This is a genomic window from Candidatus Mancarchaeum acidiphilum, assembly GCF_002214165.1.
Taxonomy (GTDB): Archaea; Micrarchaeota; Micrarchaeia; order Micrarchaeales; family Micrarchaeaceae; genus Mancarchaeum; species Mancarchaeum acidiphilum.
In genome coordinates this window covers 170,241-400,926 of record NZ_CP019964.1, presented here as the reverse complement: position 1 = coordinate 400,926, position 230,686 = coordinate 170,241, and the positions used below count along the sequence as shown (strand labels likewise).

Sequence of the window (230,686 nt, the reverse complement as noted above, 5' to 3'; positions counted from 1 at the left end):
AAAAGGGACAATCCTATCCTCAATATCCCTATAAAAGAACCTTTCCTTAGCAGCCATAATATCAATTATTATATAATACACGTAATATTTAAATCTATTTTAAAATAACCCTGCTATTTTTAAATTAATTTAAAAATAACCCTACTAAATTTAAATAATTTAAATATTTCTAATTGCTTTTTGGATTGGAGAAAGCTATAGCTTCTTCCCTTACTTTATCCATGGTCTCTTTAGGTTTTGATAATTCTTCTATAAGCTTATTTAGCTTTTTATAATATAATTCCCCTGTTGCGCCCCTGTCCTTAAACATTGGATATGAATTTAGCCTCCATTTTCTTACAGCGGCATAGAACTCCTTTACCTTCTCTAATCTGGACTTTTGCCTTAGACCAAGCTTATCATTTTCATAAGCCTCTCCAGAATCAAGATCAGAAAGAAAATCCAATATTTCACTTTCGTTACCTTTAAACGTGTACTGCAATCTTTTATATATTGCTGTTATAGCATACCCCTCGCACATTATAGAGTTCAATAATGTATAGCACCATCCTGCCCTCATAAGATTCAGGAGCGCCTTTCTCTTGCCTGTGGTTGTTTTATTATTTGAAAATTTTTTGCTATCCTCCAAATAATGCTCTGCCTCTGCTAAGAGGATATCCGAGAATGAATCAAACTTTTTGGCATTGAACGAGTTTGAAGCCTTTATCGCGCCAATTGATAGCTTATACATCTCAGGATCTTTATTATTTAGCAAGAACATTTTGTAGATAAAATACTTGGGCCCGCTTCCAAAGATTATCTTTTTGCCTTTAAATCCGCCTTTGAGGTTACTTTCTAGCTCTGAGGTCCTTATCTCCTTTTCCGCATAATATATGATTAGCTTGTCAAACTCCTCGTAATACGCACCAGTACCGCCAAGTTTTGACATCCTGCTAAAATCGTATATAAATGAATAATCGATGGATCTGACGGTATCAAAGGCCATTGACGAATTTTCCCCTTTATAGACGACTCCGGCTGAACCGTCTACAACAACATAGTCGCCATCCTTTAGGCTCTTCATAGCGTTTTTTACGCTTATAACGCACGGTATTCTCAGCTCCCTAGCAACTATAGCAGCATGAGATAAAATGCCTCCATCTTCTGTTATTATTGCACTTGCCTTCTTTATAGTATCAATAGGGTAATCTGTCTCCAGTACATCCGCGACCAATATAGAGCCTTTTGGTATCCAGTCCCTTGGACTTTTCACTAATTTTACTTTGCCCTTTGCAACCCCTTTGGATGCGGCATAGCCCTTAAACACATCCGTAGCATTGCTCACTTGTGTCTGGTCGACATAGATGGATTTATATGTTGTGATTGGCCTGCTCTGCAATATGTATATCTTCCCATCGCTCATTGTCCATTCTATATCCTGCGGTGCTCCAAAAATCTCCGCTATCTTTTGCCCTAACTGCCCTATTTCCTTAATCTTCTTACTATTCAGGAAATCTCTTATATCTCTACTGTTTTCTATAATCCTAATCCCTGCCTTTTTAATGGCAAAAGCATTAGGCTGCTTTATGTATTCAGCGTTCTCAACGGTGTACCTATTATTATCGTAAACAAACTTGCTAGGTGTAATCTTTCCTGATACTAATCCTTCATTGAGGCCAACAACTGCTTCAATCAATGTCTTTTCATCAGATGTATTTGGATCTCTAGTGAACATGACTCCAGATACTTCTCCTATTATAAGCTCCTGGATTACTATTGCCATCTTTATTCTTTCAATTCCTTTATCGATACCATTAAAATAAGACAGGACATCCTTGGTGAACGCCGACGCATAAACCTCTTTTATGGCATTTTCTATATTGCGCATCCCTTTTACATTTATTACTGTTCTGAACCTTCCAGCAAAGCTAGCTTTGCCTGAATCCTCTATAGTGGCAGAGCTTCTAATTATCAGGGGCACATTTGAGATGCCGTTTTCCTTTAAAAGCTTTTTAATATCCCTTAATAATACTTTAGGAAGCTTGGAGGTTTTGCACCTGCTTCTAACTTTACCCAAATTTAAATGGGTGGATTTATCGTCAATTATCAGAAGTTTATTTATGCCATTTTCCTGAATGAATGCGTCAAATGCAAATGTTGTAATAATAAAACCTTTAGGAACCATAAATTTAGATGAAAGCTTAAGCAATGAGCTTCCTTTACCTCCAACTAGGTCAATCGGTGCTTTAGCACCAGAATTTAAGTTTATATGCATTTCCTGTATCATTCATTTTACCTATTTTTTATTTATCAAATTTTATAATAATTGTGGTAAATCCCTAATCTATTTATGATTAGATTTCGATTTGATTTTCAATAATCAAAACAATTTTACACAATTAAAAGCCTTTAAAAGCTTATATATAATCTCTTATAAATAATATAGTTATTAGGCATGTTCAAATATTATAAAAGTAATATAGCGCATCAAAACGTCGTGGCTTGCTATGGACAATCCAATTATAATTGAGGCTAAAAAGCGCGTCTTTACAGAAGCGGTTATGGATGCTTGCGATGCTCTTCATCTGCCAGTGCCTGAAATTAATTTTAGCGGAGATGATGATAATAATCCCAATGAACTTGCCCACTCCCATCCGGATTTATATAAAATTTGCATTTCCGAGAGGCAATTGAAACTGCAAGACTCAGCAGGTTTAAAAGAAACTGCAAACCATGAGATGACTCATTTAATTGGAATGATAGAGCATGGAAAAGAGTTTGAAAAAGTCAAAAATCAACTAATCCTAAAGGGTTGGAAACCACCAAAAAGCTCAGGCATTCAATTTATTGATGGATATACAATAAATGAGCAGAGCAATCAAATTAGGAATGATCCAGAAGAATATGCCAAGGTAAATGAGGACAGCGACCTTGTAAAATTCCTGGAGGGCAAAGCATCAGACAAACAAACCACCAAAGAGAGAACTCCGACAAAAGAACTCGAAACTGATGATAGCAGAATAGAGGATACAGATTATCAGGAAACAAAGAAAGCATATAATAAAACAAATCATAGTAAAATAGATGAAGCAGGAATTGGCGAATCAAGGATAAAAACTGGGCTAAATATGGAAAATGGCACTGCTAATTCTTTTGATGACATTATAATTTGCCAAAGGAATGGGTGCAATAAGAAGGCAGTTGCAAAATGCAAATACTGCAATGAAGCATTTTGTGAAGAACATAAAGATCCTGTATTGGTTATGTCTACACAGGAGGTTTGGAGTTTAAATCAGATAAGGAAATCAGACCCTGAAAAATATGAAAAGTATACAAAAGACTGGAAAAGGACGGATGGGCACCCCTGTCCTGCATACACAATTATCTGGAATAAGAAACATGAAGCAGAACTTAAAAATAGGTACAATGATTTTATAAATTTCAATTACGAAAAATATTTCACTAATACAAATGGTAAGTATATAAATAAAGTATCAAAACCTTTATCACTTAGTAAAAATATTATGTGGGTGTTAATAATTATTATTGTAATAATTGTGATTTTATTATATAAGTTTGTGTGATTTTTGAAATTAAATGAAAATACCATTCACAGCTAAACTCAGGGTAACGTGTAAACTTTTCTACTAATCCATCAAATATCCTCAACGCTCAAATTATATATTTAAAGCTATGAAACTTAAATATGTATTATAATACATATTTAGAATAATTTGTAATATATTACAAATCTTATAAATTGCTATTTAGTTATTATTTTATCCCTAATGCTTCATCAGGTTGTAATTTATCCTTTGGATAATTTATACCATTATTTTTCCACCACTTAGAGCTATCTATTAAATCTTTCTGTTTTTCGGTTTCAAATGGCTTTCTGAATACAAATAGATGCTCATGCATTAATAACAAAAAGTTATTTTTTACTGATAGATTAGCCCAAAGCCCTGCGGTCTTTGTATTATGCTGTACTTTTATTATACTCTCTTTTAACACAAACCCTTTATCTAAAAAGGATTGCATCACTCTAAAGGATATAGGAACTTGATGCTTATGTCTTCTTGTATCTCCTATTAATATAGCGCAATAACCTCCTTGCTTTAAAACTCTAAAGAACTCGCTTGCAACATTTCCCATCTGATAACAAAATTCATCTATTGAGGATACCTTTGATAAATCTCCATTAGACTTGTGATTTGAATTTTTAGTATAAGAAATTATATTAGCATAAGGTGGGTGGGCAGCAATAAGGTCAATGCTATTATTACTTATAAGATTTAGGTTTCTTGCATCTCCCAAAAAGGTTTTTTGCTCCTGAAAATCGCTTTTTAAGGTGTTGAAATTTAGCCTATCCCTAACAACCATTATAGCCTCCTTGTTTATATCTACAGCTATTCCCTTTCTATCTGTAATCTTACATTCTATTATAGTAGTGCCAGAACCTGCAAACGCATCAAGAACGGTATCTCCTTCTTTTGAGTATCTCAGAATTAGATTTCGGGCCACTTGAGGAGCCCAATTCCCCCTATACTTGGCATTAAGATAATGAGTAGCCCATTTTCCTCTTTTAGGGAAACTCCAAACTGTAGTTGTTTCTAATTTAAAATCTTCGGGCTGCAAAGAATTTATCTTATGATTTCCTCCTATCTCTAATTCAGTATCTTCTATTGTAACTTTTTTATAATCAATTATAAATTTTTCGTAGTCCTCCTGTGTTATCTCTTGCATTTTTATATAGTCATTGTCCATTTATCCACCTTGGCATAAGTTTTACTGCAAGGGTTAAATTAAGTGGATAATCTAACTGCTCAAATCCCTTTATACGTTCGCTTTTTCCAGTTTTCCATGCTGGACCATCGGTTATTAGTATAAATTTCAACCCCAATGCCTTTATATCCTTCTGTAAATTTATAAAGCTTTGTATGGTTTCCAAAGGCTTGCTACCGAGTTCATTGAAAAAGTTAACTTCTATAATTGCAAATTCTTTTTGGTTTTTATAAAGTAATAGATCTGGCTTCTTTAACCTTCCTCCTATCTGGTACTTTTTATCTGCTTTTCTTACATCTAACCCTTTAGCTTTAAGCTCTTCTAATACCATTTTTTCAAACATGGATCCAGATCTATTCTTTCTTGCATTTGTATCTGTACCGACTTCTACCCCTAAAAGATATGAATATAAATCTTTTATGTTACCCAAAAGTTCTATTATATGGGTTTCGTCACAAAATTTTATTATTTTTTCAATATCACTATTGCCAAAATCTATATCCAAATAGGTAATATCATCTTTTTCATTAATTACCAAAAGATCCAATTTATTATCTCTAGTAGCTATCATAAGGGGCAAGATTAGTCTGGTTTTCGGATATTTCTCTAATATCTGTTTTAAGTGGTTTTTCCTTTCATTCAAATCATGAATGTTTATTAAACCGTTTATTAAGGATATTTCATCAATATGGGTTTTTATATTTCTATAAACTTTTTCCCAGTTTACAAAAAATTGAGAAGTCCTATTAGTAGACAATAAATTACTAAAGAAATCCTCAAAATACGATTCTTCAGATGTATATCCTAATTCTTTAAATTGCATAAACTCACCGTTTATAATTCACAGGTTATAAGCATATAATTAGTATAAATTAAATTAATTTTATTTTTATTTAAGTACTTTGATTTGATATTAACCAATTACAGATACAAATTGATTTGGTAACTTAACATTAAAAATGTTTCTTAATTAAAATATTTTAAAAAATTTTGTTACTGCTTATAGATACTTGGAATGGATTTTAAAAGTTTATAGGTAATCCTAATTCACTTCGCTTGTTTCTATGACATTGCCCCTTCCTATTATGTGCTTCAAGCTATCTATGGCATACTTGTGGTTATTGTCACCATGAAGCGAAGCGCAGGCATCGGCAACCACTTTTGTCTTGAAGCCCTTGTCAAACAGGTCCATCGTCGCTTTTACAACACAGACATCTGTATATACCCCTGAAAGATAAACAGTATCAATGCCATTTTCCTTAAGCATTCTGCTAAGCCCATCCGTAAGCACAGTATAGCCCTTATGCTCTGCCTCAAGTTTGCCTTTTGCAACCGGCTCCAATTCTTTTAAAAGCTTCTGCATATCCTTTGACTGGAACTTGGGCCAATGCAGCTCTGTATCGAACATAGAGCCGGGTTCATCGACAAAAAGCGTGAATACCACTTTGCCGTCAAATCCTTTTACCAATTCTGCTATCTTGTCTATAATGGCTTCAGATGCTTTGTGCCTGAATCCTTCCTGCATATCTATTACCAGTAATGCTTTTCCCATGTTATTTCCTCTTATTCCACTTTGCAAAAATTGTAATAATAAAGTATTCCTATTATAGTCTTGCCATCTGTTATTCTATTCTTCTTTATCATATTAAGCAATTGCTCAATGCTTGTCCATCTTGTCTTTATTATCTCGTATTTCTCAAGATGCTGCTTTTCTTTCCTAAAGTTTTCAGCAAGGTAATAGTAGTACATTTCCGTGCTTGTCCCCGGAGCCGCATAAGCCTTGAAGAGGAAAGTTAACTTGTCTGCAATATAACCTGTCTCTTCGTGAAGCTCTTTCTTCGCCAGCCCTTCAAGCGTTATTTTTCCTTGAAGGAAGCCTGCTGGCAGCTCGTACATCCATCCGCCGGGAGAATGCCTATATTGCCTCTCAATCAATATCTTGCCGTTGAGCACGGGTATTATTACCGCTACCGGCTTGTGGACTACTATAGAAGAGATATATTCGGTTCCATTTGGCAACTTAACCTTTTCCTCTACAACATCAAATTTTACTGAATGGTATTTGCGCATCGAAATCATTATGATAGTTAAAATAAATATGCCTATTCCTTTATAGTAAAAGGATCCTCTAAAACAAAATCAATTGAACTCAAGTGCCATAGGGAGATGATCCGAAGCTTCGACTGGCAATACCCTAAACCCTTTGACATCAACCGCATTGGAAACAAATGTGTAATCCGCATGGCGTATCTTTTTGGTGTACAGCTTCCCTCTCGTATCTGTTATATTGTACTCTTTTATGAGGTTCCTCATACCGCTATCCTCAAGCATCTTTATGCTTCTTGTGTCAGGCAGCAAATTAAAGTCTCCTGCAAGCACCCGTCTTGGACCCATCTTCGACATAAGCTTTATGATATTTTCTGATTGCTGAAGCCTCTCCGGCGTATCTTCCTTGCTGCTGTGCTGCCACAAGCCATGAGTATTGCATATATCATAGGTTTTATTTTCAAACGTTACCGATGCATGCTGCATTATGCACCCCACTTTATATGGCAAATTGTCCACCGTCACTCCTACATCATTTACTACCCTATTGGCATCTTCGCTTGCGCTTATCCCATCTTTGATGAACATCGATAGCCTTTCCTTTCCCGAGCTATATGGATCGGTAAGGAAACCTTTGTAGCCGTCCAGGATCCCTTCAAGATCCGCATAAAGATTCTCTCTTTCCGAAAACTCCTTTGGCTGGTGCATCGTCTTCGCTTTTAGGGAATCATTATCCGGCCTGCCTAATGAGTATTGAAGCGTCTCCTGAAAGCAGAATATGTCTGTTCTCCCCTTCTCCTTATTTAGAAATGCCTTAAGGCCTTCAAAGGCCCTTCCACCCCAAAGGTTAAGCGATATCATTCTCATAGTGTCATCCGAATTTTTAAAATCAAATATTTTAATGTTTAAGACAAAAATCAAAGAAAATGGAATAATGCCTTACCGCTTTATACTTCCGATTTTATGCTTTCTATTCCTTTAGCTAATGCCTCAATCGCCTGCTTTGAGTATCTGTTCGAGCTTACTATCTCGTGTATCAAATCGTTATCATCTGATAGGTTGTCTATTAATTCCTCCACTTTCTCGAAGCTTACCGTTGCGAGCTTTGAGTAATCCACGTTCAGGCTTCCCTTGAGATCCCCTATGCTGTTCTTCAAAGCTACGAAGTCGAGCATCCTTAATACCTGGACTATAGCCATCGCCTTCTCATGCTCGTCTAATGTTGTCCTAATCGTTGTAAATCCCGCATAGGACCATATTCCTTCAGCATCCGCCAAAAGCTTTTCGTCAACTCCATCGGTGATGACTGCAATTTTCTTTATATCCTCAAGCTGGTTGGGTCCAAAAAGAGGATGCACGCTTACATATTTGAAATTGAGTTTTTTCGAATAATCCAAAAGTTTCTTGTACGCATCTGTTTTCACAGAGAATATATCCATCACCAGTTTGCCTTCTGCATCCTGCAATATTCCTTCAACAATATCGGAGTTTACCGATTCTGGCGGCGTTGCCATTATAATCGTGTCAAAGTCTTTGGCACTGGGATCTTTTATCGGAATGCATCCTGCATCTGCAATGCCGCTTTCCATCTTGTCCACATGCCTTCCGGTTACATAGACATTGCTGAAATTGTGCTTGTGGAAATAGCTGGCGATTGAAAGGCCCATGCCACCGTACCCTATAACCAGCAAGCGGTTCTCGTTCTTGGGCATTTCCTGCTCCTTGGAGAATCTAAGTATGTCGGTTATCACGCTCAATCCTAAATTTCCATCCACACCATTTTCTTCCGCCATCTGCTTCCACTTGATTTTAAGCGCATCTTCCCTGCTGTTGTCCTTCAAAGGCATTCCTTGCGCTCTCTTGAATTCCCCTACTGCCTTTACAATGTCAAACCTCTTTTTTATGAGCTTTATTATCCCTTCGTCGGCTTCGTCTATCTGCTTCCTGTAAGAATTTAGATCATCCATAAATCCACCATAAGGATTTTTAGCTTCTTATATTTTTATAAATTGCCATTTAATTCAAGAACTGCACTTAAGGTTCAGACAAAATAAGAATAAATAAAGGATAAAGAAAAGAAAAAGAAGAATTCAAGCCTTTGCTGCTGCCTTGGCTGCTGCAGCCTTTGGAGGCTGCTGGCTTTCTGCATCATTCTTTGTCTTCAGCATTGGAGACAATATGAATGCTATGAATTCTATCACGAATACCACAATGACAGCTATTGTTGCATCGACAGCAAATTCAGGCCCAAGGAATACAGGGACGAATGCAACACCCAAGTTAGTTATGACGCTATACATTGATGTTGCAAATCCCGACTGCGCCGGATCCGACACATAATTCGTTGTCGAAGTAAGTGCCATTGACCAGAACGCATTTCCGAAGAACCCAAACAGGAAGAATGCAGCTACCAGCAATCCCAGGTTAGGGCCGAATCCCAATGAGTACGCAAGGAGAGACACCGATATAAGAGACAGCAGGGATGTTGAAATAAGCCCTGCCCTTATCTGGTTATATCTCTCAAATATTGGAGGCAGTATTATTGCTCCCAGTGCGGACCCCAAGAATGCCAATCCTCCCAAAAGCCCTCCATATGTAAGAGCTTCTCCTAATGCAAAGTGGAAGTGAAGAAGCATAGTTGATGCGATTCCTCCAAACATAACTGACATTGATGCTATAGAGAATCCAACCCACCAGTTCTTTATCATTCCTACCTTGAACACGCCCTTAAGGGACTTGCCTTTGTAGTTTGTAGGATAATTCTTTATTCCTGGCACTACCCATATTGCGGCTATTATCGCAAGTATCGCCGTGAACCACAGAAGCCCTACGGTACTTATTGCCGCTGCTATGCTTGACGCAAAGAATGCGCCTATCGCGAGGCCGAAGAAAAGTATACCCACGCTGATTCCCACTATTGAATGTGCGTGCTCCTTGTATATTGAGTCAGCAACGCTTCCAACAGGGGCAAGTGCAAGCGGGTATGCGGCTGCAGCTATTATCTGGAATACAAGGAATCCTGCATAATTTGTCAAGAACAGGCTCCTGCCTATCAACCCTATTATTGAAAGGGCCGCGGCAACGTATATCGCAGTTTTAACTGTGAATTTAGCCGATATCCACCCGGCGAGAAGGCCGAGCACTACCATAGTATAACCATACATGCTCACTAATAGAAGTATGGAAGCAGTCCCTACGCCTAACGATGTGCTTAAGACAGGCACAAGAGGCGCAAGTATAAACCACCCAAACCCTATCGTAAACAGCAAAAACCAATACGGAAGAAGTTTCGTCCACTTATTCATATCCACACCATTACATTTAATTTTCTCTTATTAATTAAGAGTATAAGCTTAAAAATGCATATTATAAATTTAGAGGATAAATTCACTTGAAATGATGCTGGCTTATTATTAATCCGCTAACCTTTTGTAAAGCCGAGGTTTTGATGTAAACTGCTTCTTTTAAATTATTTAAATAATAAAATTTTTTGTCAAATAATAAAAACCTGCATGAGATATTTATAATGTGGATTTCATGGATTCGTATGATTTGGTAATTGTTGGTGGTGGGCCAGCAGGCCTTGGAGCGGCATTGGCTGGAGCAAAGAATGGATTAAAAACTGCAATAATCGAGAGGAATCCGATGCTTGGTGGCAATTGGACTCATAGCTACGTAGTATCTATTCTTGGAGTTTATACCTATGACGGGTCAGAGAAAATTGTTGGAGGTATCGTTGACGAGATAGTTGAGACCTTAAAAGGGTTTGGTGGAACCAAGGGAAAAGTAGGAAATTTCATCCCTTTCAGGCCGGATGAAATGAAATTGGCAGTGTCTCATTTAGCTGACAAATACGGGATAAGCACGTATTTCAACTCGCTTGTGATTGGATGCAAGTTGTCAGGCAATAGGATAACTTCTGTCACGGTTGTCGGTAAAGATGGCACGCACGAGGTATCAGGCAAAGAATTTGTTGACAGCAGCGGAGACGCGGACCTGTCTTATTATACGGCTTCCAATGCAATGGAGGGCAAGGAAGGGGAGGGATGGCACCAGGAAGCCACCATACCTTTCAGGATTGCAAATGTCAATGAAGCGGAACTAATAAACTTCTCAAAGGAGCATCCTGAACTTATATCCGCTCCATTAATAGAAGGCAAGGTATCAAAGATACATATAAATCCGCCTTTGGTCGAGAAAGCTAAAAAGGAGAACAAACTTTATCTTCCAAACGAGAATACTGAGTTTCTTTTCAACACCAGCAGGGAAGGCGAATTCATATGCAATGCTACACACGCAAAGATAAAGGATTACAAGTCGGGCCAGGAGGTAGCAAAGGCAATAAACGACTTAAGGCACCAGGTGGCATCGGACTTTGAGTTCCTCAAGAAAAATATTGCGGGATTTGAAAACTCATACCTTATGGATTCCTCTCCGGGGATAGGCATGAGAGAGACCCGCAGGGGAATAGGCGAATATGTTCTTAAAAGGGATGACGTGCTGAATGGTGGAAGATTTGAGGACCATATCGCCAGGTGCGGCCATCCTCTTGAGATACACGACCCCAACAAGGGGCTCGTTTACATACACCTTAACAAAGGAGACTCCTCTTGGTATGAGATACCATATAGGTCGATAGTGCAGAAAGGAATCGATAACCTATTTATAATAGGAAGGTGCCTGAGCGCGGAATTCGACGCACAGGCAAGCGCAAGAGTCAGCGGGACGGCACTGGCAATGGGCCACGCGGCAGGAGTTGCCGCAAAGATGTGCATAAGGGACAACACACCTGCAAAGGAAGTGAACGTGAAAGAGCTTCAGCAGACCTTAAAGGAGCAAGGTGCAATACTATAGTATATTTTGTATTTCGGGTATTGCTCTATTTTTATTAAGGCCTTTGCATTGTCAAGTAAGATTTATTTTATTTTTATGAAAGGGAGTAACCGGGACAACTTATATATATTTAAAGATGAATGGAGACTGTGGGGATAGTGTGTATGATTACTTAGTGTTGTTAAGCGAGGGAAAAACGATTAAAGATTCGATGAATAGCCTGAAGAAGGGCATATCAACGGCAACAGACAATGATGAAGTTGATGGCACAATCCCAGAATTCAATGGCAAAACTGTAATATTTAGAAGAAAGGAGATTGGAAGATGGGATTACCAGGCATTTGATTTGCCGGTGTATAAAACAAAAAATGGATTTATGTCTGTTTTGCTAATTAGGAGGGATTTGGTAAATAGCATAATAGCTAAACAGCTTTTAACAGATGATAACGATTTAATTGTATACAAAAAATACAAGTTTTTGATTTTTAAGATTAATAGATACGAACTTGAAAGGACCATCAAAACAATATCTTATAGAATCGCTTATTTTTATAAGGAGAATCTTAAAAAGAAAGGATTGCCTTTCGATCAAAGCTTATTACCTGTTTATATCGAAAAACCTGCCAATGATTCAGATGTGCTGCATGCAATTTACGGTGAATTCCAAACAATAAAAGCCAATCTGGAAATAGAGTTAAAAAGGATTGCAGATAAGCAGTATAATAGCACATTTGTAAGCAGCCATTAGATTATTTGATCGGATCGCATTAATAATGATCATTTTCTCCTTCCTTCTTTTGATTTGCCAAATCCTACTCAAATCCCTATTTAAAAGAGAGTTTTCTGCAATTGCATTTATAAGCATTTATTACAAATCCATTAAGCGTTTGATTGGGTGTACAGATGTATGAATGGCTTTATCTAGTGCTTTTGTCTTCAACTTTCATGGGCATATCCACAATAATCGAGAAATATGCGTTGAAAGAGCAGCACGCATCGGCATACAGCGCCAGCTTCTCAATATTGACGTTTTTTATATCTCTTGTATTCCTGCCATTCGCTAAATTCAATATAGGAATCGTCACTGTCCTATACATATATGTCAATTCACTGCTTTCAACTGCAGGATACCTGTTATCGGCAAGGATATACAAGCACGGGAATCTTTCAATATCCGCACCTGTGATGAGCTCCCTCCCTATGGTATTCATAATCATAATAAGCTTCTTCGCTCTTGGTGAAAAGCTGTCACTTTTCCAGTACCTTGCGCTTGCTGTAATAATAGCATGCAGCTACCTAATAATATTCAAGGATGGAGGAAAGCAAGCGTTCGATGGGAGAAAATACATATACCTGCTTGTGGTAGTGAGCCTAATAATAGCATTGGGATCGGTCCTGATGAAATACCTGTTCATGTCAAACCTCAACGAATTTACATATATCATATTGATGGAGCTTTTCATATCCCTTAATTACATGGTATACATGACCAAGAAGTACGGAGGGGTAAAAGAGGTATACTCAAATCTGACGCACAACTTCAGCAAGATCGGGACAATATCGCTTTTTACCGTGGCATACCGGATAACCTATTACTTCTCCGCATCACTGATGCTCATAAGCGTGGTGGCACCATTCAGGAATAGCATATATGTGATAATAACAACACTGGCAGGGGGAATAATCTTCAAGGAGTCAGGGCTTTGGAGAAGACTTATTTTGGTTGCAATAATGTTAGTTGCCGTATATTACATATCGATATCCGTGGGATGAGGCTTGCTCTAAGCTTCCTGCCTTTTTCTAAGGCAATGGATAATAGAACCACTCCCTTGATACCTTGAATCCCACCGCTTTATAGAACTTTTGGGCATCTTCCATCTGGGGATCTGTGGTTACGATCACAACTAGCACTTTCTTCTTTTTCAGGTAATCTATAGCCTTTGACACCAGCTCCTTTCCAATGCCCCTTCCCCTATAGCCATCGTCGACGTAAAGCTCCTCTATTATTCCTATACCTTTGCTCTTTATGTGCTCGTAATATATGGCCCATACGAAACCAATTGTATCATTGCCGGACCTTGCTATGAACACCTTGCTTCCTGATTTGAAATAGCTGGGTATTGCTTTGGACTTGAAGAAATCCTGGTCTTCATCGCCTTCGTATAGCTTTCTATACAATCGAGTCAATCCTTTCTCATCACTGTCAGTTGCCTCCTTTAAGGTTACGTTATCGGCATTTTCCATAAGCTATTCACCTAAAATAATGTCATTCGCTAAGTTACTTTTAGTAAAAAAGATTTTAAATTATTGGATTTTCTTAGATGTTTTACTTTTGTAAAACAGGATAACATTGGTATGTTTATAGTTATATAAATAATAACTACTGTGGTAGATATGAAAATCTTATTGACTGTAGATTCTGAAGAGAAAATTGCGATGTCTATAATGGCAGTGCAGCATCTTTCCGAGATGGATGATACGGAAGAAGTTGAAGTGGTGTACTTGAATGGTGGCATAGCTGCAGTTGTAGAAAAGAACAGGATAAAACCTCTGCTCGAAAATAAAAAAGTAAAGGTAGTTGCATGCGGCACATCGATGAAAGCCCGCAACATAAGCGAGGATGAACTTGCAGAAGGTGTAATATACGTGCCTGCCAGCTTGAAAGAGGTAATAGCGAAAAAGCACGAAAATTACGAGTACCTTGTACTGTGAATTGGTTATAAGGTCCTTATATATTTGATTTATATATTTAATTTTATTTTTGCAAAAGCCCCGAATACAATCATATATCTAATATTTTCGATATGACTCTCTCTGCATAGCAAGGTTTATAGATTGTGGTTGAGAAATTTACATAATTGCAAAGCATTCCTTAAAGATGCCTTTATCAGCTTTGGTGCAAGTTAATCGCATGCTAAAAAGATTTTGGCAAAAAGTGAACTTGTATAAGCATTGTTTATAGCATCACAGAGGATTGCGAAATGTCCTGCGCTTTGTTTTAAGGATTTTTGTGCAGGTTCTGATATGATTTTATGAAAATTGTGTTTGCATTGATGGCCATTGGAGTGGTCTTATATGCAATAAGCGGAACTGTAGATTACCTAGTGGTGACCAGGCTTCCGCTCAGTGCAGCTATTATATCTATAAGTATTGGAATTTTGATTGGCTTCATAGCTGTGAAATTTGTTTTCAGGTTGAAAGTCAAGGCAGAGAGCAAAGGCCAGTATGCATTTGGGGCCCTTACAGCACTGATGATAATAGCTTATACCATCCCGCTCTTCATAGCGTATAAAAGCTATACGCTGGCAAGCATATACCCATTGGTAGGATTGTCGGCAATCGTGTTCTTTGTAATAGATGTTGTAAAGTACCGAAGGTTTCTGGCGCTCAAGCAAACGGCGATACTGCTTGCAGGAGTTCTCCTTATAGTTGTAGGCATATTCTATGCTGAGAGCAATGGATATCAATTCCAGATTGGCACTCTCCCGTTCGTGTTCCTGATAACCGTATTTGGCGGTATAGGGTACTATATGGAATTTTACAAGCTAAAGAAATATAGCATAGGAACCAAGATGCTTTTTCAGCCAATTTTCCTCATAATGGCTGCACTGTTTATTGGAGGCCCTATTTATATAGGCAGCCTTTACTTCGTGATTGGCGTACTTGGGGGAATCACGTTCTCCTTTGCGTCTGTGATGGAACTGCACGCTATGGAGATGACAAAAACAAGGGGAACCGCAAACATGCTGATAAAAAGGAATTTCATAAACGATTTCGAGTATTCCGACACTCTCCTTGTATTGCTCGGCAGCATAATAATTGGAAGCTTTTATCCAATAGAGATATTTGGAGGGATACTGATGCTTGCTGGCATAATAGTCATAAGCAGCCTTTCAAATTCCAAGTAATTAATTGTGACATCCTCCCACATGTAAACAGTGTGGGTTTCCAGGGTGGTTATGATTTGTCGTCATGATGCCACCCGTATAGTTCCTGCTTCATAGGCAACTGCCTTCCCTGCGGAAGTTCTTATGTCGTCTCTGCAGGCTTGACTTCCCGAATGCCCTTCGGTAGTTGGACTGATGGAGTCCAAAGCTCTCTTTAGTATATTCTGTGCCGCATTCACATCCCTGTCCATTGACATCCCGCACTTTTCGCAGACGAATATCCTTTGGGATATTGACATGCTTTGCACATTGCCACATTTGCTGCATGTCATTGATGTGTATTGAGGATTCACTTTCATTGCCACGCAACCAGCGCTTTCAGCCTTGTATTGCAGCAATTGTGTGAAATTTCCCCAAGAAGATTCACTTATCGATTTTGCGTATCTGTGGTTCTTCACCATATTGTTTATCTCTAAATCTTCGTATGCAATGAATGAATAAGAATTCACCAATTCATTTGAAAGCTTGTGTATGCAATCCAATCTTATCCTTGAAATATGCTCTGAGTATCTTGCAAATCTTGTCACTGCCTTTCTTCTGTTGGATGATCCCTTCTCTTTCCTCGATATGTTTTGTTGAAGGACTCTTGAATGTTTCCTCTGGTGTTTTGTTATCTTTGCGTTTTGGAGTATTGTATTTTCCGAAAGCGCGGCATATTGCATTATTCCTAAATCAATACCAACCTTCGGTTTACCGTTTGAAATGAATGGCTTGTCCTCCTTTTCAACAGCAATCGTGATGTACCATTCCTGTGATTTTGTCTTCTTTATATTTAATGTTTTTATTCCTCCTTCAATATTTCTGTGGTTCACGAAATTTATCCTCCCTATTTTTGAAAGTTCAACCTTCTTCTTCTCTATCTTGAAGCCATTGGTTTGAGGATATGTCAAAGATGATACGAACTTCTTGTATCTTGGAAATCCCGCCTTTACCTTCTTTCCTTGCTTCTTCTCCTTGCACCTCAAGAAAAAATGTTTGTATGCATCTGACACCCTTTTTGAGATATTCTGAAGCACCTGAGAATGGATTTCCGCAAATTCCGGTTTTTCCTTCTTTAATTTGGTTATCCAAACGTTCATCCTGAATTCCGTTAAGGTTTTTCCTGTCTCATTATAGTATGACTTTGACTTTTCAAGAAGCAGGTTGTATAGTTCCTTTGAAAGATACATCTGTCTATTCAGAGTTCCCTTCTGTTCCTTTGAAGGATATGCACGATATTTGTATGCCGTTTTCATACAAAACATGTATATTTTATTATCTGTATTTATACATGTTGTGGTGGTATATCCCACCGCTGAAGCGTGTGGGTTTTACGCCAAATTTGATAATTCAGTTTAAACGGGCGTGGGTTTATTCTTTGAAAACGGGGATTTTCGATTGCTCAAATAAATATATAGCACCGAGACTAAGAACCCTATTATGAAATCAGTATAGTGGATTATTATATCAAGGTGATATTTGCTGGCCACTGCAATGTTAGGGAAGGCTGAGATCAACAGCAGCACCAAAAATGATAAATCCAGGAACATCGCCTCCATGCTCCAGACTGTTATCGCTTTTCTTTTTGGATTCTCTTTATCCTTTGCATCTCCGCTTCTATCGTGGTTATAAATCCTCAGCTTTGCATAGAGAAGCAACGCTATGGCAATAATGATTGTCAGCAGGGAAAATAAGGCCCTGCCGTATATGAATGGGATGTAGGATATTGCAAACAGCATTGCAGCGGCCGATACATAGTTGAAGTTCATCTTCATATAAGAATTAACTATGTATGATAGAAAAGCGAGCACGATTCCGCCTTCCACCATCGCCAGCCCGGATATGCCTCGCCCCATAGTCCTTGAAACTACTGAATAAGCGGAATTTGCCAATATGACAATTATTATTGAGTATACTAGCACCTTTTTAAATATAGGGCTCATTTCTGAAACAGCGATGCTTACAAAAGCGAGCACGATCCCTATTATTACGAAACCGAAAGTTGTCCATCCATCATTTATGAAATTTGATATCATAAAAAAGGCAGCTTCATTGCTTTGCACTACAGGATTTATGGATCCTGACAGAGATAGAGGCATTAGGGAACCTGTTGCTATAAACGTGGCAAAAAGGATTAAGAGAATCATAATAGCCAAGCATATAAAAAGCCACCAAATTTGTCTCATAAAGATCCCATTCTTAATGATATTAATGTAATATAAATGCATTTAGCCAATTTATTCGGCAATTGTGAAGCAGGTATATTTTACTAGTAAATATATTAATTTTTATATTGATATGCTAATGATTTTATGGAAGAGCAAGAAAAAGGGCACTTGGGCGCATATACCTGCATATTCAATAACAGCTTTTCGGAAATGCTGCTCCTTTGGCGCACCAAAGAGACAAGGAATGGGGAAGAGATCAAAGGCTGGGGAAATATCGGAGGGTCCTTTGAGCCTGGGGAGACTGCACTGCAAACCTGCATAAGGGAGGCAAAAGAGGAGATTGGAGTGGACTTGAATCCAAATAAGCTGATTCCAGTAGGGACTAAAACTTCACCCGAAGGAAGTGCACATAAATGGGCAATATATTTCTATGCAACCTCGATTGACGAGCATACAAAAATAAAGCTAAACGATGAATCGAGAGGCTATGGATGGTTCGAAAGAGATGAATTGCCGGAATGTACTCTAGATTCAAAGGAAGAATTGATCGGCTGGTGGGATCTTGCCGAAACCTCGTTTGAAAATGGATAAAAGAAAGGATTAGTAACAAATTGCAATTACATACGAAACCCCTGCTATATTTATGATTTGTATGTTGTTTGTTAGTTTATACTTAAGTTAGAATGGTTAACGCAACCCTCGCAGTTAATCGGTGGAATTTGACTTTGCCTTTAGCTTCTTATATAATCAAGGCTGATCTTTTGCTTCAGCTTGGATATACTGCCATTTTTAATTTCATTGTCAAGCATATCATAAAGTTTATCGTTGCTTATATTTCCATTTTCTGCCATTTTACGAATTTCACCTAAAGTTTCTATAAAGCTTCCATTTGCAACGTACCTTGTCACAAATATAAACATACCTATATTGTATGGAATAAACTCTTTTATACCATTTCTTATTAAGTCAGGTCTTTCATAAGCCAAGCTTGAAACAGGCTCGACTGCAAAATGCCACAGGAATGATTTCTCTATTGCATTACTGCAATCCAGTCTTGTATATCTGCCTATAGTGATCAATGAATCTGCGAAGAACTCGACAAACCTAGCGCTTCCCTCCATGAAAATAATATTATCATTTGGGTTATCCAAATTTTTTATTTGGTCTATGTATCCAAATCTGTTATCTTGTACTGCGTGAAAGCCCTCATGCATCATTGTAGAGTAAACCGCTTCTAAAAACTCAAGGATGGATTTTTCACTTATAGTGATAGATTGCCCTACCTCGGACTTCAGGAATATTTTTTTGAAAAGATCCAAGTTAATGCTGCACCTCTTTTTTTCCTTGCTGTACTCTCCTGTTATATATTCGCTATTCAAACCCTCTGGTTTGTAAAGCTCAATCCCAAATTCTGTGGGTTTTATATCAACCCAGTCGGGACCTGCCACAGTTTTCATCATATAATTCAGATCATGAAGCACAAGCTTTCCTATATCATTGAGCATTGAGTAAACAAAATTTTCATCGCCAAGCTTATCCATTACTTTGTTTATCCCCTGCCCTGATTCCAGACGCTGTGAAATTTTGTGAATTTCGGCTCTGCTGTCCTTAAAGTTTTCGAATAACAGTTGATCTGCGTTCGCTTTGTTGTCCGTATTACGCAATAGCCCCCCATTTCTTGCATTACGTTGACAGGAAGCATTATTTTCATGCTTCTTTGATAAGATTACCATAAAATCTTATTAACTAAAACATTTTTTAATATTTAATATTTTAGCTTTTTTAATTTCGGCATTTTTATAACAAGTTGTAAATTCTATTTGAAATGTATCTTTGTTATTGTTGCAGAACCTAACTATCTTGTGCTCTCTTTGAATGACGTTCACCTATCTGCATCTTTCTTGGAAGGCAAGCAAAGATCCAAAAAGGTATAAGGCATTGTTCCTGCAGGCAAAGAAGGATTATCTAGAATCTCTTTTATCAAGCCAGTTATTCCTAAACAAAACAGAAATGTACCAGAATGGAATAGATTTCTGTGCACTTGACTTGGTTAATTTAACAGGTGGTTATTGAGGAGCACACTGCATGACTGCACCAATAGAAAGAGGGTGATTTGTTATAGCTTGGAGTATCAAAAACCAAAAGAATAAAATTCAACCCACTAAAACAATCGCATACAGCAACCAATAAATAATTTAAATGCATTATATTATTTTAAGGCCTCTAAATGGTGGATGTTCCAGAAAAAGTTCAAGAAGCATTTGATGAACTAAAAAACATATACGGAAATGACTTGGAGATTAAATCGGTAAATGATAAATTCTGTGTTTTCCGCATCAATGTAAATGATGCGTCCGAGCAAGCAGATTGTTATATGGGATATATAACTGCAAATGGAATAGTTATACTTGAAGATTCTAAGCAGGCATCGGCTAGTTCTGAAGGAACCAATATTAAGGAAAGGAGATCAAAAGCAAAAAATGCGGTTGTATGGAACAGCATAGGAGAAGATGACATAAACCTGCTTAAGGCCTTGAGCATGAACTCAAGGCTTTCCTTTAAAAGATTATCAGAGATAACAGGAATATCGATCCATGCACTTGAATACAGGATAGAGAGGCTTGAAAGACTGCTTGGGATAAAGTATACGCTTGAATTAAACATGAACAACCTTGGATTCTCCGAATATATGATTCTTGCAAAGTTCACAGGCAATAAGCTTAACCTTAAAGATATAAAAGGAGTTTTAAAGAAAAACCTAAGGGTCCAGCTTGCACTTGCAACTAATGGAATATACGATTTGGTAATTTTCTGTGTTGCGGAAAACAACAACATAATTGCAGATGTTCTGGATGATGTAAGGAATTCAGAATATTTGAAATACTTAGAAGCAGAATGGTATATAACACCTATCTCTAGTGACTATGGTTTTATACCTTTAAGGCAGGAATTCTTTGATGCACTCAAAGAAAAAATCTGGCAGAGGAAAAAGAAGGACGAACACCCAAACTCATCAAGTTTAATGTACAGGGAGTATGTACTTCTTCGTGAACTGACTGAAGATAGCAGAAATAGTTTCTCTTTTATAGATAAAAAATATAACCTTCCAGCAGGAAGCGCCAAGAAAGCGTACAAAGATCTTACAAATGAAGAAGGAAAGAATGTAATAGTAAGGTCAACATTAACAATAAGCATACCTGAGAAGAAATATGATGGTATAATAATTGCAAATCTAACAAATAAAGGAAAACTTGCAGAAACTAAAAATAAACATCGTAATTATATAATAGGTGAGCCCAATAAAATTGTTAATAAATTTTCTTATATCTGCGATATGGAAACACCTGATGGGATATTTTATCTTTTCCCTGTACTAGAAGATGGGAATAGAGAGAAAATAGAAAGTGAACTTTCACAAACGATAGGCGGGGTAAAATTCAATTCTCTAATGGTAGAGAAGATTATATCTGGAAGTATAGATTATAGGAAGTTTGATAACCTGTATAGTAGACAGTATATCAATTTAGTAAAAGATAAATCTATAAAGGTCAGAGAAAGGATTATTTATAATTGAAACTTACACCTATTAACTATCTAAAAGAAGAGTACTCAAAAACTTATATTTAAATAAAGTTATTCTTTTTATCAATCATCTATTACGTACCATTTGGTCCCTTCATATACCCACCTCACTAATTACTACAATCAAAATTAAACTGATTAATATAAATATGTTTCTATCTTTTTAAGTATAGGTTAGTAAAAAATTTTATAAATCTGTATCTAATTGTTATTGACGACAGATAAATAATATTATTAATTGCATCTGCGAATAAGCAGGTGGACTACTCCGCCCTTACGGACGGGGCTTCTTCCACGTCCGAAAGTTTGAAGCTTCTCGCTTCACCAGAAATAGTTCTCGTCTTTATTTGTTCCAAGGCCATGGACAAATATTAAGGTTTTATCTGATTCTTCGTTGCCTTCTATGACAAGATTTAGGTTTTCGCCAAATTGGTTTTTATCTTCATAAGAATAACCTACAGGATTATCCTAACATATTAATGTGATTTGAATTTGAGATTTCTTGCCTTCCTTCATCGCCTTCTTTATCTAAATTCCCCTTGAAATAATAGGTATGAATTCATCAACCGATATATCTGCAAATGATACTATTGATCTCGCATTACCGCCAATGCGCTTTATATTTTTCAAATCTTAAATATTGCTATTTTGATGCGTTTACAAAAGTAAGATAGCAACGATTATAAATTTTGGCGGCCGAAACTGATTATGCGAAAATGGCTTACCAAGGATGTACTCCTTATATCGTTATCAGCGTTCTTTGCAGATGCAGGATACCAAGCGCTTATCGCCGGGTTTCCCATATTCCTTGTCCTTTACCTAAAGGCACCTGTATATTACTTAGGAATAGCAATGGCGTTGGCCTATGGGATAGGGTCTGTTTTCGCATATTACGGAGGTAAACTTTCCGACAGGCACAGCAAGAAGAAAATAGCAATACTGGGAAATCTGCTGATACCTATATTGTCATTTACTGGATTTGCCTTGTTTGCGGCAGAGGCCACGACTATATTCTCCGCAGGGTGGTGGGCAAGGAACTTCAGGACTCCTGCAAGGAGGGCAATGATAGGAGATATATCAAGCAGGCTCGACAAGGCAAGGGTGTATGGATTCCTGAATGCTCTTGACGTAGGGGGAGGCGTTGTTGCGGTTGCGTATCTTTCTATAGGAATATATCTTGGCATAGCCCTGAAGCTCATATTTCTTGCAACTGCAATACCAATACTGATATCGTCGCTTTGCCTATTCCTTGTAAGCTACAAAGGATCTCCAAGCAAAGGCAAAAGCAAGCGGGCCATTTCATCAATCAAGGCAGCAACAAAGGCGGCTAAGGCAAAGGCGGGAGCCTACAAAGGCGTGATACTTGCAACAGGCATATACGGGTTGAGCTTCTACAGCTTGAGCTTCCCTGTACTCACTATAGCCCAAGAATCAACAGATTTCTACGGGGTTCTTTCATATGCGGTATTTCTGCTGGTATCCGCCATAGTGGGTTATATTGTAGGAGTGTTCGCGAAAAGGGTTGTAAGGAATCTTGCAGTATTTGGATACTTCCTTGCTGGCATAGGATCATTGATAATAGGGCTCTCGTATCATTTTGGCCTTGGGATAGTAGTATCTTACATAGGAATATTTGTAATAGGGATAGCAGTAGGCACAATAGAGACTCTTGAGCCGACGATAGTTTCGCTCGCAAAAAGCAAGATTAATTCGGGAAGCGGGATGGGTGCACTAACTTCGTCAAGGAGCATAGGGCTTTTTGTTGCAAACCTTGCATTGGGATTTCTTTACGTTATAGGCCCTCTTTATGCATATGGGTTTGCGGCTGCGATGGCAATCCTTGCAGGTTCGGTCCTTTTGGCATTAGGATCAAATTCCAAAATCTGAATACCTCTAAAATTGCATAATGCAAAGCGGCGGAGGATGGCTTTCATTCAAGCTTGAATATCCTTTTTACTTCATCTATGGCTGCCACTGCTTTGTCTATATCATCTTCATCATTGTAAAGGTAAAAGCTCATCCTTGATACTGCACCTTGCCTTAATACTTCGGTCACCAGAGGCATTGCACAGTGATGCCCGGCACGTATTGCAATACCTTCATTGTTGAATATCTGGGCCACGTCATGGGGATGTACGCCCTTTATGCCAAATGATACTACCCCTGATTTTATATTTATCTCGTCTTTCTTTGGTCCGTATACTTCTATGTTCTTCACGTTTTCCAAGGATTCGAGTGCATGCTTTGTAAGCTTCTCTTCATGCCTGCGTATCTTTTCCATCCCAATGCTATTGAGGTAATCTATGGCAGCGCCAAACGCTATCCCTCCTTCTATGTTGGATGTTCCTGCCTCAAATTTCCAAGGGAGAGAATTCCAGCTATGGGTTTGCCTTGTGACCGCGCTTATCATGTCTCCGCCACCAAATAAAGGCTCCATCGAATTGAGTATTTCCTCGGTGCCATAGAGTGCTCCTATCCCCGTAGGTCCAAGCATCTTATGGGCGGAGAGTGCAAAGAAGTCGCATCCTATCGACTGTACGTCAACCGGCATGTGGGGTGCGGATTGCGCTCCATCGACCAGCACTACGGATCCATGCTTCTTCGCCTCTTTTGTTATATATTTCACATCATTTATGGTGCCGAGCACATTGGAAGCCTGAGTTACTGCTACCATTTTTGGGTCATTCTCCAAATTCTCCTTAAAGCTATCCATGTCTAATTTCTCACTACTTTTATCAAGCTTTATGTAATCCAAGACTGCGCCTTTTCTCTTTGCGAGCAGCTGCCAAGGGACAAGGTTGCTGTGATGCTCCATATCCGATATAAGTATATGGTCGCCCTTTTCGATGTTGGCATTTCCCCAGGAAAGAGCGACAAGGTTTATTGCCTCCGTTGTGTTCCTGACGTATACGATGTTTCTTATGCTCTTTGCACCAATAAGCTTTGCAAGCTTGCCTTTAGAATTGGTGTATTCATCGGTTGCACGCTCAGCTATATCGTATATTCCTCTGTGTATGTTCGCATTATATTCGGAGTAGAACTTTACTATGGAATCGATTACCTGCTTTGGCTTCTGCGATGTTGCAGCGCTGTCTAGGTAAACGATTGGCTTGCCACTCATCTTTATCTTGAATATTGGAAAATCCTTTTTGATATCCCCTGCATTTATTTCTTGGTCGGCTGCCATTTTATCATCTTTATTTAAAATCAATTCACCATAAAGGATACACAAACTTTTATATTAAAAGCCTGAAAAATTTTACCATTGTATAAAAGCACAGGGCAAGCTTTTTCAGCAAAGTAAGATTTATCTCTTAAAACCTCCGAAAAACCATCCCATAAATCTGTCACTATTGAAGTCGGCCAACCATTTTATATATTCCTCTGAACTTCTTCTAATCCTGAAAAATTCAAAGGTTGTATCTTTCTTCATAAAGAAATTTTTCAGATCCTCGTATGTTGGGTTGGATTTTATAAAATTATTTACCGAATTTTTAAATTTCTCTATATCTTCCGGCAGTTCTCTATATATGATATCAGTAAATCTGCCAAAGCTGCTATCGTACTTTTCTATTTTCCTGTCATTATAAAGTGCCTTATCTAGGAAATAGGTATCGGACAGCAGAGCGTTCTTTTCCGCCCTTATCACATTGTTGAATCCATCCTGAACTATATTTTCTATCTGTGCGAACAGTTTTTCATTATTGGGATCCTTATTTAATTTGTATAGATAGCTTGCCACCAAATCATTTATTTCATTGAACTCCTCTAGCTGCTTTGGGACCTGCTCCTTAAAATATTCGATATCGTTTTTGTATTTCTCTTCCATCTTTTCTCTTTTAGTGTTGGCGCCCCTCCTAAAAATGCTATAAGAGCTCTTTTTATTGTCATCTAATTTATCCATGTCATAACTTTCATTAGAACTCTTTAAATGATCTAAAAATTGGTATTTGTCAGATATGGCCATTTCCTTGCTTATGTTCATTTTAACACTCCTTAGATTATTAGGTTATTGAAATATTTATATCTTATAATTTTTATCCTACATTAAGTCGATAAACTATTTATAAACCTGTCAGGTAAAAGTGGTTGATTTAACAAAGTGAGCGGGAAATCCCACCGCTGAAGCGTGTGGGATGAAAGCGAACTGCTGAATAAAGTAAAGGTGTATAAATATGAATGGTTATACAAACAACATGGATTCCACAAGAGCCTATAAATTCAGGATCTATCCAGATACTAAAAGGCAGAATGAGATAGATGAAAGGCTAATACTTGCGCAACAGTTCTACAACAGGATTCTTGAGAAGTCCATTGAATCCTATAAGAATGGAGAGGCAAAAGCCTCAATGGCACAGTTCAACAGGTTCGTAAAAGAGGTAATCCAAGATGACAAGAGATACCTGAAACTATACTCACAGACGAGATGCGAGATTGAATACAGGCTTCTCAAGGCATACCAGAACTTCTTCAGGAGAATCAAGGAAGGAAACAAGGAGGCAGGATTCCCGAGATTCAAGTCAATAACATATCCGCAGGACAATGGGTCCTTCTCGATAAAGAGGGGCAGGCTGAGAGTCTCGAGGATAGGCACAATGAGAATAGAACTGCACAGGAAGATTGAAGGCACAATCAAGACTCTTTCAATAAAAAGGGAAGGAAAGGATTATTACGCCATCTTCACCACAGCAAACGAAATAAAGATTCCGCAATTGGATGACACAAACCCTGTCGGAATAGATATGGGTTTGCATTCATTTATTGCGATGTCATCTGGAATGAAGATGGAGAAGCCAAGGTTTGTGAGGAAGAGGGCAAAGCATCTTGCAAGATGGCAAAGAAGAATTGCAAAGAGGGAAAAAGGCAGCAAAAGAAGGGAAAATGCAAAGAATCATCTACAAAAGGAATGGGAACACGTTACAGAGCAATCCGATGACTTCTCTCACAAACTTTCTAACAAATTGGTAAATTCAGGATATACTTCATTCGCAGTAGAGGATTTGCACATTCAAAAAATGGCAAAAAACCATAATCTTGCGCAGGCAATCTATAATGCTTCATGGAACAAGTTCATCCAAATGCTCTCATACAAGGCTGAAAGTGCTGGTATGAAAGTAATAAAAGTAGATTCAAGGGACACGACGCAGGAATGCAGTAACTGCCACCATATAAAGGAAGGCAGTGAAAGGTTGACTTTAGGAGACAGGTTATACCGCTGCAACGTCTGTGGACTGACAATAGACAGGGATATAAACGCGTCAATAAACATACTCAAAAGAGCTACCCTCGGACAGAGGGGAAGTCACGCTCAGGGAGAGAGTGTAAGGCCTCAAAGGGAGGCAGTTCTCGAGGAACTGAGAACCGATAAAACACATCCTTTGCAGGATGCAGTGATTGCATGAATGCAGAGGAAGCCCACACCGTTTACGGGTGGGAGGATGTCACGATTTCTGATTATTGTATATTTGCATCAATTATACCGTTTAAATCTCCGTTTTCTTTTATTATGAGATAACTTGCCTTCCTTACCCTGTTCATCACACCAAAACCTATGCTATTTTCTGGAAAAGATTGTATCACGCCAAATTTATTATTGCCTTTATCAAGTTCCCTGAACGCATAAAACAGGTTATGTGCAACTTCGTATATGTCAGAGCCCAGGATTATTTTTTCATATTTTGCATATTTGGCATTCTCTTCACTGCATAATGCTGTAAAAGGCTTTGATCTTTCTGATGAGATAAATTTCTTAAATTGCTCTTCATTTTCTATTAGGAAGAGTCTCTTGCTAGGCGCATAATGCCTATATTTCATTCCAGGAGTTAACGCAACTTTAGACTCTTTGTATCCCTTTGCAGCTTCATTTATACTTATCTTGCCAAACAGCTTGTTTAAATCTTCAACCGAAAATGCGCCTGGCCTTAACAATTCATAAGGCTTTTTTGTTGCATCGAGTATTGTTGATTCAACTCCATATCTTACGCGGCCAGCATCTATTATGGCATCTACCCTATCTTTTAGATCCTCTATCGCATCATTCGAATCGACTATTGATGGCTTTGTTGACAGATTTGCACTTGGTGCGGCTATAGGGACACCCGATTTTTCTATTAAAGATAAAGCGATTTGGTTGTCCGGGAATCTTACACATACTGTATCCATACCCGATGCCACTATTGATGGTATTGAATCCTTTTTCTTAAGGAGAAGGGTCAGTGGCCCTGGCCAAACCTTCTTCATTATTTTTAGTAGATCTGCATCTATGTAAGCAACCTCATTTACCATATCAAAGTTTGATACTGTAACTATAAGAGGGTTGTCGGCAGGCCTGTTCTTCGCTTTGAATATTTTCAAGCAGGCTTCAGGATCATATGCATTTGCACCAAGGCCATAAACAGTCTCTGTTGGGAAAACAACAGTGCCCCCATTTTTTATTATATTCGCAGCTGTGTCTAAAGATTTGTGGAGATCCTTCTCATCTATTTTTAGTATTGAAGCGGACATAATTCTATTTCTTTATGATTGCACTATTTATATCTGTTTATATCCTGAATATCCTTCTTATCAACCTTTCCTTGTTGAAACTCTCAAGCCACTCCATATGGTACTCTGAATCCCTCTGCACTCTGGACAATTCAGATGTTGGGTTATTCTTTATAAAAAAGTTTTCAATTTCTTCATATGTTGGTTTGGATTCTATAAATTCGTTGATTCTTTGCTTGAATTGGCCTATGTATTCAGGAAGATCCTTGTATATCAATCCGTAGAATTTTGAGGTGTTTTCCTTATAAATTTTATTCCTTTGATTTTTATACAACTTGTTTTCCAATATGTATTTATCTGAAAGCAGAGCGTTCTTTTCTGCAGCCATTATGCTGTCAAAACCGTTTTGCAGTACACTTTTCACTTGCCAAAACAACCTATGTGTATTCTCTTTATCCTTCCCTATCTCCAGCTCTTCAATTAGCTTATTGAAATAATTAAGTATAGAGCTTTCTAAAGCATTGAATTCCTTGAACTGCCTTGGGGCCTGCTCCTTCAGGTATGCAATATTGTTATCAACCAGTTTTTCCATTTCAATGAGTTGCTGGCTTTTTCTTGGATGCTTGCTTATATTAGTTGTCCTTTTACCTGATTCGTCTTTGGAGCTATAAAATGGGGCGTCAAGTTCCTCTATAAGATCAGACTTGTTTAATATTTGGTTGTTCTCTTTGTTTTTTACGGTGTCCATTTTATTACCTCTTAGTATTAGCAGTTTAAATTTGGTAATATTTAAAATTTTCCTTGAACCTCTCTTAATACCGGCTAAATTGGTAGTATTGATTTTGGTTCAGTCAGACAATTATGCCTAATTATGCAATAAATCCTAACTACAATTAATTATGCAGCAATGAATGGCTGCTTATAGCACCAAGATTCTCTATTGCCCTATCCATATCTTCATTTATGGTATATATGACCTTATAGATTTTTTCTTTAAGCAGTTCCATTTCTTTTCCGGGATCCAAATCTTTCATCACATCAGATAGCTCCTTTAGCTGATAAATATCCGCTATCAGAATATAGTCAAGGTTGTCCATGCACTCAAACATATTCTTGCTGTTTATAACTGCATTAACTGAATACTTCCTTGCAACATCCGGATGATATATAGAGCCAACTTCAATCCTTCTATTCAAATCGTTCTCTATATCTGAAAGGCTTTTGGCAGCATTGTCATTTTTATGGACCAAAAACATCTTCTCCTCGTTTATGTTGCGCGAGATTATTGGCAAGACCTCCTTTATAAAAGTATAAAGCTCTTTTTTTCTTGATATGGTTGACTTTAAATCAGGCTCCTCGGGTCCAATCCTTACTCTGTTCAAGTAATTGTACTTTGTCGTTAGGATGCCAAACTCTATTGCTTCATCAATGGAATTTGTTGAATTCAGTGAACTGTGCTTTGATGAAATAGCATCAATTAACTTTCTATCATACAGGGACATTATTGGTATTAGAACCCCAAATTCCTCTTTTGGGTCTAGAGTTTTTATCAGATTTTCTGGAGTGCTTGATATCTCATATATTTTTTCAAAGTCTATATTCTTGTTCGGTTTATGCTTCAAATGTAAATTCCACATTATTACACAAGTTGTGATATATTCTACATTTGAATCTGCAATTTTATCAAATGCTTTTATGAATAATTTTGTATTGGAATTTGCCTCATTTGTCAAAAATTTAATGTCATTTTTTTGAAGATCTGATCGTTTTAAAAATTCAATTAGTTTTGATGAAAATTTTTCGTCACTTGAATAAGGCCTGCTTAATGCCATATCTACAAGAAGGTTGAGCCTTTTGAAATCTTTGCTCAAATGGTCAACTTTTAACCCTTTCTCTATGTAGTAAGCCATATTGTTTATAATTTCTTCTTGGGATTCTTTAGATTTTGAAGCTTCCAAGCAACACACCACACAGGATTGTATTTTTTTATATTTAAATCTTGCTTTTTTATCCAATTTTAAAAAACTCTTTAAAACTTTGTGGAAAAATGTTGTAGGGATTTAAATGATTGTTGCTGTTGGCTCAACGAATAAAGCTAAGATTACTGCTGTTAGACAGGCCTTGAATGACCTTGGTATTGGATATGAGATTAAAGGAGTAGAGGTTGATTCGGGAGTGCGTAAACAACCAATGACGGATAATGAAGGGATAGAGGGTGCAATAAACAGGGCGAAGAATGCCAAAGCATTGCTCAAATCTGAAATAGGCATAGGTTTGGAAGGGTCTGTGCAGGAAACAGATTATGGTATGATGCTTTCCGGATGGGTTGCGGTAGTTGACAATTATGGAAGAATTGGCTTGGCTTCACATGAAAGAGTAATGCTTCCAGAAAAGGTAGCAGAAAGGCTTAGAAAAGGAGAGGAATTGGGTCCAGTAATGGATTCGATTACAGGTTTGAAAGATATCAAGCAGGATTCAGGCACGGTTGGCATATTGACCAAAGGCACACTTAATAGGGACGAATCGTTTAGATTGGCCACCATAGCCGCCTTTGCCAGAATCATAAGCAAGGAGTATTATGAATGATCTTTAAAGTTGATTTACACAAATTTTTATTTTTTATCCCAATTACTTGATCAAAGCAATATATAAATATTATGAAATACTTTAACTATACAGGTGGCAAGATGGTATTCAAAAACAAGGATTTGGAAATCTGCAATAAAGTTCTATACATAGCAGATGCAGAGAAGAGTTTAAGAGAAATACGAAATATGCTCCATGATTATGATATTGGTATAAAGGGCGATATGTATATTTCAGGCAGCATGAATGAAAGCCTTGACATATACTACAAAGATGAGAAAGTAGCGGAAGTTGGATATTCCCTTGGAGATAAAGAGTACTACAAATTGACTGTTTATAAAGATAATGACTGGAAAGAAAAACTGAATGATATTTATAAGATGACGCGTTTAATCGCTAAAAATAGGGTAAAGGAAAGGAATAAAGACCCGAATAGCTCTCTTGTCCTTGATTACAAAAGAGTTGCAAAGGACAGGACGGAGGAAGCAAAGAGGAAGCTTTATAGGGGCAGCTTGAATGACCTGCTTGACGAATCTATATATGTCTATGGTGCATCATCCAAATTTGGTGAAGTGAAGGATGCACTTGACAAAAAAGGGATAGATATACAGTTCAAGTCAAATGCAAAGAACGATACGTATATAGATGTTTACCATAACGGCAAATTTGCAGCCAAAATAAGTAGATATGGGAATGAGGGGTTACTTGGAAAGAAACTTGCTGCAGCTATCTATATTAATGATGGATGGCAGAAGGATTTATACGAGATTTATTCTAGATCTAAGGAGCTTGAAGGAGAAGATAATCAAAAATCAGAACTTAGAGGGAAGTAAGTGCAATTGAAAAGGGATTTTGTGAAGAAATCCCTTTTAAGTAAAGTAATAAAAATGCCAGTCTGTTCTTAAAAATTTAATTACCTTGAATGAAAATTTTTCGTCACTTGAATAAGGCCTGCTTAATGCCATATCTACAAGAAGATTGAGCCTTTTGAAATCTTTGGATCATCTCTGCCTTTGTTATAACCATAAACAATAAGTATTAAATAATTTTTAGAGTTAATTACCAAATCGAGTAATTAAGGCAATATTTAAATATTATCGAATATATTTTTAACATAGTTGATAAAATGGTATTTAAGAACAAAGTCGATAAAATAGTATTTAATAAGAACGAAGATTTGGATATTTGTAATAAAGCTATGCATATTTATGCAAAGAAGGAGAGTTTCAAAGAAATACAGCATATGCTTGATAACGCTGATATGAATATACTGCAGGTAGAAGGCGGCATGATTGATATACTTTTCATATCCTACAAAAATGAGAAAGTAGCATTAGTTGAATATTCTATTGAAGATAAAGGACGTGCAGAATTAACCGTCTATAAGGACAATGGCTGGAGAGAAAAGCTTGATGATATCTATAAAGAGGCAGGTTTGATTGGAAAGCATACGGCAAGTGAAATAAATAAAGATCCTCATAGTTCCCTTGCAATTGATTACAAAAAAATAGTAAAGTACAGAACAGAGGAAGCAGAGAAGAAGCTTTATAATGGAAGCCTTAATGACCTGCTTGACAAATCTATCAACGTTTATGATGCGTCGTCAAAATTTGATGAGATAAAAGAGGCACTTTACAAAAAGAGGATAAGTATAAATTTAATATCAAATAGGAGGAACGATGTGTATATAGATATCAGCCATAACGGCAAACTTGTAGCTAAGATAAGCAAATATGGAGAGAGGAAAGCGGTTGATAATAAACTGTTTGCCTCTATTTATGATGGCGGATGGCAGAAGGATTTATATGAGATTTATTCCAGATCTAAGGAGCTTGAAGGAGAAGATAACCAAAAATCAGAACTTAAAGATAACTAAGTTGGACTTAAAATAATTTTAGGCAGTAAAAATCTATGTTGCCCTTAGTTCAGGGTTGATCTGTAGGTTTCAGATTCTACACCCTCTTTTCTAAGCAGAGTCTTTAAGTTCTTTACATGCGTGTCTCCTACTATTACAAGTATTGACTTTTCTGTTTCATTTAGGTTAAGGTTTGAAACTATCACATTTTTCATGTGCTCCTCCCTTATTGGCTTTTCCTCCATTTGCACCTTTTTAAGCTTTTCACCTAATTCCCTCATTTCTGCGATGATTTCATCTTTTGAATTTCTCAATTCTGAGTTCTCCTCAGCACTAAGGAAAGAATTATATTTGCTTACTAGCTCTTCATGCCTCTTTGCTATAGAACTTGAACCAGGCAACTCATCGACTTTTAAATCAGGGTTTTCTATTTTAATATTATATTTTTCGGCAACATCAAAAATCAGCTTATCATTATCGAAGTATGGGTTTTTTTCCTTATTTCTGTCATTACTGTTATACCCTTCCATAAGTATTAATCCAGGCTTATAAGTTTCTATTAGTTCAACTTCTGCCTTTTTATCAATCTCGCTATTGTGTCTTTCGCCGATTATGACCACTTTGTTATCGTTTTTAGCAATATTTTTAAATGCCATTAAAACACCTATATTTACTTATTGCTTAAATAATATTTAAATCTTTAGGATTTTACTACTTTTAAACAAAAATCAACTGTGGCTATAAATTTATTATAAATTTAATTTTCTTCTAATAAAAAGACACAGGTTTTCTTTATGGATATCTAAATAATATGTATAAAGTTAAATTAAATATATTTTTAGATAAAAAAATAGATTTGGACAGAACACAAGAATCTTAAATTGCAGCGTGGTAATTGTATAATTTCAATACTAAAAGAAACTAAGAAAATAAGCTTTATTTAAATTTGGGTGAATACTTAATAAAATATTCAAAATAAAGAAGGATAATTTAGATTTTGAAACAATCAAATCCAAAGGCGGCGTATCAGATCTGGCAAGTAGTATAGAAATGACAGAAAAATCGTATACCTTGATAGCAGTACAATAGTAAGAAACCGACTCTGAGATTATTGGTGAACAATAACACTAAGCTTATTTAGGAAACATTCTGCTTTTATTTAATATTTGTGGTATCCATTGCTGAATTCTTTGACAAACATTTAATACAGGTAAATGAACGAGTTCCCCTACATCTTTGCATTACCTATCAGTGGCATTAGATTTGGTTCTTTTGGTATTCCCCCTGAATTCGTACCTCGCCTTCTCTGGATTGGCAAATTATTAATAAAGATTGGCACCCCAAATAAGGACCAATTTCTGGATGAAATGTCTTACCTGTCTGTCCTTTTACCTAGATATACCAGCTTAGTTTTCGAAGGCTTAGTATGATCCGGTTCAGGAATATTGCATTTACATCCATTCCACTTGCAATCCAAAGTAATTACATGTCCAGCAGGCCAGTGTGGGAAACCCAAGAGTTTACTTCTTGAGATGTGATGCAACCATTTTGAATTGAAATTAACCACCGAATGTCCACAATTCTTACAGACATTAAATTCCAAACGATTCATATTCAAAAACTATCACCTGTTTGATTATTGTAAGAGTTCATTTCTAATACATAATTTGTGGCGGTAACTATGTCTTTTATATCTTTGTTTTGCGAACCCTTACAATTTTATATTGCATAATAATATATATAAAATTATCGCCTGAAACTCAGTTTTCGCTTCATTATGTGGAATTTATATATCCGTTGATTGACAGCAATATTCACTTAAAAACATTAATCAAGTTCCGACGAAAGAGTCCTGAGCAAGGAGGAATTGGCAAGAATACTAAGAAAGGCAACATCGCGAGGGATGGTTATCTTAGCTTAATGTTCTTTTCAGGACTGATACTGGAATCTCTTGGTGATTATGAAGGCACTGATTGATTGCAATTGGGAGATTTAAAGGAGCTGAAACTATTAGACTAGATGCAATTCGGCAAGATTCCTATAACTGTAATAATTAAGAGCAAGTTGAGCAAGGCTAGGCATCACTATTTCTCGTTCATTGGTTGGGAAGTAGCAATATGCATAAAAGAATGTCTGGAAGAAAGAAGGAAGCAAGGAGAGGAGCTGACCTATGATTCGCCGTTACTGCAGTTTGACGTCCGAGCAATAAATAAGAATACCTTTCTAAGGACAACGCTCATTACAAGGGATGTGAGGTATACAAATACAAGGTAGGAATGAAAATGCAACCGTATGTTTTAAGGGCATATTTCTAAACGGCTCTTGACATAGTGGAGAGCAAATTCCTAATACTGTAACCCTTGAGGCAGTTCATAACGGGGCAGATGGGCGATATCTAAGCGGGATACAGTACAAACAAGAGATTACTTTTGGACATGATAAGGGAAATGCGCAAATCGTATAAAAATGCCTGAAATAGCTAGAAACAGGATCTATGATTTTTGACACACCAATAGATTATAATTATCCTCTGGACAGGGTATGGGAAAGCGGTCCTTGGGGAAATAAAAGACAGGTAGGCAAATTCTAGCATACCTTTACGAGCGATCTATATATGGTATTATTAGACTTTCCAAAGAAAAAGATTAGCCCCTCAAATTGTTTTAGCTAAAATATTTTGCTGTAGATTAAGTTTAAAACTAAATAAATGCTTAAATAAATAGAACAATGTTTACTTGGTGGTATTATGGAATCAACAAGAAGCGGTGAAAGTTATAGCTTTAGGAAATGGAGTTACTGCATCAGAGATTATAAACAGAATCTTAAATAACAATAGAGAAATCAAAATGATCAAAAGTGCTATAAAAATAGAAGCAGAATCTGAATCTGGGGTATTTGCTGTTCCAGGACCGAAATCAAAGTTAAGAAAGGATAAATAATGTTTTTGTTCGTTTTCATCCCCTGATCTTGCGAAGGGAGACTTCCCACTCATTTAGTTAAAAATAAAAGGCAAATAAAGGGTTACCTTGTTATCATAAGCTCCTTTAGCTCATTCAAGTGCCTTAACCCTTCACCTGAAGAGAAGTGCCTTCTCGCTGGCTCCAATATTGATATAAGGCTTTCAGCTACCATATTCTTCAGGTCCAATGGATGTATTCCTCCTTTGACATATGCCTCTTCAAGCTCTTTCATGCTGCCGAATTCCACTGCTGACCCAGTTTTGGCATTTTCAATCCTCATGTTTTCGCCTTTCCTTAAGAATGTCGGTGCTATGATATACTTGATCATATCTATTATAGGATTGACATCTGTCTCTTTGGGTGGGCACAAGGCTTTGCTTATCTTCGCGCGTATCTCCTCCTCACTGTCGTGTACGAAGATCGCACTGTAAGGCTTTGATTTTGACATCTTTATGTCAACTATCGAATTTTCAAATTGCTCCCTATCCTTGTTAGCTCTTGCTTCTATGACCAATTTCCTCTGCTCCTCGGTTATATTTATCCCCATAAGGAGATGGTGGTGCAGAGCAACGGGGGTATAACTGAAGTTCTTTGATGTGTCAAGTGCAACAACATGGGCTTTGCGCTGGTCCATACCGGCATGCGCGAGATTCACTTTCTGGCCATATATATCAGCTACCTGCATTGGCACATAGACCAGCTGTGCAAGGCTTATATCATCGCCGCTTTTCCTTCCGAGAACCGTTACGCTCCTCTTTGCACGGCCTAAACTCATTCCCTTTGCAACCTTAAGAACATTTTCCAGATACTCTATGCCCTCTTTTTCATAGAAATCCGATGCCAGTACAACCTTTGTTTTATCCGGGTCCCCTCCTACGCACTTTATTGACTGCTGAAGCGCTTCCTTGAAATACCCCAAAGCAATTTTTCTTATATTATCCAAATCTCCTCCTAATTTGTTATTTATTGATGTATGGTAGTCAGCAAGGAATAGGCTTGTATTAACACCAGCTTCCTGCAAATCAGTCACTTTCTGCATTCCGACTAATCCAGTTCCAAGATGGACCATTCCCGAAATCTCAAATCCTATATAATGGTTGAGCTTGGTACCTGCGTTTAAATATTCAACGAGCCTCTCTTCAGTCAATATCTCCTCTGTGGGACTTCTTTTTATCAAGCTAAGCTTGTTCTCTGTGCTATTACTTGGGCTCTCCAACTTTATCACCACATATCTTTACAATAGATTGATTTTTATTTGTTTTATACAATTCATGCTTAAATATAGTAAAGCATGGACTACGTCGTTTATCCTTATTAAGATATGATAATTTGATTTTTGGTGCAGGATAGGGGATAATTACGGTAATTGGATGGAAATCTAAAAGAATGATTAAATACCTATTTACTTATAAAATTTAATAGTAATTGTATGATGGCATATAAAAGCAAGGCTGGATTCAAGGAAATTCTGAAAGCTACAGATGCTATAATCTTGGATATTAATAATAAAAATCAGTCTGATTTTGTAAAGAAATTTGTTGATGCGACAGTTAGATTTGCTTACGAGAATTTTCCTTTCCTTACATTAGATAATTCATACAACGTAGAGGTTCATATGAAAAAGGAAGACACGTTACTTGGAGGGTCTTTTACAAATGAAAAAGGTTACTTAAGAAAATTAAATGACAACAAGGATGTAGTGAATTATACGCTTGGGGTACCTGGAAAAGAGAATGGAAATTTGACGATTTATTTAGGGGATGAAAAAAACGATGTAATTGATTTGAAAAACAAGAACCAAAGGACCAAATTTGGGTTTGATTTGTTTTTGACAGCATTGCATGAAATTTTACATGCAAAGATCAACGAATTGAACAAAGGCAAAGAAGCTCCTTACCCGATTGGATATGATGAAAGCTATTTAATAAACGAAGCGATGGTGTATTTCATATCTTACTTAATAGCAAAAAAACTTACATCTAACCAGGATTTGTTAAAATGTTCTGGTCCTGCCCATAAATTGCCTGATTTTTCAAGAATAATCAAATACGAAGATTTTAAAAAAGAGCTAGCTTTTTCATATAGAAAGGTTTCTGTTCTTAGCTCACAATCGGACCATGAAGATCTTATGTTTGGAGAAGAGCTTGCGGACATTATTAAAACGGAAAAGCTTGTCTACAATATATATGACAGATTTAATGGGGGCTTGGATGATTTCCTGAATACGGTAAGCGGCATTATGTCACTAGACCAGCTTTTCGATATATCTGACAAGTACATGAAAAGTTAAAAACTGTTAGTATTAAAAAATAAAAAGATAAGTTACTAAACAAGTTTTGAATTGCCATAAAATAAATTTGGGTATAAGAAAATAAAATTTGAATATGCTTTACATTTATCTAGATATTTTTTATAAATTGTAAAATGGTTGTCCGTTTTCATCTAATTGCTTAGGAAGAGTTCTTACTTACTTGGTTAAAAGAGTTTTGGATTTGTGAATATTAACAAAAGGGAAAAAGCTTATGCAGGACAAACCTATTAATGATAAAAATAAGGTAGAATATTTAAGTAAAAAGAATATTTATCTGATAATTGCAATTATGGCGTTTGCAGGCATACTTATCAGTTATGTAGAAACTACAATAGTTCTTGAAATTCCAATATTAGTAAAATTTTTTAATGTATCCTATGACTCAGTATCCTGGATATTAATAGCTTATATAATAAGTAGTACTATATCTGCTGCATTATCGGGTAAGATTGCGGACAATTATGGAAAAAGAAAAGTGTTTTTAGCTCTTGCACTTTTTTATGCTTTGGCTGTATCTATGGGAGGGTTTGCGAGAACACTTGATGAACTGATAATAATAAGGGCTATACAGGGTATTGGTACAGGTATGTTCCCATTGGCTTTCGCTGTTATAAACGATTTTGTTGATAAGGATAAGTTACCATTAGCTCAAGGAATAATGGGGGCCACATTAACCATAGGGGCAGGGCTTGGACTAGTTCTTGGTACATTGATAACACAGTCGTATAGATGGCAATGGTCATATTATTCTACAATACCTGCAGCATTTGTACTTGTAATATTAACTTATGCATTCCTAAAAGATAAGATTTATCCAGGAAATTTAGCACTTAAACAAAAAGGCAAAGTCGATTATATAGGGGCTTCAGCACTTGGTATAAGCCTTTTTTCTATCATATTTTACATATCAGAAGGTGGTATAGTTGGTTATACAAAACTTTATATGCTATTTACTTTGGCAATATCCTTTATATCTCTTATATATTTTGTAAGATATGAAATGAACTTTACAAATCCCTTCATAAATATTAAACTCCTTAAAACAAGGAACGTTCTGCTGAGCAATATTGTTGGATTATTTGTAATGGCATTGATGTATATTTTATTCTTTACAGTACCTACATTTTTACAGGACCCCTCTCCTTCAGGCTTAGGTAAAACAATATTTGAATCGGGCATAATTGAGTTGCCCCTAGCATTATTAAACATAATATTTGCACCTATAGCTGCAACGGTCATAAAAAGGAAAAGTGCAGAAGAATCTATATTAATTGGTTTTGGAATAGCCTTAGTTTCCTTCATATTGCTTATTGATTATCGTTATACCGTAACTGGTATAATAATAGGATCTGCAGTTTTTGGTTCAAGCATGTCATTCATGCTTGTAGGCGTCATAAACAAGCTGCTTAACTCAGTCCCAAAGGAAAATGCAGGGGAAGCTTCAGGAGTAAATGATGTATTCAGAAATATTGGTATGGCAATAGCACCAGCAATTGGAGGTGTAATTGAAACTATATATTTTATCTCTGTTAAAGTTGCTCCGACTGTGATTAGGCACTTTCCATCTGCAACTGCATTCAATTACATATATTACATAGGGCTTGTATTTTCCATAATTGGTATAATATTAACTTTATTTATGAAGCCAAACAAGGAGGTAGATTGACTCTATTTATGGTGTTAATTTATTTTGTGATACCATACCATGAATGAATTTCTGGGACACTGTGTTGGCCGTAATTGGTCGGATTGGGTTTTGCCGCTTCTTTGGGTATGCATGGTACCTGTATGCGGTTTTAATAGCAAACCAGTTAATTTTACCTTAATATTTACTTGCATTTCGGTGGCTTATATCCCACCGCTAAGCGTGTGGGTTTTACGTTACTTTAGATAAAGTCAAAAACCTTCAATTTGGATAAGGATTTTTAAGCTTTTATTTGCATTTATGATTAAACGCTTTATTAGGGTTAGACTAAATGATAAACGACTCGTTGCTGGACAAGGAGATTTTAAACATTGACAAGTTCTTCCATTCACTAATCAATGTAGAACTGCCTTTGCCAAAAGCACGTATTTCCAATGAGATTGATGATGCGGAGGTATCTTCCAATGACGGATCTACAGGATATGTTACGATAAATCCCTCTTATTTAAAAGGCAGAAACAGGATAAGTTACAGAGCTCTTCTGGCACATGGCTATTTTCATCAGGTACAGTACTTTTTGATTGGGTTTTATAAGAGTTATTTGAAAGAGATAAAGAAAGGGCTGGGAAGCGGGTTAAATTCTGAGAGATTATCCGATCTGCTTGACAATTTAATTGAAAGCTCCGCAATGTTCTTTGCGATATCTTATATTACTAAAGATCTCAGAGGAAGTGCCAGGAAGTATAAGATTATTAAGTACCTAAAATCAAAGCAGTATATGCCCTTGAATGGCAAATTTTACAATGGGAATGGCGTCATGCTTTTAGCTTATTCCAATAGCCATTACAGCATAAAGGATACTGTAAGCAAAGTGCTAAGCCCAAAAGAAGCAGTAGGCATTATGAAGATTTATTTGGACTCCGTAACAGCTTCGGATAAGTCTTGATTATCGCTCTGTTTCTGCTGACAGATTTCTGGATTTTGCATAAGTTCCTGTCTCTCCTGGATGGTGCAACTTTTCCATCCTGTTCTCTTTACCTATTGCAAAAGAAAATATTCCTGCAATTATGAGCATTGCAATCAATGCTATGAATGCGACATGCATTCCTGCAACAAAGCCTTTGCCTATCCCTCCAATGACCTTTGATGTGCCTGCAAATATCTCAAACGCAAGATACCTTGGAACGGCTGATGCGGCTGCCACAAAAGCTATTATAAAGCTGCCTATTAAACCCAAGCTGCTGAACAGCCTAAGTGTCCCAGAAGCAGATCCTCTCAGCTCTCCGGAAACATTTGCCATCACCGCGCTGTTATTTGCAGGCCAGAACATGGCACCTCCTAATCCTGTTATTATAGTGCCTATCACAACGTAGTATATCGGTGTTGTGACACCAAGTACCAGCAGGTAGAACAGTACACCCAATACCATAAACATGATTCCTATTGTTGACAGAATTCTGGCACCGAACTTGTCCGAGTACTTTCCCATATAAGGTGCGAGTACACCACTGACAACATAACCCGGGAACAGGACAAGCGAGGCGTATAGAGGCGAGTATCCGCGCACCCCTTGCAGGTACATTATAAGAAGAAATGTCACTCCCATAAACCCAAGGCCCTGGAATAATGATGCGAGCAGAGAATTCTTGAATATCTTGTTCTTGAACATGCTGAAATTTATTGTCGGCATCTTTATTTTCCTATCTATAATCACAAATATAATGGTTGATATTATTCCTATAACCAGCATTACCACATTCAAAGAGTTTAACCCGACCGAAGCGTAGTTTATACCTGCATATGATATCAGGGCTATCGCAATTCCCAATGCTGCCATCCCGTACAGATCCAACTTGTCATTTGTTTTATTCTTGTCCTTTACGTACTTAAGGCCAAGTATTACCGCAACTATCCCTATAGGCACGTTTATGAAGAATATGTAGCGGTATCCTATGTATGTTGTTATAACACCTCCAAGCAGTATTCCAAGAAGGGCCCCTATGTTCCAGCTCATCCCTGTGAATCCATACGCCCTTCCTATCTTGTGCCTCTCGAATGTATCGGCTATTATGGCGCTGCTGTTCGATGCTATCAATGCTCCCCCTATTGCTTGAACAGCCCTGAATATTATAAGTGTTATATCTGTTGGGGCTATCCCGCAGAGGAATGACGCAATAGTGAATATTACGAATCCAAGATTGAACATCTTGCTCCTTCCGTATATATCTCCTATCCTGCCAAACTGCGTTGAGAATACTGCGACAACAATCATGTATATTAGTATTACCCATATTATGGTTGATATTGTAGAATGCAGTGCCTGCGTCATCGCTGGAAACGCAAGAAGCACGATAGTAGAATCTATTGACGCCATAAGCGTGCCTATGACTATTACGGCGAGTATAGTATCTTCCTTTGACCAGTTCATTTTTTCCCTCTTTTAAGAAAAGCGATTTTGAATAAAAAGATTAAATTTAAACTATTATTGAATTCGAAAGCTATTTATAAGTTATTGAAAAATAAACGCCAAATCCTACACATTAACAATGTTTGTAAACACTGCGCAAATAAAACTTATGCTTTATAGCACCTTGATATTCGATTCCTTCAATCTCTTATCTGCGTCAAATACAAAAATGCATTCTAATTTCATGCCCTTCAGAATTTTGGGAAGCCAAATCCTGTCATCCGGCCACATCTTGTCATAGGGTATATCGCTTATATCAAACCATTTGGGTTTCATCTCCTCACTTTCAACAGGATCACCGACCCATTTGTTAATCCTGAATATGACTGCTTTCTGGTTCCAGTTCTGGTCCGATGGGACCCCCTCAAAAAAGAAGCTTAAAGTTCCTACTTGTTCAATCTCTGTAGAGTTTATTCCTATCTCCTCATTGGTTTCTCTGATTGCTGTTTCCTCTATTGTCTCACTTTCTTTCTGCTTTCCTCCATACCCATTCCAAAGGCCTTCTCCAAACCCTCTTTTTTTCATTGCAAGCAGTATCTTTCTTTCATCCCATATCAATGAGAGGCTGACCTGCCTTAGCTTTGAAGTATCGTACTTTTTATGAAGATCATCCATTCGATTACCTTATTTTTATTAAGCTTTAAACCTGAAGTTTGCATTGCATCAACTATCATCAGTTACATCATTTGCCATATCCAAGGCCTCGCTGTAAAGGAATCCTAGTATTATCCACCCAAAGAACAGGTAAACCGTGTACTTGTCTATTCCAGGCAATGAGAATACTAAAACTATGAACGATAAAAGGCTTGCGAGAAAACCTATACCAAACTCCACAATACGCTTGTGCAGCTTCTTTATTGATATCCTAGCCAATGATATACCCGCTGATATATGAACAACCAAGTTAGTCAATCCTGCAAGTGCACCAAGGGCTATGAAAGCGGCATACAGCCCTATGAACTGCGTCACCGATACTATTACGATTACAAAGACCATCACTATGAATATCTCAGACAGTATGGGCTTGTCATTTATATTGATTGAGAATATAGTAGGGAATTTCTTGTCAGAGCTCATCGCGCTGAAAGTCCTGGAGTTCGCTATCATGTAGGCCATCCCTCCAAGAGTGCCATCGTTCAATGCTATGAAGCCTATGAGTATCGCACCGATTATGCCGAACTTGACTGCCATGAGCTCTATTACATTCCCTGTAAAGCTCAATGCACCCAAGGAGTAGAAGAAAAATGCTGCTATGAAACCCCCGACCAAGAGAACAGATATTGAGGCCTTTCCTATTGTCCTAGTCGAATCTTTTATGTCACTGCTTAATGGGGCAATAGACCCGTATCCTGTAGGTATGCCCAAACCGAATATAACGGCTGTAAACAGCAATGCTGGGAAGCTTATAGGGTCGTAGAAGTGCCAATGCGATGTATTTAGGAAAAATATCGAAAGCGCAATTATTACCGTTATTTCTATTATTGACATTACCATTGCGTATTTTGCGGATATCTTTATCCCTTTTAAGACAAATGCGGATGCTATTACTGCAACAACCAACGCAAGGAAGGTTTGGTTGATCCCTGTAAATGTAAAAAGTACATATGCACCCCCAACTAAAAGAGCACCTCCGTAAGCCAGAGAGTACAGAAAATAGCTCCATCCTGTCTCCAGCCCAAGCTTTGATGTCAGTGAATAGAACGCATATATATAATATCCACCCCCTCTTTTGAACTTGCTTGACATCACATATACAACAAGCCCGTTTATCAGCACTACAAAGGTTGCTATTATCATGGCAAACGCTCCTGCTACTCCCACCATGCTTATCATTACAGTGCCAAATGTAAGCAATGATATGAAAGGGGCCTGCCCTCCGAATGCAAGGAAGAAGGTTTCTTTGAAGCCCAACTTTTTCTTCTCTTTATCGTCTTCCTCCTCCTTGTCACCTTTTGCTTGGCTGCTGGCAGCACCATTTGCTGCGCTAGCTGCCGCTTTGTCATTAGATTTCTTGTCCTTGTCAAGCTCCTTGCTTATTTTATTTATATTGCCATTGAATATCTCGCCGCCTTGGCTGGATGTCTCTACAGTATTAGCTTGGCTTGGGCTATCAGAAGCAGAAACAGGATTTATTCCTAAATTGCCATTATTGTCTGCCGTATTATTAGATGGGTTGTTTTCTGCCATGGGACCAAGATATATAATCAATCAGTGCGCTTTATTATGTGATAGCCGAACTGCGTCTTTATTATCCCTGAAACCTCCCCTTTCTTAAGATTGAAGGCAGCATTTTCGAATTCTTTTACCATCATACCCCTCCCGAAATATCCAAGGTCTCCACCCCTTCTTCTTGAGCCGTCAAGTGAGTATTCGGAAGCAAGTTTTGAGAAGTCCTCCCCGCCTTTTAGCTTTTCAAGAACTTCCTTTGCTGTTGACTCCTTATCAACTAGTATGTGTGAGCATCTTATTTTATCAGGCATAGAATCAATTTTATTTATATCTCAAATTTTAAAAACGTATTGATGGTTGCTATACCATAAGTATCCGGATTGGAAGAACTTTTAGAAAACATTTATATAATGTATCAATAAATCATAGTGTAAAATATTAAAAGCAATCTGCTGCATGCTTTGAAGATCTATTTATATTAAGCAGGCAGCCGGAATTTAAATATACATTGCAGACTAGGCTGCAAAATTTAAGGAGTGTCTTGATGGAAAAATCTGAAGCTTCAAAATTTAAAAGCTACGAAGGGGCATTGAGCAATGTAAAGGTTTTCTCGAAGAGTTTGCCGGGAACTCGTACACTGCTTATTATTTCAATAATATACAGCTTGCTGATAGGAATCATATCCTCCTCAATTGCGGGGCACAGCATATTTTTGAGCAACTTGGGAAGCGTCATGGCAAGCGGAGTACTGGTTGGCATAGTCGCACTTATAGTGCCATTTACCATGACAATAATTGCATTTAAGGCAATGAAAAGGTATGTGACTTTGAAGTACATACTATTTTCTTCTATGATTTCTTTGCTTTCATATGGGGTATTTGTAATGCTATCGGTTTCAATAGCCTCATTGACAGGGATAGCTGCATTGGGCGTCCTTGTAATACTTTTAGGAGATGCTGCAATATACGCATGGTGGTTCTTTGTATCAAAGATACTACTTAATGAAAGGAAGGCATCGGCATTGACCTCACTGATACAGCCAACTTTGAACCTTCTTTTCCTTATTCCGGTATTTAAGATACTGCTTATACCGGTGCTTCCACTTAAGATACTCCTTGTGAAATTATACTTTGGGATATTTGTATTCCTTCTGATTGCATATGTGATAATTTACTTTATAGATTCGCCGATTAAAAAATCTCTTGGATACAGCGGATTTGATGTGTTTACTCAAATGCTTCAGGATTGGCTATTTAATGTTAATATAATGATTCCACAGCCTATCATGAGCAACTCGCCAAGTTATAATGTAAATACCGACACCATCGTGTTCAAGGACCCTTCTGGCAAGGTTAAAGGCATATTTTTTGTGCCGAATTTGCATTATGGACCTATGGGCACTATAGGTAGTAGCAATTTCCCTTACCTGCTGGAAAAGTATTCGGTAGGGAATTATAAGGCAACTACAATTATAATGCACCCGACTGTAAGCGATGATTATAATGCAGTGTCAAGCAGCGAATACGGAAAGGTAAAATCCGCATTGTCGCAAGGAGTTAAATCCTCCATCAGGCTTAATTTTTCAGATAACTCTGAATTTTATGAGGGAGGTTATAAAACTGCAAAGGTTACACTCATCAAATTTGGGTCTTTTGGTATAGCGACCTTTACGCGCGCTCCAAGGGTAACAGAGGATATAGCACCTGAGACAGCAACATTGTTTAAAAGTGCTTTACAGGCATATGTTAAACATCCTATTATGATTGATGCACATAATGCGAGGTATGAATCTGCCCCAAAGAAGGAATTGGAATCTGTGAAGATAAATTCGGGAATCGCAAACGATTACATTAAAGCTATATCGTCTTTGCACAGGATAAGCAAAGGAAAGCTTAAGGCAGGGTTTTATTCGGTGAACCCTGCATCAAAAATTAACTGCGGTGTGGATATAGCTCCGGGAAACATGAATATATCTGTGCTTTCTTTTGGCAAATTCAAGTACTGCATGATATATTTTAATGCAAACAATGTAAAACCACAGTTTAGGGAATCACTGGTTAACCACATCCGGAAGAAATACGGGATGTATGGTGAAGTGTATTCTACTGATACACATTTTGTAAACTCTTTCAAGCTTACGGCCAGCAATGTCTTAGGTCTGCACACAAAGTACTCAAAAGAGCTTGAAAAGATGGTAGATCAAGGCATAGAGTCTGCAGTTGAGGACATGTCGGAATGCACCATAGGGCATTCCAGCATAAAGATGAAAAACTTCAAGATATGGGGTGCAAATGGAAGAGACAAGATAGTTACAACCCTAAATTCAATGATAGCAATAGCAAAATTGGCAGTACCTCTTGTAATAATAGGAGGGTTCTTTTTGGCTGCATGGATAATATACGTAATTTAGTGTGATAATGAATTTCTCTGCGAACTATTTGGTTTACCTATCCTATTCGTTAATCTTATTCTTGCTAATCTTAATTGAGTATAAGTATAAATTCAACTTAATAAAGAAAAGGAAGGCATCAATATTTAGGATAAATAACTTGGCACTTGAAAAGTTGGTGCAAGTAATTGCCCTTTCATTGGTAATCGGCGCGGTGTCACTGTTCAGCCATTCAACTCTCCTGGTCCTGGCATCAATTCTCATTGCTGATTCCTCGTACCTCCTACTAGGTTTATATGGTGTTGACAAGAAGCTGTTCATCGCTTTCACTGCATTGTTAATCGCATTGGTGATATTGTATGCCAATAATGGGTTGCTGTTGAACCTTGCCCTTAGATCCATAAGCATAGGGTCATTATTTGGGCTTGAAGCAGTGTACTTGAATTTCAGCAAAAAGTCAAACGGCACCACCCACATAGAGACAGATAGAGATTTGTTTGAATTGACGCTTGGGGTTATTGTTATATCGATAATATTTATTTTGCCTAAATATTATATGGAAATTATACCTATGCTTATTTTGCTTGGATACATATTCAATTCCTACATATATGATACAGATAAAGGCTTTGCATCATTATTCCATGAACTGGAAAGGAGGTCTGATATATATGGGTTCGGTGCATTGACCTTGGCTTTTGGAACAATGCTGATAATTTCATTTGCAACAGTTGCTAATTACGCCGCATTCTTCCTTATAGTGCTTTTCTTTTCTGATTCGGCAGCAACAATATTCGGGATTAAGTTCAACAAGTTAAAACTGCCTTACAATAGTAAAAAGACAGTGTCTGGGACATTGGCATTCTTCGCAATAGGGGGCATATTGGGCTATCTGCTGGTTGGGCCTATCGCCATATTAATATCCGTAGTATTGGCGTTGGTTGAGAGCCTTCCTATAAAGATGGATGACAATATTACTCTTTCCATAGCTTCAATTCTAATATTTTACATTATAGTTTTTGCCTAAGCAATTGGGATATTTTTAATATTAAATAAAAGCACGCTTTACAAACGTTTATATAGATTTAGTTTAAAATAAAACCAATCAAATTTTCGCAGGGCATGTTAAATGGATACCGGCAATGGCACTCGCTTAAATAAAAAGAAACCTACTTCTAAAGACGAAAGTAATTACGAAGAAAGAGAGGACAAACTCGAAAAAGAGGAGATGGAAAAGGAGAGCAGGTATGGGAAGCACTACAAGTGGGTTGCATTGACTAACACTACATTGGGGGCCTTGATGGCTGCCATGAACGGATCCATACTATTAATTGCGTTGCCTGCAATATTCAGGGGATTGAACATAAATCCATTGGTGTCTTCAAACTTCGGCCTTCTGCTTTGGCTTTTGCTAGGATACAATGTGATAACTGCCATATTCACAGTTACAATAGGAAGGCTGTCTGATATGTTTGGAAGGGTGAAATTATACAACCTCGGATTCTTGATATTCACAATTGGATCAATAGCGCTTTACATATCCTCGCTTTACATTACTGGGGTTGATGGTGCATTGTCCCTTATATTATTGAGGCTATTCCAAGGAGTTGGAGGTGCTTTCTTGTTTGCAAATAGCACTGCGATACTTACCGATGCCTTCCCTCATACTATGAGGGGCAGGGCTATGGGTTTCAACCAGATTGCTGCAGTTGGGGGCGGCCTTATAGGCTTAATCGTAGGTGGGCTGCTAGCTGCAATTGACTGGCATCTTGTATTCTTGATAAGTATACCTTTTGGCATAGCCGGAACCCTATGGGCATACTTGGAGCTACATGAGATAGCTTCTATAGAAAAGGACCAGAAATTCGACATTCCTGGAAATGTGCTATTTGCAGCCGGAATAATGCTTATACTTTTGGGATTGACTTACTCCATAGTTGGTTACAATGGAAATCCCACAGGATGGGGCAATCCATTTGTATATGGAACCATAATAGCTGGCATAGTGCTTATGATACCTTTTGCCTATATAGAGCTGAAATCCAAGTTCCCTATGTTCAGGCTCCAGCTATTTAAGATTAAGGCATTCTTATTTGGTAACTTGAGCTTGCTTTTAGCAGGCATTGCAAGGGGAGGGTTGCAGTTCATGCTCATAATTTGGCTGGATGGCATATGGCTTCCACTTCATGGAGTTCATTTCAGCAAGACACCTTTTGATGCTGCAATAGACCTAATACCATTCATGATGGGATTCATAATCTTTGGCCCAATCTCCGGTTACCTTTCAGACAGGTATGGAGCGAGGTTATTCTCAACACTTGGAATGCTTATCAATTTCGTTGGGTTCTTGGCTTTGGCAGCATTGCCTGCGGACTTCAGTTACATTTTATTCGCAATCATAACGTTTTCGCTTGGATTGGGGCAGGGACTGTTCTCCGCTCCGAATACAACAGCTATAATGAATTCGGTGCCTGAAAATACAAGAGGGTCGGCATCGGGCATGAGATCCACATTCACGAATATATCTTTCATGTTCAGCATGGCACTGTTCTTCACTATACTGATCCTTGGCATGTCTACAGAGCTATCAACCGCACTTTACAGCGGGATGGTTAATGCAGGGATACCTGCAAATGCCTCCATGCAAATTTCAAAGCTTCCTCCCACCGCGGCTTTGTTCTCTGCATTCCTTGGGTATAATCCTATGAAGACGCTGCTTCCCGCAAGCGTTTACAGTGCATTGCCAAATTCGACTAAAACAGAAGTTACAGGACTTTCCTTCTTCCCACATCTGCTTTCAAAGCCGTTTATGGATGGTATGAAATTGGTCCTCTATATAGGTTCAGGGATGGCTCTTATAGCTGCAATAGCTTCGGCTTTAAGAGGAAAGCGCTATATTTATGGAATTGAGAATTGATTTTGGCAAATGCGCATTTCAGTTTGTGATTCAATTCCAGGGCTTCATTGGCAGTTCTGGTTTTATTATAAGTAGAGTATCCTGTGCTATTCCGCCGCAAGTATATTTAGGGCAGAAAAACTAGAAAAATAAAATAAAGTCATAACTTTAAGCAAGCGTTTCAGAAGCTTAATATGGAATACCCATCGTCTACGCTTTCTGCTATGTATTTTCCTATTGGCTGAAGGTCAACTTTTCCTTTCAATTTCTCCTCAAGGTTGTTGTTTCTTGCAAAGTTTATGCATGCTAGTGGATGAAGAACCTCTGAAACCTTCTTTAACCCCTCCTGCAGTTCGGCATCCTCTGCAATAACTCCTTCACTGGGCCCCCAAAACATCAACTTTACATCCTTTCCCTGCTTCAGCATTTCGGAAGTAAAGTTCAATGCCATTTTTATCTTCGCTTTTTCTCCACTCATCACTATAGAAAGTATTTTTGCCATACAATTATTTAAGTTTAAAAATATTTATTCTATATTATGCAAAATATTTATTCCAATAAACCTAGCATAGAGGTTAAGATAAATATAAATATTATATAAAATCTAAACTTTATTTAGTGATGTTATGGGATTCGTTAAAGCGGTTCAAAAAGGAATGGCAGAAAAAAGGATAGAAAAGGAAAGCGGTGAGTTTTATAGCAAGTTACTTCATGATGGAGAAAAGGTACTTGATGTATTTAAAGATGCAAAATATGATTTTAGTTATACTGATACAAATTCACCAAAATCTGGTGATGTTATAATCACGGACCAACGTATAATTTTTACAGGCAAAAGGGTAGATTTAGACAACCTTAAGAAAGGGGATGTTTATTCCGAGATAAGCCTGAATTTGGATGCGGCAAAGGAAAGCGTACGAGAAGTAAGTAGACATAACAAGATAGCTTTGAAAGAGGTTGAAAACGGTAATTTAAAAAGCTTTATAAAGGGAAGAGGTTATATGGAAAATTATACTGCCTTTAAGGATAGAGTTGGAGTATTTGGCAGTGTAGATAAAAAAGGGATATTTGGAGGTAAGATAAAAATTACTTTTTACTTGCTTCAAGATATGTATAGCATAGAGATTAAAAATCACCTACAAAACTTAAAGTCATGGGAGGAGGAGTTATCAAAAACCAATTCTAAGGATCTTGATAAATACCAGAGCTTGATTAGAAAGACGGAAAAAGTGTATTCCGACCCTAAATACTTTGATAAGTTTTTGAAATGGATGAACCCCGCAAGGGTTAACGTTTTGATAGAGAAGCTTGATGGCAATTCTGATGAGATTTTCAACGTGCTTTCAAGGATAGATAGTTCACAGTTAAAAGAGTTCATATATGACAAGGGGGCTGTGGAAAAAACGTACATGGAAAGCAGAATGCCTGTGGAATTGAGGAAGTAATTCCTTATTTATTAGGGCTTTTTTGGTTTTTATCGAAAATGGCATAAAACATATAGGATTTGGCATTGAAGAAAGCAACTTTTTATGGTTGGCTTTATAATGCCAAAAAATTACGTATTAATTCCTATTTTTTATTATTCTCTGTTTTTACATATGTGATATAAATAAATCTTTTGCCTGTTATATATAAATGATGAGTGGTATGGCAGAAGTAACCAATTTATTGACCGGAAGTATAAAACCCATAAATTATAAACTTGTTTTTAAGCCGGATTTCAATAAATTTACTTATATGGGGGATGAGGAAATAGAGGTAAACATTTCCAAATCTACTGATAGAATAGCGGTTAATTGCAGGGAGATTGCAATCAAAGAAGCTATGGTTGAATCCGGAAAAAAATCCTACAGCGTAAAATTGAAATACAATAAGCTAAATGAGACTGTAGAACTGGGACTACCAAAAAAAATCAAGGGAGGCGCGGTAATAAAGATCAAATTCATAGGATCAAACAATGACAAAATGTATGGATTTTATAGGAGCTCTTATACTTATAATGGAAGGCAGGAGTATATGCTTTCTTCGCAATTTGAGGCAGGCGATGCAAGGGCAGCATTCCCTTGCTTTGATCAGCCAGACATGAAAGCTACCTTTGACATATCATTCCTTATACCTAAAGAATTTGATGCTATTTCAAATATGCCACAGAAATCGGTAGTTAATAAGGGAGCAAACAAGATTGTATCATTCAGGAGGACACCATTAATGTCAACTTACCTTGTCTATTTAGGGGTGGGAAAATTTGATTACGTGAATGGCAGCCTTGGCGACCTGCCTATAAGAGTTGTCACGCAGAAGGGAAAGAAGCCATATGCTTCTATGGCTCTCGAGTACTGCAGGAAATTCGTTGATTTCTACGCAAATTACTTTGGCATTCCTTACCCTATGCCAAAGCTTGACCTTATAACAGTACCAGACTTCTCTGCGGGCGCAATGGAGAATTGGGGGGCAATAACTTTCAGGGACACTGTTATATTTGGGGATGAAAATTCATCAGCGGTAACAAAGGAGCGCATATCAATCACAGTGGCACATGAATTGGCACACCAGTGGTTTGGGGACCTTGTTACTATGAAATGGTGGGACGATTTATGGCTAAACGAAAGCTTTGCCACGTTCATGAGTTATAAGGCTGTATCGGCAACAATAAAGTCTATAGGCGCTGAAGACCAATTTTATGAGAATGAATTTAAAAACGCAATGTACTATGACCAATTCAGGGCAACACACCCGATCAGCGTAAAGGTAAGCAGCCCGGGGCAGATAAGCTCCCTGTTTGATTCTATAAGCTATGAGAAGGGGGCGAGCGTTTTGGCTATGCTTGAGAACTACTTGGGGGAAAAGCATTTCAGGGAGGGGCTTCATAATTACCTTAACTCATTTAAATATTCAAACGCCGCCAAAGAAGACCTTTGGAAGTCTCTTGAAGATGAATCAGGTAAAAGGGGCAGTTCAAAGGAAGTCAAGGAAATGATGAAATCGTGGATAACAAAAGCGGGTTATCCCGAAGTGATTGTAGGTCCTGCAAGCTTATCCTCAGAGAGCAATGAAACACTCATAAGGGTGTCCCAAAAGCGGTTCATAATGGCTGGCAGCCATGATTCAAATAGCAAAGGCACTTGGAAAATTCCTATCAAATATGCTTTAGTAGACAAGAAAAAAACCTCAGAATCATTATTCATACTCGATAGAAAGGAAGGAAGCTTAAAGGCAATTGGTATAGGTGCCATAAAATTAAATTTCGGGCAAAAGGGCATATACCGGGTTTATTATGAAGGCGAACTTCTATCAAGGATAGGTGAATTAATAAGAAACAAGGAATTAAGTGATATTGACGCTTGGGGGGTATTGGATGACCTTTACAATTATGTCCGCGCTGGCAGTATAAAACTGAATATCTATCTGCACTTCATAGAGCGGTATGCAATGGATGTTGGATATCCGGCAAATAACCGCATAATAGATTCCTTGAACAGCCTGTACACTGTTCTTTACGCGGACAACGGAGCCGATGATGTGAGGGTGCTGCTTTTGGACTACCTAAAGAAGCAGTTCAAGAGGTATAGTTGGGATTACACACCTACCAATAATACAGATGAGATTTTTAAGCTGAACGTGATATGCAATCTTGGGATGCTTGGATATGCTCCTGTTGTAAAGAAGGCCAGAGCTTATTACAAGGATTTACTTAAAGGGAAATTGGGAGGTCTTCACGGGAACTTGACTTTTGCGGTATATTCCACAGTTGCCTTCAATGGAGGGAAAAAGGAATTTGATGAAATGCTTGGGATGTATCTAAGGGAAAAAGTGACTGAGGAGAAATTCAAGATGCTTGTTTCGTTGGGCTTGTTTAAGGATATTTCCCTGCAGGAGAAGGCACTTTCAATATCTTACTCTAATAATGTTAGGCTGCAGGATTCATTGCAGATACCCCAGGTAATTTCTGGCAATATAACCTCAAATTCACTCAAGCATTTCATAGCCAACCCCTATGGCAAAAAGATAATATGGAGGTGGATCAAGGAGAATTGGAGCATTATAAGAAATGCTTATCCGGAAAATTCCTCTTATTGGAGCGGGCTTCTCAAGGTGCTGGAAACAGTTTCAGATCCTATAGTGCTTGAAGATGTTGTCGACTTCTTCAGGACCAACAAGCCTTCCGATGTGATGAGGCCACAGCTAGCAAAATCTGTAGAATTCATGAAGGCAAACATAAAGCTGTTCAATGAATATAGGGCAAAGGATACGCATTGAGCAGAATGTTGTATACGTCCTTGTAGCTGCAATAGGCAGGCAATTGTGCTGTTGTCCGGATGCGCTATGCCTTATGGCTCACACTTATTACGAATTTATATATTTGCTTATCCTCCTCCAGTATTATACTCTCTACATTGTACTTCTTGAGGACATTGGCAAGCCCTTTGTATTCCGCATCCGTGAGCTGTGCCTTGACTTCTATCTCATACGTAAGCTTATTAATCTCTTTACCTTCCATATCCGGCCACCTATCGAATATGGAAAATAAATTGAATTTAAACTTTTTGTGCAATTCATTATTTTATTATCTTTCATCCCCATTGCCGCTTATCTTTCCCTCTTCCATCCTCTTGTTAAGCTTCTCGAGGTTATAGTTGGCAATCTCCTCCAGGCTGTATCCAATCTCCTCTGATACGGATGCAACATACCACAGTATGTCCCCAAGCTCTCCTTTTATCCCTTCCTTGTCGAGATTATTGTCCCTTGCTATCTTCTTGACCTTGTTAGCAAGTTCTCCTGCCTCTCCGCATAGCCCTAATGTGGAATAATATATTCCTCCATCCAGTTTTTCCGGATACATCTTTGTCCTCCTGCTTGCCTTCTGGTACTCATTGAGATCCATAACATCACTGATAATATTTTTATTTTAAGCAATAAATACGCTTGCATTGGCAGATCTCCTATGCATAGATAAGCTAAAAGATTATAGTCCTAACGTTTTTATTATTTTAGTTAGATATACCTATGATTTTCATGAAAGAGCAAAATTCAAACACAGACCAGAAGCCAACAACAGTTGAAGAAGGAGATGAAGTAGAAGTATATTATACTGGTAAATTGCAGAGCGGCGAAGTCTTTGATTCCAATGAAAAGAGTGAACCTCTTAAATTCAAGGTAGGCTCAGGAGAGATAATAAAGGGATTTGACGATGCGGTAAGAGGCATGAAGGAAGGCGAATCCAAGGATGTCGAGATTGAGCCAAAAGATGCTTATGGAGAGTACAGCAATGATCTTTCAATCAAAGTGCCTCTATCGACGTTTGGGGACAGCAAGCCAGTGAAAGGTATGGGCGTAGAGACAGAAGAAGGACAGCAAGGCATTATAACTGATGTTAATGATACAGAGGCCACGGTTGATTTTAATCCACCCCTGGCAGGAAAGGTCCTGAAGTTCAATATAAAAGTCTCTCAGGTAAAAAAGAATTGAATGGATAAGGCAACATGCCTTAACCTGCCGGAACTTGTTTTTCAAAAATCGTAGATGAACTTGTCGTGCGACTTTATGAAATTGGCAACTTTCTCTGCTATCTCCGGATTCATCCTGCCGCCATAATGCATCTCTCTTGAAAAATTGACATCAAACATTGCTGTCCTGCGGTTTCCCAACTCGCTTATAAAATCATAATCGATGCTATTCCCTTCAAAGTCATCGTGCTCGTCCATATAATATAGGTTCTTTGGCAAATTATTCTTATTTGCATATATCAGATCATCCGAACTCATAAATAGAGTATGGCGATCGGAGAAATCTATGGTTATAATATGCAGCGGGCTTGCATCAAGGAGCTTTCCGTCATCGGTTTCTATCTTGTCGACTGGCACCTTTTCGTTCTTTGTCAATCCAATTAGCTGAATGCTGTCATCGTAGTTGTACTTTAAAACAAGGTACTTTTTCCCTGACAAGCTTATTATCCCTTCATCAAGAATGTATTTGCTTATTGATTCTACCTTTTTGGCTTCCTTAGCAGATAATTCTTCCCTGTTAAGCACCTTGTAGATTATGCCATCGGCTATATCAGAATGCAGATAAAAATACTTTTCTGGGTCGTCCCTGCTATAATAATCATCATATACCCCCATAGACTTAATCACTCCTGTCCGCGCCAGGCTCAAATTTACGTATGGGTTGGATGAAAAGTTCCCCCTCAACAGGTTTTTGTTCCCATTCTGATTCTGGTTCTGTGGCTTTGGCTTTTTATTTACCCTGTTAAGCATCTTTACAAGAAGGTCCATGTTTCTTCCACTATGGCTTACCCTATTGTCAATGCTGTCGCTATCCCTTACATATTCCAGGTTTATTACTTTCATATACGCATCTATGCTTATAGATTTGGAGTACTCTGATTCGTAATTTCTCTCTACACGCTTGTCCATATTAAAGCCTTTTTACATTTATTATAAAAATATAAAAATATTTACTACTTATCTGCAGAAATGAGAATGAAATGTTATTTTGCAAAGTTTATCCGTTGAGGCCTACAAGTTTTTAAATGGAAAACCAAAAATTGATAGGAATATTCTATCCTAAACTATTCTTATAATGCTTTTCAGTCTTTTGGCTTTTCAAGAGTTGCATAGCCGGTAAGCTTCCATCTTTTGTTTATGTTCCTCATTATGGCTATCTTTTGCCCGCTTTCGGCACACACTGGATGCTTTATTGATATCTCTATGCTGTTCTTTCTTACTTTCTCAACATATCCTACAACGGTCAATGTGCCGATGCTCAATATCACAGGCTCATTCACCGAGAATGCATTATCGTGCATATCGGGCCTGTTTAATGAATGGTAAGCTATATTCATGCTGTTTATCACGGGCGGCAGCTTGTCCGGGAATCCTGCAACGTTTCCCACCAAGCCGTCTGCCTTGGAGAACTGTGGATCCATCAATGTTGATATTCCTATAAGCCCTCCGGGGAGGGCATAGTCAAGCTTATCGCTTCCATTGTCTATCTCCACTATCTTTGTTATTACCGGCTTGTAAACTTCACGCTTCTGGTTAGGGCTTGAAACCTTTATCCCAGGCCTTATCTCTATGGTATCTCCTGGATTAAGCTTTCCCCTTATCAGTGTGCCTCCTATTACCCCGCCTACAAGTTTGTTTATCTTTTTCCCAGGCTTGTTAACGTCAAAGGATCTCGCTATATACATGAACGGGTCTTGGTTCTCGTCAAACTTTGGCTTTGGCATCTCGACTATCTTCTTAAGAAGAACGTCTATGTTTATATTCTTTGTTGAAACTACTGGTATTATGGGGGCGTCCTCTATTATGCTCCCTTTTATGAACTCTTTTATCTGCTTGTAATTTTCCTCCGCAGCCTTCTCCCCCACTATGTCTATTTTGGTCTGGACTATTATTACATCTTTTATCCCTAGCAAGTTGATTATCATCAGGTGCTCTTTTGTCTGAGGCATTGGGCAGGGCTCGTTTGCTGCTATAACAAAAAGCAGTGCATTTATCAGATTTGCACTTGCTATTGCAGTAGCCATCAATGTCTCGTGCCCAGGGGCATCCAGTATTGAGATGCGCATGAAAGGCACTGGCGCATTCTTGCATCCTTCGTACTTGTCGTTTACGGTATATACCTTATTCCCTTTGCTGTCCTCGCACTCGTTTATTATTGTGTCTGCATAGCCCAACCTTATAGTCATATTCCTCTTCAAGCTTTCGCTATCCCTATCTGTCCACTGGTGCGTCAAAGCCTGGACCAACGATGTCTTTCCATGGTCTATATGGCCTAATGTGCCTATATTGATTACGCTATGCTTTATCTGATCCAACAAATCACTTGTTATTTCTTCTCGGCCTCTTTCTCGTTTTCGGCTTTCTCTTTCTTCGGGAACATCTCGCTGATATTCGCATTCCCATAATCTACTATCATCGTGTTGAGCTGCACCACTTTTTCGTTTATGGTATTGCCTGCTACTGTGACCCTTTCGTACTGCCCTTTGTCCTTTCCGGCATTGGCGATCCTGCGCAGAACTCCAACTTTCATTGATCCGCTGACGCTTTTTTCCATCCCAAATCCGCTGTCATCGGAGCCTCCCGTAATCTTCAATTTGCATCCGTTAAGGCCAAACAGTGATCCATCTACTACATCTCCTATCTTGGCCCCTATAAGGGATGCCAATATTTCATCACTTACTTCTTTCTGTGCGGTCAATCCCGTTTTTGGATCTGAATATACTACCTTCATTTTATCACTTGATAAGCTTAATTCCAGTTAGCTTAAAGCATATTTCACTAAATCCCTGCTATTTCATTAGATGCAGGATTAACTTGAATGCAATTAAGCAATTAGCAATCATTATATTATCTTAATAATACTTATAAATGCTTTTCGTTGATGCTGGCTATTTATTGCTGTTATAAATCTACCGTTATCGTTTTATCCTTTAAGTCTATGCCAGTTATATTCAGGTAAGGAAATTTGGATTTCAAATCTTCCAGCGTTATGTGCCTCTGCGAAAGCGCGAATTCAAGCACCTCATTAAGGACCGCCATGTTCTCGAATATTTTCTTCCCTGCCCGCCTGTCATACTCCACTCTCTCCTTCATGCTCTCTATTATCTCCATCTGTTTCCTTACGCTTGATGCAGCCTCTTCTGCCTTCTCATTGACCTTTGGGATTGCCTGTTCCGCACCCTCGCCGTAATTTACATCATCAAGCATTTCGCTTATGCTGCTTTTTGTCTGGGACTTCTTATCTTTGTACTTGATTAAAGGGCATATTGCAAAATCAAGTATCCCGTCAGCTGCATCAAAATATATTATTGGCTGGGGGGTTTGTATTAGATTGGTCTTTAGGTGGATTTTGTCCAATATGCTGGAAAGCATACTCTCATTTATTTCGGACAATTTTGAGTTTGGGTCTGCTCCGCATTCCAGAATGGAATCCTCAATGTAAGGCAGCCCTATGTTTACGTTGGAATTCAGGAACTTTATCAGCTTCTGCGATCCGTCCGCATTGGAGAGAATCTCGTTTAGCATCTGCGGCATCCTTGATTCAATCGCATCCGTTATTGTTATTTTCGCCTTTTCCGGAGGCTTGTAGATTTCATTTACCCGGATTTTCCTGTCCTTGAACTCGTGCTGCTTGTATGCCAATTCTATCTTGGATTGATCATCGGCAACTATCATGTTTCCCTTTGCGAACATCTCTATTATCATATACTTTTTGGTTTCCCCTTTTGCAAACCCTATCTTTATTATCCTGTCATCATTTATCTGCGATATTTCCTCTACATGTGTACCGTTAAGCCTTTTGCGGACTGCCGATTCAAATGTCGATTTATGGTTATCCGCTGATTTTAGATATTTTGTCTTGTTGAAAGAATAGCATAGCTTGCACGATATGTTTACCTTTTCCCCTGTTCTGGAAAGCTTCAGCCTGAATTCATCCTCTGAAACAAGGTAAAATTTGTCTACGAACATGCCTTCTACATTTTTAAGCTCTTCTATAACTGCGGTTATTTCCAAGGTTGATAATTGTCTCATAGGGTTTACTTGCTCGCTTTGAGCTTTTTCTTGCCCTCCTCCTTGACCGTCCTTGAGAATAATTCTATTGTTTTCTTTACGTTTACAGATTTCTCAAATGCTGTTCCTATCTGGACCATATCGGCCCCAGCTTTCAGTATCTTTGAGATGTCAGAATCGCTGATTATGCCGCCGGCAACTATGTAAGGGACATTTATAACGGATTTGACTGCTCTCACCATCTCTTCGGGAACCGGACCTGAATGCTGCATCCTCGGGTTTGATCCTGTATCCGTTATTATAAACCTGTCCCCCAGGTACTGGCCAGCAAGAGCAAGTGCCGCGGCTATGTTCGGCTTTTCCCTTGGCACAAGATTGGCGTCCCCTACCCATCCGACAGTCCCACCCGGTGATACAACGATGTACCCTATTGGCAGCGCTTCTATGTTCATCTGCCTTATCAAAGGTGCAGCAAGCATCTGCGCCTGTGTTATCCAATAAGGATTCCTTGCATTTAACAGCGACATGAAGTAGATTGCATCCGCATATTTGGTTATCGTCGCAATGTTCCCTGGAAAAAGGACGATTGGGGTGTCAACCTTTTCCTTTACCTTCAGTGCAAGGTCATCAAGTATCTCTCCCTGCACTCCAGTGCTTCCCCCAACCACTATAAGGTCCGCACCTCCTTGGCTTATGGAAACCGCAGAGTTTATTGCATCCTTCTCCGATTTATAATCCAGAGGGTCTATTACAGAAAGCAGAAGAGATCCCTGGGTATCCAGTTTTTCATATATGTACTTTTCCACTTTCCCTATCTTGGTTTTAAATTGCATTAACAACACCGTAATTATCATTAAATTTTAAGTACTTCCTTCTTATAGGAATCGATAAGGTTCTTTCCTTCTGTGTATATAGTATCCTTGGGCTGGAATCCCATATCCGCCTTCGCTTTTGATATATCGAGTACCCTATCGCTTGTCAAAAATTCGAATTCGTCCTTATTTATATTCATTATGTGCTTTGCCAAATTTGCCACGGTCCTTGGTATGGTGCGGTTTGAAGGCGGCACGTTTAGCTCTTTCGCGACAAACTCAAAAATGTCCCTAAGAGTGTAAGGGATCCCATCGGATATGTTATAAACGCTATTTTTTGATACGTTTAGCTTCATTGCCAAAATCATCGCTTTGACTGCATCGTCTTGGGATACAAGTATTAGGTGGTTTGTTCCCTTATTCCCTACGTAATAGGCTTTGCCCTTGTGGACTAATGAGAATACCTTGTAGAACGGGCCTTTGTAATCGTAGCCGTAGAATATGCCAAACCTTAATATCGTATAGTTTATGTTTTTATTTGCCTTGCATATTGAAGTTATTACCTGCTCTGCCATAACTTTGCTCTCTGAATAAGGGCTTTTTGGATTGAATTCGGAGCTCTCGGTCAATTTCTCCTCTTTCCTTGTGTAACCGTATACCGTAACGCTTCCGGCGAATATGAACCTAACGCTCTTCTTTGATCCTGATGTAGCTTTTACCAAGGAATTGAGAAGGTTCTCCGTGCCTACCACATTTATGTTAACTAGTTCATTGAAAGTGTACTTGGAATTGTATGTTGCTCCTGCAATGTGGAATACGTTGTCGACACCCTTGCATGCTTCTATCAGGTTCTGCTCGTCTGACTCCCTCTTGAATGTAATATCTGATATATAAGGTATTACGCCGGGAGGCATTTTAAGAAGATCTCCGCTTTCATCGGGTGGATTCCTGAGTATTACACGCACCTCGTGCCCCTCGTTGAGAAGTTCGATTATGAGGTGCTTTCCGACCCCTGAGGTTGACCCAGTAACAAGGTCTACAATCCTTTGCCCAGAATCCTTGCCAGGCTTAGATTTTCTCAATCGGGAGGTCTTTAATGTCATCGTAATCAACCTTTTTGTCTTTTTTATCCAACAGATTTACAGCTATCTCCTTTATACGCCCGCTGGTAAGCTTGTTTATCGCATAAGGTATCCAATCCTTCCCATATGCGGTATAAATGCATAAATTTATGTTGTTCTTTAGCAACATGCTTATCTTCTTGTTGCTGTACCCTAATGGAATCTCAAAAGTTAAATTTCTTTTTATTGCACGATTGGCATTTATGAACTTCTGGACCATCTTTTCATCTTGCATGTAGATGTATATGTTGACCTTCAGCCCTTTAAGCTTTGATACTGCATTTCCGTACTCTGTGAACAGGTCTGTCTTTTTCTTTGGCTTGGTGTCCATGATATCCGCAGGCTTCCTGCTCTCATATGGGATTATTTTTATGTTCTTGACAAGAGGGATGCTCTTAAGAAGCTTCTTTGACTCAAACTTGTCCAGAGGCACTTCTACACCTATCTTGTTGTCTTTTATCGCGCTCGCAAAGTTAATTACGGAATCAATGTCATAGCAGTCCTCGTATTCTATCCAGAGAACATTCTTTGAAGATAAATAGTTCAGCATATCAGGTATCATTTCGTCTATGCCCTGCTTGTCCGGGTATCCTATCTGCGACAACCTTAACGATATGTCAGAGTTTATCCCAAGCCTGAATAGCTCTTTTGTAAGCTGCAAGTATGACGTATAGTTATAATGAAAATTAGGGCTGGCTGAGTTATACCTTGAATCATTCAGAAATGTGAGTGAAGCCCTAAGGCCGTTCTTGTTTATCTGCTTTGCAACTCTTATAGCTGATGCAGCAGTGACTCCGGCTATATGCTTTTTAATTAATTTGTAGACTAATTTTTCAAGCAAACTTTTGTCATCCGCCACCTTATCACGATCTATGCAAAAACATACTGCTATCATCCTTCAAATTTTTAGATAGATAGGTTATAATTGACATTTGAATATTAACCTGTATATTCTTTAGGGCCTTCCACAAAAGAAAACAATCTTGGTTATTTGGTATTTGAGCGCGCTCAAATGTGCTAAGTTATATTTTTCATACAGCTATAAATACTTTTCTTGTCAGCGGTCTACCTTGCAATTGGGCATAGGATTTTTGCATTCCGCGATTTGGTTTCGGCAGATGCTTATTGCCTATACCTCTAAACAGGGTAATAGGGTGCCTTATCATAGGGCAGGTGGCGTGTTGTTTGTCTGTTTTCCGTTCGTTATGCTGTAAAGGTAGTTTCTGAATATATTTTCCCATAGGTCCTTGTCCTTGTTCTCGGAGTAATCTCCGCTTTTCACTGCGTTTTCTACAGCAGTGAGCAGGTTTCTGTCAAAACTTCCATTTGCCGCCTGCCTCTCAATTACCGTTATCGCTACCGCCTTTTTCATAAGCTCTAGCGCCTTGCTGCGCCCGCCACCCTTTGAGACTGCCTCTATATCGCTCTGTTCTATTTTGATGTGCTGCAACCCATCTATTTTGGTTAAACCGCTATTTGCAGCTGCATCAAACTTCTTCTTCTCGGAAGGGTATTGTGTATCGTACCAATTTTGGAATAATGCTTTCCATACATCAAACTTCTGGCCGGATGTCAGGCTCTTGTCTTTTAGGCCTTTTATATAATCTACATTATCTTTCTTTGAAATTTCATTTATCCTGTCCAATGCACCTCCGTTAAGCTTTATGTATTTTATTGTCCCATCATACCATTCACTGTCATTTCCTGTGGTGGTGCCGCTACTATTAGCATTTACTTTGCTTGTATCCGTATTTGTACTTGGGGTGCTTTTACTTTTCGGACCTTTTGCAGGAGCTTGGCTTTCCTTTGGTGAATCCTTTTTATTTCCCATTGCCATATCCTGCGGTATTAACTGATCTGCGTCACTTTTCTTGATATTGTTTAGATACAAAGACGCTTTTGCCGATGATCCTGTCTGGGCCAATACATTATAGGTATTTCTTAATATTTCCACTTCGCTATATAACTTGTAGTATTTGGATATCATATCAGTTAGGGAGTCTACTTTAACCTGGTCCATTTTCTTCAATCCTTCCTCAATCCGGGAATTCACTTTCCTTATGCGGCGGTTCCTCGCGGATATGGCGCTTGCCAGCACACTGCCCACGCCTGCAGGATTTGATTTTTTGACAAGTAAATTAACCTCATTTACATTGCCCAACATATCCACTATCTCATTGAAACCTGACTTTGAGTTTGGCAGATTATTGATTTCATCATATATGCCCCTTATGCTGCTTTTAAGGAATCTCTTGAACTCGCTTGGGTCATTGGTATTATAACCTTTTATGGAATCCTGCAGGTCTTTTATCCCTTCCGCTACCCCTTCCTTGGATTTTGAAATTGCGGATGACTGCATCTTTTCAAGCATGTTCATCGCTTTTTCATACTCCTGCTGGGTCAAGCTTCCAAAGCTGCTTCCAGGCTTATAGCTTGCTATGTTTCCTGAATTGTACTTCAGATCTTTTACAAAATTGCTTATTTCGTTTATTATAGAAGGATAATTTGTTATGGTGGATTTCATCTCGTCCTTGAAATCCTTGAATTCCTTTTCATTTTTAATCATTTTTTTAGTTATACTCATTATAATGCACCTTTACCAATAACAATCAGCTTAATAGATATTTATAGATTTTTATAAGCAAACGAAAATGCTTTAAATTGTAGTATAAGCAGGATGTTTCCACTCATTTGCTTGGATGCACACCATTGTTGTGAATGCTGTAGAGGCATATCCCATTTAATGGGCAATTGGTGCATAACGGCTTCTTCAGGCAGTAATCCTTTCCTAGTTGCACCATCTGCGCGTGGAAATCCTTGTATAATCCTAAATCTTTTTTTATTCCCGATTCTATCTCCTTCTGCAATTCGTCATAGCCTATATTTCTGTATGCCTCCTCCTGCCTATAAACCCTTCCCAATATCCTCCTTGTATACGCATCTACCACAAATACTGGCTTGCCTGACGCATAAAGTATTATCGAGTCCGCTGTCTCCCTTCCTATGCCCTTCATGGAAAGCAGGCTTTCTCTAAGGTTTTTTGCGTCTAAGGAAAGAAAATTTTCGAATCCATCGTAATCTTTTATTATTGCTGAGCATATCTCTTTGAGCCTTATTGCCTTCTGCCTGTAAAAGCCTGCAGGATGCACAAGCTGCTGCAAATAGTCTATATCGCACTCGGATATCTTAGATATATCAAGCATGTGTGCATCTTTTAAGTTGGCAACCGCCTTTTCCACGTTCTTCCATGAGGTCTGCTGGGTCAATATAGCCCCTACAAGAATCTCAAAATCAGAATCTCCTGGCCACCAATTAAGGAACCCGAATCTTTTCTTAAGCAGCCTATATATTGTTTTCATATCCTTCGAGAGGATGAAATCACCTTTAGATACAATAAAATATTCCTCCAATTACTATTATATTGGTTATTGTCCAGCATAATATTGGAGACGTTCGGTTTGCATACATAAATTACATTATGTTCTATACATCCATGATGATTGTATCGTAAACCGGGAGCAATGCCCGAATTACAGATAGTGGTAATTTAGTCCCCCGATTCTTCCTCGAATCCGTTTTTCCTCCAGTTGTCCATGCCTCCTTCCAAATGGTATATTTTCTTGACGCCAAGCCTTACCAGCTCATTTGCAGAAGCCCTGCTCCTGTGCCCTGTCTTGCACACCAGTATTACATTGTCCGGAACACCGAATTTCTCCACAAATCTCTTCTCGCTTCCGTGAGGGTACAATACAGCGCCTTTGATGTGTCCATTCCTGTACTCCCAGTCTGTCCTTACATCAACAAGCATATAGGAATCGCCCTTTATCCTCTCTTTTACCTCTTCTGGAGTAAGGTCTACAAGTTCCTTTGGTGGCACAAAGTAATCCATCATTGACATGATAACACAAACAAAAAAGAGATCAAACCTTTATTTCTCCGGAATCTATTTTCTTTATTACTTCGCGCGGGTCCTGGCCTTCAACCTTCACTCCCATGCTCTTGCAAGTCCCAATTACCTGCTTTAGCTTTTCTTTCTCGGATTTTCCGTAGAGCACGGCGTCTTTTGATTTTGCTATCTTCTTTAACTGCGCAATTGTTATATCTCCAACAGTCTCATCCTTTGTCTTTGCCCCTGAAGTCAGCTTAAGCTCTTTCAATATGATTGCACTTGTAGGTGGAGATCCTACTTCAATCCTGTAATCCTTAGTCACATTGTCGACTATTACGGTTATTGGAACTTTTATTCCCGCATAAGCAGAGGTCTGCTTATTAATCTCCGCGATTATTGCGCCTATATTTACTCCCAATGGACCTAATGCAGGCCCAAAAGGTGGTCCTGCTGTTGCCTTTCCTCCTTCTATTAAACCTGATATTTTTACTTCTGCCATTTATTACACCTTATTAAGTATGTTAGGATTCAGCTGATACATGCTGCACTACCTTAGCCGTATTCATCTTTGTAGTTATAGGTATTGGTACAACAACGTCCATAAGCTCGACTGTTATCTCGCTCTTTACAGTATCGGCCTTTATTACCTTTGCCTTATAGCCTTTGAATGGCCCGGTCGAGAACTCCACTATGTCGCCGACATATATCTCCGCGGCTGTGTTGTTTGCAGCTATCATCTTGTTAAGCTCCTCGCTGCTCAAGGCCTTTGGCAATATGCCTTTCACGTTTCTTTCACGGCTTATAAAACTCCTGGCGGACAATTCGTCCTCCGCTTCCATGATTATATAACCCCTCATGCCTTCTATTATTGCTATTGAGTAAATAGGCAAATCCGACTTTAAGGCCTTATTCTGCAATACACTCGCCACTATCTTTTCTTGGCCTGAGGTCACTTTTACTACGAAATACACGTTAACCACTTTGATTAATTACCTGCCCTTAATAATTGGAAATTTGGATTTAACCTTTATAAATGTTATTATTATTTAGGGGATAAGGAATTGATAAGGATTAGCAGTATAAATATAAATTCTTTTCCAAAGGATTGCTTTTGTTAAAACAGTAAGGTGTCTTTATGATACATGAAATGTCGCTTTATGAGGATCCATTTGAGAAAATTAAGGGTGGAAGGAAATCGATAGAGGTAAGGCTTTATGATGAAAAACGCAGGAAGGTGAATGTAGGGGATGCAATAGTGTTCAGAAAGCTTCCGGATAAATCCGAGTCGCTTAGGGTGGTGGTTGTTGGATATTCTGTATTCGGGTCATTCAGGGACCTGTTCATGAACTTTGACAAATCAAAATTCGGGCATCCTGAAAATATAAGCATAGATGACCAGATTAAATTGTCAAGGCAGTATTATACGGAGGATAAAGAAAAAGAATATGGAGTTATGGGCATACACATAAAGCTTGCAGATTGATTTAGTATTTGAGCTGCTTTTTTAGCCTTATCAAATTCGCTGATTCCATCGCCTTTGAAAGGAACTTGTTCAATTTCACAGATGGCTTGTAGAAATCTGTCTCCATTGCACTTAGGCCTTTTCCCTCAAACACTATCTTGCTCCTGCTGTCCTTTATTGTTATCTCATATGTAGAGGTATCCAGCTTTATCTCAAAGTCATCTGTCCTGTAGCTCTTATACTTCGTACCTCTTAAGAATAAACCTTTTGGCAAGCTCCCTATATAATCTGTTTTCCCAAGATCCTCCGCTATGCTCTTCGCTTTTAAGTAAACTTTTGTGCGTTCAGCAAGCTGCTTATTAAGTTCAACCTTGTTTCTTTCTTCGTAAGCCTTTCTTACAGTGGTCCTTAAGTTGATGTAGCTGTCTTTTGATGTAAGCGTTTCGTTATCCCTGTTATTGTAGTCCTTTGTCATTGTATTGCCTATCATAAAACCCACTAAATTCACTATCGGCTATTTAGATATTTAAATCTTGCCTTTGGCCGTGCTGCAGCTGTATTTTGCCATCTTTAAAAAAACTTAAATATGTGAATTTACAACATTATATTGATTAGCATGATTCAGGATGAAAGGTTAACCCTAGGCATAGATATAGATGGCACTTTGGCCGATACCGTGGGTTTGGTACTGGAACTTTACAATTCGGAGCACAAATTTCAGGCTTCAAAGGAAGACCTTAAGCTTTATGAAATGGCAAAGAACCTTCCGGAAATAGATGGTGGTAAGGTAAAGGAGTACTTTGAAAATTCATGGGATAGATGGAATGAAATCGCACCTGTTGACAATGCGGCATCTGATGTCATTAGGAAGCTCGCGGAGCTTTACAACATACGGATAATAACCGCTACTTTCGGTGACACTGGCAATGTCAAGCGTTGGCTTGAGCATAATGAAATAGTGTATAATGATTTTGTCCACTGCGACTCAAGCGAAAAGTACAAATACTGCGATATACTTGTAGATGACAGAGTAAGCTGCATAAATGCGGTCGCAGAACACGGAGGCAGGGGAATTCTTATGGAGCAGTACTGGAACAAGGCGGACCCAACCGAAGAGATTAACGAAAATGTGGTAATAGCCAAGAACTGGAACCACGTATATGATATTTGCATTAATGGATTGGATATTGCCTCAAATGAGTATTAGAAAGAGTTTTAAGCGTTTAAACCTAACAATATATGATAATATGAGATTCATAAGACATGATAGGAACCATCCGTATGTTTTGAAGCTTAAGGATCTGCCTTTTATACAGACACTTCTCGGCAATCCCAAGGACGATGCTGAAAAAGAGAAATTTGAGAAGATTGGGTCTTACTCGATATATCTGTGTGCGTGCGGGCTTTCGAAGAACAAGCCTTTCTGCGATGGACATCACGCAAAAACTATGCAGGAGAAGCCAGAGCCTGCCTACATATACGACAATGACGGGAATGTTGTTACAACACTTGAAAAGCTATTGGACTCTTCGGGAAAAGAGCTTAACCTTCCAAAAGAATACGAATGATTTTTGTTCCGACCTGTTTGAGCTTTTAGTTTTAAATGCCAAAATCGTGAATAAATGGATATATTAAATTCGATGCCCCCTTATAATTTATTTGGATTGGAAGGAAGCGACTATGACAAGGCAAAGGTTGTGGCTATTCCGATACCATACGACTCTACAACTAGTTATAGGTCGGGATCAAGGGAAGGGCCCCATGCGGTAATAGAGGCAAGCAGGAACATAGAGCTTTACAGCGAGATCCTTGAAAAAGATATAAGCAGGATGGGCATTTATACAACAGAAGAGATTTTGCCTGATGTCAGCTCACCGGAAAATATGGTAAAAAGAATAGAATCCGAAGTGTCGCATTTCCTGGACGACGAAAAGATACCGTTGGTCATAGGAGGGGAACATACGGTAATGGTCGGGAGCCTACGGGCAGTTTCAAATAAGTACGGAAAGGATGGATTCAGCGTCCTGCACTTTGATGCACACTCCGATTCAAGGGATTCCTTTATGGGAAGCAAATACTCGCATGCGTGCGTAATGGCACGTGCGAGGGAACTGTGCGATAGCTGCTACAGCGTTGGTGTGAGGAGCATAGACGAGGAGGATTACAGGAAGTACAAAGATATACTTTACATGAAGGACATCAATAGCATGGATGACGATTCCATTGCAGACATGATAATAAGAAGTACGAAGAAAAAGCTTTACTTCACGTTCGACCTGGACGTGATGGATCCTTCCGAGATGCCAAGCGTTGGTACCCCAGAGCCAGACGGGATGAGATACAAGCAGATATCCAATATATTATCTAAGGTTTTCCCAGAGAAGGAGGTGATTGGTATGGACTTCACGGAACTTTGCCCTATACCAGGATTTACCGCACCTAATTACATCGCGGCAAAGCTCATCTATACTGCATTAGGATATGCTTTTGTTGCAAATAAAAAGTAATATATATTTTCTGCTTTTATTATTTACAATGTCAACTTTAGATAATTCCCGGAATTTTGTGATCTCGTTGGGCGGATCATACTTGTTCTCTGATTACAAGCACTTGATTGACTTAAAAAAGATAATCAACCACAGCGGGAGAAGGTTTGCGATAGTTGTTGGAGGAGGCAAGCTCGCCAGGGACTACATAGAATTCGGCAGGGAGATAGGGATAAACGATACGGGATTGCACAGGATAGGGATAAGGTCGACCGAGATAAACGCTTACATAATCTCCATTTTCCTGAAAGCAAAGCTTTACGTGGGCGATCCGCGCAAGATTAAACTCGATTCGAAATCCATTGCTACGGGAGGATACAAGCCAGGATGGACAACCGATGTGGGGGCGGCGTATGCGGCTGTCGCTACCGGAAGCCCTGTCGTATTCAACATATCAAAAGAGAAAGGAGTATACAATAAGGATCCTTCAAAGTTCAAAGATGCAAGAATGCTTAAGAAGATGGGCTTCAAGGAGCTCTACAAATTGACAGGTGGCAGGAGGATGCCCGGAATGAACTATATATTCGATCCTGAAGCGGCAAAGATATGCGAGAAGAACAATATAGAGGTTGTTGTGACCAATGACTTGAACGACCTGTCCCGCTACCCTGATAATGTCAAGGGCACAATAATAAGCTAATCCCCTCCCAGCTTTTCATTCATCTCTCCTATAAGCCCTATGGTGTGCACCCTTTCTCCGTGATAGGGCTTGAACGGCATGCCGTTCCCTTTGAAGAATCCTGAGAAAAACTCTACATATATAAGCCTCACTCCTTGTATGCCGGGCTCAAATGCGGCTATCACTATCGTGAATATCTGCCCTACCAAGAGTATTATAACACCGACTATTGCAAACAGTATTGACTGCGAGAGCGATTTCAGGAATATCTGGTCTATTACCTCAGCGAGTATTATTGTTGACAGCAATATCCCTATAAGCCTCATGTATGACAGCACGTTGCTTATCAGAGAAGGAAGCTCTATCAGCGATCCCCCTCCTTCAGAATACAGGACTATTCCAAGCCCTATCACTATTAGCACGTAGTATATCATCGCCGGAAGCGTTGAAAGCTCGGTTACACCGGAATGGAGCAGCATAAGCCCTACCATCACTATGCCTATCTCTATAAGTATCCATCCAATCCTTCCAGCCGCACGTTTCTTGTTGTTTACAATCAAAGCGTTTATGAATCCGAAGAACATACCCGCGGCAACCATCACAACTCCTATCCATCCGGCTATGACAAGCATTGTAGACAGGTTTGTCTCAAGGTTGAATCCTTGGTAGAATGGAAGCGAAAATCCCAGGTACTCATTGAACAGGATACCGAATATTATCGCAAGTATGGATCCAGGCAGTATGCCCTTGGCTATCATGGCCAGCCCGTTATCGCTCACAATAGAATGTATGAACGATGATATCTTGCTCTCTTTCTTGGGGACTTTGGCAGGCTTCTTCACCCTCCACATAAGGAAAAGCGAGAGCAGCAGCAGTATGGCTCCATACCCTGCGTCCCCCACCATCAATCCGAAGAATATAGGAAATACGATTGCGAATGGGAAAGTCGGGTCTATCTCGTTGCTTTGCGGCAGAGAGTAGAACTTCACGAACGACTCGAAAATCCTTATGTGCTTGTTGTTGTCCATCTTTGTAGGGGCCACTTCATCTGTCTTGAGGACTTGTATTATGTATTTCCCGAAAGTGGCCTTGTCAAGCATCTTCTCAAGGCTGCCAAGGCTCTTCTTTGCGATCCATCCCTCGAGTATCACCATGTATTTTGTGATTCCGAGCTTGTTCATTATGCTTAGCTCCTGTGATTCTATATCGAATTGCTCGTCCAATGCGGCAACCAAGTCGTAGTATTGGTCCGACATTGCATTCATGCTGCTCTGCAGCTTCTTTATCTTTTCCTCGGCACTTTTTATATCACTGTCAAGCGCCTTTACAGCCTCTTCCGCCGTCCCTTCAAGATGGGGTATTACCTCGACAAGCATCTTGTAGTTGCTTGCAAGCTTTCCGAACACACCCTCTTCGGACCTCTTTATCACGACAAGGTAAAGGCTCTCGTTCTCCACTATTATCGAATCTCCCAGCTTTCCTTTCAGCTCGTTTAGGAATTTCTGCATGCTGGCGCGGTAAGCCTTATCCGAGTGATTCTTGAAAACGGCATAGGATATTATTATATCGGTGTTGAGCGCATCCAGGTCAACTTCAAGTTTCGGCAGCTTCTGCACCAGGCTCTTCGCCTTTGCATCGTTTGATATTATCGCATTGTACCTTTCCATCTCTTTTGTAGTCTCAATGGCTTCGTCATAGATCTTCACAGAGTCTGCCTGCTCTATAAGGTCCTTAAGGCTCTCGAACTTGTATTTCTTTACTATTGGCCTTTGGTAGAGCGTCGACTTCAATGTCCTGAACTTTGCAGAATACTTTGATATCTCATTATAGCCTGCATTCTCGTCTCTTTTTATTACAGTGTTAAGCTCCTGGGGCATCTCGTTTATCTGCATCACGCCCAAATCGTACAGGTAGGATATTGCGGGCTTGTAGAAATCCCTGGCTACGATTATCCTTATCTTTACCATACGTTCAGGCATCATGAACATTTTATACACCAAATAATTCTTTCATTATCTTCTCGAATACGCCCATCGCCTTGTCCTTGTCGATGCTGCTTATCTTCGCCGCTTTCTCCTGTGCTTCCCTTATCGCTACATCATAGGATTCCTTTGATTCATCCTTTGCCTTGGCAATCGCGCTGCTGTAGCTCTCCATGGCAGACTCTTTGGATTTTGCGATCTCCTCCTCCGCACTCTTCTGTGCATCCTCAACTCTCTTCGCGGCATCCGCCTTCGCCTTTGCTATTGAGGCATCGGCATCGTCGCCTGCCTTCTTTATGTCGCTTAACACTTTAAGGTCGGCGGCATCCTGCTGGACCCCTTTTGCGCTTGAACTTGAATCTTTTTCAGACATGTAAAACACCAAATGCAATTATTATTACCACTAAAGCTGCTAATACAGCTATCTTCAATATTTCGGATATCCTGATTATCCTCGCAAACCTCCTCACCTGCTCCTTGGCGTAGTCATCACGGTAGTCCAATACCCTTCCTCCGTATTTATCGTACTTTGCGTATTTCGATACGTAGTCGTACTTCTCCAGCGTCTTGCCTCCATACTTAAGCAGGTTCCTTGTATTCATCTAGCTTGCCTTTTATAAACTTTAACGAGACCGTCTGGTCCCTCTCCATGTCCTCCAGCCTCGCCTGTATGTACTTTGCCTTGTAGACGAGAGCAGGTATGGAAACATGCTCTATCGCGTTTGAGCGCCTGTTGAGCTTCTCTATCTCGTACAATATCTCCTTCAGCGCGCTCTCCTTCGCCGCTACCTCTATAAGCATATTGAGCAGATTGTTGTAGGCATGTATCACATCAACCGCGTAAAGCGGAAGGTACTCTTCCGATGTGGTCATCTTGGTGCTTCCCAACTCTATATTTGGTATCTTTACACCCATTATGTTCCTTGATGACACCACTGCTGTCCTATTGGCCTGTTCATATGCAATCCTGTCAAAGACAATGCTTCCCAATGATATGTCGGCCATCCTGTTCGAGTTCATTGCCCTGTCTATTGAATTACGCATGTCCTCCTTCATCGCCTCTATCTGCCTTGCCAGGTCCAGAAATGCCATCACAAGGCTGGAGCGCTTCATCTTCAGGAGGTTGAGCCCTTTCCTGGCTACCTTTATTGAGCTCTTTGTCTTTATAAGCTCTATCCTTGTTATCTTTATGTTGATGTTGCTCATTTCTTCCACTTGCCGTACTTCTCTATGTAAGCATCCTTTATGCGCTTCATCTCTGATTTGTCAATATTTGAAAGTATGTCCCATCCAATGCCTAGGGTTTGGTCTATTGACCTGTCATCATAGTACTCCTGCTTCACGAACTTTGACTCGAACAGGTCTGCAAAATGCAGGTATTCCTTGTCCGCATCGCTCAGCGCTTCCTCTCCGACTATCTCGGTAAGGTTCCTTATGTCCTTTCCATGCGCGTATGCCGCGAACATCTGGTCCGCAACGTTGCTGTGGTCCTCTCTCGTCTTGCCTTTTCCTATCCCCTGGTTCCTTAGCCTTGACAAGGAAAGAAGCACGTCCACGGCAGGATAAAGCCCTTTCCTGTAAAGATCCCTGCTGAGCACTATCTGCCCTTCAGTTATATATCCCGTAAGGTCTGGTATTGGGTTTGTTATATCGTCTCCTGGCATCGTCAGTATGGGTATCTGTGTTATGGACCCCTTCTTGTCCCTTATCTTGCCTGCACGCTCGTATATAGTTGACAGGTCTGTGTACATGTAACCCGGGTAACCCCTCCTTCCAGGCACCTCTTCTCTTGCTGCCGAGACTTCTCTCAAGGCTTCGCAGTAATTTGTCATGTCTGTAAGTATGACAAGCACATGCATGTCGTGCTTGTAGGCAAGGTATTCCGCCGCTGTCAGAGCCATCCTTGGCAGCATCAACCTTTCCATAGAAGGCTCTGATGCAAGGTTGAGGAACACGATTGACTTGTCCAAAGCGCCTGTATTCCTGAATTCATTCATGAAGAAGTTTGCCTCTTCGCTGTTAAGCCCTATCCCTCCGAACACCACGCTGAAACCTTCATCGCTGCCAAGCAGCTTTGCCTGACGCGCAATCTGGGCTGCCAGCCTGTTGTGCGGCAATCCGGATCCTGAGAATATAGGGAGCTTCTGCCCTCTTACCAGCGTGTTCATCCCGTCTATCGTTGAGATTCCGGTTTGTATGAACTCTGAAGGCTCATCTCTTGCATATGGGTTGATTGCGCTGCCGTTTATATCGGCTTCTTCATCGCTGTATATCTCCGGGCCCCCGTCCCTTACCCTGCCCATTCCATTGAATATCCTTCCTATCATGTCGGTGCTTACCTTCAGCTTTGCAGTCCTTCCGGTAAACTTTACCTTTGTATTTCCTAGGTTCATCCCGGTTGTGTCGCCGAATGATTGTATAACCGCAATTCCGTCCTTGGTGTCAAGGACCTGGCCTCTGACCACGCTTCCATTCTCTAGCGTTATCTCTACTATTTCATTGTAAGCCGCATCCTTTATGCCTTCCACGAAAAGCAGTACGTTGGTTACCTGCTTCACTGTCTTGTAATAAACATTTTCCAATCAATCACCGCTAACTTTCACAATCTTGTCTATATCTGCTATTGAGGACTGGAGATCTTTGTAATATGCATCTATCTGGTCCTCTGGAGTAAACTTCATCCTTGCAATCTTTGCCTTTGCGTCAATCCTGCTCATCTGGGATGTCATCACGCCTCTTGCCACCGCAGCCTTCTCCTTTTCTCCTATGTCAATTATTGATTTGAGCATCAAGAACTGCTTGTGCATTGATGTGTAAGTATCAACATCATCGAAAGCATTCTGCTGTAGGTAGTCCTCCCTTATCATCCTTGCAATGTCAAGCACGGCTTTGTCGGACTCGGGCAATGCGTCATACCCTACCAGCTGCACAATTTCGTTAATGTCCGCTTCCTTCTGCAATATGTTCATAGATTCTGAATAAAGCCCGCTCCATAACTCGCTTGCATTTGAGCTGAACCATCCCTTCAGGTCATCTATGTATAGGGAATAGCTGTTCAGCCAGTTTATTGAAGGGAAGTGCCTTGCGTTCGCAAGGGATGCATCAAGCGCCCAGAACACTCTTGTAACCCTTAATGTATTCTGCACTACAGGATCCGAAAGGTCTCCTCCTGGAGGCGATACTGCGCCTATCGCTGTTACCGATCCTAGGTTTCCGTTTAGGGAGTGCACCCTTCCTGCACGCTCATAGAATTCTGCTATCTTCCTTCCCAGGTAAGCTGGATATCCTTCTTCTCCAGGCATCTCCTCAAGCCTTCCTGATATTTCCCTCAATGCTTCAGCCCATCTGCTCGTGCTGTCAGCCATCAATGCAACATCGTAACCCATATCCCTGTAGTATTCCGCTATAGTTATTCCCGTGTATATGCTGGCCTCCCTTGCCGCTACAGGCATATTGGAGGTATTGGCTATAAGTATAGTCCTGTCCATGAGCGGCTTTCCCGTCTTAGGGTCCTTCAATTCGGGGAACGTTGTCAATATCTCTGTCATCTCGTTTCCTCTTTCCCCGCATCCTACGTAAACGACTATCTTGCTGTCGCTCCATTTCGAAAGCTGCTGCTGTATTACGGTCTTTCCTGATCCAAAAGGCCCTGGAACCGCTGCAGTGCCTCCTTTCGCGACAGGGAAAAGCGAATCTATTACCCTCTGCCCTGTTATCAATGGAACGTCTGGAGGAAGCTTGTCCTTGACAGGCCTTGGATACCTTACAGGCCATTCCTGCATCATTGATATCTCCTTTTCACCTTCCTCTGTTTCTATAATCGCAACCGTTTCCTGCACTGTGAAATCGCCTTCCTTTATCTCCTTTATCTTTCCGGAGATGCCGTAAGGAATCATTATCTTGTTTGTTATCATGCTGGTTTCTTCGACCGTGCCTATTATCGAAAGCGAGTCTACGGCATCGCCCTCTTTTGCCGTTGGTGTGAAATGCCATTTCTTCTCGTAGTCTATTGATGGTATTTCCACTCCCCTGCTTATGAAGTCTCCGCTTGCTGCCATTATCTTGTCCAAAGGCCTCTGTATTCCATCGTATATTCCTCCCATTAGGCCGGGAGCAAGGGTTACCGAAAGCTGTCTCCCTGTATCCTCTACAGGCTCCCCTGGCCTTATCCCCGAGGTATCCTCATAAACCTGGACTATTGCATCATCGCCATTCAGTTTTATTATCTCCCCTACCAGGTTGCTCTTTCCAACTTTAACTACATCGTTCATCTTGGCCCCTTCCAGCCCTCTCGCTGTTACTACAGGTCCTGATATTCTATATATATAACCGTCCATATTATCACTCTTTTGCCCCTGCTGGGCTGTTCTTCAGATTCGACAAATCTATCCCCAATATTCTCTTCGCCAACTTCTCGACCGACTCCTTGTTCTCTACATCCGATGAAACCGGTATGAATATGACAACAGGCTTCATCATGGTCTCTATTGACCTGAGCTCATCCTCGCCCAAGTATTTCTCAACTGAATCGGATGCAAGTATAAGATTGTAAGCTTTTCCATTTATTATCTCAAACAGCTTGTCATGCATTCCTTTTGGGTCCTCGCTTATAAAAACATCCTTGATTCCAACTAATTCGAACCCCAGTGCAATCTTCCTCTCTCCCAGAACCGCTATCTTTTCTAATTGCATTATTTAAGCCTCATTTGAAAGTTTTATCACATTTGACCTTATGAACTCGTTTCCCATGTCATAGTATTTTCCAAGCATTATTACCCTAAGGTTGTCCCTCTCTATCTCAGACCTTATTATATAGTACATTACCGTATTCAGGCCCATGCTTGACATCTTCAGCTTCGGCAGGTACTCGTTGTAAAGCGCATATTTCATCTCCGTTTCAATGCTCCCAAGCAAGCCGCTCCTGTTGTATGCTTCCACTGCCTTTGATGCCCCTGGGATATTTAGGCCCGCAAGGCTTTCGATGGTGTCAAATTTGGAGTTCAGAAGCTCCTGCTTCGTTATGCTTCCGGAGTCAACAATAAAGTCATCCAAATCGTCTATATCTTTGTCCTTGTTGCTAGATACTATGCGTTTTGCAAGCAATGAGACATTGTGGATGTCTACCAAGCTCCTCAGGTAATTGCCTATCGAAGGCTGTGACCCTACGTACATATTGAACTGCTCAAAAAGCCTTGTATAATAATAGCTGTCCAGTGTATTGAACATACCGATCAGGTTGCCCTGGCTCCTGAAATCTTCAAGGCGCTCCATAAGGGCAACACCGTAGCCGTATTCCGCAAGGCTGTTGACAATTCCTTCAACATCCGGCTGCTCCATTAAAGCTTTGTACTCCTCTTCGGGAATCGAACCGGTTATGTACCCTACAGGCATATCGTTTATCATAAGAAAAGGCTCAAATTGGTCCACTTTGTAGTTCAATGATTTTGAGGATAATATTACCTTTATATTTTCAGTATCAAACTTGTTTAGGTATGCGCTCACGAAAGCCTTCCCTCCATATGGAAGCGATTGCAGCGCATCCTTTATATGGCTAACCATATGGTAGTTTATTATCATCGTATAAAGGTCCGGCATAGTATAGCTGTTTGAGAATTTCTGCACTTCTACCTTATAAAACCTATTTTCAAGGTAGCTTAAGAATTCCTTTTCTGTTTCAAGGTTTATCAGGCTTTCCAAGTCGGAGTTCTTGAGAAATTCTGTATTTAGGCAGCTGAGTTGACCATACTTGCCTAGATATGTTGTATCCATAAGATCATTTTATAAGTTTTAAAAATTCAATAGCTACGCTGTCTTTTGCAGAATCCAATATGTCATCAAGAGTTTCGTCCATTCCCATTGATCCATCCTTTGATACCGCCCTTATTCCGCCAGATACCGATTCATCAGTCTTAACCTTACAGGTTTTTGGTACCTTTAAAAGATCCTTGTCCCTTGGATTGACTGTTATTGTTGCTCCTGCCCCAAGTTCTTTGAGCGCATCCTTTACTATGGCCCCAAGCACTTCCTTGTATGTATCAGTCTTGCAGAACTCATCAAAATTATCCTTTATTATTTTAAATCCTTCGTCAAGCTTTTCTTCAAGCGCCTTGTTATAAATAGATCTGGAATCTGTGTTTGCCTTTGAATCTGATTGGGATTTTATCTGCTGGAGCTCAATTTTTAATTTCGCATCTATCTGCGACTGGTAGTCGCTTATAGCTTTGGATTTATCGTCGTTTATCTGCTGTATCTTAGAATCAGCATCCGAATTTGCCTTTTCTATCTCAGCGTCAGCATTCTCCTTTATCTTGCTTATAATATCTTCCATTGCCATTTAAGCACCACCATGCATAACAGATACCTCTGCTCAAAGTATCTGCAACAGCAGTATTAATCCCAGTACGAATCCAATTATCCATAGAGTTTCTGGTATGACAAAGAAGAAAAGCACCTGACCAAACTTTTCAGGCTTCTCCGCAATGATCCCCATTCCTGATGCACCTATCCCTTGCTGAGCCATTCCAGTTCCTATTAAACCTCCAGCAAATGCAATTGAAGCTGCAATTTCAACTAATGCGCTAGCTACCATTTATTTCACCAATATATTTCCAATCAGTAGTACAAAAATTTGTTTTGTATAGTGATATTTGAAAAAGGAAGGTATAAATAGGTATCGTGGAGCATAACCTGCTTGCAAATTGCATGTATGGTTTATAAATTTGCTTTGATAAAATTAATGGAGGTATTTTGATGATTTCAATCTGCACTGATGGGGCTTCAAGAGGGAACCCTGGAGACAGTGCCTCAGGATTCCAGATTTACGATGAATCAGGAAAGGTTATAGCCAAAAAGGAGATATACAACGGCATAAAGACAAACAATTACGCAGAATACAATGCGATAATCAATGCGCTCCAGTGGTGCGTTGATAACACAAAGCCTAATGATACAGAGATTACACTTTATTCGGACAGCAAGCTGGTGGTCAGCCAGATCAATGGCATTTACAAAGTCAAATCTCCTGAAATGGCGGAGCTTAACCTTAAGGCCAAAGATATAATAAAGAAGTTCAAATCGGTAAAGCTTGTCAACAAGCCACGTGAATTTGAGTGCATCGCAAAGGTTGACCATGCAATAAACCTATTTCTTGACAAGGTTGAGCAGGATAAAAAGGGTAAATAAAAATAAGGGTTAGGAAGATCAGCATGGCAAAAAAAGCGGTTGCAAAGAGTCATATAGTGCCAAAGCATATGGTAGTGAATATCATATCGCTTATAGTTGAAGTACTCCTTCTCATAGGTCTGGTTGCCGTGCTGATAAATGCAGCTGAGCAGATAGTACAGTCAATTGGGGTAAGCATGTTCCAAGTGGTTGATGTGACCCTTGAAAATGCATTGCTGCTGGTCGTATTCATAGAGCTGTACCTTAGCATGGTGGATTTCTTCGATGGAAATGGAAGGAGCACGATTTACATCATAGATGCAACTTTATCCTTTTTGCTTAGAGAAACGATAATAATAATCCTTGACTCTGGATTGGTGGTCGGCAGCATGATAGCATTGGCAGTAGTTATCGCAGCAGTGGCTTTTGCACGCTTCATGGTAACCTACAAGGACAAGTAAAATGATTTCTTTTTCATTGTAAATATTCCCACCGTTTGGGCTTCTGAAAATTTGCTAACATCAATTATATTAATTAATGAAAACCTCTAAATATTAGAATTACTATAATAGTATAGTAAATAGTATATGTGACTAAAATGAACAAGGAAGAGATCAAAATAATGAGTTATTTATCGGATAATTTTGGTAATGGCGGCAGCATATTGGAAATGTCAAAAGATATAAATAGAAAATATGGGCCTGCATATTATTCAAATATATACAGTACTGCAAAAAAGCTTGAAAGAAAAGGTATCATAAATATAGAACGGCAAGGAAATAGTAGGTTAATAAAACTTAATATAGAAAATCCACTTTCTAACTACTATATATCGGAGGTGGAAAATTACAAAAATCAAAAAATAAGTACCTCTAAAGAGCTGCTTGACAGTATACTTAGTTTGACTCAAGAATTCGATATACTCTCTATTTGTTCTTTAGGCCTAGAGAAATACCAGAAAATTAATAGACTGGAATTATTGATTCTTACCAGGAATCACGATGAAAATAGCAACCTTATAAAATCATTGCTCAAAGTGGAATCTGATTACAATATTAAAATAGACCCAATTATATTTACAATAGATGAATTCATAAAGACAATGAAATCTGATGAATTGGACTTAATAAAGGATTTGCTATTGGATAAGAATATCCTATATAATAGCAATGGTTTTTGGGAGTTAATAAAGCTTTATAAAATAGATACTAAATATAAAAAATTTAATAAGTTTCTACAAGATTTAACAAGGGATGAATTGGCATATAACTATAATAGGTTTGGTTATCAACTAAATGAGGATATCAAACCTAATAAAAAAATAGCTATTGAACCAATAATATTCTCAATGAGCATCAATAAAGAGACTAGAATAAATTATGGGGCTATTTTACTCTTGTATAAAGATATCGGCAAAATAAATTTGGCTTACCTGTATTATATTTATAAAAGGTACGACAGTTTGGGTAAATTGAAGGGAATTTTGCTGTCTTTAGTTAATTTGATTAATGAACCATATAATAACGAAATCGAATATTATATTGGCCTCATTCCAGATAAGCCATATATTTATGATAGCAAGCTGATTAAAAGATATATAGAGTTGTATGATTAGATGGCAGGAGTTTCAAAAAAATGACTTTTAGGTTTCCTTGATCTCTTTGATCAAGAGTTGGGTAGAGAGATTTTACTTATAGCTGTTGGCGGCACTGCAATGACCTTGTTGGGTATTAAGGCTTCTACAAAAGATATAGATTTTAACATACCTCTGGAAGATGATTTTAATGAATTTAATCGGGTTTATGATAGAATTAAACCGGGAGTAAAAATTGATTCTTGGTCTTCTAATATGATATTTAGCGAAATTTTACCGGAAGACTATGTAAAATCAACAATAGAATACAAAACCAACTTTAAAAAAATCAATGTTAGGATATTAGGCCCTATAGATATTATATGCTCAAAGATTTCAAGATTAAATGATTCTGATATGGAAGATATAAAGGACTGCATAAAATACGCCCACATAACAAAGGCACATTTGGATAAAAGAGCGGATCAGTATTCTCGTGCAGGAAACGATAGAATATTTGAACAGAATCTCAAGTATATAATGGAAAACTTCTTCTAACTATTCAAGTATCCCCATCATTAGAGTAGCATGGCCTAAAGTTACTTCAGAACGGAAGAATACCTAAAATCTTGCAACTAAGTATTTTCAATATACCTTATGTAGTTTTTTGTAATGATGAAATTACTGTTAAACTAATGCCTGTAAAGCTGGAGTAGTTTACTCATTTGGCTTGGTCATTCATTTTATATACTCTTATCTTTATCTGTCCATATTCCTGCTGTTGCTTATAAGTAATTCAAAATATTAAAATCAGAACAGGCTTCCTCGAAAACTGAAAATGGGCCCGCGGAGGATCGGACTCCGGATCTTTACCTTGTGAAGGTAACGTCTTACCACTGGACTACGAGCCCCTTTCTATTGATTAAGCTCAAAATACTCTTTAAATTTTTCGGTTGTCTTCAATTTCTTTGTCCTTCCCGATTTTGAGGATTCTATAAAAGACTTTTCTAGAATCTCCTTTATATAACTATAGGATGACGGCCCGAATATGTTGACTATCTTGCTCTGCAGTATGGGCTCGTTCTTGCTGATGTAAGCCAATATCCTCAAAGCTCCTTTTGAAAGATCAGGCTTTGCCGCCAATGATGAAACCTTCTCCATATAAGGCGATTTCAATGTAAGAAGGTACTTTTTGTCAAGCTCTTCTATTTTCATTGCGGTGTCTCTCTTTGCATAGTCGTCTATAAGATCCTGTAGCATGTTTTTGACATAACCTATTGAACTGATATTGACTATCTTTGACAAGTCGTCTAGGGATAAGGGCTCCGCTGATATGAAAAGTGCAGCTTCAATCAACTTCCTTGTGTCCGAATCCAATGAGCTAATTTTAATCACCATCCGTTTTGCTTTCCTTGAGCTTTATCATTATATCGCCAAAAAACTCCTCCTGCGATATCGAGACCCTGCGGTACTTTGCCAGGAACAGCATTGGCACGAAAAGGTCAAGAAGTATCGTGCTCTTGTCCTCAAAGTTCCTTGAGAGGTTGCTGAACATTGCAACTCCATAGCTATCTGCATTCCCTTTTATCAGTTGATAGGCAGAATCAATCTTCTTGTCTATGTCGCTTCTGTCCACCTTAAATTCAAGAACAATATTTGATTCCTTTAAAGTCTCCTCCCTTTTTATCTCTTTCTTTATCGACTGATCCAACGCCTGCATCAATTCTTCCAGCGTTATCTTCCTTGATGGAGCAGGCCTTATCTTGAACACCAATGGCTCCAGATTGGGTCTTTCCACATATATGCTTCCGGATTCGTCTTCTTCTGGATTGCTAACTTCTTCGACGCTTGTATCCGCTATCGATATTGTGTCGCTTTTTATCCTGAGCAGTACCGATGCCGCAAGCACCATGTTTGCAGGTATTATAAGATTCAGCATTTTTATTTTCTTTATCGTATCTGTATACTTTTCCACTATCTCTGATATGTTGATATTCCATGGATCCAGCTTGTTCGTCTCTACCAGATGTATCAAAAGCTCTTTCCAAGTGGCATTTTTTATAAACTCCTCTAAATTGAAGTCTTCTGCAACAACGGCTTCCTCCTCGCTTGATGCCATGAAATCACGAACTGGTCGATTATAATTATGAGTAAATATATTTAAGTTATATCTGGGATGTGACATCCTCCCACCCGCAAGCAGTGTGGGCTTCCTCTGCATTCATGCAATCACTGCATCCCGCAAAGGATGTGTTTTATCGGTTCTCAGTTCAGCGAGAACTGCCTCCCTTTGAGGCCTTACACTCTCTCCCTGAGCGTGACTTTCCCTCTGTCCGAGGGTAGTTGCTCTGTTCAATATGTTTATTGATGCATTTATATCTCTGTCAATTTCCAGTCCGCAGACGTTGCAGCGGTATGACCTGTCTCCTAAAGTCAACCTTTCACTGCCTTCCTTTATATGGTGGCAGTTACTGCATTCCTGCGTCGTGTCCCTTGAATCTACTTTTATTACTTTCATACCAGCACTTTCAGCCTTGTATGAAAGCATTTGGATGAACCTGTTCCATGAAGCGTTTTGTATCGAACCTGCCAATCTATGATTCTTTACCATGTTTTGAATGTGCAAATCCTCTACTGCGAATGAAGTATATCCTGAATCGACAAGCCTGTCTGAAAGTTTGTGCAAGTAGTCGTCCGACTGGTTTGTGGAGTATTCGTATGTTTTTTGGAGATGTGTTTTTGCCTTCTCCCTTCTCTTTGAACCTTTGTTTCTCCGTGCGACTATTCTCTGCCAATGCGCAATCCTCTTTCTTTCCTGTTGCATGAATTTCGGCTTTTCTATTTTTGTTCCATCTGACATTGCAACGAATGAATTCAATCCCATGTCTATTCCGATTGGATTTGTGTCCTCCACTTGTGGGGTTTTGATTTCGTTTATTGTGGTAAGAACAGCATAATAATTTCTTCCCTCCCTCTTTATTGCAAGCGTCTTGATTGTGCCTTCAATCTTCCTATGCAATTCTATCCTCATTGTTCCTATCCTTGAGACTCTCAGCCTGCCCCTCTTTATTGAGAAAGAGCCATTGTACTGAGGATATGTTATTGACTTGTACCTGTTCCTTGACTTGAATCTCGGGAATCCTGCCTTTCTGTTTTCTTCCTTGATTCTCCTGAAGAAGTTCTGGTATGCCTTGAGAAGCCTATATTCAATCTCGCATCTCGTCTGCGAGTATAGTTTCAGGTATTTCTTGTCATCTTGGATTATTTCTTTGACGAACCTGTTGAACTGTGCCATTGAGGCTTTTGCCTTTCCATTCTTATAGGATTCAATGGACTTCTCCAGAATCTTGTTGTAGAACTGCTGTGCAAGGATTAGCCTTTCATCTATCTCATTCTGCCTTTTAGTATCTGGATAGATCCTGAATTTATAGGCTCTTGTGGAATCCATGTTGTTTGTATAACCATTCATATTTATACACCTTTACTTTATTCAGCAGTTCGCTTTCATCCCACCGCTAAAGCGTGTGGGATTTCCCGCTCACTTTGTTAAATTTGATGCTATTTTGATTGCCCGGGTAAATTCCACGAGTTTTTGATTTTCTGATAGGTATATATATCTTGAAAACCCATAATTTGATTGGTCTTATTACGCCCATTATGGCAATAAAGTTGATAAAATGAATTACCTTAATTTTGATGATGGGGTCAAACTGGTATGGGCAGCTAGGGAATCGATCACCGAGTATCTAAACAGATCAGATTTCGATAGAAATGAAATAGAATCAAAACTAAAAGGCAGTGGATTTGATAAAAGATATGGAATATTTGTAACCCTGTACAATTACAAAAACTCCAATTTAAGGGGGTGCGTAGGTTTTCCAAGGGCTGTTGGAAAACTTAGGGATAGTGTAATAGATGCTGCACTGTCAGCTGCATTTGAAGATTATAGATTCGGCTCTTTAGGGAAAGGCGAATTGGGCAATGTTGTATTGGAAGTCAGTGTGCTATCACCTATGGAGAGGATTGAAGGGAATCCTGATTACCTAATGGAAAATGTCAATATAGGCGAAGACGGCCTTTTGATCGAATACCAAGGATACAGCGGCCTGCTCCTTCCTATAGTTGCGGTTGAAGAGAAGTTTGACAGCAAGACTTTCCTTGAGGAGGTATGCATGAAGGCAGGGCTTAAAGGAAATGAATGGAAGGATGGTTCCGCTAAATTATATAAATTCCAGACACAGATTTTCAAGGAGAAATCTCCTGCGGGGGAGGTATATGAGGTAGACCTTTCAAATTTAGATTGAAGCTTTTTGGATTTAAGGGCTAGAATTTAAAAAGGTTTATAAATATTTAAATTTATAGAATTTTGATTCCATGAGACATTTAAGCGAGGAGGAAGCAGCAGCTATCAAAGCTTACAGAGATAGGGCAGAGGAACTTCTTAAAAACAGCGATTGCTTTGAATCGAATTATGGCGCAGTCATATTCAAAGATGGGAAGGTGCTTGGCGAAGGGTACAATTATGTCCCTGAGATCAAAGGTTACACCTGTGACAAATGCCCTAGGAGAAAGCAGGATCTCCATAATGGGATAGGGCTTGAGCTCTGTTATTCCGTGCATGCAGAGGAATCTGCTATAAACAACATGCTATTTGACAAAAAGCTAAGTGTAGAGGATTCTGAGGGTGCGTCGATGGTAGTTGTAAGGTCAAAGGATGGAAAGGTGTTCAAATTTGAGGAACTCAAACCATACTGCACCAGATGTGCCGAAAAAATTTATACACAGTCCAAAATAAAAGAGATAATATATGAGGATAAAAAGGGATTTATAGCGTTCGGCAATGAAGAGCTGTTTGACATATCCGTAAAGAACCTTCATAGCAGTTGGAAAGAAAAATTTGGTATACGCTGATTTTAGATATTGGAGTGGTAAATTGATAAGCAACTGGGAAAAGGATGGCTGCGTGTTCTGCAAAATAGTGTCAAAGGAATTGACGGCGGATATGGTGTATGAAGACGATGATGTAATCGCATTTCTTGATAAAAATCCTGTATTCCCCGGGCATACATTAGTCATACCAAAAGAACATTACAAGACACTGCTTGATATACCGGATCCTATAATCGCAAAGCTTTTTTCTGATGTTAAATTCATATCAAGAGCGGTAATTAAAGCCACTAAGTCGGAGGGCATAGTGATATTGAACAACACAATAGTCAGCCAGAGCATCCCTCATGCGCATGTGCATTTGATACCTAGGAATTACAAGGATGGATTTTATAAATATTTGCCTAGGAGGAGGTACCATTACAAGGAAGGGGAGCAGCCGATTGAGATCACTATAAAGGAGGAGATTGAAAGATTAAAAAGTTAGACAGCTACTCCTATTTTATTGCTTCTTCTTAATCAGTTTGACCTAAGTGCTTCTGCGGGGACGAGCCTTGACGCCTTCCATGCGGGGAATATCCCGGCAAGCACTCCTATTGTTATAGTAAGAAGTATTACCTCAAGTATAAGCTGCAACGATATAACAGGCGTTATATTGATGCTTGAGCTTGATATTGTGCTTGATCCAGAACCTGAAAATCCACTCCCTCCGGAAAATCCACTGCGGCCCGAAAATCCTGCACCTTTGCTTGAACCGAATGATGAACTTCCCCCAAATGATGATGAAGCTGCTGGTGGACCTGCAGAGGAGCTGCCCACGGATAGATGGCTCATCACAGCGCTTGCTCCATAGCTTCCTGCAGTGCCTAATGCAACTCCAAAAACTCCTCCTATAAGGCCAATTATCAAGGACTCGTAAAGGAATACAAGCATTATCTTGTTGCTTGTAAATCCAAGCGCCTTCATTATCCCTATTTCTGTAGTCCTCTCGGTAACAGATGAATACATCGTCGTGACTATGCTTACGAACGCGACAAGCAGTGATATTGATGCAACAGCGAGAAGTATAAGCGAAATGCTGCTTTCTATCGATTCTATTTCAGAAAGTATGCTTGAGACGGTTATTACTTTGATATTATTGCCGTATTCCGCAGTCAATTCAGAGCTTACCAAGCTTACGGAAGATGCATTAGTTGCAGATATTAGTATGCCGCTGTATTTTCCGGTGTCATTCGTAAGGAGAATTCCTCCGGACAAAGGTATGAATATTGAGCTGTCAGGGCTTAAGAACAATGCCTGCCCAAAATGAGCATATATACCATGCACAAGGAATGAATAGCTCTTTGGACTTGCAGACGCTCCTCCAAACCCTGCGAATCCGGAATTGCCGTTTACTGTTATAACCTGGTTTAATGAAATATTCCTTGCTCCTGTTATGTTTGGGTGGGCAATGTCATAGCCAACAACAGCTGCCGTATAAAATCCATTGGAAGGTATGGACCCGTTCTGAAGCTTTAGGTTGGGTATTATTTCCGGAACAGCGGATATGTTGACCGCATATATGCTTACGGAAGTATTTTGAGTACCTTGCGTCAATGTTCCGCTGGCCGTATAGTATGGAAGCGCAACCTTGACGCCCTCCATTCCGCTTATCGTGTGTACCACATTATTGTTTAAGGTAAAATTGGGCAGGGGCGTGGCATAGATTGTCGTAACCCCTGTGCTACCCAATTCGGATGTTATATAAGCCCCAAATCCTCCGACAAGGCCTAAAAGGGCTACTATTGCAGCGGGACCCAGCATTATGCCGAATACGGTAAGGGTAGTCCTGACCTTTTTCTGCCTCATATAGTTTATTACTATACCCAGTATATCCTGCTGCTTCATCTAACCACCTATTTCATATTACTGATCCTGTCCTGTGCTTCTTGGATTTTGATTTCTTGCTTCTGTAGGCAAATGCCAATATTATTACTATTATTACTGCAGCTATCACATAGTATCCTGTGTAATTATTGGTCTTTACTTTGTACTTTGCAAATGCGGATGCGTTGTATGCGACAGGCTTAGGGACTGCAAATGTCTCCGGGGTGGATACCATATTCTGGCTGAATGAATTCTGGTACTTTTCATAAACCTCAATTGTAAGATTTTGGTAATTGGGCTCTGCTGCGTCAGTGCTGTTTGCTGCTGACTTGTTCGCTGTTGTTCTGTTTGCAAAAGCCCCGGTTTTATTTGCGAATCCTCCTTTTCCTGCAAACCCTGCTGCAAAGCTATTGGAATTTGTCGTGTTAGGTATTACAGTAACACTGAATGGCATTGGGGAATTCAGCTGTATCTCTCCTACATATGAGGAATTGCTTCCTATAACCTTGCCATTGCTCTTTAAGTATGCATATACCGTGACATAGTAAGCATTTCCCGATCCTTCATCAACCAAGCTTCCTGATACCGTTGCTATTGGCACATTGCCAACTTCCGATATGGCTGATACAGAAGGTGTTTCAGTAACCAAGCTTGTCAATCCTACTGCGGTGAACCCAATCGGATAGCTTATCTGCTCCTGCTGCCCCAGCTGATTCTCATATGATATGTCCAAAGTTCCTGCATAACCTCCTTCGCTTACAGATGGACCAACCGCTATTGTTGGTGAGTAGGTCACATTAGACCCTGCAGGAATGCTTGTGAAATATGAAGTGCTGTTGCCCGTTATTGATATTCCTGATACTTCTGTAGACAAAGTGGCAACGACCGATTTAACTGCTGAACCTCCTATGTTTTCTATTTTAAATGCAAGGGCTGTTGATTTTCCTAAGTATGCCGAACTGTCGGTTTCATTTATTACCAAGTTTGACGGGGCTTCGACCGGTATGCTCAGTGTATAATTCTGCATTCCCTGCTGCCCGTAATAGTTTAGGTATTTTGAGGTTATTTCGATATTTGCAATCGATCCGGCTGCACTCTCTGGGACATAGACGCTGAGATTTTCCTGAACTGTCTGGTTTACCCCAAGATAACCAATCTTGGCAGGAGAACTTAAAACTTTGATTGAAGGGATGCTTGAATTTTGTCCATTAATTGGCTGCTCTGATGAAAAATATGGCTGTAGTGAAGTAACGCTGCCTGAGCCTGTGTCATTTATATTTATTGTTAAATTGTTTATTTCTCCTGGAATCAAATGTGGGGCATCTGATGTGTACTTTATGCTTGGAACTCCGCCGTATATGAAAGGCACCAGCATTGTGTATTCCTCAGAAACCGTGTTGTTAGGCTCTATCTCAAGATCGAGGTAGTATGTGCCTTCCCTTGCATAAGATGGTATATCTATGTAATAGGTAATTGAAAATGTCTGGTCTGGCTTTACATCCGGCAACTCCTCTGTTATGCTGCCTTGGCCATTTATGGGCTTAAAACCGGAATTGAAATTGTATAGTTCAAGTGAGGTATTGGAAAGCAGCTTGTCTTGGTTACTCTCAATTACCAGAGTCAAAGGGACACTGTTCTGCCCTGGAACCGGATTTATTACTGTCCCATTGGAGCCAAAATACGCGTTTATCAGCGTAAATGAATCAGAACCCTGTGCGGATGCAACTCCCAATAACGCAGTGGCAAAAATCATAACCGACAAGTATACTATAAATTTTGACATTTTTATCCCTCTTATATCTCTTTAAGCTTAAGTTTGCTGTCTATGCCTTCTATCTTTCCATCCTTTATCCGTATTATCCTTTCCGCCCTATTGGCAACTTCAGGATTGTGCGTAACTATGACCAGGGTATTTCCGAAATTCTTATGTATGTCTTCAAGAATCCCCATAACCACTTCCGTGTCCTCCGTATTGAGGTTGCCTGTTGGCTCATCTCCCAATATTATCTTTGGCTTGGTAATTATTGCCCTTGCTATTGCAACCCTTTGCTGCTGCCCTCCAGACATCATCAATGGGAGGTTATGGGCGCGGTTGTCGATTCCAAGCATCTTCAGGAGCTCCATTGCCCTTACATCTCTCTCTTTTCTATCAACATCTTGCAGCATTAAAGGAAGCTCTACATTCTCCAGTGCAGTCATCGTATTTATCAGATTGAATGACTGGAATATAAAACCTATCTCGCGGTTCCTCAAAGTTGCTAATTCTGAATTTGACAACTCGTTTATATTGTTGCCGTTTATTATTACATCCCCGCTTGTTGGCCTGTCCATGGCACTTAGCATATTTAGAAGAGTAGTCTTTCCAGATCCAGAAGGCCCTATTATTGATACGAATTCACCTAGTTTTACATCAAAGCTTATAGAATCCAAAGCTGCGAACTCGGAATTTCCGTAGCTGTACATCTTGACTAGATTTTTGACCTCTATTACACTTTTGACTTGCTTGGTAAAATTCATCACCTAATTATAAATAATAAGCTTCAGTAGTTTATTATTAAACTAATAAGTATTTAAATGTTGTTATATGATAACACAGGCATTCACATTTTATAGAATCGGCTTCAATTGTTTGTTATTTGCAATATGCTATGCATTGTTATTTGCCCAAGACTCTGGTAGCGTTATAATTAGGTTGTTACGCACTCGAAGCCGCTTGGAAGATATATATCTACCATATCCTCCTTGAACAAAAGGGATGCTCCTTTGTCCTTTACGTAAGTCTCATTAACTCCCTGGTATTCTATCAATACTACAGGATACTTTAGGATTGTATTGTTGTAATAGAATGGGGAATACGCCTTAATACCATAATACCTTAAGTAAATCCATGAGTTTGAAACCACATTGCAGTTGGATAGATTGTATAACTGTAGTTCTGCAACAGTATCTTTCAACGTGCTATTATTGGTGGCGCTGATCATCCAGTTGGAACTTGGTTGCCTCACAGAATAAGATAGGTAAGCCACATTAAGCAGGCTTACCGAGAATATTATCATTATTACCAGTGTTGGTATTAATCTTATATTTTTATTTTTAGGCAACTTCCTTAGGTATCCATTTAAAGCCGTAATAATCATCAATGCGATTGCGATATAAACAAAATAGCTCAGCCTGATTTGATCAAACTCCATCATCCTTGGCACTACAATCAGGTACTGGATAACAGACAATAAAAAGAGTGATGCCAATATCTGAGCCGTGCCTCCCTTATTCATTATAATTGACTTTAGGTCTGCAATATTCGAACGAAGATAATGCATAATATTCTTATCGTTGTCTTTGCGGGACATCCTTGATCTACGGTAAAATAGATAACCCGCCAGAATCAATAGCACTATTATTGGAAATACAAGATTTCCTAGGACCTCTCCAATAGCGCCTAAAATCGGCAGGCCTCCCGGAGTGCTATTTGAATAAACGCTGAATGACGCCAGATAGCTGTAAAACGGGTTTCCTAATGCAATTAGGTTGAATAGAAGCCATGGAAGGGACACGATAAACAGCAAGGCAATGGATTCGGCTCTTTTCCTGTTGCTGCCCAACAAAAGCAATAAGGGGAAGAAGATTATTGAAATGTACTTTGCAAGACCTGCCAATGCCATAAATGCACCTGCGTAGATGCTTCCTTTTTTTATTAATGCCAATGAGATTAGGAGCATTGCTATTGAAAGTGCGCCTGAGCTGTTCAGTAGAAAAGAGAACTTCAATATATAAGGTGTTATTATAACCGAAGCGGATATAAGAGGATTAACCTTGAAGTATTTTGAAAATAAATAGATAGAGATGAACAATAGTGTTGCAAGAATAGTTATGTAAATTGGTATTATTTCCTTTGCGCCTGAAAGCATTATCAAGCCCATTATAACAGAGTCAAGAGGTGCACGGTCGGTCTCGAAGTATATGTGGCTGTTTATTACTATTGTGCTTTGCCCTAGAGGTTTGATGTAGTTTAGGAAATTGCTGCTTATCATAGATTTCGCATTCAAGTAATGTGCTACAAAATCCCATGACACTCCCCGCAAATTGTATATGCTGAACAGCGCCACCAATGAAAATACATACAGGACAATTAATAATACAAGGAAAAGGTGTTTGTTATCTTTTAGGTTAAGGTTCAAAATCAACACGGGGGCTTGGGATTTAAGGCTGTTTTATCATTTTGCTGATTAAGTTTATCTGCATATCATTAAATTTTATACTTTCATACTTTATAGTCTCTTCTATGTTTTGCATTACCAATAACATTTAGGCAGAATTCGATTGGTTACCACAAGTTTACGTATTTGAATTTATATTTTGGCTTCTTTAGCTTTGACTTCTGCTTGAATGTTCCAGGGAATTCTGGATGCGTTACTGGAGGCACCGTTCCCCTGAATTTGTCTGGTGAATGAGGATCGACCTTAGAAAGCATCTTCAGTGCGCCTTCGCTTGTATTTCCCTTCCAAAGCTGCGACCACGATATGAAGAATAATTGCTCTCTGTTAAATCCTCCTGCCTTGTAGGGCATTGCTTCTTTCATCCTGCTCTTCAATGCGTCATATGCTATGCTTATGCCACCCAAGTCCGCAATATTCTCTCCCAATGTGAGCCTTCCATCCAGCTTTACATTTGGCATTATCTCAAGTGAATCGTATAATTCCACTATCTTGCCTGCACGCTCGCCGAAATTCTTCCTGTCCGCTTTGGTCCACCACTCGTTGATATTGCCAAACTTGTCGTACTTGCTTCCTTGGTCATCAAATCCATGTGTCAGCTCGTGCCCTATCACTCCTCCTATAGCTCCGTAGTTTATCGCAAAATCTTTCTTGTAATCAAAGAAAGGAGGCTGGAATATCCCTGCTGGAAGGACTATCTCATTCTTTGATTGGTCGTAATATGCATTTACCTCGTATGCATTCATCAGCCATTCGTTCTTGTCAACCTCTTTTCCTATCCTACTCATATCACGGTTAAACTCGAGCATGTATGCATTCATTTTATTCCCAAACAGGTCTTTTGGGGAAGTCTTTAATTTTGAATAATCCCTGAACTTTATTGGGTATCCTATCTTAGCATTTATTGAATCGAGCTTGTCAATCGCCTTGCTTTTTGTTTGGTTACTCATCCAATCCACTTTCTGTATCCTTGCCCTGAATGATTGTTTGATGTCCTTGAATAGCCTCTCCGCCTCCTTCCTGCTCCGGTCTGTAAAATTATCCTTAACATATACTTCCCCCAGAGCCTCACCAATTAAGGATTCTATAAGAGAGAGTGCCCTTTTCCATTTAGGGCTCCTTTTTTTCTGGCCCAGCAGCTCTTTATTGAAGAACCTAAAACTTTCATCTTTTACCTTTTTATGAAGCAATGGAGCAGATGCATGTAGTACATTCCATTGAAGGTATGCTTTTATGTCATCTAAGCTGCTTTCCTTTACCATTTTGTCAAATGCGGTAAAGAACTCGGGCTGCCCTAATACAAAGTATGGAATTTTATTTACCCCGAGGGATTTGAACATCTTTATTATATTGAAATTTGCATATTTTGATGAAACCTCTTTTACTGATGCTTTGTTGTAATTTTTAATCGCATCTCTCGTGTCCGCGGAACTCCTGCTGGCTTTTGCAAGGGAAGTTTCCAATTTCAGTACGGCCTTGGCGGATAGTTCCGGAGATTTGTATGCTTTTCCATAGATCCTGAACATTTCTTCTATATGTTCCTTGTATTTCTCAAGTATTGCTGAGAAATTTTTGCTTAAGTAATAATCCCTTTCAGGCAGGGTGATTCCTCCCTGCCACAGGTACAATGCGTAGACGCTGCTGTTCCGGTCATCCGGAGAAGAATTAATATCGAAGAAAGGCATTGCCCCAAACGGTATTATAGATGCCACGATTTCGGGCAGCTGTGATTTGCTGCTCATGGATGCTATCTTGTCCATGATGCTGCTTATTGGTTTGAATTTTAATCCCTCCACTGTTTTATCATCAATATACGAAAGATAGAAATCGCGTATTATCTTTGCGTTCTTGTACCTTGCCTTTCCATACGCACATGATTCAGTTATCTCCTTCAGTATAAGTTGGTTTCTGTCGTGAAGTTCGTAGAATGAGTCGATGCGTATTTTGTCCTTTGGCAACGGATGGCTTTTTATCCATGATCCTGCCGAGTACTTATAGAAATCTTCAAATGGGTCAACCGAAAGATCCATATCCTTTATTGAGAATCCGATATTTTTGGGCATTTTATCGATATGAATAAAGATAATAAATTATTTAAGGATTGATATAGATTTCTTTGAACTTCCCTATAAAATCAAGTGGGGAACAGGAGATTTGGACTCCTATTACTAGCTCCCAAAGCTAGCAGTCTACCAGGTTAGCGTAGTTCCCCTTAGCAACTGGATAACCAATTAGTTATTGCTGAAAAAGCTTATATAGTTTATTAGCAATTCTTCGATTAAATTATTGTTTGGCTAAAAATTTTTAAATGTTAATTTACAAGTCTGATGATTGTATGATAATAGGATTTACTGGGATGCCAGGAAGCGGCAAAAGCGATGCCTCACTATATCTAAAGGAACACCACAATTTTTCTATAGTAAACATGGGGGAAGTTGTAAGGAGGACTATGAATGAAAAAGGAATAAAGATAACTAACGAAAGCTTAAGGGCTTTTTCTGGGCAGCTTAGGGATGAGATGGGAAGGGATGCGACAGCAAAATTGACTGCTGACTTTTTGCTCAAGCTGCATGGCAATATATGCATAGATGGCATAAGAGGACCTGAGGAGGTTGCATACTTCAAAAAGGTCCTTGATGGCAAAAGATTTTACCTTATTGCCATAACAGCACCTGATGATATAAGGTATAAGAGATTGGCAGAGAGGGGAAGGTACGATGATCCCCATACATTAAAAGGATTGAAGGAGAGGGATGAAAAGGAAAAGGGATTTGGTGTTGAAGCGGCTATGAAAATGGCTGATATAGTTATATCAAATACACAGAGTCCCACATTTTTCCATGAAGATCTGGATAAAATGATAGTAAAGCTAAAAAGCGACTGGCTAATATAGGGGGTTTTGTGTTTATTGTTATAGAAGGTGTAGATGGAGCGGGCAAGACAACCCAAGTTAATATCTTGAAAGGAAAAGTTGTTGGTGGAAAATCAGTCAGGACAACAAAAGAGCCTACAGATGGAAAGATTGGAAAGCTCATAAGAGAATTGCTTTCAGGTAAGAATTTGGACAACTTAAAGATGCAGCTTCTGTTTGCAGCGGATAGAGAAGAGCATTTAAATAGCCTTATAAAAGACAGCATTGACTCTAATGAGATACTGGTTTCCGACAGGTACATCTTTTCTTCCTTGTCCTATGGGATAGCTTCGGGATTAGATGCGCAATGGCTTATTGGAGTGAATTCTCAGTTTCCTGTGCCCGATATGACTATAATAATAGATCTTGAACCAGATGTAAGCTTAAGCAGGATAAGTGCAAGAGATTCGAAGGAGGCTTTCGAAAACATTAAATTTTTGACAGAAGTTAGGAAGGCTTATAAATTTTTGGCTGGAAAATATAGTAACTGCTTTATAATAGATGGAAGCAAATCCATAGATGAGGTACAGCAGACTATAATTGAACTTATAAATACTAATTTGAAATAACTGAATAAACAAGGAATTTTAAATTTTGTGCTCCTATCGTCTAGCCCGGTCAAGGACATAGGCCCTTCGAGCCTAGAACCCGGGTCCAAATCCCGGCGGGAGCATTTTTATAGCTTGCATATTCAAAGCGTTTGAAATCAACTTAATGGAATTATGCTTCGACTTTGTTATCTGAATTTTTATAAATCGTATTACCTATTTATTGACCTATATAGGTCGTATTTAAAAATCTTTACATTGGAATATAATTGATAACATGTCTGCAAAATCTAAAAAGAGTGTTTCTGGAGATAGTACTGACAATTTAACCTTTTTGATAACTTATCTGCTTGAATGGCTGACTGGTGTAATAGTATATTTCACAGTAGGACAGAAAGATAAAAGAGCAAGATTTCATGCAATACAAGCTATAGTGCTTGGCATAGTGTCTATAGTATTAAGCTTTATATTGGATTTTGTATTCCTTCCTTTGTCCGGAATTGTAGTTTTGTTAATATGGTTATACGGAATGTATATAGGTTATGAAGCTTACAAAGGCGTGGATATAAAGGTTCCAATACTATCAGATTACTTAAAGTAACTTTTATTTCTTTTTTATTTAAAGCTTAAGCGTATTTTTCTATTTCCTATATAATTGAAGTTTATAACCACAATACTAATAAATATTATTTATGCAGTATTGTTAATGATGGTGGAATGAAAAATTTCTTCAAGGAGGTAAAAAAAGAGAAGAAAATTGAAGAGGAGACTGGAATAAAGTTTATGAAAGACAAGGAATATGCATTGAAATTCAACAAATTTTTTAGGTCTTCACTTGAGGCATTAGAAAAAGACCCTGAACTTGAAAAAGAGCTTGAAAAAAATACTCCTAACAAGTTTTCTAAAAAAACAGCTAAACTTAGAAAATGAATATTAATAATCCGTATAAAGACAATTTAAAATTGGGTTATTAGGTTATTTTATATATTTATTGATAGGTTACCTGATTTGTAATTGGCCATAGAGCTCTTTAACTGCTCGCCTATTATATATAGTAAATCGGGATTATAGCCCCTCCTTAATTTCATGTATGGCTTCACTACTTCCTTAAGGTAAAGATCAGACCTTTTACCTTTCAGTTTTATGTTTTTTATTCCCTTATTTAATAGCATTTCATTGACTTCTTTCTTTAGGACTTTCAATGAAAGGACATTTTTATAGTAGCCTGGTTCAAAATGGTACTTGTTAACATCTGTTGTAGTCACATATCTGAACTCGCTAAATGCATGCTTTACCCCTTGAGTGCTGCGTGCAAACTTCCTAAGTTTTTTGTCTTTGTATATTTTGCTTTGATCAAAATTGACAACTTCATATGAAGTTTTCTCCAATCCTATACCTGTCAAATGGTACAGGTTAAGTCCCTTTGATGACTTTAGCCTGCTTCCTCCAAATTGTATTCCGCTGTACACTTCTTGGAATCCAATGGCTTTGGCGTAACTGTCAAATCCTACAAATGCACTTGAATCAGTATATCCAGGTTCATTATCAGCAAACTTCGTATAATCCTGATCGGGATGGACATGCACTCTTATTATGGATGTATAGCCTTTCTTCTTTAATCTTTTTAACTGCCTCAATTCTTTATTGCCATTTTTTACTTCGACACTGTCTCTCAGCCTTTTGAGCCCTTTCATAGGGAGGTATCGGTAAAATTGTGGAGCTCCAGCGCTTGCATCGTACTTCCCAAGAAGGTAACCTGAAGTTTCATACTTCCTGTCAAAATCGTAGATCATTTGGGATAAAGCATATCCTGATATCTTGGGTGATGACTTAGTTGAAACCTGGGGCAGATAGAATTTAATCCCATCAAACTGAATGTATTTGTCGCTTGTTACTGAAGGCATATTAAAACCTCTATATATTTCATGTTTAGCTTCCTAGAACATTAGGCCCTCCCGTAACAGCTAGCACCGCAACCCCACGAGTTACATTGTATGGATAGGTTGTTCCATCGTACCAGCCACTTATTGTGCCATCATCCGCATAGGCATAATGGACCCCTTCATATCCAGGTATAGATGAATTTTCGCCCCCTACGCAGTATATGACACTATTACTGTTAATACCATCGTAGTATGAAGCACAGCTCTCTCCATATGCTCCTCTTGGATAGCTTGCCTGCCTTGTCCATGTTCCTACATACCCATTACTTATAGGTGCAGACCATACCTGGTTGTAGGTACATGATGCAGATATGCCATCAACCGTGCAACCATTTTCTACGTAACCTCCTACGCAGTATATATAACCAGCGCTTGCAGTACAGCTCAACTGAGCCACTGAGTATGGATAGTCGTTTTGTGCAGTTAAGCTACCTATTGTACCATCAGAGTTTACCTTTGCTGAATAAACAGCATTAGTTTCGCTACTTTCACCAGATGTTGCCCCCCCTACTATGTATATGTATCCATCATAGGATACAGCTGCTTCATATATGATATAATCCTTTATTGGATAATTGCCAACTGTAGACCAGCTGCTTGACTCTCCGGGGAACAGTTCAGCTTCATCTACATGATTATAAACACAGTCTTGTGCAACTCCTAAGAAACTGCATCCATCTAATTTTTCTCCTCCTATGTAATACATGTAGTCTCCAGATATTACTGCGGATGCCTCGGTAGTCGCATGATTGAGCGTATCATTTCCTGGAGGTGACTGCACATACCATGTATTATCTTGTATTCCTGAAGGCGTTAATGATGCGGATTCCACTTGGTAATACTCTCCAACTGTCGCATTGTTTCCACCTGCACACCACACACTAGGGAATGAGTAGGTATTATTTGGACTTTCTACAGCACATCCTTGATTTGATACAGACGACTCGCTATTGACACCTTTGTTGTTAGGTCCATTAGGACCGAATATGCTTTCAGTTTCATACCATTCACCCATCTGTCCATTGCTGTAATTTATAGGTGCATAGTAAACATGGTTAGTGTGATAGCCAGCAGATGTATCAAACCCTGCTATATAATAAAGGTCTACGGATTCAAAGTATGCAGTAACATACAATGGGGAATCGCCTATGAATGCGACGGATGGGTTTACATTGCTTGGGCATCTATCATTTCCGTTATAACTACAACTAAATCCTGTAAAGGACCATTCTGCATCTGATGTTACATTTGCAGAAAGTTTTATTATTGTGGTTGTATTTGGATAGTAATAGGCCCATTTACCTGCTGTTGGATTGGAAGATCCACCGTTGCTTGGGTCTATTGATATATAAAGACCAACCTTGAAGTTCGCCTGCTCTGTAAATGGTTCTGTCGGAACTGTCATTGTAAAGGATGAAGAAGTACTATTCTCGTAACCTTCCCAATTTTCAAATTGGTAACCGGTATTTGCAGATGTTGATACAGTTATTGATGATCCTGGGAAGTACCATCCTGTTCCTGGTGAAATTGATGACGGTGCACTTGATGGATAGGAGAGCTCTGTAAGGTATACATCGTAGTTCGCCTGTTCGGTAAATGGTTCTGTCGGAACTGTCATTGTAAAGGATGAAGAAGCGCTTCCTTCATTGCCTGTCCAATCCTTAAACTTATAACCCGTATTGTTCGTCTCTGACAATGTAATTGAAGTTCCAGGGAAGTACCAGCCATCTCCCGGTTTTAAGGAAGAAGCCCCACTTGATGGATAAGAGAGCTCAGTTAGGTATACATCGTAGTTGGCCTGCTCCGTGAACGGTACTGTCGGAACTGTCATTGTAAAGGATGAAGAAGTGCTATTCTCGTAACCTTCCCAGTTGACAAATCTGTAGCCCGTGTTGTTTTTCTCGGACAATGTTATTGATGAGTTTGGTAGGTACCAGCCGCTGCCAGGTGATAATGAATAAGCCGCATTTGATGGATAAGAAAGCTCAGTTAGGTATACATCGTAGTTCGCCTGTTCGGTAAATGGTTCTGTAGGAACTGTCATGCCAAAGGATGAAGAATTACTACCTTCATATCCTGTCCAGTCTATAAATCTATAGCCTGTGTTGTTCGTCTCTGACAATGTAATTGAAGTTCCAGGGAAGTACCAGCCGCTGCCAGATGAAAGTGTCTTTGCACCTCCTGAAGGGTATGATGGTTCAGATAGGTATACATCGTAGTTCGCCTGCTCCGTGAAATCAGTATTCGGAACTGTCATTGTAAAGGATGAAGAAGTACTCTTCTCATATCCTGTCCAGTTGACAAACTTGTAGCCTGTGTTGTTCTTCTCGGACAACGTGATTGATGAGTTTGGTAGGTACCAGCCGCTGCCAGGTAATAATGATGAGGCTGCATTTGATGGATAAGAAAGCTCTGTAAGGTATACATCGTATTCTGCAGTTTCGTTAAATTGTGAATTTGGTGCGGTCATTGTAAAGTTTGAAGAATTGCCGCTATCATATCCTACCCATTTCGCAAATTTGTATCCTGTTGTATTGGTCTCTGTGAAATACAGGGAAGCCCCGGGTGTTTCCCAGAAAATAGAAGATGAATTAGTTGATCCTCCTGGAGACACTGTTGCCTTTCCATCCCCGTGTTCATATACGGATAGTTTTAGGGCAACTGCGTATTCTGCAGTTTCCGTGAATGGGGTGCTTGGCACAGTTATTGACATTGGATTACGGGTTGAGCTGAACTGGCCCGTCCAGTTCATGAACTTATAGCCTGTGTTGTTGGTCTCTGATAAGTTAATTGTAGATCCCGGAATGTACCAGTTAGTTCCAGGTAAAAGTGTCTTTGCAGCTGCTGAAGGTGATGAGAGCTCTGTAAGGTATACATCGTAGTTGGCCTGCTCCGTGAAGTCTGTATTTGGAACTGTCATTGTAAATGATGAGGATGCATTGTTCTCATATCCTGTCCATCCTGCAAACCTGTAGCCGGTGTTGTTAACTTCAGATAAAGTAATTGTTGAATTCGGGAAGTACCAGCCGCTGCCAGGTGAAAGAGATGCATCTGCACTTGAAGGCGATGCAAGTTCATTTAAATATACATCGTATTCAGCTGTTTCATTTATTGGATTGTCAAACGTTATCGTGGGCGATGTGCTATTTCCTGTGTAGTTTCCTGTACCTAAACCTACATATTTATAAAACCTGAAAGTTGAGTTTGCTGGAGATTCTCCCAATGTTATCTTTGAACCATAGGGTTCTGGATAGCTGGTGAATGTTGATGAACTTGTTGAAGCTCCTGAAGGTGATGAGGCGGTTATTGTCCCATCGCCTCCTGGGATTACTCTCAATGAAAGCATAGGGTCAAAATTTGCTGTCTCATTTACTGGATTAGACATTATAATTGTTGGGGATTGGCTGTTTCCAGAATAACATGTGCTTCCTATTGATGTGGATGCAGCACATGTCCAGTTTGCGAAAACCCATTCTTTTGGATTGGAGGATTTCGCGGAAAGCTGCAATGATGAATCCTTCTTGTAATACCCGTTCGAGGATAATGGGGACGATGATACAACACCTGAAGAATATGATGGATTGACATTTTCATTTAGCTTGTAGTAAGTTGTGTAATTGAATGAAACTGTCGTTGAATTGCAGTATATTGGTATTGATCCTGTCGAATTGTAGTACTTTACGCCGTTTGATTCCGCATATGTGAAGTTCTCGTATGCCTCGTTTGATACCAGTGTAACCTGTGATGGCGTTGAGTAGTTAAGTTCGGAATTGCATATTGTGGTCCCAGTTGCATTCTTTGTGAATGTGGTGCTGTTGATTGGAGTTGTTATGGTAACCTTACCATAAGGGACATTGAATATCAAGTGGTACTGGGTTACAGGTGAAAAGTTTATGTATACGTAATGGCTTGTGTAATTTCCAAAAGTCGCATTCACTTTTATGTTGCCAATAGTTGTTCCATATACAAATGAGTGTGCGATTCCCTGCGACGAGGTAGATGCATAAGTAGGGAACAATGTTTCCTCATCTGGAACCTCTGTGAAATTCACAGTTGATCCTGCAAGAGGATATCCGAGGAATATGACATTTGCGGTCAGTTCGTCAGGATAATTATCAGCAGGCCATCTTCCGTTGTGACCACTTGATGCATTAAGTGAAATTGTCAATGAAGGCTTTACCACCAATGCGACATGGGTATTGAACTTCCCTGCATAAATCTGCTTCGGCGCATTTGCGCACGAGGAAGAATTGGATGAACCGCAGTCTTCAGAGTTTAAATAAAGATTACCATATGTATATGTATTTGTTGGCAAGTACGTTGACATATTTGCGACACATATTATGGATCCTCCAGGAAGCACATAACTAGGGTAGCATGAATGGGTAACATTTACCTTATTATATTCAACAGTTATAGAAGGATCTTTTATCGCATAATCTTTGCTGTTCGTTATAAGCAATGATATTGTTGACGTGTGGGATATTGAATTTGACCCGAGCTCCATGTCCTCGCAGTTTGCTCCTGTAACAAATGAGCAGCTGTTAGGCACTACGTTAGATGGGACTGCAACGAAAAAGTATAGAAGTGAGATTACTACTGCAATTATCAATATAGCCCAGCCGTAAGTTACTAAATATTCCAAAGCCGATTGGGCATTCTTTTTATGAGAATGCTTTGTTTTGGAACTTTTTGTCTTTATAGACCTTTTGTTACCCAATTTAGCACCTTTTCATTATTATATTGCTTTTACAATATTTAATGTTTTGCTTTTTGGCTGGCTGCCGCTTGCTGTAAATATTTTCTTATTTTGACTGCTTGAATTTAAGATTGAACATATATTTTGTGATTAACGTTCATTTTACTTTATTTAGGTTTTATTTTCTATTCAGCTCTCCATGGCTCTTTGACAATTCATGCGACGACTCTATAATAAGGAGATTAAGTTCTCCGGCAAGGGCAACGGATGCTACAATTTCAGCAAAAGCAAGCCTGCTGGAACCTGTCAAGTCACCTTCTCCATATAAGCCAAGTAGTTTAAGGGCTTCTTTCTGTGCATCCAGCCTTGTACCTCCTCCGTAAGTACCAACTTCCAAAGATGGCAGCAATATTGATATGTATAGGTCGCCGTTGGACTCTTCGGCTTCAACAATTGACTGTGACCCCTCCACTATCTGGGCTATATCCTGGCCATATGCCGCATACATCCCTGCAAGTATGTTTGCAACTTGGGCGTTGAATCCGCTTGACCCTGCCATGGCTGATCCTTCCAAGCTTTTAAGCCTGTTCAGCCTTTCAACATCGCGGGCACTTGACCTTGCCTTCTCAAGCAGCTCCTTTTTTATTACGGCTTCTGCAGTCACCGATACTCCCCTTCCTTCTATAAAATCTATTGCTGAGGGCTTCTTGTCCGTGCACATGTTCCCCGATTCGCTTAAAATTTTTGCTTTTATTCCCTTTCCTTCAAACATCGAAAGCAGCTGCTCTGATGAATATTCTGCCGCTATCGTTACCATGTTCATCCCCATGGCAGCTCCTGTAAAAGCCTTGAACCTTATGTGTAGTATTTTTCCAATCTGGTAGCATTTTACTGACAGCAGATCCCCATGGGCAGTCTTCTCCTTGAATTTTGATTTTAAGAAATCAATTCCCTCTCTGCTGTTCACAAATTGGTATATCTCAAAGGCATCATTTACACTTTCCGTTGATACCATAACATCCCTTGCCATCCCGTCCGAAAGCACTCTCGTTGAAACACCCCCAGATTTGCTTATTGTGCTTATGCCTCTTGACAATCCCGCTACAAGCTTGCCTTCGGTAGTGGCTATCAGTATTGGATATTCCCCAGATGCGTATAATCCTGATACCTTAATCGCACCCGCATACCCCAATGGCAAGGTTATTGCACCTACGCTGTTTTCTATGTTTGAATTTATAGCCTTGGAGAAGTCCACATTTGGATTCTTTATATGATCCAAGCTTGCATGAAATTTACTCTCTAGATAAGATGCCCTTATCAAGGTTGCCTCGTTTGAGTCAACACCAAGATCCGCTTCTATGTTGTATAGCTTTACATCTCCATTGTCAAGCTTTTTGAATAGCTCTTGGTATTTATATGAATCCCGCATGGTTAGAATTCCCTGCCACTTTTAAAAAGTTTAACATGAGAATACGTTTATTGGCTATTATTTACGTTCCAACCTGTTGGCTGAATTTCTGTAATTAACAAGCAACTTGTAGTACCTCATAGCCTTGTACTCTATGCGCTTTGTGGCTTCTTCACCAAGAAAACTTTCTAATCCGTAAATATTTATCCTCTTATTCCTCTCTTTCTCTGCTTTGACAAAGTTGCTTCGGGCCGATGCAAACATTGATATGGAAATCTGCTGTGATAACCCGTCTTCTGGATGAGAGCCTAACGAATTTATTGAATTAAGCTCCGCAGACATCTCGCTTGTATCACGTCCATTTATAAAATCGTGCCTGTGCCCTATCTCGTGATTCATGAGCGCTATAATGCCTTTTTTGTATCCTACAGCATATGAAAAGATTATTGCATTGAGGAATTTCCCATCTATATATATTGAATCTTCGGATTTGTTATAGCCGATTTCTGGAATGTCTGAATATATGACTCTAAGCTTTCCGCATTGTATTCCAAGCTCGTCCATTATTTTTAGGAATTTCAATGACCTGCTCTGCCAATATCTGCTTTCAGATTCCTCAATAGATATTGCATTCTGGCCATGCTCTGCCAGTTTGCTTGCCTTGCTATCTTTATGTGTATACATAAGCAAAAACCTATTTGAGATCAATTTATGTACAATGTTGCATTGCCACAGTTACCGCTCTCATTTCCGGTGAAGAAATTGATCAGGTAGTAATGCAATCCTTCGGGCATGAAGACGCTGCGCACGTATCTTGGGCAGGTGTTTGTTGTATATCCGCTGTAATATAGATAGCCGTTAAGGCTGCTCACGTTAAGCTCTGCATAACCGCTATTCCCTCCACCATATGTGAAGTTCATGAACCCACCATCAAATGTGCACTCTCTTGTTATGTTTGCAGATGTAATGCTTGTGGTAATGGTTAGATTCGAGCAGTTATATATGTGTATTCCGGTACTGTTCTTCCTTGGAGGTGTTGAGTTCACAACCACCTTGCTCGGGGAGGTTACATTTGCAGGGAATCCTGATATGAAGCTATAACTGGGCTTGCTGTTATAAGCCACTTCATTTATTGAAAATGAAACTTTTGTATTAGAATCTTCGGATTGGTTCAATATGTCATAATTGAGTGTGAGGTTCAATGGCAATGAAGAATTATAGAAAGGAAGGCAGGAACCCGATGTGTAATTTACTTTGGTGCTGCCCGAATCCAGAGGCACATTTCCAGACCCATATAAGTAATAGCATTTCTGGCCAGTGTACGTTGAATTTCTTGTTCCTGATAATTTCAGGATGCTCTCGAATACGGAGGAATTTGAATTTGGCGATACCGAATTCAGGTCCGACGGACCTATTGTGTTGCTTGTTTTTTCACACGAATACTTATTAGAAAGAAACTCAAAGCAGCTATAGTTGCTTGAATTCAATTTAATCATCATAAGTCCTATGTCTCCATATTCGGAATTACCTGATGTCCTGACATAAAGCTTGCTGTTTGAATCAAGCTTCTCATATATAAGCGTAAAAGGTACAGAAACGTTAAAGGTTTTGTTCGAGTAGCTGTAATCTTCGGAGAACTTCCCTGAATAGGTCACATTTACGTCCTGCAATGAATCGGTTCTGTTTATTGAAGTGCCTAAAACTGAGAACAGTTCGATGTTGCTTTTATGGTAAACCGAGCTTATGACCGGATTCGTAGCTGGTGGCAATGCATTGCTTACGCTTATCGGATGTGAAGGTATGAACCTATAAGCAACTATGATTAGTATTACAATAGCGATTATCACAAACGGTATTGTCAATGGGGACCTCCTTGTATGCCTCTTTGGCTGTATGCCTCCATAAGGCGAATTTTGGTTGTTGTTCTGGCCTTGGCCAGAAGGGTTGGTTTGGCCGTAGATATTTTCTGGAGAATAAGCCCCGCCCCCGCCATTTTGGTCTACCGGGGTATAAGGATTGTAATTTGGGCCTGTACTATCTCCTCCCCCTGGTTGGTACTGCATTTTATACATCCTATCCAATATATTGCTTTTGCAAAGCACTTTATTTAATATTAAAATGGCTTTTTATTGCCACATCTAATTATATATTTGCAAAGTTATATAATTATAAGTTTTCTTATTAGACTAAACTTATGATTTTGCTTTGAGGCAGCCCTATGAAGATTGACAAAACTTTGGAATCGTTGGCTTCCCAGGTTAACAGCATGAAAAAATTTGGGGATGCGGTAGTATTTGAAAGGGTCAGCGATTTGTTTATGGAAAAAGGCGAAAAACTTAGTCTTCTTATTATAGGCGAGGCTCCAGGATATGAGGAGGTAAGGATAGGAAAGCCTTTTGTAGGGAGGAGCGGAAAGCTGCTCGACAAATGGCTGCAGGTCCTTCAAGTAAAGGATTACGTTATAACCAATGTCGTTAAGAGCCATCCCGTAGATGCAAAGACGCAGTATAACCGAAAGCCCACCGAAGAGGAAATTGCTTATTGGAGGCCCATACTTGAAAAAGAGATAAAGGCCTTAAAGCCAAAAGCTATACTGTGCCTTGGAGATGTTGCTTACAAGACGCTGACAAATTCTGGAAGGACTATAACATCCACAATCAAAGAGGGCATTAGATTTGAATACAATGGCATACCTGTAATAATATACTTCCATCCTTCTTATCTTTTAAGGAACAAGGACTACGATTGGAAGCCCGACATGGTGAAGATTAAGGAGGTTTTGGATTCCTTGAAAAGCCAGTCAAAACTTTGAATTTTAAATCATTATGTTCTAAGGCGATCTGATGAAGACTAAAATATTGGCGACTTTTGGGCCTGCAATAGAAGAGAAATCTAAATTAGCAAAAATAATAAAATACACGGACATAATAAGGATAAATTTCTCGCATACAAATGAAGAACAGGCAGAGCAATACATAGCCCATATAAAAGCAGCTGAAAAGCTTGCAGGCAAAGAGATATCATTGCTTGCTGACCTTCCGGGGCCAAAGATAAGGCTTGGGAAAATAAAAGATCCTATAATAGTTAAGAAGGGAGATTTGCTAAAACTGTTTTATGAAGGGAACAAGCTTGAGAAAGGAGTCATACCTGTATCCTACAGGTACATAAGCGATGACTGCAGGAATGGGATGCACCTCTCCATAGGCGATGGCTACCTGAAGATGAAAGTCGAAGGAATAAAAGATGGTATCGTGTTTGCCAAAGCCATAAACGATGGCATCATAAGCAGCAGGAAAGGGCTGAATCTAATAGGAGCCGACATAACGGAGCAGACACCTACCGAAGAGGATATAAAATTCGCAAAGTTTGCGAAGGACAAATTCGATTTCATCGCGCTTTCATTTGTAAAGTCCGACGAGGACATCAAGCGCCTTAGGGAAAAGGTAGGGAATGATATATTCGTAATATCAAAGATAGAGAGGAGGCACGCCCTTGACAACATAAAGGCAATTGCGGAGGAATCTGATGGGATCATGGTGGCAAGAGGGGATCTTGCCTTCGACATCCCTGTTGAATCAATACCAATAGCGCAGAAGAAGATAATAAAAGCGTCAAGGGAAGCGGGCAAGCCTGTCATTGTTGCGACACAGATGCTCATGAGCATGGTAAACAATCCGATGCCCACAAGGGCGGAGGTCAATGACGTTGCTAATTCGGTATTCGAGGATGCAGACTGCGTGATGCTGAGCGATGAAACCGCCGTAGGAAGCTATCCAATAGAGAGCATCGAAACTATGAGCAGGGTGATACACAATGCGGAAAAGGAAGCGCAGCAGAGCTATCCAAGGAGCGTCGATGGGATATACAGCTATATAGCGCATGCGGCAAAAGACCTTTCGGAGAAGCATGACATAAAGTGCATCTTTGTGCCTACGGAATCCGGAGCGAGCGCGATAAGGCTTTCGCAGTTCAGGCCAAGCAGCGATATAATCGCATTGTCAGAAAATCCAAATGTAAGAAGCAAACTGGCATTGTTCAAGGGCGTAAGGGCTATGGACATAAAAAATTACAGCAGCACGGACGAGATGCTTGAAAACATAAAGGAGCTTGCATTGAAGCTTAAAATATACGAGTATTTGGTAGTGTACGGAAGCCCGAGGAAGAAGGGAAGCACGGATTCCCTGAAATATGTCTCGTTGCTTCCATGAACTGCACAGTGTCATCTTTTTATTTTTATAAGTAGAATTTAAGATAATGTTTTTAAGGTGATTTCGGCGATTGCTGAAGACTCGACTTTAGAGAGCTATGAAGATGAAGAAGGCATAGGTGTAGCTACTGCTAAGAACAGTATGCTTTACATATCGAGCAAAGTGCTGAGCTCACTGGTAATAATAATAATACTGATATTCTTGGCAAGGATACTCAAGCCTGAATATTATGGATTTTACACTATTGTAATAGCATTCTCCACTTTATTGGGTGCTGGGGGCAACTTCGGAGTGGGCACAACCTTTAGGAAGAAGCTGGCGGAGATAGGAGTATCGCTGAAGGAGAAATCAAACATAATCAGCTCTGGAATAACAATCTCTTTTCTTATAGGGTTCATATTGATGGTTATAGGCATAGTCTTCAGCAGGTATATCGCTTACTCTATTTACCATGAGCCTTTGCTTTACATTCCGTTCATAGCTAGCTCCATCATAGTATTATTGACTGTGATTTACGGAGTTACATCGGCAGTATTATTTGGGATAAACAAGGTGAAGCACGCATCTTACATAAATATCGCGTATTCTATATCACAAGCTGCAGCTGTACTTATACTTGTACTTCTTGGATACGGGATAATAGGTGCATTGATTGGGATAGCAATCAGCCTTGTGATAGGCTCGATCATATCAATATACTACATCGTAAAGTTCGTGCATTACAGATTCTCTTTCCAGCCAAGGTCAAGACTTAGAGGTTTGTTCAATTTCTCAACACCTATATTGGTATCGAATTTGGTTTACCTTGGGTTGACAAGCTTTGCGATAACTTTCCTTGCAATCTTTGTATCTCCGTCAATAGTGGGAAGCTATGGAGTTGCATTCAGGTTCGGAAGGATAATAGAGGTGATAACCGCATCCCTGTCATTTGTCCTCTTGCCCGCATTTTCAAGCGTGATATCCAACAAGGAAAGAAGGGAGAGCATAAGCCGGGTATTCAACGGAAGCATATATTACTCCTTCCTGTTCCTTGCCCCTTTGACCGCTTACCTTATATCTGTGTCAAAGCCTTTGATGTACCTTCTTTTCTCAAGCTCGTACCATGATTCCTATATATTCTTCTCATTCATAGTGCTCGGGCTGTTCATAAACATCATAGGCGTGCTTTCGGGGCAGCTTATGGTAGGATATGGAAAGACGAAATCCTTCATGAAGTACCAGCTTTTGACTTTGGTTATAGAATTGTCGATGCTTCTTGTGCTCACCCCGATATTCAAGGTATATGGGGTGTTGCTTTCCCTTTTCGTAATAGGCCCAGTACTGTTCTCTTTTATATACGTGATTGCACTCCGCAATGAATTCAAGATGAACGTGAAGTTGAGCAAGCTGCTTTTGATTTCGATATCCGCGGTGATCCTTTTTGCAATAGGGTACGCGATAACAGCATTCCTCCATTATTCTTACATCTCTATATTGGCAAACCTTGTATTGGCATTGGTTATATTCATACCTATAGCGGTTTTCCTCAAAGGTGTCGATTCCGAGAATGTGCAATTTATAGAGAGGATAGGGAAAAGGTATAAAAAGATAAAATTCGCAACAGATGCAGTTGCAAGGTACGCAAGGTTTTTCCTAGGCAATTAGAAGCAAGGATTGAAATTGCACACAAAATAGATAAATCTTTAAAAGTATTCTCAATAAATATATGAATGTTATCAGGCCCTGGTAGCTCAGTGGCAGAGCGCCTGTCTTGTAATAGGACAAAACAGGAAAACAGGAGGTCGAGGGTCCAACCCCCTCTCAGGGCTTGCGTGTGGATTGTTTGTTGCATTTTTCTATTCCTTTCAATTGATGTGCGTATTATTCCATCGCCAAAAGTTTTTAGAGAAAACAAAATAGACTATTTGTTAAGTAGTAAGCGTTCCAATTCTTTGATGATTTCCGGATAAAATTCTATCAATGTGGGATAAATGTCTCTATTATCTTCATATATCTTTAGATAGTCATATAACTCCCTCATATGGACGAAACCACCCTTTTCTTCTTCTCTTATCCATTTTAGCACAGTATTCTCTTCTCCTTTCACGCGAAATTCAATTCTGTTAGATATAGCTCGTATTATATATTCATTTATTACGTTCTGCCAAATAGGGTAGCCCCATAATGAAAGTTTGACCTTTGAAAATTTCCGCCTAAGCGCAGCAGTATGCTGTTCTGTTATAGGCTCAACAAAATGGTGCCCAAATTCGTGCCATAACGTACCGACAAGCCGTGAGTCAAAATATGGCAAACCATTCTTTACTTTGGTAGGTCCGACAATTGCATACCCATCATACCAATTTTTTATGGAATTGATCCTAAATCCATTTCCTCCTTCTCTAAATAATGGGGAAAGAATAATGTTGTAGCTATTTAGACCCATTCCATAATAACTTTCTATAGGCAGAACTATGTCTTTACTTTTTAGTTCTTTTCTTGCAGATTCTGTTACCTTCTGAAACATTCCCTTATATTTTACAAAAAAGGCCATAAAATCGGTTTCAACTGCAAAATCCCTAAGTATTTTTATAAATGACTGGTATTGCCTTCCATATCTGTCAAAAGGTCGCACTACCTTTAAATCTGGAGGATTGGAAAGATGAAAGATTGTTGCAGCAGAAAAATCCATAGAACAACTGCCGTTGCATATTTTCAAATAATGTTTTGTTGATTCAGAATTTTTATAAGAAGAAAAATAATCGATGAACTGCTTTTTGTAAGTGGTTTCAACTTTCGTTAAACCTGCGAAGCCTGGATTGGTAAGATCATTTTGAAGCTCTATAGACATCAGCAGTTCTATTCGCGGATCTATTGTAATTTTCATTTAAAACACTAGTATCTTGATTTACTTATTTAAGCTCTTATATTTAGATATTTATAAAATTAGCTTTATGAAAAATCTTAAGCTTAAATATTCAGAATAGAATCTCAAAAATCCTATAATCTGGTGCCTTACAATTTTGCCAATGACAAGTAAGGACGCATAATAAATACCTTGAAGCATCTGAACTTATACCGAGAGCACCTAAAATGACTATAACATAGCTATTCTAATATTAAGAGGAATATAACTTTATTTTCCAATAAAATCTGCTGTTAAGGATTAATGCCCGCATACTTACGAACATTTAAAAGTTTTTTACAGGAATTATACTGGATGATAAAATGGTGGAATCTGCTGCTTCAGGGTCTGAGAAAATTCTTGGCGACTTATCTTCTAAACTTACACCTACTGAGAGGGAAATACTTCTCAACGAAGGTATGACGCAGGCGAAGGTGTCAGAAATACTAAATTTGCCTGTTAAAGTTGAGGTTATCGCACAGCATGAAATATCTGGTGTTATTATGCGCCAGGTACGAATTTATACTGAGAAAGCCAACGGAATGCGTGCTACGGTTTACTTTGCGGAATCTGTCATACCAATTGGAGGTAATTCAGACCAGTTCATCGCGATTATGAGGGAAAAAGGCATGGGTATCGGCCAGGCTATAAACGCCCTGCATATAGCCCAAAAGAGGCAGATAATCGATGTTTATGCAGATGAAAGTGTAATATCCAGGAACTACAGCATTGAAGGCGAGGGGCTTTTCGTACTGATCACAGAGGTATTCCCTAGGAATGTATTAAAAGCAGTAGTCTGAATGAATTACTTTCAATTAAATTGGATATAGTCTCAAATGCAGAAAACGTTGCACTAATTAAACAGAAAATGATTACTCGTTTGTAATGGCGATTGAATGGTAATGCAATGAGCTATTAAAATGCATATAGATTTGGAAGCCATAGATTATAACAATAGCAGGAAAATAACACCAAATAGAAAAATAGCAAATGGTTATTGAAAGTCAGACTTTATTTAATATAGTTATTTCGTTATATCTGCTTTATTATTCTATGGATTCAAGGCTTTCCACCATTGTCTATCCACCATTTGCGTAATTTATCAAATTCCGTTTTTTTCTCTGCTTTTTTCTGCCGCTCCTTGTATCTCTCTTGTGCATGCCATCTTGCCAGGTTGCGCTTAATAAAAGCTTGGTCATTTTCATTGAAATCCTCTAGCTTAAATGGCTCCCACTGCTTGCCTGGCCCGTATTGCGAAGGATCAAACAGCTCCATTGTCACAACTTTAAGGTAATCTTGGTAGCTTAGCTCTTTCAGTATCTCGAAAAATTCTTTCCTGTAAGGCCCATATTCTTCGGGATGAAGGAATACATAGCTGCCATAGAAACCTGTTGATTCCCCCTTTACCTGATACTTGTATGCTGCATTCTCCACCTTGCATAATCCCAATATATATTCTCTGTCTGACTTTTTCTTGAAGTTGGCATTTGCTATCTTTTTCTTCAAAAATTCCGTCATTGGCTTATAAGGCGTTTCTTCAGTTCCTTTGTCCATGAAATCAGACAATTTACCAATCAAGTCTTCCAAGGTATTTTTTTCTGCCATTTCAATCACATATAGCATTATATATTTTACTAAATATAAATACTTGTGACAAATATTTCTTTATAGGAAATATTTATTGTGATATGTATGCTAACTATACCTGAATTGAAAGAGATTACTTACGAGATACGCACCGCAAGGCAGAAGCATAAGATAAAATCTTCCGAACTTGCCAGAGCCAGCAAGATAAGCCCTTCAGCTATGTCGAAGCTTGAGAATGATAGGCTGAAACCTAGCTATAATATGGTTTATGGTGTGTTGGATGCGCTCAATAAGCTTATAGTAGCAAAAGGCACGCCAAAATCGGTAAGCTTAAAAATGATAAGAAACGTGATAAGTGTGTCTCCGGTAGATACGATATCAAGGGCAAGGGAGATAATGAAGAAAAATGACATATCGCAGCTTCCAATAGTTGACAGGGACGGCAGGATAACGGGCTTGGTTACGGAAAAGAGCATACTGGATAACCCTGATGCAGTTACATGCGATGAAGCGATTGAATTCTCCTATGCAATTGTCGGGCCTGATGAGGATCTTGAAAAGGCACGCCAAGTTGTCAGGAATGTACAAGCAATACTGGTTGTAAAAGATGGCAGGCTTTTTGGCATCCTTACAAAATCTGATTTCCTTTAAAATTAATGCTGCAAAAATAATTGGATAGGTACAGCATTGCAATATTTGCCACTTTCCAAATGATACAATTCTTTATTGCTGTATGATAAGGGATTTACAATCTGAATAATTGGGTATCGTATTTTCTATTAATTGCTTGAAAGGGATTGTACATAAAACTTTTATATCAACTAGTTTTAATTATCTTTGTGGTGGACATGAAAGATGAAAAATCTTTAAAGTCTGTACATTTAAGCAGCTTATTGGAAAAAGGCCTGGAGCATTCCGAGAAGTATGCTACATCTGTATCGGATTTAAGGAAAAAGATTGGTGAAGAAGTATTTTTGCGCGGATGGGTATATAGACATCGCAGAACAGGTAATATGGCATTTGTTGTTTTGCGTGATGGAACAGGGATTGTACAATGCTCAGTAAATAAGGATAATGTAAAACCGGATGAATGGGAATCGGCAAACGACTTGTATATAGATTCGGTAGTAAATCTGATAGGAGAGGTAAGGGAAGATGATAGGGCTCCGGATGGAATAGAAGTCCAGGTAAGGGAGTTTGGCGTTGCTTTTAAAGGTGAGCCCTTCCCCATAACTAAGGATCAAAGCACAGAGTTTCTTCTCGATATGCGTCATCTTTGGATTCGTTCCCCAAAAATGATTGATATATTAAAATTAAAGGCCTCTGTAATTAATGATATTAGAGGATTTCTTGATGAAAAGGGTTTCCTTGAAGTTCAACCTCCATTAATCACAGGCTCCGCAGCAGAAGGGGGAGCTACTTTATTCGAAGTAAATTATTTTGACCGCAAAGCATACCTATCACAGAGCGGGCAGCTTTATTTGGAAGCTGTAATCAATGGTTATCCCTTGGTTTATGGTTTTGCACCATCTTTCAGGGCGGAGCCAAGCCGTACTCCCCGACATTTGGCTGAATTCTGGCAATTGGAAGCGGAGATGGCATTTTATAACCAAGATATGAATATGAAACTGCAGGAACAGATACTAGAACACGTGGCCCATAGTGAAGCCAAAAACCACCCGGACATACTTAAAAGGTTTGGAAGGGATCCACAAGATCTACTTGATATACAAACCCCATTTGAGCGTATGAAATACGAAAAAGCGCTTGATATACTCAAGGAAAAAGGCTTGGATGTTAAATGGTCTGATGGGCTTGGTATGGATGAAGAAAAAGCGCTTATGCAAGATAGGAAGCAGCCAGTATTCCTAACTAACCAGCCTAAGGAGATAAGAGCTTTCTATATGCGGATTAATCCTGATGATCCAAGGACAGTGTTAGATGCAGATCTCTTGGCTCCTGAGGGTATAGGAGAGATTTTTGGAGGCAGTGAACGTGTATCTGATTACGATGAATTGATGGGAAGAATCAAGGAACAGAACTTGAAAGAAGAAGATTACCAATGGTATATAGATCTGCGTAAATATGGAAGCATTCCACATTCCGGATTTGGCATAGGGTCTGAGAGAGTTGTCCGCTGGATCCTAAAGCTTGACAGCATCAGGGATGCAATACCGTTCCCAAGAACTATGAATCGTATATCACCCTAAAAGTAATAATAGAGTTGTAATAGTTGCAGTATTACTTTTGGGTAATTAATAGTTTCCATTGCTGATGAGAAAACAAAGAAAGCGGATTTATTATTGTTTGGTAAAACCTGTTACATTTAAAGATACATAGTAATCTCACTGCAAATTGCATATAAACTTTGTTAAAAGAGTGCCTGGGATTATGGCATTATCTTCTAAAAAGCCCAACAGATTCAAGCGACTTCTTAAGCTCTACCTTGGCTTCATCAGTTCCATATTTATTTATTGCTTTGGTTACAGATTCAACAGCACCAGGTATCTTGACTAACTTAACCAGCTTTTTTTGCATTTCTTCTCCACCTATAATAGCAATAAGATCTGCGGTGGTTTCTACGGTTAACTCTGGAGATTTATTTACTTTAAGGCTTAGGATTGAAGGAGATTCCCTTGCAAACCCTATTATTGTATCACATGCTTCGTCCTCTATTTTTAACCAGTGGCTTGCGATTAATATTAATGGAGCTAGTTCTTCAATAGAAGAATAAGAGAATATTGAATGATAAGCTCCATCTAGCAGCTTTGCTTGGATTAAAGTGCTCCCTATATCTGTTTTCTTTATTATATCTAAAAATTTCAGTAGCACATCTCTATTCCCTGTGCCTGCTATAATTGAATAAAGAGGTTCATACATATAGCGGGTCCTTAAAGGTGACTTGTCATCATAATAGGTTTTAGTCTTTACTTTGTCTTCTGTCCAAAATAAATCATAGGCCTTAAGACGGTCAATAGCTTTTAAAAGTGTCAATTTTTCTTCATCCCCCATACGAGCAATTTGGTTTATTAAATATGTTTTATATATGTTCCTATTTTCTCCGTGTAAATTCATAAGTTCTTTTTGACTGAAATAGTTAAATTCTGAAACTTTGTGCTCCGTTTTATAGGTTTCCAGCACTGACTTGTCTTTTAGCCAATCAAGCATATCTATGGCAATCTTCTTGCTGGTTTCGGTATCCTTGGCCAATAATAAATAAGCAATACTTTCCTCTTTGCCCGATTTAAGTAATTTTGGATTTGATGGATCATCTGTTCTCTTTATATACTCCCAAATCTTTTCCATTATCTCTTTTCTTCCTTTTTCTATAAGAATTGGAATTGCCTTTTCCAGTAAATCGGGTGATTTTGAAATGATAGTATCGAAAAGTTTGGATTGTACATTGACTGATTTAGATCTCGCTAGTACTTCATAAACCCTTTCATCATTGGATTTTATTTTCAGTATGCTCGCGATGTTCTTTGAACCTAAAAGGTTTATCTGCTGATCAGCAGTCTCATATCTTGCTAATACATCTGTTTGCTTCTTTTGGACTTTTTCAGATAAATTTTCAGTATGCCTATAAGAATTATCAGATTTATTTAAGAACGCCATAGATCCACCTATTATATTATCATAAACCAAATATATAATTATTTCTGTTTACTGCCTTTTGCTTTATCAATGATAATTAAGTTTAGAAACCACTTTACTTACATATACTAAGCTTCCGCAGCATCTTCAGGTTTGGGCTTATTCCGGCTTAATCCTTATCATCCTGCCATCAGGGTATTGTATGAAAACCCTGTCCTGTATCCCAATGTAGTCCTGTCCTCCAGAATGGCTGGATGGCTGCAGTCTTTCCAACTCCTTTAATTTATCTTTTGCTGATTTTAACGCTTCCTCTTTCGTTTTGTACTCTTTTTGCGAATAGAACTCGCCTTCAAATGTATCGTAAACCACTAATTTGTATTTGCCTTCGGCAGATTTTGTTTTTGATGCCATACCTATCACATAGATTTTATAGCGGATATATTATTAAGGATTATTTGCTGCTGGGCATGTTTTTATTTGTGACATCCTCCCACCCGTAAACGGTGTGGGCTTCCTTCGCATTCATGCAGTCACTGCATCCTGCAAAGGATGTGTTTTATCGGTTCTCAGTTCCTCGAGAACTGCCTCCATTTGAGGCCTTACACTCTCTCCCTGAGCGTGACTTTCCCTCTGTCCGAGGGTAGCTCTTTTGAGTATGTTTATTGATGCGTTTATATCCCTTGACCTGAATCTCGGGAATCCTGCCTTCCTGTTTCCTTCCTTGATTCTCCTGAAGAAGTTCTGGTATGCCTTTAGAAGCCTATATTCAATCTCGCATCTCGTCTGCGAGTATAGTTTCAGGTATCTCTTGTCATCTTGGATTATTTCTTTGACGAACCTGTTGAACTGTGCTATTGAGGCTTTTGCCTTTCCATTCTTATAGGATTCAATGGACTTCTCCAGAATCTTGTTGTAGAACTGCTGTGCAAGGATTAGCCGTTCATCTATCTCAGACTGCCTTTTAGTATCTGGATAGATCCTGAATTTATAGGCTCTTGTGGAATCCATGTTGTTTGTATAACCATTCATATTTATACACCTTTACTTTATTCAGCAGTTCGCTTTCATCCCACCGCTAAAGCGTGTGGGATTTCCCGCTCACTTTGTTAATCCCTATAACATTTATTATTTCTCCAATTACCTCTTTTCTGCTCTTGCCATCTGTCGATATTATAGAATCAAATACCTTTAGGTCCATCTTTATGTCAAATCCATATACCTTTTTGAAAAGCCTCCTAGTTTCCTTATCTTTTATCCTTACTGCGTTCAGTGCGCTTTCATAGGAAATGCCATCCCTGGCAGCTACGCGCTTCGCTCTTGTTGTAATGTCTGCCTTCAAATAAATTTTGATGCCTTTTCTGGCTATCCATGGAAGGCTCCAGCTGTCTATCACCACATTGCCCTTCTCTGCCTCTCGCAGGATTATCCTGTCTGATATTACATCTGGAGGCACCTTTTCGTTTAGCCTGTCCATAAACATTTTCATCCCTTCCCTGCTCTCCCAAAATCCTTCATTATGGGTTGTATGCTTTGTGTCAACTTCTTTCTTTTCGATAATGTTCCTTAGTATGCTTGAGGGGTGAACTACCCTAAGCTTAAGGGTTTTGCCAACTTCATTTGCGGAAGTTGATTTCCCTGAACCTGAAAACCCAAATATTATTATTGTCTTGTCATACATTATCTCACACAGTTGCCCTGTAAGGACCTTCCAGTGCCTCAACTCTGCTTGAGAATAACTGCCTTGCTATCAAATCCCTAAATAGCAGACCTTTCGCAGTCAATTTCAATTTGCTACCTGCTTCATAAGCGCAGCCTGTTGAGATCATCTCTGAATATACCTCCTTGAATACAGTACTGAATTCGGCTCCAAACAGGTTGGAAAACTTATGCAGATCCAGCGATTCTATATTTCCTATTGCATATCTTCTCATCCTTTCGTCTCCTGATAAGAAAATGCCTGTTTCTACCGCAAAACTGCCAGAATTTATCTTGTTCATATACCTGGAGATTGCCCCCTTTCCATCTAACACTTCAAATGGATTTCTATAATGGATATTCTGCGCATAGCTCCTGGCGCCAGCCCCTAATCCTATAAGGCTTGCACCTCTGAATACGGTATCCTCCTGCAAATATCCTCCCTCTGGAAGCTTCGAATACCTATTATGGCAGGACTGAAAATACCCTTTTTCCAGGAATTTCTTGCGGGCAATTTCGTAGCATTCATACTTCTCCCTGTTTCCCATCAGGCCCTTCGGATGCCTTTTTCCTATCATTGTGCTTGGAATGACTCCAAGCGCATATACCTCTACAGTGTCAGGATCAAGCTCAATCATCGTATCCAATGAATCTGAAAACGTCTTTTCTGTCTGGTCCTCTATGCCTATCATCAGGTCGCAGACGACATTTCTGAAGCGGAGCTCCTTAAGGGTCTTTACCGCATTTGATGATACTTGGCCATCATTGTGCCTGCCTGCCACCCCAATCTCCTTATCCACAAATGATTCAACACCTATGCTCACGCGGTTTATCCCAAGATCTTTGAACTCCTTGAATTTTTCATATTCCACAGATTCCGGTGTAGCCTCTATGCTCACTTCCTTGGCATTGTTTAGTATGCCCTCATTGGCCGCCTTTAGTGCATCAATGATTTCGCCAAGTTCGTTTGGCTGTAGAAGAGAAGGAGTCCCGCCACCAATATTAACTGATATTACTTTCTTGTCTCCTATAATCTCTTCATACATTTTAATTTCCTTTATAAGTGCCGATATGTACTCCTTTCTAAGGGTCTCTGAATTCAATGTTTTAAGATATCCGCAAAAAGTGCAGAGCTGACTGCAGAACGGTATATGCAAGTACACATTAATCTCATCTGTGAATTTCAGCTGTGCGACTGAGAATCCATCTAGCTTTTTGTAGCACCTCGCCGTAGGGTATGCGTATACTTCTGGCTGGAATTCATAGTCATTTATTTTCTCGTTTAATTTCACTTACCCACCAATATACATTATTATATCTATTCTCATATAATACAATGTGCTCTCTAATTAAAGAGAGCAATATAGTGATTTTTTGGATGAAGAGCAAATGCTTACAGAACTTGGGTTCACAAATGCAGAGAGCAAGGTTTATACAGTCCTTTTGAGGTTTGGTGATTCGAAAACGGGGCTAATAATGGAACGCTCCGGTCTTTATAGCTCTGTGGTTTACAATAGCCTCAAGCACTTGATGGAAGAGGGTTTTGTTACCTTTTACACAAAGGGCAGGATAAAGTACTTTTCCGCGGTGGATCCCTCAAGAATAGTTGATGCGGAGAAGGAAAAGCTAGAGCTTGCAGAAGCTATGGCAGAGAGGCTTTCTCTTATTAAGAAGGCTACGGAGAAACGCAGTAGTGTCTTTATATTTGAAGGTAGAAAAGCGGCCAGGACAATATTCAATGATATTTTAGGCACGCTTAGAAAAGGAGATGAACAACTTGTAATTGGTGTCTCTGATACTGGTAGTGGAATGGGGGATTTTATACGGAGATGGGAAGAAAAAAGAGTGAAGAGGGGAATAAGAAAAAGGGTTCTTGTGTCAAATAGATCCTCTGAATGGGTTTCTTATTATAGCATCCAAAGATTAGTCGAGATAAGAACAATCCCTAACTCAATTTATATAAACATGAGCATAAACGTATATGGCAATAAAGTAGTTCTGATATTATGGGCTAGGGAACCAACTTACATACTAATAGAGGGAGAGGAAGTTTCTAAAAATTTCAAGAGTTACTTTGAAATGCTGTGGAAGAAAAGCAAGAAGCTTTGAAATCTAATCCAGCTGTAGTATTTTTGGCCTTTCTCATTAATGGTTTAAAATAATTCAAGCTTTTTTATTGATTATGCCAAGAATACTGATTTTGATTAATTGAAAGTAATGTTTGACAATAAAAAAACAGTATATTAGAGGTTATACAAAAGCAATTTATATATTTTTATCGTATCGATGAGCAGTGGATAGGATGGATGTTGATATCGTTGACAATAACCGTTTTGGCAGTAAACGGATGATGATTCCGTACAAAGCTGAGAGTAATAAATTCATGACAATTGATGATGCAACACATAAATTGGAAAACCTTTATATTAACAGTATAGTTATGAAGTATGGCGAGTATAGAGAAAGCATACTTTCAAACAGAAATAAATTGAATATTGCATTTGCAAACGATAATGGCATTTTGGAGGCTGAGGATAACTTAAGAATGCATGCTGATACTTTAGAAGCTGATAAATTTATAAAGAGATTTAAAGACTTTGAGGAAGCACTGGTTAGGGACAGGCTTGAGATAATAGCTTGTAATAGGGAGATAGAGAATGCAAAAACCAATATAAACGGGCTTGCAGTATATTTTGCAAATGCTGTTTACTACAATTATACTAAAATAATGCCAAACGAAAAAGATGATATGGTAATTGACGTTGTGAACAGGCTTTCTATGGGAGAAGGGATTCAAGATGATGTGCGGAGGGAATTTACTGAATCTATATTGGACGAGATAACAATCAGAATGAAAGAAAACAGCCATTTATACAAAACGATAAACGAGATTAGAGGACAGAATATGCATTACTTTATGGATAAGCTAAGAAAGGGCTAATTTATTGTTTTGGTTGTGCTTTCTGTTTTGCGGTTAATTATTTTACTTTTACCAAATTGTTTAATATATTCGGTTTGGTCAAGCTAAAATATCGAAAGATTATTATTTTTCAATCAACCTGATTAAATGGAGTGGTTAAAATGTTCAGTAAACTCAAACATGATTCAAAAGATAAACCTTTGGATAATGAGGAACTTTATTTTGAATATAAGTCTTCAGATGGAACTATACGGAAATATCGTATAATATCCGAAAGGGATGAGAATAAGATTATACAAAAGGGCATTAAAATGCTAAAAAGACAGTCTAGGGAAGAGATTGAAAAAGGAGAAGATGATAATACCCTTAGGAAAGATGATAAGTAAGCATGACTATTTTGATATTGCTTATAGGAAAGTTTTATTTATAAAAGATTGAGAGATTTTCATAGTTTATTTTGGAAATTGTGAGTAACACAAAAGATGTAATACCCATAAATTTGGATAATTTTGGCATAATCAAAAGCAATAAAGCTAATTTGCTGCGATAAATACAGCTTAAGTCAGAAGATGTTTTAATTTGGGAATTGATGGAACAGAGCCACTTATAGAAGAAAAATTTTTATATATATTATCTCACTATTAACTGGTAAAATGGTTGCAGAAGGAAAAATACCAATAAAAGGCAAAATAAAACTTGATGGCAAAGCTCTTCCAGATGCAAAGATATATCTTCACGTGACATCCTCCCACCTGTAAACAGTGTGGGCTTCCAGGGTGGTTATAATTTGTCATCATGATGCCACCTGTATAGTTCCTGCTTCATAGGCAACTGCCTCCCCTGCGGAAGGTCTTATGTCGTCTCTGCAGGCTTGACTTCCCGAATGCCCTTCGGTAGTTGGACTGATGGAGTCCAAAGCTCTCTTTAGTATATTTTGTGCCGCATTCACATCCCTGTCCATTGACATCCCGCACTTTTCACAGACGAATATCCTTTGGGATATTGACATGCTTTGCACATTGCCACATTTGCTGCATGTCATTGATGTATATTGAGGATTCACTTTCATTGCCACGCAACCAGCGCTTTCAGCCTTGTATTGCAGCAATTGTGTGAAATTTCCCCAAGAAGATTCACTTATCGATTTTGCGTATCTGTGGTTCTTCACCATATTGTTTATCTCTAAATCTTCGTACGCGATGAATGAATAAGAATTCACCAGTTCATTTGAAATCTTGTGGATGCAATCCAATCTTATCCTTGAAATGTGCTCTGAGTATCTTGCAAATCTTGCCACTGCCTTTCTTCTGTTGGATGATCCCTTCTCCTTCCTCGATATGTTTTGTTGAAGGACTCTTGAATGTTTCCTCTGGTGTTTTGTTATCTTTGCGTTTTGGAGTATTGTATTGTCCGAAAGCGCGACATATTGCATTATTCCTAAATCAATACCAATCTTCGGTTTACCGTTTGAAATGAATGGCTTGTCCTCCTTTTCAACAGCAATCGTGATGTACCATTCCTGTGATTTTGTCTTCTTTATATTTAATGTTTTTATTCCTCCTTCAATATTTCTGTGGTTCACGAAATTTATCCTTCCTATTTTTGAAAGTTCAACCTTCTTCTTCTCTATCTTGAAGCCATTGGTTTGAGGATATGTCAAAGATGATACGAACTTCTTGTATCTTGGAAATCCCGCCTTTACCTTCTTTCCTTGCTTCTTCTCCTTGCACCTCAAGAAGAAATGTTTGTATGCATCTGACACTCTTTTTGAGATATTCTGAAGAACCTGGGAATGGATTTCCGCAAATTCCGGTTTTTCCTTCTTTAATTTGGTTATCCAACCGTTCATCCTGAATTCCGTTAAGGTTTTTCCTGTCTCCTTGTAATATGACTTTGACTTTTCAAGAAGCAGGTTGTATAGTTCCTTTGAAAGATACATCTGTCTATTCAGAGTTCCCTTCTGTTCCTTTGAAGGATATGCACGATATTTGTATGCAGTTTTCATACAAAACATGTATATTTTATTATCTGTATTTATACATGTTGTGGTGGCTTATATCCCACCGCTGAAGCGTGTGGGTTTTACGCCAAATTTGATAAAGGGGTATGCTAGAGCAAGAGTCACGCATATAGATATAGAGGATCCTGCATTAGGGAAAGCAATTCTGCCAAGGCACAGTGATTATCCTGAAGTGGACTGGGAAAATGGCAAAGTAACCATACAATTCAAGGGCCATATTTTGTATTTGACGAGTGTTATTCTTGGTAAAATTGTTAAACTAAAAGGAAACCTTTATGTTGGAGGAAAAGGCAAAGGGATATTTTTGGGATTTCATAAGGAGCAGCTTGTAGAATTAGAAAAATATGGATGCAAGCTTGGGATTTGCCCTAAAAAACTTGAAAGATAAATCTTTTCATAATCCTTTTATAGGCAATCTGTTTGTAAAACTACATAGTTAACGTATGCATCTATATCAAAGGCTGAGCAGCTTAAAAATATGCAATATATCACCCGATATTTTATCGTAGTTATAAGCCTTATAGTTGCTCAATAAGGGCTCTAGCTCGCTCCATTTGTTTTTCAATCCTTTAACTCTTTTTTCAAATAGGTTAAACGAATAATCCTCAGGCTTATTATCAGATAACTGCTTTTTGCATTTCATATAAACGTACTTCATATTGATTTTTACATTCTTGACAAAAACCAAGTAATATAGGCAGTATAAATCACGGGCTTTCTCTCTTGACAATATTGCTGAAACTTTCTCAGCTACAATTTCTTTATGGTTCATTACAGGTATCCTGATAATAGAATCGTTGTAATTCAGAATGCGCTCTTCAGAATCCAAAAAGTGATTGTCTATACTGCAATCGATGGTGAAATCAATTACCTTATCATATTCATCCGAAGAAATCTTTATGTAGTGCCTTACAAAAGATTTATTTACATTTCTTTCGTTCTCCCAATCATTGAATATAATATATTTACCGGAATTTGCAAAATTTTCTATTGCTTCATTTATATTAGATAAGCTATCTCTGTTTAATATATCAAAATCAAGGTCTTAGGAAAATCTACCTGAATTATAGAATAGGTCCAATGCAGTTCCTCCTTTGAAGATTATTGAATTATTTTTGTATTTAAATATCGAATAAAGAAAGGTTAACTGTATTTTTCTTTTTATTATTTGCTCTTCAGAGAACCATTCCTTGAAATAATCATTATCTACTTCCATTGCTTCCACCTTTTTATTACGCCTGCTTTTTGTGTCTAATAATAGAGTTATTTGATAGATTTTTCACATATCTCCTGTCTGCTATTCTTTTAACGAAATGCCCATCTAACCTTGCTTCTAAAATAGTATATTCTCTTTCCCGGATCCTTTCGCTCTTTATTCTTTTTATATACTCTTGGATTTTATTTATGTCTAAAATCCCTTTATCAATAGCTTCTTTTAGCTCCTCATCGTAAAATAGAGATTTGTGGTAATATATATCATCTATAAAAAGTTTTTCTGGTTCTGCCAGATATACACCATTGTATTTATGGTAACCATAGATTATCCGCTTATCGACTTTTATGAATTTTACTTTATAATTATCAATTATCTTTATTGGCTTGTGGTAAGTTGGCGAGAACACGTAAATTATATTTGGGATTTGCGTAGTTATATTGTATATATGGGCCGCACTTATCAATGTTATATATGAACTCTTAGTTATCCTTGAAGCAATTACATATGGAGATGTGCTAATGATATAATATTTTCCTCTTTCTATCTTTCCTATTATTTTTTTCTTAACTAAACCGAATAAATAAACTTTTGTATAATCTCCGCTTTTGCCTGTAAGGTTTGATATATCCTCAGTAGTAAATACCGGATGATCTAACTCTTTTAATTTTTTAATCATTTCTTTATAATTCATTAAATCATTAATATTAGTTTAGGTTATATATTTATAACCTTTGATAATACTTAATTTAACTTTATTAGAAGGTAAAATGAGAACATTACATAATATTTGTGTATTAAGGCAATTGCATTTTTAAAAATCTAAGGCTTTTACAGTAAGATTGATCCTTTGGGTGGACAATACAATTGAGATTAAGGATTCAAAAAAGACTTACAATATACAGGGCAAGAAAACAATAGCGCTAGCATGGGTAAACCCCAATATAAAGAAAGGTGGGGTGTTCGACATTCTTGGCCCAAATGGATCTGGAAATACCCCTCTTGTCAGAGTAATAGCAGCGCCTTTATAATTTCTGAATTTATCCAAAACTTAAGTTAAGACTTTTGCATATTAATGAGATTTGATTAATGAAAACGAAAATCAGTAACAAGCAGAAATATTAAAGAAAAATAAAAACAACAAATGCTAGCTCAACTGCCATTCTCTTCATTTCCTTCAAATGAATAATTGTTGTATTTGGTCTTTAGCCACGCTGCAGTCATTACTATTATTACTATGGCAACAAATCCTGTTATAGCAACCGCATTTGCATTTGGATTATACCCATTGTATGACCCCGATGCTAATGCTGCAGTTAACACCAATATTATTGCTGCAGATACTACAAAGATCTTTAACCCCTTTTCGTTCTTTATTTTTGGTTCTATCTTTCTTCTCTGCTCCATAGACATTAATCCTCCATCTGTCCCTAACAGTTTATTTCCGTGCCTTTTGTATATTAAGAATGCGGTCAACAGCAATGATATCATTACAAATACAAAGAATTCAACACTGCTGACAGCCATCTGAAGATCTCCGCTTAATATATGGCCACTTGCACAACCATCTGCCATTCTAGCTCCAAGAAGCATCAGGTATGCACCGAAAAATACCCCTACGGATCTCTTTATCTGGCTATTCCCAAATCTCTCTCTCCATGATGGAGGTATCACATTGTTGAAAGATTGGAATCGCCTTGTAAGAAATACCGATGCCAAGAATGCACCGAACAATGTTCCTATATCACTGAATGGCTCCCAACCTACTGTATTTACTACCGTTGAACTATATTTCCAATAAGTTGCTGGAAGCCAAAGTTCCGCAACTATCCATGAATAAGTTGTTGATTCGCCAAATATCTGGTGAAAAAACATTCCAAGCACAACCATCAGTCCAATAATTATCCCAACCGACAACATTACTACTCCAAATAACTTGGAAGATACAGTCCAATGATAGTTAACCTTTTCAGGCAAATTATCCTTGCCAAGAGGCATTGATGAGCCCTCCCTTAGAGTATTTGTCGTTTCTATATATTGATTTTGCTCTTCTGGTGTGAGCTTATAATCCTTATGCGTTGATACATATGCACAGCTTTTCCCTTTTTTATATCTTGGAAGTGTATAAGCTATTCCAAACATTATTACTGCCCAAATTATGGCTAACATAAAACCGATGCCTAAGTTAGTGTCTGCCTGCCCGCCAAAATAGATCTGCCCAAAATTAAGGTAAGTTACAAGCCAATGGCCAAAACTTGTCTGATATATGAGAGTCCAGCTTGCTGCACCTAAAAGTCCCCCTAAAACAGCATATATTGCATCACGCCTGCCTTCTCCTAATGCCATCCATACAGTACCTGGCACATATCCAGATATTGCAATTCCTATTCCAAAGATTATTCCGCCTAATCCAACACCAACTATATAATCAGGCTTTATGCCCCAGTGAAAAGCAACACCTGCCGCGGCAAGACCATAAAGTGCAAGAGCGCCTGTGCCTATTGCAATAGCAATACATCCTACAAAAAGCCTATCCTGCCATTTTCCAAGCCTTAATAGCACTTCGGGATTAGATATTCCCCATGCTTCAGCCAAACCGCCAATAACTGCACCTATGATAATACCAATCCATATTGGAGATGTTACTTCTATCACTAGATCATCTTTTAAATACTATGAATCTATCTACAATAGCATTTATAAGCATATACCTTTTTTTACATATATACAGGTCAGTTTAGTTTAATAAATTTTGTTTCTATTGGTCTCTTTTTAGTTAGGTAGATAAATATTTTGACGTTTAGAACTTTAGAATCTTAAAATCATTGAGGTCCATTCCATACATAGAGTATACTTTTTCCCAACCTATATTTCCTATGGCCTTGCCTTTGATTCCAAGCTTCTTTATAGTTTCCATCACTTTTTCCTCAGAATCTGCCTCTATCTCCATCAATGGAGGAAGCTTTGGCCATTGGTCTATTGAAATTTCTACTCCTTCCAAATTGTAAAGCGAACGCTTGCTTTCTTGGTATAATAGATTGGGCAATGCCGCAGAAAGGATCTTCGCAGCTGCATTGAAGTCTTCAACTCCCGTTTCTATCTCTTCGGTATTCGCAAGAGTGCCGCCTTTTCTGTCCTTGTATGTAATGGTTGACTTATTGCCATCTGTCCTTAACCTTATGAACTTGTCTTCGCCCTCATTTGACCCAAGATCAAATATGTATCTTCTATAGAATTTGTCGCCTTTAAATTCTGCACCTAACCTATTCAAGGCTTCCCTTGCCTCGCTCTCATTTATATCATCTATCTTTGTCTCTATTTCTATCACAAAATCACTATTTTACTTTAAAATTAAATCACTATTTTACTTTAAAATTATAGTAAACTAATATATTATTAATTTTATAGCAATGTTTAAAATATCTGATTTTGTAATATTTCATTGGTAATGTTATGGAGGACTGCACTTTTTGCAAAATCGTTTCAGGTAAGATACCCTCATTCAAGATTTATGACGATGGCAGGTATATGGCAATATTGGACAAATATCCAAACATTAAAGGCCAAGCCCTTGTCATAACCAAGGAGCATGTTGACAGTTATATTTTTGATATGGATGATAGTGCACTTTCAGATTTCATGATTACGGTAAAGAAAGTGGCAAAGCTTCTTGAAAAAGGATTAGGTGTTGAAAGGGTTCACCTTGTTTTTGAGGGAACTGAGATAAACCATCTGCATGCAAAACTTTATCCTGCAATTGGGATATCAAAGCATGAAAAGGCGATAGCAAACAATACGATAAATTTTGATAAGTATGAAGGTTATCTAAGCACTTTGCGTGGTGTTGAAGCAAGTGATGATGAACTGGAAGAGGAAATGAAAAGCATTATAGAAAATAATAAACAGTGATTTTGCATAGACCCTGAATGCTTCAGCTTCTTTATTTTATCGCGATAAGCCCTCTATAACCTTCAGTAACTCTACTGAAGCCTGCTGCTTGAAGCTTTCTTTTTGCACTCCTGTATATGCCCAGGTTACCTGTTCCTTTGGTCCCTATGAAATGGTAAAGCTTTCCATTGGGCTTGAGTATACGGCAAAGTTCAGAATAGAACGATTCCGAATATAGATACTCAAATTTATTGAAGTTTGGAGGGTCATGCAGTATCCCATCAAAACTCTTTTCTTTTGCCGCCTTTGCAAACTCAGATACATCCTCATTGTGCAAATCTATCGATTTATCCATAAATGCATCATTTGACCATGGATTAACTTTTGCTATCTCTATTGCTTCTGGGGATATTTCACAGGCAACTACTTTTTTAATGCTCTGATACTTCCTTAGCTGTATTGTTGAGTAGCCAAGCCCAAAGCATGTATCTAACACATTGCCTGATACCCCTTTTAGCATCTTTGCTTTCTCAAATGCCTCTTCTGTTGGCTTTGACACTCTTATCGCATGCATATAACTTCCATTAATGAACAAAGTGGGTGGATAATCCACCTTTGGCTCATAGAGCTTTAAAACTCCATATTGATCGCTGAAGCTGTATATCCAAATAAGTTGGTCATCATTTACCGTAAAACAGTCGTTAAGGGATCTTTTCTTCAAAAGCTTTTTGATTTCTGAAAGATCAATGCTTGAATTATACTCAGGAAATACCACTTTTTCGGCCACATGGTAAAATTTGGTTTTGGATATTCCGAGATTAAGGCTTATATCTCCTTCTTTAGCCCCTTCATTTACCTTTGCCATTATTTCATTCAAGTGGTACCCTGATAACACAGCAATTTTATCGTTTTTTGGCATATACGCACTTCATGGAAATTATTTCTTGCCGAATAATGCGGTAATTGAGTTTATCAATGCCACATGTGAATATGCCTGTGGGAAGTTGCCAAGGAGCTCTCCTGTCTTCATGTCTATGTCTTCAGAAAACAGCCCCATGTGATTCTGGAACGCAACTGCCCTATCAAACATCCTTATTGCTTCTTCTTTATTTCCAGTATAATATAAGGCATTTACAAGCCAGAATGAGCATGCGATAAAAGCGCTCTTTGGCATCCCAAATTCATCCCTGTCCTTATATCTCATTACAAATGGCCCGTTAGTTAATTCCTTTTTTATCGCATCTATTGTACTCAGCATCCTCTGATCCTTCCACCCGATAATTCCAAATGATGGCATAAGAAGCAGGCTTGCATCAAGGCTGCTTGAACTGTAATATTGGGTAAAAGCTTGCACTTTTTTATTCCATCCATATCTCATTATGCTTGCTTTTATCTTTTTCCTTTCCTTTGACCATCTTTCTATTACATCATTGTGGCCGAGCCTCCTGGCGATCTTTATCCCTCTGTCTACAGCAACCCAGCACATCACTTTTGAAAATGTATAATCCTTGCTAGTACCCCTGAATTCCCATATGCTGTGGTCCTTCTTCCTCCAATCATTGATTATAGTTTCTACAAAGCTGAATATGAGATCCCAGCTTATCTCTCCTATTCTAGGGCTTGCATTTTCCTTAAGGTAGAACAGATATATGGAATTGAGGAGTTCTCCTATAATATCAGTCTGGCGCTGCTGGTAAGCCTTGTTCCCTATCCTTACAGGCTTCGAATTTTCATAACCTCCCATATTATCCAATATGGATTCGCTTATGTATTCACCCCTGCTTACTTTGAACAAAACCTGCAGGCTCATCCCGTATTCTGCATAGATTGCGTTTAACCACTTTATGAAGCTGTAAGCTTGATCTATTAACCCAAGCTTTATAAGGGCTTCAACAGTGAATGAAGAGTCGCGTATCCATGAGTACCTATAATCCCAGTTCCTTACCGACCCTTTTATTTCTGGTATTGATGTAGTCCCTGCAGCTACTATGGCTCCGGTATCATCATATGTCAATAGGCGCAGCACCAATGCGGAGCGCACTTTCAGGGGCCTGTACTCCTTTCCACCTTTTATCCTTCTGGACCACCCTCTCCAATGGTTTATAGTGTTTTCCATCTCCTGCATTATGTATCTGATGTCCGTTGAATATTTTAGCTTGTTGTACGCAATCAATATGTAGCTGTTTTCAGGCAATTCTATTTCCGTGCCATTTAATATCTCCTTTAATCCTAAGTTTGAATATAAATACAACGATGTATTTTTGTATGAAAAAATTATCTTGTTGTTATCAATCTGTTTGCTTGGCACGTACCTATTGTATTCCATTTTGGGATCCACCAGTACCTTTATAATGGGCTTTCCGCGCTTTCTTACAATTACTCTATGAACCTCTGAATTCCTTAAGGTAACATATCCTTTGTTGTAATATGGGAAGTAGTCTATTACATCAAATTCGGTAGTGCTGTTGCTGAAGTTTGTCTTAATAACATTTGTATTCTCTATGTATTCCTGCTTTATCTCGTATTCCCCTACCGGAATTATTTTGAAGCTGCCTCCATTTTTATCATCAAGAAGCTTTGAGAATACCGATGGTGAATCAAATCTTGGCAGGCAAAGCCAATCAATAGATGTGTCCTTCTTTACAAGAGCAAGCGTCCTGCAATTTCCTATAACTCCATAATCCAAAACCAAGCTAATCCCTTTATATTCTTACTTATTTTTACAGAATAATTATTTAACTTTTGAATTTTTATAAGAAGTAGGATTAAAATGAAAATCTATGATATTTCGATGGTTATAGAAGAAGGCATGCTTGTATATCCAGGAGATCCTAAGCTGCACATCTACAAGCATACCGGCATCCCGAAAAGCAAGACCAATGTATCATTGATACATATCGGAAGCCATACAGGCACACATGTCGATGCTGAAAGGCATATAAAAAATGGAGGTAAAACAGCAGACATGATTCCGGTTGACACATTCTACGGCAAATGCAAGGTCCTTAATTTAACAAAATCTGGAAATTCAATAGGAGAGAAGGAGCTTAAAAAATTTAAGATAAACAAGGGAGACATAATACTTTTGAAGACAAATAATTCGCTTAAGCAATATGATACCTTTAGGAAGGATTTTGCACACCTTACAGAAGACGGGGCGAGGTACTTGATCTCCAAAAAGATTAAAACGCTTGGCATAGACTACATGAGCATAAAGAAATTCAATGCTGATGACATAGTGCATACGCTCACAATAGAGAATATGACTCTTTTTGAAGGTATTTACCTCAAAGGAGTGCCTGCAGGCACTTATACATTTGTTGGCCTGCCCCTAAAGATAAAATGCGATGGCGGGCCTGCAAGGGCAATATTGATCAAGAAATGAGGATGGATTTATAGGCGAATAATATATTCGTGATGTGAGCGGCAATTTCAAAGCAAGCCACTTAGCTTCTTTGATAGTAAGCTTGCCTCTTTTTTGCTTAAGTTACCAAAAAGTTCTGGCTCTTTTGCTATCTCGGTTCCCATTATTGTCTTATAGAACATCGCATTGTACACCGCAGGGAACTCATAGGGCTCAAGCATATGGTATATGCTTGACAGCTGCTTGTGCAACTTGATGCTTTTTGCAGGCTCTTTGCGGTTGTATGATTCGTACAACTTTTCGGCAATGTCGGTTAAATTAGTAGTCCCGCATACCCCCCCGGATGCACCAAGCTCAAGAGAAGGCAGCAAAAGATGGTCGTACCCCTGGAATACAAGAAAGTCATTGTCCGTATAATATATCAGCTTCTGGAACTGGTCAAAATCCGCATTAGTTGACTTTATCCCTATCAAATTGCTATTCTCCTCCGCAAGCTTGGCAACAGTTTCGGCTTCTATATTATTGCCGGTAAGTGATGGTATATTGTATATAAGAACTTCCGAATCAAGCTTGCTCAACAGCTCTGAATAATATGCGTGCATCTGCTTCTGGTCCTCTTTCATATAATAGGGTGTTACAGCAACAAGCTTATCCGCACCTAGTTCAATTGAATATTCCCCCATTGCCACTGTCTCGTCTATCGAATCTCTCCCGATTCCGACAAACGTTGCAAGATGCTCTTCTTTTGCATATTTGATATACTGCTTTATTACCTCCTTGTGCTCGTTCAGGCTTAGCATTGGGGCATTTCCGGTAGAGCCTGCAATGAATGCACCTTTTGCACCGCTTTTCTTAAGGAATTGCATCAGTGATTTTACTGCATCCAAATCTATTGAACCCTGCCTTAAAAGTGTAACCGTAGGCGTTACCATACCATATTTCCTGTGCTGATACAACATTTTATCCACCAATAAGCGCAATTTATGGAAAAGCAATGCTTGCTGCAATTTCCAATTTATTACAAATCTAGCTTAATTGAAAAATTATTTATAGTTTGGGTGCATAGCCAATAATAATGGTGGATTAATGAGCAAGATAAAAGATATCGATATAATGGAAGTGGGGGACATAGAGGAAGGCGAGAAATCCAGCCCATGGAGCTCAACAATAGTAGTATTGAGGATGACCACTTCTGATGGGATAGTTGGGTATGGAGAGGCACCAACTACCTTGATGACAAAACCAGTAATTGAGGAAGCAAGGGAGATGGCAAGGGTCTTGAAGGGAAAAGATCCGACCGAGATAGAGAAAAATTCCCTTGAAGTGTACAAGCACTCTTTCTATATGCCAGAGTCGATGGAGACAACCTCTGCATTTAGCGCAATTGAGATTGCCTCATGGGACATAATCGGAAAGACGTATGGGGTGCCCGTTTACAAGATGCTCGGAGGCAGGCTCAATGAAAAGATCAAGGCATACGCAAATGGATGGTACTCCGATTGTGTTTCAGCAGACAGCTTTGCAAAAAAGGCAAAGGAGGTATCGAAGGCAGGATTTAAGGCAATGAAGTTTGATCCATTCGGCGATGCTTATGATGAGATAGACAAGGAACATTTAGAGCACGCTGTTGATGTAATTGGAGCAGTGAAGGATGCAGCGAAAGGCTCTGACGTGCTGATAGAGTGCCATGGAAGATTCAATGCAAATTCCGCGATAAGAATGGCCAGGGCTATTGAGGGCTTGGAGCCTGCATTTGTAGAGGAACCTGTGCATTCTGACAATATAATGGGCTTGAAAAGGCTCAGAACCACTACGAATGTGCCTATAGCTCTTGGCGAAAGGGTAATGAACAAAAACCTGTTCCTTCCGTATTTGACCGATGATCTGGTCGATATAGTGCAGCCAGATATAACAAATTGCAGAGGGATTCTAGAGGGGAAGAAGATAGCGTCGATGGCTGAATCCTTTGGTGTTGAAGTTGCCTTCCATAATGCATTTGGACCGATACAGACAGCTGCATCTTTGAATGTAGACATCACTATACCAAATTTCTTTATGCAGGAGAGCTTTGAGCATTTCTGGCCTGAATGGAAGAAGAAATTGGTAAAAGGCGGATACAAGCTGGAAGACGGAATGTTCACGATAAGTGGAAAGCCAGGGTTGGGGATAGATGTAAATGAACGTATATTGGAAGAGTACAAGGTTGACGGCATGGAACCCTTCAATCCCAATGAGCCTTCATGGGCCGTAAAAGGGACCTGGAAGCCGCCAAAATAAAATGATTTCCTATTTTTGTTTTAAGGGTTTTTGTTTCTCAATATTCTATATAAACGTTCTTTAGCTTTAGGTACTCTGCAATTCCATACTTGCTTCCTTCTCCTGCTTGACCTGTCAGCCTGAATCCTGTATGGTATCCTTGGGACGCTTCAGGGCCCGGCATATTGATATAAAGTTCTCCAAAGCGCACCGCTTCTGCTGCCTTGTTCGCAAGCTTGAAGTCCTTGGTAAACAGGTATGACGCAAGCCCGTATTTGGAATCGTTGGCTTTCTCAAGCATCTCGTCGAATGAGGATACCTTTGCCGCTCCTATGACCGGGCCAAATACCTCTTCTTGGAAGAGCTTGGATTCTTGGCTGACTCCTGTAACTATGGTTGGCTCGTAGAAGTACCCCTCCTTTAGCTCTTTTGAAAGCTTTGGCTTTCCACCTCCCGTTATTACCTTGCCTCCTTCCGCTTTGGCTTCATCTACGTACTTTGACATATTGGCAAGCGCTGCCTTGTTTATCAATGGCCCCATCTTTGCTTTCTCCGGATCCCCCACTGTAAGCTTCCTTGAAGCTTCTGCAATCATCTTCATGAACTTGTCGAATACCCTTTCGTGAACGTAAAGCCTTTCAGCAGCAATGCATGACTGCCCTGAATTAGAATATTTTGCCCACATGAATACTTTTAGTGCTGTATTCAAATCTGCATCTTCCCATACCATGAAAGGCGCCTTACCTCCAAGCTCCAATATTAGCTTTGCCATGTTTGAGGATGCCTTCTCCATTATCCTCTGCCCTGTAAATGTTGATCCTGTCATTGATACCAAGGACACTTTCTTGTGTGCTATGATATAATCCCCTATCTCTGATCCTTTACCTGTAACAAGATTTAGAACACCTTTTGGGATCCCTGCCTTTAAGAACATCTTTACCAAGAATTCTGCACTTCCTGGAGTATCACTGCTTGGCTTCAGGACTACCGAATTTCCAGTCATGAGAGCAGGTGCTATCTTCCTAGCTACCATGGCTGCTGGGAAATTCCAAGGAGTGATTGCAACAACAACCCCGTACGGCACTTTGTATTGTAATATCTTTCTGTTGGCCTTCTCGCCTTCTACTATATCGCCTGTTATCTTTCTTGCAAATTCCGCGTAGTACTGAAGCTGGTCTATCACGCCATCAACTTCCCCTACCGCTTCAGGCCTTATCTTTCCATTCTCTTTTACAAGTATATCTTCAAGCTGCTTCCTATTCTTCTCTATAAGATCCTTTGCCTTGTAAATAATCTTTGACCTGCTTACCGATCCTAATGAGTACCATTTCTCCCATGAATTATATGCCGCATCTATCGCATTATCAACATCGTCCTTGGTGGCTGCTGGGAAATTATACATCTTCTTGCCTGTAACAGGGCTAAGCTTTTCTATAGTATTGCCGCTGCTTGAACTACACCATGAGCCATTTATAAAGAGTTTCATGTTTTCCACCAGTTATAATTTGATTTAAATTTATTTATTTGTATGCAACTTTTTCAAGAATCTGTCCATTGCTTTCCCCTTAACTTATTGCAGTTTAATAGAAAAAGCAACAAGTGGCACAGAAGATTAATGAATTTTTATATTTCACTTAATTACGTGGAAGCATGGTAAGGGATATAAGGGACCTTTATAATACATATTGGAGGCAGGAATCTATCAGACTTAAGGAAGATGCCTACCATTCGATTGAATTCAGCACCACGCTTATGTTTCTAAGTAAATACCTTCCGAAAGGCGGATTGATACTTGATGCTGGAGGGGGAACTGGAGTATACACAATGGAATTGGCCAAGAAAGGCCACGATGTAGTCCTCCTTGATTTATCAAAAGAGAATATCGATGAGGCAAAAAAAGAGATAACGAAGCTGAAGGAAAAAAGAAGGGTTAAAGACACTATAGTTGGAGATATAACAGATCTCTCAAGATTCAAGGATTCCACATTTGATGCAGTATTGTGCCTTGGAGGCCCTATATCTTTGGTATACGGAAAATCAAATAGAAGGAAAGCGATGTCTGAATTGGTAAGGGTCGCAAAACCTGGCGCCCCTATATTTATATCCGTGATGAACAGATATGGATACGCATTATTAGCGCCTAGAGGTTGGCCTAAAGAGATAGCTACAACCAATTTCGTAAATGCTTTAACCAAAGGCTAGGATAAGCTTTGGATGGGGAAATACTACTGCCATTGGTTCTCCCCAGAAGAACTTGTACATGAATTCAAAATTGCATCTAAGAAAGCGAAATTCCTTGAGCTCTCCGCACTTGAAGGCCTGGCAACACCTTCAATTGAAGAGATAAACAATATTTCAAAAGACAGAAAAGCGTGGAAAAATTGGTTATCTGTGCATTATAAGCTTTGCACTAAGTCAGAAGTTGTTGGAGTTAGCATACACATCCTTCTTATAGGTAGAAAATCCAAATAATACGACACAGAAATTGCTTTATCTAATGGCAAAGCTTATATTTTTATAAAGCGTTAAATAATCGGCGTTTGAATGGAAAACGAAAATGTTGTTGGATATATAGACAATTTAGTTTCATTTGGGATAATAGCACCTAAAAGGAAAAGCGTGATTATCACTAACCAAAGGCTGCTTATACTGGATGCAAATAGCACATCTTCAGCTGCGGCTTCTGTTGGTTTTTCTTATTTATTTGGTGCTTTTGGCAGAGGGGCAGCAAATAGGATAGCAAAAGATGATGTATTGGATAAGACAAAGGCATTATCACAGGAGGACCTTGATACTGCATTGAAATCCAATTCTGAGAATGTCGCTATTGACAATTCCAATATTGATAGCATCAGGATAAGCAGAAAGAACATCGAGATAAAAGCGCAAGGTAAGACCTTCAAATATGGACTTGCCAACCCCGATGCAAAAAAGAAGGGTAAAGGAGTCTATGAAGGCTATATTCAAACCTTGCAAAACATATTTGGTAGCAAGGTCATAGCAGAGTAATTTCATGAAACAAAGGGACCTGCCAAGCAATAGGAAGGCCAGCTTTATATGGATCTTAGTATCAGCAATACCCTTTGATATTGGATCCGTTATAGCAATTCTGTGGGTGCTTTCATCCACAAATAAGAACAAGGCATATTCATTACTATATTTGATTCCTGTAATTGGTCCTATAATATCTTACGTCCTGACAGAATCAAAGGATGAATATTTATCTTCAATGGCAGGTTGGGTGTTCTTGGGCCAGATTTTGGGGGGCATAATATTGGAGGTACTGATTGCATTATAGATACTTGGATCAAAAAATAATATCAACTTTATAAAAATGGAATATTTGAAGGACACTAAAAAGAGCTTAAATTTGAATATTACAAAGGAGAGCTAAATGGTTATGAAAAAGAGCTGCTGCAAAAGCTTTATGACCACGAATACTCAAAGGATGAATTTAAACTTGGAAAGAACTTTACGGATTATGAAATCAGCCTTTGATGGTATTATGCGCATAAGCTTATGTGCATCTTTTAATTTACTTTAGGTCTTTGCTGGTTATATTGTGGCCAAGTATTTTTGCCTTTGCCTTTAAGCTGTCTTTTACTATCTTGCTCTTTGGCTTTACATGTATTCCTTCAGGCTCTACTTTAATCCCATATTTCCTGAGCTCTTCTATCTTCTTTGGGTTGTTTGTCATCAACCTTACGGATTTGATTCCGAGGAACTTTATAATCTCGGCAGCCACAAGCAGCGACCTGTTTTCCGGCTTATACCCAAGCATCGTATAAGCTTCGTAAGCGGTTATCGGCTTGCCTTTTTTGTCTTTTGCCCCTACCACCTTGTTTCCTTTCCACACAAGGGATTTTGAATAAGCCTTTATCTTTGGGGCTATCCCATTTCCAGCTCCTTCTTGGTTTAAATATATTATCATGCCGCTTTTGTTCTTGCTTATCCTTTTCATTGCCTCGTCAAGTTCCTCCCTGCATTCACAGTTTATTGCATGGAATAGCTCGCTGGTCCCACAGGATGAGTGCACTCTTACAAGCATGCCCTCCTTCTTTATGCTCTTTTTGGCATCACCGTATACAACCGCATTATGGAATTCGCCTGTTGTGTAGTCTCCAAAAACCATATACGTAAAATAGCCGTATTCTGTTGGCAGTGGCGCACTCGCCAGCAGCTTTACAATCTTGCCATGGCTCTTTGACAATGCCTTCTCTCTTTCTTCCCTAAGCTTCCATGGTTCCTCCCATCTTTCATCTAAGATTTTAGACAATTCCGATTGCTTCACAAAAGCACCATATTAATTTGAACGCCTGATTATTATTTCTTTGGCAAACCTCTGCCAAACTTCATGTCTCTACTTAATTGTTCAACTTGCACTTTGGCTCTACATAAAAAATAAAAAATTGCAAAGTTACAACAACATTATCATATTAATCTGTTATTATCTTTGTCGGTATGAAGCATCTGGGTTGTGCCGAATCTTTGCCCTACCATGTTGCGTATTTGTGATTCAAACTTCTGGCTAGGTGACTGATATGTATTTGGATTATAACCGCCGGCTGCCTCAAATTTCATCCAGCTGGCCTGATGATCATTAGCTGAAAGGATCTTTATTACAAGCTTGTTCGAGAATACTTCAGGGCCAGCTTTATAAGAATATGTGATTGTCTTGCTATTGCCATCTGAGCTTTCGAGTTTTATGTCTCTTATGGAATCTGCAAGCATACCAACTAAACGCCCGGCAGCTCCGGAACTCGCATTATTCATCTGCATACTCTGGTAACCATCATTTGTAAGGAAATCAAAAACCTCATCAGGGGTTGCAGTTATTGCTGGGCCTTCAATCTTGCTCTTTAAATCTCCTAAAATTCCCATGCTATCACTATATAATATTTTATTTATAAATTTATAAAGCTTGTGTAAAATGCGGTTTTACAAGCTAAAGAGGTGCTATCCATGGTAGAAGAATATACGCAGGAGGTTGAAAAGAGGGCATTGCTCGACCGCTCGGAATATAATAAGGTTAAAGGAAAGCTTGAGGAACTGGGCGCTTCCTATAATGGGATAGCCCATGTGAAAGATGTATACTTCTGCAAGAAAGATGCAAAGTCATTCTCTGAAGTAGAGATGAATGATATTGGATCATTCAGCTTAAGGCTAAGGGGGCAGAGAAATGGGAATATGGGGCCTGCTGAAGCCACTATGAATGTAAAGATAATAACAAAAGAGGGAGACCACAATTCATGGGAGGAGCATGAAACTGGAATTGAATCAATAGATGAAGCGTCAGCCATTTTCAAGGCGATAGGCTTCAAGCCCTTCTGCACTATAGAAAAGGACAGATCCAAGTATGTGCTTGATGGAACTAATATACTGCTTGAGGATATTGAGGATTTTGGCTTGGGTGTCGAAGCTGAAATAATAACTAACAAAGAGGACAGTGATGCAGCCAAGGAAAAAATAGATAAGGTTTTGGCAAAGATCGGGATAAGCAAATCAGATATAGTTGAAAAAAGCATAACTAATAGGATAATGAAGGAAAAATCCTATTTTTAAGATCATTCATTGAAAGATGCGGAACCCCTGAATTGGATCCTTAGGTAATAATATATTGCAATATGCAATTTTCCCAAAGCTTAAATATCTGAAAAGCTAAAATTTAATTAAGATGAGAATATGGTGCTGCAGGATTTGTCGGATTTAAAAGGCAATCTTAATCCAATTAATAGTAACAATATTTTAGGCAATAACAGAAATTTGAAACCGTTGCAAGCTAATAATGGAACGGCGTTTATGAAGCCAAAAAACGAGAGTAAAGTTTCTAGCAATAACTCTGCAAATAGTTATTTAAAGGCTGGAGGGGAGGCTCATGGCGCACAAGCCAGCATAACGATGCAGGAGCTCGCCACGAGCCAGAAAAAGGCTTTGGATTTCATAAAAGCTAATGGATGGGAAGGAATGACCTTTCCGGATATCCATTGGATACAATTTGAAAAAGGCAGTTACAAGCTAAAGGATGAAGATGGCTATACAAACAAAACATATAAGATATTCGTCCAGCCTGATTTAAAGCATTTTGGAGAAGCGATTGAATATACTGCAGTGGCATTGGATAAGATTATTAGAAACCATAGTTTATCTGGTGCAATATGGAAAATTGCAAAGGTTAATGGTGTTTTAGGAGAGGGCTTTGGTGAAAGTGAACTCAGAAAACCTACCTTAGAGAAGATTGTGATTTATGCTAATTCGCAGGAGGATATGGAGGAAATTGTCAGGTCCCTCAATTCCCAGTTTGGTGAAAAGGCATTTGATTATGGAACTGAAAGAGACTTAAATGCATACGGCCCATCAAATGGGGCTAAATTTACATACGGCATAAGCCCATTGGTCCATGTAAGGCTTGGGGGTGCAGGACATCATAATAACCTTTATTACTCAAGGCAGATTAAAGGGGAAAATACAAGCAAGCCCCAGGATGAATGGGCAATTAAGCCAGAAATAATTGACGAATTAAGGAAGGATGCCTCAAGATTCAATATGGAAAAAGCGCCTAAATTTAAAAGTGTTAATCAGAAGATAAATCTCCATAATTCTGAAATCACTTTAAATCCTTCACATGGCACTATAGATTTGTATTTAGCTGGCGAAAAGCATCTGCAGATAGTTAAAACAAGGAATTGGAATGTCCCTTACTTATTGATAGATCCGGCCAAACTTGATGTTGCAAATGAAAGAGGATTCAAGACAATAAGGGAGGACAAGGAAATACATATAGGCAGAGACCCTCAGATAAATGCAGGGAGGTTTGAATTTCCAGATACCATTTCAAGAGACCATTTAACAATTGTATTGCATAATGGGAAGATCACAATAAAGGATATCTCATCAAATGGCACTGTTATCTTATTGAACAAGTAAGCTTAAACAGGATTGGCAGAGACACCCAATGATTTCCTTTTTATATTAAGCTCTTAAATATTTCTTTATCGCAATTGCAATATATGCTGCAGTGGTAAAATGGCCTTGTATCCAAAATTGAATTTTACGTATTCTTACATATATGACAGCACTTTCGCCCAATTGGAAAGCAAGGAATATATCTCCATAAAAGATAGCAGATTAGCCGGTTATATAGATAGCATAGAAAAGGAGCTTTCCTATTTTGATAAAAAAGTTTTCGATAATTTTCAAAAGTTTTCTGGATTAAAATGGCAAAAGCCTTATATAGATGTTTATATATCCAAATATGCACCTTACTCTTTATCGGTTCCACTTACAATAAAAATTTACAAAGATGCAAAGGTTGCTACCGCAATACTGGTACATGAGCTTGCACATAATATTGTATTCCAAAATCAAAAGCAGGTGCTTTATAAAAAGTTATTCGCAGACTTTGATAAATATAGTGCAGAGACAAAGTATCATATAATAGAAGGATCTATCTTGTATCTTCTAAATAAAGACCTGTTTCATGATGGGCTTGGAGGTTTCTTCAGATATGACAATTGGATATCGCCTAAAGCAGGAATTGCTTACAGGGATGCAATATCCATAGTGCTCAGGGAAGGTTCCGAAAACATAATAAAAAGATACATAAAAAAAATAGATAGTTGCCTGCAGCAATGAATATTGCTTATTCTTTTATATTTTTAGTTATCCTATTTATAAAAGGCAGCCAAATTTACTTTGTAGTGGGATTTGCCTAGGTGAGTTAATTTTGCTTTGGTGCTTAAATGAAAATAATGATATTGGGAATTGACGGCTACATAGGTTGGGCTTTAGGGTTAAGGCTGATTGCAAATGGGCATGATGTTATAGGGGTCGATAACTTCTACACGCGCAAAGCGGTGCGTGAGGTAGGGTCCGATTCTGCGCTACCTTTGCCTTCGATGGAAACCAGGATAAAAGAAGCAAAGAAAGTCTTTGGAAAAGAGATTCAATTCTATAATTTAGATATAAAGAACTTTGCAAAAATCTCAGAGCTTATAAAGAGGTACAAGCCGGATGCGATAGTAGATTTTGCAGAGCAAAGATCTGCACCTTATTCGATGGTGGATGCAGAACATGCAATATATACGATGCACAACAATATAGAGGGAACTATAAATGTGCTCTATGCGATAAAACAGTTTAGCCCAGATACGCACTTAGTAAAAATGGGGACAATGGGCGAATATGGAACTCCTAAATTTGATATACCTGAATCTGCATTTGTCAATACAAGCATAAACGGCAAGGAAGACCTTATAACCGTGCCTAAGTGGGGAGGATCGTGGTACCATTGGTCAAAGGTGCACGATACTAATGATATACTTTTTGCCAACAAAATCTGGGGCATAACCGCTACAGATATAATGCAAGGGCCTGTTTATGGCACAAGGACAAAAGAGATAGTTAACAAGAAACTGTTTACAAGGTTGGATTTTGATGGTGTATGGGGAACGGTGATAAACAGATACTGTGTTGAAGCGATCCTCGGAATGCCTTTAACGCCTTATGGGAAGGGCGGACAGACAAGAGCATTCCTTTCTTTGGAAGATAGTGTCGAATCGCTAAAAAGGCTTATAGAGAATCCCCCCAATAAAGGAGAATATAGAGTTGTAAACCAGTTCACTGAAATTTATACGGTAATGGAGCTTGCTAATGAGGTAAAGGCGATTGCGGAAAAGCTAGGCATAAATGCCGAAATAAAGCCTATAGAAAACCCTAGGGTAGAGGCTGAGCAACACTATTACAATCCTGAAAGAAATGTCTTGCCTAAGCTCGGCATATTGAAGCCATCCAGAACTTTGCCGGATGAAGTTTATGCAATTCTTTCAGATCTGAAAAATTATAGGAAAAGACTTGAAAAATACAGGGATGTATTAATGCCAAAGGTAAAATGGAGAGACTGAACAATTATTACTTTTCGAAAGTGTATTTCAATGTTTCATAGTAGCTTTGCGGGTCTCCTATATTAAGCCATATCTCATCATTATTGAGAACCATCCCATAAACCTTGTAATTGTTTTTGATAAGCCAGGATATACCATCAGTAAGCTCAAGGGACTCACCGCTGCTCGCCTTCTCAAGCGCCTCAAATATTTTGGGGGTAAATATGTAAGATGCGACAATTGCCATGTCAGACTTAGGGCTGCTTGGCTTCTCCTCTGCGCCTTTTATTTTATAAACTTTGTGACCTTCTATTTCTGATTCGTCGTTAACCTCCACTATCCCATATCTTTGGGGATTAGGTACTTTCCTTAAGATCAGCAAAGCCTCCGGATTTACTTTTTCAAATACCTTAATCGCTGAATCATATCCACTGCTCAGTATCCCATCTTCAGCATTCAATATAAAAGGATCTTTTTCGGAGAAACCTTTTGCCATCAGCACTGCATGGCCAAAGCCATGCCTTTCATTTTGGTAGAACAGCGAAATGCCATTTCCTTCGAGGTGCTTTATAAGATTGCTATCGTCCTTGTATACTACAGCTCCAATGTCCTTTATCCCGATTTGCCTAAAATTTCTTGCCAATTCGTCTATTATAGGGGCGACTTCAATTTTGCCATCTGCCTTTGAAAATATAGGCACAAGGGCTTTGGCACAAACCTTCGTAAATGGAGCCATTCTCGTGCCCATTCCCGCAGCTGTTATGAGAGCTTTACTGATAACTATAGTATCACCTAATGCATCAAATTCTTACATATATAAAGCACGAAATGTATAATACATTTACTTTTTAAATGCAAATGTATAGAGGTTATAAATCAGCATTTGCCCTTAGGAAAATATGATATTGGTTTTTGTCAGATATGCACTTGTTGATACCAATCAAATAAATAAATGTAAGTCTCTAATCTATTGATTAGGATGGTGCAGCGGGCAAGGAGGAAGGAGAATTCAAGCAAAAGGCTCAAAAGAAGACTGACCCCCGCAGTGCTTGCTGGCGCAACCCTCGCTATATTGGTGCTCCTGCTCGAATATTTCAGGATAGATCTTCTTTATGGAATTGGAACTTCGGCAATAATATTTACTTCGTTTGCAAGCAGCATATTCATAATGTTCATAACGCCAAATTCAAGGGCAGCAAAGGCCGGCAAGTTTGTAAAGAGCTATCTGCTTGCGGCAATTGTTGGCTATATCGGGGGATTTGCAACAATCATACTTCCATTGTTTGTAGTTGCAGGAATAGTGATATTTGTATTGATAGTGCTTATGATATTGACTTATAGCGAGCATCCACCAGCTGCAGCAATAGCCTTTGCATTTGTATTATCGCATATTGGGTTGGCAGGGATAGCAATAATAATTATTGGCATAGCAATTGTATTGGCGCTTAGATTTTTCCTTGAGAAAAGCATCTTTGAGTTTGAGCGCAAAATAGAAAAAATTGAAAAGGACCTATAAATTGAGGTGTTATTTGACAAGGTTCTCTTGCTGTATTGCATAGACCAGGGCATTATATATTTCATCATTGGTTGGATCTATTAGTCTTTTAGACCCTAACAGTTCAATTTGGCTTGTTTTTCCTCTCTTATAGTAACGGTAATCATAATCAAATCCCTTCTTTATTCCATCCTCATAAATACTTTTGTCAAATCTCATATCTACATCGCTTATATCATTATGGAATATATCAATGTCTACCAGGTAATTGTATTTGCCGGATAAGCTGCCATCATTTACGCTGAAAGACAATTGAATCTCGTTGATAGGAGAAATCCCACCGCCAAAAAATTCAGAATTTTCAACGAACTCTACATTTTCTTCTTGATCCAATTTTATAAATTCTAATGAATTTATAGAGTTTTCAATTACAAGGTATGAGCTTTTGCCTATTTTCTTAATGCCATAACTAAAAATTCCACTGTAACCCGCGTAGTCATCGAGCATTTTTTTCTCTTCCTCTGAAAGTTTTTTGTCGGACAATATTTTATCTTCTATGTCGTTTATCCTGCTTATGTCAAAATCAAAATTTTCTGTCTTAGTGCTATTGCTATCAGACCTTATCATATTGTAAAGCGAAATGGAATTCTCTTTCTTATTAAGCTTATCCATAAAAGAAGTTAGCCGCAGTTTTGCAGAAACATCCTTTTTGGCATCCAAATTGCCCTCTATATCCGTTTCATATTCTATTTTTCTTATGGATTTATGGATAGCTTCATTTTCGAGAACCGCCCAATTAATGAATTTGTCAACATTCATCGATTTTTTGCTTAGAAAAAGCTTTTCGGCCGAATTATTCTCCAGCCTGATGCTACCTTCTTTGCTATTAGTGACCATATAATCAGTTATAAGTTCGATAATATTTATTTATTTCTAAACCTGTTGCATTGATTCAGTATTTTGGAGGAATTGGTTGGCTTCCCTTCTTGTGATTTATGTAAAGCTCTAATACAAACAGCAGTGAAGACAGTCTGTTTACATATGAAAATATACTGCGGTTTATTATTGAATTATAATCAAATTTCTTTGCTATCGATCTTTCGCATCTTCTGCATAATGTCCTTGCCTCATCTGTCAATGCTCCCTGTATGCTTCCTCCAGGTAGAACAAAAGTTTTAAGATCTGGGAATTTTGAAGACAAAATGCTGATATTGGATTCGAGCTCTTTTGTATCGGATTCTGAAATTAAATTCTTTGGCTTGAAAATTGGATTTACTGTGCTTATGAACTCGGCATTTATCGAGAAGATCTTGTTCTGCACTTTCAACAGCATTTCCTTTATATTAATATCGTCAAGCTCATAGATGCTATCCGAATCTGAATTTATAAATGCCATAAGTGTGCCTAATTTAGAGTTTAACTCATCCAAATTTCCGATTATTTCTAAAAGGCTATCGGATTTGCTTAAACTTGAGCCTCCAATGGTTGAGATTTCATTATCCCCTAAACCTGTATAATATTTCGGCATTTTATCAAAACTGCTTATTTTTAGTTATTCTTTAAAGTTTTGCATAAAGTTATTTATTGCTCTAAATTTATATTGTAGGTGGTAACATAGTAAAGAAAGACGGAGATTATTTTCAATGTGAGATATGCAAACTGCATTATGTGGATAAATCAGATGCATAAAAATGCCAGCAATGGTGCAGCAGCCACGATTCTTGTAACCTTAAGGTAGCCTCAAAATCTATAGAAGCAATAAAAACAAGTTAACCTAATTTTTATCGTAAATTTGTTCTAGTTTTATGGTTTTATATTGAAGATTGCATCTAAATAATTGACGAATTACAATTCGCCAAATGTCTAATACTGCCTTATCAAGTATAAATTGAAAGCAATAATTAGATATGATGTTTATATGGCTAGCATAGTCAGTTACGGTACTTATATACCAAAGAGCAAAATAAGGATAACGGATATAGCTGCATCCTGGAATGCATCTGGAAGCGAGATGGAAAAATCAACAGGAATGATCGAAAAGGCGTTTGCATCAGAAGATGAAGACCTGCTTACGATGTCATTTGAATCTGCGAATGCTGCTATTGATTCTTTTCACGATAAAGGAAATGGAGACATAGACGGGATTTTAATAGGGTTTGACTCAGATGTTGAAAAAGGTATGGAGATCTCTCCTGCTCTTATAAGTGCGCTTAATCTGGACAATGGCATTTTGGCTTCCGATATAGGCCCATCGCATAAATCCGCAACAACAAGCATAATCCTAATGGATGGGTTGATTGATTCTGGATTGGTAAAGTCCGGATTGGTTGTTGCAGCGGGAAACCTTATTGGAAAAGAAGGCGAAGCTAGCGGATACAGAGGATCATCAGCGAGCAATTCGTTCATATTATCAAAATCAGATGAAGGAATTGCAGATATCTTGGGATTTTACTCGTTCAACTCTGATGTCAAGGATGAATGGTCCATAAAGTCCGGAGAAAAGATGCTTAGTTTTTCATCTGGCAGATTTGGCTCGCAATTGGGATATGCAAACCATATATCAAAGGCGGTTTCGGGATTATTTGGCAAGCTTGGGCTTAAAGCTTCGGACTTCAAGCAAGTAATATTCAGCCAAGCGAACACTGGACAGATGCTTAACACTGCAAAGCAGCTTGGCTTTACCTCGGAGCAGCTTGAAGCAAATTCGATATTGAAGAACACAGGAGATTCGGGATCTACCGCGGAGATGGTTGCACTTGCAAATGCCTTGGAGTCATCCGATTCGGGTGACCTTATATTATTGTCTTCTTATTCGCAGGGATTTGGAAGCGATGCTATAGCTATAAAGGTAAACAAAAAGTCAAATCCAAAGAATAGTGTAAGAAGCATGCTTGATGGTGGCAGGTACCTTAATTATTTTGATTACTTAAAGAGCAGAAAGGCAAGGATTGAATGGTGATTTATTGAGAAAGGTTGCTATAGTTGGAGTAGGGTTGACAAAGTTCGGTGAGAGGTACGATGCAAGCTTAAGGAATCTTGTATCCGAAGCAGGCATTGCCTCCTTCCAAGATGCAGGCATGTCAAACAAGGACATAGATGCGCTTTATGTTGGTAATATGGCATCTGGAAGACTTACCGAGCAGGAGCATGTGGGAGCATTGGTTGCCGATGAACTGGCACTTTCAAACGTGCCCGCATTGAAAGTCGAAAACGCATGCGCAAGCGGAGGGACGGCATTCAGGCAGGCTTATATTGCAGTTGCAAGCGGCATGCACGACAGGGTAATGGCATTGGGAATAGAGAAGATGACAGATGTTTCGACTTCGGAAGCAACTACTGGGTTGGGTGGGGCCGGAGACAAAAGCTGGGAGCTGGATGACGGGATAACTTTTCCAGGATTATATGCGCTGATGGCAAGAAGGCACATGCATGACTACGGAACAACAGAGGAGCAGATGGCGTCTGTAGCAGTTAAGAACCATGCCAATGCTTACAAGAACAAGTATGCGCACTTTCACAAGATCATAAGCATAGACGATGTGATGAAATCGAAGATGATAGCCGACCCTTTGAAGCTGTACGACTGCTCCCCTATATCTGACGGATCTGCTTCGCTGATAATGGTGCCTGCTGATGATGCGAAGAAGTACACTGATACTCCCATAATAATATCCGGAAGCGCACAGGCAAGCGACACTCTTAGGCTTGCTGACAGGGATGATATAACAAGCATAAAGGCTGCAAGGATAGCAGCAGAAAAAGCTTATTCCCAAGCAAGGATAAAGCCTTCGGATGTAAATGTGGCAGAAGTTCACGACTGCTTTACTATAGCAGAGATAATGGCAATGGAGGATTTGGGATTTTACAAGAAAGGGGAGGCAGCAAAAGCAATATTTGACGGAGAAACTGGATTGAACGGAAGGATATCGGTAAACACCAGCGGTGGCTTGAAAGGCTGCGGCCATCCTGTAGGCGCTACGGGGATAAAGCAGGCAGTTGAGATTGTATGGCAGCTTAGGGGAGAAGCGGAGGGCAGGCAGGTGAGTAATGCAATGATAGGTCTTACCCACAATGTAGGGGGAAGCGGAAGCACTGCAGTGGTGAATATACTTAAAAGAGGGGATTGAATGAAAGAACCGATGTATAATTACAGGGAGGACAGCGAAAAGCTTAATTTCGTTGGCAATGAATGCAGCAAATGCCACAAGGTTTACTTCCCGAAGAGGAAAGTATGCAAGGATTGTGGAAGCACCGAGATGACCGATAAGAAACTGTCAGGTAATGGTGAAATTTACTCTTATACTCGGATAATGGTACCTCCCGAAGATTTTAGCGACAAGGTTAGCTATTACGCTGTTGTTGCGAAGCTTGATGAAGGACCAAAGGTAAGCGGCATTCTTGTGGATTCCGGAATTCTGCCTAAGATAGGGCTAAAGGTGAATCCTGTACTTAGGCTTATGAAAAAGGACAAGGAAACTGGATTACCAAGGTACCAAATGAAATTTGAGATTTTTGGTTAAAGTTTCTTCTGCGTGCCGAGGTTCTTGATGTAATCCTCATCATAGCCAAGCTCCTTCAATATCTTCAGCGTGGCTGGGAGTATCTGGTGGTTTATGTAATATTCAGGGTCATAGCTCTTTGCAAATTCCAGCAGGGAAGCCTTATCTGATATTGATGCACCGTCCTTTGTTATCACGTAAGTTATCACGGAATCCTTTAAATCGTCTTCTGTCTTCAATCCTTGGTCTATTGCTTTCTTTGCTGCTACGAGCTCTGGGGATTTGGACGTATAATTTTTTATGGACTTTCTAAGCTGCGTGATTATTGCAAATTCTTTTATTGGCATATTGCCTTCTCTTATCTTTGCTATGACATCCCGGACTATGTCTACTGCTTTCTTTGCGTCTCCTTCCTTTAGTATCTCGTTTAAAACTTTAAGCTGTGTATCGCGTGCTACCTTTGACCAGTCCCTGCGCACCAATTCGAATCCCCTAATCTTTATCTTGCCGCTTTCTGACAGCATCGCGTATTTCTTCTTTGCCCCTGTGGTGCCCTTTTGGATCTTCTTGCCTACAAATACGCCTCTTGTATAGAAATCCTCAAGCTCCAAGTTCATTCCTTCGGGCAATGTGGCATTATAATCTGAAAGGAACTTCATCGCATCGTCCTTGGTTTTATTGCCTAAAAGGAACATTATCGAATCGGTATCACCATATATTACCTTAAACCCTTTGCTTTCGGCCAAATCCTTCAGCTTGTGTATGTATTCCCTTCCGTATGCTGTGACGCTGCCAGCACATTCCCTTGAGTACCACCTAGATCTTATGTAACCCATATAACCGTAAAATGAATTTGATACTATTTTAAGCGCCTGCGACCTTGATCCAAGGAGTATGTTGTCTTTGTCCAGCTTGTAAAGCTTCTTTACTTCAGCCCTTTGGTTTATCAGTATAAGTAGTATTGTTGGCATTATACTTTTTCTAGTCTTCGAAAACTTGGTGCCTGTTGGAGATTCATATACGTCCTTGCAATAATTCTCATTGCTGCCATCGCATATGGATGAAGGGTCTATATTATGGGATATTATGATTGATGGGTATAATCCTCTAAAATCAAATATTGCAATATTTGAGTATATTCCAGGTTCGGGGGTAACCACATATGCACCTACCACCGGCTCCATGGCTCTCTTGCGTATATCCTCTGAGCTTGGCTTGTTTGGTATGAGCTCCCCGAATTCCTGTGCATATCTCATCAGCATAAATTCGACCATCTGCCCTGTTGTTGAGACAGCTATGTCTGAGAGCACATTGCCTGTAGTCCTTGTAAGCTCTATCATTATAGGTATGAATGTTTCATAGACCTTCCTGAGCGATTCCGAATCGCTTAGATTATACTTTGTAAGCTCTAAAAGATCCTCTCCTCCATTGTCCCATAACTTCCATATGTCTAATTTCTCAACATTGTGCTTTGTGTCTCCTGATACTGCATCGTATACTGTTTTTAGCTTGAAGTTGTCCAATTTAAGTATATATTCAGCCGCCCCTACAACTGCTATGAACTTTACAACCAAGTATGTGTCAACATGCACTCTCCCCGCAATCCTTACTTTCTCTGCCAGTCCATATCTTTCTATCCTTGTTTCTCTGTCCTTGTACCTTGCCATATTGAATTTTATTTTCAGCGCCTTGGCTCTGTCAAGCATGTACCTGACATCAAATGTGGCCGAGTTATAACCTGTAACTATATCTATGTCAAGCTTGTCCAACAGATTTTCAAATTCTGAAAAGAGCTGCTCTTCCTTCTCAACATATGTTACATAAGGTAGGTTTACCTTCTTTGTGGTTATGACACCATTTCCATCAGAATCATTTGAATGGTAGCTATAGCTTATCATTATCACAGGGTCAACTTCGGGCCTTGACATCCCATGAGGGTTATAAGTTTCTATATCAAAGCAAAGGTAATTCAGTTTTACCTCTGATTTCTTGTCTTCTAATGGCTCCACTTTGACCAAGTCGTCATCTTTAAGGTAAAACCTGTAATTGATAAGTGGGATTATGTTATTGTCTATTAGGTATCTCCTGCCAAATGGTATATCATATTCATAGCATCTCCCAAACTTTTTGAAAGAATCAGCAAAAGCGGATACATCTGTAGGTATATCCGTTACTACTTTAAATACGGCTGTTGGCTTTCCAAATAAAGCCTTTGTCTCTTTCTCCACTCTTGAAGGCACCTTTATCTGTCCGCCTGCTTGGGCTTTTAACTTTTTTATCTCTTCAACCCCTATTTTGGTATCAGGTATAAAGTAAAAGTAAGGAACAAATTTTTTATCATAAAACAAGTAATTCTTGCCATCTGTACCTTTTACGGAAAACCTTATCCAAGCCTTATTTTCTTCGGGAATTACGTAGTCTATATCCAGCAGCGCACCGTCGACATAATTACCATAAGGCTTTTCATTATCTTCCAATTTAATCACTTTGAAATCTGAATATAAAGATTAGATATTCAAAGTATAAAAATAATACTTTAAAAATTAGGAAGGATCATTTTGCAGATCCTTCTTCTTTGGGTTCCTCTATCTTTGTCTGACTTATGACAAGAGGTGGTATGAGCCCAAGTGAGTAAGCTATAAGAGTTCCGGTGGCACTGCACCTGAAGTTAAGGCCATTTATAATCTCTTCTGCGATGTTTACTGGAAGAGTGTGCTTGCTTTTCCACTTTGATACTGCGGCTTCTATGTTCTCGGCAGTGTCCTCTATCGTAATGTACCCGCTCAGCCCAATTGATCCAATTTCTTTTGAATTTTCTTTCTCACTATTTGAGTATGATGCTGTGAATGTGTAATCAACTTTTAGTTTTTTGTCTTCCTTTTCAACAGAATCGAAGTTTATGTTCAATTTAGGAAACCTTTGGTTTGCCAAATCTCCAACTGAATCCAACTTCCCGTCTACCTTTGATATTACAAAACCGGATATCATGTAATCACTTTACACTAAAAATAGAGAGTTAAAGTTATTTAAATGTATCATATTAAATTCTATTCTTGGTTAGGTATTGAAATGGTAGTTTCTGCCAATGCTATTTTCATACAAAGTTTTTGAATTCGTTATACCTATCTTTAAACGCGATGGGGTCCATTAGCATTGTTTTTATCTTATTTTTTCTCCTGAATGTTGCCTTGAAAAATGGCATATAAACTGTATCAGACTTTTCAATCTTGCATCCTGCAAATATAAGTCCTATCTTTTTGTATGCTTCACTAGGCTTTATGCTGCCCGCTATATCGTTTGAACTTATAAAAGAACTGTTGAATGATATTGGAATATAGAAATAGGAATTTTCAATAGGTGGCAGGCTGTAGTATTTGCCATCAAAATCCAAAATTCCCTCATCAACCAAATGGTTAAGCATATGCTTTGATTCTTTTTCTTCTGATCCGCTCAGTTCTGAGATCTTTTTAGGTGTTGCCTTCTTGTATCCTCTAAGGCTGTAAAGCAACGAACTTTCTTGAGGGGTTAATGCCGACTTTTTATAATTTAATTTTGGCATTTTGTACATTTCCAAACTTTCCTTGTCTATCTTTATTATATAATCGTTAAATGCGATCAAGCTGTAACCTTCTTTTACTGTAGAATTGTCCTTGGTAGGTATGTGCAGCTTTGAGTAGATTGCAGGCAAGTATATCTTCTTTATCGACTCTATTTCATATTTATGCAGTAAATTTGTTATGCTGTTCGCCTTGCTTTCTGCAAACTTCCTTGCATCATCAATTGTATATCTTGAATCCATAATTTGAACTTCAATTATATCTTCATCTTCTTTCTTGTACTGAACCTTTTTTGGCTCGTCTGCCTTAATTGATTCTACCTCTTTTTGGACTAATCCTTCCGACTTTCTTATATCGTTTATTATGTCATCAAAACTGCTTATCTTTCTTTGTACTGAAAGTGGTGGTGTTTCTCCCATGTGCCTTATCTCACGCTCTTTTACTCTTACCATGCCATTAAATCCCAGCCCAAATGATACGAATTCACCTACATTTAGCCTTGTCAGTATTTTCTTGTTTTCTTCATCCTCCAAAAGTATATCTATTGCATTTATATCATTCTGTATAGTCATGCGTCCTATAAATCCATAGGAACATTGTGAAAGTACGTTCTTGCTGACGTTTGCAGGCCTTTGTGTAGCTATAAGCAAGCCTATTCCCCTTTTCCTTCCTCTAACGCTAAGCTCTTCTATTATATTCATTTCCTTTGATCTTACCACTTGTGGGGCAAACTTGTCTGCTTCTTCTACAATAACCAAATAAGGTTTGTGTATCTCAGTTTCAAGTTCGTAAAGCTTGTTAAGTACCTTTGAAACAAGGCCAGAGCTATCGCTTTCATCAGATACATCAAATATTATAGGAATAGAGTCGTCTATGCTCTTCCTAAGGAGACCGCTATAGTTTACTTCAAAATTTAGGTCAGATGCCTTGTCGCTGCTTACCCATATGGCATCAAATCTGCTCTTCAGGTTACGGTATTCGCCTTCGGTGTCTATTATAATAAATGGTAGGTTGTTTCTGCAAAGTTCCTCTGATATTACTCCAACAAGGTAGGACTTTCCCGATCCGCTTTGTCCTATTACACAACCTCTGCCAGTCATAACTATCTGGGCATTAAGATCAAATCCCTCTCCAATGTTTATCTTAAGCATTAGTATATATTTTGAAGGAAGAATTTTTATTTTAATTCATTTTAGCTGCTTCTAAACTATGCCGTATTTTGTATTGATATAAATGATCAATGTACCAACCTAAATGAATAATTCCTTAGAGTGAGGAAAATCTATACTTTGGGATAAACCATAATTTTAAAGGCTTGGATTGAGAAAGTTTGTATCGTGTACTCAAGATTTCTGTAATCTCCGATTGCTTATCTTTGAATACGTGAATATTCTTAGTTTTTTAGCTATAACTAAGAATAATCCCACTATGATAAATGCCGGTATCCAAAGCATCATTAGGTAGACCACATTTTTAAGCACTAAAGCTCCAGATTCAAGGCTTGCTGCAACAAAGAGGTCTATTACTATAAATACCCATACATACACAGCACGCTTAACCTCATGCTTGAAGGTCTTTTTTAATATAGCAAGCAGAAGCATTATGCTTTCTGCGACAGCTGCGGAATATGCAATTAATTCTATCCAAGTATCCGGCAAAAGGAATAGTCCGAACATCAGCAAAGGCCCTGGAACTGACGCATTCTCAGACTTGCCCAATGTTTCTGCGGTTATTGCAGTAATGGAAGATGATAATACAAACTCTGCAGGACCTATTACCGGGATAAGCTCAGATGTGGCAACCTCTAGATTGTGTGATGCTATGCTATATACCATCATTGGATAAGACTGGTTGTATATTGGGCCTGCTAATGAATTAAATGATGAAACTAGCTTACTCTGATAAGATTTTGATATAGGAACAGCACTAAATACAAAAAGAATTATTACTTCTATTACAAATACCTTTATCGCTATATCTTTAAGCTTTATATTCTCCGATACCTCTTTATCGTGGTTTAATGCCTTTTTATTTATTTTTACTTTTGGTGTGTATTTCCATTTTGAGGTTCTTATGGTATTGTTTTGATTTTTTTTAGACTGGCTTCTTTTATTAGGAGTCTTGTTATTCTTGCGCTTATGGAGTTTTGAATTATCTATAACGACCAAAATAATCACACGTTAAGTTAAATGTTTATGCCAAAAACAAATTTTGGCCTTGCCTATGAATTGATAGAATATCAAATGCAAAGTTTTCTTAATACTGCCTCACAGCAATTAATGAAATCTTATAGGCGTTGGTTTAACCTTATACAATACTCTTATTATGCCCTTTTATTACTTAATACTTTTTATTTGAATAAAGATCCATACTATAATATTTAGACATGTTTATTTGGTTTATTTAAACAAATAGTTGGGAAGTCTCTCTTCGCAAAATAGGGGATGGGAGCAAATAAAATCTTTTAATAGTTTTATGGGTTTTTTAATTTCCGTATTATTTCCGTATTATATCTACTAATCATTATTTATATAAAAGTAATTGTATATTTAACAATGGTATAAATACATGGAGTACAATAGCTTATAGGTGAGATTATGGATGATGTAAATTTTAGTATGCCTCTTATAGGAGAAAAATTTCCGGAGTTGGATGTTGAAACGACCGCAGGAAAGATGAAGCTTCCTGATTCATTTAATGGCCACTGGTTTATGCTATTTTCGCATCCTGGAGATTTTACCCCAGTATGCACTACGGAGTTCTTTTCTTTTTCTAAAAGAAATGACGATTTCAATAAGCTTAATACACAGCTTATAGGTTTGTCCGTAGATAGTGTTGTAAGTCATATAGCTTGGATAAAATGGATTGAAGAAAACCTTAAAATAAAAGTTCCATTCCCTATAATAGGGGATTCTATGGGAAAGGTTGCTAAAAGACTTGGCATGATACACGCAGAATCCTCTTCATCGACGGTAAGAGCAGTATTCTTGGTAGACGATAAAGGAATATTGAGATTGATATTATATTACCCATTGGAGATGGGAAGGAGCGTAGATGAGCTTCTGAGAGTAATAAAGGGGCTTCAGATGGCTGACAAGTATAAAGCAGCAATGCCTGCAAATTGGCCTGATAACGAGATAATAGGGGACAAGGTGCTTAATCCGGTTCCTCACAATATTGAGGATGCAGATAAGGCAATGGCAGATCACAAGGGATATGCTTGGTGGCTCACTTATAAGGAGCTTCCTGCAAATGAAGTAGAAGAAGCTAAAAATCTAGATAAGCCTGGAAAGGATGAAAGTTCTCCTGTACCTCAGTAAATTTCCTTTGCTTTTTCGAATTCTATTCCTTTTCTTCAGAACGAAACATATAAATATCTAAATGTAGATATCTAATATTAGATACTTTGTATCTGATAGGTGAGAGAAATGGAAGAAAAAGATGAAAACGAAGATAGAGAAGATATTGAAGAGGATTCCCATCAGGGCATGGGAAAAGGCAGTAAGGGGATGATGGGCGGAAAGCATAGAGGAATGTGTGGGCATGGACCACATGGAATGATGGGACACAGTTGCCATTTAGGTTTTAGGGGACTTAAGTACCTTATACTAAAAGTAGCCAAAGAAAAAGAGATTAGTGGGTCCCAGATAATAAGTATAGTAAATGAGATAACAGAAGGCAGAATGAAGCCATCCCCTGGAAATGTTTACCCTGCATTGAAGGAACTTGAGAGCTTGGGATATCTTAAGAAAAGAGAAGAGGATAATACAAAGTATTATTCTATAACAGACAAGGGCATAGATTTGTTAAAGGATTCGGAATTGCCTATTTGGTACAAGTTAAAAGGCAATATGGATTCACAGACTTCGGAGTACTTGAACAAATATGCAATAAGCTCTGAACTGGACAAATTGCAGTATGAAGCAACTTATTTGCAGGAAAGCTCTGCTGTGATTAAGGCAGATGAAGAATTGTCCAAAAAGGTCAAGGATATAATAAAAAGGCTAAGCTCTATAACTGAAAGCTAATTGCTTTCAGATTTTTTGTTTTTATTTCTTTTCTGGTATAAAGTCATATTCAATACATTTATTGTGTTTATAAATATTGCTATTATTATTAATGCCAGCCCTAATTGTTCTGCTATAGCATATTTCAAAATATTAGATATGAAAAATATTATTATCCCAGTATTGAATACGTAAAATTCGGCCCTTATTGTATCATAAGCTGCATATTTGGAATGCATAAGCCCTGGCACAAACATATAGCTTAATCCGAATATTATATTCGTTACAAACCCAAAGAACCACAGGAGGAAAATTGCCCCGTATGACACTTTCAGGCTTAGCATTACTATTGCATAAAGCAGAAGCGAGCCTAACAGGAGGTAAACGAAAGACAGCCAAATGAAATTTGCTATGAATAAGGAATCTGAATGTATATTGTCCTCCCTAAAATCTGCCTTTATTATCAATTTTACTTATTTTGAAACATTAACTTACGTGACATCCTCCCACCCGTAAACGGTGTGGGCTTCCTCTGCATTCATGCAATCACTGCATCCTGCAAAGGATGTGTTTTATCGGTTCTCAGTTCCTCGAGAACTGCCTCCATTTGAGGCCTTACACTCTCTCCCCGAGCGTGACTTTCCCTCTGTCCGAGGGTAGCTCTTTTGAGTATGTTTATTGACGCGTTTATATCCCTTGACCTGAATCTTGGAAATCCTGCCTTCTTGTTTCTTTCCTTGATTCTCCTGAAGAAGTTCTGGTATGCCTTTAGAAGCCTATATTCAATCTCGCATCTCGTCTGCGAGTATAGTTTCATGTATCTCTTGTCATCTTGGATTACCTCTTTTACGAACCTGTTGAACTGTGCCATAGAGACTTTTCTCTTTCCGTTCTGGTAGGATGCGATTGACTTCTCAAGAATCCTGTTGTAGAACTGCTGTGCAAGGATTAGCCTTTCATCTATCTCATTCTGCCTTTTAGTATCTGGATATATCCTGAATTTATAGGCTCTTGTGGAATCCATGTTGTTTGTATAACCATTCATATTTATACACCTTTACTTTATTCAGCAGTTCGCTTTCATCCCACCGCTAAAGCGTGTGGGATTTCCCGCTCACTTTGTTAAATTGTTGTGTTGTTATTTGTTGTGGTTCTTAAATATCAAAAATTTTATTGTATATAAGATTATTATTGTTAGAATCAAAATCAGTAATTTAAAAGAATTTTTGTATACAAATTCATAAATTTGACTAATACTTGGATTTCCATTTTGGAGATCAACTTCATAGCCTGATGTTGGGTTTATGAATGCTTTGGATTCATTTTGAAGTGCGTATGTTTTATTTGAATTATAATGTTGGCTTTCAGTTATTATTTCATTATAATTTGGGCTACCAATTTCAGTAATAATCTTATTATTTATAACAGAAGTGCTTAGGTCTGATGCAGATTCCCCTGTATTGATACCAAAGGTATATAAGTATGGGAATGCAATCAAACTGTCATTTGAAACATAATAAAGATCTTCTGTTGAATTCATATTATAAAATTTAGATGACTCATCATTACTTTCTCCACCAAAAACTAAACCAACGTCAAACGAATTTCCGTTTCCTGCTTCGTAATAAGGAGTTACCTCTATATAAGAGGTAGAATTTAGAATTTTTATTGTCACATTGTTGAAGAATCTGTAGCCATTTTGCGTATAGTAACCAAAATTTACCCTTGGCCCAATTGATGTATTATTAACAGTTATAACTGGTGAAAAGTATATAGGGTAAGAAAGCTTGTTATTGAGATTATTTGAATCATATGATCCATAAAAAGATGTCTTAATTTTAGAGTTGTTGTATTTTATATAAGTGGTTCCAATATAACCATCCCCAATTAATTGTGATTTTGATAAATTTGCGCCTAATTTAGTGTCATTCCACATGTTACTGTATATCTGGTATTCTAATGAACTTGTATTTAGAGACATTACATCTTGCAGCCAGTATTGGTAAGTTTTATTGTCTGATATTACATTCATCATTGCATTCAACTGTATACTGGCACCATAGGGTGATGTATTTTCGGGTGGATCACTGCTATATGCATAAATAGATGTTATATTAGCAGTGCCTATAATTTCATTGGTTTTTATTTTGAATGTTTGCAGTTTACCTTGCTTTAGATATGTCCCATAACTTGCGATACCCATAGGATTTGGTGAAGATTTGTTTATTAAAGAAACAGGATTTATGATCTCATTTGTGCTGTTTATATAGAAAAATAATCGTGATGAGGAATTTGTTTTGAATATTATTTTCTGTGGGCCCCTATTTAGGTAGGCAGTTATTTGAAATTCTTCATATGGCTGTATAATGTAATTGTAATAGTTTGGTAGAATCATATCTATCTCTTTGTTTGATATTAAGTCAATTGAGAAATTTGTATAATTAGATAGACTAAAATTATCTGTATATTCATTAGAGAAGTTGACTGATTTTAGTTTGCTTGGTGGAGAAACAAAAATGTAAAATGAATAATTTATAGGTTTATATTCTGCCTTTAATATTACATAGTAAGAACCAGGAGAAACGTTTAATTCCTTTACTCCAGAATTTTCAACCTTTGAACTATAAATTTCTTCAGTCCTCTCATTATTGGCATAAGAAGCATAGTTTGATGCATTTACCAGTAATAAGGCTGCAGAAGAACTTGTATTATAACTTATTACAATTGTTGATTCATTTGAAATATTAAGTTCTTCATATGTATACTCGCCAATATTCATATGGTACTCGAGTGATTTTGATTGACTTAGTACAGAGGTGGAATTTATAGTAGCTGATGAACTCGTTATTGGAACCAAAACCAACATTAGTAATACAACAAGTAAATACCTGTTCATATTATTGTTTTATAAGTTTTAAGTTATAAATCTTTTCAATAGGTAATATATTGGATGAAATAAATACCTCAGAGAATTTTGTTTATGTAAATGGCAAAAAATACGTATTAGATATAAAATTCTTAAACCGCAAAACTGCTACTGGATTCATAGAGGACGATAAGATTTGTCTCAAACTCCCCTTACGTCTTAATGCTAAGGATAAAATTAAATATATAAGCATATTGAAACGTAGGCTTATAAAAAGGATAATTGACGGTCAGATATATAGGGAATTACGATTTAAAGATGGTGACTTAATACATATTACAGATAGGAGCTTTTTAATACATAGTTCAATAGACCAATTTATAAAGAGACCAATGACAAAGTTAACTGGAAATTTGCTTTATGTAGTTATTCCTGCATCTGAAGCTACTAAAGCCAATTATATACTAAATGACAGGGTGATTAAATTTCTAATAAAACTTGTATTGCCATATGTTATCCAAAGGGTAAATCACATAAATAATGAGTTTTTTGGGTTTAAAGTATCTAGGATAAAGGTATACCGTCCAAAAAAAGTTGTTTTGGGTAGTTGTAATTATGGCAATAAAACCTTGTCATTTAACCTTAGGATATTCTTATGCCCTGAGAATATTATAGACTCTGTAATAGTACATGAATTATGCCATCTTAAAGTGCCTAACCATTCTCAACAATTTTGGAAACTTCTTTATTCGGTAATGCCAGATTATGATGAATACAGGAAATGGATTAATAAAAATCTTTACTCTGCGACTCTCCCTAATAGATGGTATGAATAAGTGTAAAAGATTAATTATTTGAAAATTTAGTGTGGATATGAATAAAAAATATATAGAAGAAATAATGAATTTAAGAGGAAATAATAGGCCTGTAAGGTACATAGCTAAAAAAATGGGGGTAAACAAAGAAGTTATAGAGGAGATTATAACTAGTAACATAATAAGCAGCGAACCGCTTATAGATGGATTAGTAAAAGGAAAGCAATTCCAAGAATCACCTGATTATATTACGACAAAACAGTTAATAGAAAAATTGGATATTAATGTTGTTTTTAAAAATAATACTGTATTGTCTTATATAGCGAAAAATCGCAGCAACCATCATGATAGATTGATGGATTATATACGATATCAGCTATTATCCTTGAAGAAGGATCAAAAATCTTGATTATAGTGGTAGGGATAAAACCAATTTTAGTTAAGTCGCCTTGATTAGAAGGTTATTAAAGCAAATCACTAAGCAATTGCCTTGTATCCTCAATCCTCTCGGCCTCCTTATATTTGCCTTCTTTTCTTAGACGATTGATTTCTTTGGTAGATAAATCCCAACTAATCTTTTTATCCTCTGAAATTTTTCTGTGAAGTTCTTTTAGCTTTATTTCTTCTGAGGTTAATTCGTGTTTTTTATTTGCATTAAATCTTGGCAAAAGTTCTTCTCTAAAACTTTTATCTTTTACATATTTAGCTTCCATTTAATCTTTAGGATGTAGGATTTGGTTATATTTATATGCTTTGAGCATATTCGTTTTATATCGATATTGTGTTATAGGTCTCAGGAATTTAAATTAATAATAATTGGGATTTAATAAAGTTTATTATAAATAATAAGTGATTCGGTGTTTATATGAACAAACTTGTAATAAGCTGCATGGATAGAAGATTAAATGACCTCATAGAGGAGCAATATTCAGACTGTTTTATTATAAGAAATGCGGGTGCGAATGTATACCCAGTGGCAAAAGAGATTAAGGATTTGATAAAGAATAAGGATATACGTGAGATTATTCTGCTGGCACATACAGATTGCGGGGCAATGAATAAAGTATTTGGTATTATAAAGAGGGGAAAATCAGCGGATCCGGATTTGGAAGAAAGTTTGATATCACAATACCGAAAATTAGATTTTGATAGTATAGATGAATTGGAAAAAGATAATCTTAATTTACAAGTTGATAAACTTAAAAGTGAGTTCCCCGAAACTAAAATTGATGGAAGACTTATCAGAATCGAAGATATAAAGGTACCAAAAGACGATAAAATACATGAATTAATATTAGCTAATCCCTCAAAGCCTGGATACTCGGGATTGCTTGACCAACTTTCTTTAAACCATTTTTCTGCTTATATATTGCAATCAGATACAAATAACATAATGCCGGACTTAAAATTAGCAGTGGCAGATCTTGGTGTAAAATTTATCCATTTGATATCTATAGAAAAAGAAAATCCGAGGGACCGCAAAGTTGACCAACAAAGATTAAATTTGATATTTGGTAAGGACGGGGTTAAAATATCTATATACAGTTATCCATTAAAAGCGTAATTTGTTAATTTTTGTTAATAATAAAAAACTAAAGCTATTCAGAAATTGGAAAATGCTTTACTTGAAATGATACGTGAAATGAAGTTTGATGCCAGTTTTCTATTATTCTTTGTATCTAGTATAATAACCGTATAATTCGTGAAATTTGAATTGTTGTTAATTTCATTGTTGGCGTCGTTTAAAACTCTTTTATCCAATTTTTGGTAGATATCACTTATGTTTACCCCATAGAGATTTTTCTGCTTGTTCTCTCTTAACATGTATATGCTATCTCTCAGGTAATCAAGAGCTCCTTTTTCATTAAGCGATTCCAAATCCAGCTTTATATCTGCATATAGCTTTTTCTTTTCACTTAACCTATATTCTTCATTCCTTAAAAATTTGAATCGGTTTAATCTGATCAGCCTATTTTCATCTTTTATTATTGCATCTACCATATCAGTTTTCTTAGATGTTGCCTTATTATTTATTAAAACCGTATTGCTATGAGCATTATCCATATCATTACCAAATAAATTATCTTGTTAATTAATATATAAGCTTTTCGCCTTTTGGTTAAATAAACTTTTATTTTATTTGTATTTGAAATTTGCATTTGTACAAATAGTTTTTAAAGTACACCAGTTAAACAATTAAACGGTTTATATGGTTGTGAAAGATTTGAATTATGGCGTTGGAAAGGATTTTGAGAGGATAACCTTTTTGGACATGACAAGGTTTAATGATAATCAAAAGCATATTGAACTGACGATACAGTGCAAAAATGGTAACCAAGCTAATGAATTAATAAACTCATTAGAGCATTCAAAACATGCTAATATTAGGAAGGTAAGTTTTCTTAATTTACATTTAAATCCTGATAATACCACATCATTATATCAATCAGCCAAGTTTAGTTATATTTTGGAGTATCTAGAAAACGATAAACCTAAAGAATATGTTTTCTCTGGCCCCGCTAACAAATTAAGGTCACTTGATTATTTAAGCAAGTTTTATAATCAATTTGAAACTTTTGCTTATTGGCTGGATAAAGATTATAATAAAGTAAGGATCGAATTTGACTATAAGAGCGAAGTAAACAAAGATTTAGAAAAGGTAAAAATGAATGCTTTATCGACCTTTGAACATAACTCAAAATCTTATTATGTTTGGTTATACCCAGACAATTCTACAACAAGTTACATTCTAAAGGAGTCAACTAAATTTAAAGTACAGCGTAAAAGCTTTTTATACCTTTTAAATAACTTGGCATCAAAACAGGAGAAGGGAAGCCATTACATTTTGAGTTATTATTATTTAGGTATAAAAAGAGAAATAGAGATTATACCTCCAAATGATATATCCAAAGGATTGCTTGATTTCTTAAGCGAAAACGCGGATAATTTAAATTCGGAATTAATTAGGGATGCTTATAAAAGAGATATTGAGATAAATTTCACAAAAAGAGTAAATTACATAGATTTTGAAATGTCAAATCAGAATGGCAGGGATTACTCAGGATATGCTTTTGGGAATAGATTGGATCGCGCTATATATAAATTAGAGGATAAGATAGATGGAGAGGGTGACCACAAGTTGAGAGATAAATATATACGCTTATACAACCATTTGTGGGAGATGAAAAAGTTTATTAGAGACTAAAATACTTGAACTTGTTTATCTTTTTAACTTGGCTACATTTAGCATTTTATCAAATTCAGGACCATATTCTTTTTCAATTAATGATATCAAATTGTTATCAGAGAGCTTTCTTTTTGATGATAGAATTTTAAGAAATTTAAGGTATTCTACGATATCAAAATCTAACCTGCAACTTATTATTGAAAACAATGCTGACCCTAAGTGATGGTTGCCGTATTTGTCTTTTGCCTTTGGGTTTTTGAGACCATCTAGATTTTTTGCAATTTTGTATAAGTCCTGAGCTGCAGAGTACTTCAAATTATCAATTATAGTATCTGGCCCATTTATTAGTAAATGCATCATGAAGTTGTCAAAATAACTTGCACTGCCCTCTATGTATAACCAGTTTGATTTAGGATTATCTTTTTCATCTATATTTGGGGATACATACACATACTGTAAATGATGAAATACTTCATGACAAGTTGTAGAATATAGATATAACAAGGACTTCATCAGGTTATTTCCCCATGTATTATTGGATTTGAGCGCCTCAATGAATTCTTCTTTGCTTTTGTACTTTTTTGCCAGACGTTTTATGGCGATTACCTCATCCTTTATTAGGTAATCCATATTTATGCATATGGTGCCGTTTTTATATATACCTGAAGCTTCATACTCCCCATCTTTGTATCTTAAACCTTTGTAATCAAATTTTTCTACAGCTATTTGGCCTTTATTATAATGGGCAAAATCGGGAAATGCCTTTGTGAATATTTTATAGGTAGAATCTATTGCTTGATTAACAAATTTTTTTGAAATTTCAAATAGATAATCACTGCTCTTTGTAATTCGAATGTCTCCTTCAAATGATTTTTCTAGTATATCCAGATAACAAGAATTTATGAACTTTTTATCTTTTTTATAAATTGTATCTAGGATCTGTCGGTTGCTGGTACTATTAAAGCTGCCATTTTTGCAATCTGATTTGTCATTGTTTTGGTTGACAAACATGTATTTCATTTAACTATCTGCATAAGTTAATATTAACCTTTTGTTTAACTTCGCCTGGTGCTAATTAAGATCGCGGATACAATAGACTATTAGATTATGTATTTTAAAAAGCAGGGGTAATGTTCTTTGTTGCTTTAGATATTGTGATTTTATTCATCGTCTTTATCTTTATTTCCAAAGAATACTAATTTATTCACAAAATTTAAGCCATCCCAATAACGCTCCTCTTTGTTATAATCGCCTCTCATATTATAGCCACGCTTTTCCCAAAATCCGGCTTTGTCCTCATCCATAACCTCTATTTCATCTAACCATTTAGTGCTCTTCCAAAAATAAAGAGTTGGTATAAAAGCCCTAACTGGCCCACCATGCTCTTTTTCAAGTGGGAGGTTATTGAACTTGAATGCTACCATGCAGTCTTCATTTATATAGCTCATTGGCACATTTGCAGAATATCCTACATATGAACTTCTTAACATTAGGAAATTGCCCTTGGGCTTAACCATATCTAGTAGGTACTTTAGCTTTATACCTTCCCAAATATCGCCTAGCCTGGACCACCTTGTTACACAATGTATATCTACCTTAACCCTTGACATTGGAAGTCCCATCAATTGTTCCCAAGTAAATGAAAGCTCATTCTCTACACTTCCGTATATTCTAAGTTTATAGGTTTTGATATCTATATTGGGTGTTTTGCTTGCACTCAGTATAGGAAATTTGTCTGTAACTATCTGCCCATGCGGTATTTTTGTTATAAAATCACTATCTTTAAATATTGGTAAAACAATAATATTTTACTTTTTGCTTTAAATTAATTTATATGGAAAGAATTTAAAAATTAAATGTGGTATATAATATTGAAGTGCTTATATGGCTATTGAAAATAACTTGCCTGACGATGAAGGCAATGCTGATGATTCGGATATGTTAGAAACAGATAACCTAGCCAAAAACACAAATGATAATAATGAAAAGGCAGTAAATCCAGAGGCAAAAGATCACTGGAAAAAAGGCAACGGATTTTTTGAGGATGATGAATTTGAAAAGGCAATAAGTGAATACAACCAGGCTATTTCAATAGACCCAAAATATGCTGATGCCTATTTCAATAAAGCCCTTACAGAGAGGATTCAAAAGAAGTATAATGAAGCCAGGGAGGATTTGGAAAAAGTTATATTGCTGCAACCATCCAGTTATGATGCACCTTTGCTTATAGGAGACATTTTAGAATCCCAGAAGGATTACCCTGAAGCTAGGATGTGGTATGAAAGATCATTAGCTAAAAATCCGGATTATTCTGAAGCAAAGGATAGAATAAAGAATATTGATAAACTTATACATAGTGAAGCGTCATCAAAAATTGGATCTTCTTCAGGATTGGGCAACTCTTATCCTAATCAATCTAGCAGCAGCACAGAGAATCTAGATGATATCGGTAGTGAACTAGACAGGTTAAGTAAGGGAGGCAATTTATGGCCAGGAGCTGGGGATAACAGCACAGAGGATGATAATAAAGAGGAGATAGAAGAAGGCCAGATAAAGAAGGTTCCTTTTTATAAATCGAATATGACATTCAAAGACGTTGTAGGAGAGGAAAAGCTAAAGCGTTTTCTGAATGATAATGTGGTACTCGCAATAAAAAATCCTGAATTGTTTAAGCATTATGGCAAAAAGCTTGGGGTGGGCCTTCTTCTTTATGGGCCTCCTGGGGTAGGTAAGACATATACAGTAAATGCGGTGGCAGGAGAGGCTGGAGCTAATGTGATAATAGCTAGGACAAATCAGATAGTTGATATGTATACGGGCAATACAGAAAAGAACTTGCATGCTATATTTGAACAAGCTAGAAAGAATACACCCTGTATAATATTTTTTGATGAACTTGATGCTTTAGGTGTTAAAAGAGGGGGCGGAGATAGTGGAGGTGAAGGATCCGCATTGAGACTGGCAGTAAATCAATTTTTGGTCGAAATGAACGGTGTAGAAAAAAACCCTGAAGGCATATATGTAATTGGTGCTACAAACCAGCCCTGGGATATAGATCCAGCATTAAAGAGATCGGGTAGATTTGGTGATGCGCTTTACATACCACCTCCAAATTATAAAGAGAGAAAGCATTTGTTTGAATTTTATACTTCTAATAAACCTCATAAAAAGCTTCATTTGGGCAGGCTTTCTAGAGCCACAATAGGATACTCTCCTGCAGATATAGAGAAGATATGCGATAAAGCAATAATGATTCCACTGCTTAAAGAATATAACACCCGAGTAAAGACCAAGCTGTCGACAGGGGATTTGGTTAAAGTCATAAAAGGTAAGGTAGATGAAAATGTTGGCAGCTCTCTAGACGAATGGTACCTTATGGTAAAGAAGGAAGTAATAAGCAAAACAGAAACCCAGATAGTAGATGGCAAAAAGCAAACTATAGTAAAGGAAGGAAAACTTGACGCACAGGAAAAGATACTTTACAAGAGTATGGTAAAGGATATAAAAAAGAATACCAGTTCATTCCATAAATTCGAAAAACAGATGACTAGGGGGTTTGCAGTACATTTCTTCTGAAAAAGGCCTTGGCCGGGAATCGAACCCGAACTTAAGGATCCACAGTCCTTCGTGCTAGCCTTTACACCACCAGGGCTTATCATAATAAGTATTGTACTGCCAACAATGCTATTATTGTCCTATTAACTTTATAAGTTTTTGTGAATTTCTTGAATTTTATTTATTGGTCCTAGCCTTATAAGCATTTAGTACAGGGCTATGTCCTGCCCTTATCCCTATTTATGCTTATTAAGAGCATTCGACAACTACAAATTGTCTATTTTGGTATTCCTTGACGCTAAACCTATCTATTAACCCTATGCTCTTAAGGTTGTCGATATAGATTGTACTTATATTGCTTTTGCTGAGTAATCTCTCTTGTATGCCCAAATTTAAATGGCATATATAGGAGTTTAAATAGGAGTTAATGGATTCGGTCGAATCGATATAGTTAATATATTGAACTATAGTGCCTATTGCTATAAGTATAGTAATTGCTATTAGGATACCGTAAAATGCTATTTTAACACCCCAGAAAACATATATCTCCATATATCGATGATTCATTTCCTTTATAGTATAAGCAGTAATAATTTAGTTCATGGCAAATTTCCTTATTCCCATAGGATGTTGAGTTTTTATTATAGGATATTTTTAGGTATTGCATATGGTATACTCGTGATAACTCACGCGTGGTATTAATCATGCAACTATAATTCCAAGTTGCTATACAATTGCTATTATAATTGTAAATTATATTGGACATGTCATACACCAAGTTGTAAAAATTTATTTTTGATTGAATTTCTTCTGGAGTCGATTGTGCATATCCTAAATATGACAAGGTTAATATTGATGAAGACAGTATGATAACAGAGATCACAGCTTCTAGCGTTGCTATTTGTGATTTTAGATATACCAAGATCAATCACCTTAAGTTAATTGTATAATTTCCGTAAATTACGGTTTCGTTCTCTATGTTATAATTTTTTATTTCAGCTGTTATATTGCTGAACTTTATCGGTATGTTCTTGCATTTGTAGTTTAGATGGTAGCTTAAACCGCAATTATCCTGCTCAAATGGTTGTGAACTCTTTGGGATACTTTCGTTATATGCGTTTATATTCTCTGATATATATTCCCACTGCTTTCCATCTACTCCAGTACCATTATAAAATGCAAGCAACGAATTAAGTTCTGCCTTCTGAACATAAAAATCTTCGGCCGAAGAAGAGTTTATTCTCCATAAACTCCCATTGCGATATAATAGTTGATTACTATAGTTATCACTACTTGCGTGTGCTCCTGCCAGTTCCAATTTGCCGTAATAACCACTTGGATACCCGGATGAATCAAAGTTTAAGCTTCTATAATTAGAACTAGAGAAATTTGAGTATATACTTATATTTGGAGCGTTGAATTTGAACTTACCATTATATGATAGTTTTGATTCATTATTGCTTAGGCTAAGCAAAGACAGATTATTATAATCCTTATAAATGCATATAACTCTTGATTCTGCATTCTGATCATAAAAGCAGTAATTGGAAAATATGAATAGGTCGTAACTGGCATTCCCACATTGTTCATTTATTGGAAGTTCAACACCGTTATTCATTGCACTGCAATGAGTTTTTATATTGAATTTATATATTTTGTTTTTGTTTTCGATTGGATAAGTTACTGATGAATTATTTATATTTATTGAAACCGTATATTCAGATTTAGAGTACTTCAATATGTTGTAAACACTGGTGTTAATAGAAATGTTCTTATGAACAGTATTATTTTTATACTTGATTTTGAAGTTAAATTGTATCTTTGATAAACCTGTTCTATTTGGTATATAGTAAAACTCGTCTATTGAAAATCCATTTACAGTTGTATTTTTCAAACCTTTATCCAGGTCTATATATCCGTCATTGGTAGTATAGCTCACGTTTAAAATTTTGATTGGGGCTTGGGATAATATTTCAATATACCCTAAACTGGACATATTATATGGCAGGGTACTATTTAGGTAATAGGATATTTCAAATGTCTGACTTTGGTTGTTATAAAGTGCACTATTACTTTGATTTACTGCAGAGCTTAATACAGCATTGAAAGTTTCTTTTGCATCGCTTGAGATTCCGTTATATACTGAAAGGGCAACCACAATTAATGATGATATTGCTGCCAATATTATGATAAATTCAATAGTTGTCTGTATTTTCATCAGTTCACCGATATCTCGTATATGCTTCCTTTCAAGTATACTAATCTGTTTATTGAATTTGAATTAGCACTACAATTTGCGGAGCAATCAAAAGGGTTAAATGGCTTAATTGACGCATTGAATGGAACGGCTAGATTGCTAAAAGCACTATTTCCTGAATCCCCTAAATGAACAAAATGCTGTATTTCCATATTGACGTAAAGTGTATCTGATGACTTAATCGCTTCATTATAAAGTGTATTGTTAGAGTCTAATGTGTAACTATAAAATAAAATGAATGCCACGGATGAAATCATTACGGCAAATATTATATCAGACTCTATCATAAATCCATTCATCATAATGCACCTTTACCAATTTTGTCTTTCTGGCCCATAACCTATTTTATTAATTACTCATTTTGATTACTAGGTACTTATCAGACCAAGAGCTAGAATTGAAAACTGATTGCAAATAGTTAATATTCAAGGAATTTTTAAAATCGGAAATCCTGGCATTTACCTGCATGTACATGTACATTATCGAAGAGATGAATAGGATCCCTATTGCCATTGATATTACTATCTCAAATGAAACCTGCATTTTCATTCAATCACTATAAAGCATATATTTGCCATTTGAATAGTAGAGATCCATAGTTTCAATTGATCCGCTGTTCAAGCATATCTCTTTGGTTATAGATAAATTTCCATATAGCTTAAATTTTTCATAAGCACAGGACAGATATTCGTTGGAAGATGTGCAGTTACATATTGATTTTGGCACATATAACTGAACGTTGCTCTCATAATAGTTCATATTGGAATTTATTGCTGATACAAATGAACCTAGGTAAGCGTTATTTACGCTTGAGTTTAACTCAGATGTTCCTTCTATATAAATTGATAGAATAAACAAGAGAGAGATTGCGGATATTGCAAGGTATATAAGGAATTCCAATGATATCTGTGCGTGCTTATCCAATAAACTTACCTCTTTGAACTTATATTTGCTATCTCCCTGCCTATTTCATTAGCCAAGCTTTGGTTGGTCGATGAATTATAGAAAATTCCTATAGCATCACCTTTAAGTTGAACTATCATTGCTAGCGCTATAACTATTATTATGCTAACCGCTGACAGCATTAACAGGTACTCTATAGACCCCTGTCCCTTCTTTGATCCGGCCATTTCAAATCTCTTTCTTATTTTATTTAGGTATTGTTTCATTTTATCACTATAACATCCTTGATGCAACGTTGTAAGTTGAGAACAAGGCGAATGATGCCACAGCAGTATAAAAAATAGATAAATATAGTACAGGGTAATCTCTTTTATTAGAATACTCCGCATTTATCCAATTCACCATAAGGAGATAAAATATTATTATTGTCAAGAATTCCAAAATTGCTCCGGAGGAAATAGTTGAAGTAAATTTCAGTATATTGGCGGATATGCCTGCAAACATTGGTATAAAGACTAAGTTACCCATTATCATAATTGCTTCGGAACTCTTGACTAATGCTCTTGATCTCCTGCTTATTACATCACTTTTATAGTACTCGGATTTTAGCGTTAGAATTGGCTTGTATATATCAGTACCAGAATGTATTGAGTAAACTATAATCTCTTTTATCCTTTCCAAAAGTTTGGACTCGTTATATTTTAAATTGCTCAGATATTCCAAGGATCCTGAAAAATGATAATATCTTAATGCCCTTGTTATATCTTTCCCAAACTTAAATTCTTTATTTATTGACTTTAATACTTTATTTAGTATTTGCTTGTCATTGGAATTTTGCTGTGATGCAAGGTTTATTAAGAATTCTTCAGATTGCTGTTTTAAATTTCTATTCCCTAAGCGAGGCTTTGCAAGTACTAAGATATTTGCTAATAATATAGGTGCTGAAATATACAGATATCTATAATTAAGTACAATCGAAATTGAGTTTAATGCAGAAAGCATTGTGTAAAATTTATACTTCATTGAAATCTACGCTCTTCATTTTCAATTTTATAATAAGATAAACTGGTGGTATAATGCATGTTAGCACAATGCTGAATGCCCAAAATATTTTAAGGAATGAATTTATGATTGAGTATCCGATTACCCCAAACATTATGAAAGAGGGCATTACGATAGATGCTAATATTCCAAGTGTGGAATATTTTTGGGCTGAGTATGCTTTGTATTCTGAAAGATCATTTTCTTTATTAATTTCGGATTTGTATACAGAATAGGAGCTTTTCCCAAAATCCATCCCACTAGATATATTTCCTTTTATGCTGCTAACCATGTCGTATATTTCATTGGGGCATTTATCATCTAATGCATCTATTAACTTTTCTCCATAAGTAACCCTTCTAGATATACTTTTAAAATATGAGCAAACCTCTTTGTTGTTTGAACTTATTGATGTCTCTTTTATACCATTTATCAAGCTAAGGTGTTTCAATTTGGTTTCATAATAAAGCATATTTATGCTCTGTACAAAGTTGCTTCGGATTTTGTGGGAATTCTCCATATCCTGGTAATTTTTATTTATAAACTTTATAAATAGAATTGTCATCCCAAATGGCAATATCAATAGGATTGAATATATGTTAAAAAGCCAATAGAATATTAATCCTCCTATAGTTAATAGGCTTATATAGGGATATTGTAAATACAGGTATTTTAGAGCTTTCATTTTATCTCCCAATATCTTTCTATATAACTGCTAAATTCCGTGTCTCTTGGAATCGCTTCTAAAAATTTAGATCTGCGCATAAACTCATTTACTGCTTCATCATTGCTCATTCCATGCAATGTTGCATATCTCTTTATGACCTTTGACTCATTCAATAAATGCATGTCAAAAATAGTATTATTAACCATGGCATTTAATTTTACCATAGGCAATTCCTTATCGCCGATAGTTTCTGCCTTTGATAACCAATTGTACTCCACCAATCTGCTAAGCTTTCTTGTGTTATCATATCTGTGTTCCATAAAAATCGCAATATCTAATGATTGTATTAGATGGCTTTCTACAGACATTGGCCTTGATTCTAGTCTTGCAAGAAGAGAATTTTCATCTGCCTCGCTATGCATTGTTGTTATAAAGGGGATTCCGGTGTTTGCACCAAAAAAGATATCGTGGGCTTCAGGACCTCTTATTTCCCCTATGATTAGGCGGTCGGGCCTTAAATGCAAAGAATTGATCACCTGGTCCTTTAATGTAAGTCCCTGTTTTGATCTGCTTTTTAAATTTACCGCATTTATAAAATTGCTATAGAATTTCAATTCATTGACATCCTCCTCTATTGTAATTATCCTTTCATATCTTGGCATTAGTGCACTTATTGCAGTTAATAGGGTTGTCTTTCCAGATGATGGTGATCCTGAGATTATTATATTGCAGCCAACTTCAAGTCCCATCCATAAATATACAATATCCTCCTTGACTATTGTTCCAGATTCGAGAAGCTTTCTTATCCCGATTGATTTGCTTCCATTTAATCTTATAGATGCTGTTGCGCCATTCTCTGAGTAAGGCTTTATTTGAACATGTATCCTTGATCCATCTTTAAGCTGTGCATCTACCACAGGTGAATCCTCATTAAGCTCATTTAGGGTTTCTGAAAGTATCTTGTTCATAGTGAACCTAAATTCATCTTCACCATTAAATTTTAGGTTTGTTTCACAGTATCCATATTTTGCGTGGTAAATAGAGATATTGGATTTAGGGCCGTTTACTAATATCTCTTCTATATCTTTTGAATTTTCAAGAAGTATGCTTATTGGCCCATATCCTACTGTATCGTGTGCTATTATATAAGATAGGAAAGGATCTGATGAATATCTTTCCATTAGGAACCTTGATATGTATTCAATCGATTCCGACGAATACTCTAAATTTATATCTGAATTTACTAGGTACTCAACAGCATATCGTTTAAGTTGTGATGCTTTATAATCATCCAATTTATAGTTCTCAGGATTCAACAAATATAGGTAAATGTTCTTTTTCTTTCCTATAACCTTAAATCTGCCAAGTTTCTCTACTTGCTTGTCAAAAGGCAGATTTGAGACTGAAAAGTTTAGTTGGATTGGGCTGAGATTGGTTTCATAAGATCCTTGTTCGTTTAATGACCTCTTTAGTTTTGACATTAGTGGCCAGCTCATAATCTTACACCTTTTAATTATTATATTAAAGTATATATTTATATACTTTAGTATACGTATTTATTGGAGTTTTCTCTTATAAGAGCCGCAAGAAACTAGTATTTTAGTACCTATTTGGCTATCAAAATAGTGGTTAGTATAAATAATAACACTTTTAAATCTTTATCTACAATATAATTTTATGGCAAAAATTGATAAGAATCAGGATAATATTTGGGCATTGAGAAAGGTTTTGAGTAGGCCTAATTATGCGGTTATGGAGCTTTTGTTGCAAAAATCACCGAGGACTACTAAGGAGCTTTATTCTGTTCTTGAAAAGAAGTTTACAAGGAAGACGCTAATAATAACATTAAGAGAGCTTTCATTGGACTTAAATGTTATACAGCCTACGCATATTAGGACTGCCAACGGTTATGGTTTGGGTTATAAGCTAAACCCCAAGGTTAAAAATATAATAAGAAGCGTACAGAAGTTCTCCAAAACGATAGATAGTGGAAGGTAGCTAGCTTATAGCGTTAAAATTTTTGTTTTTTTTTACTTGCAAAATTAATAATACATTTGATTACAAGGTGTCCTCCAATTTTATTCATCCCGCAAGAGGTAGGAGATTATTTATTTGACAAGCTTACTTTCTTCTGCTGTGAAAACATCTCTATAACCTCTGAGGTATCTGTTGCATCTTCTGGGCTTTTATCTGCCCGTATAGCTTCTTCTCCAACCAATCTAGGAAATCTTAAAGCATACCCTGCCTCTGTTCCATCGGGCTGCATGGATCTTCCACAGGTGTGCATTGGCGATTCCGTTATTTCATCCGCTTTCACTGTTACAACATATTTTGGGTAAACCCAAAAATCAGGTTCTATCAATGAATCAACACGGGCAGGCTTTGAATCTACTTTTATCTTTGTTAGAAGCTCCTGCAATTTCCTCATTTGATCCTCAGTGAACCCGGTGCCAAGTTTAGTTATAGTCTCAAACATATCTCGTTTTTTGTTATAGACTGCACAGAGAAGTCCCCCAAATTGAAGTTCTGCTCTTGATCCTTTACCTCTGTAGTAGCCTATTATCACTAAATCCAAAGTATCTGAAAGCTCTCCTCTGTAACTCCTTTTCATCTTGATCCATGAGAACTTTCTCGCACCTGCTATATAATGTGACCTTAGGTCCTTAGCCACTATCCCTTCAAGGCCATTCTCAACCGAGTTTTCAAAGAACTCTTCAAATTCTTTTGGGGAGTCTGTAATTATGCGAGTGGATGGGGATATGACATCGGATCCCGTTATAGCTTTCTCTAAAAGCTCTCTACGGGTTTCATATGGTTTGTTCAATAGGTCCTCCCCTTCCAGGTACATTATATCAAATGCCATAAGGTGAAGAGGTAGTTCTTTTATTTTCTCATTGATGCCATACTTACGCTTCCTCTGTATAGTTTCCTGGAAAGGTAGGAATTCCTCAGTGGATTCATTATATGCAAGTGCTTCTCCCTCAAATATGACTTTTTCTGCTTTTATGCTATCCTGCACTGCTTTTACTATATCCGGCATCATGGATGTTGTCTCCTCCAGCCTCCGCGAATATAGTTTTACTTTATTCCCATCTTTATGGACCTGGCATCTAAATCCATCATATTTCTGCTCTACTGCGCATTTTCCTCCCATCTTGTTTAATATTTCACTTGCGGTTGGTAACCTTTCTGCAAGAGCCGGCCTTATGGGCTTGAATAAGGAAACTTTCATGTTTTTTGCGGCTTCTATACCTCCTTCCAACACAATCTCTCCTATCTCTCCAAGATCACTGCATATATTGTAAGAGCGATCCAATATCGATTTGTTAGATCGTTCAGAAGTTGACATCAAGGACAATGCTTCCAGTATGGTTTCATCTCCTACTCCTAACCTCAGCGAATTCAGTGGATATTTTACAATGTATTTGGCTTCAATAGGATCAGAAGCTGCTATCAGTTCAGCCAACATCCTTATTTTGATCTCTTTGCTGCCTTTTCCTGATATCGTTGCGATTTTGTACATTGATCCATATACATCAGAAACATCATATTTCTTGCTTGACATTCTAGCAAGCTTTGAGGATTTTATGAGATTTTCTGTGGCTTCACCCAAATCCCCTTGCTTGTGGTATTCTGATTCTACTTCCTCTTTATTATACCCAGTAGCTATCATTATGGCTTCTTCCATTATCTTGTCAGCTACACCGAATTCAATGCCAATAAAATTTGGTGCTAGCTGCCCCTGTGTCATATATATTAGCTTTGATATTTCCCCTTTTGCAGCTTGCTTGAACATTTCTGATAGTATATTTACCATCTCTATCCTAGATTGTGTTTTTGAAAGTTTTTCGTAATAATCTGACAACGTTTTGAACAGCATATAATCACCTGAAATAGACAGTTGGCCTATTTAAAATACCTACTGCTTATGAATAATTGTAAACCAAGTTATTTTGGCTGGACATATTAGGCGAATTTGAGATTTCTATTGCATCCGATTTATAGGCGCTTTTTACTAATATCTGATTGTTTGTCAATTCTCCGCTTGAATTATAAACCTGTATAGGGGCTGTAAATCCTTGCATATAGCAGTTCTCCAATTTGAAGTTTTTAGAATTTGACACGTTTATGAATGTGCCTCCATTTAAAGCCGACACTGTATGATTGTCACAGTTGAATGTTACATCGTTTGAACGAATCTTCATGCAAACTGTCCCATATTTATAAAGATAATCTGCACCCAGGTTTATGGTTGTTGGATTTGATACTATATAGCACTCTGCACTTGGGCTTGTAGGGCTTAATGCAGAAAGCCAGTAGCAGTCATTTTCCTTCTGTCCGTAATTGAATCCCTTATACTCGGAGTATATAGGGCTGGCATTTGGGGAGCAGTAATAGTCGTAATTAGAACTTATCTGTACAGTATTATTGAATATTGTATTCTTTACAGAATTATTGTATAAGGCAAACCCTATCTTGTTTGAATAGATTGAATTGTTAAATATCAGATTAAGGTATGAGTTATTAAGTACCAACCCGCTGCCTTTTGAGTTTCCGGTTATTTTATTGGTATAAATTACGCTCTTTGATACATTGCGTAATATCAGACCGGTATTCCCGGATATATCGAATGTATTGTTTATTATATATGAATGATTAACATCTGAAAAGTATATTGGTGTTTGATCTGATGCCGTAGAGTTATAGATATTTATGTTTGAAGTTTCCTCAAAATCAAAGGCTTTGTTGAAAGTATAAACTGCACATCCACTTATTGTTACATTTTTCTCTCCCTTGTCATATATTGCACTTCCATACCCTGGAGTCAGTTGGCTAATAGAATATCCGCCACACGAGAGGTTTACATCTGGAACTTTTATGTCAATGCAGTCCGAACTTGAGGTTACAAGATTCTTATCAAGTGCATAAGTTCCGGATCTAGTCACGTTCAAGCAGCTATCTACAGGGTAGAATTTGAGATTAGGTAATACATAGTAAGTGCATACCCCCCACTTTGTATCGCTCAAACCACAGACCGTTGAATAAAATAGGTTTGTAGTTTTATTCGCTATACTGCCAGGCTGTGCATATAAATCAATCTTAGTGCTGTTTAATATTGTGCCCTTGTTGAATTGGTTGTAAAGGGAATCGTTGATGAATACACCAAAAGTATTTTTATTTATTGTGAAGTTGCTGAAATCATTAAGGTTTGATATGTTAAGGTATATACCGTAGAAATTATTTGATACTGCTATTTTATTAAATGAATTGTACTCCGAATCTGCAAATATGTTAATCCCTTTTGTGCTGTTAGATATTGACAGGTTTGAGAAATCAACTTTTGTCGATGATACTACCCCTACTCCATATATGCTGCTGTCGTTTATCCTTATGTTACTTATTTTGGAGTCATTCGAAATTGAAACATTTATTGATTTGTTTACATTTCTGAAATTGCAGTTTTCTATTGAAACATTGCTCAGCCCTAAATAATATATTCCTTCGCTTGAGTTGTAAATGGTGAAATTATTGCAGTCCAAATTTACGTTTGGGGATTTAATTGTTATGCATTTTGGATAATACAATGAGATGTTTTTGACCAAAGAACTGCTTGTATTGGAATATGCGTAGCCTGCAGAAATATTATTTTTTAAATAATAATCGCCAGGGGAGGTTATTGAACCGCAACTTGTTATTGAAGGTGTCAGGGTTATCTTTGATACATTATCCGGTATGTTTAACAAGCTGCATTTTACAAAATCACATCCGAAATTTGTATTGCATATATTTGACTTTGCAAGATTGCTTCTTATAAGTCCATAATCTACATTACAGTAAAACCCGTAAGGAGTATTGTTTATGTAGTTTTCGTAGAATTTATTTCCAGATGAATTTACATATATGCTATAATTTGCACTGCTAGTTATCTTATTGAATTCAACCAAATTGTCTGTTGTATTGCCTGTTAAATAAAGCGAACCGTAATCCAATCCTGCTCCCGACAAAGTGTTATTTATAACACTATTGTTTTCCCCTCCTGATATCCTAACATTAGATATTGTGTTATGGGATATATTATCAAATGTTATAGATACACCTGAAGAATTTTGGATGGAAACCCCATAGGAGAAGTCTTTTATGCTGCATCCGCTTATTGATACATTGCTTTTCTTGTTTATGACAACTCCATTCGTGGATGTGCTAGTCACAATGTAAGGCCCTTTGCCACTTATTCCTTTGTCCTTACATATAAATGCAACATTATTTGTATCTATGGTTATACAGGTTCCACTGGATCCTGAATAGGTAAGATTGACTCCCAGATAGTATACTCCGGGGTTAATTACATCTTGGCAGCTATTTATGTAGTGGAATTTTGGCGTCGGTGGAGGAGGCGGGACAATTACCTTTTTGTGGTGCAGGTATGTTGAAGCAAGTACTACAGCTATTATTGCTATTAAGATAATTACCATTACTAGAAGGAATTTCTTATTGCGCTTCTGTGCTTGTTCTGTTGTTAATAATACTTTTGGCTTTACCGTAGCCAATTTTTTATTGTTTGGAAACCCGAACTTTCTTTTTGGTTGATTATTTGCTATTGATTTGCCTTCAGAACTAATCGGCTGATTGTAATTGGTGTTACTTGACCGGTTATTTGCATTTGATCCTGATACGTATGCATGTGGGTTATAACCGCTTGTATCCCATTTAATTCCGCTGTTATCTTCATTATTATTTTCGGGGGGCTTGCTAGGTGCATCGAGATTTGGTATTTCAGGTATTGGCTTCCGATTGCCTTGATTGGCTTCTTCTCCCTCCTGTGCTTCTTGATTGCTTCCCTTAAATCCTATATTCAAATTGCTTATGTTTTTTGGCTTCTTTTTCTTTGGAGGTTCAGTTATTGCTTCATTGCCATCATTATCCGTAGTTGGTTGGGGGCTGGAATCATCGGCCTTATCATTATCAGAGGAACTGTCATTACTAGAGGAGGGTTCGTCAGACTGGTCTGGGCTATTGTTCTGCTCAGCCTCTTGGCTATTCTGCTGCAGCTTTGATATATAGTCATTTCCACTCTGAGTATTGTCTTCATCCTCTATATTATCCTCAGAAGTATCAGATTCCATAAGTTTACCTGATTTATATTTTATAACAGCTATATTTATTGTTTATTGTTTATAATAATTTCGTTACGTATAAATGCACAATTCTAAATGGGCAATAGTTTATAGAATTTAGAATTCCAAGGATAAAAGTTTACTGCTTAAAATATTATATTAAATTAGCCTTACGGAATTTATGCAACAAGATTTAATATTTTATTGCACATATTGATACTGTTTCCAGTCTGCCTCAGTAGCTCAGTAGTAGAGCGCTTGTCTCGTAATTTATCAAATAAAGGTGAAAACAAGAGGCCGCGGGTGCGATCCCCGTCTGAGGCTTTTATTTTTACAGGAATTGTAAAAAGAAATCTCAAAATGCTTGGTCCTTATATTAGGAATACAAAAAATAAATTTTAGGCTATCACTTCAAACGTTCATTTTGATTTGGATGCTTTTGTGGGCTTGCTGCTAATTTTCTTGGCTTTTACCAATATCATGTAGTATTCTCCTTCATAACCAAGAGATTTTGTCAGCATCTCTGGCTCCATTATCAAGGTAATTCCAGAATATGAGTCATTTATGTAGAATGTATCTTCATCATAACCTTTAATCACTACCCATTGCGGAGAGCCATTAGGAGATACTGTTGAATTGAGAACGTTGGCATTTACCAGGACTATAGGTATTTGGTTGTCGCTCATGTACCTTTTTATAGTGTTTATGGTCACATTTCCCTTTACTTCCTTTACCTCATAATCCTTAATTTTAGTTTTGATCTCGTCAAATGCTGATTGCAATGCATCCAAGTTTATGCCTTCGTATACGGCTATCTTCCTTTCGTATCCTAAGTCCTTTATATTGCTGCTCACTATATATGGCTTGGCACCTCTCTTCGCCAATGCGTAAGCTATACCGTACCTGGATCCATGCCATACGCTTCCATAGACTGTCTCATTCCATATAGAGAACTCGTCTTCCTTAAGCATCTTGTAATCCTTGTTCAGATACTTGAGCACCATCATCACGCTTGCAGCAGAACTTGTAAAATCCTCTGATTGGCTGTATATAGGTATCTCAAAGAGTTTGGATTTTTTGACTATTTTTTTTTCAGCAGTAGGGACCGTTTTTTTCATAGGCTTCACCTTGATTAATCGTTATAAAAGTCAATATGCAGGGAGGGAGATTTATTCTATACATTTGAACTCCCGCAGGCCTAAGCCAATGGATCTTGAGTCCATCGCGTTTGACCAAGCTCCGCCATCCCTGCAGATTATATGATTTTTGAATAAGTTAGATAGCCATCATTACAGCTAAGTTCTTATTACAGTATCCTGTTTACCATTATTAATATTTATGCTTTCCTATAATCTATTGTATATCAGCGTTTATACATCCCAAGATAAGAAGCAACCTTGAGGAATTTATAGGCTAGATCATATGCCTTTTTGACTGTTATTGCTTCTTCATCTATCTTGCTATCCTGCATGTATAAGTTAAAGTTATACCTGTGCGGCTTGTCACCTTTTGGGGGGCATGGTCCGCCATAGCCAATTTTTCCAAAATCGTTATGGCCCTGATAAAACCCCTCTTTGGTTATAGGAGCCTTTTCTATATTCTCATGCAGCTGGCCCTGCTTTAATTGCATATTGTATATAACCCAATGTGTAAATAAGCCCATTGGCGCATCAGGGTCGTTCATTATAAGCATGTAGTACTTGCTTTCAGACGCCTCATCTATAGTTATCTCGGGTGATATGTCATTCCCCTCGCAACTGTAGACTTTTGGTATATATTCGCCATTTTTAAAGGATTTTATGGTTATTTTTTCCATATGCACCACTATAAATTTTATCATTCAGGCTTGTTTGTTAAGCTGTTTATTATATTAACGGCCACCAATGAGCTAGGGTTTATTATCGTGCAGTTTGCGGGAAGATTTAGGTCTGCTAAACGCTTTTCCGCTTCCTGTGAATGTATTATTATTATCTTGTCGGATTCTTTTGATATTGAATTGACGACCAAGAACGTATAAAGCAGCATTGAACTGTTTGACATGTCTATTATTATTTCAAAAGCCTTTTCCAAAGTGAATTTCTTGAGCTCCGCTTCTGATGTCACATCTACCATAAATGCCTTGTATCCGAGATTCTTAAGCTTGTCAACCTCATTGCTGTCGGAACTTAATATGATAAAGTTCTTGTTCAATTTCTTCAGGTTTTCTGCTAATACCAGATTTACTGAATCCGTTCCTATAAGGACTATGTGATTTTTAAAAAACCTTTTCTGAATACCCACTATGCTTCCTGTAAGTTTGTCCATTCTATCTTCCATTACCTCACCAGCTATAAGGCTGAGTGCACCCAAGAATACACCCAGACCTGATATTATAAGTAGCGTTTCAAAGATCATGCCTAAATTAGTATCTGGAACTATGTTGCTTCCCACAGTTGATAACGTTGTTACCGTGAAATAGACAGCATCCAGGTAGCTTAGCTTCTTTAAATTGAAAACTTGGTAATAATTGCCCACTGTATAGGTTGCTAATGAACCTACAACTATCGTTACTAAGATAAGTATTATGTAAACAATCAATTTCAATGAGAATGAAGCCACTTTTTCATCATCTGTTTTTTTAAACTTATATTACTTTGGAGTAAAAAAACTTAAATTTACGTATTGCTTTTCATAAATGCCTAAAAACCCTTAATTCTGTATATCCGTCATTATATAATCATTTATAACAGACGTGTTCAGCGTCTATCAACGAACATTTATTACGTCAATAAACTTTTTGTCAAGTCATTCTTTTTATACTTAACTCATAATTTATATAGATTTCTATGACAACTGAAAAAGACATATTAGACGCACACAGCATTATGCATGGAAAAATAGAGATAATCCCGAAGGTTAAAATTGAATCAAACCAGGACCTTTCAATTCATTATACCCCCGGAGTTGCAACTGTATGTAATGCTATAAAAGATAACAGAGATCTTGCTTACGAGTATACGAACAAAGGCAATATGATAGCAGTAATATCTGACGGCACAAGGATATTGGGGCTTGGCAATATAGGACCGGAAGCGGGACTTCCTGTTATGGAGGGAAAGTCGTTGCTGTTCAAAAGATATGGGGGGGTTGACGCGATACCTATGTGCATTGGGACTACTGATGAGGAGGAAATAATAAAATTTGCAAAGCAGATATCACCTACCTTGGGCGGCATAAATATAGAGGATATAGAATCCCCAAAATCGTTCAGGATTGTGGATAGGCTTTCAGAGGAATTGGATATACCTGTACTACACGATGACCAACAGGGCACGGCAATGGTGATACTTGCAGGCCTTATAAATTCCCTTAAGCTGGCAGGCAAGGATTTGAATAAAGTAAAGATAGTGGTAAATGGAGCGGGCTCCGCTGGGATGGGTGTTGTAAGGCTGCTTGCATTGGCCAAAGTAAAAAATGTCTATGTAGTAGATACGCACGGAATAATATATGATGGAAGAAATGAGGGCATGAATGAGTTTAAGGAAGAGATAGCCAGGCTAACAAATCCTGAAAAGGATAAAGGAAGCTTGGCAGATGCTGCCAAGGGTGCGGATGTGCTCATAGGCCTTTCCAAGCCCAATGTATTCACCGCTGATATTGTAAATGGGATGAATGAAAAGCCAATAATATTCGCCTTGGCCAATCCTATGCCTGAGATAGATTATGATGAAGCAAAGAAGCTTGGGGCATTCGTGGTTGCAACAGGGAGAAGCGATAAGCCAAACCAAGTGAACAACTTGCTTGGATTCCCTGGCATAATGAGAGGTTTGCTGGATTCGAGGGCTAAAAAGGTAACATACAGCATGCTTTATGATGCGGCTGTTGCGCTAGCTGATTCAGTAGGGGACAAATTATCCACGGAATATATACTTCCTTCAGTCGGCAACCCAAATGAAAGCGTTGGTGTATTTGAGAATGTGGCCTTTGCAGTTGCAGAGACCGCAGTCAAGGAGTCCAATTCAAGGATAACTGATCTTGATGCGATAAAAAGCACCATAAGGAAAAACCTTGAGAGAAATAGAGGTTTGCATGAAAAGCTGTCTAAAAATTGAGAACATAATCCCGCATGCATTTCTGCATGCAGGGTGGATATGGTGTGGTGTTTAAAAACACGCGCATATTTACTTGTCATTAACTTATATAAATACTTTTCCCTGTTTTATTTTGAATAACATTAATAAAATTTAATTATTTTTAACAAATTTTCAATATTTTTATTAATTTAATCCTAATCCTCCTCTGCAAATTGCTAATGGGGGTTTTGAATAAGGCGTATTGCAATTTGGTTTTGTCCGGTTTAAGCTTCCAATGTTTGGATTACAGGTAAAAGTTCTAGTTAAATTAGCTTGGGCTTGCATTTTTCTTTCCGCCTTCGCATTTAAATTGAAAGATAAAAAAAAGAAAGGTGGACTCTGCGGGATTTTCATTATTTATATTTTGAACCCGCAACCTCCTGCATGCCATGCAGGCGCGCTACCGTTGTGCCAAGAGCCCACAAAATTTAATTAAGCGTTCAAGTAGGAGAGACAAATATTATATTCCCTCCCCTAAGCAGTATTATGCCCAATTTGGCCTTAAGCTCTCCGCTTGAGTCAAGTTCTTCTGCACCGTCCATCACTATATTCATATGTGCGTCAAACGATGTTATCTTTCCTCTTATGCTGAGATTGTTCTTCAGCCTTACCAGCACCTGCTTTCCTATCGATTTGTTCAACAAGTCAAATGGCCTTTCCTGTGTAAAATTTACGTTTGCATTCATCATTTGCTCACTTTAATCTTTAAAACTTACTTAATTAAAAAACAAAGAATAAATATTTACCTATTATTCCTCCGCTTTTATCTTCTTTAAATCATCCTTCTTTATCGCAAGCTTCACAAGACCTGTACCTACATGTATCTGCTTTCCTATCAGGACGTTCTCCGATACACCTTTCAGAAGGTCTGATTCGCCGAATATGCTTGCGTTTACGAAGTGCTTCACCGTTTCCTCGTATGCGGCCCTCGCGAAGACCGATGCCTTTGTCCCTGCCAGCCCGTGCCTGCCTACTCCTATTATGGTTCCGGTCAGGGTCATTGAATCAGCTATAAGCCCCATATGCCTGAAATCAACCTTTACCCCTTCATGCTGCATCGTATTCCTAAGCTCGTATGCAATCGCATTCCTTGCTGCCTCAACCCCATAGGATTTAAGCACATCAAATGGATCTGTGCTGTATATTTTTTCAGGTACAACCCCGTCCAGCTGCATCGCTTCGGATATATTGCTGCCGCTCGTGAATATATAGAATGATTCGTCATCATTCTGCATTATCACTGCCTTGTTTATGCCTTTTATTCCGGATAGCTGGAAATCCATTATATGTACGAACGCTATGCGCGTAGAATGTATGTCCTTCGGCTTCTTCTGGCTTATTATCAGGTGGTTGCTCTTCTTTTCTATGCTGATTCCGCTGAACTTTTTATTCAGCTTCTCTATAACCATCTCCTCGGTAAGCAGGTTGTCCTCCATCTTGGATTTGCTTAGCACCAGCTCAAGCTTGGACTCCTTAAGATTCTCGATATGCTTTAAGATAACGTCCCTTATGCGTATTTCCTGGAACTTTTTGGCAAGCTTCTTTACTGCATCATAGTCCTTCCTTATCTTGGGCTCAAGTTGCACTGTCATTGTAGGGGAGGCCTGCTTCTTCCTTGCATCTACAAGCTCTATTACCCTGGGCAAACCGGATGATATGGTTGTTGCTATACCTGCACTGTGGAACGTCCTCAATACCATCTGTGTTGAAGGCTCTCCCATTGACTGTGCTGCCACCACACCCACAGGTTCGCCATACTGCACTTTGACATCCTTTATATATGTTTCATCTTCTTTCTTTGTTGCCATATTAAGTACCTCATTTGCTGGGCTCCACGTTGACGTACATAGGGTCTATTCCATCTCCTCCATATAGTGGCTGGATAAGCTCCATCCCTGATCCCCTGACACTTTTGTCCTCGCTTATGTAGAAGTCCATCATCGCGTTTACCAGCCTCCTGTACATGTAACCGCTGACTGCCGTTACCAGCGACTTTGTCGCTGCACTATCTCTTGCTCCCATTGCGTGCTCGAAGAAGTCCGTAGGCGTAAGCCCCTCAAAGAAACATGACGTGACGAAACCTTTCGCGCGGGGGTCCTTGTCGTTCTTGCGGAAGTAAGGCAATACCCTGCCTGAATAACCTCTAGACGGCCTCTTTCCCCTTACCGACTGCTGTCCAAGAAGCATGCTCATCTGTATAACGTTCATTATTGAACCTCTTGCTCCTATTGATGCAAGAAGGAAGGCATTGTTGGTCGTGTTCATTGTCCTATTGAGGTACTTCCCTGCTATGTCTCTTGCTTCACTGAGCTGTGCAAACAGAAGCGTGGTCATGGTCTGCTTCCTTGTGTATCCCGGCAATGATTCAAGGGTCCTGTCGTTGTACTCTTCTGTTATCTTGTTCGCTTTATCCTCCACTTCCTTAATTATTCTATCTCTCTCACTTATCATTTCGTTGCTCACAATGTAGTCCTTGACGCTTACCGTCAAGCCTCTCTTGTAAATTGCCCTCAATGAGATCTTTGTCAGATTCAGTATGAACCTCTCTATGAAATCGGGCCCGTAGTCTATGAATAGCTTTGATATAAGGGTTGATCCCTTTTCCCCTATCATCCTGGCATCAAGTATTCCCTCTATAAGCTTCCCATTCTTTATTATAACCTGCCCCTTCATGTTGTTTCCCGTGAAATTGAAGTCCTTTGGGAACAGCATTGAGATTATATCCTTTCCATTGTAAAGCCCTTTCTCTGATTCGTCTGGCAGATCAAATATGCCTATATAGGCGAGCATCAAGGCTGCTTCATCCTTTGTGTAATAGGTGTCGCCTTTTGTTAAGAAGTACGCTCCTGCTATCTCATCTTCTTCTGCATAGAAGACCGGCTGGCCGTGCCTTGCACTGAGCATCAGGTTCTTGGGCTGCATCATGTACATCGCTTCCGCCTGCGCTTCTAGAGTCTGAGGCACGTGAAGATTCATCTCGTCCCCATCATAGTCTGCATTATAAGGATATGCTGCAGAAACCTGTATCCTGAACGTCTTTCCGGGCATCACCTTTACCCTATGGGCCATTATCGATAGCCTGTGCAGCGTAGGCTGCCTGTTGAACAGGACTAAGTCGTTGTCCATCAATTGCCTCTCCACTACATCTCCAGGCTCTAAGCTTGCGACAAGGTCTTCGCGGTTTGTCTCCGTGACCCTCTTCCTTATGCCACCTTTTGATATCACATTAAGCGCTTTTGGATAATCTGGATTCAGGATAAACTTCTTTGCCGCCTCAATATTCCACTTAGTTACGTAAAGTGGTATTGTCATCACAGACGCTATCTTCATCGGCACTCCCACTTGGTTTATTGTAAGGCTTGCATCCGAAGATATGACGCTTCTTGCTGAAAAGTTGACCCTCTTTCCACTTAAGTTATACCTCAACCTTCCTTCCTTGCCCTTAAGCCTCTGCGCCAATGTCTTCAGAGGCTTTGTGCTCCTGTGCCTTGCTACCGGAACTCCAGGCGTTTCGTTGTTGAAATATGTTGTAACGTGATATTGAAGAAGCTCCCAAAGGTCGTCTATTATTATCTGTGGGGCTCCAGCATCTATATCCTGCGAAAGCCTCTCGTTTATACGCATAATCTCTACGAGCTTGTGCGTCAGGTCGTCTTCGCTCCTCTCTCCCGACTCCAGGGTTATTGAAGGCCTCACATTTACTGGAGGCACTAGAAGCACGCTAAGTATGAGCCATTCGGGCCTTGTTGCATTTGGGTCTATCCCTATGCTTACCAAATCCTCGTCAGGTATATTTGCAAGCCAATCCCTTATCGTATCCGGCTTAAGTGTTTCACCGTTAAGGTAGAAGAATGTAGGCCTTTCAAACTTGCGCTTATGCTGGTCCGATCCGCAGTAAGGGCATTTCTTAAGCGTCTTCAGCTTTTTGACTATGTCATTGAAGAGAAGCTCTTCCTTCTGCTCGTCTGCGTTCAGGTTTATCTCCTTCAATGCGGACCTTACGTCATCTGCAAGCTCCTTGCTCAACATTACCCTATTGCACTTCTCACATGTTGACTGCAGAAGCATGTATATGAATCTCGCGAACTCCGGGTGTATCACCGGCCTTACCAGCTCTATGTGCCCGAAATGGCCCATGCAGCTCTTTGCTCTTCCTCCACAGGTCTTGCACTTGAGCCCAGGGTCTATGACTCCAAGCCTCTGGTCCATAAGCCCTCCGTCTATTGGATAGCCGTCTTCATTGTATGTATCGGCCACTATAAGCTTTGCTACGCTCATCTTCTTTATCGTGTCTGGACTTAAAGTTGTAAATTTTATACTATCTATAATTTCAGCTTGCATGACAACCCCTCAACCTTTCAATTTTATCCTTGGCAGTATGTGCATCGACTTGAGCTCATCTATGAGCAGCTTGAATGCATAGCTTATCTCAACTTCTTCAAGGTCGCTGCTGCCGCATGTTGGGCATACCGCAGTATTCTTTATGTAATCAAAATAACCAAGATCTCCGCAGCTCTTGCATATCCATACAGGGGCCTTGTCGCTTTGGTCCAGCATCCTCTCTTTTAGGACCAAGCTGGCGCCATAGCCTATTATGGCTTCACGTTCCATCTCTCCGAACTTCAGCCCTCCCTTACGAGGCTTGCCCTCCGTAGGCTGCCTTGTCAATATCTGGACAGGCCCTCTGCTCCTTACCTGTATCTTCAGGCTTACCATATGCCATAGCCTCTGGAAGTATACCACTCCAGTGAACAGCTTCGCATCGAACTTCTTTCCTGTCCTTCCATCGTAAAACTCTTCGTCCCCGTACTCCTCAAACCCATGGGACTGCAATATACGGCCGTATTCCTTCACCAAGTCAGACCCATTTGCACTAAAGGCGGTTCCATCAAACTTCTTACCCTCTAATGATCCTGCCTTTCCGGCAAGCATCTCAAGCATGTGCCCGTATGTCATTCTATTAGGCAAGCTGTTTGGATTAAGAAGAAGATCAGGTATTATCCCGTCTTTTGTAAATGGCATATCCTCCTGAGGTACCAGCAATGCTGTTACCCCTTTCTGCGACTGCCTGCTTGCAAACTTGTCTCCAGCCTCGGGCGTCTTTATGCCCCTTATCCTCACTTTAACTATTTTTGTGGCTCCTGGACTCTCGCTCAGCAATACGCTGTCTACCACTCCGGACTCACCAGACCTCAGTTCGGCTGAATTGTCTCTCACTCTTTCTTCGCTGACACCATAGCTCGTCTGCTCCTCCAGGAATCTTGGAGGGGATACCTTTCCTATTATAACGTCTCCTTCCTCGACATCAACTTCAGGCTCTACTATCCCATCTTCTCCAAGCTTTGCATAGACATGCTCTCCCCTATAACCTTCCGATGTTGCTGGAGGTATTACAAACTTGTCCTGCTGGCCTCCAGGATATCTTATCTCTTCGTCAGAGTAAGTCCTGAAGAATACACTTCTTCCCAAACCTCTGTTCACAGAAGCCTTGTTTAGGACTAATGCGTCTTTTATGTTATAACCATAATAGGTGCTCAATGCCACCACGAAATTCTGGCCTGCAGGGTGCTTGCTCAGGTTCAATGAGCGGTATGCGGAACTCGTTACCAGAGGCTCTTGAGGGTAATACATCAGAAATGCTCTTGCATCGTACCGGTAATTGAAGTTCGTTGCGTAAAAACCCTGCGACTGCTTCATGAAGTTCCATGCTATTGGGTGCCTTCCTACATTGTTGAATTCAGGGAAAACGCTGCTGCTTACTGTAACTCCGAACATTATCGAAGGCTCTATTTCAAGATGCGTGGTATCTTCCGTTATGTCTTTTTCTGAAAGGGCACAGTATATGTTCTCTTCTTCCTCTGCGTCCAAGTACTCTATCACTCCGTGATGGACTAGGTAATTGAAATCTATCTCTCCTTTTTTAAGCTTTTCCTTGAGCTCCGGAGTGTAAAGGCTTTTGCCGTTACTCACGATTATGTAGGGCTTCCTTACTCTTCCGTTATCTGCATTTACATGTACTTCATTGATCTTGGCATTGTAGTAGACATTAACTTCGTTTGATATCAATCCCATTCTCCTGTTCTTTCTTATCTCTTTTACAAATTCGCTACCGTCCTTTACATAAGAGATTAATTTGCCGTCCAGGTAAACTGGGCATTTTTCATTTACAGAGGCATTATTTTTACTTGGCAATATATCACCATCAGATTAATTTCATTTCTTTCAGCTTATTCTGCAGGAAATTCTCATCGGCACCCACAGTTACCTTTGACATTACAGCAAGGTATTTTGTAAGCCCTACCTCACCACCTTCTGGGCTTTCGCTAGGACATATCTTTCCTATCGTCGTCCCGTGTACGTCTCTTGCCTTGAAGTGAGGATGCTTCTTTGCCAGGGGGGATTTTACTCTCCTTATATGCGCAAATGTGCTCATTATGTTCATCCTGTCAAGCACCTGCGATACTCCTGTCTGCCCTGCAGGCCATGATCCTGTGCTCATTGAGTATAATATCTTGTCCGTAAGGCTGTCAGGGTTGATGTTCGTTTTTACCGTCAACTTCCTTCCTCTCGCTGTCGTGCGCTCTATATGGTACTTCACGTCCTTGACGAAAGCCCTGAATGCAGTGTTGAACAGCTCTTCCATCATGTCGCCTGCAAGGCGAATCCTTTTGTTGGCATAGTGGTCTCTGTCATCCTGCTTTATGTACTTGTAGGCAAGCAGTGACGAGCGCTCTGCCATTTTGAGAAGGAACAGTCCTTTCTCTTTCCTTACTTCTGGAGCGGAGCCAAGATGCGGAAGTATATAGGTGTCAAGCTGCATCTCCGCCCTTTTTTCCTGATAAGACGCTGCTTGGTTGGGCGCGGTGTCCTTTCCCAATTTGGTTATGGCTTCTTTCTGCGATAGGTCCTTTGACTCACTCACATCTATGTTTACCATTAGGTCATTTTTTACATCTGCATTCGACACTGATGCCAGTATCTCGTCATTGGACAACCCCAATGCGTGCAGTACCAAAATCAGGTCAATGCCCTTTGACAGTGTTGGGAACAATAGAGTGTATATCCCATATTCGTCCCTGTTTACCGTGCATTTTGAGCGGAAGCTGAGAGTAGTTGAGAAAATCCTGGTCGAATACATATCTTTTTCTTTTGAGGTAAACATCCTGTTAGGTGCAAGGTCCTCTATCCCTACTAGTACTCTCTCAGTGCCTTTAATTATGAAATAACCGCCAGGGTCATCAGGATCCTCGTGGTCCATTGCCAGCTGGTTCCTTGACATATTCTTTGTGTAGCATAAGTTGCTCTTTACCATTATGGGCAATTCGCCTACATACGCTTCATCTTGTGAATCAAGCTTCTCTATTCCACTTATCACTGGAACATATGTAAGGTACATCGGAGCGGAGTATGTAAGGTTTCTTGCAAGCGCCTCGTGTGGATAAATCTTCTTTATTGAACTGTCCGACTCTATTACCATAGGTGTTTCCAAACGTATGCCTTTGAATTTTATCGCAAAATCAGCGACATCTGGTTCTACCAACGAATTGGCTTCTATTACTTTGCCTATGCCTATGCTTATAAATCTATTATAGCTATCTATCTGCTGCTGGGCTATGGATGTAGACTTAAGGTAAGACTCGAGAATTTCGTGTTCATTATACATTGTACCAACCTACTTAAAACTACAGGGATTATATGCTGCCTTTCTTGATTATAAGCCTGTAATATGTATACTTTTTGCCGTCGTCGTCTCTGTCAATTGCGACTATTTGCCCTGGCTTGCCCTTTACTTTCAGAATTTGTGGATCGTCATCGTAGATCTTTGGCAATTTATCAGGAGTAATCTTAAATTTTTTGAGCACTTCATCAGCTTCGCTATCGCTCAATATTACATGTTTTTCAACTAAAATTGGATTAGAAGACAAGTAGTTCACCGGCAGCAATTAATTATTTTAAAACAAATAAATAAATAACTTTTGCATTAAATCGTTTATTTTTATTCTTAGGCATAACTATTTTTATCGTAATCTTATCCATAATTGCAATTTTAGGCAATTCAGTACCAACTTTCCTAATATGGTATATTATCTGTTATATCTATGAGCCTGCCTTTTAATTCCTGCACCTTGTTAAAAATCTTTTCTATCTCGACAAAGCACAGCTCTTTAAGTTGATCTTCAATCGCTTTATAGTACCCCTTCTTGGCCATGGTCATTATGAAGAGATTCCTCCTGCGTTCGTCTTCGTATTTATTAAGGAATGCATTTCCAAAATGTAAAAGAAGCTTCTTGTAGTCACTGTAGGTTTGGCTATTTATCTTAACAATCTCCAGATAAGGCAAGGATGTTGCCTGTCCGCCTGAAAGCACATAGGTAATTGCTGGATTGGCTACATCGCCTATGCCTGCGCCTGCGAGGCCATATATGGCTGATGCCACAAGACTGTAGTTCGCTTCCAATTCTGTATTGCTTGGGGCTTAAGTGTTGTAAAGATAAAGATTTATAAAAAAGTTAATTGTATCTGGACCATTTTGAAAGATATCAAGGATCCTGAAATAGGGGGATTCTTGCGATAATGCTGAGCATAATGAAAATATTAGGCAGGCTCGTAAAAGACGATTGCTAAAAATAATATCCAAAAATAGACATGGCAGAAGCCCTGCCTATAAGGACAGGGCGATTCCCAATGCCTTCCACTTATCCTATTAGTTCATTTGAGGCGTATCGTGTCCAGATTCATAGGTGCCCTTGCATTCGCATGAAGTGCCCTTCCAAGGGTGTCCGCCAGGTCAACGCATTTGGATTCCTCTCCATGCATTGTGAACACGTTCTTTGGCCTTACGGTTAGGTGCTTTGCGAAATCCATCAGCTGCCTCCTGTCGCTGTGGCCTGAGAATCCTTCCACTACATTGACGCCCATCTTGACTTCCGTAGGCACGAATCTCCCATCAGGGTCGGGCAGAGGGACCTCTTTCACACCATTCTGTATCTTCCTTCCTAAGGAGTTTGCGCTGTTGTAACCGACAAAGATTAACGAGTTCCTCTCATCGCCTGCAAGCCTCCTGAAGTACTCTACGCTCGCACCTCCGTTCAGCATTCCTCCGCTTGCGAGTATTATTGCTGGGCCCTGCGCGTCTATAACGTTTTCGCGCTCTCCCTTTATAACTTCGAATATCTCACTTTCGAAAGGCGAGTTGTTGTTTAGTATCTTCCTCCTAAGCCCTTCCTTTAGGTATTCTGGATAGGCGGTGTGTATAGCATTTGCCTCTATTATCATTCCGTCTAGATAAACCGGAACATCCAGTCCGTAGCTCTTGAAGTAGGACTCTATGACAAGCTGTATCTCCTGGCTTCTTCCCACTGCAAAGAGGGGTATAAGCACTTTTCCCCCATTGTCCGTAGTCTTCTTTATGATCGACATAAGGTTCTTTTCTGAATCGTGCCTGTCCTGGGTTATGTCATGAGGCCCTCCGTAAGTGCTTTCCGTGAAGAACGCATCTATCCTTGGGTAATCAGTGGCGGCAGGGTCAAATAGCCTTGTGAAGCCGTATTTCATATCACCGCTGTGCACTATATTGTACATTCCTTCCCCGTAATGAAGGTGCACCGTTGCGCTTCCCAATATATGCCCTGCGTTGTGGTAAGTCAGCTTAAGCTCATCTGTTACATTCGTTACCTCTTTGTAATCCCTTGTTATCATATGCGTAAGCATCTTCCTTATATCCTTCTCGTCATACAAAGGCGTTCCTCCGCTATGGGCTACCAGCCTTGTGTAATCGTTAAGAAGAAGAGCTGCAAGATCCCTTGTTGGAGGGGTGCAGTATACAGGCCCATCGTAGCCGTACTTGAATAGGTATGGCACGAATCCTATATGATCCATGTGGCCGTGCGTAAGTATGACCGCGTCTATGTCATTCATCGTTATGTTGGCGCTGTCCAGGTAAGGGAATGCCTTGTTGCCCTCCGATCCAGCATTTGCATCAAGCCCTTTTATACCAGGCTCCGGGCTTATTCCGCAGTCGATTATCACTTTTGAATTCGGTGTTTCCAGCAGAAGGCTGCTCCTTCCTACCTCCCTGAATCCCCCCAAAGCCGTTGCCTTAAGCCATTCGCTCTTCATCAGCACGTTATTTATTTTCTTTCCTACGCCGAGCAGGAACTTCTTTCTAAATGCGCTTTCGTTGTAAAGCAGCTGCCTAACCCCCTTTATCGTGTCGCTGTTCATCGTTGGGGATCTCAGTATTTTTGGAGACCACTTTGTATCGTTTACTATGCTTTTTATCGTTGATCCCTCCTTGCCTATTACAAGGCCTGGCTTCAATGATTCTATGTAAACCTCCGCAAATTCTGGAACGAACTTTATGCTTGTAATCCCTGCCTCCTTTGGTATTAACTCCTTAATCCTCTCCAATGCCTGCTCCGGATTCATAAGGACTGAACTGTCCGAGCGTATAATTAGCTTCTTCTTTATCAGTGACGCTATATTCCTAACAATTGATTCGTCGTTATAGACTGCCTTGATGTTCTTTACTATCACTACTATGTCTGGCCCTTCAAACTCTGCCTTAACGTAATCTGCTGATGCGGGCAGCATGCTCTTTATCTGGTTGAAAATTTCTGTTGCTTTTATCTTTGACTGATCCTCTTTTTTGACTTGGTCTTCCAAAAAATCACTACTTATTAATTTATTTTTAATTTATATCTGTAAAAAAAGAATATTCTAAAATAAAAAGAAAAATTATTTTGATGAAGAAACCTCTTTCTCAAGCTCCTTGCCGCTGTACTCCTTGTACCCGTTCTTTGTGATCGCGGCTATCGCTATATTGTTTCCTGTTGCTGAATCCCTGCTCATTGCTATTGAAACAGCCCTCTTCGCAATCCTGATTCCATCCTTGACTGTAAGATTGTCCTTGTAAGCATCCTCCAGGTAACCCAGCGCTTCGAGAGATCCGCTTCCTGTGGATGTGAATTTGGATTCATCGGTGTATCCTCCTACTGGATCAAGATTGAATAATTGAGGCTTGCCTTCGCTATCAACTCCTCCGACGATGAGCTGTACCATAAATGGCATCATCTTGTTCTGCTGCAATATTATTGAAAGAAGATTGGTTACGACTTTAGGGGACATCATCTTGTTCTCATTCATCTTATAAATCTCATTCTGTATCTTTATTACCCTTATTATTTCCTCTGCATCTCCTACTCCTCCAGCTATTGTCATTCCTATGTTCTCATCTATCTGCCATACCTTCCTCGCTTCTTTACTGGCAATAAATGTGTCCATAGTAGCCCTAGAATCAGCGCCAAGCACTACTCCATCCTTGCATATAATTCCAACTGTCGTTGTTCCCTTCATGTATTTGATTAATGCTTTTTCGTCCATAGTATATACCTCTGGTTTAAACTAAAATAGCTTTTAAAATAAAAATCTATAGGATAACATAACTAAAATATAAAAATTATGCTTAAAAATTCAGGTAATTAAAGTTTAAAATAAAAAAATTAAAGTTCCAACAGGCTTCCATTTCCGAAGAACTGCTTGTCGTTATCTACAAGCTGTGCATATCCAAAGGTTCTGTTTACCTTTACCACTTTTACCTTGTAGCTGGCTCCAACACGGGTCTTTGCGTTCTTTATGAAAATTACATAGTCTCCTACTCTACCTATGCCTTCCCCTCTTGGATCCTTTGCGTTTACTTTAAGGTCCAATTCCATTCCTTCTTCCACTCTATCCTTCAAGTATTTCATCTACACCACTCCATATCCATAGTATATTAAATTGCCAAACATATTTAAGCTTATTATACAAAAATCAGGATTTTTCGTTAAAAAACGTAATTAGGCAAAAAAGTGCAAATTTCATTTCTTTGTCCTCTTTGCCCCTTTCTTTCCTCTTTTTGCCATATTTTTACGATGGCTTGCTGCTTTCCTTGGCTTTTCACCCTTCTCTTTTTTAACATCTGCATAGGGCTTTTGCTTAGGCTGCCTCTTGACTGGCTCCATAAGATAATAAAGGTACAGCGAGCTTAATGCTGTCAAAACTATTAGTATTATAAGGGTTGGCAGACGATAAGTGCCTATCCTCTTGAGTTGCAGGCTTGCGGATTTGTATGAATCTTCCAGAAGGCTGTATGCCACTGCAGGGTTCTCTTTTGACAAGTTCTTTGCCTTGGAGAGATTTGCGTATGCGCCTTTAAGGTTTGGATAAAACACTATGTAGCTGCTTTTGTTCACCAATGTCACATATTTCAATGTCGTATTGTAAACCTCGCTGAAGTTGTTTATGTTATTCACTGAATATATGCTTGTATTCACTGATGGCCCTCCATAAAGCCTTTCGGATCCGTAGGCGTAAGCTAGAAATATTATAAGCAAAAGCAGTACGGCTGCAAAAACGGCCTTTGATGCATGTGATCTCAGCATAAAACTACCACTATAACCCTAATCTATAAAAATTACCTAGCAGACACTCCTTCCCTAATTTTAGATCAGGGAAGGCATAGATGCAAAAATCAAAGATTTACATCTATGTTTAGCTGCTCTTTCAATTCCCTGTACCTGTTCCTTATAGTCACTTCTGTAACTCCTGCTACGTCCGCAACTTCCTTCTGGGTCCTGCGCTCTCCGGCAAGTGCGCCTGCTATGTATACTGCAGCCGCGCTGACCCCTGTTGGGCTTCTGCCCGACACCAGGCCTTTCTTCATTGCTTCTTTCAGCAATTCTATGGCTTTTTCCTGTGCCTCGCCGCTAAGCTTCAATGAGTTTATGTACCTCGGCACATAGCTTATTGGATCGGTAAGAGGTATCTTGAGGTTAAGCTCATGGGATATTGCCCTGTATGCCCTGCCTATCTCTTTTTTAGGCAATCCTGATATATTTGCTATCTCGTCAAGGGTCCTTGGCATTCCGGCTTTCCTGCAAGACGCATATATAACTGCCTGGACCACTGTTTCTATAGGCCTTCCTCTTATAAGGTTGTTTTGTACGCATTTCCTGTACATCAATGCAGCCTGCTCCCTGATGTTCTCAGGCAATCCAAGGTAGCTTGACACACGGGTAAGCTCTGGAAGCGCAATAAGGTAGTTCCTTTCGCTTGAGCTTGCTATGCTGGCCCTCTTGTGCCATTTCCTCATCCTGTAAAGCTGTGCCTGTCTTTTGGATGGTATTCTTACTCCTCTTATATCTTTATTGTAAAGGTCTATCTCTGTCACTAATCCCTTGTTTGGCCTTGTGTACTTCATAGGGGCTCCTGTCCTTGACCTTGAATTCCTTTGGTCTGAATCGAAAGCTCTCCATTCGGGGCCGGTATCAGTTATTTCATCTTCTATTACTAATCCGCAGTTGTTGCATACAAGTTCTCCACGCTCGCTATCATACAGTATATCGGTACTGCCACAGCTGGGGCATACCTTTATAGGGCCGGCCGTCACTGCTTCTTCATCGGAAAGCTCCTTCGCTGTAAGCGAATGGCTTCCTTTTGGCCTTCCCCTTTTCTTCGATATCTTTTCGTTGTTTTCATCTTTATTTATTTCATTGGCCATATTGCATCCCCTTGTTACTTTAGAAAGCAGAAACACGAAATTTAAATTTTACAAAACATTTATAAACTTTTCTGCATATTATGGATAATAACAAATAGATATTTAAAGCTTTCGGTAAATTTACTTTAAGGAAGGAAATTATTTTCTATCTTAAATTATGCCTAAAACCTTACTTCCTATAATAAAATTTGGAATTTGGTAGTATTAAAAACATTGTGTTATTGCCAAGAATATAACAAAACATTTAAACTTATTCAACATAAATCTTATCTGTGGTACAATGAAGCTTTCTGATGTATACGATATGGACGTCTATAGCGATGGCGGGCAGTTCTTGGGAAATGTCAAGGATGCGATAGTAGATTTGGAGCATGGAGAAGTAGGCAGGTTGCTCATGATAGGATGGTCAAATGTCTCTGAAGACAATATACAGGCTATATTGAAGGATAAGAGCGTTTTATTCAAAAACATAAAAAATATCGGGGACGTTGTTCTAGTATCTACTTCGAAAAAAGACAGTGAGGAAGCGTCAGCTGAATCCTCAGATCTTTCTTTCAAGTAATAAGCTGAATCGGGCCCTCTAGGGCCTTTGGAAGTTTTATACAGTGGAGGTCATATTATGGATAATTTAGATTTACCGTGGACTGAAAAATACAGGCCAAAGTCGCTTAACGACGTCATAGGCCAGAATGAGATAGTCAAGAGACTGAGGAGCTTTGTAAAAACAGGGAATTTTCCTAATATGATATTTGCAGGTCCTGCAGGGATAGGAAAAACCACATGCGCTATAGCTATAGCAAATGACCTTTACAAAGATAGAATCGAAGGTGCATTCAAGGAGTTGAATGCCAGCGATGCAAGGGGCATTGATGTAATAAGAGGAGAGGTCAAGGAATTTGCCAGGACCTTGTCATTGGCGGATGTTCCTATAAAGATAATATTCTTGGATGAAGCTGATGCATTGACAACAGATGCACAGCATGCATTAAGAAGGACGATGGAGAAGTTCTCATCCGAAACAAGATTCATATTAAGCGCTAATTATGCAAGCAAGATAATAGACCCTATCCAGAGCAGATGTGTGGTGTTTAGGTTCAAGCCCCTGAACGAGAAAGATATGAAAGAGTATATAGAAAGGATAATAAAAGGAGAGAACCTTGACATATCTGACAGCGCAATAGAGGCTTTGATATACATAAGCGAAGGAGATCTAAGAAAGCTGACCAATACGCTGCAGAGTGCGGCGATGCGCAGCAATAAGATAGACGAGTCAGACATTTACGAGATAGCAGCAAGGGCAAGGCCAAAGGAGATAGTTAACATGCTTAAATTCGCCCTCAATGGAGAATTTGAGAAATCCACCGAAGAGCTGGACAAGCTTATGATACAATATGGATTGAGCGCGGAGGACATACTTCTGCAGTGCTACAAGGAGATCCCTAACATGAATATAAAGGAGAAGGACAAGCTTCGCCTTATGGTTGACATAGCTTCCTATAATTTCAGAATAGTCGAAGGGGCAAATGAAAGGATACAGCTCCAAGCTATGCTGGCGCATATAGCAATGATAGGGATCCAAAAAAGCGAATAGATGGCATAAGCTTGATTTTGCCATAAACTTATTTTATTTATTGTTTTATAGCCTTCCTTGTTGTAAAGCGGGTGTGCCAAAGTACAAGGATATTGGAATTCCACCAACTGTAAAAATTTTATTTTTGTCTCTTATTTATATGGCATATACTTTAATTATTTTCTACCAAATATAAGTGGTGAAAATATGGAAGGAGAAAACTTACCAAAGGAATTATTGAAAAAATATGAATTGCCACAGTTGCCATACAAGCTAGATGCTTTAGAACCTTACATTAGCAAGGACATAATGGATCTGCACTACAATGCACACCACAAGGGATACGTAAACAGCAGCAATACATTTGTTGACAGATTCAATAAAGTAATAAAGGGGGATTTGCCTGCAGGAGATTATGATATGCAGGGATTGATGAGGGGTTTGGTCTTCAATATAAACGGCCACAAGCTTCACTCATTGTACTGGAATAACATGGGAGAGCCAGGAAACAAGGGAGGAGGAACACCTGGAGGTGAGCTGGCTGACATGATAAACAAGCAGTATGGGAGCTTTGACAAGTTCAAGGGCCTATTCAATGAAGCAGCAAATTCGTTGCCTGGAACCGGATGGACAGTCCTTTACTATGAAACAGAGAACAGCAATTTGCAGATAATGACCTTCGAAAACCATTTCCAGAACCACATTGCCGAACTGCCTGTTCTTATGATAATGGATGAGTTTGAGCATGCTTACTACCTTCAGTACAAGAACAAAAGGGCAGACTATGTGAATGCATGGTGGAACATAGTTAACTGGGAGGAAGTCGATAAAAAGCTTAGGAAGGTAAAGGAGTAAATTAATTGTTTATTTCTATTTTTATTCTGATTTTAAGGTGTTAGGTTGGTTACAAAAAAGGAAGTTTTAGAGGCATTGTCACAATGCAGGGATCCGGAGATAGACGCAGACATAGTTAACCTTGGGTTGATATATGGTATACAGATAGATGAAAATGATATAAATTTAAAGTTGACTATGACTTCTCCTATGTGTCCTGTAACCTCCCTGATACTGGCGGATGTCCAAATGAGGCTGGAGAACATACCAGGGATAGGACATGCGAATATTGAGCTTGTTTGGGATCCAATATGGACACCTGAAATGATGAGTGATGAACTCAAGTACCGGGATTAACAACAGACTTCCTATTTCTTAGGTTATTATTGCAAACAGAACAGAGTAAGGCCAAATACGGATAAATAGTTATATAAAGTTAATTTTATCATTTACCATAAATTTATATAATTTAAATTTAATATAGTAATGTGATAAAATGACAAAAACATTTGCATGCAGAGATATAGGAATGGACTGTGATTTCAAAGCAGAAAGTGATTCTGAAGCAGAGCTTTTGGGCAAAATAGCGGCACACGCAAAATCAGCACATCATATAGACAATATTGATGAAAACTTGATGAAGAAGGTCAAGGCAGCCATAAAGGATGATGACGAATAAATAATTTGATTTTTTAAATATTTACTTATTTTTGAAAATCGATTTTTAGAATAAAAATAAGAAAGAGACAGTTAAACAAAAGCAAAAACAATTAGCTTAAGCTTATCTCTATCTGAACTGTATCAGGAACCGTTATCCTAAGTATCTGGTGCAGTGCCTGATCGCTTGCGAAAACCTTGATCATCCTCTTGTGGACGCGCAGCTCCCATCTCTCAAATGTATGGCTTCCATCTGCTGCAGGTGTTTTCCTCGTTGTTTGTATTATGTGCTTTGTAGGCAATGGTATTGGCCCCCTTACCTTTATGTTCAGCTGCTGGGCTATTGACTTTATCTGGTTCATTATGCTGTCCGCATCTGAACCCGATATGCTGGATAACTTTATTACTGCGACTCCTGCCATCAAAATCACTTTTTAGGTGCTGCAGGCGTTATGTCCAGTATTTTTCCTGCTCCGACTGTCTCTCCCATATCTCTTATAGCGAACCTTCCAAGAGGGGCAAAATCGCTGAACTTTTCTGCGGAAAGAGGCTTTGTTGGCTTTATCTTTACTATTGCAATATCTCCCTGCTTTATCGTGGTTGGATTCTTCTCCAAGGTTTCTCCTGTCTTAGGATCCTTCTTCTCCAACAGCTCTATAAAGGTGCACGCCACCTGTGCTGTGTGTATATGGAATACTGGAGTGTATCCCTTAGTTATCACATTAGGGTGGTGAAGTATTGTTACTAGTGCAGTGAAATCTGCTATTACTGCAGGAGGGTTGCTTGATGGTCCAACTACATCTCCCCTGTGTATATCTTTCCTGTCTACTCCCTTTATATTAAATCCTACATTGTCTCCAGGTTCTGCCTTTGGCAAATCTGTATAGTGCTCCTGAATGCTTTTTACATCGGTCTTTATTCCAGATGGCATTATTACTATGGAGTCTCCTGGCTTCATTACTCCTGTCTCCACTCTTCCTACTGGCACTGTACCAAATCCAGGTATGTTGTAGACATCCTGTATAGGAAGCCTAAGTGGCTTGTCAACAGGCTTTGAAGGCACTACAAGGTTGTCCAAGCTCTGAAGTAGGGTTGCACCATTGTACCAAGGAAGCTTGTCGGACTTTGCCGCTACGTTGTCACCTGTCAACGCGGAATATGGAACTACCTGTATCTTGTCCAGATTCTGGTATCCTAGTGATTTAAGCATGTCCAGTACGGATTTCTTTGTCTCTTCGAACTTTGCCTGTTCGAAGTTGGCTGCATCCATCTTGTTTATCCCTATTATCATCTGTCCGATACCTAATACGCTTGCCAATATTGCATGCTCTCTTGTCTGAGGCTGAATTCCGTTTACGGCACTCACTACCAACACGGCAGCATCTGCTTGGCTTGCGCCTGTTATCATGTTCTTTACGAAGTCCTTGTGTCCAGGGGCATCGATTATCGTGAAGTAGTACTTATCGGTATTGAAATCCTTATGCATGATATCTATTGTTATACCTCTTTCCCTCTCTTCCTTGAGCTGGTCCATAACGAAAGCGAACTCGAAAGTTGGCTTGTTAAGCTGCTGCGTCAGCTCTTTGTAACGCGCTATATCTCTATCTGTTATTACGTGTGTTTCGTAAAGCAGTCTCCCTACTGTCGTTGACTTACCGTGGTCAACGTGGCCTATAAAGATAAGATTCAAGTGTGGTTTATCTGACATCTATTTCACCTTATATTCTTCTTATTATATATTTTGCTAATCCATATTTAAGCTTTTTCATTTCTCGTGTACGTCAAGATCAATAAATTAAAAACCCACGAATGAAAATTTACAGAGAATCAAATTAAACCTAAATATTTTAAGCAGTTTTTATTTAGCATTAAACTATAAATACTTTTCGCTAAGTGCACCAATTTGACAGATTATTTGGCTATCTGTTAGTGGAGTTCTTGTTCATTATGCGTATTATTTCTTCCAAGGTCTTTTTATCATCGTCATTCAAGAGGTATGAAAATTCATTTTGCAGCAGGAACTGCATCTCTTTGGTCACCCTTGTATAAAGAATCTGGTTATCCTGTATCTGCCTGCCATAAGTGGGTTCATCCATTGACATTGCAATTTCGTCCCCTCTCTTTGCTTCTTGGAGCGGCTGCTTTTCGTTCTGTATGCCCTTGATTTTTCCAACAACTATACCGGAATCGTTAATCATTATAAATCCTGGCTTTATTCTTCCGGTTTCTACTTTTATGCCAAATATTGCTGGATGCGACACCCTGAAGCAGTCTCCGGCTATCACTTCTATTTTTGATGGGAAAGTTATCCTATCCTCCGCTTCCTTTTTCTTTGCGGTAGTCCTTAGATTTACAAACTCCTTATAAGAGTCTATCAGCTTGTATATTACATTTTCGCTTATTATTTTTACTCCGCTAGTCTTGGCTTCCTCCTCAGCATCATTGTCTATGGATACATTGAATGCAATTATAACTGCGTAGAGAGGATCGGTGCCGTACATTGAAAATGCATCCATTATGTCCCTTTTGTTCACATTCCCTATTCCCTTCTTGCTTATCCTGAAATTCTCGGATGACATCAGCTTTGATATTGCCTCCAGGCTTCCTATAGAATCCGCCTTTAGTATTATACCTGCATTGTCCGTCTTGAATATGTCTGCCATTTCGGATTTTATGATATTTTTATAGTCATCGTTTCCAGTAACTGCTATTATTGGAGACCCTGGCATTGCGTCCTCTATACCTACCGCTGATATTTTAATACCGGAAGCTGCACTTACAGAGTCAACATAATAGAACTTGCTTGCCGATGCACCAATCTCATGCATTGGCTTGGGCTTCAAAAGCGCTTTCACCTTTGTAGTATTAACTTCGTTGTTTGAATCCGCAAACGCTATTTGATCATTGATATGCAGTGTTCCATCGTATATTATCACGTCCAGTGTAGTCCCAAGCCCCTTAATCTCCTTCTTCTCGAGTATGCTGCCTTTTGCTGGGCCATTTACCTCTATGTTAAGCTTTAGCTCAAGGAATCTCTGTGACAGCCCTGACACTACCATAAGAAGCTCTGCTATACCCTCCCCGGTCTTTGCGCTGACCGGCACTATTGCAAGCTCATTCTGGAAATTTGACACTCTGCTATACAGTTCGCTGTTAAATCCCAGTTCGCCAAATCTTCCAACCAATTCGTAAAGCTTATTGTCAAGGAGATCCTGCACTGTTTTGCTCTGCTTTCCATAAGAAACCTGAAAACTGCGGGTTTTATTGGACATCCATCCTGTAAGAAGATCTATCTTGTTTGCGGCCACTACAAAAGGCGTCTTATACTCTTTTAGTATGTTTATAGCTTCTATTGTTTGTGGTTGGAATCCTTGGGTTATGTCCACAACAACTATGGCCATATCGGCAATGCTGCCGCCTCTTCTCCTTAAATTGGTGAAGGCCTCGTGGCCCGGCGTATCTATAAAAAGAAGCCCTGGAATCTTCATATTCGATGAAGAGAAATTTGGTATGTCCTTGCATATTTCATTTATTACCGAAAGCGGAACCTCGCTTGCTCCTATGTGCTGCGTTATTCTGCCCGCTTCCTTTGAAGCGATTGCACTGCTGCGGATCTTGTCCAAAAGCGTTGTCTTCCCGTGGTCTACATGACCCATGACCGTTATAATAGGCTGCCTTATCATAGTGACACTTAAAAATGTTTAGATACAAAAGTAATCAGATATATCTTTATTTGATAAGCTATATAAATAATACCTAAATGACCATGCTTAAAGGGTTTTTGATTAATTGGTGTATGAAATGATAGAAAGAACTTTAGTATTGATAAAGCCAGATGGAGTGCAGAGGCAGATGGTAGGGAAGCTGCTCAACATATTTGAGGAGTCGGGGCTTAAGGTAGTTGGCTTAAAACTGGTAAAGCCAAAGAAAGAAAACGTTGAGAAGCATTATGCCGCAGATGAGAAATGGATGGTAAGCGTTGGAACAAAGACAAAGGCTTCGTATGCTGAAAAAGGTGTAAAGCTTGACAAGACTGAACTGGAGATAGGGCAGGAAGTGAGGAATAAGCTTCTCTCTTATTTGGTTGGAAAGCCGACTGTCGCGATTGCATTGGAAGGGAACGAAGCCATATATGCAGTAAGGAAGATCATAGGTTCTACAGAGCCAAAGAAGGCAGACCCCGGATCTATAAGAGGTAGATTCGGAACGGATTCATATGCAAAGGCAGATTCGGAGGACAGGGCAGTAAGAAACCTGGTTCACGCTTCTGAGGACAAAGAAAATGCGGACAGGGAGATCTATATATGGTTTGACAAGGATGAGCTTCTGGATTATACTGTTGCAAATGAGCCTTATCTGTAAATAAGGCTTAAAAATATAGTGTCTATGCTCTGATAGAGCTTTTAGTTTTTTCAGTTGTATTCGCTATAATAGCTTATAGTGCTCATATAAAGTTCTGATAAACCTGTATCCTGATTTATTACATTTACATAATTAGGCTTGTATTTCATTATTTCTGAATTCACTGATTCTTCCGTTATGAAATCGACATTTTCAGGTATTTTCCTGAATGGTATCTTAACCTGCTTGTCAACCAGGATCAGCACTTTGTATCTGCTCAGTGATACTTCTGATAGTTCCATGAGCGACTTTATAGTTAAGTAATTTTCAGAATTTACTACAAATAAGATGTCAATGTCTTCAGGGGTTGCGTTATTCAAGTTTGATATCCTAACACCTAGAGTAAATTTAGCTTGGATATAAGTAGAGCATAACAGATATATAAGGCTTTTGGTGGCTGTTTATTCTTGTGCAGGTTCTTGCAATTGCTGGATGCACCCTCTGCTTCTATGCTTTAAATTGCTACTATTTTATATATTTTTATTGCTATTTTAATCTGGTAATAATGTTTGATTCTGTAAAATTTGAGGATATCCTTGAGGATTTAAAAACTTTGAGATTAGATAAAGCCCTTAAAGACTGCCAGAAATATGAAAAGGGATTCGCTTCGGATTCAGCATCGAATAAGTATATGACAGAGTTTATAGCATCCTGCGTAGGCATCAACAAGCTTAATTCCTCTTTGGCGAGGGATTATGCGTTTAAGCTTATCAAAATAGATCCGAATGACATATCAAAAATTATGCTTTCTGCTTCGTACCTTATTGAAAACGATTATGAAAATTCCGTAAAGTCTATAACCGATATAATACAGAATAGCTCATCTGATAGTTATCTCCAGCTTTCCTATATAAATCAAAAACCTGCCATGTATGTAATCGCAAGCCTTGTCATGTTTGGCTCTGGTGATGTCCAGGACGCGCTTTCAATGGTTAAGTATGCAATATCCGAGGACGTGAAAGGAAGGTTCCTTGGAAGTGAACTTCTTATAGAAGCAATGATATATGTATCAAAAAATGACAACGCCCGCGCCATGGCTGATCTTACAAATGCCCTGCAGCTTGGTTACAAGTCCAATCAGGAAACTGTGGATAAACTGCTGAAATTCGCAAGAGGCGGCAACAATGAGTATAGCAGGCTTATGCCTATTTTCTATGATGTGAGGACGGATTTCATAAAGGATTTGTCCTATGACATGATTTACAATGTTGTATTCAAGAGCACTAAAAACGATTATTACTCGGGCGAAATGAACACGAATAGCACGGGGGTAACCTCTTTCGCTTCAGCCGAAAAGCCTAAAGAGAGGTATTCTGACTTGGTTGACATGGAGGACCAGAAAGACGAACTTAGCAAGTATATAATTTATCCGCTTAAGTATTCGAACAATCTATCTAGTTATGGGATAAAAGTGGGAGGCGGGGTGCTGCTTTACGGCCCTCCAGGATGCGGGAAAACCTATGTAGTCATGGCGACTGCAGGGGAAGCGGAGGTCAAATTCATAGATGTTAAGATACCGGATGTGATCGATGCTTTGGTTGGCAACACCGAAAAGAATATACACAACTTATTTGAGTACGCGAGAGAGAATTCGCCTTCCATACTTTTCTTTGATGAGCTTGATGCCTTAGGGGTAAGCAGGGACGAAACAGGGAACGCACCCTGGATGAGGCAGGCGGTAAACACGATGCTGAGCGAAATGAACAACCTTTATGACAAAGGGTATAAGGTGCTTGTTGTTGGGGCAACCAATGAACCTTGGCTTATAGATCCTGCGCTTAGAAGGTCTGGAAGATTTGGCAATATAATGTACATACCCCCACCAACGAAGCCTATAAGGGTAAAGTTATTCCAAAGCTATCTCAAGGGGAAGCCAATATCGGATGATATAGATTTTGACAAACTCGGAGAGCTTACAAAAGGCGCATCCCACTCTGATATAAAATCGATATGCGAGGATTCAAGCAGGGAGGTATGGGCGAAGTCCATAAAATCAAATACCCCCAACCTGCCTATAGGCATGAATGATCTTTTAACTTCATTGTCAAAAATAAAATTTGTTGTCCCTGAATGGTATAGATCTGCGGTAAATTACCTTGGAGATGGTCTGAACGACTACCCTGAGTTAAAAGATGACATGCTTAGGTTTTTCAACAAAGGACAAGGTTAAGCTTCAGCAGATGATCCCGCAACCTGCCTTTTAGCCCTCCCGCTGGATAGCAGAAGCGGCATTATCAAAGACATCACTATTGTCCCAACTAATATTATAGCATATATCTGGCTGTTTATGATGCTGCTTTGGAACGCGAGTGAAGCGATAACTATTCCTACCGCACCTCTGCTCCCCAGGATTCCTGTGACTTCACTTGGAGGGATATTGCGGATATGCCTTTTAGCATTGAAGTAATTCATTACCCCTCCAACCAGAAGGCTTATCCCAACTAGGATTACGAGAAGTATTATGTATTTGGAGCTTGGTATCCTGAACTCCAATCCAGCAATGCTGAAGAAGATTGGTATAAAGAAGCTGTCATTTAGCCTCCTGAACGTATCCTTAAGCATCTGTGTAGTGCGTGTTCCTACTGTTGTTTTGTGTATCAGCATTCCCGCAAATACCGCCCCCAAGACATAGGTTATTCCTATTACCTGGAGTATTGCAGAAACAAGCAGGCTCATTATCAGAACCAATGCGAATATTGTATCCTCTTTCCTATTATCCAATAGCTTCTTGAAGAAAGGCCTTATGGTCCTTCCGTGGTACCTAAGTTCCCTATCTATGTAAAGCAGTATGAGCAAAAATATCATCACGCCTGCCACTGTAAGTAGCAAGTGGGATGACTGCATTACGGCCGCAAGTATTACAAATGCAATTATGTCTGTGAATATTACTGCAGATAGTATTTTTAGCCCGCCTTCTGTATGTATCAGAGAATAGCGATATATAAGGACAGATATTATTGAGATTGAAGGGACGCCTATTGCAACCGATGCTATAATAGATTCGGATATTGGGATATTGAGAAGGTATATGCTTACTATGCACATCAGTATTACAGGTATTATAAATGAGGATAAAGTAAACCTTATTGAACTTTTAATATGGTTGGTTAATGTCTCTGTAGTTATCTCTATCCCTATGAAAAGCAGTATGAAGAATATCGCAACCTCCGCTATCCCTGACAGCAATGAAGAGGGCTGGATTATATTTAGCAGGGATGGGCCAAGTATCATTCCTGCAATTATCTGCCCTACTATATCGGTTATCCCGAATCTCTCCAGAAGCTTGCCCAATGATATAGACACTGCTAGCAATAATAGAAGCGCTATTAAAATTTCCATAAGCTTTTTTTAGATTTTGTATTTATAAATAGATAAGTTGGCAATTGTCAAATTAATTATTTCATAACTGTAAATTTTATTTATTGGCCGCTACTGCTTATCTCGCTTTTTTGAGAATTTTAGATCTATCTGCTCATATGCCTCTTCTATGGTTTCAAGTATCCTTATCAAGTTGTAATATATTTCAGGCAACGGCTCGTTTTCCAAATTATCTACAAATAACAGCATTTCCTTAAGCTGGGGGTACAATGAGGGATCTATCAAATCTCTTTCAAAAAGGAAATTTGGTATTGAACTGTATTCTACAGGCTTCCCGAACTTTTCCGATATTTTCCTGACAAGCATACTGCAGTACTCCCTTATAATCGGCTTTATATCATTATTTGAGCAGTATTTCAAAAATTCTCCCTCGCTAAGCTTGGACAGGTGCTCAATTTTCCTATAAGGTTCCGTATTTGTTATTGATTCCATATTTATCGTTTGGCCCCGTTAATATTTTAAGATGATGATTAAGTTTAAGTTTATTAATTTTGAGGTTTCATTATAATTGATTTCAATGCAGAACATTTCAGTTTTATCTTTAAAAAGCCTTTTTGATAAGTTGAAATATGCGTTCGATAATTTTGGTCAGATTGCAGGCAAGATGAAATCAAATTACGATTCTGTATCAAAGGAGGAGCTGGTAGAACTCATAAAATTTACAAGTTCGAAATTGGATAATGGGGAGGAAACAGTAGAGAACAAAAAGATACTGGATGCACTTGATGCTTTTTACAAAAACCGCTCCTTAATGAACCAGCTTGAGGAGAATAGGAAAGATCTTGTTGAACTGGTAAACTCTATAGAAAATTATCTAAGCCAGAATAAGAGCGATGATGAAGAGCTAAACGGCCAGATATCTGATAAATTAGACCAGGTCAAAAAATTAATAAGATAAACTTTTAAGGCATCGGAGAAAGCCTTTTTCTTGTGCTTCCTTGGCACTGGGTTCAGTCCGGCCATAACAGGCAGAATCTTGAATCTTTCTTTAATAATATATCCTTCCTGTCAATCCATCCAATATCCTTGTACTTTGGCACTTTCTCCAACTTCATCTTATTTATTTCATTTGATTCTTCTTTGCTTATTTCCTTGACACTGTTGAAGCGGTTATTGATATTTTTTATTATCTGCTTGATAAGTTCAGACTTGTAATATTCTATGCTTTGGCCCTTTACCCTGTTTATGCTTTCTATGCTTGGCAGGTCTTTGAGTGCTTCATAGTCCTTGCGTACCAAATTCAAGTAAGCGTTGACCTTTTCTGCATTCCATTTACCGACCGCTATTATTCCATGATACATGAACGAATGTGATAAACTTATGTGCTGGCCATTTCCAACTATTGGCTTTTCCCCTACTTTTATACTATAAGCCTTGCCAAGTTTTATATTTGGCCTTTCGGGGTCGTTTGAGATGGATTTTATCGAATCCATTATTATTGTTCCAAAGAAATCGTGTATGCTCTCCCCATTTTTTAATGTGCCATTGTCTTTCATCGGCCCTATAAAGCTATATGAAAGCACATTGTCATCTATATAAATGGGTTTTCCGGCGCTCAGCCTGCGGGTTAACTCGACATTGCCATCGACAGCCTTGACATTTTCCATCGAATCTGAAAATGCCAGTATTATTGAGTCTTTGTTAAAATCGTATAGCCTGAAAAAGAATTTATTCTCCTTGTCCGCAAGCTCCATAAGAACCTCATCAATTGCCATATTGTCAAAAATGCTGTTCTTTTGGTAACCTAAGTAATATATATCAGATTTTATTTTTGGTTTTGCGCTTAACCTGCTGGTCATATGAATCTATTAATTTTTAAAAGAAAAAGTATAAAGCAGTATCCCAACAGTCAAATATATGACGATGGACAATGAATAAGTGGTACTCCAATCCACTCATATTACTTTACTTAGATGGCTTATTTATTTAGGTATAAATAGAAAGTCTTATATATTTAGATATAAAATTAGTTTATAGAAGTTAAGTTCAAAGTATTACGGAGTGTTATATCTTGATTTTTAGTCGATTTATATTAATGAAGGTAAACTTTATTGGGCTTATTCTATAAATTTTAACAATTTAAAATTGGTGCATTTATGACCTTATTTGAAGAATTAGGGATAGAAAAAACATTGGTAGATAAATTAAACGCTATTGGAATAGTTGATGCAACTGAAGTACAGAAAGTATCAATACCTATTATATTGGCAGGAAAAGACGTTGTTGTGCGCTCTAAAACAGGAAGCGGCAAGACTTACGCATTTGTACTTCCAATCCTGAATAAGCTGTCAGGGATGGATTATAGGAACCCTGTAGCGATAGTGCTTGCACCTACCAGAGAGCTGGCCATGCAAACTTATAAGGCGATAGAGAATTTGGGTGACCGCAGATTTAAACCTGTGGTTGTATATGGAGGCGTATCAATTAACCCACAGATAAACGGTATAAAGAATGGCTGCAACATAGTTATAGGCACGCCAGGAAGGCTTTTGGATATCATGGATAGGGGAGTACTCAAATTGGACAATATCAAGTATGCAGTAATAGACGAAGCAGATGATATGCTTAATATGGGTTTCATAGAAGATGTCAATAGGATACTGAGCGCAACTAAAAAAGAGAGGCAGACTATGCTTTTTTCTGCCACTATACCTAGAGAATTAAATTCTACAATACATAACCACACAACAGAACCTGAATTTATATCAATTGGAGGCACTGATGGGATAACAGTAAAAACGATAGACCACTCATTTTACCTCACTAGGAAAAACAAAAAGTTCCAGACTCTGCTTACTTACCTTAAAGAAAACAATCCTGGCAAAACTATAGTGTTTAGCAGGACAAAATCGGGAGCAGATCTGGTCTGTGAAGCGTTGAAGGAAGCAGGAGTTAACTCAATGCTCATACATGGTGGATTGACACAGGACAGGAGAGAAAGAGTCCTGAACAATTTTAAGGTCAATGGAGAGGTTTTGGTAACTACAGATGTACTGGCAAGAGGGATTGATATCAAGGACATCCAGACCATAATAAACTATGATTTGCCGGAGGATACTGATGTTTATGTTCATAGAGTGGGCAGATCTGCCAGGATGGGAAAAAGCGGAAAAGCCTTTAATATAGTCAGCGATTCAGAGGAGGAATTGATCCAAGAGATAGAGAATAAGAATAAAATAAAAATGAACGAGATCGTACTTCATATAGACAAGTATGCCAATCTCGCGAGTGAATCTATCGAAAAGGCGATGGCCAAATCGAAAAGGAAGACAGGATTTAGATCTGCTAGGGGTTCAAGTGAAAGACCTGATAGATACAGAAGAAATGACAGCAGATCAAAACCTTATACGAACAACAACAAGAGGCACGGAAAAAGCGGCAGATACGTTTATGGAAATTAATCTAAAATCAATGATAAAACATAACTTTAAACAGATTTTTGTTTTCTATATTCTCATTTAGGGGTGGCAACTAGCTAATTTGCAAATCTGCTTGCCACCCATATATTTATTTATTGGAATTGTAAAGCATCGTTCTTGCCAATCTATGCCTCATATGGCTCTTTACCTCGACAGAACCTTTCGAATAAGTGTTAGACCTAGTTTTATTTATCGTCTTTATATAGCAGTCAACGCATAGCACACGCCTGTCTAGAGGCATTGTATTTACGTTGAAATTACTAGAGGCTAATACAAATTTAGTATCAGTTTTGTTTAACTTTTTCCCACATAACGCGCAGGAAGCCGTTTTCATATTTTCTTTATTTATTCCATTCATCATTACACCCACCAATCCATAATTATTATTGATTTTAGTGTATTTATATGTTATTATTCCTTAAAAAGAGCTATATTTTAGTAAAATCCCTTAGATTATTCTCATATTTTCAATAATTTTATTAATGCAAAGATTTTTAAATACTTTAATTAATCATGTTTCGGCTTTTAAGCACTTTTAGGATGGCTGCTTTTACTTCAGATATCCCTGCATCGGTCTTTATTGACTCCTTGTTCATATGTGTTTTGGATATTGAGTGCCCTTGTGATTGCAGCTCTTCCTTTAACCTGTCATAGCTCACTGACTCAACATTCATCATCTTGGTCAGAGCAGGTATGCTGTAATAAAGGGGTGTATCTAGTTCGCTTGATAAGTTAGACATAAAGGTCATTTCATCATTCTTCACTTTATCCTGTGACATAACCTCTTTAACGCCATTTATTACAGTCTTGTCCTGTATCCTCCCAACCCAGAGTGGCCCGGCAATTGAGTATTCGTGGCCACACACATTGCAGTTCAACGAATGCGGGATAGGTGAGTTTAAGGCAAAATTTCCACAGGCCTTACAGTATAACGCATAACCTATGCTTTCGTAGTTTTTAACAGCCGCAGCGGCTCCATGGTCAAGTTTCAGGAACAACCTTACATAATGCAGATAAGATATGCTTATCTCAGGCTCAATCCCGAAGTTAAACAGAGAAGCTATTCTAGCTATATAACCTAGAAGTATGCGTATTCCCACTTCATGGCAAAGTGCATTGTGCAATGGTTGTGCAAAATAAGTTTTCAGGCATGCTTTATAGTGTGCACCACATAAAACGGCAACATCTGTAGCGGTTATCATAAGGCTGGACTTATCCCTAGCCAATTTCATGATATCTGTCAAATTTGGTGCAGCACTGCCAAATGGATCAAGATCTATTATATCAAAACTTTCACGCACACTTGAATTGGCAAACTCCTGAATGCTGGTATTATAGTATCTCACATTGCTATCCTTATTCATCTTATTGTAATTCATATTGCCTTTTAGGTCTTTGAAAGCAGAATTATTTATCTCCAACATGCAAATTTCTTTAGCTCCTCCCTCCTTGTAATATCTTATTCCTCTTATACCCGTTGCGGAAGTTGTGTCTATAACAGTAGCTTTTGGATTTATCTTAGTCTTATATTTTACGAATGCTACACTTAAATCCCTTGAAAGCTGAGCTTTTGGATTTAAGAATGACTGGGAGTTGAATTTTATCCTTGCCTTTCCCTCTTCATAAATCTCCATTTAATCCCTTTAAATATAGCAAAGCATCCAAAAGTCCGTGTGCATATGATATGCAAGAGAAAGATGTATAAAAGTCCTTTTTTTCCAGGTAGCTCTTGGCATCAGATGCATACATGCTTGATAATTCATATACATATTTCAAATTTTTATTTGACTTCAGTTCATTCTGCAATTCAGAATTATCAAATTTCTTAATGTTTTTATAAAAATATTCGATATCATTTGATATCCGCAATTCTATATTCTCATCCATTCTACATTACCTTTTTATATTTTGAATCCCGAATATTTATAAATTGGTATAATTTGGTGTGTTTATGGCAGAGAAATGGAGTGATTTTACTGATGGAATTTTAAACGATAGATCCGATGAGATAAACAAGAAATATGGCCTAAATTTGGCGGATCTCCTTTCTAATCCTGGAAATTACACAGATAATTTAGCAGCAAAAGCGAATTTTGAAAAAATCCGGGATGATATATACGGTTATCTGGACCAAATAGAGACATCTATAAAAGATGACAGAGAAGAATTAAATAAAAACTTGAAAAATTGCAATGATGTTACCCAGAAGGTGTCGAGTTTCCTGGCAGACTTATCAAAAAAATCCAATTTGCCTATAATCTCACCTGCAAATATGAGATATAATAAGGATGCCGTAGATATTATCTATATAAATGAATTTAACGATAGCATATCGTCTTTATTGAATAAGCTGGCTTCCTCATCCAATTTTGTACTTGACTCTACTGATAAATACGATGATTATTCCATAGGGGAATGGATATTCTTTGGAAATCATAAGAGCTATGATGTAAATCTGTTATTAGAAGCCAATACCGCATTGGACCTTGATTCAAGCAGAAATGAGATAAATTATTTGTTTGCAAATGCTGAATTTGTTATGGGTATTGATAATCAGCCAAAACAGGCATCGGATGCCAATACCGGTGGAAGTGGAAGTAAGGGGACGGACGTGAATACCGTCTCTGATTCACACAGTATAAACAACGCAGGCACTTCCAAAAATAGCGATAAAGCAGGCAGCAATGGACCAATTAACCCTAGCTGAAATCAGTTGGGGGCATAGAAAGAATTCTATTAAAGTGCAGGATCATGAAAACCTCAAAGGATAAACCTTTCTTGATTGCAGTAACTGGTTCTCCTGCATCGGGGAAATCTTATTTTTCAAATGAGCTTTATCAAGGTCTTTTGGATTCGTTTAAACCCTTAGATGTAAAACTTATCGAGGTAAATGACTTAGTGGATAAATACAATATCTATAGAGGCATTGATGAATTTGGATCAAAGCTTGTTAACACAGTTGCCCTTAAGAAAGTTATAGAGGAGACAGTTGAGGATTTTGATGGTGTGGTTATATTGGTAGGTCATCTTTTGGCGGATGTAAAATTGCCATATGATATTGCAATAGTCAAAAGGGAGCATTTAAGGAAATTGGAATCAAGGATGATTAAAAGAGGATACCAAAGAGGCAAGATAAGAGAGAACCTTATATCTGAAGCATTGGATTATTGCGGTGAAAATATTGCAAGCCCAAACAGCGTTTTAGAAATAAGGTCTAATAAGGATATTGTACAATCAATCACATTTATACAGTGCAAGATTTCTGCAAGATTTAAGATTCGGAAGGATATAGATTGCAGCAAAGTTCTAGATATATATAAACATCCATTTAAATTTGATGAGATGGATGAATTTCAGGACATTATAACTTCAGGTAATTCTTATGGATTTTAGGACCGCTAGACTTTGTCAACTTACATCTTTTATTAGTTTATAAAGTTGTCTTGTCTATAAAGTTCTTTAAGATTATGGAATCCATTTCTTTTGGAATATTTTTCTCTGTGAATATTTTAATTTCACTGCCTTCCTTCATATCCTTTATCTTAATCTTTCCATTAATGTTTAATTCGTTTAGGACTTCAATTGGGGTATGCAGCTTGGATTTCTCTATTGCATAAAGATTGTATCCTCTAATAAATACTTCTCCTAATTCTCTGTGTTTCTCGTAAAATTTTTCAGCTCCGCCATTTATGAATACCTCAGGACCTTTCAGCAGATTAATGCTCTTTGTAGTTTTCTCAAATATAAATGAAAGGTATGCTTTGTTCCTTTCAATCCCGTCCAAGGAGATTATAGGGTTAAACCCAAACTTTAAAAATTCCGATGATAATTGATTTTCCAGCTTGATTATCTGCGGCCACAGAGTATCTTCGTGAATCTCCTTGGATACATTGATTGATATTGCATATATTGATAGATTATAGTTTTTCAGCATTTCCCTTATTGACCTAAAACTGCTTTTCCCGTGCATGCCTAGAAGGTTGTACTCGGTTGGGTTGGACAATAGCCTTCTTGATATAAGTATAATTTTTGCTAATGAATCAGGGCTTGTACTTGCGGCAACATTTCTATTTGGGTCTGTTGGATCTATTATTATAAAATTCGAATTGAGCCTCTTAATATACTCTGTTCTGGAATCATCTTCTAGGAACTTTCTGTTTTTAACATCTATTACCAAGGGTAGCTTTATATTTGATAATCCCATTATTGTATTTGGGAAGGATCCATAGAAATATACCAGGATTTCACATTCGTATCCTGAAAAGCTATGGGTTTTGGATTCCGCACCATATATTTTATTCATTTTCAAAAAGTATTTCAGCAATCTGACATCATCTTTCATTTCCTTGCTTAAGTGCGATGCAATGAATTTGTTGTGTAGAGGGGTCCTATCAACCGCAGTTATAAGCTCTTTTGCATTGCCTATCTTAAATGCCGGAACTATATCCGCAGTTATATTTTTGCTTTCGTTTATAAGCTTCAGATATGGATGCTCCGCATATTTTATCTCGTACTTCTCCCCCTCCTTTTCTCTTACTATATTCTTTGAGAGTTTGATTGCTTCCTCCTCCATTGCCCGTTCGTTACTTGAGCGTGGGAAAAGCATGAATATGTCTATGTCTGAACTTCCTTTTACCTGAGTCCCGTGGGCAGTTGAACCTGCTAATGTGATCTCTACATTTTCCGGAAGAACTTTCTTAAGCCTGTCTATCAATTCGCTTGAGTATTTGTTTATATTCAGGATTTCGGTTTTTGTGGGTCTGACTCTCTCTATGAATAGCTTTGATAACTTTGACAGATTCTCTAATTTCTTTTTATCTTCGTAGGATAATTCTTGGTGGGGCATCAAACCACTTATATTTGATTGGTAAAGGTATTTTGAACTTTCCATAATCATGTCTGCAACTAACCTTCATATGAGAGCTACAAAGGCATTTAGATTTTATTATTTTAAATATCTGTGGCAATAGCAACATGTTATGGCTCATAGTTTTAAAGGTAATAGTCATGGATAAATCAAATTTGGATAACACGATAGAAGAAGATGAAAATCTGGCAGAAGAAGTATGTAAAATATCTTATGAAGCACTCTTGAAAGCAAGAGATATGATTAAGCCCGGAGTAAAATTGCTTGATGTTGCTGAAGCTACGGAGTCTTATGTTATAGGCAAAGGTTATGAAGTTGCGTTTCCTTTAAACCTTTCGATAGACAACGAAGCTGCACATTATACACCAAGTTATATGGACGACAAGGTTTTTGGTGAAAAGGATCTTGTGAAAGTAGATTTCGGCGCGGCTAAAAATGGTTATCTGGGTGATTGTGCATTGACTGTAGATCTGTCTGGGGAGTATGGCAAACTCGTTGATGCCACCAAGGAAGCTTTGGAAAATGCGGTCAGCATTGTAAGGGCAGGAAGGAAAGTAAAAGAGATAGGGAAGGAGATTAATAGCACATTTGAAAGATTGGGGTTCAGGCCCATAGAGAACCTTGGAGGACATGGAGTTAACTTGCATGAGCTGCACGCAGAACCATTCATCCCAAATTATGATAATGGTGACGATGCAGAACTTGAAGAGGGAAGGCGTATAGCTATAGAGCCATTTGCTACGCTTAAGCAGAGTAGAGGTTTGGTTACAGAAACGGATGTGGCTGAAATTTATAGTTTCTCGGATAACATATCGCCCCGCCTTCCTGCGGCAAGGCATGTATTGAGCAGTATAATGGAAAAATACCCAAGCGAGCCGTTTGCCGCAAGATGGCTTTCAGAAGGGATGAAATCAAAGTTTGAACTATATTCAGGCATAAGAGAATTGGAGAAAATAGGGGCACTGGATTCATATCCTGTACTCGCAGAGGTTAGCCGCGGAATGGTAGCCCAGACGGAATTTGAGCTCTTGGTAGAAAAGGATAGCTGTAAGGTTTTGACTAAGATTTGAAATTAATGGGTTTGTGTATTATGGCGACAGGAGACTGGCTGGGAACTTATCTTATAAGATATAAGGGAGTACTTGCTACTATCCTATACAACAAGAGCAACACCAACGGAAAACTTGTCTTGCTTGCATATGGAATGCCCGGATTTCCGCCTAAGATATCTGATGGGTATATAATAAAACTGGTTAAGCTGGGCTTTTCCGTTGGTATACCTGAGTATCTTGGCACTTTTGACAGCTCTGGCAGATTCAATTTTGAAAATGCCGCTACAAGCTTGGCCGTTGTTGCTTCCGGAATCAAGGAGAATAAATGTACTGATTTGATTTCTTCTAGTCCTGTCTCCCTTGATATAGAGCATGTAACACTGATAGGTGCCAGCTTTGGCGGAAGCGTTGTCCTAGTTGCGGCTGCTAAGTCATATTCTGTAGATTCCGTTCTGGCTATTGCTCCTGTCACCGATTATTCTAAAAAATTTATGGAATATTATGGAAATGAATCCGTAGATTCAACCATGGATTTATTATCGAAATTGCAGAAATTTACTTGGAAGTTTGACAAAAAAGATGTAAAACTTTTAAATGAAGGTAAGCTTGATATCAACCCTTTAAGGCATATGCATGAACTTAAAAGCAAGAGAGTGGCACTTTGGCACGGAAAACTAGATAGAAGCGTCAATTACTTAAGCTCTGTTGACTTTTTTTACAGCTTGAAGTTCTTTGGCTGTGATGCTGAACTAAACTTATTCCCCAGGTACAGGCATATGGGGCTTGGAATGCTGAACAATAGAAATCTGCAGGCCAAGCTGATCAAATGGTTATAACTTTATATTGGAGTTGATGACCTTATCTCTTTGATTGTTTCGTCATCATGAGAATAGATATAAGGCGATAGGTCCAAGTTTGGAGGGCTCTTCTTGAGCTTGCACTTGTAATTTTCCCTTAACAATTTATCAACTTCCAAATTATAGCTGTCCCAATTAATCCCTAGTGACTCTGCGTATTCTCTCTCTATATTTGTGGCTATCTCGTGTGCATAGGGATATTCATAGTCATCATCAAGAAGCCATTTTTCAGGAAGTTCATGGTGGCGGCCTATGCTTTCGAGAAGGCTTACCTTAGTATTGCCTATCATAATTTCAGGTGGCATGTTCGCTGATATGTAAATTGTTTTACCATCCAATGAATATCCTCCCGCATATTTAATATCAAATTCATGGCTGATTGAGACATCCAGCCCGGATTTATAAAGAAGCACATTACCCACTTTTTTGCCATCTATATATACATCCTTGTTATCAGATTCTATAATAGAACCATCTTTAAGGGGCATTGGCAGAAGAAATTTTATATATGAAGGCAGAGCATATGCAATTGCCGACATTACGTAGTTGTCCAATTTTTTGGGAAGCCCCTTTTTGTTTTCTATTACCTTATATGATACCATATTCTAGATTAGGGACAATATAATATAAATTTTTCCCAAAATTTAGAGATAAAAACTGCAATTTTATCATTCAATGCTGCGAAAGGCCATTTTAAGGATAACTATTTAAAAATTAAACTTCATTAATATACTTGATTTTATGGAGCTGAATAAATTAAGTTATCCCGATTCTAAGATAAATTTTACAGTAAGGCATACATTTTCACAGTTTAATGGCTCTTTCTCAAAATTTGAATTAGTTATGGAGGGCAATACTGGTGATATTAATTCGTTGAAAGCCAATCTGTCTGTTGACATTAGCAGCCTTGATGCTGGTATACCTATGCTTACTAAGCACTTGATAACCAAGGAAGAATTTTTCAACGCCCCAAAGTACCCTAACGCCAACTTTGTATCGACAAAAGTAGAAAAGAAAAGCGAAGGAGTACTTCATGTGAAGGGAGATATGACAATTAAGGATATAACTAAGGAGATACATTTAGATGTCAATTATAAGGAAGATGAATCAGGAGTCGTAATAAATTTCAATACTGATCTCAAGAGAAGTGATTTTGGATTAAGGACAAAAACGTTTTTAGATCGTTTTGGGATTATATCAAATACTGCAAAGGTATCCGGTGTCTTTAAATTCCTTAAATAAATTTTGTGATTCTGTGGACTATTCGGATACGACAATTATATTGCCTGTAAAAAACGAACCTTATGCAAAGGAGGTTTTGGGTGAAGTGATAAGCTCTTTGCCCCATTCTAAAATAATAATAGCTTATTCTGGGAATGTTAATGATTTGAAGAAGTATGGCAGTAAGAAACCTAATGTGATATTTTTAAAGCAAAATGGTAATGGGAAAGGTAATGCGTGCATATATGCATTCAAATCTATAAGGACTAAATTTGTAGGGCTTATAGATACAGACGGAACCTATGATGTAAAGGACTTAAGGAAGGCAATCAATCTGATACGTAAAGGAGGAGACATGATTATTGGGAGAAGGATTGCCAGTGAACATGGAGCTATGCCTTCATATATAAAGTTTGGAAATTGGGTTATCACACAGACTGCGAATCTTATTTATGGAATGCACCTTAAGGATTCACAAACTGGGCTTAGAGTGATAAAGGTTTCCTCATTGAAGACACTTAATCTTTATGAACAGGGGTTTGGAATCGAGAGCGAGATAAACATCAAAATGCACAAAAAAGGATATGTCACCAAAGAGATACCTATAAGTTACCATAAAAGGAAAGGGGGGCACTCAAACCAGCTTAAATTACTTGACGGATTAAAACTGCTTGCGATAGACTTTAAATTTATGTCAAAAGATAAATGATATTATTCCGGAGTATATTTAAGGTGAAATCCTTTTCCTGTCCCTTGGGAACATTGCGCATTCCCTTATGTTCTTCATTCCCGTTATCTGCATTGCCAGTCTCTCCAGCCCTATGCTCCATCCGGCGTGAGGCGGCGCACCACATCTAAATGCGTCTACATAGGATTTGAAGTTGTTGGGATCCATTCCTCTTTCTTTTATGGCGTCCACAAGCATATCAGCTATATGTATCCTCTGTGCACCGCTTGATATCTCCATTCCTTTATATATTAGATCGTAGCTATGGCTTAGCTCTTTATTGTTCTCGTTTGGCATTGAGTAGAAGGCCCTTACTTTAGTCGGGAATTCGGTCACCAGAACGGATTCGCCAAAATACTTCTCTATCGCTTTTTCGTGCTCTCTGGAGAAATCGTCGCCAAATTCTATGCTTTCGCCTTTCTCTTTCAGCTTCTTTACTACTTCTGCATACTCTATTACTTTTGTTTCAGGCACTTTAAGCTCAATGCCTAATACCTTTAAATCACTGTCATTCCTTCTTACTACTTCGCTAATTATGAACTCCAAGGTATCTTTTAGAAGCTTTTCTGCGTCATTGTAGTCCGAAAATCCAATCTCGACATCCATCTGTGTTATCTCGTTGAGGTGATACAGATCATTTGATTTTTCCGCCCTGTAAACTGGCATTATCATGAATACCTTATCCAATCCTCCGATAACTGCCATTTGCTTATACAGCTGAGGAGATTGGGCCAAATATGCCTTTTCTTCGAAATACTGCAATGGGAATAAATCCGCACCTCCCTCTGTAGCTTCAGCCACTATGGAAGATGTCCGTATCTCATTAAATCCTTTATTATATAGGAAATTTCTGAAAGAGTTTAGTATGGTAGATTCTATTTTAAAGATCGCTTCTGTTTGAAGCCGCCTTAGGTCTATATACCTATAGTCCAATCTTGTATCAAGCTCTGCAGGAACCTTTCCCGTCGTTTCAAATGGTATGACCTTGCTTATTGGATTTAAGTTGGTTATCTTTGTTGGTATTATCTCAAACCCAATCTTTGCTTCTGGATTGATCTTGACAATCCCTTCTACTGATATTACACTTTCTTTTGGTATATCCATTGACTCGATTATATTTTTATCGCAAGTGCCTGCTTTTCCTGTAACCTGTATGATGCCGGTGATATCACGGAGAAGTAGGAATGTTACATTTTTCAACTTTCTGACTTCATGTACCCATCCTGCTAAAGTTACCTTTTGGTTATCCATCTCCTGCGTTATCTCAGATACATAATTAGATCGAATCAAAAAATCACTTAATTTAAGGCATTTGAAAAATATTAAAAATAATCCTTTACTCTAGAGAGTTATTTCATAAGAGTTATGTTTATGGAGCTCACTTTAGATTTGCTGCCATCTTCATTTGTCAGCTCTTCGGATGCAGTAGAGATATCTTTCTGCTTTACATCTGTCAGGAACTTGTTTATGACTATCTCTTTTACATCAACAGCTTTTGATATTGAATTCCCTCTTGCTTTTATAGAAACCTCATTCATGCCATTGTTGAACTGCGTAACTACCGCTAATACATAGTTCATTGTAGGCTTCTTTCCTATATAGACAATATTTGTTTCATTTGTTTTTCTGCCTTCTTCTTCAGTTCTTGTTTCATCGTTTGCTACGTTCATTTCGTCTGCCATTCTATCATCTCTATTTGATGCTTATTATTAATTGCAATAATAACCTATTTAAATTTTTGTAGGCACTGCCTTATCTTGCTCGTTTTTATTATTTTGCTTTAGAAGGTTATCTGAAAGCGTATCTATCGTTGATTCCTCCTTCTTGATATCCACATTTACGCCTAGGTCCTTTAGTTCATGCAATGGGTAAGCAATTGCAACCTTGAGCATAAGCCTTATTTCTTTTTCGACTTCCAAATCCTTTGTTATAGAGATTTCGTATTTTACTGAAGCCTCAATCAGGCTTAGCAGATCCTCTGATATCTTCAAAACCCTGCTTTCGCTAATACTCCCATTTTTTATCATGTTGCGTGTTTCTTCCAAAGCCCACTTCAAATCTCCGTTTTCATCTATATATACCTTTCCAAAAGACCTCATAAACTCAGGCATCACAAAGTAGAATACTTTATAGAATACCTGGCCGAATATTGCACTGTAGGAGTACCTCATTATCATGTAGAGTGCTATAAATCTCTCTTCCCACTGGTCAAGATTCATTATATATGAGAAGACATCTTTAATAATCTGGGGTGGTTCCTCAGGCTTTCTCATTAGTCCGTCCATAAGGTTCTTTATAGCTCTTAGGTGCCTTTTTTCTGCTTTGCCCACATTTATGAAATGCTTTACATAGTTTACGTGCACCGGATCCGGCCGTGATGACCAGCTTTCGGCCATCAGTTCAACTTGCTTTTCGCCATAATAGAACAAGCTAAGGATTTTGGATATGTCAGACATGCTGAATTTAATGCCATTTGGCAAGATTACATATGTGCTTGTAACAGACCCCCTTTTACGCTTTACATTTATAAAGCTGGTAGCCCTTTTCATTGAATTTAATGGATCCTCCCTGATGTACGCGTCTACGTAATCGCTTATCCATAGTGGCATGTTGTAATTTTTCAATACTTCTTTTATACCTCTTTGCATGACCATATTTTCACCAGATTCAGGTTATTTTTTACCTTTACTGCTAGATCTCTTTAGTATTCTGAATATTATGTAAATTACTACTATTATGATTATTAAAGCGTATATGTAGTTTATAAAACTATCAGCTGAACTTTTTTTACTTGAACTATATACCTCCACATAATAGTTGTTTGTTCCTGAGAATTCTTGGGTTGGTCCTCCATTGGGCTGCAACCATTCCTCGTATATTGTTATGGGGTATGATCCTGCAGTTGCCTTTGAATCGACATTAACATAGAATGTCACGTTGACAGATTGCCCTGGCTGCAAGGCATTTACATAGGAATTTGAGTCTACCGGGGTTATTGGATATACTGATTCAAAACTCAGGGTCATCTCCTGTGCCTCTTCGTTTCCGGTGTTTTTTATCTGCAGTGTTACAGGAACATCTGTAGCTCCTGGCAATAGGGTATCGCTCAAGTTCTCTATATTGATTATTGCAGATTTCTGCACGGATATATTTATACTAAAGTTTCTTGATGTTGAGTTTTTCAGATTCGCATTTGAATAAGTCAACTCTATAGGCAATTTTGTGCTGTTTCCTTCAAATTCCCTTCCCAACTTTATGTATATTGGCTCTGTGTTAGAGCTTCCAGGCTCAAGTGTTGGAATGAAGAACTTGTCCATGCTTCCATAAGTTATATTCTGGTTTGGGAGCAATGACAATGTCAGATTTTTAGCAGTGCCTAATCCAGAGTTGCTTATCAGCAGGGTTATAGTCTGGTTTCCTCCGGAGTATAACGTTTCTGGAACAGATGAGCTTGTGCTTACAGATATTTCAGGGCTGTTGATAAGCACATTTATTGGCAGTGTCTCATTTTCCACAGTTTTGTTCCCAAACATGTTCTCATATACTAGTGTGGCATTTATATCCTGTACCCCAGAGGTTATCCCTCTCGATACATAAGCCTGTGCAGATAAATCTGTAGATTGTGAATTTGGCAGATCGGATATGCTGAATTTGCTTTGCCCTATAAATTTCAAATAAGTAGAATTATGCAGTATTACTGTTACATTGTCAGCTACCCCATTCCCAAGATTGGTAAGGTCAATTTCCAGATTGGCATCGGATTCTGGAACAATTGGATTGGCCTGCTGTATGCTGGCGCTTAAAACAGGCTTTCCGTATATGTATATATAGATAGGCATTTCGGATTCACCTGGCTCTGATGTTGTGAATGTCGGTGTTTCTGCAAATTTTGACCTATATGTAGCAACTGCGTCTATTTCATATTCTCCCGCAGGTATATTCTTTGGGACTCTAAATGTGAAGTAAAAAACGCCGTCATTATCTGTGCCCTCTCCTATATTGTATATTATATTGCTATACACAGGAGAGAAATTAAGCATAGGGTTCTGAGAGAGTAGCTGCAGGTTGATGTCATATAATGAATGCGAATAGGAATTATATAGGTTGAACGAGATGGTTGCATTCTCTCCGGCCACTAAAGGAGATGGAGATATTTGTAGATTTGTTATTGATAATGCACCGCTTACCTGCGATAACCCTTGGGCTGATGAAATGCCCGCCAAACCTAGAACTATTATGCATAATGAAATCAAGCTTATTTTATACATTTTATCACTCATTTTCCTATAGTGGTGCTGAACAGCTTAAAGCTCAATAATAGCACTACCACCGAGAATGCTATCAGAACTGAAAAATCTAATATCGCAGAATTGATTGGGTAATATCCGTACATCATGATATACCTTATACCACTTGCGGAATATGTCAATGGATCTATTACGCTGAGAGGGTATAGCCACGAGGGCAATGAGGATGTGGGGAAAAATGCTCCAGATATGAACCAAAGAGGTAATGTTATTGCATTTGCAATTATCGAATATACCTCGATCTTTGAGATTCTTGATGCAAGTATTATCGTTATCGCAGAAAATGCTACCGCAGTCAATGCGATAAGCACTAGTATTATTGCAACGCCTGCTATGCCCATGGCTACGGTAGCACCATCAAGCAGCCCTATCAAAATAGCTATTACTCCATATATCAATGCTTGGGTTGTTCCGGACATTATCTTCCCTAATATGATTGACAGTTTATTTATTGGAGTTATCAGGAATGACTTTAAGTTGCCTAACTGCCTATCGGTTATAATTGACATACCTCCACCGAACATGGATCCAAAAACGGCGACCATTACTATTACACCGCCAACCAGGAATGTCCTGTAACTGGCATCCGCGGCATATGCTGGGTCTGAAACCACCTGATCAGGAGAGGAAGTTGACGAGTACTCTATAGGCTTTCCTATATTCGATTCGTACTGCTCTGCCAATGACTCTATTATATTAACTGAATTTCCAAGGTCGGCAAAATTGTTTGCATAATATATGTATATTCCAGGATTTTGCGTGTTTAAGCTTGGGAAACTTGGGGATATTACCACAACATCTGTAATTTGGCCCGCCTTCAATGCGGATAATGCAGCTTGCTGTGTCGTAAGCATTTCAACGTTTAGGTCATTGTTTGATTGTAGTGACTGTACAAAGTTATAAGCTGATGGATTTGAGGCATAGTTTACTACACCTATGTTTGTTATTATATCGGAATTTGCCCCGAGGTTGCCAAGCATCAATATAAGCACTAATGGGAATATCAGCGACCTAATTAGGTTTGTCCTAAGCTTGCTTTTGAATATCAGCATTTCCCTTTTGTATATAATTAAAGAATCGCTTACGATACTCATTTTTTGGACCTCATTTGAATTTGTGGCTTCCCCTCCGCCTTATCCCTTAATCCGGTTCCGGTAAGCTTTATGAATACGTCATCAAGTGTTGGGAGGTGCATGCTTATCCCCAATATCGGTATATTCTCCTTTATCAGCTCTTTTGTTATATCGGAGAATTTCGCTATCTCTCCTTTTTCGATTGCTGCTGTTACTATATCTATTTTGACTACGGGAGACAGCCCAAAATCTTCCAGCACTGAAGCAACTTTGCCTGTAGCATCCGATTGCGTTACTATCTCTACTATGTCCCCCGAGCTGACAGATGCTTTAAGCTCGGATGCTGTGCCTATTGCTTTTATTTCTCCTTTGTCTATTATTGCTATCCTGTCGCATAGAGCATCGGCTTCCTCAAGGTACTGTGTTGTAAGCAGCACTGTGATGCCTTTCTTATTCAGGCTACGTATCTTTTCCCATAATGCTGTCCTGTTCTGGACATCCAGTCCTGTAGTTGGCTCGTCCAAAATTATTATCTTTGGATCTTGTATCATCGATCTTACCAGTGCAAGCCTTCTCTGCATTCCACCCGACATTGAGCCTGCTTTGTAATCTGCAAAATCCGTCAGTTCTGCATCTTTTAAGCTTTCTGCTATTTTATCTTTTATGTTTTCTATGTGGTATAGTTCTCCAAATATCTCAAGGTTCTGGCGGGGTGTCAGATCCTGCTCCACTACTGTCTCCTGTGTCATGAAGCCTATCATCTTCTTTGCCCTGTGAACCTCCTTGTGTATATCTATTCCATAAAGATTTATCGAGCCTGAAGTTGGAGTAAGCAATGTCAGTATCAGGTTTAGAGTTGTGCTTTTTCCAGCACCGTTAGGCCCCAAAAGCCCAAATATCTCTCCCTCCTTCACGTTGAATGATATATCTCGGACAGCGGTAAAATCTCCGAACTTCTCAACTAAGTTTTTAATTTCTAGCGCATTTTTTACCATGGGATACATCCTAGCTCAAATTCTAACTCGAATTTGTATAGTTGACACGATTCAGATTATTTTATAAGGCTTGTGACTGTTTTTACAAGCTTATGGAAATCTTTTTTTATCACATTTAAGGCTTTTTTGCCATCGGGAGTTATGTGGTAATATTTCTTTATCTTGCCATCGCTCTTTATTGCTTCCGATTCTATATAACCTGCTTTTTCCAATACTGATATTATGTTGTATACATCATTTTTGATGGAACCCTCTTCGGTTAAATTCGACAAAAGTGGAGATTTCTTTATCTTTTTTATTATATCGTAAGGGTAAGCCTTTTTGTCTTGGTCAATTTTTTTCAAGATGAACAGCTTTAGCAGTATGTTGTGGAATTCACGGTATTTGTATTTTTTGGTTTCTTTTTCCCCCATTATATGACCATTAATAGTTTTTATTTAAACTAATATTTAAAGTAAAGAAATATTAAGATTTGCTTTTTTGTTGCGTCTAAAAATTTTAGATTTAAAAAATAAAAATAAGTGCACCTTAATCAGACATCATCTGAAGTGTAAAGGAGCATTGACCCGTATTTGCGTGCTATCTGGCTTGATCTTACCCCATATATTGATTTTACACTCTTTTTGTTTGCCAGATCAACGAGCCTCTGTGTTATTATTCCGTCAAACACTATGGATTCGATATTGTCTATATCCTGTATTGACTGGATAAGCTCACGGATAGGAACTTCGGCTATTAGCTTTTTGTCAGAGCCATAAATTCTTCCTCTAAGGGTGTTTTTAAGTTCTGACAAGGAAGCTATCATGCTTTCCTCGGGCTTTAACTTAACTTTCTCTACCAGTTCTGCTGGCTTTTCCTTAAGCTCCTCCTTTGCTGCTTGTTTCTTGATAGATTGCTGCCTTTCCGGTGCAGGCCTCTGATTTTCTTCCACTTCTTTTTTGGCAGGGACTGCTTCAGGCTCTTTGTTCTCGACCTTGGGTTCCCTGCTTGTTTCTACATGGATCTTATCTTCTTCTGCGTCTACTGGTGGCTCTGGTCCTCTCAACTGCTTCTTTTGTTCCTGTGGTTCTGCTGGCTTTGAATACTGTGGATAGTTATGGTTGTTCTTGAACCTTGGCCTGTCCTTATTATAGTTGTTGTTTGCACTTTCCTTATTATTTCCCCTGCTCTCAGAGTTATGGTTGCTCTCAGGCAGGCTGATTTTGTATACAACTGCTGCCTGCTCCATAGGCATCTTTGATCTTAGGGCTTTTATTATCTCTTTTCTTGTGAGCTCTTCTACCTCCTTGCCATCCGGTGCCCTTGCTACATAATCGATATCAGCTACGCTTGCTATATTCTTGACTATCATGGTACCGCCATGATCTCCGTCAGTGAATACAGTAACCTCTTTTTCGGTAGCTAGTTTTATCAGGCTCTTTGGTATGTCCGTAGTAGCTCCTCCCACTGCGATTGCATTTGCTATGTCGCTACGCAGCAAATTAACCACATCAGCTCTCCCCTCCACTATTATTATGCTTGAACTTTTGTCTATATCAGGGCCAGCAGGCAGATTCTCGGGGCCATAATTTATTACTGTGCTGGACTTTACTTCAGACTCGACCATATCGCTTATCTCTTTGCTATCTGGTATGACGTTTTCCATGAGAGATTTTAGAAGATCCTTTGCACGGTTTATTACATGGGCTCTCTTCTCATTCCTTGTGTCCTCTATCTTTAGCACCTTGAAATTTGTTTCGTATGGGCCTACCCGATCAACAGATTCTATTGCGGCTCCTAATATACATGTTTCTACCCTGTCCAATGAGGAAGGGAGTACAAGCGTACCGGATGTTTTCCCGGAATTGGATGAACTCTCTATTTCTATCCTTCCGATCTTGCCGTTCTTCTGCAAATCCCTTAGATCAAGGTCTTCTCCAAGCAAACCTTCGGTTTGCCCAAAAATAGCGCCTATTATATCAGGCTTTTCTACTGTCCCATCTATATCAAATTTTGCTTCTATTACATACTTTACAATGTCTATATACGACTTTGCCATTAAATTCACTTGTCTTTTGCTTTAGAAATAGTCATTCGGCTTTACAGCATTACTTCTCTTGCTATGCACTTATGCTCACTGTGTTTAAATCAATTTGTGGCATTAGATATGCCGCATATGATGATTTGTTAATAATTGATAACATTGTAAACGCCATAAAGTTTTAAGTATGACTATTTTCAATATTCATTAAGGACTAACAGATATAAAAATGTTTGTCTGGTTGCAATAAATAAATGAACATTCGGTTAGGTTGGCTGCTTTTCAAGGCTACCAATTCCTATATTAGGAGCAATACCGGAAGGAGGGATATTCCTTACTAATATATAAAGCATCTTGCCACTGCTGCCACTTGGATAAATAAAAATAGGGCCTTCCGAATAGTTGAAGTAGTAATTTCCTTTTTCTGTGAAATTTTCCCAGGTATCTGATTTCGGATATACGTAAGCCTCTTTTTCGGTATAACTGTTAAATTTCGGCAAGCTCTCAATATATCCAGAACCTGCAGATGAAAATGTGAGCCCATTGTCTACAGTGTAGATTGCATCGGGCGTTGTGTTCCATTTTGCATTGTTTAATACAACTCCGTTGAAATCGCTGTAAAAATCGAACACCTTGTCACCATTGTCATATCCTGCATATGGTAGACTAAGCTGAGGTGCCTCTCCTGAATAATCCCCACTGTAATTTGCAGTTTTTGGTAGAAATTCCATGGTTATGGGGATTGATTCATCAGAATATAAAGATACCGGCAATTTTACCCAAAACGTGGCCTGTGAAAAAGATGAGCTGCAGTTATCTTGGCACCAGCTGTAAAGCTCTTTGCCATTGTAATAGAATCTTATATTTCCTAAATTTTGTGTTTCTGCACTACGGAAACTAGCAGGATCTATAGTTATATTGGCTTGGTAACCTGCAGGTATCTTTCCTCCTGAATTGGTTATTGATATATTGGCATAGTATGGATCGTAAGAGTAGTTTAAGTCGGCTGCCTGTACCCTAAAGGACCCGTCAAAGGTAAAATTTGCAGGCTTACTCAAGCAGTTCACGTCAGAAAGATTCTGTGGAGGGGCTGAACAGTAATCGGATTTAAGAACAAAAAGCCCATCGTATTGATTGCCTATTACAGGAGTAAAATTATTGAAATATGCATAGCAGTATATTTTCTGTCCACCCTCACTTACATTTGGGGTGCAGAAACCATAATTGCTATTGTAAGTGCCTATTTTTACTGAGAAGTTGGTTATTTTGACGGAACCTGGCTCAGTGTCAGAAGCTATCAGTGTGAACACGCTGCCTATCTTTGTAGAGTAGTTTACAGAATACCCAGAGCTTAGGCAATCGAATCCGTTATAGAAATCACATTGTGAAGGGATTATAGACTTTGGCAGCGATATATATGCAAAGAGCAACGATATCACAATTCCTATTATCAGTATTACAAATCCGTAAGTAGATAAAAACTCAACAGCACTTTGTGATTTCAGCTGCTTGGATAGCATGATTTAATATTAATATACAATTATATAAATGTTATATAAAACAGCAAGGTAGATAATTTTGAACCTTCCCCATATTAAAAAATCACTAGGCCAAAATTTCCTGAATAACCGTAATATAGCTGCTATTGAATCTGAATATGGCAGAAACAGGAATGTGATAGAGATTGGTCCAGGCAGGGGGATATTGACAGAGGAGCTTTGCAAAAGGGCAAAATCCGTACTTGCGGTTGAAAAGGATTCTTCGTTGTATGAGGAATTGCTGAGCTCTCTCGCATATGAGCCTAACTTGACTTTATTAAATATGGATTTCTTTGAATTTGACATTGATGCGAGCAAATACGAAATTATAATATCAAACATACCCTACAATCTGTCAAGTAAAACATTGAAGTGGCTTGCGGATAACCACAAGGAAGCCCTGTTGTGCGTGCAGAAAGAATTTGCGGAAAGGCTTACCGCAAAGCCAGGGGAAAGGAATTATTCTAAATTGAGTGTATTCGCACAGCTGAATTTTTCAGTATACAAGATAATGAAAGTCAAAAGGGGCTCGTTTTATCCTGTCCCAAAGGTGGATTCTGAAATAATTTATTTAAAGCCTGTAAAAAATAAGGTCTCTGCATCTGAATACAGGATATTGGACCTTATAATGGAGCACAAGAAAAAGATCCTGAAGAACGCTATTTTGGATTCTCAAAAAAACTTGGGATTGACACAAGAAAGGATAGCGCAGGTAATGAGAATCTTGAATGAAGACAATAACCTTAAAGGGATTGATCTTTCAAAAACTAAAGTGTTCAAGATAAATCCTGAAGCACTGCTTAAGATCTCCCAATTTATAAATCAATATTTAGAGCTATAAATTTAGGCACGGCCCGTATTTTATTGTCGAAGATAATTGCTTGGATTGTTTTGATACCTGCATTTGTTGGATTTTGACAATTAATAAGTAAGCTTTTTAAAGTTTTGCAAAAAAACACAGAATGAAGATGATTTATAATGCCAATTGCAGAATCTGATAGCAGTGAATCTGAAAGTGGCAGCTCGATAAAGTCGGAGATAAAATCCCTTTTGAAGTTTTTCTATATAAATGAGGTTCCATCTTATGGAAACAATTTCTTCTTTACATTAGGCGTTTATTTATTGGAACTCTTCGCCATACTTGCAGTTACTGGAATAATAATGCTTATATTTGGACCTTACTGGTGGGACCTTACAACAGTAGGTGCATTTGTAAGGAGCATACATCTTTGGGCGGCAGAGGCATTTGTTACTATTATGTTCTTGCATTTATTTGTGCAGTTCTCAACTTCTGCTTACAAGCAAAAAAAGCTCGTATGGATGATAGGAGTAGTTTTATTGCTGCTTGTTTTATTGGAATATGCTTTTGGAATAGGTCTGGAAGGCGGCTTTGTATCCCAGTGGAATGATAAGGCAGGGGCGGACTTATGGGATGGATTAGGCTTGGGTTATTGGATTAACCCCCTTAATAATGGCGCACTGCTTGGATGGCATGTCGCAATAGTCCCTATATTGCTCATATTCCTTATCTTTACCCATTTTATGCTTGTCAAGAACAAAGGATTGAACAAGCCTTATAAGAAAGGGATACCTTATACAATGGTTCCTGCGGACCACAAGTCAATGTACAAGCGCATGGTTTATATATTTGCGATTGTGCTTGTTTTTGCAATACTCCTGCGCTCTCCTTATGTGCCGCCTTTGACTATACAAAGCGTTGCGCAATCAAATCCGAATATAATGGCGATAACACTGCTAAGCGAGTTGAATCAAAGCTCACATACAGCGACATACCTTGATACCATAGATCCATATACGTTCAACACTTCAACAGTATATGTTGTATCTCCATATGACACATACATCAATTCTTCTTATAATGCAAGAAATTATATGGCGGAATATTTGTCTGAAAGCCCAAAGGAACGCAGCATAAGCTTTTCGGAAGCCAATTCTTTCTTCAGCAAAAATTGGTCAATGCAGGATGCATCACAGTCTTCTGATCCATTAATAGTATCTATAGCAGAATTGGTGAAGATGGCCCAAGCGGGCACTTACCAGGAGATCCTTCAGAGCGAGGAGACAAGCGGCTTAAATTATACTTATGTTATAAGATTTCTATCTGACACCAGAGAGTTTCAGAGCACTGCAAGCGCTTATGGGTTGAGGACCGTCCAATGGGGCATGCTCAAAGCAGGTGGAATGTGGTGGCAGGTTGGGAGCTATTGGATGGCGCCATACGATTACATGGAGATAATTACATCAGGACTGCCATGGTGGAATGACCTTGAAAATGGGATAGTTGCGACAGTGGCCTTAATACTGCTTTTATTCCTTCCGTATTTGCCTTATCTTAGGGACATACCAGACAAGCTCAGACTTTATAAAATCTTCTGGAACAGGTTCACGATACCTGAAATGAAGAAAATCAAGAAAAAGAAATGATTATCCTGAAATGCTTGGGCTTCAGTTATCCATATATTTTTCCATTAAAAAGCGAAGTGCCGCTGGCAGGATTTGAACCTGCGACGTTCCGGTATCTGAAATGAGTTACTTCAGCCGGACGCTCTCCCACTGAGCTACAGCAGCAAGTTTTCATAAGATTTAATCAGTTATTACTTAATCTACGAGTAATATAAAGAGGGATATGCAAAAAAAGTATATATACCTTTGTATCTTTCCCTTACTGGTAAAGCACTTCTTTGCCCTTTATGCATTACTAATATAAATTATAATTTGCAATGGTATATATATGGAAAATGACTTTTCGTTTATAGGCCAATGCTCTGAGCTTGTCAAATCAAAGGGCATTGAGGCTAGGGCTTACCAGATAAACATAATCAGGAGCATAATCAATGGAGGCAACACGTTGGTCGTGCTTCCTACAGGGCTTGGAAAAACTTTGATAGCGGTATTTTCAATTGCGTGCACCCTATATGATGGCAAAAAGGCATTGATGCTTGCCCCTACAAAGCCTCTTAGCGAACAGCACTTTAATTCTCTGCGCTCACTTCTAAATATAAATGAGGATGATATACTTCTTTTGACTGGAAAACTGCCAATCGCAAAGAGAAAGGTACTTGAGGAGAGGGCAAGGATTATAATAGCAACCCCACAGACAGTTGCAAATGACCTGAAATCCTCAAACCTTGACCTTGACCAATTTGGGATTGCTATATTTGATGAAGTTCATAGGGCAGTAGGCAGGTATGCATATACCTATGTGGCAGATAAATGCAAGGAAAAGAACATTAAAATATTGGGGCTTACAGCATCACCTGGGAATAGTAGGGACAAGATTATGGAACTGATTGACACCCTTGCAATAGACAATATAGAAGTTAGAACTCCAGAAGATCCTGACGTGGCACCTTACGTAAAAGAAAAAAATGTGACAAAGATATTGGTTGAGA

At 38.4% G+C, this 230,686-nt stretch carries 234 protein-coding genes, 7 tRNA genes and 1 pseudogene (2 of these 242 only partly in view); 95 read left to right on the top strand and 147 right to left on the bottom strand.

Annotation, left to right across the window (positions count from 1 at the left end; all coding sequences use genetic code 11):
• Both Mia14_RS02155 and Mia14_RS02150 read right to left on the bottom strand, forming a co-directional pair.
• On the bottom strand, positions 1-57 hold the 5' portion of the coding sequence (locus Mia14_RS02155) for an ATP-binding protein (protein WP_088819947.1). 1,209 nt of this gene lie to the left of the window's left edge; the window shows 57 of its 1,266 coding nt (coding positions 1-57); its start codon is at positions 55-57; its stop codon lies off the left edge, out of view.
• Between the two features lie 112 nt (positions 58-169).
• Positions 170-2,266: a PEP/pyruvate-binding domain-containing protein gene (locus Mia14_RS02150; RefSeq protein WP_088819946.1), complete on the bottom strand. Its 2,097-nt coding sequence runs from the start codon at positions 2,264-2,266 to the stop codon at positions 170-172.
• A 220-nt stretch (positions 2,267-2,486) separates the two neighbouring features.
• On the opposite strand from Mia14_RS02150, the gene Mia14_RS02145 reads away from it, so the two are divergent.
• Entirely contained in the window at positions 2,487-3,563 is a 1,077-nt protein-coding gene (locus Mia14_RS02145) for a hypothetical protein (protein ID WP_088819945.1), read from the top strand.
• Between the two features lie 190 nt (positions 3,564-3,753).
• Here Mia14_RS02145 and Mia14_RS02140 read toward each other — a convergent pair whose 3' ends face one another.
• The 7 genes from Mia14_RS02140 to Mia14_RS02110 form a co-directional block, all read right to left on the bottom strand.
• On the bottom strand, positions 3,754-4,746 hold the full coding sequence (locus tag Mia14_RS02140; protein ID WP_232780227.1) for a DNA methyltransferase: 993 nt from the start codon (positions 4,744-4,746) through the stop codon (positions 3,754-3,756).
• Positions 4,736-5,587 (bottom strand): DpnII family type II restriction endonuclease, encoded by an 852-nt coding sequence (locus tag Mia14_RS02135; RefSeq protein WP_088819944.1) that lies wholly within the window; start codon positions 5,585-5,587, stop codon positions 4,736-4,738. Before Mia14_RS02135 ends, Mia14_RS02140 begins: the two co-directional genes overlap by 11 nt.
• 219 nt (positions 5,588-5,806) lie before the next feature.
• Positions 5,807-6,316, bottom strand: a complete 510-nt coding sequence (locus Mia14_RS02130) for a cysteine hydrolase family protein (protein WP_088819942.1) — start codon at positions 6,314-6,316, stop codon at positions 5,807-5,809.
• An 11-nt stretch (positions 6,317-6,327) separates the two neighbouring features.
• On the bottom strand, positions 6,328-6,834 hold the full coding sequence (locus Mia14_RS02125) for an NUDIX hydrolase (protein WP_157891432.1): 507 nt from the start codon (positions 6,832-6,834) through the stop codon (positions 6,328-6,330).
• A 69-nt stretch (positions 6,835-6,903) separates the two neighbouring features.
• Positions 6,904-7,677 carry an endonuclease/exonuclease/phosphatase family protein gene (locus tag Mia14_RS02120; protein WP_088819938.1) on the bottom strand — a complete coding sequence of 258 codons (774 nt, stop codon included), beginning with the start codon at positions 7,675-7,677 and terminating at the stop codon, positions 6,904-6,906.
• 80 nt (positions 7,678-7,757) lie between these two features.
• On the bottom strand, positions 7,758-8,777 hold the full coding sequence (locus Mia14_RS02115) for a prephenate dehydrogenase/arogenate dehydrogenase family protein (protein ID WP_088819936.1): 1,020 nt from the start codon (positions 8,775-8,777) through the stop codon (positions 7,758-7,760).
• 123 nt (positions 8,778-8,900) lie between these two features.
• Positions 8,901-10,115, bottom strand: a complete 1,215-nt coding sequence (locus Mia14_RS02110; protein WP_088819934.1) for an MFS transporter — start codon at positions 10,113-10,115, stop codon at positions 8,901-8,903.
• A gap of 232 nt (positions 10,116-10,347) precedes the next feature.
• Here Mia14_RS02110 and Mia14_RS02105 point away from each other — a divergent pair, with 232 nt between their 5' ends.
• The 3 genes from Mia14_RS02105 (at position 10,348) to Mia14_RS02095 (ending at position 13,416) form a co-directional block, all read left to right on the top strand.
• A complete protein-coding gene (locus tag Mia14_RS02105) occupies positions 10,348-11,664 on the top strand; it encodes an FAD-dependent oxidoreductase (protein WP_088819933.1) in 1,317 nt (438 codons plus the stop codon).
• Between the two features lie 115 nt (positions 11,665-11,779).
• Complete coding sequence (locus tag Mia14_RS02100; protein WP_124216877.1) at positions 11,780-12,391, top strand: hypothetical protein; 612 nt, start codon at positions 11,780-11,782, stop codon at positions 12,389-12,391.
• Positions 12,392-12,546: 155 nt separating this feature from the next.
• Positions 12,547-13,416 carry an EamA family transporter gene (locus tag Mia14_RS02095; RefSeq protein WP_088819930.1) on the top strand — a complete coding sequence of 290 codons (870 nt, stop codon included), beginning with the start codon at positions 12,547-12,549 and terminating at the stop codon, positions 13,414-13,416.
• A 27-nt stretch (positions 13,417-13,443) separates the two neighbouring features.
• Here the strand turns inward: Mia14_RS02095 and Mia14_RS02090 are convergent, their stop codons facing one another.
• Entirely contained in the window at positions 13,444-13,887 is a 444-nt protein-coding gene (locus Mia14_RS02090) for a GNAT family N-acetyltransferase (RefSeq protein WP_088819928.1), read from the bottom strand.
• Positions 13,888-14,037: 150 nt separating this feature from the next.
• Here Mia14_RS02090 and Mia14_RS02085 point away from each other — a divergent pair, with 150 nt between their 5' ends.
• A complete protein-coding gene (locus Mia14_RS02085; protein WP_088819926.1) occupies positions 14,038-14,355 on the top strand; it encodes a DsrE family protein in 318 nt (105 codons plus the stop codon).
• 320 nt (positions 14,356-14,675) lie between these two features.
• Positions 14,676-15,551 carry a hypothetical protein gene (locus tag Mia14_RS02080; protein WP_088819924.1) on the top strand — a complete coding sequence of 292 codons (876 nt, stop codon included), beginning with the start codon at positions 14,676-14,678 and terminating at the stop codon, positions 15,549-15,551.
• 62 nt (positions 15,552-15,613) lie between these two features.
• Here Mia14_RS02080 and Mia14_RS02075 read toward each other — a convergent pair whose 3' ends face one another.
• Both Mia14_RS02075 and Mia14_RS02070 read right to left on the bottom strand, forming a co-directional pair.
• A complete protein-coding gene (locus Mia14_RS02075; RefSeq protein WP_198539391.1) occupies positions 15,614-16,825 on the bottom strand; it encodes an RNA-guided endonuclease InsQ/TnpB family protein in 1,212 nt (403 codons plus the stop codon).
• Between the two features lie 99 nt (positions 16,826-16,924).
• Positions 16,925-17,716, bottom strand: a complete 792-nt coding sequence (locus Mia14_RS02070) for a hypothetical protein (RefSeq protein ID WP_124216876.1) — start codon at positions 17,714-17,716, stop codon at positions 16,925-16,927.
• Positions 17,717-17,881: 165 nt separating this feature from the next.
• On the opposite strand from Mia14_RS02070, the gene Mia14_RS02060 reads away from it, so the two are divergent.
• On the top strand, positions 17,882-18,328 hold the full coding sequence (locus Mia14_RS02060) for an NUDIX hydrolase (RefSeq protein WP_088819917.1): 447 nt from the start codon (positions 17,882-17,884) through the stop codon (positions 18,326-18,328).
• Positions 18,329-18,468: 140 nt separating this feature from the next.
• Here Mia14_RS02060 and Mia14_RS02055 read toward each other — a convergent pair whose 3' ends face one another.
• The gene (locus Mia14_RS02055) at positions 18,469-19,401 is read right to left on the bottom strand and encodes a hypothetical protein (protein WP_088819915.1); all 933 of its coding nucleotides are present in this window, start codon (positions 19,399-19,401) and stop codon (positions 18,469-18,471) included.
• Between the two features lie 211 nt (positions 19,402-19,612).
• Here Mia14_RS02055 and Mia14_RS02050 point away from each other — a divergent pair, with 211 nt between their 5' ends.
• The 3 genes from Mia14_RS02050 to Mia14_RS02040 all read left to right on the top strand — a co-directional run bounded on the left by Mia14_RS02050 (position 19,613) and on the right by Mia14_RS02040 (position 23,206).
• Positions 19,613-19,810: a hypothetical protein gene (locus Mia14_RS02050; protein WP_088819912.1), complete on the top strand. Its 198-nt coding sequence runs from the start codon at positions 19,613-19,615 to the stop codon at positions 19,808-19,810.
• 154 nt (positions 19,811-19,964) lie between these two features.
• On the top strand, positions 19,965-21,311 hold the full coding sequence (locus Mia14_RS02045) for an Lrp/AsnC family transcriptional regulator (RefSeq protein WP_088819910.1): 1,347 nt from the start codon (positions 19,965-19,967) through the stop codon (positions 21,309-21,311).
• Positions 21,312-22,027: 716 nt separating this feature from the next.
• On the top strand, positions 22,028-23,206 hold the full coding sequence (locus Mia14_RS02040; RefSeq protein ID WP_088819908.1) for an MFS transporter: 1,179 nt from the start codon (positions 22,028-22,030) through the stop codon (positions 23,204-23,206).
• Positions 23,207-23,249: 43 nt separating this feature from the next.
• On the opposite strand, the gene Mia14_RS02035 is transcribed toward Mia14_RS02040, so the two are convergent.
• Both Mia14_RS02035 and Mia14_RS02030 read right to left on the bottom strand, forming a co-directional pair.
• Complete coding sequence (locus tag Mia14_RS02035) at positions 23,250-24,488, bottom strand: aminotransferase class V-fold PLP-dependent enzyme (protein WP_124216929.1); 1,239 nt, start codon at positions 24,486-24,488, stop codon at positions 23,250-23,252.
• Between the two features lie 138 nt (positions 24,489-24,626).
• The gene (locus Mia14_RS02030) at positions 24,627-25,304 is read right to left on the bottom strand and encodes a hypothetical protein (RefSeq protein ID WP_088819905.1); all 678 of its coding nucleotides are present in this window, start codon (positions 25,302-25,304) and stop codon (positions 24,627-24,629) included.
• A gap of 190 nt (positions 25,305-25,494) precedes the next feature.
• Here Mia14_RS02030 and Mia14_RS02025 point away from each other — a divergent pair, with 190 nt between their 5' ends.
• On the top strand, positions 25,495-26,721 hold the full coding sequence (locus Mia14_RS02025; RefSeq protein ID WP_088819903.1) for an RNA-guided endonuclease InsQ/TnpB family protein: 1,227 nt from the start codon (positions 25,495-25,497) through the stop codon (positions 26,719-26,721).
• Positions 26,722-26,773: 52 nt separating this feature from the next.
• On the opposite strand, the gene Mia14_RS02020 is transcribed toward Mia14_RS02025, so the two are convergent.
• From Mia14_RS02020 to Mia14_RS02010, 3 genes are all read right to left on the bottom strand, one after another.
• The gene (locus tag Mia14_RS02020) at positions 26,774-27,823 is read right to left on the bottom strand and encodes an L-threonylcarbamoyladenylate synthase (RefSeq protein WP_088819901.1); all 1,050 of its coding nucleotides are present in this window, start codon (positions 27,821-27,823) and stop codon (positions 26,774-26,776) included.
• 37 nt (positions 27,824-27,860) lie between these two features.
• Positions 27,861-28,550 carry a hypothetical protein gene (locus tag Mia14_RS02015; RefSeq protein ID WP_088819899.1) on the bottom strand — a complete coding sequence of 230 codons (690 nt, stop codon included), beginning with the start codon at positions 28,548-28,550 and terminating at the stop codon, positions 27,861-27,863.
• A gap of 145 nt (positions 28,551-28,695) precedes the next feature.
• Positions 28,696-29,760 (bottom strand): hypothetical protein, encoded by a 1,065-nt coding sequence (locus tag Mia14_RS02010; protein WP_088819898.1) that lies wholly within the window; start codon positions 29,758-29,760, stop codon positions 28,696-28,698.
• Positions 29,761-29,866: 106 nt separating this feature from the next.
• Here Mia14_RS02010 and yjjX point away from each other — a divergent pair, with 106 nt between their 5' ends.
• The 3 genes from yjjX to Mia14_RS01995 all read left to right on the top strand — a co-directional run bounded on the left by yjjX (position 29,867) and on the right by Mia14_RS01995 (position 32,264).
• Positions 29,867-30,388: an inosine/xanthosine triphosphatase gene (gene yjjX / locus Mia14_RS02005; protein ID WP_088819897.1), complete on the top strand. Its 522-nt coding sequence runs from the start codon at positions 29,867-29,869 to the stop codon at positions 30,386-30,388.
• A 101-nt stretch (positions 30,389-30,489) separates the two neighbouring features.
• Positions 30,490-31,221: a hypothetical protein gene (locus Mia14_RS02000; RefSeq protein WP_088819895.1), complete on the top strand. Its 732-nt coding sequence runs from the start codon at positions 30,490-30,492 to the stop codon at positions 31,219-31,221.
• Between the two features lie 293 nt (positions 31,222-31,514).
• Positions 31,515-32,264, top strand: a complete 750-nt coding sequence (locus Mia14_RS01995) for a hypothetical protein (protein ID WP_088819894.1) — start codon at positions 31,515-31,517, stop codon at positions 32,262-32,264.
• Between the two features lie 44 nt (positions 32,265-32,308).
• On the opposite strand, the gene Mia14_RS01990 is transcribed toward Mia14_RS01995, so the two are convergent.
• Positions 32,309-32,899, bottom strand: a complete 591-nt coding sequence (locus tag Mia14_RS01990; protein WP_088819892.1) for a hypothetical protein — start codon at positions 32,897-32,899, stop codon at positions 32,309-32,311.
• Between the two features lie 2,079 nt (positions 32,900-34,978).
• On the opposite strand from Mia14_RS01990, the gene Mia14_RS01970 reads away from it, so the two are divergent.
• A complete protein-coding gene (locus Mia14_RS01970; RefSeq protein WP_124216875.1) occupies positions 34,979-35,182 on the top strand; it encodes a hypothetical protein in 204 nt (67 codons plus the stop codon).
• Positions 35,183-35,264: 82 nt separating this feature from the next.
• Here the strand turns inward: Mia14_RS01970 and Mia14_RS01965 are convergent, their stop codons facing one another.
• Entirely contained in the window at positions 35,265-36,419 is a 1,155-nt protein-coding gene (locus Mia14_RS01965; protein ID WP_088819884.1) for a tyrosine--tRNA ligase, read from the bottom strand.
• A 213-nt stretch (positions 36,420-36,632) separates the two neighbouring features.
• Here Mia14_RS01965 and Mia14_RS01960 point away from each other — a divergent pair, with 213 nt between their 5' ends.
• The 3 genes from Mia14_RS01960 to Mia14_RS01950 all read left to right on the top strand — a co-directional run bounded on the left by Mia14_RS01960 (position 36,633) and on the right by Mia14_RS01950 (position 40,105).
• A complete protein-coding gene (locus Mia14_RS01960; RefSeq protein WP_088819883.1) occupies positions 36,633-37,493 on the top strand; it encodes a hypothetical protein in 861 nt (286 codons plus the stop codon).
• A gap of 232 nt (positions 37,494-37,725) precedes the next feature.
• Positions 37,726-39,180 (top strand): MFS transporter, encoded by a 1,455-nt coding sequence (locus Mia14_RS01955; RefSeq protein ID WP_088819882.1) that lies wholly within the window; start codon positions 37,726-37,728, stop codon positions 39,178-39,180.
• 310 nt (positions 39,181-39,490) lie between these two features.
• Positions 39,491-40,105, top strand: a complete 615-nt coding sequence (locus tag Mia14_RS01950; protein WP_088819881.1) for a hypothetical protein — start codon at positions 39,491-39,493, stop codon at positions 40,103-40,105.
• Here Mia14_RS01950 and Mia14_RS01945 read toward each other — a convergent pair whose 3' ends face one another.
• The 4 genes from Mia14_RS01945 to Mia14_RS01930 form a co-directional block, all read right to left on the bottom strand.
• Complete coding sequence (locus Mia14_RS01945) at positions 40,106-41,587, bottom strand: MFS transporter (RefSeq protein WP_088819880.1); 1,482 nt, start codon at positions 41,585-41,587, stop codon at positions 40,106-40,108.
• Positions 41,588-41,740: 153 nt separating this feature from the next.
• On the bottom strand, positions 41,741-42,241 hold the full coding sequence (locus tag Mia14_RS01940; RefSeq protein WP_088819879.1) for an 8-oxo-dGTP diphosphatase: 501 nt from the start codon (positions 42,239-42,241) through the stop codon (positions 41,741-41,743).
• 48 nt (positions 42,242-42,289) lie between these two features.
• On the bottom strand, positions 42,290-43,813 hold the full coding sequence (locus Mia14_RS01935) for an APC family permease (protein ID WP_088820605.1): 1,524 nt from the start codon (positions 43,811-43,813) through the stop codon (positions 42,290-42,292).
• 17 nt (positions 43,814-43,830) lie between these two features.
• Positions 43,831-44,106: a peptidylprolyl isomerase gene (locus tag Mia14_RS01930; RefSeq protein WP_088819878.1), complete on the bottom strand. Its 276-nt coding sequence runs from the start codon at positions 44,104-44,106 to the stop codon at positions 43,831-43,833.
• Positions 44,107-44,339: 233 nt separating this feature from the next.
• Between Mia14_RS01930 and Mia14_RS01925 the strand changes: the two genes are divergently transcribed.
• From Mia14_RS01925 to Mia14_RS01915, 3 genes are all read left to right on the top strand, one after another.
• Positions 44,340-46,205 carry a DUF2070 family protein gene (locus tag Mia14_RS01925; RefSeq protein WP_088819877.1) on the top strand — a complete coding sequence of 622 codons (1,866 nt, stop codon included), beginning with the start codon at positions 44,340-44,342 and terminating at the stop codon, positions 46,203-46,205.
• A 7-nt stretch (positions 46,206-46,212) separates the two neighbouring features.
• On the top strand, positions 46,213-47,211 hold the full coding sequence (locus tag Mia14_RS01920) for a diacylglycerol/polyprenol kinase family protein (protein WP_088819876.1): 999 nt from the start codon (positions 46,213-46,215) through the stop codon (positions 47,209-47,211).
• 102 nt (positions 47,212-47,313) lie between these two features.
• A complete protein-coding gene (locus Mia14_RS01915; RefSeq protein ID WP_088819875.1) occupies positions 47,314-49,101 on the top strand; it encodes an MFS transporter in 1,788 nt (595 codons plus the stop codon).
• Between the two features lie 160 nt (positions 49,102-49,261).
• On the opposite strand, the gene Mia14_RS01910 is transcribed toward Mia14_RS01915, so the two are convergent.
• Positions 49,262-49,582 carry a hypothetical protein gene (locus tag Mia14_RS01910; RefSeq protein WP_088819874.1) on the bottom strand — a complete coding sequence of 107 codons (321 nt, stop codon included), beginning with the start codon at positions 49,580-49,582 and terminating at the stop codon, positions 49,262-49,264.
• Between the two features lie 124 nt (positions 49,583-49,706).
• Here Mia14_RS01910 and Mia14_RS01905 point away from each other — a divergent pair, with 124 nt between their 5' ends.
• Both Mia14_RS01905 and Mia14_RS01900 read left to right on the top strand, forming a co-directional pair.
• The gene (locus tag Mia14_RS01905) at positions 49,707-50,525 is read left to right on the top strand and encodes a hypothetical protein (protein WP_088819873.1); all 819 of its coding nucleotides are present in this window, start codon (positions 49,707-49,709) and stop codon (positions 50,523-50,525) included.
• A gap of 202 nt (positions 50,526-50,727) precedes the next feature.
• A complete protein-coding gene (locus Mia14_RS01900) occupies positions 50,728-53,337 on the top strand; it encodes a M1 family metallopeptidase (protein ID WP_198539390.1) in 2,610 nt (869 codons plus the stop codon).
• A gap of 64 nt (positions 53,338-53,401) precedes the next feature.
• On the opposite strand, the gene Mia14_RS05135 is transcribed toward Mia14_RS01900, so the two are convergent.
• Together Mia14_RS05135 and Mia14_RS01895 are read right to left on the bottom strand one after the other, a co-directional pair.
• Positions 53,402-53,578: a hypothetical protein gene (locus Mia14_RS05135; protein WP_157891431.1), complete on the bottom strand. Its 177-nt coding sequence runs from the start codon at positions 53,576-53,578 to the stop codon at positions 53,402-53,404.
• 66 nt (positions 53,579-53,644) lie between these two features.
• Entirely contained in the window at positions 53,645-53,962 is a 318-nt protein-coding gene (locus tag Mia14_RS01895; protein ID WP_088819871.1) for a nucleoside triphosphate pyrophosphohydrolase family protein, read from the bottom strand.
• 131 nt (positions 53,963-54,093) lie between these two features.
• Between Mia14_RS01895 and Mia14_RS01890 the strand changes: the two genes are divergently transcribed.
• Positions 54,094-54,546 carry an FKBP-type peptidyl-prolyl cis-trans isomerase gene (locus tag Mia14_RS01890; protein WP_157891430.1) on the top strand — a complete coding sequence of 151 codons (453 nt, stop codon included), beginning with the start codon at positions 54,094-54,096 and terminating at the stop codon, positions 54,544-54,546.
• A 41-nt stretch (positions 54,547-54,587) separates the two neighbouring features.
• Here the strand turns inward: Mia14_RS01890 and Mia14_RS01885 are convergent, their stop codons facing one another.
• The 12 genes from Mia14_RS01885 to Mia14_RS01830 form a co-directional block, all read right to left on the bottom strand.
• Positions 54,588-55,493 carry a hypothetical protein gene (locus Mia14_RS01885; protein ID WP_088819869.1) on the bottom strand — a complete coding sequence of 302 codons (906 nt, stop codon included), beginning with the start codon at positions 55,491-55,493 and terminating at the stop codon, positions 54,588-54,590.
• A 173-nt stretch (positions 55,494-55,666) separates the two neighbouring features.
• Positions 55,667-56,899, bottom strand: a complete 1,233-nt coding sequence (locus tag Mia14_RS01880; protein WP_088819868.1) for a translation initiation factor IF-2 subunit gamma — start codon at positions 56,897-56,899, stop codon at positions 55,667-55,669.
• An 11-nt stretch (positions 56,900-56,910) separates the two neighbouring features.
• Positions 56,911-57,315 (bottom strand): S6e family ribosomal protein, encoded by a 405-nt coding sequence (locus tag Mia14_RS01875; protein ID WP_088819867.1) that lies wholly within the window; start codon positions 57,313-57,315, stop codon positions 56,911-56,913.
• A 170-nt stretch (positions 57,316-57,485) separates the two neighbouring features.
• Positions 57,486-58,616, bottom strand: a complete 1,131-nt coding sequence (locus Mia14_RS01870) for an NFACT family protein (RefSeq protein WP_088819866.1) — start codon at positions 58,614-58,616, stop codon at positions 57,486-57,488.
• A gap of 5 nt (positions 58,617-58,621) precedes the next feature.
• A complete protein-coding gene (locus Mia14_RS01865) occupies positions 58,622-59,428 on the bottom strand; it encodes a phosphoglycerol geranylgeranyltransferase (RefSeq protein WP_088819865.1) in 807 nt (268 codons plus the stop codon).
• 20 nt (positions 59,429-59,448) lie between these two features.
• A complete protein-coding gene (locus Mia14_RS01860) occupies positions 59,449-60,510 on the bottom strand; it encodes an NAD-dependent epimerase/dehydratase family protein (RefSeq protein ID WP_088819864.1) in 1,062 nt (353 codons plus the stop codon).
• Positions 60,476-61,387, bottom strand: coding sequence for a hypothetical protein (locus tag Mia14_RS01855; RefSeq protein WP_088819863.1), 912 nt, complete (start codon positions 61,385-61,387; stop codon positions 60,476-60,478). The genes Mia14_RS01860 and Mia14_RS01855 overlap by 35 nt, the downstream gene beginning before the upstream one ends.
• A gap of 303 nt (positions 61,388-61,690) precedes the next feature.
• Entirely contained in the window at positions 61,691-63,112 is a 1,422-nt protein-coding gene (locus Mia14_RS01850) for a hypothetical protein (RefSeq protein WP_088819862.1), read from the bottom strand.
• A 103-nt stretch (positions 63,113-63,215) separates the two neighbouring features.
• A complete protein-coding gene (locus tag Mia14_RS01845) occupies positions 63,216-63,887 on the bottom strand; it encodes an endonuclease III domain-containing protein (protein ID WP_088819861.1) in 672 nt (223 codons plus the stop codon).
• Between the two features lie 188 nt (positions 63,888-64,075).
• The gene (locus Mia14_RS01840) at positions 64,076-64,426 is read right to left on the bottom strand and encodes a rhodanese-like domain-containing protein (RefSeq protein ID WP_088819860.1); all 351 of its coding nucleotides are present in this window, start codon (positions 64,424-64,426) and stop codon (positions 64,076-64,078) included.
• Between the two features lie 22 nt (positions 64,427-64,448).
• Complete coding sequence (locus Mia14_RS01835; RefSeq protein ID WP_088819859.1) at positions 64,449-64,916, bottom strand: 50S ribosomal protein L11; 468 nt, start codon at positions 64,914-64,916, stop codon at positions 64,449-64,451.
• 22 nt (positions 64,917-64,938) lie between these two features.
• Positions 64,939-65,388: a transcription elongation factor Spt5 gene (locus tag Mia14_RS01830; protein ID WP_157891429.1), complete on the bottom strand. Its 450-nt coding sequence runs from the start codon at positions 65,386-65,388 to the stop codon at positions 64,939-64,941.
• Positions 65,389-65,552: 164 nt separating this feature from the next.
• Here Mia14_RS01830 and Mia14_RS01825 point away from each other — a divergent pair, with 164 nt between their 5' ends.
• A complete protein-coding gene (locus tag Mia14_RS01825; protein ID WP_088819857.1) occupies positions 65,553-65,900 on the top strand; it encodes an ASCH domain-containing protein in 348 nt (115 codons plus the stop codon).
• A gap of 1 nt (position 65,901) precedes the next feature.
• On the opposite strand, the gene Mia14_RS01820 is transcribed toward Mia14_RS01825, so the two are convergent.
• Positions 65,902-66,369, bottom strand: a complete 468-nt coding sequence (locus Mia14_RS01820; RefSeq protein ID WP_088819856.1) for a hypothetical protein — start codon at positions 66,367-66,369, stop codon at positions 65,902-65,904.
• Positions 66,370-66,495: 126 nt separating this feature from the next.
• Here Mia14_RS01820 and Mia14_RS01815 point away from each other — a divergent pair, with 126 nt between their 5' ends.
• From Mia14_RS01815 to Mia14_RS01800, 4 genes are read left to right on the top strand one after another with little or no spacing between them, the layout of a single operon-like run.
• Positions 66,496-67,086: a 5' nucleotidase, NT5C type gene (locus Mia14_RS01815; RefSeq protein WP_088819855.1), complete on the top strand. Its 591-nt coding sequence runs from the start codon at positions 66,496-66,498 to the stop codon at positions 67,084-67,086.
• 40 nt (positions 67,087-67,126) lie between these two features.
• The gene (locus tag Mia14_RS01810) at positions 67,127-67,447 is read left to right on the top strand and encodes a CDGSH iron-sulfur domain-containing protein (protein WP_088819854.1); all 321 of its coding nucleotides are present in this window, start codon (positions 67,127-67,129) and stop codon (positions 67,445-67,447) included.
• Between the two features lie 54 nt (positions 67,448-67,501).
• Positions 67,502-68,386, top strand: a complete 885-nt coding sequence (gene speB, locus Mia14_RS01805) for an agmatinase (protein ID WP_088819853.1) — start codon at positions 67,502-67,504, stop codon at positions 68,384-68,386.
• 28 nt (positions 68,387-68,414) lie between these two features.
• Positions 68,415-69,065, top strand: coding sequence for an amino acid kinase family protein (locus Mia14_RS01800; protein ID WP_157891428.1), 651 nt, complete (start codon positions 68,415-68,417; stop codon positions 69,063-69,065).
• Here Mia14_RS01800 and Mia14_RS01795 read toward each other — a convergent pair.
• Genes Mia14_RS01795 through Mia14_RS01750 form a run of 10 tightly spaced genes read right to left on the bottom strand, consistent with a single transcriptional unit; the run spans position 69,062 to position 77,615 of the window.
• Complete coding sequence (locus Mia14_RS01795; RefSeq protein ID WP_088819851.1) at positions 69,062-71,032, bottom strand: V-type ATP synthase subunit I; 1,971 nt, start codon at positions 71,030-71,032, stop codon at positions 69,062-69,064. The two genes, Mia14_RS01800 and Mia14_RS01795, sit on opposite strands and share 4 nt — an antisense overlap.
• A gap of 1 nt (position 71,033) precedes the next feature.
• Positions 71,034-71,399 carry a hypothetical protein gene (locus Mia14_RS01790; protein ID WP_088819850.1) on the bottom strand — a complete coding sequence of 122 codons (366 nt, stop codon included), beginning with the start codon at positions 71,397-71,399 and terminating at the stop codon, positions 71,034-71,036.
• Positions 71,392-71,628 carry a hypothetical protein gene (locus Mia14_RS01785; RefSeq protein ID WP_088819849.1) on the bottom strand — a complete coding sequence of 79 codons (237 nt, stop codon included), beginning with the start codon at positions 71,626-71,628 and terminating at the stop codon, positions 71,392-71,394. Before Mia14_RS01785 ends, Mia14_RS01790 begins: the two co-directional genes overlap by 8 nt.
• The gene (locus tag Mia14_RS01780; protein ID WP_088819848.1) at positions 71,606-72,232 is read right to left on the bottom strand and encodes a V-type ATP synthase subunit D; all 627 of its coding nucleotides are present in this window, start codon (positions 72,230-72,232) and stop codon (positions 71,606-71,608) included. The genes Mia14_RS01785 and Mia14_RS01780 overlap by 23 nt, the downstream gene beginning before the upstream one ends.
• Positions 72,229-73,608: a V-type ATP synthase subunit B gene (locus Mia14_RS01775; protein WP_088819847.1), complete on the bottom strand. Its 1,380-nt coding sequence runs from the start codon at positions 73,606-73,608 to the stop codon at positions 72,229-72,231. Before Mia14_RS01775 ends, Mia14_RS01780 begins: the two co-directional genes overlap by 4 nt.
• Entirely contained in the window at positions 73,609-75,363 is a 1,755-nt protein-coding gene (locus Mia14_RS01770) for a V-type ATP synthase subunit A (protein ID WP_088819846.1), read from the bottom strand.
• Positions 75,364-75,367: 4 nt separating this feature from the next.
• Positions 75,368-75,718 (bottom strand): V-type ATP synthase subunit F, encoded by a 351-nt coding sequence (locus Mia14_RS01765; RefSeq protein WP_088819845.1) that lies wholly within the window; start codon positions 75,716-75,718, stop codon positions 75,368-75,370.
• 3 nt (positions 75,719-75,721) lie between these two features.
• Complete coding sequence (locus Mia14_RS01760) at positions 75,722-76,795, bottom strand: V-type ATPase subunit (RefSeq protein WP_088819844.1); 1,074 nt, start codon at positions 76,793-76,795, stop codon at positions 75,722-75,724.
• A gap of 4 nt (positions 76,796-76,799) precedes the next feature.
• Entirely contained in the window at positions 76,800-77,360 is a 561-nt protein-coding gene (locus Mia14_RS01755; protein ID WP_088819843.1) for a V-type ATP synthase subunit E, read from the bottom strand.
• A gap of 33 nt (positions 77,361-77,393) precedes the next feature.
• Positions 77,394-77,615, bottom strand: a complete 222-nt coding sequence (locus tag Mia14_RS01750; protein WP_088819842.1) for an ATPase — start codon at positions 77,613-77,615, stop codon at positions 77,394-77,396.
• Between the two features lie 161 nt (positions 77,616-77,776).
• On the opposite strand from Mia14_RS01750, the gene Mia14_RS01745 reads away from it, so the two are divergent.
• From Mia14_RS01745 to Mia14_RS01730, 4 genes are all read left to right on the top strand, one after another.
• A complete protein-coding gene (locus Mia14_RS01745) occupies positions 77,777-78,208 on the top strand; it encodes a ribonuclease HI family protein (protein ID WP_088819841.1) in 432 nt (143 codons plus the stop codon).
• Positions 78,209-78,231: 23 nt separating this feature from the next.
• Positions 78,232-78,648: a phosphate-starvation-inducible PsiE family protein gene (locus tag Mia14_RS01740; protein WP_088819840.1), complete on the top strand. Its 417-nt coding sequence runs from the start codon at positions 78,232-78,234 to the stop codon at positions 78,646-78,648.
• A 137-nt stretch (positions 78,649-78,785) separates the two neighbouring features.
• The gene (locus tag Mia14_RS01735) at positions 78,786-79,802 is read left to right on the top strand and encodes a hypothetical protein (RefSeq protein WP_088819839.1); all 1,017 of its coding nucleotides are present in this window, start codon (positions 78,786-78,788) and stop codon (positions 79,800-79,802) included.
• A gap of 57 nt (positions 79,803-79,859) precedes the next feature.
• Positions 79,860-80,318, top strand: coding sequence for a DUF6036 family nucleotidyltransferase (locus Mia14_RS01730; protein ID WP_088819838.1), 459 nt, complete (start codon positions 79,860-79,862; stop codon positions 80,316-80,318).
• 281 nt (positions 80,319-80,599) lie between these two features.
• On the opposite strand, the gene Mia14_RS01725 is transcribed toward Mia14_RS01730, so the two are convergent.
• The 4 genes from Mia14_RS01725 to Mia14_RS01710 form a co-directional block, all read right to left on the bottom strand.
• Positions 80,600-80,671, bottom strand: a tRNA-Val gene (locus tag Mia14_RS01725).
• Between the two features lie 4 nt (positions 80,672-80,675).
• Positions 80,676-81,158 carry an SMC-Scp complex subunit ScpB gene (gene scpB / locus Mia14_RS01720; protein WP_088819837.1) on the bottom strand — a complete coding sequence of 161 codons (483 nt, stop codon included), beginning with the start codon at positions 81,156-81,158 and terminating at the stop codon, positions 80,676-80,678.
• On the bottom strand, positions 81,148-81,879 hold the full coding sequence (locus Mia14_RS01715) for a segregation/condensation protein A (RefSeq protein ID WP_088819836.1): 732 nt from the start codon (positions 81,877-81,879) through the stop codon (positions 81,148-81,150). The genes scpB and Mia14_RS01715 overlap by 11 nt, the downstream gene beginning before the upstream one ends.
• Positions 81,880-81,981: 102 nt before the next feature.
• Positions 81,982-83,229, bottom strand: coding sequence for an RNA-guided endonuclease InsQ/TnpB family protein (locus Mia14_RS01710; protein WP_088819835.1), 1,248 nt, complete (start codon positions 83,227-83,229; stop codon positions 81,982-81,984).
• A 208-nt stretch (positions 83,230-83,437) separates the two neighbouring features.
• Between Mia14_RS01710 and Mia14_RS01705 the strand changes: the two genes are divergently transcribed.
• The 3 genes from Mia14_RS01705 (at position 83,438) to Mia14_RS01695 (ending at position 85,134) form a co-directional block, all read left to right on the top strand.
• Complete coding sequence (locus tag Mia14_RS01705; RefSeq protein ID WP_088819834.1) at positions 83,438-84,064, top strand: TIGR00296 family protein; 627 nt, start codon at positions 83,438-83,440, stop codon at positions 84,062-84,064.
• 70 nt (positions 84,065-84,134) lie between these two features.
• Positions 84,135-84,671, top strand: a complete 537-nt coding sequence (locus Mia14_RS01700; protein WP_088819833.1) for a cytidine/deoxycytidylate deaminase family protein — start codon at positions 84,135-84,137, stop codon at positions 84,669-84,671.
• A 22-nt stretch (positions 84,672-84,693) separates the two neighbouring features.
• A complete protein-coding gene (locus tag Mia14_RS01695) occupies positions 84,694-85,134 on the top strand; it encodes an HIT family protein (RefSeq protein ID WP_088819832.1) in 441 nt (146 codons plus the stop codon).
• 32 nt (positions 85,135-85,166) lie between these two features.
• Here the strand turns inward: Mia14_RS01695 and Mia14_RS01690 are convergent, their stop codons facing one another.
• From Mia14_RS01690 to Mia14_RS01670, 5 genes are all read right to left on the bottom strand, one after another.
• On the bottom strand, positions 85,167-86,534 hold the full coding sequence (locus Mia14_RS01690; RefSeq protein ID WP_088819831.1) for an ABC transporter permease: 1,368 nt from the start codon (positions 86,532-86,534) through the stop codon (positions 85,167-85,169).
• A gap of 13 nt (positions 86,535-86,547) precedes the next feature.
• Positions 86,548-88,296, bottom strand: a complete 1,749-nt coding sequence (locus tag Mia14_RS01685; RefSeq protein ID WP_088819830.1) for a COG1361 S-layer family protein — start codon at positions 88,294-88,296, stop codon at positions 86,548-86,550.
• Positions 88,297-88,307: 11 nt separating this feature from the next.
• Positions 88,308-89,030, bottom strand: a complete 723-nt coding sequence (locus tag Mia14_RS01680) for an ABC transporter ATP-binding protein (RefSeq protein ID WP_088819829.1) — start codon at positions 89,028-89,030, stop codon at positions 88,308-88,310.
• Positions 89,031-89,200: 170 nt separating this feature from the next.
• Entirely contained in the window at positions 89,201-90,691 is a 1,491-nt protein-coding gene (locus tag Mia14_RS01675; protein ID WP_088819828.1) for a hypothetical protein, read from the bottom strand.
• A gap of 146 nt (positions 90,692-90,837) precedes the next feature.
• A complete protein-coding gene (locus tag Mia14_RS01670) occupies positions 90,838-92,790 on the bottom strand; it encodes a M13 family metallopeptidase (RefSeq protein ID WP_088819827.1) in 1,953 nt (650 codons plus the stop codon).
• A 272-nt stretch (positions 92,791-93,062) separates the two neighbouring features.
• Between Mia14_RS01670 and Mia14_RS01665 the strand changes: the two genes are divergently transcribed.
• The 5 genes from Mia14_RS01665 to Mia14_RS01645 all read left to right on the top strand — a co-directional run bounded on the left by Mia14_RS01665 (position 93,063) and on the right by Mia14_RS01645 (position 95,116).
• Positions 93,063-93,620, top strand: a complete 558-nt coding sequence (locus tag Mia14_RS01665) for an AAA family ATPase (protein ID WP_157891427.1) — start codon at positions 93,063-93,065, stop codon at positions 93,618-93,620.
• A gap of 8 nt (positions 93,621-93,628) precedes the next feature.
• Positions 93,629-94,207 (top strand): dTMP kinase, encoded by a 579-nt coding sequence (tmk, locus tag Mia14_RS01660; protein WP_157891426.1) that lies wholly within the window; start codon positions 93,629-93,631, stop codon positions 94,205-94,207.
• 29 nt (positions 94,208-94,236) lie between these two features.
• Positions 94,237-94,311: transfer RNA gene (locus Mia14_RS01655), tRNA-Glu, on the top strand.
• A 152-nt stretch (positions 94,312-94,463) separates the two neighbouring features.
• On the top strand, positions 94,464-94,787 hold the full coding sequence (locus Mia14_RS01650; RefSeq protein WP_088819824.1) for a DUF4870 domain-containing protein: 324 nt from the start codon (positions 94,464-94,466) through the stop codon (positions 94,785-94,787).
• 116 nt (positions 94,788-94,903) lie between these two features.
• On the top strand, positions 94,904-95,116 hold the full coding sequence (locus Mia14_RS01645; protein WP_088819823.1) for a hypothetical protein: 213 nt from the start codon (positions 94,904-94,906) through the stop codon (positions 95,114-95,116).
• A 50-nt stretch (positions 95,117-95,166) separates the two neighbouring features.
• On the opposite strand, the gene Mia14_RS01640 is transcribed toward Mia14_RS01645, so the two are convergent.
• From Mia14_RS01640 to Mia14_RS01620, 5 genes are all read right to left on the bottom strand, one after another.
• Positions 95,167-96,090 carry a hypothetical protein gene (locus tag Mia14_RS01640; protein ID WP_088819822.1) on the bottom strand — a complete coding sequence of 308 codons (924 nt, stop codon included), beginning with the start codon at positions 96,088-96,090 and terminating at the stop codon, positions 95,167-95,169.
• Between the two features lie 25 nt (positions 96,091-96,115).
• The gene (locus Mia14_RS01635; protein WP_088819821.1) at positions 96,116-100,849 is read right to left on the bottom strand and encodes an InlB B-repeat-containing protein; all 4,734 of its coding nucleotides are present in this window, start codon (positions 100,847-100,849) and stop codon (positions 96,116-96,118) included.
• Positions 100,850-101,006: 157 nt separating this feature from the next.
• A complete protein-coding gene (locus Mia14_RS01630; protein WP_088819820.1) occupies positions 101,007-102,257 on the bottom strand; it encodes a hydroxymethylglutaryl-CoA reductase in 1,251 nt (416 codons plus the stop codon).
• A 57-nt stretch (positions 102,258-102,314) separates the two neighbouring features.
• Positions 102,315-102,920 carry a hypothetical protein gene (locus tag Mia14_RS01625; protein WP_088819819.1) on the bottom strand — a complete coding sequence of 202 codons (606 nt, stop codon included), beginning with the start codon at positions 102,918-102,920 and terminating at the stop codon, positions 102,315-102,317.
• Between the two features lie 20 nt (positions 102,921-102,940).
• Positions 102,941-104,299: a hypothetical protein gene (locus Mia14_RS01620; RefSeq protein ID WP_124216872.1), complete on the bottom strand. Its 1,359-nt coding sequence runs from the start codon at positions 104,297-104,299 to the stop codon at positions 102,941-102,943.
• Positions 104,300-104,454: 155 nt separating this feature from the next.
• On the opposite strand from Mia14_RS01620, the gene Mia14_RS01615 reads away from it, so the two are divergent.
• From Mia14_RS01615 to Mia14_RS01600, 4 genes are all read left to right on the top strand, one after another.
• Positions 104,455-105,048, top strand: coding sequence for a uracil-DNA glycosylase (locus Mia14_RS01615; protein ID WP_088819817.1), 594 nt, complete (start codon positions 104,455-104,457; stop codon positions 105,046-105,048).
• Between the two features lie 31 nt (positions 105,049-105,079).
• A complete protein-coding gene (gene pyk, locus Mia14_RS01610; protein ID WP_088819816.1) occupies positions 105,080-106,444 on the top strand; it encodes a pyruvate kinase in 1,365 nt (454 codons plus the stop codon).
• Positions 106,445-106,501: 57 nt separating this feature from the next.
• Positions 106,502-108,088, top strand: a complete 1,587-nt coding sequence (locus Mia14_RS01605; protein WP_088819815.1) for an oligosaccharide flippase family protein — start codon at positions 106,502-106,504, stop codon at positions 108,086-108,088.
• A 75-nt stretch (positions 108,089-108,163) separates the two neighbouring features.
• A tRNA-Thr gene (locus tag Mia14_RS01600) sits at positions 108,164-108,252 on the top strand.
• A gap of 92 nt (positions 108,253-108,344) precedes the next feature.
• On the opposite strand, the gene Mia14_RS01595 is transcribed toward Mia14_RS01600, so the two are convergent.
• Positions 108,345-109,307: a DUF4932 domain-containing protein gene (locus Mia14_RS01595; protein WP_088819814.1), complete on the bottom strand. Its 963-nt coding sequence runs from the start codon at positions 109,305-109,307 to the stop codon at positions 108,345-108,347.
• Between the two features lie 341 nt (positions 109,308-109,648).
• Between Mia14_RS01595 and Mia14_RS01590 the strand changes: the two genes are divergently transcribed.
• Positions 109,649-110,125 carry a hypothetical protein gene (locus tag Mia14_RS01590; protein ID WP_088819813.1) on the top strand — a complete coding sequence of 159 codons (477 nt, stop codon included), beginning with the start codon at positions 109,649-109,651 and terminating at the stop codon, positions 110,123-110,125.
• A gap of 259 nt (positions 110,126-110,384) precedes the next feature.
• Here the strand turns inward: Mia14_RS01590 and Mia14_RS01585 are convergent, their stop codons facing one another.
• Positions 110,385-110,930 carry a hypothetical protein gene (locus tag Mia14_RS01585; protein ID WP_088819812.1) on the bottom strand — a complete coding sequence of 182 codons (546 nt, stop codon included), beginning with the start codon at positions 110,928-110,930 and terminating at the stop codon, positions 110,385-110,387.
• 87 nt (positions 110,931-111,017) lie between these two features.
• Between Mia14_RS01585 and Mia14_RS01580 the strand changes: the two genes are divergently transcribed.
• Both Mia14_RS01580 and asnS read left to right on the top strand, forming a co-directional pair.
• On the top strand, positions 111,018-111,563 hold the full coding sequence (locus Mia14_RS01580; protein ID WP_088819811.1) for a CBS domain-containing protein: 546 nt from the start codon (positions 111,018-111,020) through the stop codon (positions 111,561-111,563).
• A gap of 197 nt (positions 111,564-111,760) precedes the next feature.
• The gene (asnS, locus tag Mia14_RS01575) at positions 111,761-113,122 is read left to right on the top strand and encodes an asparagine--tRNA ligase (protein ID WP_088819810.1); all 1,362 of its coding nucleotides are present in this window, start codon (positions 111,761-111,763) and stop codon (positions 113,120-113,122) included.
• A gap of 187 nt (positions 113,123-113,309) precedes the next feature.
• Here the strand turns inward: asnS and Mia14_RS01570 are convergent, their stop codons facing one another.
• From Mia14_RS01570 to Mia14_RS01550, 5 genes are all read right to left on the bottom strand, one after another.
• Entirely contained in the window at positions 113,310-114,527 is a 1,218-nt protein-coding gene (locus Mia14_RS01570) for a hypothetical protein (RefSeq protein ID WP_088819809.1), read from the bottom strand.
• Positions 114,528-114,665: 138 nt separating this feature from the next.
• Positions 114,666-114,917 (bottom strand): hypothetical protein, encoded by a 252-nt coding sequence (locus Mia14_RS01565; protein ID WP_088819808.1) that lies wholly within the window; start codon positions 114,915-114,917, stop codon positions 114,666-114,668.
• A gap of 111 nt (positions 114,918-115,028) precedes the next feature.
• Positions 115,029-115,535, bottom strand: a complete 507-nt coding sequence (locus Mia14_RS01560; RefSeq protein ID WP_088819807.1) for a helix-turn-helix domain-containing protein — start codon at positions 115,533-115,535, stop codon at positions 115,029-115,031.
• A gap of 46 nt (positions 115,536-115,581) precedes the next feature.
• Positions 115,582-116,184, bottom strand: coding sequence for a cytidylate kinase-like family protein (locus Mia14_RS01555; RefSeq protein WP_088819806.1), 603 nt, complete (start codon positions 116,182-116,184; stop codon positions 115,582-115,584).
• Between the two features lie 4 nt (positions 116,185-116,188).
• Entirely contained in the window at positions 116,189-117,493 is a 1,305-nt protein-coding gene (locus tag Mia14_RS01550; protein ID WP_088819805.1) for a coproporphyrinogen-III oxidase family protein, read from the bottom strand.
• A gap of 82 nt (positions 117,494-117,575) precedes the next feature.
• Between Mia14_RS01550 and Mia14_RS01545 the strand changes: the two genes are divergently transcribed.
• The 3 genes from Mia14_RS01545 to Mia14_RS01535 all read left to right on the top strand — a co-directional run bounded on the left by Mia14_RS01545 (position 117,576) and on the right by Mia14_RS01535 (position 119,507).
• On the top strand, positions 117,576-118,310 hold the full coding sequence (locus tag Mia14_RS01545) for a TrmB family transcriptional regulator (protein WP_088819804.1): 735 nt from the start codon (positions 117,576-117,578) through the stop codon (positions 118,308-118,310).
• A gap of 193 nt (positions 118,311-118,503) precedes the next feature.
• Entirely contained in the window at positions 118,504-119,142 is a 639-nt protein-coding gene (locus Mia14_RS01540; RefSeq protein WP_124216871.1) for a hypothetical protein, read from the top strand.
• A 140-nt stretch (positions 119,143-119,282) separates the two neighbouring features.
• The gene (locus Mia14_RS01535; RefSeq protein WP_088819802.1) at positions 119,283-119,507 is read left to right on the top strand and encodes a hypothetical protein; all 225 of its coding nucleotides are present in this window, start codon (positions 119,283-119,285) and stop codon (positions 119,505-119,507) included.
• A gap of 407 nt (positions 119,508-119,914) precedes the next feature.
• Here Mia14_RS01535 and Mia14_RS01530 read toward each other — a convergent pair whose 3' ends face one another.
• On the bottom strand, positions 119,915-121,126 hold the full coding sequence (locus Mia14_RS01530) for an RNA-guided endonuclease InsQ/TnpB family protein (RefSeq protein ID WP_198539388.1): 1,212 nt from the start codon (positions 121,124-121,126) through the stop codon (positions 119,915-119,917).
• On the opposite strand from Mia14_RS01530, the gene Mia14_RS01525 reads away from it, so the two are divergent.
• Positions 121,110-121,529, top strand: coding sequence for a transferase (locus Mia14_RS01525; protein ID WP_124216870.1), 420 nt, complete (start codon positions 121,110-121,112; stop codon positions 121,527-121,529). The genes Mia14_RS01530 and Mia14_RS01525 overlap by 17 nt on opposite strands.
• Before the next feature lie 66 nt (positions 121,530-121,595).
• Here the strand turns inward: Mia14_RS01525 and Mia14_RS01520 are convergent.
• The 3 genes and pseudogenes from Mia14_RS01520 to Mia14_RS01515 all read right to left on the bottom strand — a co-directional run.
• Positions 121,596-122,174 (bottom strand): annotated as a pseudogene (locus Mia14_RS01520) (nucleotidyl transferase AbiEii/AbiGii toxin family protein); the annotation flags it as partial.
• 12 nt (positions 122,175-122,186) lie between these two features.
• Positions 122,187-122,357, bottom strand: coding sequence for a nucleotidyl transferase AbiEii/AbiGii toxin family protein (locus tag Mia14_RS05130; protein ID WP_157891425.1), 171 nt, complete (start codon positions 122,355-122,357; stop codon positions 122,187-122,189).
• Between the two features lie 16 nt (positions 122,358-122,373).
• Positions 122,374-123,048 (bottom strand): type IV toxin-antitoxin system AbiEi family antitoxin domain-containing protein, encoded by a 675-nt coding sequence (locus Mia14_RS01515; RefSeq protein WP_088819798.1) that lies wholly within the window; start codon positions 123,046-123,048, stop codon positions 122,374-122,376.
• A 160-nt stretch (positions 123,049-123,208) separates the two neighbouring features.
• Between Mia14_RS01515 and Mia14_RS05125 the strand changes: the two genes are divergently transcribed.
• Positions 123,209-123,385, top strand: a complete 177-nt coding sequence (locus tag Mia14_RS05125) for a P-loop NTPase family protein (protein ID WP_157891424.1) — start codon at positions 123,209-123,211, stop codon at positions 123,383-123,385.
• Positions 123,386-123,506: 121 nt separating this feature from the next.
• On the opposite strand, the gene Mia14_RS01500 is transcribed toward Mia14_RS05125, so the two are convergent.
• The gene (locus Mia14_RS01500) at positions 123,507-125,009 is read right to left on the bottom strand and encodes a YeeE/YedE thiosulfate transporter family protein (RefSeq protein WP_232780226.1); all 1,503 of its coding nucleotides are present in this window, start codon (positions 125,007-125,009) and stop codon (positions 123,507-123,509) included.
• A 145-nt stretch (positions 125,010-125,154) separates the two neighbouring features.
• The gene (locus Mia14_RS01495; RefSeq protein WP_088819796.1) at positions 125,155-125,682 is read right to left on the bottom strand and encodes a class IV adenylate cyclase; all 528 of its coding nucleotides are present in this window, start codon (positions 125,680-125,682) and stop codon (positions 125,155-125,157) included.
• A 125-nt stretch (positions 125,683-125,807) separates the two neighbouring features.
• On the opposite strand from Mia14_RS01495, the gene Mia14_RS01490 reads away from it, so the two are divergent.
• Entirely contained in the window at positions 125,808-126,263 is a 456-nt protein-coding gene (locus Mia14_RS01490) for an HIT family protein (RefSeq protein ID WP_088819795.1), read from the top strand.
• A gap of 31 nt (positions 126,264-126,294) precedes the next feature.
• Here Mia14_RS01490 and Mia14_RS01485 read toward each other — a convergent pair whose 3' ends face one another.
• Both Mia14_RS01485 and Mia14_RS01480 read right to left on the bottom strand, forming a co-directional pair.
• Positions 126,295-127,161, bottom strand: a complete 867-nt coding sequence (locus Mia14_RS01485) for a class I SAM-dependent methyltransferase (RefSeq protein WP_088819794.1) — start codon at positions 127,159-127,161, stop codon at positions 126,295-126,297.
• Positions 127,162-127,179: 18 nt separating this feature from the next.
• Complete coding sequence (locus tag Mia14_RS01480; protein ID WP_088819793.1) at positions 127,180-128,934, bottom strand: glycoside hydrolase family 15 protein; 1,755 nt, start codon at positions 128,932-128,934, stop codon at positions 127,180-127,182.
• Positions 128,935-129,033: 99 nt separating this feature from the next.
• Between Mia14_RS01480 and Mia14_RS01475 the strand changes: the two genes are divergently transcribed.
• Entirely contained in the window at positions 129,034-129,627 is a 594-nt protein-coding gene (locus Mia14_RS01475) for a cyclase family protein (RefSeq protein ID WP_198539386.1), read from the top strand.
• A 47-nt stretch (positions 129,628-129,674) separates the two neighbouring features.
• On the opposite strand, the gene Mia14_RS01470 is transcribed toward Mia14_RS01475, so the two are convergent.
• Positions 129,675-130,565, bottom strand: a complete 891-nt coding sequence (locus Mia14_RS01470; protein ID WP_088819791.1) for a dihydrodipicolinate synthase family protein — start codon at positions 130,563-130,565, stop codon at positions 129,675-129,677.
• Between the two features lie 127 nt (positions 130,566-130,692).
• Between Mia14_RS01470 and Mia14_RS01465 the strand changes: the two genes are divergently transcribed.
• On the top strand, positions 130,693-131,883 hold the full coding sequence (locus Mia14_RS01465; protein ID WP_088819790.1) for a mandelate racemase/muconate lactonizing enzyme family protein: 1,191 nt from the start codon (positions 130,693-130,695) through the stop codon (positions 131,881-131,883).
• A 37-nt stretch (positions 131,884-131,920) separates the two neighbouring features.
• On the opposite strand, the gene Mia14_RS01460 is transcribed toward Mia14_RS01465, so the two are convergent.
• Positions 131,921-133,348, bottom strand: a complete 1,428-nt coding sequence (locus Mia14_RS01460) for a D-glyceraldehyde dehydrogenase (protein ID WP_088819789.1) — start codon at positions 133,346-133,348, stop codon at positions 131,921-131,923.
• Between the two features lie 164 nt (positions 133,349-133,512).
• Here Mia14_RS01460 and Mia14_RS01455 point away from each other — a divergent pair, with 164 nt between their 5' ends.
• The 4 genes from Mia14_RS01455 to Mia14_RS01440 all read left to right on the top strand — a co-directional run bounded on the left by Mia14_RS01455 (position 133,513) and on the right by Mia14_RS01440 (position 135,160).
• Positions 133,513-134,064 carry a class I SAM-dependent methyltransferase gene (locus tag Mia14_RS01455; protein WP_088819788.1) on the top strand — a complete coding sequence of 184 codons (552 nt, stop codon included), beginning with the start codon at positions 133,513-133,515 and terminating at the stop codon, positions 134,062-134,064.
• Between the two features lie 12 nt (positions 134,065-134,076).
• A complete protein-coding gene (locus Mia14_RS01450) occupies positions 134,077-134,334 on the top strand; it encodes a hypothetical protein (RefSeq protein ID WP_088819787.1) in 258 nt (85 codons plus the stop codon).
• Between the two features lie 72 nt (positions 134,335-134,406).
• On the top strand, positions 134,407-134,871 hold the full coding sequence (locus Mia14_RS01445; protein ID WP_088819786.1) for a hypothetical protein: 465 nt from the start codon (positions 134,407-134,409) through the stop codon (positions 134,869-134,871).
• Between the two features lie 4 nt (positions 134,872-134,875).
• Positions 134,876-135,160, top strand: coding sequence for a hypothetical protein (locus Mia14_RS01440; RefSeq protein WP_088819785.1), 285 nt, complete (start codon positions 134,876-134,878; stop codon positions 135,158-135,160).
• A gap of 237 nt (positions 135,161-135,397) precedes the next feature.
• Here the strand turns inward: Mia14_RS01440 and Mia14_RS01435 are convergent, their stop codons facing one another.
• Positions 135,398-136,153 carry a GTP cyclohydrolase II gene (locus Mia14_RS01435; RefSeq protein ID WP_088819784.1) on the bottom strand — a complete coding sequence of 252 codons (756 nt, stop codon included), beginning with the start codon at positions 136,151-136,153 and terminating at the stop codon, positions 135,398-135,400.
• 140 nt (positions 136,154-136,293) lie between these two features.
• Positions 136,294-136,743 (bottom strand): hypothetical protein, encoded by a 450-nt coding sequence (locus Mia14_RS01430; protein WP_088819783.1) that lies wholly within the window; start codon positions 136,741-136,743, stop codon positions 136,294-136,296.
• A gap of 81 nt (positions 136,744-136,824) precedes the next feature.
• On the opposite strand from Mia14_RS01430, the gene Mia14_RS01425 reads away from it, so the two are divergent.
• The 4 genes from Mia14_RS01425 to agl3 all read left to right on the top strand — a co-directional run bounded on the left by Mia14_RS01425 (position 136,825) and on the right by agl3 (position 140,762).
• On the top strand, positions 136,825-137,424 hold the full coding sequence (locus tag Mia14_RS01425; protein ID WP_088819782.1) for a class IV adenylate cyclase: 600 nt from the start codon (positions 136,825-136,827) through the stop codon (positions 137,422-137,424).
• Between the two features lie 120 nt (positions 137,425-137,544).
• Positions 137,545-138,786: an FHA domain-containing protein gene (locus Mia14_RS01420; RefSeq protein ID WP_088819781.1), complete on the top strand. Its 1,242-nt coding sequence runs from the start codon at positions 137,545-137,547 to the stop codon at positions 138,784-138,786.
• A gap of 99 nt (positions 138,787-138,885) precedes the next feature.
• Positions 138,886-139,494 carry a hypothetical protein gene (locus tag Mia14_RS01415; protein ID WP_088819780.1) on the top strand — a complete coding sequence of 203 codons (609 nt, stop codon included), beginning with the start codon at positions 138,886-138,888 and terminating at the stop codon, positions 139,492-139,494.
• Between the two features lie 107 nt (positions 139,495-139,601).
• Positions 139,602-140,762, top strand: coding sequence for a UDP-sulfoquinovose synthase (gene agl3 / locus Mia14_RS01410; RefSeq protein WP_088819779.1), 1,161 nt, complete (start codon positions 139,602-139,604; stop codon positions 140,760-140,762).
• A gap of 7 nt (positions 140,763-140,769) precedes the next feature.
• Here the strand turns inward: agl3 and Mia14_RS01405 are convergent, their stop codons facing one another.
• Positions 140,770-141,504 carry a sugar phosphate nucleotidyltransferase gene (locus Mia14_RS01405; protein WP_269799412.1) on the bottom strand — a complete coding sequence of 245 codons (735 nt, stop codon included), beginning with the start codon at positions 141,502-141,504 and terminating at the stop codon, positions 140,770-140,772.
• A gap of 216 nt (positions 141,505-141,720) precedes the next feature.
• Between Mia14_RS01405 and Mia14_RS01400 the strand changes: the two genes are divergently transcribed.
• Entirely contained in the window at positions 141,721-142,257 is a 537-nt protein-coding gene (locus tag Mia14_RS01400; protein ID WP_088819777.1) for an HPP family protein, read from the top strand.
• 9 nt (positions 142,258-142,266) lie between these two features.
• Here the strand turns inward: Mia14_RS01400 and Mia14_RS01395 are convergent, their stop codons facing one another.
• Both Mia14_RS01395 and Mia14_RS01390 read right to left on the bottom strand, forming a co-directional pair.
• Positions 142,267-143,133 carry a hypothetical protein gene (locus Mia14_RS01395; protein WP_088819776.1) on the bottom strand — a complete coding sequence of 289 codons (867 nt, stop codon included), beginning with the start codon at positions 143,131-143,133 and terminating at the stop codon, positions 142,267-142,269.
• A gap of 55 nt (positions 143,134-143,188) precedes the next feature.
• Positions 143,189-143,764: a cob(I)yrinic acid a,c-diamide adenosyltransferase gene (locus Mia14_RS01390; protein ID WP_088819775.1), complete on the bottom strand. Its 576-nt coding sequence runs from the start codon at positions 143,762-143,764 to the stop codon at positions 143,189-143,191.
• A 390-nt stretch (positions 143,765-144,154) separates the two neighbouring features.
• Here Mia14_RS01390 and Mia14_RS01385 point away from each other — a divergent pair, with 390 nt between their 5' ends.
• The 3 genes from Mia14_RS01385 to Mia14_RS01375 are packed head-to-tail and all read left to right on the top strand — an operon-like array spanning position 144,155 to position 146,756.
• On the top strand, positions 144,155-145,195 hold the full coding sequence (locus Mia14_RS01385; protein WP_088819774.1) for a hydroxymethylglutaryl-CoA synthase family protein: 1,041 nt from the start codon (positions 144,155-144,157) through the stop codon (positions 145,193-145,195).
• Positions 145,196-145,199: 4 nt separating this feature from the next.
• Complete coding sequence (locus Mia14_RS01380) at positions 145,200-146,363, top strand: thiolase domain-containing protein (protein ID WP_088819773.1); 1,164 nt, start codon at positions 145,200-145,202, stop codon at positions 146,361-146,363.
• Positions 146,364-146,756 carry a Zn-ribbon domain-containing OB-fold protein gene (locus Mia14_RS01375; RefSeq protein ID WP_088819772.1) on the top strand — a complete coding sequence of 131 codons (393 nt, stop codon included), beginning with the start codon at positions 146,364-146,366 and terminating at the stop codon, positions 146,754-146,756.
• Here Mia14_RS01375 and Mia14_RS01370 read toward each other — a convergent pair.
• The 4 genes from Mia14_RS01370 to Mia14_RS01355 all read right to left on the bottom strand — a co-directional run bounded on the left by Mia14_RS01370 (position 146,753) and on the right by Mia14_RS01355 (position 152,460).
• On the bottom strand, positions 146,753-149,212 hold the full coding sequence (locus Mia14_RS01370; protein WP_198539385.1) for a DNA-directed DNA polymerase: 2,460 nt from the start codon (positions 149,210-149,212) through the stop codon (positions 146,753-146,755). The two genes, Mia14_RS01375 and Mia14_RS01370, sit on opposite strands and share 4 nt — an antisense overlap.
• Before the next feature lie 76 nt (positions 149,213-149,288).
• A complete protein-coding gene (locus tag Mia14_RS01365) occupies positions 149,289-149,723 on the bottom strand; it encodes a hypothetical protein (protein ID WP_088819770.1) in 435 nt (144 codons plus the stop codon).
• Between the two features lie 106 nt (positions 149,724-149,829).
• Positions 149,830-151,443 (bottom strand): ATP-binding protein, encoded by a 1,614-nt coding sequence (locus Mia14_RS01360; protein ID WP_088819769.1) that lies wholly within the window; start codon positions 151,441-151,443, stop codon positions 149,830-149,832.
• Between the two features lie 192 nt (positions 151,444-151,635).
• The gene (locus Mia14_RS01355) at positions 151,636-152,460 is read right to left on the bottom strand and encodes a stage II sporulation protein M (protein ID WP_088819768.1); all 825 of its coding nucleotides are present in this window, start codon (positions 152,458-152,460) and stop codon (positions 151,636-151,638) included.
• 429 nt (positions 152,461-152,889) lie between these two features.
• On the opposite strand from Mia14_RS01355, the gene Mia14_RS01350 reads away from it, so the two are divergent.
• Together Mia14_RS01350 and Mia14_RS01345 are read left to right on the top strand one after the other, a co-directional pair.
• Positions 152,890-153,612: a peroxiredoxin gene (locus Mia14_RS01350; protein ID WP_088819767.1), complete on the top strand. Its 723-nt coding sequence runs from the start codon at positions 152,890-152,892 to the stop codon at positions 153,610-153,612.
• Positions 153,613-153,720: 108 nt separating this feature from the next.
• Positions 153,721-154,320, top strand: coding sequence for a PadR family transcriptional regulator (locus Mia14_RS01345; RefSeq protein WP_088819766.1), 600 nt, complete (start codon positions 153,721-153,723; stop codon positions 154,318-154,320).
• Here the strand turns inward: Mia14_RS01345 and Mia14_RS01340 are convergent.
• The 3 genes from Mia14_RS01340 to Mia14_RS01330 form a co-directional block, all read right to left on the bottom strand.
• A complete protein-coding gene (locus Mia14_RS01340; protein WP_088819765.1) occupies positions 154,317-154,766 on the bottom strand; it encodes a hypothetical protein in 450 nt (149 codons plus the stop codon). The genes Mia14_RS01345 and Mia14_RS01340 overlap by 4 nt on opposite strands.
• A gap of 71 nt (positions 154,767-154,837) precedes the next feature.
• The gene (locus Mia14_RS01335) at positions 154,838-155,344 is read right to left on the bottom strand and encodes a helix-turn-helix domain-containing protein (RefSeq protein WP_088819764.1); all 507 of its coding nucleotides are present in this window, start codon (positions 155,342-155,344) and stop codon (positions 154,838-154,840) included.
• Positions 155,345-155,437: 93 nt separating this feature from the next.
• Positions 155,438-157,078: a thermopsin family protease gene (locus tag Mia14_RS01330; protein WP_157891422.1), complete on the bottom strand. Its 1,641-nt coding sequence runs from the start codon at positions 157,076-157,078 to the stop codon at positions 155,438-155,440.
• A 167-nt stretch (positions 157,079-157,245) separates the two neighbouring features.
• Here Mia14_RS01330 and Mia14_RS01325 point away from each other — a divergent pair, with 167 nt between their 5' ends.
• A complete protein-coding gene (locus Mia14_RS01325; RefSeq protein WP_157891421.1) occupies positions 157,246-158,001 on the top strand; it encodes a M48 family metallopeptidase in 756 nt (251 codons plus the stop codon).
• Positions 158,002-158,038: 37 nt separating this feature from the next.
• Positions 158,039-158,389, top strand: coding sequence for a hypothetical protein (locus Mia14_RS01320; RefSeq protein ID WP_088819761.1), 351 nt, complete (start codon positions 158,039-158,041; stop codon positions 158,387-158,389).
• 55 nt (positions 158,390-158,444) lie between these two features.
• On the opposite strand, the gene Mia14_RS01315 is transcribed toward Mia14_RS01320, so the two are convergent.
• The gene (locus Mia14_RS01315; RefSeq protein ID WP_088819760.1) at positions 158,445-158,693 is read right to left on the bottom strand and encodes a hypothetical protein; all 249 of its coding nucleotides are present in this window, start codon (positions 158,691-158,693) and stop codon (positions 158,445-158,447) included.
• Positions 158,694-158,845: 152 nt separating this feature from the next.
• Between Mia14_RS01315 and Mia14_RS01310 the strand changes: the two genes are divergently transcribed.
• Positions 158,846-159,544 carry a carbonic anhydrase gene (locus Mia14_RS01310; RefSeq protein WP_088819759.1) on the top strand — a complete coding sequence of 233 codons (699 nt, stop codon included), beginning with the start codon at positions 158,846-158,848 and terminating at the stop codon, positions 159,542-159,544.
• Between the two features lie 38 nt (positions 159,545-159,582).
• Here Mia14_RS01310 and Mia14_RS01305 read toward each other — a convergent pair whose 3' ends face one another.
• Complete coding sequence (locus Mia14_RS01305; RefSeq protein WP_088819758.1) at positions 159,583-160,044, bottom strand: hypothetical protein; 462 nt, start codon at positions 160,042-160,044, stop codon at positions 159,583-159,585.
• 145 nt (positions 160,045-160,189) lie between these two features.
• Here Mia14_RS01305 and Mia14_RS01300 point away from each other — a divergent pair, with 145 nt between their 5' ends.
• A complete protein-coding gene (locus Mia14_RS01300) occupies positions 160,190-161,185 on the top strand; it encodes a hypothetical protein (protein WP_088819757.1) in 996 nt (331 codons plus the stop codon).
• Positions 161,186-161,200: 15 nt separating this feature from the next.
• On the opposite strand, the gene Mia14_RS01295 is transcribed toward Mia14_RS01300, so the two are convergent.
• Entirely contained in the window at positions 161,201-162,187 is a 987-nt protein-coding gene (locus tag Mia14_RS01295) for a hypothetical protein (protein WP_088819756.1), read from the bottom strand.
• Positions 162,188-162,327: 140 nt separating this feature from the next.
• Positions 162,328-162,864 (bottom strand): molybdopterin-dependent oxidoreductase, encoded by a 537-nt coding sequence (locus tag Mia14_RS01290; protein WP_269799411.1) that lies wholly within the window; start codon positions 162,862-162,864, stop codon positions 162,328-162,330.
• Between the two features lie 187 nt (positions 162,865-163,051).
• On the opposite strand from Mia14_RS01290, the gene Mia14_RS01285 reads away from it, so the two are divergent.
• Positions 163,052-164,743 (top strand): ATP-binding protein, encoded by a 1,692-nt coding sequence (locus Mia14_RS01285; protein WP_088819754.1) that lies wholly within the window; start codon positions 163,052-163,054, stop codon positions 164,741-164,743.
• Positions 164,744-164,747: 4 nt separating this feature from the next.
• Here Mia14_RS01285 and Mia14_RS01280 read toward each other — a convergent pair.
• From Mia14_RS01280 to Mia14_RS01240, 10 genes are all read right to left on the bottom strand, one after another.
• Positions 164,748-164,819, bottom strand: a tRNA-His gene (locus tag Mia14_RS01280).
• 152 nt (positions 164,820-164,971) lie between these two features.
• The gene (locus tag Mia14_RS05050) at positions 164,972-165,274 is read right to left on the bottom strand and encodes a hypothetical protein (RefSeq protein WP_124216869.1); all 303 of its coding nucleotides are present in this window, start codon (positions 165,272-165,274) and stop codon (positions 164,972-164,974) included.
• A 376-nt stretch (positions 165,275-165,650) separates the two neighbouring features.
• Complete coding sequence (locus Mia14_RS01275; RefSeq protein ID WP_088819753.1) at positions 165,651-166,940, bottom strand: Flp family type IVb pilin; 1,290 nt, start codon at positions 166,938-166,940, stop codon at positions 165,651-165,653.
• The gene (locus Mia14_RS01270) at positions 166,940-167,281 is read right to left on the bottom strand and encodes a hypothetical protein (RefSeq protein ID WP_124216868.1); all 342 of its coding nucleotides are present in this window, start codon (positions 167,279-167,281) and stop codon (positions 166,940-166,942) included. The genes Mia14_RS01275 and Mia14_RS01270 overlap by 1 nt, the downstream gene beginning before the upstream one ends.
• A gap of 46 nt (positions 167,282-167,327) precedes the next feature.
• Complete coding sequence (locus Mia14_RS01265) at positions 167,328-167,528, bottom strand: hypothetical protein (RefSeq protein WP_088819751.1); 201 nt, start codon at positions 167,526-167,528, stop codon at positions 167,328-167,330.
• Positions 167,529-167,903: a hypothetical protein gene (locus Mia14_RS01260; RefSeq protein WP_088819750.1), complete on the bottom strand. Its 375-nt coding sequence runs from the start codon at positions 167,901-167,903 to the stop codon at positions 167,529-167,531.
• Between the two features lie 5 nt (positions 167,904-167,908).
• Positions 167,909-168,148: a class III signal peptide-containing protein gene (locus Mia14_RS01255; RefSeq protein ID WP_088819749.1), complete on the bottom strand. Its 240-nt coding sequence runs from the start codon at positions 168,146-168,148 to the stop codon at positions 167,909-167,911.
• Positions 168,149-168,155: 7 nt separating this feature from the next.
• Complete coding sequence (locus Mia14_RS05120; protein WP_088819748.1) at positions 168,156-168,905, bottom strand: hypothetical protein; 750 nt, start codon at positions 168,903-168,905, stop codon at positions 168,156-168,158.
• Positions 168,895-169,608, bottom strand: a complete 714-nt coding sequence (locus Mia14_RS01245) for a hypothetical protein (protein ID WP_088819747.1) — start codon at positions 169,606-169,608, stop codon at positions 168,895-168,897. The genes Mia14_RS05120 and Mia14_RS01245 overlap by 11 nt, the downstream gene beginning before the upstream one ends.
• Positions 169,605-171,086 carry an ATPase, T2SS/T4P/T4SS family gene (locus Mia14_RS01240; RefSeq protein ID WP_088819746.1) on the bottom strand — a complete coding sequence of 494 codons (1,482 nt, stop codon included), beginning with the start codon at positions 171,084-171,086 and terminating at the stop codon, positions 169,605-169,607. Before Mia14_RS01240 ends, Mia14_RS01245 begins: the two co-directional genes overlap by 4 nt.
• 181 nt (positions 171,087-171,267) lie before the next feature.
• On the opposite strand from Mia14_RS01240, the gene Mia14_RS01235 reads away from it, so the two are divergent.
• Positions 171,268-171,588: a hypothetical protein gene (locus Mia14_RS01235; RefSeq protein WP_088819745.1), complete on the top strand. Its 321-nt coding sequence runs from the start codon at positions 171,268-171,270 to the stop codon at positions 171,586-171,588.
• 106 nt (positions 171,589-171,694) lie between these two features.
• Here Mia14_RS01235 and Mia14_RS01230 read toward each other — a convergent pair whose 3' ends face one another.
• The 6 genes from Mia14_RS01230 to Mia14_RS01200 form a co-directional block, all read right to left on the bottom strand.
• The gene (locus Mia14_RS01230) at positions 171,695-173,470 is read right to left on the bottom strand and encodes an ATP-dependent DNA ligase (protein ID WP_088819744.1); all 1,776 of its coding nucleotides are present in this window, start codon (positions 173,468-173,470) and stop codon (positions 171,695-171,697) included.
• Between the two features lie 46 nt (positions 173,471-173,516).
• Positions 173,517-176,714, bottom strand: a complete 3,198-nt coding sequence (locus tag Mia14_RS01225) for a right-handed parallel beta-helix repeat-containing protein (protein ID WP_088819743.1) — start codon at positions 176,712-176,714, stop codon at positions 173,517-173,519.
• Positions 176,715-177,124: 410 nt separating this feature from the next.
• Positions 177,125-177,823, bottom strand: coding sequence for a peptidase C39 family protein (locus Mia14_RS01215; RefSeq protein ID WP_088819742.1), 699 nt, complete (start codon positions 177,821-177,823; stop codon positions 177,125-177,127).
• 36 nt (positions 177,824-177,859) lie between these two features.
• Positions 177,860-177,957, bottom strand: a tRNA-Leu gene (locus Mia14_RS01210).
• Positions 177,958-178,068: 111 nt separating this feature from the next.
• Positions 178,069-178,521, bottom strand: a complete 453-nt coding sequence (locus tag Mia14_RS01205) for a YbhB/YbcL family Raf kinase inhibitor-like protein (protein ID WP_157891420.1) — start codon at positions 178,519-178,521, stop codon at positions 178,069-178,071.
• A 20-nt stretch (positions 178,522-178,541) separates the two neighbouring features.
• Positions 178,542-179,303 (bottom strand): NAD-binding protein, encoded by a 762-nt coding sequence (locus tag Mia14_RS01200; protein ID WP_088819740.1) that lies wholly within the window; start codon positions 179,301-179,303, stop codon positions 178,542-178,544.
• Between the two features lie 227 nt (positions 179,304-179,530).
• Between Mia14_RS01200 and Mia14_RS01195 the strand changes: the two genes are divergently transcribed.
• Positions 179,531-180,796 (top strand): NAD(P)-dependent malic enzyme, encoded by a 1,266-nt coding sequence (locus Mia14_RS01195; RefSeq protein WP_088819739.1) that lies wholly within the window; start codon positions 179,531-179,533, stop codon positions 180,794-180,796.
• A 354-nt stretch (positions 180,797-181,150) separates the two neighbouring features.
• On the opposite strand, the gene Mia14_RS01190 is transcribed toward Mia14_RS01195, so the two are convergent.
• From Mia14_RS01190 to Mia14_RS01130, 13 genes are all read right to left on the bottom strand, one after another.
• Positions 181,151-181,238 (bottom strand) — tRNA-Ala (locus tag Mia14_RS01190).
• Between the two features lie 19 nt (positions 181,239-181,257).
• Positions 181,258-181,506, bottom strand: coding sequence for an LSM domain-containing protein (locus Mia14_RS01185; RefSeq protein ID WP_232780225.1), 249 nt, complete (start codon positions 181,504-181,506; stop codon positions 181,258-181,260).
• 60 nt (positions 181,507-181,566) lie between these two features.
• Entirely contained in the window at positions 181,567-182,625 is a 1,059-nt protein-coding gene (locus tag Mia14_RS05220; RefSeq protein WP_088819738.1) for a DNA-directed RNA polymerase subunit A'', read from the bottom strand.
• 10 nt (positions 182,626-182,635) lie between these two features.
• Positions 182,636-185,158 (bottom strand): DNA-directed RNA polymerase subunit A', encoded by a 2,523-nt coding sequence (locus tag Mia14_RS01175; protein ID WP_088819737.1) that lies wholly within the window; start codon positions 185,156-185,158, stop codon positions 182,636-182,638.
• 9 nt (positions 185,159-185,167) lie between these two features.
• Complete coding sequence (gene rpoB, locus Mia14_RS01170; protein ID WP_088819736.1) at positions 185,168-187,009, bottom strand: DNA-directed RNA polymerase subunit B; 1,842 nt, start codon at positions 187,007-187,009, stop codon at positions 185,168-185,170.
• A gap of 10 nt (positions 187,010-187,019) precedes the next feature.
• A complete protein-coding gene (locus Mia14_RS01165) occupies positions 187,020-188,480 on the bottom strand; it encodes a DNA-directed RNA polymerase subunit B'' (protein ID WP_088819735.1) in 1,461 nt (486 codons plus the stop codon).
• Positions 188,481-188,508: 28 nt separating this feature from the next.
• Positions 188,509-188,742 (bottom strand): DNA-directed RNA polymerase subunit RpoH/Rpb5 C-terminal domain-containing protein, encoded by a 234-nt coding sequence (locus Mia14_RS01160; protein ID WP_232780224.1) that lies wholly within the window; start codon positions 188,740-188,742, stop codon positions 188,509-188,511.
• Positions 188,743-188,888: 146 nt separating this feature from the next.
• Positions 188,889-189,275 (bottom strand): hypothetical protein, encoded by a 387-nt coding sequence (locus tag Mia14_RS01155; protein WP_088819734.1) that lies wholly within the window; start codon positions 189,273-189,275, stop codon positions 188,889-188,891.
• Between the two features lie 251 nt (positions 189,276-189,526).
• Positions 189,527-191,482: a beta-CASP ribonuclease aCPSF1 gene (locus tag Mia14_RS01150; RefSeq protein ID WP_088819733.1), complete on the bottom strand. Its 1,956-nt coding sequence runs from the start codon at positions 191,480-191,482 to the stop codon at positions 189,527-189,529.
• A gap of 72 nt (positions 191,483-191,554) precedes the next feature.
• Positions 191,555-192,199: an archaeal proteasome endopeptidase complex subunit beta gene (gene psmB, locus Mia14_RS01145; RefSeq protein WP_088819732.1), complete on the bottom strand. Its 645-nt coding sequence runs from the start codon at positions 192,197-192,199 to the stop codon at positions 191,555-191,557.
• Between the two features lie 119 nt (positions 192,200-192,318).
• Positions 192,319-192,564, bottom strand: a complete 246-nt coding sequence (locus tag Mia14_RS01140; RefSeq protein ID WP_088819731.1) for a TRAM domain-containing protein — start codon at positions 192,562-192,564, stop codon at positions 192,319-192,321.
• Between the two features lie 111 nt (positions 192,565-192,675).
• Complete coding sequence (locus Mia14_RS01135) at positions 192,676-193,239, bottom strand: hypothetical protein (RefSeq protein WP_088819730.1); 564 nt, start codon at positions 193,237-193,239, stop codon at positions 192,676-192,678.
• An 89-nt stretch (positions 193,240-193,328) separates the two neighbouring features.
• Positions 193,329-194,357 (bottom strand): transcription initiation factor IIB, encoded by a 1,029-nt coding sequence (locus Mia14_RS01130; RefSeq protein WP_088819729.1) that lies wholly within the window; start codon positions 194,355-194,357, stop codon positions 193,329-193,331.
• A gap of 280 nt (positions 194,358-194,637) precedes the next feature.
• On the opposite strand from Mia14_RS01130, the gene Mia14_RS01125 reads away from it, so the two are divergent.
• The 5 genes from Mia14_RS01125 (at position 194,638) to Mia14_RS01105 (ending at position 197,440) form a co-directional block, all read left to right on the top strand.
• Complete coding sequence (locus tag Mia14_RS01125) at positions 194,638-194,919, top strand: PRC-barrel domain-containing protein (RefSeq protein WP_088819728.1); 282 nt, start codon at positions 194,638-194,640, stop codon at positions 194,917-194,919.
• A 57-nt stretch (positions 194,920-194,976) separates the two neighbouring features.
• Positions 194,977-195,948, top strand: a complete 972-nt coding sequence (locus tag Mia14_RS01120; RefSeq protein ID WP_088819727.1) for a replication factor C small subunit — start codon at positions 194,977-194,979, stop codon at positions 195,946-195,948.
• Positions 195,949-196,134: 186 nt separating this feature from the next.
• Entirely contained in the window at positions 196,135-196,782 is a 648-nt protein-coding gene (locus Mia14_RS01115; RefSeq protein WP_088819726.1) for a superoxide dismutase, read from the top strand.
• 45 nt (positions 196,783-196,827) lie between these two features.
• Entirely contained in the window at positions 196,828-197,118 is a 291-nt protein-coding gene (locus tag Mia14_RS01110; RefSeq protein WP_088819725.1) for a metal-sulfur cluster assembly factor, read from the top strand.
• Between the two features lie 139 nt (positions 197,119-197,257).
• Positions 197,258-197,440: a DUF1059 domain-containing protein gene (locus tag Mia14_RS01105; RefSeq protein WP_088819724.1), complete on the top strand. Its 183-nt coding sequence runs from the start codon at positions 197,258-197,260 to the stop codon at positions 197,438-197,440.
• A gap of 91 nt (positions 197,441-197,531) precedes the next feature.
• On the opposite strand, the gene rpsJ is transcribed toward Mia14_RS01105, so the two are convergent.
• From rpsJ to infB, 3 genes are all read right to left on the bottom strand, one after another.
• Positions 197,532-197,840, bottom strand: coding sequence for a 30S ribosomal protein S10 (rpsJ, locus tag Mia14_RS01100; protein ID WP_088819723.1), 309 nt, complete (start codon positions 197,838-197,840; stop codon positions 197,532-197,534).
• Positions 197,841-197,845: 5 nt separating this feature from the next.
• Positions 197,846-199,126, bottom strand: a complete 1,281-nt coding sequence (gene tuf / locus Mia14_RS01095) for a translation elongation factor EF-1 subunit alpha (protein ID WP_088819722.1) — start codon at positions 199,124-199,126, stop codon at positions 197,846-197,848.
• A 211-nt stretch (positions 199,127-199,337) separates the two neighbouring features.
• Positions 199,338-201,101, bottom strand: a complete 1,764-nt coding sequence (gene infB, locus Mia14_RS01090) for a translation initiation factor IF-2 (protein WP_088819721.1) — start codon at positions 201,099-201,101, stop codon at positions 199,338-199,340.
• Positions 201,102-201,219: 118 nt separating this feature from the next.
• Between infB and Mia14_RS01085 the strand changes: the two genes are divergently transcribed.
• On the top strand, positions 201,220-201,780 hold the full coding sequence (locus Mia14_RS01085; RefSeq protein WP_088819720.1) for a nucleoside-diphosphate kinase: 561 nt from the start codon (positions 201,220-201,222) through the stop codon (positions 201,778-201,780).
• Between the two features lie 50 nt (positions 201,781-201,830).
• Here Mia14_RS01085 and Mia14_RS01080 read toward each other — a convergent pair whose 3' ends face one another.
• The gene (locus tag Mia14_RS01080; protein ID WP_088819719.1) at positions 201,831-202,139 is read right to left on the bottom strand and encodes a hypothetical protein; all 309 of its coding nucleotides are present in this window, start codon (positions 202,137-202,139) and stop codon (positions 201,831-201,833) included.
• Between the two features lie 185 nt (positions 202,140-202,324).
• Here Mia14_RS01080 and Mia14_RS01075 point away from each other — a divergent pair, with 185 nt between their 5' ends.
• Positions 202,325-203,989, top strand: coding sequence for an ATP-binding protein (locus Mia14_RS01075; protein WP_088819718.1), 1,665 nt, complete (start codon positions 202,325-202,327; stop codon positions 203,987-203,989).
• On the opposite strand, the gene Mia14_RS01070 is transcribed toward Mia14_RS01075, so the two are convergent.
• Both Mia14_RS01070 and Mia14_RS01065 read right to left on the bottom strand, forming a co-directional pair.
• Positions 203,986-205,158, bottom strand: a complete 1,173-nt coding sequence (locus Mia14_RS01070) for a cation:proton antiporter (RefSeq protein ID WP_088819717.1) — start codon at positions 205,156-205,158, stop codon at positions 203,986-203,988. The two genes, Mia14_RS01075 and Mia14_RS01070, sit on opposite strands and share 4 nt — an antisense overlap.
• A gap of 90 nt (positions 205,159-205,248) precedes the next feature.
• Positions 205,249-205,629 carry a hypothetical protein gene (locus Mia14_RS01065; RefSeq protein ID WP_088819716.1) on the bottom strand — a complete coding sequence of 127 codons (381 nt, stop codon included), beginning with the start codon at positions 205,627-205,629 and terminating at the stop codon, positions 205,249-205,251.
• Positions 205,630-205,714: 85 nt separating this feature from the next.
• Here Mia14_RS01065 and Mia14_RS01060 point away from each other — a divergent pair, with 85 nt between their 5' ends.
• The gene (locus Mia14_RS01060) at positions 205,715-206,095 is read left to right on the top strand and encodes a hypothetical protein (protein ID WP_088819715.1); all 381 of its coding nucleotides are present in this window, start codon (positions 205,715-205,717) and stop codon (positions 206,093-206,095) included.
• Between the two features lie 52 nt (positions 206,096-206,147).
• On the opposite strand, the gene Mia14_RS01055 is transcribed toward Mia14_RS01060, so the two are convergent.
• Positions 206,148-206,912: a lipoate--protein ligase family protein gene (locus tag Mia14_RS01055; protein ID WP_124216866.1), complete on the bottom strand. Its 765-nt coding sequence runs from the start codon at positions 206,910-206,912 to the stop codon at positions 206,148-206,150.
• Between the two features lie 381 nt (positions 206,913-207,293).
• On the opposite strand from Mia14_RS01055, the gene Mia14_RS01050 reads away from it, so the two are divergent.
• Positions 207,294-208,598: a DEAD/DEAH box helicase gene (locus tag Mia14_RS01050; RefSeq protein WP_088819713.1), complete on the top strand. Its 1,305-nt coding sequence runs from the start codon at positions 207,294-207,296 to the stop codon at positions 208,596-208,598.
• 521 nt (positions 208,599-209,119) lie between these two features.
• Here Mia14_RS01050 and Mia14_RS01040 read toward each other — a convergent pair.
• Both Mia14_RS01040 and Mia14_RS01035 read right to left on the bottom strand, forming a co-directional pair.
• Complete coding sequence (locus tag Mia14_RS01040; RefSeq protein ID WP_088819711.1) at positions 209,120-210,250, bottom strand: hypothetical protein; 1,131 nt, start codon at positions 210,248-210,250, stop codon at positions 209,120-209,122.
• Positions 210,237-210,503 carry a DUF357 domain-containing protein gene (locus Mia14_RS01035; protein WP_088819710.1) on the bottom strand — a complete coding sequence of 89 codons (267 nt, stop codon included), beginning with the start codon at positions 210,501-210,503 and terminating at the stop codon, positions 210,237-210,239. Before Mia14_RS01035 ends, Mia14_RS01040 begins: the two co-directional genes overlap by 14 nt.
• Positions 210,504-210,567: 64 nt before the next feature.
• On the opposite strand from Mia14_RS01035, the gene Mia14_RS01030 reads away from it, so the two are divergent.
• Both Mia14_RS01030 and Mia14_RS01025 read left to right on the top strand, forming a co-directional pair.
• Complete coding sequence (locus Mia14_RS01030) at positions 210,568-211,323, top strand: hypothetical protein (protein WP_088819709.1); 756 nt, start codon at positions 210,568-210,570, stop codon at positions 211,321-211,323.
• A gap of 44 nt (positions 211,324-211,367) precedes the next feature.
• On the top strand, positions 211,368-212,009 hold the full coding sequence (locus tag Mia14_RS01025) for an adenylate kinase family protein (protein WP_088819708.1): 642 nt from the start codon (positions 211,368-211,370) through the stop codon (positions 212,007-212,009).
• A gap of 37 nt (positions 212,010-212,046) precedes the next feature.
• Here Mia14_RS01025 and cca read toward each other — a convergent pair whose 3' ends face one another.
• Positions 212,047-213,513 (bottom strand): CCA tRNA nucleotidyltransferase, encoded by a 1,467-nt coding sequence (gene cca, locus Mia14_RS01020; RefSeq protein WP_088819707.1) that lies wholly within the window; start codon positions 213,511-213,513, stop codon positions 212,047-212,049.
• Between the two features lie 110 nt (positions 213,514-213,623).
• Between cca and map the strand changes: the two genes are divergently transcribed.
• Together map and Mia14_RS01010 are read left to right on the top strand one after the other, a co-directional pair.
• Positions 213,624-214,553 carry a type II methionyl aminopeptidase gene (gene map / locus Mia14_RS01015; RefSeq protein WP_157891418.1) on the top strand — a complete coding sequence of 310 codons (930 nt, stop codon included), beginning with the start codon at positions 213,624-213,626 and terminating at the stop codon, positions 214,551-214,553.
• A gap of 20 nt (positions 214,554-214,573) precedes the next feature.
• Positions 214,574-215,371, top strand: a complete 798-nt coding sequence (locus tag Mia14_RS01010; protein WP_157891417.1) for an alpha/beta hydrolase family protein — start codon at positions 214,574-214,576, stop codon at positions 215,369-215,371.
• A gap of 2 nt (positions 215,372-215,373) precedes the next feature.
• Here the strand turns inward: Mia14_RS01010 and Mia14_RS01005 are convergent, their stop codons facing one another.
• Entirely contained in the window at positions 215,374-215,994 is a 621-nt protein-coding gene (locus Mia14_RS01005) for a hypothetical protein (protein ID WP_088819704.1), read from the bottom strand.
• A 139-nt stretch (positions 215,995-216,133) separates the two neighbouring features.
• Between Mia14_RS01005 and Mia14_RS01000 the strand changes: the two genes are divergently transcribed.
• Both Mia14_RS01000 and Mia14_RS00995 read left to right on the top strand, forming a co-directional pair.
• The gene (locus tag Mia14_RS01000) at positions 216,134-216,634 is read left to right on the top strand and encodes a YceI family protein (RefSeq protein ID WP_088819703.1); all 501 of its coding nucleotides are present in this window, start codon (positions 216,134-216,136) and stop codon (positions 216,632-216,634) included.
• A 13-nt stretch (positions 216,635-216,647) separates the two neighbouring features.
• The gene (locus Mia14_RS00995) at positions 216,648-217,322 is read left to right on the top strand and encodes a glycosyltransferase family 2 protein (protein ID WP_157891416.1); all 675 of its coding nucleotides are present in this window, start codon (positions 216,648-216,650) and stop codon (positions 217,320-217,322) included.
• An 18-nt stretch (positions 217,323-217,340) separates the two neighbouring features.
• On the opposite strand, the gene aspS is transcribed toward Mia14_RS00995, so the two are convergent.
• The 9 genes from aspS to Mia14_RS00950 form a co-directional block, all read right to left on the bottom strand.
• On the bottom strand, positions 217,341-218,630 hold the full coding sequence (gene aspS, locus Mia14_RS00990; protein WP_088819701.1) for an aspartate--tRNA(Asn) ligase: 1,290 nt from the start codon (positions 218,628-218,630) through the stop codon (positions 217,341-217,343).
• Between the two features lie 59 nt (positions 218,631-218,689).
• Positions 218,690-219,010, bottom strand: a complete 321-nt coding sequence (gene albA / locus Mia14_RS00985; RefSeq protein WP_088820601.1) for a DNA-binding protein Alba — start codon at positions 219,008-219,010, stop codon at positions 218,690-218,692.
• 60 nt (positions 219,011-219,070) lie between these two features.
• Complete coding sequence (locus Mia14_RS00980) at positions 219,071-219,994, bottom strand: hypothetical protein (protein WP_088819700.1); 924 nt, start codon at positions 219,992-219,994, stop codon at positions 219,071-219,073.
• 18 nt (positions 219,995-220,012) lie between these two features.
• Positions 220,013-221,608, bottom strand: a complete 1,596-nt coding sequence (locus tag Mia14_RS00975; protein WP_198539383.1) for a COG1361 S-layer family protein — start codon at positions 221,606-221,608, stop codon at positions 220,013-220,015.
• A gap of 8 nt (positions 221,609-221,616) precedes the next feature.
• Complete coding sequence (locus tag Mia14_RS00970) at positions 221,617-222,741, bottom strand: ABC transporter permease (protein WP_088819698.1); 1,125 nt, start codon at positions 222,739-222,741, stop codon at positions 221,617-221,619.
• The gene (locus Mia14_RS00965; RefSeq protein ID WP_157891415.1) at positions 222,738-223,715 is read right to left on the bottom strand and encodes an ABC transporter ATP-binding protein; all 978 of its coding nucleotides are present in this window, start codon (positions 223,713-223,715) and stop codon (positions 222,738-222,740) included. Before Mia14_RS00965 ends, Mia14_RS00970 begins: the two co-directional genes overlap by 4 nt.
• A 56-nt stretch (positions 223,716-223,771) precedes the next feature.
• Positions 223,772-224,128 carry a PadR family transcriptional regulator gene (locus Mia14_RS00960; RefSeq protein WP_088819696.1) on the bottom strand — a complete coding sequence of 119 codons (357 nt, stop codon included), beginning with the start codon at positions 224,126-224,128 and terminating at the stop codon, positions 223,772-223,774.
• 119 nt (positions 224,129-224,247) lie between these two features.
• Complete coding sequence (dnaG, locus tag Mia14_RS00955) at positions 224,248-225,753, bottom strand: DNA primase DnaG (RefSeq protein WP_088819695.1); 1,506 nt, start codon at positions 225,751-225,753, stop codon at positions 224,248-224,250.
• Positions 225,754-226,001: 248 nt separating this feature from the next.
• Positions 226,002-227,255, bottom strand: a complete 1,254-nt coding sequence (locus tag Mia14_RS00950; protein WP_088819694.1) for a hypothetical protein — start codon at positions 227,253-227,255, stop codon at positions 226,002-226,004.
• Between the two features lie 58 nt (positions 227,256-227,313).
• On the opposite strand from Mia14_RS00950, the gene rsmA reads away from it, so the two are divergent.
• Both rsmA and Mia14_RS00940 read left to right on the top strand, forming a co-directional pair.
• On the top strand, positions 227,314-228,114 hold the full coding sequence (gene rsmA, locus Mia14_RS00945) for a 16S rRNA (adenine(1518)-N(6)/adenine(1519)-N(6))-dimethyltransferase RsmA (protein WP_157891414.1): 801 nt from the start codon (positions 227,314-227,316) through the stop codon (positions 228,112-228,114).
• A gap of 137 nt (positions 228,115-228,251) precedes the next feature.
• Positions 228,252-229,718 carry a cytochrome b N-terminal domain-containing protein gene (locus Mia14_RS00940; RefSeq protein ID WP_088819692.1) on the top strand — a complete coding sequence of 489 codons (1,467 nt, stop codon included), beginning with the start codon at positions 228,252-228,254 and terminating at the stop codon, positions 229,716-229,718.
• Positions 229,719-229,775: 57 nt separating this feature from the next.
• Here Mia14_RS00940 and Mia14_RS00935 read toward each other — a convergent pair.
• Positions 229,776-229,862, bottom strand: a tRNA-Phe gene (locus Mia14_RS00935).
• A 163-nt stretch (positions 229,863-230,025) separates the two neighbouring features.
• On the opposite strand from Mia14_RS00935, the gene Mia14_RS00930 reads away from it, so the two are divergent.
• A protein-coding gene (locus Mia14_RS00930) for a helicase-related protein (protein WP_088819691.1) crosses the window boundary here: on the top strand, positions 230,026-230,686 show its start. 899 nt of this gene lie beyond the right edge of the window; the window shows 661 of its 1,560 coding nt (coding positions 1-661); its start codon is at positions 230,026-230,028; the stop codon falls past the right edge of the window.

Bases quoted from the DNA above. Each gene is read 5' to 3' on its own strand.
- Mia14_RS01140 (WP_088819731.1), bottom strand. From the start codon at position 192,564: ATGAAATACTTGAAGGATAGAGTGGAAGAAGGAATGGAATTGGACCTT.
- Mia14_RS01665 (WP_157891427.1), top strand. From the start codon at position 93,063: ATGATAATAGGATTTACTGGGATGCCAGGAAGCGGCAAAAGCGATGCC.
- Mia14_RS01615 (WP_088819817.1), top strand. From the start codon at position 104,455: ATGAAGATTGACAAAACTTTGGAATCGTTGGCTTCCCAGGTTAACAGC.
- Mia14_RS02080 (WP_088819924.1), top strand. From the start codon at position 14,676: ATGAAAATTGTGTTTGCATTGATGGCCATTGGAGTGGTCTTATATGCA.
- Mia14_RS01455 (WP_088819788.1), top strand. From the start codon at position 133,513: ATGGTAAGGGATATAAGGGACCTTTATAATACATATTGGAGGCAGGAA.
- Mia14_RS01225 (WP_088819743.1), bottom strand. From the start codon at position 176,714: ATGGAATCTGATACTTCTGAGGATAATATAGAGGATGAAGACAATACT.
- Mia14_RS01945 (WP_088819880.1), bottom strand. From the start codon at position 41,587: ATGAACTGGTCAAAGGAAGATACTATACTCGCCGTAATAGTCATAGGC.
- Mia14_RS01585 (WP_088819812.1), bottom strand. From the start codon at position 110,930: ATGGCAGAAAAAAATACCTTGGAAGACTTGATTGGTAAATTGTCTGAT.
- Mia14_RS05120 (WP_088819748.1), bottom strand. From the start codon at position 168,905: ATGAAGTATAAATTTTACACAATGCTTTCTGCATTAAACTCAATTTCG.
- Mia14_RS01400 (WP_088819777.1), top strand. From the start codon at position 141,721: ATGGTGCAGCGGGCAAGGAGGAAGGAGAATTCAAGCAAAAGGCTCAAA.
- Mia14_RS01275 (WP_088819753.1), bottom strand. From the start codon at position 166,940: ATGAAAATACAGACAACTATTGAATTTATCATAATATTGGCAGCAATA.
- Mia14_RS02110 (WP_088819934.1), bottom strand. From the start codon at position 10,115: ATGAATAAGTGGACGAAACTTCTTCCGTATTGGTTTTTGCTGTTTACG.
- Mia14_RS02000 (WP_088819895.1), top strand. From the start codon at position 30,490: ATGGTATTCAAAAACAAGGATTTGGAAATCTGCAATAAAGTTCTATAC.
- Mia14_RS01935 (WP_088820605.1), bottom strand. From the start codon at position 43,813: ATGGCAGAAAACAACCCATCTAATAATACGGCAGACAATAATGGCAAT.
- Mia14_RS01910 (WP_088819874.1), bottom strand. From the start codon at position 49,582: ATGGCAAAAATACTTTCTATAGTGATGAGTGGAGAAAAAGCGAAGATA.
- Mia14_RS01530 (WP_198539388.1), bottom strand. From the start codon at position 121,126: ATGAAAACTGCATACAAATATCGTGCATATCCTTCAAAGGAACAGAAG.
- Mia14_RS01010 (WP_157891417.1), top strand. From the start codon at position 214,574: ATGGCGACAGGAGACTGGCTGGGAACTTATCTTATAAGATATAAGGGA.
- Mia14_RS01465 (WP_088819790.1), top strand. From the start codon at position 130,693: ATGAGCAAGATAAAAGATATCGATATAATGGAAGTGGGGGACATAGAG.
- Mia14_RS01900 (WP_198539390.1), top strand. From the start codon at position 50,728: ATGGCAGAAGTAACCAATTTATTGACCGGAAGTATAAAACCCATAAAT.
- Mia14_RS02060 (WP_088819917.1), top strand. From the start codon at position 17,882: ATGGAAGAGCAAGAAAAAGGGCACTTGGGCGCATATACCTGCATATTC.
- Mia14_RS01060 (WP_088819715.1), top strand. From the start codon at position 205,715: ATGCAGAACATTTCAGTTTTATCTTTAAAAAGCCTTTTTGATAAGTTG.
- Mia14_RS01750 (WP_088819842.1), bottom strand. From the start codon at position 77,615: ATGGTAGCTAGCGCATTAGTTGAAATTGCAGCTTCAATTGCATTTGCT.
- Mia14_RS01640 (WP_088819822.1), bottom strand. From the start codon at position 96,090: ATGCCTTCAGTAACAAGCGACAAATACATTCAGTTTGATGGGATTAAA.
- speB (WP_088819853.1), top strand. From the start codon at position 67,502: ATGGATATATTAAATTCGATGCCCCCTTATAATTTATTTGGATTGGAA.
- Mia14_RS01700 (WP_088819833.1), top strand. From the start codon at position 84,135: ATGAGACATTTAAGCGAGGAGGAAGCAGCAGCTATCAAAGCTTACAGA.
- Mia14_RS02050 (WP_088819912.1), top strand. From the start codon at position 19,613: ATGACGTTCACCTATCTGCATCTTTCTTGGAAGGCAAGCAAAGATCCA.
- Mia14_RS02100 (WP_124216877.1), top strand. From the start codon at position 11,780: ATGAATGGAGACTGTGGGGATAGTGTGTATGATTACTTAGTGTTGTTA.
- dnaG (WP_088819695.1), bottom strand. From the start codon at position 225,753: ATGGCAAAGTCGTATATAGACATTGTAAAGTATGTAATAGAAGCAAAA.
- Mia14_RS01175 (WP_088819737.1), bottom strand. From the start codon at position 185,158: ATGCAAGCTGAAATTATAGATAGTATAAAATTTACAACTTTAAGTCCA.
- Mia14_RS01470 (WP_088819791.1), bottom strand. From the start codon at position 130,565: ATGTTGTATCAGCACAGGAAATATGGTATGGTAACGCCTACGGTTACA.
- Mia14_RS00980 (WP_088819700.1), bottom strand. From the start codon at position 219,994: ATGGTCATGCAAAGAGGTATAAAAGAAGTATTGAAAAATTACAACATG.
- Mia14_RS01845 (WP_088819861.1), bottom strand. From the start codon at position 63,887: ATGAAAACAATATATAGGCTGCTTAAGAAAAGATTCGGGTTCCTTAAT.
- Mia14_RS05135 (WP_157891431.1), bottom strand. From the start codon at position 53,578: ATGGAAGGTAAAGAGATTAATAAGCTTACGTATGAGATAGAAGTCAAG.
- Mia14_RS00975 (WP_198539383.1), bottom strand. From the start codon at position 221,608: ATGTATAAAATAAGCTTGATTTCATTATGCATAATAGTTCTAGGTTTG.
- Mia14_RS02045 (WP_088819910.1), top strand. From the start codon at position 19,965: ATGGTGGATGTTCCAGAAAAAGTTCAAGAAGCATTTGATGAACTAAAA.
- Mia14_RS01810 (WP_088819854.1), top strand. From the start codon at position 67,127: ATGAGATTCATAAGACATGATAGGAACCATCCGTATGTTTTGAAGCTT.
- Mia14_RS01450 (WP_088819787.1), top strand. From the start codon at position 134,077: ATGGGGAAATACTACTGCCATTGGTTCTCCCCAGAAGAACTTGTACAT.
- Mia14_RS01390 (WP_088819775.1), bottom strand. From the start codon at position 143,764: ATGCCGAAATATTATACAGGTTTAGGGGATAATGAAATCTCAACCATT.
- Mia14_RS01785 (WP_088819849.1), bottom strand. From the start codon at position 71,628: ATGAATACAAGGAACCTGCTTAAGTATGGAGGCAAGACGCTGGAGAAG.
- Mia14_RS01000 (WP_088819703.1), top strand. From the start codon at position 216,134: ATGGAGCTGAATAAATTAAGTTATCCCGATTCTAAGATAAATTTTACA.
- Mia14_RS01625 (WP_088819819.1), bottom strand. From the start codon at position 102,920: ATGTATACACATAAAGATAGCAAGGCAAGCAAACTGGCAGAGCATGGC.
- Mia14_RS01055 (WP_124216866.1), bottom strand. From the start codon at position 206,912: ATGGCAATTGATGAGGTTCTTATGGAGCTTGCGGACAAGGAGAATAAA.
- Mia14_RS01745 (WP_088819841.1), top strand. From the start codon at position 77,777: ATGATTTCAATCTGCACTGATGGGGCTTCAAGAGGGAACCCTGGAGAC.
- Mia14_RS02120 (WP_088819938.1), bottom strand. From the start codon at position 7,677: ATGAGAATGATATCGCTTAACCTTTGGGGTGGAAGGGCCTTTGAAGGC.
- Mia14_RS01320 (WP_088819761.1), top strand. From the start codon at position 158,039: ATGAATAAAAAATATATAGAAGAAATAATGAATTTAAGAGGAAATAAT.
- Mia14_RS01590 (WP_088819813.1), top strand. From the start codon at position 109,649: ATGGTGGAATCTGCTGCTTCAGGGTCTGAGAAAATTCTTGGCGACTTA.
- Mia14_RS01840 (WP_088819860.1), bottom strand. From the start codon at position 64,426: ATGTCAATGATGGATTACTTTGTGCCACCAAAGGAACTTGTAGACCTT.
- Mia14_RS01165 (WP_088819735.1), bottom strand. From the start codon at position 188,480: ATGTATAATGAACACGAAATTCTCGAGTCTTACCTTAAGTCTACATCC.
- Mia14_RS02070 (WP_124216876.1), bottom strand. From the start codon at position 17,716: ATGATTCTCTTAATCCTTTTTGCCACGTTTATAGCAACAGGTTCCCTA.
- albA (WP_088820601.1), bottom strand. From the start codon at position 219,010: ATGAACGTAGCAAACGATGAAACAAGAACTGAAGAAGAAGGCAGAAAA.
- Mia14_RS01595 (WP_088819814.1), bottom strand. From the start codon at position 109,307: ATGAAAATTACAATAGATCCGCGAATAGAACTGCTGATGTCTATAGAG.
- Mia14_RS01255 (WP_088819749.1), bottom strand. From the start codon at position 168,148: ATGAAACAATACCTAAATAAAATAAGAAAGAGATTTGAAATGGCCGGA.
- Mia14_RS01115 (WP_088819726.1), top strand. From the start codon at position 196,135: ATGGAAGGAGAAAACTTACCAAAGGAATTATTGAAAAAATATGAATTG.
- Mia14_RS01310 (WP_088819759.1), top strand. From the start codon at position 158,846: ATGAACAAACTTGTAATAAGCTGCATGGATAGAAGATTAAATGACCTC.
- Mia14_RS01240 (WP_088819746.1), bottom strand. From the start codon at position 171,086: ATGAGCTGGCCACTAATGTCAAAACTAAAGAGGTCATTAAACGAACAA.
- Mia14_RS02130 (WP_088819942.1), bottom strand. From the start codon at position 6,316: ATGGGAAAAGCATTACTGGTAATAGATATGCAGGAAGGATTCAGGCAC.
- Mia14_RS01650 (WP_088819824.1), top strand. From the start codon at position 94,464: ATGTCTGCAAAATCTAAAAAGAGTGTTTCTGGAGATAGTACTGACAAT.
- Mia14_RS02040 (WP_088819908.1), top strand. From the start codon at position 22,028: ATGCGAAAATGGCTTACCAAGGATGTACTCCTTATATCGTTATCAGCG.
- Mia14_RS02135 (WP_088819944.1), bottom strand. From the start codon at position 5,587: ATGCAATTTAAAGAATTAGGATATACATCTGAAGAATCGTATTTTGAG.
- Mia14_RS01875 (WP_088819867.1), bottom strand. From the start codon at position 57,315: ATGAAGGTAGTATATTCAGATCCAAAAACGGGATTGACCGCACAGAAA.
- Mia14_RS01295 (WP_088819756.1), bottom strand. From the start codon at position 162,187: ATGAAATACATGTTTGTCAACCAAAACAATGACAAATCAGATTGCAAA.
- Mia14_RS01270 (WP_124216868.1), bottom strand. From the start codon at position 167,281: ATGATGAATGGATTTATGATAGAGTCTGATATAATATTTGCCGTAATG.
- Mia14_RS01885 (WP_088819869.1), bottom strand. From the start codon at position 55,493: ATGGACAAGCGTGTAGAGAGAAATTACGAATCAGAGTACTCCAAATCT.
- Mia14_RS01820 (WP_088819856.1), bottom strand. From the start codon at position 66,369: ATGATAGGCAATACAATGACAAAGGACTACAATAACAGGGATAACGAA.
- agl3 (WP_088819779.1), top strand. From the start codon at position 139,602: ATGAAAATAATGATATTGGGAATTGACGGCTACATAGGTTGGGCTTTA.
- Mia14_RS01425 (WP_088819782.1), top strand. From the start codon at position 136,825: ATGGTAGAAGAATATACGCAGGAGGTTGAAAAGAGGGCATTGCTCGAC.
- Mia14_RS01330 (WP_157891422.1), bottom strand. From the start codon at position 157,078: ATGAATATTGGCGAGTATACATATGAAGAACTTAATATTTCAAATGAA.
- Mia14_RS02020 (WP_088819901.1), bottom strand. From the start codon at position 27,823: ATGTCCGCTTCAATACTAAAAATAGATGAGAAGGATCTCCACAAATCT.
- Mia14_RS01360 (WP_088819769.1), bottom strand. From the start codon at position 151,443: ATGCTTAAGATAAACATTGGAGAGGGATTTGATCTTAATGCCCAGATA.
- Mia14_RS01395 (WP_088819776.1), bottom strand. From the start codon at position 143,133: ATGGTCACTAATAGCAAAGAAGGTAGCATCAGGCTGGAGAATAATTCG.
- Mia14_RS01230 (WP_088819744.1), bottom strand. From the start codon at position 173,470: ATGCTGTTCAAAACGTTGTCAGATTATTACGAAAAACTTTCAAAAACA.
- infB (WP_088819721.1), bottom strand. From the start codon at position 201,101: ATGATAAGGCAGCCTATTATAACGGTCATGGGTCATGTAGACCACGGG.
- Mia14_RS01385 (WP_088819774.1), top strand. From the start codon at position 144,155: ATGGCTAGCATAGTCAGTTACGGTACTTATATACCAAAGAGCAAAATA.
- Mia14_RS01130 (WP_088819729.1), bottom strand. From the start codon at position 194,357: ATGGCCAATGAAATAAATAAAGATGAAAACAACGAAAAGATATCGAAG.
- Mia14_RS05050 (WP_124216869.1), bottom strand. From the start codon at position 165,274: ATGGAGATATATGTTTTCTGGGGTGTTAAAATAGCATTTTACGGTATC.
- Mia14_RS01335 (WP_088819764.1), bottom strand. From the start codon at position 155,344: ATGAATGGTTATACAAACAACATGGATTCCACAAGAGCCTATAAATTC.
- Mia14_RS01990 (WP_088819892.1), bottom strand. From the start codon at position 32,899: ATGGCATTTAAAAATATTGCTAAAAACGATAACAAAGTGGTCATAATC.
- Mia14_RS01680 (WP_088819829.1), bottom strand. From the start codon at position 89,030: ATGAATTTTACCAAGCAAGTCAAAAGTGTAATAGAGGTCAAAAATCTA.
- Mia14_RS01735 (WP_088819839.1), top strand. From the start codon at position 78,786: ATGAACAAGGAAGAGATCAAAATAATGAGTTATTTATCGGATAATTTT.
- psmB (WP_088819732.1), bottom strand. From the start codon at position 192,199: ATGGACGAAAAAGCATTAATCAAATACATGAAGGGAACAACGACAGTT.
- Mia14_RS01905 (WP_088819873.1), top strand. From the start codon at position 49,707: ATGGGATTCGTTAAAGCGGTTCAAAAAGGAATGGCAGAAAAAAGGATA.
- Mia14_RS01835 (WP_088819859.1), bottom strand. From the start codon at position 64,916: ATGGCAGAAGTAAAAATATCAGGTTTAATAGAAGGAGGAAAGGCAACA.
- Mia14_RS01540 (WP_124216871.1), top strand. From the start codon at position 118,504: ATGGATGTTGATATCGTTGACAATAACCGTTTTGGCAGTAAACGGATG.
- Mia14_RS02015 (WP_088819899.1), bottom strand. From the start codon at position 28,550: ATGGACACCGTAAAAAACAAAGAGAACAACCAAATATTAAACAAGTCT.
- Mia14_RS00970 (WP_088819698.1), bottom strand. From the start codon at position 222,741: ATGAGTATCGTAAGCGATTCTTTAATTATATACAAAAGGGAAATGCTG.
- Mia14_RS01025 (WP_088819708.1), top strand. From the start codon at position 211,368: ATGAAAACCTCAAAGGATAAACCTTTCTTGATTGCAGTAACTGGTTCT.
- asnS (WP_088819810.1), top strand. From the start codon at position 111,761: ATGAAAGATGAAAAATCTTTAAAGTCTGTACATTTAAGCAGCTTATTG.
- Mia14_RS02145 (WP_088819945.1), top strand. From the start codon at position 2,487: ATGGACAATCCAATTATAATTGAGGCTAAAAAGCGCGTCTTTACAGAA.
- Mia14_RS01740 (WP_088819840.1), top strand. From the start codon at position 78,232: ATGGCAAAAAAAGCGGTTGCAAAGAGTCATATAGTGCCAAAGCATATG.
- Mia14_RS01940 (WP_088819879.1), bottom strand. From the start codon at position 42,241: ATGGATGATCTTCATAAAAAGTACGATACTTCAAAGCTAAGGCAGGTC.
- Mia14_RS01415 (WP_088819780.1), top strand. From the start codon at position 138,886: ATGGCCTTGTATCCAAAATTGAATTTTACGTATTCTTACATATATGAC.
- Mia14_RS01475 (WP_198539386.1), top strand. From the start codon at position 129,034: ATGGTTATAGAAGAAGGCATGCTTGTATATCCAGGAGATCCTAAGCTG.
- Mia14_RS00960 (WP_088819696.1), bottom strand. From the start codon at position 224,128: ATGGGGGAAAAAGAAACCAAAAAATACAAATACCGTGAATTCCACAAC.
- Mia14_RS01065 (WP_088819716.1), bottom strand. From the start codon at position 205,629: ATGGAATCAATAACAAATACGGAACCTTATAGGAAAATTGAGCACCTG.
- Mia14_RS01075 (WP_088819718.1), top strand. From the start codon at position 202,325: ATGTTTGATTCTGTAAAATTTGAGGATATCCTTGAGGATTTAAAAACT.
- Mia14_RS01565 (WP_088819808.1), bottom strand. From the start codon at position 114,917: ATGGCATCAAAAACAAAATCTGCCGAAGGCAAATACAAATTAGTGGTT.
- Mia14_RS01860 (WP_088819864.1), bottom strand. From the start codon at position 60,510: ATGACATTAAAGACCTCCCGATTGAGAAAATCTAAGCCTGGCAAGGAT.
- Mia14_RS01085 (WP_088819720.1), top strand. From the start codon at position 201,220: ATGATAGAAAGAACTTTAGTATTGATAAAGCCAGATGGAGTGCAGAGG.
- Mia14_RS01420 (WP_088819781.1), top strand. From the start codon at position 137,545: ATGGTGCTGCAGGATTTGTCGGATTTAAAAGGCAATCTTAATCCAATT.
- Mia14_RS01460 (WP_088819789.1), bottom strand. From the start codon at position 133,348: ATGAAACTCTTTATAAATGGCTCATGGTGTAGTTCAAGCAGCGGCAAT.
- Mia14_RS01960 (WP_088819883.1), top strand. From the start codon at position 36,633: ATGATGGCATATAAAAGCAAGGCTGGATTCAAGGAAATTCTGAAAGCT.
- Mia14_RS01050 (WP_088819713.1), top strand. From the start codon at position 207,294: ATGACCTTATTTGAAGAATTAGGGATAGAAAAAACATTGGTAGATAAA.
- Mia14_RS01780 (WP_088819848.1), bottom strand. From the start codon at position 72,232: ATGAGCAACATCAACATAAAGATAACAAGGATAGAGCTTATAAAGACA.
- Mia14_RS01135 (WP_088819730.1), bottom strand. From the start codon at position 193,239: ATGCTGAGATCACATGCATCAAAGGCCGTTTTTGCAGCCGTACTGCTT.
- Mia14_RS01535 (WP_088819802.1), top strand. From the start codon at position 119,283: ATGTTCAGTAAACTCAAACATGATTCAAAAGATAAACCTTTGGATAAT.
- Mia14_RS01795 (WP_088819851.1), bottom strand. From the start codon at position 71,032: ATGTTCATGATGCCTGAACGTATGGTAAAGATAAGGATAATCGTAGCC.
- Mia14_RS02095 (WP_088819930.1), top strand. From the start codon at position 12,547: ATGTATGAATGGCTTTATCTAGTGCTTTTGTCTTCAACTTTCATGGGC.
- scpB (WP_088819837.1), bottom strand. From the start codon at position 81,158: ATGGTGATTAAAATTAGCTCATTGGATTCGGACACAAGGAAGTTGATT.
- Mia14_RS01770 (WP_088819846.1), bottom strand. From the start codon at position 75,363: ATGGACGGTTATATATATAGAATATCAGGACCTGTAGTAACAGCGAGA.
- Mia14_RS01185 (WP_232780225.1), bottom strand. From the start codon at position 181,506: ATGATGAATGCAAACGTAAATTTTACACAGGAAAGGCCATTTGACTTG.
- Mia14_RS01995 (WP_088819894.1), top strand. From the start codon at position 31,515: ATGGTATTTAAGAACAAAGTCGATAAAATAGTATTTAATAAGAACGAA.
- Mia14_RS01920 (WP_088819876.1), top strand. From the start codon at position 46,213: ATGAATTTCTCTGCGAACTATTTGGTTTACCTATCCTATTCGTTAATC.
- Mia14_RS01890 (WP_157891430.1), top strand. From the start codon at position 54,094: ATGAAAGAGCAAAATTCAAACACAGACCAGAAGCCAACAACAGTTGAA.
- Mia14_RS01285 (WP_088819754.1), top strand. From the start codon at position 163,052: ATGGCTATTGAAAATAACTTGCCTGACGATGAAGGCAATGCTGATGAT.
- Mia14_RS02125 (WP_157891432.1), bottom strand. From the start codon at position 6,834: ATGCGCAAATACCATTCAGTAAAATTTGATGTTGTAGAGGAAAAGGTT.
- Mia14_RS01815 (WP_088819855.1), top strand. From the start codon at position 66,496: ATGATTCAGGATGAAAGGTTAACCCTAGGCATAGATATAGATGGCACT.
- Mia14_RS01005 (WP_088819704.1), bottom strand. From the start codon at position 215,994: ATGGTATCATATAAGGTAATAGAAAACAAAAAGGGGCTTCCCAAAAAA.
- Mia14_RS01345 (WP_088819766.1), top strand. From the start codon at position 153,721: ATGGAAGAAAAAGATGAAAACGAAGATAGAGAAGATATTGAAGAGGAT.
- Mia14_RS01375 (WP_088819772.1), top strand. From the start codon at position 146,364: ATGAAAGAACCGATGTATAATTACAGGGAGGACAGCGAAAAGCTTAAT.
- Mia14_RS01685 (WP_088819830.1), bottom strand. From the start codon at position 88,296: ATGTCAAAATTTATAGTATACTTGTCGGTTATGATTTTTGCCACTGCG.
- Mia14_RS01485 (WP_088819794.1), bottom strand. From the start codon at position 127,161: ATGCCAAAAAACGATAAAATTGCTGTGTTATCAGGGTACCACTTGAAT.
- Mia14_RS01555 (WP_088819806.1), bottom strand. From the start codon at position 116,184: ATGTATGACAAGACAATAATAATATTTGGGTTTTCAGGTTCAGGGAAA.
- Mia14_RS02150 (WP_088819946.1), bottom strand. From the start codon at position 2,266: ATGATACAGGAAATGCATATAAACTTAAATTCTGGTGCTAAAGCACCG.
- Mia14_RS02075 (WP_198539391.1), bottom strand. From the start codon at position 16,825: ATGAAAACGGCATACAAATATCGTGCATATCCTTCAAAGGAACAGAAG.
- Mia14_RS01800 (WP_157891428.1), top strand. From the start codon at position 68,415: ATGTCAACTTTAGATAATTCCCGGAATTTTGTGATCTCGTTGGGCGGA.
- Mia14_RS01120 (WP_088819727.1), top strand. From the start codon at position 194,977: ATGGATAATTTAGATTTACCGTGGACTGAAAAATACAGGCCAAAGTCG.
- Mia14_RS01710 (WP_088819835.1), bottom strand. From the start codon at position 83,229: ATGAATGGTTATACAAACAACATGGATTCCACAAGAGCCTATAAATTC.
- Mia14_RS00940 (WP_088819692.1), top strand. From the start codon at position 228,252: ATGCCAATTGCAGAATCTGATAGCAGTGAATCTGAAAGTGGCAGCTCG.
- Mia14_RS01925 (WP_088819877.1), top strand. From the start codon at position 44,340: ATGGAAAAATCTGAAGCTTCAAAATTTAAAAGCTACGAAGGGGCATTG.
- Mia14_RS02030 (WP_088819905.1), bottom strand. From the start codon at position 25,304: ATGAACATAAGCAAGGAAATGGCCATATCTGACAAATACCAATTTTTA.
- Mia14_RS01235 (WP_088819745.1), top strand. From the start codon at position 171,268: ATGGCAAAAATTGATAAGAATCAGGATAATATTTGGGCATTGAGAAAG.
- Mia14_RS01620 (WP_124216872.1), bottom strand. From the start codon at position 104,299: ATGCAGTACCAACCAGGGGGAGGAGATAGTACAGGCCCAAATTACAAT.
- Mia14_RS01690 (WP_088819831.1), bottom strand. From the start codon at position 86,534: ATGAAGCAGCAGGATATACTGGGTATAGTAATAAACTATATGAGGCAG.
- Mia14_RS02115 (WP_088819936.1), bottom strand. From the start codon at position 8,777: ATGGATGATCTAAATTCTTACAGGAAGCAGATAGACGAAGCCGACGAA.
- Mia14_RS01930 (WP_088819878.1), bottom strand. From the start codon at position 44,106: ATGCCTGATAAAATAAGATGCTCACACATACTAGTTGATAAGGAGTCA.
- Mia14_RS01350 (WP_088819767.1), top strand. From the start codon at position 152,890: ATGGATGATGTAAATTTTAGTATGCCTCTTATAGGAGAAAAATTTCCG.
- pyk (WP_088819816.1), top strand. From the start codon at position 105,080: ATGAAGACTAAAATATTGGCGACTTTTGGGCCTGCAATAGAAGAGAAA.
- Mia14_RS01315 (WP_088819760.1), bottom strand. From the start codon at position 158,693: ATGGAAGCTAAATATGTAAAAGATAAAAGTTTTAGAGAAGAACTTTTG.
- Mia14_RS00965 (WP_157891415.1), bottom strand. From the start codon at position 223,715: ATGGTAAAAAATGCGCTAGAAATTAAAAACTTAGTTGAGAAGTTCGGA.
- Mia14_RS01755 (WP_088819843.1), bottom strand. From the start codon at position 77,360: ATGGCAATGGAAGATATTATAAGCAAGATAAAGGAGAATGCTGACGCT.
- Mia14_RS01195 (WP_088819739.1), top strand. From the start codon at position 179,531: ATGACAACTGAAAAAGACATATTAGACGCACACAGCATTATGCATGGA.
- Mia14_RS01515 (WP_088819798.1), bottom strand. From the start codon at position 123,048: ATGAATTATAAAGAAATGATTAAAAAATTAAAAGAGTTAGATCATCCG.
- Mia14_RS05220 (WP_088819738.1), bottom strand. From the start codon at position 182,625: ATGGCAACAAAGAAAGAAGATGAAACATATATAAAGGATGTCAAAGTG.
- rpsJ (WP_088819723.1), bottom strand. From the start codon at position 197,840: ATGGCAGGAGTCGCAGTAATAAAGTTATCCAGCATATCGGGTTCAGAT.
- Mia14_RS01125 (WP_088819728.1), top strand. From the start codon at position 194,638: ATGAAGCTTTCTGATGTATACGATATGGACGTCTATAGCGATGGCGGG.
- Mia14_RS01245 (WP_088819747.1), bottom strand. From the start codon at position 169,608: ATGAAAGCTCTAAAATACCTGTATTTACAATATCCCTATATAAGCCTA.
- Mia14_RS01645 (WP_088819823.1), top strand. From the start codon at position 94,904: ATGAAAAATTTCTTCAAGGAGGTAAAAAAAGAGAAGAAAATTGAAGAG.
- Mia14_RS01070 (WP_088819717.1), bottom strand. From the start codon at position 205,158: ATGGAAATTTTAATAGCGCTTCTATTATTGCTAGCAGTGTCTATATCA.
- Mia14_RS01105 (WP_088819724.1), top strand. From the start codon at position 197,258: ATGACAAAAACATTTGCATGCAGAGATATAGGAATGGACTGTGATTTC.
- Mia14_RS01865 (WP_088819865.1), bottom strand. From the start codon at position 59,428: ATGCAATTTAAAACCAAGATAGGGAAAGTGGAAAAGTACATATATGAA.
- Mia14_RS01850 (WP_088819862.1), bottom strand. From the start codon at position 63,112: ATGAGTATAACTAAAAAAATGATTAAAAATGAAAAGGAATTCAAGGAT.
- Mia14_RS01895 (WP_088819871.1), bottom strand. From the start codon at position 53,962: ATGGATCTCAATGAGTACCAGAAGGCAAGCAGGAGGACAAAGATGTAT.
- Mia14_RS01265 (WP_088819751.1), bottom strand. From the start codon at position 167,528: ATGAAAATGCAGGTTTCATTTGAGATAGTAATATCAATGGCAATAGGG.
- Mia14_RS01305 (WP_088819758.1), bottom strand. From the start codon at position 160,044: ATGGATAATGCTCATAGCAATACGGTTTTAATAAATAATAAGGCAACA.
- Mia14_RS01825 (WP_088819857.1), top strand. From the start codon at position 65,553: ATGATACATGAAATGTCGCTTTATGAGGATCCATTTGAGAAAATTAAG.
- cca (WP_088819707.1), bottom strand. From the start codon at position 213,513: ATGATTATGGAAAGTTCAAAATACCTTTACCAATCAAATATAAGTGGT.
- Mia14_RS01870 (WP_088819866.1), bottom strand. From the start codon at position 58,616: ATGAGACAATTATCAACCTTGGAAATAACCGCAGTTATAGAAGAGCTT.
- Mia14_RS01630 (WP_088819820.1), bottom strand. From the start codon at position 102,257: ATGCGGGATTCATATAAATACCAAGAGCTATTCAAAAAGCTTGACAAT.
- Mia14_RS01670 (WP_088819827.1), bottom strand. From the start codon at position 92,790: ATGCCCAAAAATATCGGATTCTCAATAAAGGATATGGATCTTTCGGTT.
- Mia14_RS01430 (WP_088819783.1), bottom strand. From the start codon at position 136,743: ATGGGAATTTTAGGAGATTTAAAGAGCAAGATTGAAGGCCCAGCAATA.
- Mia14_RS01040 (WP_088819711.1), bottom strand. From the start codon at position 210,250: ATGGAGATTTATGAAGAGGGAAAGGCAAGGATAAAATTCAACTCCCAG.
- Mia14_RS01490 (WP_088819795.1), top strand. From the start codon at position 125,808: ATGGAGGACTGCACTTTTTGCAAAATCGTTTCAGGTAAGATACCCTCA.
- yjjX (WP_088819897.1), top strand. From the start codon at position 29,867: ATGATTGTTGCTGTTGGCTCAACGAATAAAGCTAAGATTACTGCTGTT.
- Mia14_RS01765 (WP_088819845.1), bottom strand. From the start codon at position 75,718: ATGCAATTAGAAAAGATAGCGGTTCTGGGAGAGAGGAAGATTGCACTG.
- Mia14_RS01760 (WP_088819844.1), bottom strand. From the start codon at position 76,795: ATGGATACAACATATCTAGGCAAGTATGGTCAACTCAGCTGCCTAAAT.
- Mia14_RS01955 (WP_088819882.1), top strand. From the start codon at position 37,726: ATGCAGGACAAACCTATTAATGATAAAAATAAGGTAGAATATTTAAGT.
- Mia14_RS01030 (WP_088819709.1), top strand. From the start codon at position 210,568: ATGGCAGAGAAATGGAGTGATTTTACTGATGGAATTTTAAACGATAGA.
- Mia14_RS00950 (WP_088819694.1), bottom strand. From the start codon at position 227,255: ATGCTATCCAAGCAGCTGAAATCACAAAGTGCTGTTGAGTTTTTATCT.
- Mia14_RS01365 (WP_088819770.1), bottom strand. From the start codon at position 149,723: ATGATATCCGGTTTTGTAATATCAAAGGTAGACGGGAAGTTGGATTCA.
- Mia14_RS01215 (WP_088819742.1), bottom strand. From the start codon at position 177,823: ATGAAAAAAACGGTCCCTACTGCTGAAAAAAAAATAGTCAAAAAATCC.
- map (WP_157891418.1), top strand. From the start codon at position 213,624: ATGGATAAATCAAATTTGGATAACACGATAGAAGAAGATGAAAATCTG.
- Mia14_RS01790 (WP_088819850.1), bottom strand. From the start codon at position 71,399: ATGTCTGAAAAAGATTCAAGTTCAAGCGCAAAAGGGGTCCAGCAGGAT.
- Mia14_RS01715 (WP_088819836.1), bottom strand. From the start codon at position 81,879: ATGGCATCAAGCGAGGAGGAAGCCGTTGTTGCAGAAGACTTCAATTTA.
- Mia14_RS05130 (WP_157891425.1), bottom strand. From the start codon at position 122,357: ATGGAAGTAGATAATGATTATTTCAAGGAATGGTTCTCTGAAGAGCAA.
- Mia14_RS01580 (WP_088819811.1), top strand. From the start codon at position 111,018: ATGCTAACTATACCTGAATTGAAAGAGATTACTTACGAGATACGCACC.
- Mia14_RS01705 (WP_088819834.1), top strand. From the start codon at position 83,438: ATGAATTACCTTAATTTTGATGATGGGGTCAAACTGGTATGGGCAGCT.
- tuf (WP_088819722.1), bottom strand. From the start codon at position 199,126: ATGTCAGATAAACCACACTTGAATCTTATCTTTATAGGCCACGTTGAC.
- Mia14_RS01205 (WP_157891420.1), bottom strand. From the start codon at position 178,521: ATGGAAAAAATAACCATAAAATCCTTTAAAAATGGCGAATATATACCA.
- Mia14_RS01445 (WP_088819786.1), top strand. From the start codon at position 134,407: ATGGAAAACGAAAATGTTGTTGGATATATAGACAATTTAGTTTCATTT.
- Mia14_RS01300 (WP_088819757.1), top strand. From the start codon at position 160,190: ATGGTTGTGAAAGATTTGAATTATGGCGTTGGAAAGGATTTTGAGAGG.
- Mia14_RS01570 (WP_088819809.1), bottom strand. From the start codon at position 114,527: ATGGCGTTCTTAAATAAATCTGATAATTCTTATAGGCATACTGAAAAT.
- Mia14_RS02140 (WP_232780227.1), bottom strand. From the start codon at position 4,746: ATGGACAATGACTATATAAAAATGCAAGAGATAACACAGGAGGACTAC.
- Mia14_RS01915 (WP_088819875.1), top strand. From the start codon at position 47,314: ATGGATACCGGCAATGGCACTCGCTTAAATAAAAAGAAACCTACTTCT.
- Mia14_RS02025 (WP_088819903.1), top strand. From the start codon at position 25,495: ATGAATGGTTATACAAACAACATGGATTCCACAAGAGCCTATAAATTC.
- Mia14_RS01950 (WP_088819881.1), top strand. From the start codon at position 39,491: ATGATAAACGACTCGTTGCTGGACAAGGAGATTTTAAACATTGACAAG.
- Mia14_RS01035 (WP_088819710.1), bottom strand. From the start codon at position 210,503: ATGGATGAGAATATAGAATTGCGGATATCAAATGATATCGAATATTTT.
- Mia14_RS02085 (WP_088819926.1), top strand. From the start codon at position 14,038: ATGAAAATCTTATTGACTGTAGATTCTGAAGAGAAAATTGCGATGTCT.
- Mia14_RS02105 (WP_088819933.1), top strand. From the start codon at position 10,348: ATGGATTCGTATGATTTGGTAATTGTTGGTGGTGGGCCAGCAGGCCTT.
- Mia14_RS02090 (WP_088819928.1), bottom strand. From the start codon at position 13,887: ATGGAAAATGCCGATAACGTAACCTTAAAGGAGGCAACTGACAGTGAT.
- Mia14_RS01440 (WP_088819785.1), top strand. From the start codon at position 134,876: ATGAAACAAAGGGACCTGCCAAGCAATAGGAAGGCCAGCTTTATATGG.
- Mia14_RS01560 (WP_088819807.1), bottom strand. From the start codon at position 115,535: ATGAATGGTTATACAAACAACATGGATTCCACAAGAGCCTATAAATTC.